201 protein-coding genes, 1 tRNA gene, 4 pseudogenes and 2 riboswitches (2 of these 208 only partly in view) are annotated in these 228,511 nt (G+C 66.0%); of the genes and pseudogenes, 102 read left to right on the forward strand and 104 right to left on the reverse strand.

Annotation, left to right across the window (positions count from 1 at the left end; translation table 11 throughout):
• The 5 genes from U8L64_RS13755 to U8L64_RS13775 all read left to right on the forward strand — a co-directional run.
• Positions 1-664: the end of a putative bifunctional diguanylate cyclase/phosphodiesterase gene (locus tag U8L64_RS13755; protein ID WP_333398079.1), read on the forward strand. It extends 2,198 nt beyond the left edge of the window; the window shows 664 of its 2,862 coding nt (coding positions 2,199-2,862); the start codon falls outside the window, past its left edge; it ends in the stop codon at positions 662-664.
• A gap of 138 nt (positions 665-802) precedes the next feature.
• Positions 803-2,878, forward strand: a complete 2,076-nt coding sequence (locus tag U8L64_RS13760; RefSeq protein ID WP_333398080.1) for a type VI secretion system Vgr family protein — start codon at positions 803-805, stop codon at positions 2,876-2,878.
• Entirely contained in the window at positions 2,875-3,729 is an 855-nt protein-coding gene (locus U8L64_RS13765) for a DUF4123 domain-containing protein (protein WP_333398081.1), read from the forward strand. Before U8L64_RS13760 ends, U8L64_RS13765 begins: the two co-directional genes overlap by 4 nt.
• Positions 3,726-4,469 carry a hypothetical protein gene (locus U8L64_RS13770; RefSeq protein WP_333398082.1) on the forward strand — a complete coding sequence of 248 codons (744 nt, stop codon included), beginning with the start codon at positions 3,726-3,728 and terminating at the stop codon, positions 4,467-4,469. Before U8L64_RS13765 ends, U8L64_RS13770 begins: the two co-directional genes overlap by 4 nt.
• 6 nt (positions 4,470-4,475) lie before the next feature.
• Complete coding sequence (locus U8L64_RS13775; RefSeq protein ID WP_333398083.1) at positions 4,476-6,617, forward strand: lipase family protein; 2,142 nt, start codon at positions 4,476-4,478, stop codon at positions 6,615-6,617.
• Between the two features lie 104 nt (positions 6,618-6,721).
• Here the strand turns inward: U8L64_RS13775 and trhP are convergent, their stop codons facing one another.
• The 8 genes from trhP to zwf all read right to left on the reverse strand — a co-directional run bounded on the left by trhP (position 6,722) and on the right by zwf (position 15,389).
• Entirely contained in the window at positions 6,722-8,092 is a 1,371-nt protein-coding gene (gene trhP, locus U8L64_RS13780) for a prephenate-dependent tRNA uridine(34) hydroxylase TrhP (protein WP_333398084.1), read from the reverse strand.
• 123 nt (positions 8,093-8,215) lie between these two features.
• The gene (locus tag U8L64_RS13785; protein ID WP_043298762.1) at positions 8,216-8,434 is read right to left on the reverse strand and encodes a YdcH family protein; all 219 of its coding nucleotides are present in this window, start codon (positions 8,432-8,434) and stop codon (positions 8,216-8,218) included.
• A 186-nt stretch (positions 8,435-8,620) separates the two neighbouring features.
• Complete coding sequence (locus U8L64_RS13790; protein WP_333398085.1) at positions 8,621-10,051, reverse strand: aspartate kinase; 1,431 nt, start codon at positions 10,049-10,051, stop codon at positions 8,621-8,623.
• Between the two features lie 140 nt (positions 10,052-10,191).
• Complete coding sequence (gene thpD / locus U8L64_RS13795) at positions 10,192-11,100, reverse strand: ectoine hydroxylase (RefSeq protein ID WP_213663914.1); 909 nt, start codon at positions 11,098-11,100, stop codon at positions 10,192-10,194.
• Between the two features lie 61 nt (positions 11,101-11,161).
• Positions 11,162-11,563 (reverse strand): ectoine synthase, encoded by a 402-nt coding sequence (locus tag U8L64_RS13800; RefSeq protein ID WP_167133579.1) that lies wholly within the window; start codon positions 11,561-11,563, stop codon positions 11,162-11,164.
• An 11-nt stretch (positions 11,564-11,574) separates the two neighbouring features.
• Entirely contained in the window at positions 11,575-12,852 is a 1,278-nt protein-coding gene (gene ectB / locus U8L64_RS13805) for a diaminobutyrate--2-oxoglutarate transaminase (protein WP_333398086.1), read from the reverse strand.
• On the reverse strand, positions 12,849-13,364 hold the full coding sequence (gene ectA, locus U8L64_RS13810; RefSeq protein ID WP_043298772.1) for a diaminobutyrate acetyltransferase: 516 nt from the start codon (positions 13,362-13,364) through the stop codon (positions 12,849-12,851). The genes ectB and ectA overlap by 4 nt, the downstream gene beginning before the upstream one ends.
• A 600-nt stretch (positions 13,365-13,964) precedes the next feature.
• The gene (gene zwf / locus U8L64_RS13815) at positions 13,965-15,389 is read right to left on the reverse strand and encodes a glucose-6-phosphate dehydrogenase (RefSeq protein ID WP_333398192.1); all 1,425 of its coding nucleotides are present in this window, start codon (positions 15,387-15,389) and stop codon (positions 13,965-13,967) included.
• Positions 15,390-15,545: 156 nt separating this feature from the next.
• Here zwf and hexR point away from each other — a divergent pair, with 156 nt between their 5' ends.
• Both hexR and U8L64_RS13825 read left to right on the forward strand, forming a co-directional pair.
• Positions 15,546-16,409 carry a transcriptional regulator HexR gene (gene hexR / locus U8L64_RS13820; protein ID WP_008568600.1) on the forward strand — a complete coding sequence of 288 codons (864 nt, stop codon included), beginning with the start codon at positions 15,546-15,548 and terminating at the stop codon, positions 16,407-16,409.
• Positions 16,410-16,505: 96 nt separating this feature from the next.
• Complete coding sequence (locus tag U8L64_RS13825; RefSeq protein ID WP_043298776.1) at positions 16,506-16,715, forward strand: PA3496 family putative envelope integrity protein; 210 nt, start codon at positions 16,506-16,508, stop codon at positions 16,713-16,715.
• Here the strand turns inward: U8L64_RS13825 and U8L64_RS13830 are convergent.
• Entirely contained in the window at positions 16,660-17,604 is a 945-nt protein-coding gene (locus U8L64_RS13830) for a LysR family transcriptional regulator (protein WP_167134693.1), read from the reverse strand. The two genes, U8L64_RS13825 and U8L64_RS13830, sit on opposite strands and share 56 nt — an antisense overlap.
• Before the next feature lie 264 nt (positions 17,605-17,868).
• On the opposite strand from U8L64_RS13830, the gene U8L64_RS13835 reads away from it, so the two are divergent.
• From U8L64_RS13835 to U8L64_RS13870, 8 genes are all read left to right on the forward strand, one after another.
• Positions 17,869-19,284, forward strand: a complete 1,416-nt coding sequence (locus U8L64_RS13835; RefSeq protein ID WP_043298778.1) for an acetyl-CoA carboxylase biotin carboxylase subunit — start codon at positions 17,869-17,871, stop codon at positions 19,282-19,284.
• Between the two features lie 10 nt (positions 19,285-19,294).
• Positions 19,295-21,106 carry a sodium-extruding oxaloacetate decarboxylase subunit alpha gene (gene oadA / locus U8L64_RS13840; RefSeq protein ID WP_273526058.1) on the forward strand — a complete coding sequence of 604 codons (1,812 nt, stop codon included), beginning with the start codon at positions 19,295-19,297 and terminating at the stop codon, positions 21,104-21,106.
• Positions 21,107-21,214: 108 nt separating this feature from the next.
• Positions 21,215-22,156, forward strand: coding sequence for a sodium-dependent bicarbonate transport family permease (locus U8L64_RS13845; RefSeq protein ID WP_043298782.1), 942 nt, complete (start codon positions 21,215-21,217; stop codon positions 22,154-22,156).
• A 1-nt stretch (position 22,157) separates the two neighbouring features.
• Entirely contained in the window at positions 22,158-22,460 is a 303-nt protein-coding gene (locus U8L64_RS13850) for a P-II family nitrogen regulator (RefSeq protein WP_043298783.1), read from the forward strand.
• A gap of 31 nt (positions 22,461-22,491) precedes the next feature.
• On the forward strand, positions 22,492-23,190 hold the full coding sequence (locus U8L64_RS13855; protein WP_043298784.1) for a carbonic anhydrase: 699 nt from the start codon (positions 22,492-22,494) through the stop codon (positions 23,188-23,190).
• A gap of 165 nt (positions 23,191-23,355) precedes the next feature.
• Positions 23,356-26,055: an AMP-binding protein gene (locus U8L64_RS13860; protein ID WP_442965290.1), complete on the forward strand. Its 2,700-nt coding sequence runs from the start codon at positions 23,356-23,358 to the stop codon at positions 26,053-26,055.
• Positions 26,056-26,137: 82 nt separating this feature from the next.
• The gene (locus U8L64_RS13865; RefSeq protein WP_333398194.1) at positions 26,138-28,045 is read left to right on the forward strand and encodes a bifunctional sugar phosphate isomerase/epimerase/4-hydroxyphenylpyruvate dioxygenase family protein; all 1,908 of its coding nucleotides are present in this window, start codon (positions 26,138-26,140) and stop codon (positions 28,043-28,045) included.
• Between the two features lie 136 nt (positions 28,046-28,181).
• Positions 28,182-30,680: a sensor histidine kinase gene (locus U8L64_RS13870; protein WP_333398087.1), complete on the forward strand. Its 2,499-nt coding sequence runs from the start codon at positions 28,182-28,184 to the stop codon at positions 30,678-30,680.
• 13 nt (positions 30,681-30,693) lie between these two features.
• On the opposite strand, the gene U8L64_RS13875 is transcribed toward U8L64_RS13870, so the two are convergent.
• Positions 30,694-31,686, reverse strand: coding sequence for an asparaginase (locus tag U8L64_RS13875; RefSeq protein WP_054094118.1), 993 nt, complete (start codon positions 31,684-31,686; stop codon positions 30,694-30,696).
• Positions 31,687-31,748: 62 nt separating this feature from the next.
• Positions 31,749-33,182 carry an alanine/glycine:cation symporter family protein gene (locus tag U8L64_RS13880; protein ID WP_054094117.1) on the reverse strand — a complete coding sequence of 478 codons (1,434 nt, stop codon included), beginning with the start codon at positions 33,180-33,182 and terminating at the stop codon, positions 31,749-31,751.
• A 151-nt stretch (positions 33,183-33,333) separates the two neighbouring features.
• Between U8L64_RS13880 and U8L64_RS13885 the strand changes: the two genes are divergently transcribed.
• Positions 33,334-34,158: a helix-turn-helix domain-containing protein gene (locus tag U8L64_RS13885; RefSeq protein ID WP_077682821.1), complete on the forward strand. Its 825-nt coding sequence runs from the start codon at positions 33,334-33,336 to the stop codon at positions 34,156-34,158.
• Positions 34,159-34,162: 4 nt separating this feature from the next.
• Here the strand turns inward: U8L64_RS13885 and U8L64_RS13890 are convergent, their stop codons facing one another.
• Together U8L64_RS13890 and U8L64_RS13895 are read right to left on the reverse strand one after the other, a co-directional pair.
• Positions 34,163-34,603, reverse strand: a complete 441-nt coding sequence (locus U8L64_RS13890; RefSeq protein WP_156716003.1) for a GNAT family N-acetyltransferase — start codon at positions 34,601-34,603, stop codon at positions 34,163-34,165.
• A gap of 13 nt (positions 34,604-34,616) precedes the next feature.
• Positions 34,617-35,249, reverse strand: coding sequence for an FMN-binding negative transcriptional regulator (locus tag U8L64_RS13895; protein ID WP_077682819.1), 633 nt, complete (start codon positions 35,247-35,249; stop codon positions 34,617-34,619).
• A gap of 93 nt (positions 35,250-35,342) precedes the next feature.
• Between U8L64_RS13895 and pdxR the strand changes: the two are divergent.
• A pseudogene (gene pdxR, locus U8L64_RS13900) lies at positions 35,343-36,810 on the forward strand (MocR-like pyridoxine biosynthesis transcription factor PdxR).
• Positions 36,811-37,038: 228 nt separating this feature from the next.
• On the opposite strand, the gene U8L64_RS13905 reads toward pdxR, so the two are convergent.
• Positions 37,039-38,463 (reverse strand): aspartate ammonia-lyase, encoded by a 1,425-nt coding sequence (locus U8L64_RS13905; RefSeq protein ID WP_008568585.1) that lies wholly within the window; start codon positions 38,461-38,463, stop codon positions 37,039-37,041.
• 179 nt (positions 38,464-38,642) lie between these two features.
• Here U8L64_RS13905 and U8L64_RS13910 point away from each other — a divergent pair, with 179 nt between their 5' ends.
• Positions 38,643-39,566, forward strand: a complete 924-nt coding sequence (locus tag U8L64_RS13910; RefSeq protein WP_333398088.1) for a LysR substrate-binding domain-containing protein — start codon at positions 38,643-38,645, stop codon at positions 39,564-39,566.
• A gap of 16 nt (positions 39,567-39,582) precedes the next feature.
• Here U8L64_RS13910 and U8L64_RS13915 read toward each other — a convergent pair whose 3' ends face one another.
• Complete coding sequence (locus U8L64_RS13915) at positions 39,583-40,968, reverse strand: hypothetical protein (RefSeq protein WP_043298792.1); 1,386 nt, start codon at positions 40,966-40,968, stop codon at positions 39,583-39,585.
• A gap of 253 nt (positions 40,969-41,221) precedes the next feature.
• Between U8L64_RS13915 and purE the strand changes: the two genes are divergently transcribed.
• From purE to U8L64_RS13940, 5 genes are all read left to right on the forward strand, one after another.
• Complete coding sequence (gene purE / locus U8L64_RS13920; protein ID WP_008568582.1) at positions 41,222-41,710, forward strand: 5-(carboxyamino)imidazole ribonucleotide mutase; 489 nt, start codon at positions 41,222-41,224, stop codon at positions 41,708-41,710.
• A gap of 60 nt (positions 41,711-41,770) precedes the next feature.
• Complete coding sequence (locus tag U8L64_RS13925; RefSeq protein WP_043298793.1) at positions 41,771-42,856, forward strand: 5-(carboxyamino)imidazole ribonucleotide synthase; 1,086 nt, start codon at positions 41,771-41,773, stop codon at positions 42,854-42,856.
• A gap of 82 nt (positions 42,857-42,938) precedes the next feature.
• Positions 42,939-43,190 (forward strand): GlsB/YeaQ/YmgE family stress response membrane protein, encoded by a 252-nt coding sequence (locus U8L64_RS13930; protein WP_043298794.1) that lies wholly within the window; start codon positions 42,939-42,941, stop codon positions 43,188-43,190.
• 49 nt (positions 43,191-43,239) lie between these two features.
• Positions 43,240-43,770 (forward strand): DUF3299 domain-containing protein, encoded by a 531-nt coding sequence (locus U8L64_RS13935; RefSeq protein ID WP_333398089.1) that lies wholly within the window; start codon positions 43,240-43,242, stop codon positions 43,768-43,770.
• Positions 43,771-44,448, forward strand: a complete 678-nt coding sequence (locus tag U8L64_RS13940) for a uracil-DNA glycosylase family protein (protein ID WP_333398090.1) — start codon at positions 43,771-43,773, stop codon at positions 44,446-44,448.
• Positions 44,449-44,604: 156 nt separating this feature from the next.
• Here U8L64_RS13940 and U8L64_RS13945 read toward each other — a convergent pair whose 3' ends face one another.
• From U8L64_RS13945 to U8L64_RS13955, 3 genes are read right to left on the reverse strand one after another with little or no spacing between them, the layout of a single operon-like run.
• Complete coding sequence (locus U8L64_RS13945; RefSeq protein ID WP_333398091.1) at positions 44,605-45,612, reverse strand: zinc-dependent alcohol dehydrogenase family protein; 1,008 nt, start codon at positions 45,610-45,612, stop codon at positions 44,605-44,607.
• 28 nt (positions 45,613-45,640) lie between these two features.
• Positions 45,641-46,168, reverse strand: coding sequence for a cytochrome b/b6 domain-containing protein (locus U8L64_RS13950; protein WP_333398092.1), 528 nt, complete (start codon positions 46,166-46,168; stop codon positions 45,641-45,643).
• A 1-nt stretch (position 46,169) separates the two neighbouring features.
• The gene (locus U8L64_RS13955) at positions 46,170-46,436 is read right to left on the reverse strand and encodes a PepSY domain-containing protein (protein WP_003286335.1); all 267 of its coding nucleotides are present in this window, start codon (positions 46,434-46,436) and stop codon (positions 46,170-46,172) included.
• 221 nt (positions 46,437-46,657) lie between these two features.
• Here U8L64_RS13955 and U8L64_RS13960 point away from each other — a divergent pair, with 221 nt between their 5' ends.
• A complete protein-coding gene (locus tag U8L64_RS13960; RefSeq protein ID WP_333398093.1) occupies positions 46,658-47,005 on the forward strand; it encodes a diacylglycerol kinase in 348 nt (115 codons plus the stop codon).
• A gap of 9 nt (positions 47,006-47,014) precedes the next feature.
• Here the strand turns inward: U8L64_RS13960 and U8L64_RS13965 are convergent, their stop codons facing one another.
• Both U8L64_RS13965 and U8L64_RS13970 read right to left on the reverse strand, forming a co-directional pair.
• Entirely contained in the window at positions 47,015-48,952 is a 1,938-nt protein-coding gene (locus U8L64_RS13965; protein WP_333398094.1) for a DNA topoisomerase III, read from the reverse strand.
• A 102-nt stretch (positions 48,953-49,054) separates the two neighbouring features.
• Complete coding sequence (locus tag U8L64_RS13970; protein ID WP_165594111.1) at positions 49,055-50,074, reverse strand: AraC family transcriptional regulator; 1,020 nt, start codon at positions 50,072-50,074, stop codon at positions 49,055-49,057.
• 171 nt (positions 50,075-50,245) lie between these two features.
• Here U8L64_RS13970 and U8L64_RS13975 point away from each other — a divergent pair, with 171 nt between their 5' ends.
• Positions 50,246-50,872 carry a TetR/AcrR family transcriptional regulator gene (locus tag U8L64_RS13975; protein ID WP_333398095.1) on the forward strand — a complete coding sequence of 209 codons (627 nt, stop codon included), beginning with the start codon at positions 50,246-50,248 and terminating at the stop codon, positions 50,870-50,872.
• Entirely contained in the window at positions 50,844-52,613 is a 1,770-nt protein-coding gene (locus U8L64_RS13980; protein ID WP_333398096.1) for an acyl-CoA dehydrogenase C-terminal domain-containing protein, read from the forward strand. Before U8L64_RS13975 ends, U8L64_RS13980 begins: the two co-directional genes overlap by 29 nt.
• A 66-nt stretch (positions 52,614-52,679) precedes the next feature.
• Here the strand turns inward: U8L64_RS13980 and U8L64_RS20400 are convergent, their stop codons facing one another.
• The 6 genes and pseudogenes from U8L64_RS20400 to U8L64_RS14005 form a co-directional block, all read right to left on the reverse strand.
• Positions 52,680-53,198, reverse strand: a complete 519-nt coding sequence (locus tag U8L64_RS20400) for a methyl-accepting chemotaxis protein (RefSeq protein WP_223250023.1) — start codon at positions 53,196-53,198, stop codon at positions 52,680-52,682.
• A 36-nt stretch (positions 53,199-53,234) separates the two neighbouring features.
• Positions 53,235-54,011: pseudogene (locus tag U8L64_RS20405) on the reverse strand (PAS domain-containing protein); the annotation flags it as partial.
• Between the two features lie 374 nt (positions 54,012-54,385).
• Positions 54,386-54,461, reverse strand: a tRNA-Thr gene (locus U8L64_RS13990).
• Between the two features lie 76 nt (positions 54,462-54,537).
• Entirely contained in the window at positions 54,538-55,740 is a 1,203-nt protein-coding gene (locus U8L64_RS13995) for a methyltransferase (RefSeq protein WP_333398098.1), read from the reverse strand.
• Positions 55,741-55,836: 96 nt separating this feature from the next.
• On the reverse strand, positions 55,837-57,213 hold the full coding sequence (locus U8L64_RS14000; protein WP_333398099.1) for a TRAP transporter large permease: 1,377 nt from the start codon (positions 57,211-57,213) through the stop codon (positions 55,837-55,839).
• Positions 57,206-57,754: a TRAP transporter small permease subunit gene (locus tag U8L64_RS14005; RefSeq protein ID WP_077682806.1), complete on the reverse strand. Its 549-nt coding sequence runs from the start codon at positions 57,752-57,754 to the stop codon at positions 57,206-57,208. Before U8L64_RS14005 ends, U8L64_RS14000 begins: the two co-directional genes overlap by 8 nt.
• Positions 57,755-58,007: 253 nt before the next feature.
• Here U8L64_RS14005 and U8L64_RS14010 point away from each other — a divergent pair, with 253 nt between their 5' ends.
• A complete protein-coding gene (locus tag U8L64_RS14010; RefSeq protein ID WP_043299457.1) occupies positions 58,008-59,111 on the forward strand; it encodes a TRAP transporter substrate-binding protein in 1,104 nt (367 codons plus the stop codon).
• Positions 59,112-59,185: 74 nt separating this feature from the next.
• Here U8L64_RS14010 and U8L64_RS14015 read toward each other — a convergent pair whose 3' ends face one another.
• From U8L64_RS14015 to U8L64_RS14030, 4 genes are all read right to left on the reverse strand, one after another.
• Positions 59,186-59,611 (reverse strand): OsmC family protein, encoded by a 426-nt coding sequence (locus U8L64_RS14015; protein WP_043299459.1) that lies wholly within the window; start codon positions 59,609-59,611, stop codon positions 59,186-59,188.
• Between the two features lie 62 nt (positions 59,612-59,673).
• Complete coding sequence (locus U8L64_RS14020; RefSeq protein WP_077682805.1) at positions 59,674-59,982, reverse strand: DUF2388 domain-containing protein; 309 nt, start codon at positions 59,980-59,982, stop codon at positions 59,674-59,676.
• A 68-nt stretch (positions 59,983-60,050) separates the two neighbouring features.
• Positions 60,051-64,754: a PAS domain S-box protein gene (locus U8L64_RS14025; protein WP_333398100.1), complete on the reverse strand. Its 4,704-nt coding sequence runs from the start codon at positions 64,752-64,754 to the stop codon at positions 60,051-60,053.
• Positions 64,755-64,919: 165 nt separating this feature from the next.
• Positions 64,920-66,518 carry a L,D-transpeptidase family protein gene (locus U8L64_RS14030; protein WP_333398101.1) on the reverse strand — a complete coding sequence of 533 codons (1,599 nt, stop codon included), beginning with the start codon at positions 66,516-66,518 and terminating at the stop codon, positions 64,920-64,922.
• Positions 66,519-66,733: 215 nt separating this feature from the next.
• On the opposite strand from U8L64_RS14030, the gene U8L64_RS14035 reads away from it, so the two are divergent.
• A complete protein-coding gene (locus U8L64_RS14035) occupies positions 66,734-67,444 on the forward strand; it encodes a murein L,D-transpeptidase catalytic domain family protein (RefSeq protein ID WP_165594909.1) in 711 nt (236 codons plus the stop codon).
• Between the two features lie 76 nt (positions 67,445-67,520).
• On the opposite strand, the gene ilvD is transcribed toward U8L64_RS14035, so the two are convergent.
• Positions 67,521-69,359 carry a dihydroxy-acid dehydratase gene (gene ilvD, locus U8L64_RS14040; protein WP_333398102.1) on the reverse strand — a complete coding sequence of 613 codons (1,839 nt, stop codon included), beginning with the start codon at positions 69,357-69,359 and terminating at the stop codon, positions 67,521-67,523.
• A 266-nt stretch (positions 69,360-69,625) separates the two neighbouring features.
• On the reverse strand, positions 69,626-70,960 hold the full coding sequence (locus U8L64_RS14045) for a dicarboxylate/amino acid:cation symporter (protein ID WP_054094340.1): 1,335 nt from the start codon (positions 70,958-70,960) through the stop codon (positions 69,626-69,628).
• 248 nt (positions 70,961-71,208) lie between these two features.
• On the opposite strand from U8L64_RS14045, the gene U8L64_RS14050 reads away from it, so the two are divergent.
• Positions 71,209-73,050, forward strand: a complete 1,842-nt coding sequence (locus U8L64_RS14050; RefSeq protein ID WP_234303146.1) for an ATP-binding protein — start codon at positions 71,209-71,211, stop codon at positions 73,048-73,050.
• A 2-nt stretch (positions 73,051-73,052) separates the two neighbouring features.
• Entirely contained in the window at positions 73,053-74,411 is a 1,359-nt protein-coding gene (locus U8L64_RS14055; RefSeq protein ID WP_043299470.1) for a sigma-54-dependent transcriptional regulator, read from the forward strand.
• 6 nt (positions 74,412-74,417) lie between these two features.
• Here the strand turns inward: U8L64_RS14055 and U8L64_RS14060 are convergent, their stop codons facing one another.
• Both U8L64_RS14060 and U8L64_RS14065 read right to left on the reverse strand, forming a co-directional pair.
• Complete coding sequence (locus U8L64_RS14060) at positions 74,418-75,614, reverse strand: class I SAM-dependent rRNA methyltransferase (RefSeq protein ID WP_043299471.1); 1,197 nt, start codon at positions 75,612-75,614, stop codon at positions 74,418-74,420.
• 79 nt (positions 75,615-75,693) lie between these two features.
• Positions 75,694-76,236, reverse strand: coding sequence for a type 1 glutamine amidotransferase domain-containing protein (locus U8L64_RS14065; RefSeq protein WP_333398103.1), 543 nt, complete (start codon positions 76,234-76,236; stop codon positions 75,694-75,696).
• Positions 76,237-76,381: 145 nt separating this feature from the next.
• Between U8L64_RS14065 and mutM the strand changes: the two genes are divergently transcribed.
• The 3 genes from mutM (at position 76,382) to U8L64_RS14080 (ending at position 79,722) form a co-directional block, all read left to right on the forward strand.
• Positions 76,382-77,194 carry a bifunctional DNA-formamidopyrimidine glycosylase/DNA-(apurinic or apyrimidinic site) lyase gene (gene mutM, locus U8L64_RS14070; RefSeq protein WP_043299474.1) on the forward strand — a complete coding sequence of 271 codons (813 nt, stop codon included), beginning with the start codon at positions 76,382-76,384 and terminating at the stop codon, positions 77,192-77,194.
• Positions 77,195-77,303: 109 nt separating this feature from the next.
• Positions 77,304-77,639 (forward strand): hypothetical protein, encoded by a 336-nt coding sequence (locus U8L64_RS14075; RefSeq protein ID WP_037020050.1) that lies wholly within the window; start codon positions 77,304-77,306, stop codon positions 77,637-77,639.
• A 247-nt stretch (positions 77,640-77,886) separates the two neighbouring features.
• Entirely contained in the window at positions 77,887-79,722 is a 1,836-nt protein-coding gene (locus tag U8L64_RS14080; protein WP_138300863.1) for a Na/Pi cotransporter family protein, read from the forward strand.
• Here U8L64_RS14080 and ggt read toward each other — a convergent pair.
• From ggt to U8L64_RS14110, 6 genes are all read right to left on the reverse strand, one after another.
• Entirely contained in the window at positions 79,706-81,427 is a 1,722-nt protein-coding gene (ggt, locus tag U8L64_RS14085; protein ID WP_138300864.1) for a gamma-glutamyltransferase, read from the reverse strand. The genes U8L64_RS14080 and ggt overlap by 17 nt on opposite strands.
• Entirely contained in the window at positions 81,427-81,678 is a 252-nt protein-coding gene (locus U8L64_RS14090) for a YfhL family 4Fe-4S dicluster ferredoxin (protein ID WP_008568547.1), read from the reverse strand. The genes ggt and U8L64_RS14090 overlap by 1 nt, the downstream gene beginning before the upstream one ends.
• Positions 81,679-81,773: 95 nt before the next feature.
• Positions 81,774-82,256: a pantetheine-phosphate adenylyltransferase gene (coaD, locus tag U8L64_RS14095; RefSeq protein ID WP_043299477.1), complete on the reverse strand. Its 483-nt coding sequence runs from the start codon at positions 82,254-82,256 to the stop codon at positions 81,774-81,776.
• 106 nt (positions 82,257-82,362) lie between these two features.
• Positions 82,363-83,958, reverse strand: a complete 1,596-nt coding sequence (locus U8L64_RS14100) for a GMC family oxidoreductase (RefSeq protein ID WP_333398104.1) — start codon at positions 83,956-83,958, stop codon at positions 82,363-82,365.
• Positions 83,959-83,972: 14 nt separating this feature from the next.
• Positions 83,973-84,503, reverse strand: a complete 531-nt coding sequence (locus U8L64_RS14105) for a twin-arginine translocation pathway signal protein (protein ID WP_138300866.1) — start codon at positions 84,501-84,503, stop codon at positions 83,973-83,975.
• Positions 84,503-85,909: a coniferyl aldehyde dehydrogenase gene (locus U8L64_RS14110; protein ID WP_138300867.1), complete on the reverse strand. Its 1,407-nt coding sequence runs from the start codon at positions 85,907-85,909 to the stop codon at positions 84,503-84,505. The genes U8L64_RS14105 and U8L64_RS14110 overlap by 1 nt, the downstream gene beginning before the upstream one ends.
• A 126-nt stretch (positions 85,910-86,035) precedes the next feature.
• Between U8L64_RS14110 and U8L64_RS14115 the strand changes: the two genes are divergently transcribed.
• Positions 86,036-86,680, forward strand: coding sequence for a TetR/AcrR family transcriptional regulator (locus U8L64_RS14115; RefSeq protein WP_333398105.1), 645 nt, complete (start codon positions 86,036-86,038; stop codon positions 86,678-86,680).
• A gap of 24 nt (positions 86,681-86,704) precedes the next feature.
• Here the strand turns inward: U8L64_RS14115 and U8L64_RS14120 are convergent, their stop codons facing one another.
• Positions 86,705-87,685 carry a hydrolase gene (locus U8L64_RS14120; protein ID WP_077682790.1) on the reverse strand — a complete coding sequence of 327 codons (981 nt, stop codon included), beginning with the start codon at positions 87,683-87,685 and terminating at the stop codon, positions 86,705-86,707.
• A 176-nt stretch (positions 87,686-87,861) separates the two neighbouring features.
• Between U8L64_RS14120 and U8L64_RS14125 the strand changes: the two genes are divergently transcribed.
• Positions 87,862-88,266: a hypothetical protein gene (locus U8L64_RS14125; RefSeq protein ID WP_003286293.1), complete on the forward strand. Its 405-nt coding sequence runs from the start codon at positions 87,862-87,864 to the stop codon at positions 88,264-88,266.
• A 40-nt stretch (positions 88,267-88,306) separates the two neighbouring features.
• On the opposite strand, the gene rsmD is transcribed toward U8L64_RS14125, so the two are convergent.
• From rsmD to U8L64_RS14140, 3 genes are read right to left on the reverse strand one after another with little or no spacing between them, the layout of a single operon-like run.
• Entirely contained in the window at positions 88,307-88,900 is a 594-nt protein-coding gene (gene rsmD, locus U8L64_RS14130; protein ID WP_333398106.1) for a 16S rRNA (guanine(966)-N(2))-methyltransferase RsmD, read from the reverse strand.
• Positions 88,900-90,411 carry a M16 family metallopeptidase gene (locus U8L64_RS14135; RefSeq protein WP_054094354.1) on the reverse strand — a complete coding sequence of 504 codons (1,512 nt, stop codon included), beginning with the start codon at positions 90,409-90,411 and terminating at the stop codon, positions 88,900-88,902. Before U8L64_RS14135 ends, rsmD begins: the two co-directional genes overlap by 1 nt.
• Positions 90,404-91,756, reverse strand: coding sequence for a M16 family metallopeptidase (locus U8L64_RS14140; protein WP_054094355.1), 1,353 nt, complete (start codon positions 91,754-91,756; stop codon positions 90,404-90,406). The genes U8L64_RS14135 and U8L64_RS14140 overlap by 8 nt, the downstream gene beginning before the upstream one ends.
• Before the next feature lie 211 nt (positions 91,757-91,967).
• Here U8L64_RS14140 and ftsY point away from each other — a divergent pair, with 211 nt between their 5' ends.
• The 4 genes from ftsY (at position 91,968) to rpoH (ending at position 95,913) form a co-directional block, all read left to right on the forward strand.
• Positions 91,968-93,266, forward strand: coding sequence for a signal recognition particle-docking protein FtsY (gene ftsY / locus U8L64_RS14145; RefSeq protein ID WP_054094356.1), 1,299 nt, complete (start codon positions 91,968-91,970; stop codon positions 93,264-93,266).
• A complete protein-coding gene (gene ftsE / locus U8L64_RS14150) occupies positions 93,263-93,931 on the forward strand; it encodes a cell division ATP-binding protein FtsE (RefSeq protein ID WP_008568533.1) in 669 nt (222 codons plus the stop codon). The genes ftsY and ftsE overlap by 4 nt, the downstream gene beginning before the upstream one ends.
• Complete coding sequence (gene ftsX / locus U8L64_RS14155; RefSeq protein ID WP_054094357.1) at positions 93,931-94,947, forward strand: permease-like cell division protein FtsX; 1,017 nt, start codon at positions 93,931-93,933, stop codon at positions 94,945-94,947. Before ftsE ends, ftsX begins: the two co-directional genes overlap by 1 nt.
• 111 nt (positions 94,948-95,058) lie before the next feature.
• Entirely contained in the window at positions 95,059-95,913 is an 855-nt protein-coding gene (gene rpoH, locus U8L64_RS14160) for an RNA polymerase sigma factor RpoH (protein ID WP_008568531.1), read from the forward strand.
• An 85-nt stretch (positions 95,914-95,998) separates the two neighbouring features.
• On the opposite strand, the gene U8L64_RS14165 is transcribed toward rpoH, so the two are convergent.
• The 3 genes from U8L64_RS14165 to mtgA form a co-directional block, all read right to left on the reverse strand.
• Positions 95,999-98,554 carry a hybrid sensor histidine kinase/response regulator gene (locus U8L64_RS14165; RefSeq protein ID WP_333398107.1) on the reverse strand — a complete coding sequence of 852 codons (2,556 nt, stop codon included), beginning with the start codon at positions 98,552-98,554 and terminating at the stop codon, positions 95,999-96,001.
• Between the two features lie 138 nt (positions 98,555-98,692).
• Positions 98,693-100,633: a phosphodiesterase DibA gene (gene dibA, locus U8L64_RS14170; RefSeq protein ID WP_333398108.1), complete on the reverse strand. Its 1,941-nt coding sequence runs from the start codon at positions 100,631-100,633 to the stop codon at positions 98,693-98,695.
• 149 nt (positions 100,634-100,782) lie between these two features.
• The gene (mtgA, locus tag U8L64_RS14175) at positions 100,783-101,487 is read right to left on the reverse strand and encodes a monofunctional biosynthetic peptidoglycan transglycosylase (protein ID WP_102829103.1); all 705 of its coding nucleotides are present in this window, start codon (positions 101,485-101,487) and stop codon (positions 100,783-100,785) included.
• 70 nt (positions 101,488-101,557) lie between these two features.
• Between mtgA and U8L64_RS14180 the strand changes: the two genes are divergently transcribed.
• The 5 genes from U8L64_RS14180 (at position 101,558) to U8L64_RS14200 (ending at position 105,372) form a co-directional block, all read left to right on the forward strand.
• A complete protein-coding gene (locus U8L64_RS14180; RefSeq protein ID WP_043299494.1) occupies positions 101,558-101,941 on the forward strand; it encodes a DUF423 domain-containing protein in 384 nt (127 codons plus the stop codon).
• An 80-nt stretch (positions 101,942-102,021) separates the two neighbouring features.
• On the forward strand, positions 102,022-102,222 hold the full coding sequence (gene thiS, locus U8L64_RS14185; RefSeq protein WP_043299495.1) for a sulfur carrier protein ThiS: 201 nt from the start codon (positions 102,022-102,024) through the stop codon (positions 102,220-102,222).
• An 82-nt stretch (positions 102,223-102,304) separates the two neighbouring features.
• On the forward strand, positions 102,305-103,099 hold the full coding sequence (locus U8L64_RS14190; RefSeq protein WP_043299496.1) for a thiazole synthase: 795 nt from the start codon (positions 102,305-102,307) through the stop codon (positions 103,097-103,099).
• A gap of 63 nt (positions 103,100-103,162) precedes the next feature.
• Positions 103,163-103,876: a tRNA (guanosine(46)-N7)-methyltransferase TrmB gene (gene trmB, locus U8L64_RS14195; protein ID WP_043299497.1), complete on the forward strand. Its 714-nt coding sequence runs from the start codon at positions 103,163-103,165 to the stop codon at positions 103,874-103,876.
• A 158-nt stretch (positions 103,877-104,034) separates the two neighbouring features.
• On the forward strand, positions 104,035-105,372 hold the full coding sequence (locus tag U8L64_RS14200) for a DUF1329 domain-containing protein (RefSeq protein WP_333398109.1): 1,338 nt from the start codon (positions 104,035-104,037) through the stop codon (positions 105,370-105,372).
• A gap of 60 nt (positions 105,373-105,432) precedes the next feature.
• On the opposite strand, the gene U8L64_RS14205 is transcribed toward U8L64_RS14200, so the two are convergent.
• The 10 genes from U8L64_RS14205 to U8L64_RS14250 form a co-directional block, all read right to left on the reverse strand.
• Positions 105,433-105,756 carry a DUF3392 domain-containing protein gene (locus U8L64_RS14205; RefSeq protein ID WP_043299499.1) on the reverse strand — a complete coding sequence of 108 codons (324 nt, stop codon included), beginning with the start codon at positions 105,754-105,756 and terminating at the stop codon, positions 105,433-105,435.
• 9 nt (positions 105,757-105,765) lie between these two features.
• A complete protein-coding gene (gene hemW / locus U8L64_RS14210; RefSeq protein WP_333398195.1) occupies positions 105,766-106,896 on the reverse strand; it encodes a radical SAM family heme chaperone HemW in 1,131 nt (376 codons plus the stop codon).
• Positions 106,897-106,961: 65 nt separating this feature from the next.
• On the reverse strand, positions 106,962-107,558 hold the full coding sequence (rdgB, locus tag U8L64_RS14215; protein WP_333398110.1) for an RdgB/HAM1 family non-canonical purine NTP pyrophosphatase: 597 nt from the start codon (positions 107,556-107,558) through the stop codon (positions 106,962-106,964).
• Entirely contained in the window at positions 107,555-107,977 is a 423-nt protein-coding gene (locus tag U8L64_RS14220; protein WP_054094364.1) for a DUF4426 domain-containing protein, read from the reverse strand. The genes rdgB and U8L64_RS14220 overlap by 4 nt, the downstream gene beginning before the upstream one ends.
• Before the next feature lie 26 nt (positions 107,978-108,003).
• Entirely contained in the window at positions 108,004-108,603 is a 600-nt protein-coding gene (gene metW / locus U8L64_RS14225; protein WP_043299502.1) for a methionine biosynthesis protein MetW, read from the reverse strand.
• Between the two features lie 9 nt (positions 108,604-108,612).
• Entirely contained in the window at positions 108,613-109,752 is a 1,140-nt protein-coding gene (gene metX, locus U8L64_RS14230) for a homoserine O-succinyltransferase MetX (RefSeq protein WP_077682778.1), read from the reverse strand.
• A gap of 80 nt (positions 109,753-109,832) precedes the next feature.
• Positions 109,833-111,800, reverse strand: a complete 1,968-nt coding sequence (locus tag U8L64_RS14235) for a dynamin-like GTPase family protein (protein WP_333398111.1) — start codon at positions 111,798-111,800, stop codon at positions 109,833-109,835.
• Between the two features lie 116 nt (positions 111,801-111,916).
• Entirely contained in the window at positions 111,917-112,507 is a 591-nt protein-coding gene (locus tag U8L64_RS14240; RefSeq protein WP_008568510.1) for a YggT family protein, read from the reverse strand.
• Between the two features lie 9 nt (positions 112,508-112,516).
• Positions 112,517-113,341: a pyrroline-5-carboxylate reductase gene (gene proC / locus U8L64_RS14245; protein WP_077682776.1), complete on the reverse strand. Its 825-nt coding sequence runs from the start codon at positions 113,339-113,341 to the stop codon at positions 112,517-112,519.
• A 10-nt stretch (positions 113,342-113,351) separates the two neighbouring features.
• Entirely contained in the window at positions 113,352-114,041 is a 690-nt protein-coding gene (locus U8L64_RS14250) for a YggS family pyridoxal phosphate-dependent enzyme (RefSeq protein WP_043299505.1), read from the reverse strand.
• Between the two features lie 66 nt (positions 114,042-114,107).
• Here U8L64_RS14250 and U8L64_RS14255 point away from each other — a divergent pair, with 66 nt between their 5' ends.
• The 3 genes from U8L64_RS14255 to U8L64_RS14265 all read left to right on the forward strand — a co-directional run bounded on the left by U8L64_RS14255 (position 114,108) and on the right by U8L64_RS14265 (position 116,849).
• Entirely contained in the window at positions 114,108-115,142 is a 1,035-nt protein-coding gene (locus U8L64_RS14255) for a type IV pilus twitching motility protein PilT (protein ID WP_043299506.1), read from the forward strand.
• Positions 115,143-115,198: 56 nt separating this feature from the next.
• Positions 115,199-116,344: a PilT/PilU family type 4a pilus ATPase gene (locus U8L64_RS14260; protein WP_043299507.1), complete on the forward strand. Its 1,146-nt coding sequence runs from the start codon at positions 115,199-115,201 to the stop codon at positions 116,342-116,344.
• A gap of 109 nt (positions 116,345-116,453) precedes the next feature.
• Positions 116,454-116,849, forward strand: a complete 396-nt coding sequence (locus tag U8L64_RS14265) for an NINE protein (RefSeq protein WP_008568505.1) — start codon at positions 116,454-116,456, stop codon at positions 116,847-116,849.
• An 83-nt stretch (positions 116,850-116,932) separates the two neighbouring features.
• Here U8L64_RS14265 and U8L64_RS14270 read toward each other — a convergent pair whose 3' ends face one another.
• The 7 genes from U8L64_RS14270 to gshB all read right to left on the reverse strand — a co-directional run bounded on the left by U8L64_RS14270 (position 116,933) and on the right by gshB (position 122,764).
• Positions 116,933-118,204 (reverse strand): dihydroorotase, encoded by a 1,272-nt coding sequence (locus tag U8L64_RS14270; RefSeq protein WP_043299508.1) that lies wholly within the window; start codon positions 118,202-118,204, stop codon positions 116,933-116,935.
• Positions 118,204-119,220 (reverse strand): aspartate carbamoyltransferase catalytic subunit, encoded by a 1,017-nt coding sequence (locus U8L64_RS14275; RefSeq protein WP_043299509.1) that lies wholly within the window; start codon positions 119,218-119,220, stop codon positions 118,204-118,206. Before U8L64_RS14275 ends, U8L64_RS14270 begins: the two co-directional genes overlap by 1 nt.
• A 9-nt stretch (positions 119,221-119,229) precedes the next feature.
• Positions 119,230-119,742: a bifunctional pyr operon transcriptional regulator/uracil phosphoribosyltransferase PyrR gene (pyrR, locus tag U8L64_RS14280; RefSeq protein ID WP_333398112.1), complete on the reverse strand. Its 513-nt coding sequence runs from the start codon at positions 119,740-119,742 to the stop codon at positions 119,230-119,232.
• A gap of 22 nt (positions 119,743-119,764) precedes the next feature.
• Positions 119,765-120,193, reverse strand: a complete 429-nt coding sequence (ruvX, locus tag U8L64_RS14285) for a Holliday junction resolvase RuvX (RefSeq protein WP_077682771.1) — start codon at positions 120,191-120,193, stop codon at positions 119,765-119,767.
• Positions 120,190-120,759 (reverse strand): YqgE/AlgH family protein, encoded by a 570-nt coding sequence (locus tag U8L64_RS14290; RefSeq protein WP_333398113.1) that lies wholly within the window; start codon positions 120,757-120,759, stop codon positions 120,190-120,192. The genes ruvX and U8L64_RS14290 overlap by 4 nt, the downstream gene beginning before the upstream one ends.
• Before the next feature lie 73 nt (positions 120,760-120,832).
• Entirely contained in the window at positions 120,833-121,726 is an 894-nt protein-coding gene (locus U8L64_RS14295; RefSeq protein WP_043299513.1) for an energy transducer TonB, read from the reverse strand.
• Positions 121,727-121,813: 87 nt separating this feature from the next.
• Entirely contained in the window at positions 121,814-122,764 is a 951-nt protein-coding gene (gene gshB, locus U8L64_RS14300; protein ID WP_077682770.1) for a glutathione synthase, read from the reverse strand.
• A gap of 232 nt (positions 122,765-122,996) precedes the next feature.
• On the opposite strand from gshB, the gene pilG reads away from it, so the two are divergent.
• The 8 genes from pilG to U8L64_RS14340 all read left to right on the forward strand — a co-directional run bounded on the left by pilG (position 122,997) and on the right by U8L64_RS14340 (position 136,112).
• Entirely contained in the window at positions 122,997-123,404 is a 408-nt protein-coding gene (gene pilG, locus U8L64_RS14305) for a twitching motility response regulator PilG (RefSeq protein WP_234303167.1), read from the forward strand.
• A 41-nt stretch (positions 123,405-123,445) separates the two neighbouring features.
• Complete coding sequence (gene pilH / locus U8L64_RS14310) at positions 123,446-123,811, forward strand: twitching motility response regulator PilH (RefSeq protein ID WP_008568495.1); 366 nt, start codon at positions 123,446-123,448, stop codon at positions 123,809-123,811.
• A gap of 62 nt (positions 123,812-123,873) precedes the next feature.
• The gene (locus U8L64_RS14315; protein WP_234303168.1) at positions 123,874-124,410 is read left to right on the forward strand and encodes a chemotaxis protein CheW; all 537 of its coding nucleotides are present in this window, start codon (positions 123,874-123,876) and stop codon (positions 124,408-124,410) included.
• Between the two features lie 75 nt (positions 124,411-124,485).
• On the forward strand, positions 124,486-126,534 hold the full coding sequence (locus U8L64_RS14320; RefSeq protein ID WP_043299515.1) for a methyl-accepting chemotaxis protein: 2,049 nt from the start codon (positions 124,486-124,488) through the stop codon (positions 126,532-126,534).
• Positions 126,535-126,597: 63 nt separating this feature from the next.
• Entirely contained in the window at positions 126,598-127,464 is an 867-nt protein-coding gene (locus U8L64_RS14325) for a CheR family methyltransferase (RefSeq protein WP_043299523.1), read from the forward strand.
• Between the two features lie 11 nt (positions 127,465-127,475).
• Positions 127,476-134,603, forward strand: a complete 7,128-nt coding sequence (locus U8L64_RS14330) for a hybrid sensor histidine kinase/response regulator (RefSeq protein ID WP_333398196.1) — start codon at positions 127,476-127,478, stop codon at positions 134,601-134,603.
• Positions 134,596-135,645 carry a chemotaxis protein CheB gene (locus tag U8L64_RS14335; RefSeq protein WP_333398114.1) on the forward strand — a complete coding sequence of 350 codons (1,050 nt, stop codon included), beginning with the start codon at positions 134,596-134,598 and terminating at the stop codon, positions 135,643-135,645. Before U8L64_RS14330 ends, U8L64_RS14335 begins: the two co-directional genes overlap by 8 nt.
• Complete coding sequence (locus U8L64_RS14340) at positions 135,642-136,112, forward strand: chemotaxis protein CheW (RefSeq protein ID WP_138300888.1); 471 nt, start codon at positions 135,642-135,644, stop codon at positions 136,110-136,112. Before U8L64_RS14335 ends, U8L64_RS14340 begins: the two co-directional genes overlap by 4 nt.
• 22 nt (positions 136,113-136,134) lie before the next feature.
• Here U8L64_RS14340 and U8L64_RS14345 read toward each other — a convergent pair whose 3' ends face one another.
• Together U8L64_RS14345 and U8L64_RS14350 are read right to left on the reverse strand one after the other, a co-directional pair.
• Complete coding sequence (locus U8L64_RS14345; protein ID WP_333398115.1) at positions 136,135-136,851, reverse strand: 16S rRNA (uracil(1498)-N(3))-methyltransferase; 717 nt, start codon at positions 136,849-136,851, stop codon at positions 136,135-136,137.
• 97 nt (positions 136,852-136,948) lie between these two features.
• The gene (locus tag U8L64_RS14350; protein WP_333398116.1) at positions 136,949-138,355 is read right to left on the reverse strand and encodes an adenosylmethionine--8-amino-7-oxononanoate transaminase; all 1,407 of its coding nucleotides are present in this window, start codon (positions 138,353-138,355) and stop codon (positions 136,949-136,951) included.
• A gap of 165 nt (positions 138,356-138,520) precedes the next feature.
• Between U8L64_RS14350 and U8L64_RS14355 the strand changes: the two genes are divergently transcribed.
• The 5 genes from U8L64_RS14355 to U8L64_RS14375 all read left to right on the forward strand — a co-directional run bounded on the left by U8L64_RS14355 (position 138,521) and on the right by U8L64_RS14375 (position 145,670).
• Positions 138,521-139,075, forward strand: a complete 555-nt coding sequence (locus U8L64_RS14355; protein ID WP_043297807.1) for a cytochrome b — start codon at positions 138,521-138,523, stop codon at positions 139,073-139,075.
• Positions 139,076-139,099: 24 nt separating this feature from the next.
• Positions 139,100-139,675, forward strand: coding sequence for a YceI family protein (locus U8L64_RS14360; protein ID WP_043297927.1), 576 nt, complete (start codon positions 139,100-139,102; stop codon positions 139,673-139,675).
• 287 nt (positions 139,676-139,962) lie between these two features.
• Positions 139,963-141,090, forward strand: a complete 1,128-nt coding sequence (locus tag U8L64_RS14365) for an efflux RND transporter periplasmic adaptor subunit (protein WP_333398117.1) — start codon at positions 139,963-139,965, stop codon at positions 141,088-141,090.
• 24 nt (positions 141,091-141,114) lie between these two features.
• Complete coding sequence (locus U8L64_RS14370) at positions 141,115-144,252, forward strand: efflux RND transporter permease subunit (RefSeq protein WP_043297809.1); 3,138 nt, start codon at positions 141,115-141,117, stop codon at positions 144,250-144,252.
• Positions 144,249-145,670, forward strand: coding sequence for an AdeC/AdeK/OprM family multidrug efflux complex outer membrane factor (locus U8L64_RS14375; RefSeq protein WP_333398118.1), 1,422 nt, complete (start codon positions 144,249-144,251; stop codon positions 145,668-145,670). Before U8L64_RS14370 ends, U8L64_RS14375 begins: the two co-directional genes overlap by 4 nt.
• A gap of 90 nt (positions 145,671-145,760) precedes the next feature.
• On the opposite strand, the gene U8L64_RS14380 is transcribed toward U8L64_RS14375, so the two are convergent.
• From U8L64_RS14380 to ahcY, 3 genes are all read right to left on the reverse strand, one after another.
• Complete coding sequence (locus U8L64_RS14380; RefSeq protein WP_043297812.1) at positions 145,761-147,578, reverse strand: DEAD/DEAH box helicase; 1,818 nt, start codon at positions 147,576-147,578, stop codon at positions 145,761-145,763.
• Between the two features lie 231 nt (positions 147,579-147,809).
• Positions 147,810-148,661 (reverse strand): methylenetetrahydrofolate reductase [NAD(P)H], encoded by an 852-nt coding sequence (metF, locus tag U8L64_RS14385; RefSeq protein ID WP_043297813.1) that lies wholly within the window; start codon positions 148,659-148,661, stop codon positions 147,810-147,812.
• An 89-nt stretch (positions 148,662-148,750) separates the two neighbouring features.
• Positions 148,751-150,157, reverse strand: coding sequence for an adenosylhomocysteinase (gene ahcY, locus U8L64_RS14390; RefSeq protein ID WP_333398119.1), 1,407 nt, complete (start codon positions 150,155-150,157; stop codon positions 148,751-148,753).
• A gap of 24 nt (positions 150,158-150,181) precedes the next feature.
• Positions 150,182-150,334, reverse strand: a riboswitch (S-adenosyl-L-homocysteine riboswitch).
• 170 nt (positions 150,335-150,504) lie between these two features.
• Here ahcY and U8L64_RS14395 point away from each other — a divergent pair.
• Positions 150,505-150,945, forward strand: coding sequence for a hypothetical protein (locus U8L64_RS14395; RefSeq protein ID WP_333398120.1), 441 nt, complete (start codon positions 150,505-150,507; stop codon positions 150,943-150,945).
• A gap of 72 nt (positions 150,946-151,017) precedes the next feature.
• Entirely contained in the window at positions 151,018-151,464 is a 447-nt protein-coding gene (locus U8L64_RS14400) for a c-type cytochrome (protein WP_333398121.1), read from the forward strand.
• Here U8L64_RS14400 and U8L64_RS14405 read toward each other — a convergent pair.
• From U8L64_RS14405 to U8L64_RS14415, 3 genes and pseudogenes are all read right to left on the reverse strand, one after another.
• Positions 151,458-151,856 (reverse strand): DUF1090 family protein, encoded by a 399-nt coding sequence (locus U8L64_RS14405; RefSeq protein WP_043297817.1) that lies wholly within the window; start codon positions 151,854-151,856, stop codon positions 151,458-151,460. The two genes, U8L64_RS14400 and U8L64_RS14405, sit on opposite strands and share 7 nt — an antisense overlap.
• Positions 151,857-151,926: 70 nt before the next feature.
• Positions 151,927-153,521, reverse strand: a pseudogene (locus U8L64_RS14410) (NAD-dependent DNA ligase LigB).
• Positions 153,522-153,586: 65 nt separating this feature from the next.
• Complete coding sequence (locus U8L64_RS14415; RefSeq protein ID WP_333398122.1) at positions 153,587-154,912, reverse strand: ferredoxin reductase family protein; 1,326 nt, start codon at positions 154,910-154,912, stop codon at positions 153,587-153,589.
• 157 nt (positions 154,913-155,069) lie between these two features.
• Between U8L64_RS14415 and U8L64_RS14420 the strand changes: the two genes are divergently transcribed.
• Both U8L64_RS14420 and U8L64_RS14425 read left to right on the forward strand, forming a co-directional pair.
• A complete protein-coding gene (locus U8L64_RS14420; protein ID WP_043297820.1) occupies positions 155,070-155,993 on the forward strand; it encodes an ABC transporter ATP-binding protein in 924 nt (307 codons plus the stop codon).
• Positions 155,994-156,005: 12 nt separating this feature from the next.
• Positions 156,006-156,767, forward strand: a complete 762-nt coding sequence (locus tag U8L64_RS14425) for an ABC transporter permease (protein ID WP_333398123.1) — start codon at positions 156,006-156,008, stop codon at positions 156,765-156,767.
• A 167-nt stretch (positions 156,768-156,934) separates the two neighbouring features.
• Here U8L64_RS14425 and U8L64_RS14430 read toward each other — a convergent pair whose 3' ends face one another.
• From U8L64_RS14430 to U8L64_RS14460, 7 genes are all read right to left on the reverse strand, one after another.
• A complete protein-coding gene (locus U8L64_RS14430) occupies positions 156,935-157,261 on the reverse strand; it encodes a hypothetical protein (RefSeq protein WP_054094381.1) in 327 nt (108 codons plus the stop codon).
• Positions 157,262-157,308: 47 nt separating this feature from the next.
• Positions 157,309-157,836: a DUF5384 family protein gene (locus U8L64_RS14435; RefSeq protein ID WP_054094493.1), complete on the reverse strand. Its 528-nt coding sequence runs from the start codon at positions 157,834-157,836 to the stop codon at positions 157,309-157,311.
• A 5-nt stretch (positions 157,837-157,841) separates the two neighbouring features.
• Positions 157,842-158,348: a hypothetical protein gene (locus tag U8L64_RS14440; RefSeq protein ID WP_054094382.1), complete on the reverse strand. Its 507-nt coding sequence runs from the start codon at positions 158,346-158,348 to the stop codon at positions 157,842-157,844.
• A gap of 285 nt (positions 158,349-158,633) precedes the next feature.
• A complete protein-coding gene (metK, locus tag U8L64_RS14445; protein ID WP_008568471.1) occupies positions 158,634-159,824 on the reverse strand; it encodes a methionine adenosyltransferase in 1,191 nt (396 codons plus the stop codon).
• The gene (locus U8L64_RS14450; RefSeq protein WP_333398124.1) at positions 159,825-160,838 is read right to left on the reverse strand and encodes an ArsR/SmtB family transcription factor; all 1,014 of its coding nucleotides are present in this window, start codon (positions 160,836-160,838) and stop codon (positions 159,825-159,827) included.
• A gap of 82 nt (positions 160,839-160,920) precedes the next feature.
• Positions 160,921-161,523, reverse strand: coding sequence for a LysE family translocator (locus U8L64_RS14455; RefSeq protein ID WP_054094384.1), 603 nt, complete (start codon positions 161,521-161,523; stop codon positions 160,921-160,923).
• Entirely contained in the window at positions 161,520-162,416 is an 897-nt protein-coding gene (locus U8L64_RS14460) for a TauD/TfdA family dioxygenase (RefSeq protein ID WP_043297824.1), read from the reverse strand. The genes U8L64_RS14455 and U8L64_RS14460 overlap by 4 nt, the downstream gene beginning before the upstream one ends.
• A gap of 163 nt (positions 162,417-162,579) precedes the next feature.
• On the opposite strand from U8L64_RS14460, the gene U8L64_RS14465 reads away from it, so the two are divergent.
• From U8L64_RS14465 to fba, 7 genes are all read left to right on the forward strand, one after another.
• Positions 162,580-163,500: a LysR substrate-binding domain-containing protein gene (locus tag U8L64_RS14465; RefSeq protein ID WP_333398125.1), complete on the forward strand. Its 921-nt coding sequence runs from the start codon at positions 162,580-162,582 to the stop codon at positions 163,498-163,500.
• An 87-nt stretch (positions 163,501-163,587) separates the two neighbouring features.
• Positions 163,588-165,585, forward strand: a complete 1,998-nt coding sequence (gene tkt / locus U8L64_RS14470) for a transketolase (RefSeq protein WP_054094387.1) — start codon at positions 163,588-163,590, stop codon at positions 165,583-165,585.
• A 105-nt stretch (positions 165,586-165,690) separates the two neighbouring features.
• Complete coding sequence (gene epd, locus U8L64_RS14475; RefSeq protein ID WP_333398126.1) at positions 165,691-166,737, forward strand: erythrose-4-phosphate dehydrogenase; 1,047 nt, start codon at positions 165,691-165,693, stop codon at positions 166,735-166,737.
• A gap of 50 nt (positions 166,738-166,787) precedes the next feature.
• Positions 166,788-167,951: a phosphoglycerate kinase gene (locus U8L64_RS14480; RefSeq protein ID WP_333398127.1), complete on the forward strand. Its 1,164-nt coding sequence runs from the start codon at positions 166,788-166,790 to the stop codon at positions 167,949-167,951.
• Positions 167,952-168,062: 111 nt separating this feature from the next.
• Complete coding sequence (locus U8L64_RS14485) at positions 168,063-168,257, forward strand: hypothetical protein (protein WP_043297829.1); 195 nt, start codon at positions 168,063-168,065, stop codon at positions 168,255-168,257.
• 21 nt (positions 168,258-168,278) lie between these two features.
• Positions 168,279-168,611: an MliC family protein gene (locus U8L64_RS14490; RefSeq protein ID WP_234303177.1), complete on the forward strand. Its 333-nt coding sequence runs from the start codon at positions 168,279-168,281 to the stop codon at positions 168,609-168,611.
• A gap of 155 nt (positions 168,612-168,766) precedes the next feature.
• A complete protein-coding gene (gene fba / locus U8L64_RS14495) occupies positions 168,767-169,831 on the forward strand; it encodes a class II fructose-bisphosphate aldolase (protein ID WP_333398128.1) in 1,065 nt (354 codons plus the stop codon).
• 82 nt (positions 169,832-169,913) lie between these two features.
• Here fba and U8L64_RS14500 read toward each other — a convergent pair whose 3' ends face one another.
• On the reverse strand, positions 169,914-170,294 hold the full coding sequence (locus tag U8L64_RS14500) for a response regulator (protein WP_138300905.1): 381 nt from the start codon (positions 170,292-170,294) through the stop codon (positions 169,914-169,916).
• 209 nt (positions 170,295-170,503) lie between these two features.
• Here U8L64_RS14500 and U8L64_RS14505 point away from each other — a divergent pair, with 209 nt between their 5' ends.
• From U8L64_RS14505 to U8L64_RS14525, 5 genes and pseudogenes are all read left to right on the forward strand, one after another.
• Complete coding sequence (locus U8L64_RS14505; protein WP_156716086.1) at positions 170,504-171,139, forward strand: class I SAM-dependent methyltransferase; 636 nt, start codon at positions 170,504-170,506, stop codon at positions 171,137-171,139.
• Positions 171,140-171,307: 168 nt separating this feature from the next.
• A complete protein-coding gene (locus U8L64_RS14510) occupies positions 171,308-171,586 on the forward strand; it encodes a DUF3509 domain-containing protein (protein ID WP_008568455.1) in 279 nt (92 codons plus the stop codon).
• A 94-nt stretch (positions 171,587-171,680) separates the two neighbouring features.
• Positions 171,681-172,154: a hemerythrin domain-containing protein gene (locus U8L64_RS14515; protein ID WP_333398129.1), complete on the forward strand. Its 474-nt coding sequence runs from the start codon at positions 171,681-171,683 to the stop codon at positions 172,152-172,154.
• A 213-nt stretch (positions 172,155-172,367) separates the two neighbouring features.
• A pseudogene (locus U8L64_RS14520) lies at positions 172,368-172,589 on the forward strand (hypothetical protein); the annotation flags it as partial.
• Positions 172,590-172,671: 82 nt separating this feature from the next.
• Complete coding sequence (locus U8L64_RS14525; RefSeq protein ID WP_036997356.1) at positions 172,672-172,854, forward strand: hypothetical protein; 183 nt, start codon at positions 172,672-172,674, stop codon at positions 172,852-172,854.
• A 10-nt stretch (positions 172,855-172,864) separates the two neighbouring features.
• Here U8L64_RS14525 and U8L64_RS14530 read toward each other — a convergent pair whose 3' ends face one another.
• The 3 genes from U8L64_RS14530 to dbpA all read right to left on the reverse strand — a co-directional run bounded on the left by U8L64_RS14530 (position 172,865) and on the right by dbpA (position 177,838).
• Entirely contained in the window at positions 172,865-173,998 is a 1,134-nt protein-coding gene (locus tag U8L64_RS14530) for an NAD(P)/FAD-dependent oxidoreductase (protein ID WP_442965294.1), read from the reverse strand.
• 97 nt (positions 173,999-174,095) lie between these two features.
• A complete protein-coding gene (gene yccS, locus U8L64_RS14535; protein WP_043297834.1) occupies positions 174,096-176,291 on the reverse strand; it encodes a YccS family putative transporter in 2,196 nt (731 codons plus the stop codon).
• A gap of 167 nt (positions 176,292-176,458) precedes the next feature.
• Complete coding sequence (dbpA, locus tag U8L64_RS14540; protein WP_043297835.1) at positions 176,459-177,838, reverse strand: ATP-dependent RNA helicase DbpA; 1,380 nt, start codon at positions 177,836-177,838, stop codon at positions 176,459-176,461.
• 177 nt (positions 177,839-178,015) lie between these two features.
• Between dbpA and rloA2 the strand changes: the two genes are divergently transcribed.
• From rloA2 to U8L64_RS14560, 4 genes are all read left to right on the forward strand, one after another.
• Complete coding sequence (gene rloA2 / locus U8L64_RS14545) at positions 178,016-178,525, forward strand: retropepsin-like aspartic peptidase RloA2 (protein WP_043297836.1); 510 nt, start codon at positions 178,016-178,018, stop codon at positions 178,523-178,525.
• 622 nt (positions 178,526-179,147) lie between these two features.
• The gene (locus U8L64_RS14550) at positions 179,148-179,411 is read left to right on the forward strand and encodes a DUF4212 domain-containing protein (RefSeq protein ID WP_043297837.1); all 264 of its coding nucleotides are present in this window, start codon (positions 179,148-179,150) and stop codon (positions 179,409-179,411) included.
• 3 nt (positions 179,412-179,414) lie between these two features.
• Entirely contained in the window at positions 179,415-181,184 is a 1,770-nt protein-coding gene (locus tag U8L64_RS14555) for a sodium:solute symporter family protein (RefSeq protein WP_043297838.1), read from the forward strand.
• A gap of 95 nt (positions 181,185-181,279) precedes the next feature.
• Positions 181,280-181,795, forward strand: coding sequence for a hypothetical protein (locus tag U8L64_RS14560; RefSeq protein ID WP_156716094.1), 516 nt, complete (start codon positions 181,280-181,282; stop codon positions 181,793-181,795).
• An 81-nt stretch (positions 181,796-181,876) separates the two neighbouring features.
• On the opposite strand, the gene U8L64_RS14565 is transcribed toward U8L64_RS14560, so the two are convergent.
• The 3 genes from U8L64_RS14565 to serA form a co-directional block, all read right to left on the reverse strand.
• Positions 181,877-182,584 (reverse strand): 3'-5' exonuclease, encoded by a 708-nt coding sequence (locus U8L64_RS14565; RefSeq protein WP_273526829.1) that lies wholly within the window; start codon positions 182,582-182,584, stop codon positions 181,877-181,879.
• A 7-nt stretch (positions 182,585-182,591) separates the two neighbouring features.
• Positions 182,592-184,526 carry a putative nucleotidyltransferase substrate binding domain-containing protein gene (locus tag U8L64_RS14570; RefSeq protein WP_043297841.1) on the reverse strand — a complete coding sequence of 645 codons (1,935 nt, stop codon included), beginning with the start codon at positions 184,524-184,526 and terminating at the stop codon, positions 182,592-182,594.
• A gap of 242 nt (positions 184,527-184,768) precedes the next feature.
• On the reverse strand, positions 184,769-185,998 hold the full coding sequence (gene serA, locus U8L64_RS14575) for a phosphoglycerate dehydrogenase (protein WP_054094495.1): 1,230 nt from the start codon (positions 185,996-185,998) through the stop codon (positions 184,769-184,771).
• A 197-nt stretch (positions 185,999-186,195) separates the two neighbouring features.
• Between serA and U8L64_RS14580 the strand changes: the two genes are divergently transcribed.
• The 4 genes from U8L64_RS14580 (at position 186,196) to U8L64_RS14595 (ending at position 190,335) form a co-directional block, all read left to right on the forward strand.
• Positions 186,196-187,590: an FAD-binding oxidoreductase gene (locus U8L64_RS14580; protein ID WP_043297842.1), complete on the forward strand. Its 1,395-nt coding sequence runs from the start codon at positions 186,196-186,198 to the stop codon at positions 187,588-187,590.
• Between the two features lie 96 nt (positions 187,591-187,686).
• Positions 187,687-188,352, forward strand: a complete 666-nt coding sequence (locus tag U8L64_RS14585) for a fumarylacetoacetate hydrolase family protein (RefSeq protein WP_054094400.1) — start codon at positions 187,687-187,689, stop codon at positions 188,350-188,352.
• A gap of 88 nt (positions 188,353-188,440) precedes the next feature.
• Positions 188,441-189,355: an SdiA-regulated domain-containing protein gene (locus U8L64_RS14590; protein WP_333398131.1), complete on the forward strand. Its 915-nt coding sequence runs from the start codon at positions 188,441-188,443 to the stop codon at positions 189,353-189,355.
• A 71-nt stretch (positions 189,356-189,426) separates the two neighbouring features.
• Positions 189,427-190,335, forward strand: a complete 909-nt coding sequence (locus tag U8L64_RS14595) for an SdiA-regulated domain-containing protein (protein ID WP_333398132.1) — start codon at positions 189,427-189,429, stop codon at positions 190,333-190,335.
• A gap of 10 nt (positions 190,336-190,345) precedes the next feature.
• On the opposite strand, the gene U8L64_RS14600 is transcribed toward U8L64_RS14595, so the two are convergent.
• Together U8L64_RS14600 and rpiA are read right to left on the reverse strand one after the other, a co-directional pair.
• A complete protein-coding gene (locus U8L64_RS14600; RefSeq protein ID WP_237263844.1) occupies positions 190,346-190,693 on the reverse strand; it encodes a YegP family protein in 348 nt (115 codons plus the stop codon).
• Between the two features lie 86 nt (positions 190,694-190,779).
• A complete protein-coding gene (gene rpiA, locus U8L64_RS14605) occupies positions 190,780-191,451 on the reverse strand; it encodes a ribose-5-phosphate isomerase RpiA (protein WP_102829054.1) in 672 nt (223 codons plus the stop codon).
• 145 nt (positions 191,452-191,596) lie between these two features.
• Between rpiA and ilvA the strand changes: the two genes are divergently transcribed.
• Complete coding sequence (gene ilvA, locus U8L64_RS14610; protein ID WP_333398133.1) at positions 191,597-193,132, forward strand: threonine ammonia-lyase, biosynthetic; 1,536 nt, start codon at positions 191,597-191,599, stop codon at positions 193,130-193,132.
• Between the two features lie 21 nt (positions 193,133-193,153).
• Positions 193,154-193,594 (forward strand): DUF2269 family protein, encoded by a 441-nt coding sequence (locus U8L64_RS14615; protein ID WP_273526834.1) that lies wholly within the window; start codon positions 193,154-193,156, stop codon positions 193,592-193,594.
• A gap of 10 nt (positions 193,595-193,604) precedes the next feature.
• On the opposite strand, the gene U8L64_RS14620 is transcribed toward U8L64_RS14615, so the two are convergent.
• A complete protein-coding gene (locus U8L64_RS14620; protein WP_178091670.1) occupies positions 193,605-194,258 on the reverse strand; it encodes an HAD family hydrolase in 654 nt (217 codons plus the stop codon).
• 178 nt (positions 194,259-194,436) lie between these two features.
• Between U8L64_RS14620 and U8L64_RS14625 the strand changes: the two genes are divergently transcribed.
• Positions 194,437-194,916, forward strand: coding sequence for an RNA pyrophosphohydrolase (locus U8L64_RS14625; RefSeq protein WP_003286151.1), 480 nt, complete (start codon positions 194,437-194,439; stop codon positions 194,914-194,916).
• Positions 194,917-194,941: 25 nt separating this feature from the next.
• Positions 194,942-197,215: a phosphoenolpyruvate--protein phosphotransferase gene (gene ptsP / locus U8L64_RS14630; RefSeq protein ID WP_008568429.1), complete on the forward strand. Its 2,274-nt coding sequence runs from the start codon at positions 194,942-194,944 to the stop codon at positions 197,213-197,215.
• A 13-nt stretch (positions 197,216-197,228) separates the two neighbouring features.
• On the opposite strand, the gene U8L64_RS14635 is transcribed toward ptsP, so the two are convergent.
• On the reverse strand, positions 197,229-197,984 hold the full coding sequence (locus U8L64_RS14635) for an NRDE family protein (RefSeq protein ID WP_333398134.1): 756 nt from the start codon (positions 197,982-197,984) through the stop codon (positions 197,229-197,231).
• 203 nt (positions 197,985-198,187) lie between these two features.
• On the opposite strand from U8L64_RS14635, the gene waaA reads away from it, so the two are divergent.
• Positions 198,188-199,480, forward strand: a complete 1,293-nt coding sequence (gene waaA, locus U8L64_RS14640; RefSeq protein ID WP_333398135.1) for a lipid IV(A) 3-deoxy-D-manno-octulosonic acid transferase — start codon at positions 198,188-198,190, stop codon at positions 199,478-199,480.
• A gap of 43 nt (positions 199,481-199,523) precedes the next feature.
• Here waaA and U8L64_RS14645 read toward each other — a convergent pair whose 3' ends face one another.
• Positions 199,524-200,972: a TolC family outer membrane protein gene (locus tag U8L64_RS14645; RefSeq protein ID WP_043297853.1), complete on the reverse strand. Its 1,449-nt coding sequence runs from the start codon at positions 200,970-200,972 to the stop codon at positions 199,524-199,526.
• 162 nt (positions 200,973-201,134) lie between these two features.
• Positions 201,135-201,241: riboswitch (TPP riboswitch) on the forward strand.
• Between the two features lie 99 nt (positions 201,242-201,340).
• Here U8L64_RS14645 and thiC point away from each other — a divergent pair.
• The gene (gene thiC, locus U8L64_RS14650) at positions 201,341-203,224 is read left to right on the forward strand and encodes a phosphomethylpyrimidine synthase ThiC (protein ID WP_043297854.1); all 1,884 of its coding nucleotides are present in this window, start codon (positions 201,341-201,343) and stop codon (positions 203,222-203,224) included.
• A gap of 55 nt (positions 203,225-203,279) precedes the next feature.
• Here the strand turns inward: thiC and gmk are convergent, their stop codons facing one another.
• Both gmk and U8L64_RS14660 read right to left on the reverse strand, forming a co-directional pair.
• Complete coding sequence (gene gmk, locus U8L64_RS14655; protein WP_043297855.1) at positions 203,280-203,900, reverse strand: guanylate kinase; 621 nt, start codon at positions 203,898-203,900, stop codon at positions 203,280-203,282.
• Between the two features lie 68 nt (positions 203,901-203,968).
• On the reverse strand, positions 203,969-204,832 hold the full coding sequence (locus tag U8L64_RS14660; RefSeq protein ID WP_333398136.1) for a YicC/YloC family endoribonuclease: 864 nt from the start codon (positions 204,830-204,832) through the stop codon (positions 203,969-203,971).
• Positions 204,833-204,976: 144 nt separating this feature from the next.
• Between U8L64_RS14660 and rph the strand changes: the two genes are divergently transcribed.
• Together rph and U8L64_RS14670 are read left to right on the forward strand one after the other, a co-directional pair.
• Positions 204,977-205,699, forward strand: coding sequence for a ribonuclease PH (gene rph / locus U8L64_RS14665; RefSeq protein WP_054094410.1), 723 nt, complete (start codon positions 204,977-204,979; stop codon positions 205,697-205,699).
• A gap of 11 nt (positions 205,700-205,710) precedes the next feature.
• Complete coding sequence (locus tag U8L64_RS14670; protein ID WP_043297858.1) at positions 205,711-206,079, forward strand: DUF4870 domain-containing protein; 369 nt, start codon at positions 205,711-205,713, stop codon at positions 206,077-206,079.
• Positions 206,080-206,142: 63 nt separating this feature from the next.
• On the opposite strand, the gene U8L64_RS14675 is transcribed toward U8L64_RS14670, so the two are convergent.
• Positions 206,143-206,922 (reverse strand): exodeoxyribonuclease III, encoded by a 780-nt coding sequence (locus U8L64_RS14675; protein ID WP_008568419.1) that lies wholly within the window; start codon positions 206,920-206,922, stop codon positions 206,143-206,145.
• 84 nt (positions 206,923-207,006) lie between these two features.
• Here U8L64_RS14675 and pyrE point away from each other — a divergent pair, with 84 nt between their 5' ends.
• The 3 genes from pyrE (at position 207,007) to U8L64_RS14690 (ending at position 209,894) form a co-directional block, all read left to right on the forward strand.
• Positions 207,007-207,648: an orotate phosphoribosyltransferase gene (pyrE, locus tag U8L64_RS14680; protein ID WP_008568418.1), complete on the forward strand. Its 642-nt coding sequence runs from the start codon at positions 207,007-207,009 to the stop codon at positions 207,646-207,648.
• 20 nt (positions 207,649-207,668) lie between these two features.
• The gene (locus tag U8L64_RS14685; protein WP_054094411.1) at positions 207,669-208,256 is read left to right on the forward strand and encodes a DUF4124 domain-containing protein; all 588 of its coding nucleotides are present in this window, start codon (positions 207,669-207,671) and stop codon (positions 208,254-208,256) included.
• Positions 208,257-208,418: 162 nt separating this feature from the next.
• Entirely contained in the window at positions 208,419-209,894 is a 1,476-nt protein-coding gene (locus U8L64_RS14690) for a DUF3360 family protein (protein ID WP_273526841.1), read from the forward strand.
• 60 nt (positions 209,895-209,954) lie between these two features.
• On the opposite strand, the gene argB is transcribed toward U8L64_RS14690, so the two are convergent.
• From argB to coaBC, 4 genes are read right to left on the reverse strand one after another with little or no spacing between them, the layout of a single operon-like run.
• Complete coding sequence (gene argB / locus U8L64_RS14695; protein ID WP_043297861.1) at positions 209,955-210,857, reverse strand: acetylglutamate kinase; 903 nt, start codon at positions 210,855-210,857, stop codon at positions 209,955-209,957.
• A gap of 16 nt (positions 210,858-210,873) precedes the next feature.
• Positions 210,874-213,432, reverse strand: coding sequence for a phosphomannomutase/phosphoglucomutase (locus U8L64_RS20410; protein ID WP_442965291.1), 2,559 nt, complete (start codon positions 213,430-213,432; stop codon positions 210,874-210,876).
• Positions 213,433-213,470: 38 nt separating this feature from the next.
• Positions 213,471-213,926 carry a dUTP diphosphatase gene (gene dut / locus U8L64_RS14705; protein WP_054094413.1) on the reverse strand — a complete coding sequence of 152 codons (456 nt, stop codon included), beginning with the start codon at positions 213,924-213,926 and terminating at the stop codon, positions 213,471-213,473.
• 1 nt (position 213,927) lies between these two features.
• Positions 213,928-215,136, reverse strand: coding sequence for a bifunctional phosphopantothenoylcysteine decarboxylase/phosphopantothenate--cysteine ligase CoaBC (gene coaBC, locus U8L64_RS14710; protein ID WP_043297864.1), 1,209 nt, complete (start codon positions 215,134-215,136; stop codon positions 213,928-213,930).
• A 137-nt stretch (positions 215,137-215,273) separates the two neighbouring features.
• Here coaBC and radC point away from each other — a divergent pair, with 137 nt between their 5' ends.
• On the forward strand, positions 215,274-215,948 hold the full coding sequence (gene radC / locus U8L64_RS14715) for a RadC family protein (protein ID WP_043297865.1): 675 nt from the start codon (positions 215,274-215,276) through the stop codon (positions 215,946-215,948).
• A 6-nt stretch (positions 215,949-215,954) separates the two neighbouring features.
• On the opposite strand, the gene U8L64_RS14720 is transcribed toward radC, so the two are convergent.
• A complete protein-coding gene (locus U8L64_RS14720; RefSeq protein ID WP_333398137.1) occupies positions 215,955-217,286 on the reverse strand; it encodes a hypothetical protein in 1,332 nt (443 codons plus the stop codon).
• A 725-nt stretch (positions 217,287-218,011) separates the two neighbouring features.
• On the opposite strand from U8L64_RS14720, the gene U8L64_RS14725 reads away from it, so the two are divergent.
• Positions 218,012-219,235 carry a methyl-accepting chemotaxis protein gene (locus U8L64_RS14725; RefSeq protein ID WP_442965295.1) on the forward strand — a complete coding sequence of 408 codons (1,224 nt, stop codon included), beginning with the start codon at positions 218,012-218,014 and terminating at the stop codon, positions 219,233-219,235.
• 7 nt (positions 219,236-219,242) lie between these two features.
• On the opposite strand, the gene U8L64_RS14730 is transcribed toward U8L64_RS14725, so the two are convergent.
• From U8L64_RS14730 to U8L64_RS14745, 4 genes are all read right to left on the reverse strand, one after another.
• Positions 219,243-219,980: a hypothetical protein gene (locus tag U8L64_RS14730; protein WP_156716117.1), complete on the reverse strand. Its 738-nt coding sequence runs from the start codon at positions 219,978-219,980 to the stop codon at positions 219,243-219,245.
• 147 nt (positions 219,981-220,127) lie between these two features.
• On the reverse strand, positions 220,128-221,669 hold the full coding sequence (locus U8L64_RS14735; protein ID WP_333398139.1) for a phospholipase D family protein: 1,542 nt from the start codon (positions 221,667-221,669) through the stop codon (positions 220,128-220,130).
• Between the two features lie 46 nt (positions 221,670-221,715).
• Positions 221,716-223,020 carry an NAD(P)/FAD-dependent oxidoreductase gene (locus U8L64_RS14740; RefSeq protein WP_273526846.1) on the reverse strand — a complete coding sequence of 435 codons (1,305 nt, stop codon included), beginning with the start codon at positions 223,018-223,020 and terminating at the stop codon, positions 221,716-221,718.
• A gap of 133 nt (positions 223,021-223,153) precedes the next feature.
• The gene (locus tag U8L64_RS14745) at positions 223,154-223,642 is read right to left on the reverse strand and encodes an Lrp/AsnC ligand binding domain-containing protein (RefSeq protein WP_043297870.1); all 489 of its coding nucleotides are present in this window, start codon (positions 223,640-223,642) and stop codon (positions 223,154-223,156) included.
• 148 nt (positions 223,643-223,790) lie between these two features.
• Between U8L64_RS14745 and dadA the strand changes: the two genes are divergently transcribed.
• The 5 genes from dadA to U8L64_RS14770 all read left to right on the forward strand — a co-directional run bounded on the left by dadA (position 223,791) and on the right by U8L64_RS14770 (position 228,000).
• Complete coding sequence (gene dadA / locus U8L64_RS14750) at positions 223,791-225,089, forward strand: D-amino acid dehydrogenase (RefSeq protein WP_043297871.1); 1,299 nt, start codon at positions 223,791-223,793, stop codon at positions 225,087-225,089.
• A 186-nt stretch (positions 225,090-225,275) separates the two neighbouring features.
• Positions 225,276-226,370 carry a YkvI family membrane protein gene (locus U8L64_RS14755; protein WP_333398140.1) on the forward strand — a complete coding sequence of 365 codons (1,095 nt, stop codon included), beginning with the start codon at positions 225,276-225,278 and terminating at the stop codon, positions 226,368-226,370.
• 55 nt (positions 226,371-226,425) lie between these two features.
• A complete protein-coding gene (locus U8L64_RS14760; protein ID WP_333398141.1) occupies positions 226,426-226,797 on the forward strand; it encodes a RidA family protein in 372 nt (123 codons plus the stop codon).
• A 98-nt stretch (positions 226,798-226,895) separates the two neighbouring features.
• Complete coding sequence (locus tag U8L64_RS14765) at positions 226,896-227,444, forward strand: cupin domain-containing protein (RefSeq protein WP_008568399.1); 549 nt, start codon at positions 226,896-226,898, stop codon at positions 227,442-227,444.
• Between the two features lie 130 nt (positions 227,445-227,574).
• Positions 227,575-228,000: a c-type cytochrome gene (locus U8L64_RS14770; RefSeq protein WP_054094423.1), complete on the forward strand. Its 426-nt coding sequence runs from the start codon at positions 227,575-227,577 to the stop codon at positions 227,998-228,000.
• 63 nt (positions 228,001-228,063) lie between these two features.
• Here the strand turns inward: U8L64_RS14770 and U8L64_RS14775 are convergent, their stop codons facing one another.
• Positions 228,064-228,511, reverse strand: partial view of a xanthine phosphoribosyltransferase gene (locus U8L64_RS14775; protein WP_008568395.1) — the 3' portion only. It continues 125 nt past the right edge of the window; the window shows 448 of its 573 coding nt (coding positions 126-573); its start codon lies beyond the right edge, outside the window; the stop codon is at positions 228,064-228,066.

The following is a 228,511-nucleotide window of genomic DNA, read 5'->3' on the forward strand; positions in this document are numbered from 1 at the left end:
GGAGGCCGCCGAGGCGCTGGTGCGCTGGCGCCATCCGCAGCAGGGGCTGGTGGCCCCTGCGCAGTTCATCCCACTGGCGGAGGAAACCGGGTTGATCATCCCGCTCGGCGAGTTCGTGCTGCGCGAGGCCTGTCGGCAGGCGCGCGAATGGCAGCGCTCCGGCCTGGCGGACATTCGCATCTCGGTGAACCTGTCCGTCAAACAGCTGCGCCAGGGCAACTTCGTCAGTCTGGTACGCCAAGTGCTGGAAGAAACCGGGCTGCCGGCGTCGATGCTGGAGCTGGAGCTGACCGAGAGCCAGCTGCTCGATGACATCGACAACGCCATCAACATCAGCCGGCAGCTGCGTGCGCTGGGCATCAAGCTGGCGATCGACGATTTCGGCACCGGCTATTCCTCGCTCAGCTACCTCAAGCGCTTCCCGGTGGATTACGTGAAGATCGACCGCACCTTTATATGCGAGCTGGAGCATTCGGCCGAGGACGCGGCGATCGTCCGCGCAATCATCGCGATGGCGCACAACCTGGAACTGCAGGTGGTGGCCGAGGGCGTGGAAACCCAGGCACAGATGGATTTTCTCAAGGACCAGCGCTGCGACGAAATCCAGGGCTATCTCGTCAGTCGCCCGGTGCCGGCGGCCCAGCTCGCCGAACTGCTGGGTTAGTCGGCGGCACAGATCGCGAGGTTTTTTGCGCGGTAAGAAGCGTGATTCCGATCATGCGGTCGTCCCGCCATCATTGAATCGGGCATCGAGGTCGTTCAACCTTCGGCCTTCGCCTGACTCAAGGATGGAGGCCAAGGCATGCTGGATGCCAATCAAGCGCATATCACCCTCGCCGTTGCCGGCGTCGAAACCGACCTGCAAGTGCTCAGTTTCGAAGGCCACGAGAAACTCAACCAGCCCTACCGCTTCGACATCGAAGTGGTCAGCGAGCGCCCCGATCTCGATCTCGAAGCCCTGCTGCATCGCCCGGCGTACCTCGCGTTCGGCCCGGCCCGCAAGGGGGTGCACGGGGTGTTGCAGCGCGTCCGCCAGGGTGAATCGGGCAAGCGCCTGACGCGCTATAGCCTCAGCCTGCGCCCGCAGCTGGCCTACCTGGCGCACAGCCACGACCAGCGCATCTTCCAGCATCTCGGCGTGCCACAAGTCATTGCGCAGGTGCTGGAAGCCCACGGCATCCAGGCCGACGCGTATCGCTTCCAGCTCGGTCATTCGTATCCCGAACGCGACTATTGCGTGCAGTACGACGAGAGTGATCTGCGCTTTATCCAGCGACTGTGCGAAGAGGAGGGCATCAGCTTCCACTTCCAGCACAGCGAATCCGGCCATGTTCTGGTGTTCGGCGACGATCAGACGGTGTTCGCGAAACTGGCACCGCTGGCCTACCAGCAGGATTCCGGGCTGGTCGCCGAGCGTGCGGTCGTCAAGCGCTTCGGCGTACGCCTGGAGACTCGCAGCAGCCACGCCAGCCTGCGCGATTACGACTTCGAGCAGCCCAGACTGCGGCTGGAAGCCGGCCATGGCAGCGAGTTCGCGCCGATACTGGAGGCCTACGACTATCCCGGGCGCTTCACCACTCGCGAACGCGGCAAGCACCTGGCCAAACGCAGCCTGCAGCGCCTGCGCGCGGACTACGAGCTGGCCGAGGGCGCCAGCGACGCCTATCTGGCCAGCGGTCACTTCCTTGCCCTCACCGATCATCCGCGTCCATCGTGGAACGATCTCTGGCTGCTCACCGAGGTATTCCATCAGGGCCGACAGCCACAGGTGCTGGAAGAGTCGATCAGCACCGCCACAGCGGACAGTGGCGACGCCGACTTCCATCAGGGCTATCGCAACCACTTTGCAGCCTCGCCGTGGGATGTCTTCTACCGCCCGCCACGCGAACATCCCAAGCCCAAGGTCTTCGGCAGCCAGACCGCCGAGGTCACCGGCCCGGTAGGGGAAGAAATCCACTGCGACGAGTATGGCCGGGTGAAGGTCCAGTTCCACTGGGACCGCCACGGCCAGGCCGACGACAAGACCAGCTGCTGGTTGCGCGTCAGCTCCAGCTGGGCCGGCGACCGCTACGGCGGTATCGCCATCCCGCGGGTCGGCATGGAGGTGCTGGTGACTTTCCTCGAAGGTGACCCCGATCAACCGCTGGTGACCGGCTGCCTCTATCACAAGGAGCATCAGGTCCCCTACGCCCTGCCGGCGAACAAAACCCGCACGGTGTTCAAGACGCTCAGCTCGCCCGGCGGTGGCGGCTACAACGAACTGCGCATCGAAGACCGCAAGGGCGCCGAGCAGATCTACCTCCACGCCCAGCGCGACTGGGACGAGAACATCGAGCACGACCAGAAGATCCGCGTCGGCCACGAGCGTCACGACACCGTGGAAGCCAGCAGCTACAGCGAGTTCAGGGCCGAGGAACACCGCACGACTCACGGCGACCGCAAGACCGAAGTCAGAGCCAGCGATCACCTCATCGTCGGCAACACCCAGCACGTCCGGATCGGCAGCGGGCAGTTCATCGAAGCCGGCGATGAGATCCACTACTACGCCGGCAGCAAGGTCGTCATCGACGCCGGGATGGAACTCACCGCCAGCGGTGGCGGCAGCTTCCTCAAGCTCGACCCCAGTGGCGTTACGGTGAGCGGCGCGACGATCAAAATGAATTCCGGTGGCGCACCCGGTAGCGGCTCGGGGCTGAAGGTGCTTGCGTCCGTCCTGCCCAATGCGGCGGGCAAGGCCCGCGCCGGCGCCAAGCCGAAGCTGGCGCTGGCCAACACCCAGCTGATGATGGCACGCAAGGCGCGGCAGATCGGCGCCAGCCGCTGCCCGATCTGCGAAGCCTGCAGAGACGGCGTCTGCGACACGGGGCCGAGCGCATGAACGAGCCCCTGTGCCAGTGGCTCGATGACCAGCGGGCGCAACAGCGACAGCTGCTACTCGTTATCGACAGCCTGGCCGAACCCAATCCCGTTCAGGAGCTGTTTGCCCGCGACCTGATGCACGATTACGTCAATCTCTACCATGCAACCGAGTTTGCCGACCTGGCGGATATCGGTCCGTGGCTGGTCGCCTTGAGCGAGTTCGAAATCGCGCGGATCCAGCCGTTGCTCGATGCGCCCGAACGCAACTGGGGCTGGTTGGCCAGCGCCGACCGCGTCGAGCTGCCTGTCCTCGCGCAGCATTGGCACGAACGTATGCAGGTAGATGATCAGGGACAGCGCTCGCTGTACCGATTCCAGGACAACCGGGTCATCGCCCGTCACCTTGCCGAGCTTGCAACGCCCCAGCAACCGTTGCTGCTTGGCCCTCTGGCGAGCGCCCTGTGCTGGGATGGTGAGCATTGGCGGTGTTTCGATAACCCGCGCCCGGGACAGTACGCTGCACCGTTCGAAGCCGCCTGGTTGGCCCTGCCCGAACCGGACAGGGTCGTGCAGGAGATCCATCGTCATAACCTGACGCTTTGGCTGTGGCAGAACCATGCGGCGGCCACCGCGCGCCTCGCCGAAACTCGCGTTCTCAGCGATTGGCTGAGTGAGCAGCTGGATAAGGCCGAAGTCTGGGGATGGCGGTCGCTGGAACACCTACAGTTCCTGCTGCGTTACCAGCTCGACCCGGAACTCGCGAACCATCCCGCCTGGATTCCCGAAGAACGGGAATCGCCTGAAATGCATTTCGCCAGGCTCAGCCAGATGCTGCACGCCACTTCTACTGCTCGGGATCAATTGTTATGAATCATTACCTCAAGGCATCCCGCATTCATGTGCTCTCACCTTTGCTGCTGGGATTCTCCCTGAGTGCCTGCAGTGCACTGGGTTCGTTCGGCGGGGAATCCTTCATTTTTGAAGGCGAGTTACCGGCCGATTTCTCGCTCAAGGCGCAAGCAGAATATGACGTCGCCGATGCATGCAATGGCCGCAGCCAAAGCAAGACATTCAAAACGGATTATGAGAGCGCTCCGCATCAATATCGTTTCAAGATTCCGGTCAACTACCGTTCCGGCTTATGCGAAATGCAACTGGCAAAGGTGAAGCTGACCATAAACGGGCGTTACGGTGGAAAAGAGTGGCAGCAAACCTATGAAAACGGGGGATTGGTCATAGTCGATAAACTTCCAGAGGGTGCCCCGGCGTTTGGAGGTGATGGGGTTCTTGCGAAGACGGCGGTGTGTGCTTGGTGGTTCCAGCTTAGTAAGGCTAAATCCCGACAGGGGCAAATCAGCAAATTGCTCAACTGCAGGGGAGGCGGGGCATACTTAGTCAGCGCAGAGTTGCCGGGAAGAACGGTTAGATTAATATTTCAGGCTAATCCCGAAGAGAAGCCGTATCGGGACAATACTTGGATAAAGACTTCAAAAGGATGGAAGCCTTGCTTGCCAAAGGACGGTTGGCAGCAATGTCAAAATCCGCCTGTATTCAAAACGTTTGAAATGAACGGCCAGGAATGCAGCGTGTATCCAAATTGCACGGAATGATCAAGGATGAATAAAACAGCCGCAGCTACCCTCGAGTGCCCATTAAGGGATAATTGGATCAGTTTTCGCTTGGTGGATGAGCATGGGGATGGAAGCCCCTATGCTGGCTTGTCTTATAAACTACATGGTAACCAAGGCCAGATTCTGGATGGGGTTTTGAATGGCGAAGGTTTTGCGAGAATCGACCATTTGTTGTGTGGTCCTTTGATTCTCGATTTATCGACGTCGCCCCTGAAATACCCTGATCCGTGGTACGAAGAAATCTCGATTAGAGATAAGTTCAGTATTCCCCTAACGAATCTGCAAATCGCAGCTGAACAATCGCCTTCCGGGCCGCGTACAGACGGAAAAACCTATCTAGCGGAAGCGCGTGCATCACAAGAGAAAGCTCGTTTTTTTCGAGTCGAAGTTAGGGATTTCGCTAAGGCTGCTGGCCATCTACCCGAGGCAGACAAGACATGGCAGCCGCGCCCTCCAGCCATTCCAAAACGAAATGTCGGTTTGCCGGAAGATCAACCGGGAGTCGTGTTAATGGCAGAAAGCGCGCATTACGTACTCGAAGTCAAAGCCCTGCGCGCCTATAGCCCACTGTTTTCTAGGGATAAGGACTTCTGTGCGTTGAACGCCTATCACCTGGCGGTGATGAGCGCCTTTGTCTACGCGCCGTTCAGCAAGGAGCCGGGATCGTTCGAGCGTTATGAATCGTCGCCGCCACCCTACACGTCTCTCGGCAGCATCGGTCATGTGTTGCAGAATCAGTTGGGACGCCTGGTTAAGCCAACACAATTTAACGCCGCCGGGCCATACCATTTGCTCTGTGAGGAGGTGCCTTATTCCAAGCGCCTGGAAATCATGCCGTACGATCCCGAGCGCTATGTGACGGAGGCGGAGGAGGGCTGGAAGAACCCTGAGGACGTGCACTTTCTCTACGACAAGGATTCCAGTACCCAGGCATTCATCACCCACAACGACAAGATCGTGCTGATTTCGGTGCGCGGCACCCAAGAGATGCTCGCCGACACCGGTCGTGATCTGGACGCGCGCCAGGTGCCCTATGAGGGCATAGGCCAAGCCCACCGCGGCTTCCATGGCGGCTTCCTCGCGGTGAAGCCTTTTGTCGAGCGCTATCTGGAAGCGTTCTACACCGCCGAACACACGCTCATCGTCTGCGGCCACAGCCTCGGTGGTGCTATCGCGCTGCTGCTGGCGGAATGGCTTCGTCGAAAGTGGTCCGACGACGTTCAGCTCTATACCTACGGCGCACCTCGCGCCGGCGACCGTGCGTTCGTCCAGGCAGCTCAAGCGCTGACCCACCATCGCATCGTCAATCACGACGATCCCATCCCGGCCTTGCCGCTGCCTTGGATGGATGCCGAGTGGAAGCTGGCGCTGCCCGGTACCGCGCTACTGTTCAGTTCGCCGGTGGCCGGCATCGTGCTGTTGCTCGCGGGATTGGTGAACCTGCACGGCGATCCGTACGAGCATCATGGTGAGCAGCGGCACTTCATGCCGCGCAAGCCGGGCGGCGGAAGCGAGGCAGCCATTCTCTGGCAGCCGGGCTGTGCGCTGATCGACGAGCAGACCTGTGCGCGCTACATGGGAGAGATCGCCCTCGACGGGGATATGCCAGAGCGTGTTCCGCTGTCCGGCGCGCATCACTCGAGCGATAGCGGCTACGCCCGCGCAGCCTTGACGACGCTGCTGCGCTGGCATGACAGCGTCGAGAAACGCCAGGGCGCATTGTTCACCGACAGTGAAGTTCGCGATATCCACGCCCAGGTGAAGGATGTCCGGCAGCTGCTCGAGAGTTGGCAGCCGCGCTCCTTCAACGAGTTCCGCTGGGAGGTCCGGCGCAGCGGCGACATGCGTTTCTATGGCAAGAGCGATCTGGAGCTGCGCGCCATCTACGCCGACGCGCTGCAGAAAGGCGAGCAGCTTCGCAACGAGCAGGAGCAAGCTTTGTCGCGGGCGCAGCAGCGTCTGCTGGCTCAAGCCGCGCGGATGGTTACGCCGCGCAGCGTGCTGGGTGAATTTGCCGGGCGGGCGGACGTGGGCGAACTGTTTGCCCAGTGGCAGAGCCTGAAAGAGCACCAGGCGGCGCAGAAGCTGGCGGGACTCGCTGCCAGATCGACACCCAGCTACGCCTAGCGGCTCGACGCGGTTGGTCGACTGCCGGCGCGCTCGCTGAAGCCGGGCGCGCCGAACACGGGGCCGGAATTATCGGTTCGCCTGCCGATGGCAGTACGTGCCGATCACCCTCTCGTCGTGCCGCTCTCCAGTTCGCGCATCAGCAGGGCGTATTGCAGCGCCACGCCTTCCGGCACCGGCAGGTAGACGGTGTGGCCGTCGCCCGGTGCGACGTCGATGGTCTCGCCGCGGCTGTTCTCCAGTGCTTCCAGGCGCAGGTTGAGATTGCCCTGCGGCGTCATCAGCTCCAGCCGGTCACCCACCGCGAAGCGGTTCTTCACCTTCACCTCGGCCAGGCCGTTGCGCCGCTCGCCGGTCAGCTCGCCGACGAACTGCTGGCGCTCGGAGAGCGAGAAGCCGCGCTCGTAGTTCTGGTATTCGTCATGCACGTGACGGCGCAGGAAGCCCTCGGTGTAGCCGCGGTGCGCCAGCGATTCCAGCGTGTCCATCAGCGACCTGTCGAACGGCCGGCCGGCCAGTGCGTCGTCGATGGCCTTGCGGTAGACCTGCGCGGTGCGCGCCACGTAGTAGTGGCTCTTGGTGCGGCCCTCGATCTTCAGCGAATGCACGCCCATCTGCACCAGCCGCTCGACGTGCTGCACGGCGCGCAGATCCTTGGAGTTCATGATGTAGGTGCCGTGCTCGTCCTCGGTCGCCTCCATGAATTCGCCGGGACGCGAGACGTCCTCGAGCAGGAATACCTTGTCGGTCGGCGCGCCGACGCCCAGCGTCGGGTTGTCCTGTGCCTCGACCTGCTGCACGGCGATGGGTTCGTAGAGGTGAACCGAGTTGCCCAGCTCATCCTCCTTGGCCTCGTGGGTCTTGTATTCCCAGCGGCAGGCGTTGGTGCAGGTGCCCTGGTTGGGGTCGCGCTTGTTGATGTAGCCCGACAGCAGGCAGCGGCCGGAATAGGCCATGCACAGCGCGCCGTGGACGAACACTTCCAGCTCCATGCCCGGCACCTGTTCGCGGATCTCGCCGATCTCCTCCAGCGACAGCTCGCGCGAGAGGATCACCCGGCTGACGCCCTGGCTTTCCCAGAACTTCACCGTCGCCCAGTTCACCGCGTTGGCCTGTACCGAGAGATGGATGGTCTGCTGCGGGAAATGCTGGCGCACCAGCATGATCAGCCCCGGGTCGGACATGATCAGCGCGTCCGGGCCCATCGCCACCACCGGTTCGAGGTCCTTGATAAAGGTCTTCAGCTTGGCGTTATGCGGGGCGATGTTGACCACCACGTAGAACTGCTTGCCCAGCGCGTGGGCCTCGTCGATGCCCAGCTTGAGATTGGCGTGGTCGAACTCGTTGTTGCGCACGCGCAGGCTGTAGCGTGGCTGCCCCGCGTAGACCGCGTCGGCGCCGTAGGCGAAGGCGTAGCGCATGGATTTCAGCGTGCCGGCGGGTGACAGCAGCTCGGTACGGTGGGTGGTACTCATGGGGGCGGGACTCGCAGGGGCATCGAAGCGCGGCATTCTACTGCGCTCGTGCCCGGCGTGCGCGGCCAATGGGCGGATCGGCGGTCGTGCAGGGCGCCCCGTCTGGCGGAACGCCCGCTGGCCTCAGGTAGGCGATGCCTCCTTGAGCATCTCGTAGAGGCGGTCCTTGAGCTGCAGTTTTTCCTTCTTCAGGGCTTCGACTTCGCTGTCGGTGCCGGGGATGATGCGCGCCTCGATGTTCTTGACGCGCTGGTCCAGCTCATTGTGCTCGTCGAACAGGCGGGCGAACGTCCGGTTCTCCGCCTTCAGGCGGGTGATCAGATCGCGGTATTCGGGGAACATGGCAACTCCTGCTGCATGGGGGAGCGGGTGGACAGGCGCTACGGTCTGCGCGAACCGTGACCTGCCGCCTGTTTCCATGGTCGTCCCGCCCTGTGCCGGCGGTATTGATCGGGGTCATGCGCCGGTAGCGAAAGGCCAGACAGCAAAACGCCGGGACGTGCCCGGCGTTTCGACCGCATGCGCGGATCAGGCGGCGGCGATCACGTCGCCATGGTTCTCCGGCTCGATCAGCGCGCGGTGCAGCGCGGCGATGGCGGCGGCGTAGTCTTCCTCGTTGACCACGCACTGCATCTCCACCTGGCGGATCGACTGGTGCAGCGCCTGGATGCTGATGCCGGCCTCGGCCAGCGCGGTGGCGGTGCGTGCGAGGATGCCCTTGACCTTGAGGTTGGAGCCGATCGCCGACACCACGGCGACGTTGTGCATGGTCACCTCGGCGGCCGGGAAGCGCTCCTCGATCAGCCGCGCGGCGCGGTTGATCGCCTTGCGCGAGCCGCTGACGTAGTAGGTGATGCTGTTGGCGTCGCAGCCCTTGTTGATCACGTACAGCTTGAGCTGCTTGAGCAGCTTGCTGATCTCGATGTCGTGTTCGGGGTCGCCGAGCATTTCCTGGTCGAATACCTCGATGCCGAAGACATCCTTGCGCCCGGCGATGATCTCCACGCAGGGCCGCGCGCTGCAGTAGCCCTGGCTGATCAGCGTGCCGCCGTGCTCGGGCTCGAAGGCGTTCTTGATGCGCAGCTCGATGCCGGCGCGGCGCAGCGTGCGCGCGGCGCGCGGGTGGATCGCTTCCATGCCGAGGTTCGACAGCTGATCGGCGACGTCGTAGTTGGTGCGGCCGATGGTGACCACCTTGTCGACGCCGACCAGGTTCGGGTCGGCGCTGCTGAGGTGGAATTCCTTATGGATGATCGCCTCGCGCGCGCCGGTGGCGGCGGCGATCTGGGCGAAGGTGATCTCGCTGTAGCCGCGGTCGAAGGTGTTCATCAGGCCCTCGGCGCAATGCGCGTAGCCGGTGGCGATGATCAGCTCGCGGCTGAGATCGAGGCCGGCGAAGCTCTGCGCGATCATCGTCTCGAACGGCAGCGGCTTGTCCATCTGCCAGCCGCTGAGGTCGACCAGCCGCGCATTGATGTCGCGCTGCCGCAGCGCCAGCACGCTGTTGAACGCGCTGTGCGCTTCGCCAAGGGAGGCGAGCATTTCGCGCACCTTCATCAGGTTCTCGCTGAGCTGGAAATGGCCGTAGCTGCACAGCTTGTGCAGGCTGTCCATGCAATCGCGGGCGTCGTTGATGCGCTCGTTGACGAAGCGGTCGGCGGCTTGCAGCTCGGGCGTGCCGGTGAGCAGCTCGGCGTTCTTCTCCAGCATGCGCTGGCGCACGGTCTCAAGCGCTTCGCGCCAGGCTTCGTCGTTGTGCGCCTCGGCGAAGCGCTGGTAGACGCCCGGCTCGCCGGTCTTCTTGTGCTCGAGCAGCAGGTTGGTCATGCCGCTGTAGGCCGAGACGACGAACACGCGCTGGTACAGCGCGTCACCCTGGCGCGAGCCGATGAAGATATTGTCGAGCAGTTCGTCGAAGCGGCTCATCGACGTGCCGCCGATCTTTTCCACGGTATGCATCTATTTATTACGTCCGCATCTGGCAGGCCGCTGGCAGGCCGCGCGCGGGAGCGCCGGCGGTCAACGAGCTGGAAATGGATTCATCCCCCGGCCGTGTGGCACGGCCGGGGTCGGGTCGTCATCAGACGCACCCGAACGCCTCAAGGATACTGTTGCGGCTGAATGTCGAGCGGCTTGAATGTCTCACGCTCGGCGACGAACGCCGGGCGCGGCTTGTGCGCGCAGAACGGAGCCAGCAGCGCATTATCCACATGGTTGTAGACGTAGAACAGATTGCTCCGCGCACTGGGCGTGATATTGCCGTTGGAGCCGTGCATGGTGTTGCAGTCGAAGAACACCACGCTGCCGGCGGGGCCGGTGGCGCAGTCGATGCCGAAACGGCTGGCCAGCTCGCTCAGGCTGTTCTGGTCGGGCACGCCGATCTCCTGCTTGCGCAGGGATTTCTCGTAGTGATTCTCCGGCGTGGCGCCGACGCAGCGCACGTAGTGGCGGTGCGAACCGGGCATCAGCATCAGCGGGCCATTGTGCGGCTCGTTGTCGGTCAACAGGATCGAGCAGGACAGGCAGCGCATGCGCGGCATGCCGTCCTCGACGTGCCAGGTCTCGAAATCCGAATGCCAGTAGAACTCCTTGCCGCTGAAGCCGGGTTTGAAGTTCATCCGCGACTGATGCACATAGACGTCGCCGCCGAGGATGAAGCGGGCGATGCCGGCGATGCGCTCATCGGCGGCGACGCGGGCAAACAGCGGGTTGTCCTTGTGGATGGCGAACACCGAGCGGATCGCGCCGCTGTCGGGTTCCTGGATGGTCTTGCCGGAGTCGGCGACGGCCGGATCCCGGCGCATGCGCTCGAGTTCGGCGCGAAACAGCGCCACTTCCGCGGCACTGAACAGATTGGGGATGACCAGGTAGCCGTCGCGCTCGAAGCGTTCGATCAGCTCGGCGGCGATCGGCGCGTTCTCCAGGTCGCTGCGGTAGACGACCGGGTCCAGACGGTCCTGCCAGCGCGGCTGGTCCTCGTGGCGCGAGGGATACAGGTCGGCTTGCATAGGCTGCACGCTTGCCTCCTTTCTTGTAGTGGCGGGGCGGCATGCTCGCCGCCCCGGTGAATCAGACGGTTTCGGCCTCCAGCGGATAGACGCCGCTGGCGTCGTGCACTTCGCGGCCGTTGAGCGGCGGGTTGAACACGCAGGCGAGCTTCATGTCTTCGCTGCCGCCACGCAGCAGGTGCTCGTCATGCTGATCCAGCACGTACAGCGTGCCCGGCTCGATCTTGTAGATCTTGCCGTCGGCGAGGGTTTCGATCTCGCCGTTGCCGCTGATGCAATACACCGACTCGAAGTGGTTCTGGTAGTGGATGTGTGTCTCGCTGCCGGCGTAGATGGTGGTGATGTGGAAGGAGAAACCGACGTTGTCCTCCTTGAGCAGCATGCGGGTGCTGTCCCAGGTGCCGGTCTGGCTGTGGACTTTGCGCTCGGTCTTTTCGCATTCGGCGAGGGTTCTGACGATCATCTGCAAATACCTCAGGAAGCCTGGTTCGCGGTTTGCTCGCTCATCACGGCGGCGAACGCCTTGTCGAGGATGGCGAGCGCCTTGTCGATCTGGTCGTCGCCGATCACCAGCGGGCAGAGGCACTTGACCACCTCGCTGTGGGCGCCGCTGGTCTCGATCACCAGACCGTTGTCGAAGGCGTGACGGCAGGCGGCGGCAGCGATCTCGCCATCCGGGCAGCTGATGCCGAGCATCATTCCGCGGCCCTTGAGGAACAGCGAATCCGGGCCGTGGCGGCGGATGATGCGCTGCATGCCGTCGGCGATGCGCTTGCCCTTGGCTTTCACGCTGCTGGCGAACGCGTCGTTCTGCCAGAAGTGCTCCAGCGCCGCGGCGGCGGTGACGAAGGCGTGGTTGTTGCCGCGGAAGGTGCCGTTGTGTTCGCCCGGCTGCCACTGGTCCAGCTCCTGGCGCAGCAGCACCATGGCGAACGGCAGGCCGTAGCCGGACAGCGACTTGGACAGGGTGACGATGTCCGGCTGAATGCCCATCTCCTCGAAGCTGAAGAAGCTACCGGTGCGGCCGCAGCCGGCCTGGATGTCGTCGACGATCAGCAGCATCTCGTGCTTGTGGCAGAGCTTTTCCAGCTTGCGCATCCACTCGGCCGAGGCGACGTTCAGGCCGCCTTCGCCCTGCACCGTCTCGACGATCACCGCGGCCGGCTTGTCGATGCCGCTGGAGGGGTCGGACAGCAGCTTGTCCATCATGCCGATGGTGTTGGTCTTGTCGCCGAAGTAGTTGGCGTAGGGCATGCGGCTGACATCGCTGAGGCCGGTGCCGGCGCCGCCGCGGTGGTGCTGGTTACCGGTCGCGGCCAGCGCGCCGATGCTGCAGCCGTGGAAGCCGTTGGTGAAGCTGATGATGTTGTTGCGCCCGGTGACCTTGCGCGCCAGCTTCAACGCCGCCTCGACCGCATTGGTGCCGGTCGGGCCGGTGAACTGCATGCGGTAGGCGCCCATGCCGCGTGGCTCGAGAATCAGCCGGTTGAAGGTGTCGAGAAAGCGCGCCTTGGCCGCGGTGTACATGTCCAGGCCGTGGGTGATGCCGTCGTGCTCGATGTAGTCGAGCAGCGCCTGCTTGAGTACCGGGTGGTTGTGCCCGTAATTGAGCGTGCCGGCACCGGCGAGGAAGTCGATGTAACGCTTGCCGTCGTGGGTGACCAGTTCGGCGCCCTGGGCCTTGTCGAAGACCACGGGGAAGGAACGGCAGTAGCTGCGAACCTGGGATTCGTTCAGTTCAAAGGTGTTCATACGTGCTCCTTGAGCTCTTCTTCTAGGTGGGAAACGGTGAACGGACCGGCGCGGTAGAGCACCTCGTCCTCGTGCTGTCCGGCGAAATGCACGTCGCGGGCGAACAGCGTGCGTGTCGTGCAATTGGCGTCGAGGCGGTCGAAGGCGCGCTTGAACAGCGCCTGCGACGCCGCGTTGTCCGGCGAGATGGTGGTTTCCATGAAACGTACGCCGTGTTCGCCAGCGACGCGGGCGGTCAAGGCCAGCAGCATGCGCAGGGCCAGCCCCTGGCCACGCATCGAGGCGTCGACGGCGACCTGCCAGACGAACAGCGTGTCCGGCCGTGAGGGCGGGCGATAACCGGAGATGAAGCCGACCAGGCGGCCGTCGGCGGTTTCGGCGGCGATGGCGGTGTCGGCGAAGTCGGAGCACTGCAGCAGGTTGCAGTAGACCGAGTTCCTATCGAGGGGCTGGCAGCGCGCCACCAGCTGATGGAGGTTGTAACCGTCGCTGTCGGTTGGACGACGGAGCATTACGGTGGCAAAACTCAAAACAACTCCTTTCGGTTGATACTGTCCTTTTTCAGGGTAAACACATTGAAAAGATTATCTCAACCCGCTGCGCCGATATTGCCGCGAGTCAGCGGAGATGAACTCGTAGAATATCCACGGATAACGGCAAGTTGCCGAAGGTGATTCAATGTGTTTCACGGGGCCAATTCGAGCGAGATACAAAGGTCGATGCGGAAGTTGAACTTGGCGTCCGCGCAAAGTTCCATGCGAATGGCTCAAGGGTAGGCTGCAGGCCTCGTAATGCGTGGCTTTGTGGCGGATTTGATTGCCGCGCTGTCAGTCTCGAGAACGGTGGAAAGTTTCCGCAGAACTATCTGGCCGATATGGCATGACATGCGGTTGAATATCGCGAACCAACTGTTGGGTGAACTTGCGTGGTTCGCTGGCGGACGAGCGCCTTCAACTGGCGCGTTGCCGGAAAGTTGATCTTGTGTGATGTGACGTAGGGTGCCGGAAGTTGATGCGGCTCATCTGGCGGCATATCGGCCATATATGCCGCGCAGTGTCGCGTGATTCCATCGCGCGCACTGCGCGCAGTTCACCCAGTGCGCGCGGAACGCCTCAATGCGACCAGCCGCGACCCTGGCGTTCGATGAGCTGGTGGGCCTGTTCCGGGCCGTCGCTGCCGGCGGGGTAGGGGCGCGGCTTGCGGTAATGGCCCTGCCAGCCGCGCAGGATCGGATCGACCCACTGCCAGGCGGCTTCCACCTCGTCGCGCCGCATGAACAGCGTGGAATCGCCTTCGATCACGTCGAGCAGCAGGCGCTCGTAGGCATCCCAGCGGCGGCTGCTGCTGAAAGCGTGCGCGAGGTTCAGATCCAGCTCCACCGGTTCGAGTTGCATGCCCTTGCCCGGCGCCTTGGCCATCAGCTGCAGGCCGATGCATTCCTCGGGCTGCAGGCGGATCACCAGGCGGTTGGCTTCGCCCTTCTTGAACAGCAGGTGCGGCACCGGCTTGAAGGTGATGATGATCTCCGAGCGCTTGCGCGCCATGCGCTTGCCGGTGCGCAGGTAGAACGGCACGCCGGCCCAGCGCCAGTTGTCGATCTCGGTCTGCACGGCGACGAACGTTTCGGTGTCGCTGTCATTGTCGATGCTGGGCTCGAAGTAGTAAGCCGGCACGTCGTGGCCGCCGATCTGGCCGGCTCCGTACTGGCCGCGCACGGTCTTGTCCAGCACGTCCATGCCGGTGATCGGCTTGAGCGCCTGCAGCACCTTGACCTTCTCGTTGCGCACCGACTCAGCGTCGAAGCGCACCGGCGCCTCCATCGCCACCAGGCAGAGCAGTTGCAGTAGGTGGTTCTGCAGCATGTCGCGCATGGCGCCGGCGTGGTCGTAGTAGCCGCCGCGGTTCTCCACGCCGAGCGTTTCGGCCACGGTGATCTGCACATGATCGATATGCCCGGCGCGCCAGATCGGCTCGAACAGCGCGTTGGCGAAGCGCAGCGCCATGAGGTTCTGCACGGTTTCCTTGCCCAGGTAGTGGTCGATCCGGTAGATGCGCGACTCGGCGAACACCGCGCCGATCGCCGCATTGATCGTGCGCGCCGATTCCAGCGAGTGGCCGATGGGTTTCTCCAACACGATGCGCGCGTTTTCCCCGGCCAGTCCGGCGCTTTCCAGATGGCTGGCGATGGGCTCGAACAGGTCCGGCGCGGTGGCCAGGTAGTAGACCCGCACGCGCCTGTCACCGCTGCCCAGGTGATGCGCCAGGCGGACGAATTCGCCGCGCTGGCTGGCGTCCATGGCGAAATAGTCCAGCCGCTGGGCGAAGGCCTGCCAGGTGTCGACGCTGAAATCGCCGCGCGCGACCTGCGCCCGGCAGTGGCGTTCGGCTAGCGCCAGGTAGCCGGCGCGGTCGAGCTTCTTGCGCGCCAGCGCGAGAATCCGCACGTCGCTGTGCAGGCGACCGTCGCGGTGCAAGTGGTAGAGCGCCGGCAGCAGTTTGTGCAGGGTCAGGTCGCCGGTTCCGCCGAACACGAGCATGTCACAGGAAATCGACACGGGAGCACTCCTGGAGGCCAAAAAAGGGGCGTCACGGCGAGGCTTGTAGTATAACTACCGCCCCACTACAACCCGCTGATGGTCGAGCGGCGCTGCGGCGCCCAGGCCATCGGACGCGAGCATAAGCGAGTCCGCCACGTGAATCTGCTGCAACACATCGCCCAATCGAGAAGCCTGTTGAGGAAGTCGGAACTGAAGGTGGCCGACCACGTCCTGCTCGATCCGGCCTCGGTGATGCACAGTTCGATGGCCGATCTGGCCCATGCGGTAGGTGTCAGCGAGCCGACCATCGTGCGTTTCTGCCGCGCCATCGGCTGCCAGGGCTTTCAGGACCTCAAGCTGAAACTGGCGCAAAGCCTGGCCGCCGGCGCCAGCTTCGGCCAGTTCGCCATCAGCGAGAACGACTCGGTGATGGATGTCAGTCTGAAGATTTTCGATACCACCCTGCACACCCTGATGGAGGTGCGCGAGCGCCTCGATCCGCAGGCGCTGGAGCGCGCCATCGAGGCCTGCGCCAAGGCCGAGCGGGTGGAGTTCTACGGTTTCGGCGCGTCCGGCGCGGTGGCCACCGATGCCCAGCACAAGTTCTTCCGTCTGCTGCTGTCGGCGGCGGCCTATTCCGACCCGCACATGCAGGCGATGTCGGCGGTGACGCTCAAACCCACCGACGTGGCGATCTGCATCTCGCAGTCGGGGCGCTCCAAGGACCTGCTGATCACCGCCAACGTGGTGCGCGAATCCGGCGCCACGCTGATCACCCTGTGCCCGAGCCAGACGCCGCTGGCCGAGCTGGCGACCATCAACCTGGCCATCGACGTGCAGGAAGACACCGAGATCTACACGCCGCTGACCTCCCGCATCGCCCATCTGGTGGTGATCGACGTGTTGGCGATGGGCGTGGCGATGGCGCGCGGACCGAGCCTGGTCAACCACCTCAAGAGCGTCAAGCGCAGCCTGCGCAGCCTGCGGCTGTCGCCCAAGTCGGTGAAGCACGACGACTGAACCGGCGCGTTCATCGCTCGTTCAACGAGCTGTCTTCAAGGCGTCATCTGGCGGTCCGATGCTGGGTTTCCCGATACCCGTCCTGGGAGACCGCCCATGTACCCGTATACCGACCTTCCGCCGTCCGACGCCAAGGCCCGCCGCAAGGAGCAGGACGTGCGGCGCATGCAGTTCCGTCGCGCCATCGAGAGTTACGCCGAGGAGCGCCGTCTGCACGCGCTGCTGGACCCGTTCGCCGAGCCTGCCGCACTCACTGCACAGCGGGCTTGGGCTGAGAACCGCCGAAGCGCGCGGCCAGCGCACTGACCTGCGCGCGCTGATCACGGATGAAGGCGAAGAATGCCTGGGCCACCGGGCTCAGGCGTTTGCCGCGGGCATGCGCGACGCACCAGCTGCGGTAGAGCGGTAGCTCGTCCACCGGCAGCTCGCGCAGCAGGCCGTGGGCCAGTTCCAGCGTCACCGCATGGCGCGGCAGCAGCGCCACGCCGAGGCCGGCGATCACCGCTTCGCGCAGCGCATCGAGCGAGGCGATCTGCACCGTCTGCGCGAAGTGCGCGCGCTTTTGCTGGAAGTATTCCTCGCAGGCCTTGCGCGTGCCCGAGCCGGGTTCGCGCACCAGCAGCGGATAGGCCGCCAGGTCCTGCAACGACAGCCGGCTGGCCTGACACAGCGGATGCTCCGGCGGCGCCACGGCGACGATCGGGTTGTTGAGGAACGGCAGGAACTCCAGCGCGACTTCCGAGGGCATGAGCGACATGATCACCAGATCGTCGCGGTTGTCCGACAGGCGCTTGATCACCTGCGCACGGTTGACCACGCTCAGTTGCAGGCTGACGTCCGGATGCTGGCGACGAAACGCGGCGAACAGGTGCGGCACGAAGTACTTGGCGCTGGATTCCACCGCCAGGTTGAGCTGGCCCTGCAGCGAGCCCTGCAGGTCGGTCAGCTGCATGTCGAGGCTGTCGAGGCGGGCGAAGATGTCGCTGCTGGCGCGCTTGAGCGCCTCGGCGGCCTCGGTCAGGTAGAGCTTCTTGCCGACGTACTCGAACAGCGGCTGGCCGACCAGCTCCTCCAGCTGGCGAATCTGCAGACTCACCGCCGGCTGGGTCAGCGCCATTTCCTCAGCCGCGCGGCTGTAGGAGCGACTTTCGCAGACGGCGCCGAACACCTGAAGCTGGCGCAGCGTCATGCGCATCAGGGACTTTCGCATGAAGGTTCTCCGGCGCCACGGGCGCCTGGCAGACAACGAATTTTTACTGTTCAAGCGGTCAGCTAAGCGCGCCGCAGCCCGGTATTACCGGTATCTGCACGCATGTATAAGTTTTCACTTATCCATAAGCAAACAATTATTTATTTTCGGTAATCGATAAGCGAGGCGTAGGGTAAAAAACGCTCGCCGAGGCGGGCACTTCCCGACCCGTCCTGCGGGTCGCCTGCTCATCGATCCGAGGAAGACAGCGTGATCAAGAAGCTGCTGATCGCCAACCGCGGGGAAATTGCGGTGCGCATCGTGCGTGCCTGTGCCGAAATGGGCGTCCGCTCGGTGGCGGTGTTCTCCGAGGCCGACCGCCATGCGCTGCACGTCAAGCGCGCCGACGAGGCGCATTTCATCGGCGAAGACCCGCTGGCCGGCTACCTGAACCCGCGCAAGCTGGTGAACCTGGCGGTGGAAACCGGCTGCGATGCCCTGCATCCGGGCTACGGCTTCCTCTCCGAGAATGCCGAACTGGCGGAAATCTGCGCCGAGCGTGGCATCCGCTTCGTCGGTCCGAGCGCCGAGGTCATCCGCCGCATGGGCGACAAGACCGAAGCGCGGCGCAGCATGATCAAGGCTGGCGTGCCGGTCACGCCGGGCACCGAAGGCAACGTCGCCGACCTCGCCGAGGCGCTGCGCGAAGCTGAGCGCATCGGCTACCCGGTGATGCTCAAGGCCACCTCCGGCGGTGGCGGCCGCGGTATCCGTCGCTGCAACACGCGCGCCGAGCTGGAAGCGGCCTACCCGCGCGTCATTTCCGAGGCGACCAAGGCCTTCGGCAGTGCCGAGGTGTTCCTCGAGAAATGCATCGTCGAGCCCAAGCATATCGAGGCGCAGGTGCTGGCCGACTCCTTCGGCAACACCGTGCACCTGTTCGAGCGCGACTGCTCGATCCAGCGGCGCAACCAGAAACTCATCGAGATCGCGCCCAGCCCGCAGCTGACCCCCGAGCAGCGCGCCTACATCGGCGATCTGGCGGTGAAGGCGGCCAAGGCGGTGGGCTACGAGAACGCCGGCACCGTGGAGTTCCTGCTCGCCGATGGCGAGGTGTACTTCATGGAGATGAACACCCGCGTGCAGGTGGAACACACCATCACCGAGGAAATCACCGGCATCGACATCGTGCGCGAGCAGATCCGCATCGCCTCCGGCCAGCCGCTGTCGGTCAAGCAGGAAGACATCCAGTACCGCGGCTACGCGCTGCAGTTCCGCATCAACGCCGAGGACCCGCGCAACAACTTCCTGCCGTGCTTCGGCAAGATCACCCGCTACTACGCGCCCGGCGGCCCCGGCGTGCGCACCGACACGGCGATCTACACCGGCTACACCATCCCGCCGTATTACGACTCCATGTGCCTGAAGCTGGTGGTCTGGGCGCTGACCTGGGAAGAGGCGCTGGCGCGTGGCTCGCGCGCCCTGGACGACATGCGTGTGCAGGGCGTGAAGACCACCGCCACCTACTACCAGCAGATCCTGGCCAACCCGGATTTCCGCAGCGGCCAGTTCAACACCAGCTTCGTCGATAACCACCCGGAGCTGCTGCACTACTCGATCAAACGCAAGCCGGGCGAACTGGCCCTGGCCATCGCCGCTGCCATTGCCGCCCACGCAGGCCTGTGAGGAACGACCCATGACTGCTCAGAAGAAAATCAGCGTTACCGACACCATCCTGCGTGACGCCCACCAGTCGCTGCTGGCGACCCGCATGCGCACCGAAGACATGCTGCCGATCTGCGACAAGCTCGACCGCGTCGGCTACTGGTCGCTGGAAGTCTGGGGCGGCGCCACGTTCGACGCCTGCGTGCGCTTCCTCAAGGAAGACCCGTGGGAGCGTCTGCGCCAGCTCAAGGCCGCGCTGCCCAATACCCGCCTGCAGATGCTGCTGCGCGGGCAGAACCTGCTCGGCTACCGCCACTACAGCGACGACGTGGTCGAAGCCTTCGTCGCCAAGGCGGCGGAGAACGGCATCGACGTGTTCCGCATCTTCGATGCGATGAACGACGTGCGTAACCTGGAGACCGCCATCCGTGCGGTGAAGAAGGCCGGCAAGCACGCCCAGGGCACCATCGCCTACACCACCAGCCCCGTGCACACCATCGACGCCTTCGTCGAGCAGGCGCGCAAGATGGCAGCGATGGGCATCGACTCCATCGCCATCAAGGACATGGCCGGCCTGCTCACGCCGTACGCCACCGGCGCGCTGGTCAAGGCGCTGAAGCAAGCGCTGCCGCTGCTGGACGTGGTGGTGCACTCGCACGACACCGCTGGCGTCGCCAGCATGTGCCAGCTCAAGGCCGTGGAGAACGGCGCCGACCGCATCGACACCGCGATCTCGTCGATGGCCTGGGGCACCAGCCACCCGGGCACCGAGTCGATGGTCGCCGCGCTGCGCGACACGCCGTACGACACCGGCCTGGATCTCGAGCTGCTGCAGGAGATCGGCCTGTACTTCTACGCGGTGCGCAAAAAGTACCACCAGTTCGAGAGCGAATTCACCGGCGTCGACACCCGCGTGCAGGTCAACCAGGTGCCCGGCGGGATGATTTCCAACCTCGCCAACCAGCTCAAGGAGCAGGGCGCGCTGCATCGCATGGATGAAGTGCTGGCCGAGATTCCGAAGGTGCGCAAGGACCTCGGCTACCCGCCGCTGGTCACGCCGACCTCGCAGATCGTCGGCACCCAGGCGTTCTTCAACGTGCTCGCCGGCGAGCGCTACAAGACCATCACCAACGAGGTGAAGCTCTACTTGCAGGGCCGCTACGGCCAGGCTCCGGCGCCGGTATGCGAGCGCCTGCGCTTCATGGCCATCGGCAGCGAGGAGGTCATCGAGTGCCGCCCGGCCGATCTGATCGCACCCGAGCTGGACAAGCTGCGCAAGGAAGTCGGCGCGCTGGCCAAGAGCGAGGAGGACGTGCTGACCTACGCCATGTTCCCGGACATCGGCCGCAAGTTCCTCGAGGAGCGCGAAGCCGGCGCCCTGCAGCCCGAAGCGCTGCTGCCGATCCCGGGCACCACCGCCAACGTCGCCCAGGAGGGCGTGCCGACCGAGTTCGTCATCGACGTGCACGGCGAAACCTACCGCGTCGACATCACCGGCGTCGGCGTCAAGGCCGAAGGCAAGCGCCACTTCTATCTGTCCATCGACGGCATGCCGGAAGAAGTGGTGTTCGAGGCGCTCAACGAGTTCGTCGGCGGTGGCAGCAGCGGGCGCAAGCAGGCCAGCGCGCCGGGCGACGTTAGCACCACCATGCCGGGCAATGTGGTCGACGTGCTGGTCAAGGTCGGCGATGTAGTCAAAGCCGGCCAGCCGGTGCTGGTCAGCGAGGCGATGAAGATGGAGACCGAAATCCAGGCGCCGATCGCCGGCACCGTGAAGGCGGTGCACGTCGCCAAAGGTGACCGCGTGAACCCGGGCGAAGTCTTGATTGAAATCGAGGCCTGATAGCGCGTGTCGTAACGGATCAGGGAGCCCGCGCGGCTCCCTTTTTTTCAGCCGCGGATGGCGACCAGGGACGGTGCTCGGATTCCAATCCTCTGCCAGGAGTAACAAATGGGTATCGACCCCGTCGTATTGTTCTTCGTCTTCGGCCTGTTCGCCGGGCTGCTCAAGAGCGAACTGAAGCTGCCACCGGCGCTGTACGACACGCTGTCCATCGTGCTGCTGCTGGCCATCGGCTTGCACGGCGGCGTCGAGCTGGCCGAACAGGCCAGCGCCGCGCTGCTCGGCCAGTCGCTGTTGGTGCTGGCGTTGGGCATGCTGCTGCCGGTGCTGGCGTTCGGCCTGTTGCGCGGCCTGCGCTTCGACCGCATCAATGCCGCCGCGGTCGCCGCGCACTACGGCTCGGTCAGTGCCGGCACCTTCGCCGTGGTGGTGGCCTATCTGGCGGCGCGCCAGGTGGCGTTCGAGAGCTACATGCCGTTGTTCGTGGCGATCCTCGAGATTCCGGCGATCCTGGTCGGCATCCTGCTGGCCAAGGGCGTGTCGCGCGAGACGCAGTGGAAGGCGCTGGGCCGCGAGATCTTCCTCGGCAAGAGCATCATGTTGCTGCTGGGCGGTCTGCTGATCGGCGCGATCGCCGGCAAGGAGGCGATCAAGCCGCTGGAGCCGCTGTACACCAGCATGTTCAAGCCCGTGCTGGCGTTCTTCCTGCTGGAGATGGGGCTGATCGCTTCCGGCCAGCTCGCTTCGCTCAAGCGCTACGGCATCAAGCTCGCCGCGTTCGCGCTGAGCATGCCGCTGCTCGGTGCGCTGATCGGCGCCCTTCTGGCGCGCTTCATGGGGCTGTCGTTGGGCGGCACGGCGATGCTCGCCACGCTGTCGGCGAGCGCCTCGTACATCGCAGTGCCGGCGGCGATGCGCCTGGCGGTGCCGGAGGCCAATCCGTCGTTATCGCTGACCGCCTCGCTGGGCATCACCTTTCCCTTCAACATCCTGCTCGGCATACCGCTCTATCTGGCGCTCGCCGAGCGACTGATCGCCTGGGGACTCTGAGATGAACGCACATACCCGCACGCTGCTCACGGTGATCTGCGAAGCCGCGCTGGAGCACAAGCTGGAAGCCGACCTGCAGGCGCTCGGCGCGCCCGGCTGGACCCTGTCCGACGCACGTGGCAGCGGCAGCCGTGGCGTACGCAACGCCGAGTGGAACACCGACGGCAACATCCGCCTGGAAGTCATCTGCAGTCGCGAGATCGCCGAGCGCATCGCCGAACACCTGCAGGCCCGTTATTACGAACACTTCGCGATGGTCTGCTACCTCGCCGAAGTACAAGTGCTGCGCCCGGAGAAATTCTGAAGCGCGCCAACACACCTTGCGAGAGTCGAACATGAGCAATCAGCAACGCAACGAAAGTGCCCAGGAGGCGCTCGATCACATCATCGGTGGGGTCAAGCGCTTTCGCGAGGAGATCTATCCCCAGCAGCGCGAGCTGTTCGAGAAGCTCGCCTTCGAGCAGAAGCCGCGAGCGATGTTCATCACCTGCGCCGACTCGCGGATCATTCCCGAGCTGATCACCCAGAGCTCGCCGGGCGACCTGTTCGTCACCCGCAACGTCGGCAATGTGGTGCCGCCCTACGGACAGATGCTCGGCGGCGTCTCCACCGCGATCGAGTTCGCCGTGGTGGCGCTTGGCGTGCAGCACATCATCATCTGCGGGCATTCGGACTGCGGCGCGATGAAGGCGGTGCTCGACCCGGCGCCGCTGCAGCGCATGCCCACGGTGAAAGCCTGGCTGCGCCACGCCGAGGTCGCCCGGCATGTGGTGGAAGAGAATTGCGGCTGCGCCAACGAGCACACCCTGGGCATCCTCACCGAGGAAAACGTGGTCGCCCAGCTCGACCACCTGCGCACCCACCCGTCGGTCGCCGCACGCCTGGCCAGCGGCCAGCTGTTCATCCACGGCTGGGTTTACAACATCGGCACCAGCGAGATCCGCGCCTACGATGCGCAGTCCGGCGCCTTCCGCCTGATCGGCGACGGCCCGCTGCCGATGGCCACGCCGCGGGCGCGCTATCTGGCGGAGTGAGCCGGATCCGATCGAGAAATTTGCTGGAAAAGCGCAGCGGCTAGCGCGTTTTTCATTGCAGTTACCGATAACACGGCGCAGTTCAGGCAACTTTTTCGACGCACGCTGTCTTAGAGGCCAGTGAGGAAAGCGGCTCCGGTCGCCCCTCGGCCAAGGACAGACAGCGTGACACACTCCCTCGAATCGATCGGGTCCGTGCTGGACCCGGCAGCGCCCGTGCGCGACTCGACCGCCACCGCGCCGACGCTCTATCGTGCACTGGCACGTCTGGCCGCTGCCGCTCCGCGGCGGCCGGCACTGCTCGCCACGCGCTTCGCCCCGCTGGATCGCGGCGCCCTGTGCGATCAGCTCGACGGCATCCGCCGCCAGCTGCGCCAGGCCGGTCTCGGTCGCGAGGCGAAGATCGGCGTGATGATCCCCGACGCCGCCCAGGCCGCCGTCGGCATCCTCGGCGTTGCCTGTTCGGCGGTCGCCGTGCCGCTCGATCCGCGCCTCGGGCCGGCCGAGCTGGATCAGTTCCTCGAACAGCTGCCGCTCGATGCGCTGCTGATCATCGACGGCGGCCCCGATGCCGGCTATCGCGCCGCGCACCGGCACGACCTGCCGCTGATCATCGCCGAGCCGGCCGAAGACGGCAGCGCCGGCCTGCTGCTGCGCGCCACGGCCGCGGCCGTTCCGGCGCCCGATGCCGAGCCGGAAGCGGACGCGCCGGCGTTCATCCTGCGCAGCTCCGGCACCACCGCGCGGCCCAAGCTGATTCCGTTCAGCCATCGCAACATGCTCGCCGCCGCGCAGAACTGGCAGCGCTGGTTCCGCCTGAATGCCGAGGACCGCTGCCTGTGCGTCTCGGCGCCGTACTACTCGCACGGGCTCAAGGTGACCATCCTTACCCCGCTGCTCGGTGGCGGCAGCGTGGCGTTCCCGCTCAGCCCGGCGACCGTGGACCTGCACGAGTGGTTCGAGACGCTCCAGCCGAGCTGGTATTCCGCCGGCCCAGCACTGCACCGCGCGGTGCTCGAAGCCACCCACAGCCGCCCCGAGGCCTTCGCCCGGCATCGTCTGCGCTTTGCCTCCTCGGGTGGGGCGCCGTTACAGCAGGAGATCATCGACGGCCTGCAGGCGGTGCTGGGCATGCCGCTGCTCGAACACTACGGCTCCAGCGAGGCCGCGCAGGTTGCGGTGAACACGCCGTTTCCCGGCGAGCACAAGGCCGGCACGGTCGGCCGGCCGCTACCGGGCACCGTGCGCATCGTCGATGACGCGGGCACGCCGGTCGCGGCCGGCGAACGCGGCGAGGTGCTGCTCCGCGGACCGACGCTGATGTCCGGCTATCTCGGCGACCCGGCGCTGAACCAGGCGGCCTTTCACAATGGCTGGTTCCACACCGGCGATCTGGGCAGCTTCGATGCCGATGGCTTTCTGCGCCTGCATGGACGCCTGCGCGAGGTGATCAACCGCGGCGGCGAGAAGGTCAGCCTGCAGGAGGTCGACGATGCACTGCTGCGCCACCCGGCGGTGGCCGAGGCCGCGGCGTTCGCCGTGCCGCATCCGCGTCTCGGTCAGGACGTGGCCGCCGCGGTGGTGCTGCGGCCGGGCATGCAGGTGGAGGCGGAGGCGCTGCGCGAGTATCTGCGTGGCGAACTGGTGTACTTCAAGGTGCCGCGGCGCATCCAGCTGCTCGACGAACTGCCGCGCGGGTTGACCGGCAAGGTGCTGCGTCACCGCTTGAGCGATGCGCTGCTGGCGATGCGCGCCGCCCAGGCGCGCGCGGGCGCCACCACTGCGGATGCGCTGCTGACGCCGTTGGAGCGCGATGTGCTGGGCGTCTGGCGGCGCCTGCTGAAGACTGATGCGGTCGGCCCGGACGACAACTTCTTCGACTGCGGCGGCGATTCGCTGCTCGCCACCGAGATGCTCGCCGAACTCGAACAGCTGCTCGGGCGCATGATTCCCGAGACGGTGCTGGTCGAGGAGAGCGCGCGCAAGCTCGCCGCGCGCCTGCAGGACCTTGCCGGGCAGGTGATCCCGGTGATCGAGTTCAATCAGGACCCGCAACGCACGCCGCTGTTCTGGTTCCACGGCGACTTCGCCCAGGGCGGCTACTACATCCGCCGTCTGGCCAAGCTGCTCGGCGCGCGGCAACCGCTGATCGCCATCGCCCCGCACGGCCTGGACAACGAGCCGATTCCGGCGTCGGTCGAGCAGATGGCGCGTGCGCGGCTGCCGCTGATCCTCGAACGCCAGACGCGTGGTCCGTACCGCATCGGCGGCTACTGCAACGGTGCGCTGGTGGCGTTCGAAACCGCGCGCCTGCTGATCGAGGCCGGCGAAGAGGTGGAGATCGTCGCGCTGATCGACCCGCCGACGGCCAACGTGCGGCCCTGGTCGCGCGTCATCCTGCGCAGCGCCGACGCGTTGCTGTCGGAAACGCTGCTGGCGCGCACCTACGAGGCGCTGAGCCGCTTCGGCGAGACCAGCAAATGGCCCTATCCCAAGCGCATCGCCAACCTGCTGCACAAGCTCGGCGGGCGCCTGCTGCGCCGCGCCAGCGCGGAGGCCGCGCCGACGGCGCGGGATCTGGAGGTGCGTGAACGCTTCCAGCGTTACTCGCTGGCGATGGCCCGCTACCTGCCCGGGCGGCTGGCGGCGCCGGTGGTGTACTTCTCGGCCGATTACACCAGCCACGCGTGGCGCAACATGGGCATCCGCTTCGAGAGTTACGACGTACTGGGCGGCCATCACCGCTGCGTGAAGGACTACACCGCCTCGATCGCCACGCCGCTACGCGCCCTGCTGGAGCAGGCCGAGCCCGGCCCGCTGGTTTCCCTTACCGAGTCCCCCGACCATGATCGTACCGTGCACTGAGTCGGCCATCGTGCCGCTGGCCGCCAATCTGGCGGCATTTCCGCGCGTGGACGGCGCCCAGCCGGTCGCTGCGCCTGCCCGGATGCGTCCCGGCGAGCGCGGCTGGCGCTGGCCGCGGGCGATCTCCACCGTTTCGCTGAGCGGCACTCTGCCGGACAAGCTGCGCGCCATCGCCGCGGCCGGCTTCGACGCCGTCGAACTGTTCGAGACCGATCTGCTGCATTACCCGGGCAGCCCGGCGGAGGTGCGTCGGCAGTGCGAGGAGCTGGGCATCGGCATCGCGCTGTTCGAGCCGTTCCGCGACTTTGAGGGCTGCCCGCGCGCGCTTGTGCAGCGCAACCTCGACCGTGCCGAGCGCAAGTTCGACCTGATGCAGGAACTGGGTACCGAGCTGCTGCTGGTCTGCAGCAACACCCAGGCCGAGGCGCTGGGCGAGCCGGAGATTCTCGCCGCCGACCTCGCGCGGCTGGCCGAGCGAGCGCAGGCACGCGGCCTGCGCATCGGTTACGAGGCGCTCGCCTGGGGCCGCCATGTGCAGACCTGGGGCCAGGCCTGGGAACTGGTGGCGCAGGCCGACCACCCGGCGCTCGGTATCGTCCTCGACAGCTTCCACACCTTGGCGCTGCGTGACGATCCGGCCGGCATCGCCGCGCTGCCCGCCGAGAAGATCTTCTTCGTGCAGCTGGCCGATGCGCCGCTGCTCACGCTCGACGTGCTGCCGTGGAGCCGCCATCACCGCTGCTTCCCCGGGCAGGGTGCGTTCGATCTGGCGGGCTTTCTCGCGCCGGTGCTGCGCAGCGGCTATCGCGGGCCGCTGTCACTGGAAATCTTCAACGACGGCCTGCGTGCCGCGCCCGCGCCGGCCAGTGCCGCCGACGGGCTGCGCGCGCTGCTCTATCTGGAGGAGCAGACCCGCCAGCGCCTGGAGCAGCAGGGCGCGACACCGCGCGGCAACCTGCTCGCCGCCCCGCCGGCTGCCAGCCGTACGGGGCTCGATTTCCTCGAATTCGCCGTCGACGCCGCGCAGGCCGAACGTCTCGGCGGTTGGCTCGAGCGCCTGGGTTTCGCCCGTGTCGGCGAGCATCGTTCCAAGGCGGTGTGGCTGTATCGCCAGGGCGAGGCGAACATCGTGCTCAATGCCCAGCCGCAGTCGTTCGCCGCGGATTTCTTCGCCGCGCACGGCACCTCGCTCTGCGCGATGGCGCTGCGGGTCGAGCGCGAGGCGCCGGCGCTGGAGCGCGCCTGTGCCTTCCGCGCCCAGCCCTACTGCGGCCTGGTCGGCCCCGACGAACGGGAAATACCGGCCGTACGCGCGCCGGACGGCAGCCTGATCTATCTGGTCGAGCCGGGTGCGCCGGGGCACAGCGTCTACGACACCGATTTCCGCATCGACCCGCAGGCGCAGCCGAGCGGCGGCCTGCGCGGCATCGATCAGCTGGCCAGCGCGCTGCCGGCCGAGCGGCTGGCCAGCTGGCTGCTGTTCTACCGCAGCCTGTTCGATTTCGAGGTGGCCGACGAGGCAGTGGCGTTCGACCCCCGCGGGCTGATCCGCAGCCGCGCCGTGCACAGCCGCTGCGGCCGGGTACGCCTGCCGCTGGAGATTTCGCCGGACCACGACACGGCGGTCGCCCACACGCTGGCGCGCTACCGTGGCGCCGGGCTGCAGCGCATCGCCTTTGCCTGCGATGACCTGCTCGCCGAGGTGGAACGCCTCCAGCAGGCCGGCGTGGCGCTGCTGAACATCCCGCAGAACTACTACGATGACCTCGCCGCGCGCTTCGCGCTCGACGACGCCACCCTGCAGCGCCTGGCCCGCGGCAATGTGCTGTACGACCGCGATGCGCAGGGCGGCGAGCTGCTGCAGGTGTGTACCGTGCCGTTCGAGGGGCGCTTCTGCGTCGAGATCCTGCAGCGGCGCAACGGCTACGCCGGGCACGGCGAGGCCAACGCGGCGGTGCGCCTGGCGGCACTCGCGCGCCAGCGCGGTTAGGACAACCGACGCTGGATAAGCAGCAGCGCACGGCCGGCTGTACGTCTATCGGCGAAACTGGGTTTTACCGGGCGCGGTGATATGATCCCGCCGCTTTCGCCCATCAGCCGTTTGCGCGCCGTGCGCTGGAGCTCCCGTGCCGTCGAGAAGCCCGATCGGTCTGCGCCAATGGATCTGGCGCGCCTTCGTTCAAAGTGCCCTGATTCCGCTGGTGCTGGTGGAGGCGGTGCTCATCGCAGTCTATCTGCTGACCAACAATGCCATCCGCGATGCGCATATCGACTACCTGCGCGACACCGCCCTGACCGACCTGCAGGCCTCGGTCGGCCTGGAGGCGCGCATCATCGATGCGCAGCTGGGGCAGATCACCGCGGCCACCGAGCTGTTTCGCAGCCTGACCGGTCGCGCGCTGCTCGACCAGCCGTCGGCATGCGCCTGCCCGCCGGCGCTGGCGCTGAATGCCGCCGGAGTGCGCTACAGTCCGCGTGACGAGGGCGGCGCGGCAGCGTTCTATTCCGGCTCCACGCCGCCGGCGCGCCAGGATCTGGACAAGGTCACGCGCCTGCGCAGCCTCGATCCGCTGATGATGGAGCTCAAGGCGCGCTTTCCGCTGATCGCCAGCCTGTATTTCAACAGCTGGGACAGCTACAACCACATCTACCCCTGGTTCTCCACGCCGGACCAGTACCCGAATGACATGGTCATTCCCGACTACAACTTCTATTACCTCGCCGATGCCGAGCACAATCCGGAGCGCGGGGTGGTGTGGACCGACGTCTACCTCGATCCCGCCGGCCACGGCTGGATGATGTCGGCCATCGCGCCGGTCTATCGCGGCGATTTCCTCGAAGGCGTCAGCGGCATCGACATCACCGTCAGTGGCATTCTGCAGCAGATCGCCCAGCTGCATGTGCCGTGGGACGGCTACGCGATGCTGGTCAGCCGCGATCTGGGCATCATGGCGCTGCCCGGTCCGGGCGAGCGCGACTTCGGTCTCGCCGAGCTGACCGAGCATTCCTATGCGGAGGCGGTGCGCCGCGAAATCTTCAAGCCCGAGGACTTCAAGCTGCAGCAGCGCGCCGAGACGCGCGAACTGGCCGCCGCCATCGAAGGTCAGCCGGTCGGTGTGCGTCGCCTGGTGCTCGGCGGCCGGCCGCAGCTGGTGGCCTGGACCACCATCGACCAGACCGGCTGGCACCTGCTGGCGGTGGTCGACGAGGCGCAGATGTTCGCCCAGACCAACGCCCTGGCCAGCCGTTACCAGCAGATCGGCTACCTGCTGATCGCCGGGCTGCTGTTGTTCTACCTCGGCTTCTTCGCCTTCATGTGGCGGCGCGCGCGGCGCCTCAGCGATTCGCTGCGCGCGCCGATCGCCGGTGTCTCGCAGATGCTCGACGAGATCGGCCAGGGCCGCTGGCAGCCGACGCCGGTGACCTCGCGCATTCGCGAGCTGGACGACATGGCCCGGCATACGCTGTGGATCGGCAGCCAGTTGCAGTCCAGCGAGACGCAGCGCTGGCAGACCCAGCGCCGACTCGAGCTGGTGCTGGAAAGCGCCACCGAAAGCCTCTGGGAGTTCGATCTGCAGAGCGGCGTGCTGCAGCTGCGCGGGCGCCTGTCAGGGCGCTTCGGCTTGCCTGAGGGGCAACTGACCGGCGAGCAGTTCCGCCAGCGCATTCACCCCGAGGACCTGCCGCGGGCGATGGCCCAGCTCAAACTGGTCCAGCAGGGGCTGTCGCAGCGCTACGACGTCGAATACCGCTTTGCCGACGCGCTCGGCCAGTACCACTGGCTGCTCAGCCGCGGCCGGGTGCTGGCGCACGATGCGCAGACGGGCTTGCCGCGCGTGCTGGCCGGCACGCACGTCGACATCGATGCGCTCAAGCAGGCGGACGCCGAGCTGCGCGCCGCGACGGCGCAGGCGCAGGCTGCCAACGAGGCGAAGACGCGCCTGCTGTCGGGTATCAGCCACGAGCTGCGCACGCCGCTCAACGCCATCCTCGGCTTCGCCCAGCTGATGCGCATGGACTGCAACGACGAGAGCCAGTCCGAGGCCGCCGAGTACCTCGACGAAATCCTCCTGGCCAGCCGCCATCTGAACCAGATGCTCGGCGACGTGCTGGAGTGGTCCGGCCTGCAGAGCGAACGGCAGACGCTCGAACTGCGGCCGGTGGCGGTCGCCGGGCTGCTGCGCGAATGCGCCGAGCTGGTGTCGCTGGAGGTGCGCCAGCGCAACCTGCGCCTGGAGGTGCAGCTGCCGCCGGACGCGTTGCAGGTGCTGGCCGAGCCGCGGCGGCTGCGCCAGGTGCTGCTCAACCTGCTGTCCAATGCGCTGAAGTACAACGTGCCCGATGGCTGCGTGATGCTGCGCGCGGAGAGCGCCGGCAACCGCGTGCGGTTGATCGTCGAGGACACCGGGCTGGGTATCGACCCGCAGCAGCAGGATCAGGTGTTCGAGCCGTTCCAGCGCCTGGGGCGCGAGAACAGCATGATCCAGGGCACCGGTATCGGCCTGTCGCTGTGCCTGGAATTCGCCCGGCAGATGAACGGGCAGATGGGCCTGCACAGCGAGCCGGGCGTCGGCAGCCGCTTCTGGATCGAGCTGGAGCAGGCGCCGACGCCGGTCGCCGGCTGAGCCGGGCGGCGCGTCAGTCGGCGCGCTCGCCGCACAGGTCGACCGCGAACCAGTGCGCCACTTCGGCGGACGTCAGCCCGGCGCCGAGCAGGGCGAACAGCTTGCCCAGCGCCGCCTCGCGCGTCATGCCGCCGCCATCGAGCAGGCCGCAGGCGGCCAGGCGGCTGCCGGCGGCATACAGACCGAAATCCACATGGCCCTGCGGACACTGACTGATCGCCACCAGCACCACGCCGCGCGCATGGGCCTCGGCCAGCGCCGCCAGCAGCTCGGCATCGTCGGACGGTCCGGTGCCGCTGCCGTAGCATTCGAGCACCAGCCCGCGCACGTTGCCGGCTAGCGCGGCGCGCAGTTGTGTCGCCTGGATGCCCGGATACAGCGGCAGCACGGCCAGCTCGACCGGCTGGCGCGCCTGGCGGTAGTCGAGACACGGCGGGATGCCGTTGCCGCGCGGCTCGTGACGCTGGCGCGGCAGGGTGGCGAACGCATCGAGGCTGGCGGTGCCGAGCTTGCTGGCGCGGGCGCCATGCAGCAGGCGGTCGTGGAAGTACAGCTGGACGCCGGCTACCGCGCCGTCGTGTAGCGCCTGCAGGGCGCCGAACAGGTTGTCCCAGGCGTCACTGCCCGGCACGCCCGCCGGTAGCATGGAACCGGTCAGCAGCACCGGCGCCTCCAGCCCGAGCAGCAGGAAGCTCAGCGCCGCGGCGCTGTAGGCCAGGGTGTCGGTGCCATGCAGCACCAGCACGGCGTCGCAGCCCTCCTGCTCGACGCCCTGGCGGATCGCCGCGGCAATCGCCAGCCAGTGGCGCGGTGTCATGTTGGCGCTGTCGATCGGCGGCAGCAGCTCGCGGAACTGCCAGTCTGGCAGCGCCCGCCCCGGTTGCAGCAGCTGTTGCGCCCGCAGCCGCTCGGCGAAGCCGGAGGCGGGCATCAGTCCGTCGGCGCTCTGCTGCATGCCAATGGTGCCGCCGGTGTACAGCACCAGGGTCTTTCTGGAAGCCGGCATGGGATCTCCTCAAACGAAACAGGGGGCCTAGGAGCCCCCTGTCGGTCGACGCGAGCGGGTGCTCAGTGCTGGACGGCGGCGTTGCCGATGATACGGGCCTCTTCGCCGGTCTTGGTCGGCCAGACGGCAGGATCGAGGTCCAGATCGGCGTAGTCGCGCGGGTCGAGCACCGGCGACTCTACACCGGCCTTGAGCTGGTTGTCGTAATCGCGCATCAGGCGCAGGCCGACCTTGAACAGCAGCGCCAGGGCGACCAGGTTGCAGATCGCCAGCAGGCCCATGGTGAGGTCGGCGAAGGCGAACACCGTGCCCAGGTCCTGGATCGAGCCCCACAGCACCAGCGCCACCACCAGCAGGCGGTACAGCTGCACCGGCCAGCGTTTGGCGGTGAAGAAGCCCAGCGCGTTCTCGCCGAGGTAGTAGTTGTAGATCAGCGTGGTGAACACGAACAGCAGCAGCGCGAGGCTGACGAACACTCGACCCCACTCGCCGACCACGGCGGCCACGGCGGTCTGCGTCAGCACCACGCCGGCCTGCTCCATGCCCGGCTGGTAGACGCCCGAGAGCAGGATGATCAGCGCGGTGCAGCTGCAGATCACGATGGTATCGATGAACACGCTGAGCGACTGCACGATGCCCTGCGCCGCCGGGTGCTTGACCTCGGCCACCGCCGCCACGTTCGGCGCGCTGCCCAGGCCGGCCTCGTTGGAGAACAGGCCGCGCTTGACGCCCATGATGATCGCCGCGCCGATGCCGCCGGCGAAGGCCGGCTCCAGGCCGAAGGCGCTGCGCACGATCAGGCTGAAGGTCTCGGGAATCTGCCCGGCGTTACTGCCGATCACATAGATCGCCATCGCGATGTAGGACAGCGCCATGACCGGCACCATCACGTCGGCGAAGCTGGCGATGCGGCGGATGCCGCCGAAGATGATCAACCCCATCACCACCATCAGCGCGATGCCGCTGACCAGCGTCGGCACGCCGAAGGTGTCGTGCAGCGAGCTGGCCACGGTGTAGGACTGCACCGCGTTGAAGCCCAGACCGAAGGTCACTAGCAGCAGCAGCGACACCAGGATGCCCAGCCAGCGCTGACGGAGGCCGTGCTCGATGTAGAAGGCCGGGCCGCCGCGATAGCCGCCGTCCGGCTCGCGGCGCTTGTACAGCTGCGCCAGCGAGCACTCGAAGTAGCTGGTGGCCATGCCGACCAGCGCCACCATCCACATCCAGAACACCGCGCCCGGCCCGCCGAGCATGATCGCCACCGAAACCCCGGCGATGTTACCGGCGCCGACGCGGCCGGCGACCGAGAGCATCAGCGCCTGGAACGAACTGAGCTGGCCCGGCTGGCGGGTGAACGCCTCGCCGAAGATGCGGAACATGCTGCCGAAATAGCGAAACTGGACGAAACGCGAGGCAATCGTGAAGTACAAGCCAAGGCCGATCAGCATGACGATCAGCAGCTTGCTCCAGATTAGATCGTTGAGAATATCGAGCATGGGGGAAGGTCTCTCTTGTTGTTTTGCGAGTAGACAACGTGCGGGGCGGAAATGATTCGGCCGCGCGCCCTGGCCACGCAATTGTGCAGGTCGCGGCGACCTGACGCGAGTTGATGCTAGACTCGCGTCACCCGCATCAGATGCCGCCGCCATGTACGAACACCTGGGTGACAATCTCAAACTGCTCTGCAGCCACTACCGTTCGATCGCCGAGGTCTGCCGCAAGCTCGGCATCAACCGCGCGCAGTTCAACCGCTACCTCGGCGGCCAGAGCCGTCCGACCGCGCACAACCTCAAACGCATCTGCGATTTCTTCGGCGTCGAGGCCTACGAACTGGGCCTGCCCGGCGAGCAGTTCGCCCAGCTGATCGGCCTGCGCCGCCACGACCAGGAGCGCAGCGGCGCCAACGATCCGCTGCTGGAGCTGTTCCAGCCTTTGCGCGACAACGCCAGCAGCCTGCTGTCGCGCTATTGCGGCTACTACTTCGAGTACGCCAACTGCATGTCGGTGCCGGGGCAGATCCTGCTGTCGCTGGTGCACCTGCGCGAGGATCGCGGCAGCTTCGTCTTCGAGCGTCAGGAACGTCAGGAGCGCTCGCGCGCCGGCCAGGCGCCGGCCGAGGAATGGGTGGTGCGCTGCCGCTACCTCGGCGCGGCGTTCTACCTGCAGGACCGGCTGTTTCTCATCGACTACGAGTCGCTGACCGACAACGAGATGAGCCAGACCATCCTCATCCCCAGCTTCAAGAGCCGCATCGGCCGCCTCAACGGCCTGAAGACCGGCGTCTCCAGCGGCGACCGTCGCACCCCGGCCTGCACCCGCGTGGTGTGGGATTACCTGGGCAGCGAGATCAACCGCGTCAACGCCTACCGCCAGGTGATGCTCTACGCCCCCGACGATCCGCGCATCGACGACGACATCCGCCAGCGCCTGGCCGGCGCGCAGATTCGTGATGGGCTGTTCGAAATCGAGTAGTGGCTCAGAGCACCTTGCGGTACTGGATGAAGCCCGAGCGGTCGGCGATGCGGTCGTAGAGCATGCGCCCAGGGTAGTTGGTCTCCTGGGTCAGCCAGTGAACGCGTGCGGCGCCGGCGGCTACGGCCTGGGCGTAGACGTGCTCGATCAGTGCCCGACCAATGCCAGAGCCGCGGCTGTCCTCGGCGACATAGAGGTCTTGCAGGTAGCAGTAGTCGCCAGCCGTCCAGCAACTGCGGTGAAAGATCCAGTGCACCAGGCCGACAGCCTTGTCGTCGTGCCAGGCGAGGGCGGCATGCATCGGCTCGTTCGGCTCGAGAAAGCGTTGCCAGGTGAGGTCGCTGGTCGGTTCCGCAATCTCTGCGGCGTAGAAGCGCTGGTAGCCCTGCCAGAGTTCGCGCCAGGCGGCGTGGTCGGCGGCGGTGATGGGGCGGATTTCAGGCACGGTGCATTCCTCTTCAGTCGGTGATGGACATGCGCGCGGCCAGAGCCTGGTCGTGCGGATCGGGTGAGGCGGCCAGGCCTTGGCGAACCCCGGCCTGGTCGGTCGGCGAACGGTTCTGTCCGAGTTTCCACTTGCCCTCCAGCCGGCGGATCGGCAGGGCGAAGCCGACGATGGCGCGCAGCATGGCGTCCAGGTAGTCGTGTGGTGCATCGCTCACTGCCCAGGGCTGCGCGCGGCCGGCTTCATGCTGGTCGCTGAGGCGGCTGACGATCTGCAGCAGACTGTCGCGGTCCTCGATCAGCCGCACCGGGCCGCGGGCGTGCACGGCAATGTAGTTCCAGGTCGGCACGACCTTGCCGTGCTCCGCTTTGGCCGGATACCAGCTGGGGCTGATGTAGGCGTCGGGGCCGCTGAAGATCGCCAGCGCCTCGACCCCGCCGCGTAGGTCGCACCAGTGCGGATTGGTCCTGGCGAAGTGGCCGTAGAGGGTGCCGAATTCGCCTTCGCCCGGTTCCAGCAGCAGCGGCAGGTGGCTGGCCTGCACGCCATCCGTGCCGGCGCTGGTCAGTAGTGCGAATGGCATCGTCCGAATCTGGCGGTGCAACTCGCCCAGATCGTCCTGGCGGAATGAGGTCGGCAGATACATGGCATCTCTCCAATGCGGTGCCTGCATGCTAGGCAGGGTATTGGTCCGCTGTAAGATCCAATGTCCGTGACTTTGATAGAGCCAATACGACCTATGCCGACCACACCGCCCTTGCCCGTCGATCTTTCCGGTATTCAGCTCGACCGCCGGCAGGGTCTGACTCGCCAGCTCTATCAGGCCCTGCGCGAGCGCATCCTCGATGGTCGTCTGGCCGGGCGAAGCCGGTTGCCGGCCAGTCGCGATCTGGCGGCGCTGCTGACGGTATCGCGCAACACCGTTATCCGGGCGCTCGATCAGCTGTATGCCGAGGGTTACATCGAGGCCCGGGTAGGCGATGGTACCTACGTGGTGCAACTCGGCAGCGCGCGGCCGCTGGCGCAGCCGCCTGTAACCGGGCCGGCTACGACCGAGGCGCTGTTGCGCCTGTCGTAATCAGCTTGCGCCGCCGGTGAGTGGTGCGCCGCGGGCCTTTCGCATCGGCGTGCCGGCCTTCGACCTGTTCCCCTTCGAAATCTGGGCGCGGCTCACGGCGCGCTTCTGGCGCAAGCCATCGCCGGCCCGCCTGGGCTATGGCGACCCGGCGGGTGAGCGTGCGTTGCGTGAACTGGTCGCGGCCTACCTGCGCAGCAGCCGCGGGCTGAACTGCGATCCGTCCCAGGTGGTGATTACCTGCGGCGCGCAGCAGGGCATCAGCCTGTGCGCCCAGTTGCTGGTGCAGCCTGGCGATCGCGTAGCTGTTGAAAACCCCGGCTACCGAGCCGCCGGGCATGCCTTCGCCGTGGCTGGCGCCGAGCTTTGCGGCGTCGCGGTAGACCGCGAGGGACTGGACACCGCCGCCCTCGCGCGGATCGAAGGCTGCCGCCTGGCCTATGTCACGCCCTCGCATCAGTACCCGACCGGCGTGACCCTGTCGCTGGCGCGGCGCCTGGAATTGCTCGCGTGGGCCGAGCGCAACGAGGGTTGGATCGTCGAGGACGACTACGACGGCGAGTACCGTTACAGCGGCACGCCGCTGACCCCTTTGGCGGCACTGGATCGACAGGGACGGGTGCTCTATGTCGGCACCTTCTGCAAGATCGCCTTCCCCGCGCTGCGCCTGGGTTACCTGGTGTTGCCTCCCGGCCTGGCCGAGGCCTTTGCCCGCCGCCGCGCATTGGATATGCGTCACTCGGATATCGGCAGTCAGATGGTGATGGCCGAGTTCATCGCCGCCGGCCACTTCCAGCGCCACGTGCGCCGCATGCGCCAGGCCGCGCGGGCGCGCCGCGACACCCTGTTGCAGCACTGGCCGGAGGCGATCCCGGGCTGCGCTGCGTTGCCAGCGGTGGATGCGGGACTGCACCTGTGCGTGCCGGTGCACAGTCAGGCCCGCGAAGCCGAGCTGGTTGCCGCGGCGCGAGCGGCCGGGGTGGAGATGAACAGGCTGTCTGACTACTGGCTGGACGGCCAGCTGCCGCCGGACGCCGCGGGCGGCCTGGTGCTGGGTTTTGCGGCGGTGCCGGAAGTGGAGATCATCGCCGCGCTGCAACGTCTGCGGCATGCGTGGAACCTGCCGGGCTAGCAGCGCGACGCGCATTACTGCTGGCGTCGTGATCTATGTTCGCCGTGGTGAGCACCATGTCGAGGAAGCAATCGATACCGGCGTTCGGCGAAAGGCCAGCAGTGGCCTGGCATGAGCCGCCTGGGGTGCTGGCGATGCACACGGACGTGGCATCACGCTGTGCGAACGAGCCGGGCTGGCGGCCCGTAAAGCAAAACGCCCGGCAGGGTTGCCGGGCGCAGGGAGCGATCACACCGCGAGCGGCACCAGCCGCGGGGCGATCATGTTTTCCGGGCGCAGGATGTCGGCCAGCGTGGCGTCGTCGAGCAGCTGCTCCTCGCGCACCAGCTCCAGCACGCCGCGGCCGCCGAGCAGGGCCTGGCCGGCGATGCGCGTGGCGTTTTCGTAGCCGATGTAGGGGTTGAGGGCGGTGATCAGGCCGATGGAGTTTTCCATCAGCTCGCGGCAGCGCCCTTCGTTGGCAGTGATGCCGACGATGCAGTGCTCGCGCAGCATGTCGATGGCGCGCTGCAGCAGGCGGATCGAATCGAACAGCTTGTAGGCGATCAGCGGCTCCATGACGTTGAGCTGCAGTTGCCCGGCCTCGGCGGCCATGGTCAGCGCCAGGTCGTTGCCGATTACCTCGAAGGCGACCTGGTTGACCGCCTCGGGAATCACCGGGTTGACCTTGCCCGGCATGATCGAGCTGCCCGGCTGGCGCGGCGGCAGGTTGATCTCGTTGATGCCGGTGCGCGGGCCGCTGGAGAGCAGGCGCAGGTCGTTGCAGATCTTCGACAGCTTGACCGCGGTGCGCTTGAGCAGGCCGGAGAACAGCACGAAGGCGCCCATGTCCGAGGTGGCCTCGATCAGGTCGGCGGCCGGCTGCAGCGGCTGGCCGCTGATTTCGGCCAGGCGCTGCACGGCGATGGCCTGATAACGCGGGTCGGCGTTGATGCCGGTGCCGATCGCGGTGCCGCCGAGGTTGACCTCGACCAGCAGTTGCGGGGCGATGCGGCGCAGGTGGCCGAGGTCTTCGCCGAGGGTGGTGGCGAAGGCGTGGAACTCCTGGCCGAGGGTCATCGGCACCGCGTCCTGCAGCTGGGTACGGCCCATCTTCAGCACGTGGGCGAATTCCTCGCCCTTGCCGGCGAAGGCCTGGATCAGGCTGTCGAGGCTGGCCAGCAGGGTGTCGTGGCCGAGCAGCAGGCCCAGGCGAATGGCGGTGGGGTAGGCGTCGTTGGTCGACTGCGCCATGTTCACGTCGTTGTTCGGGTGCAGGTAGCGGTATTCGCCCTTGGCGTGGCCCATGTATTCCAGCGCGAGGTTGGCGATCACCTCGTTGGCGTTCATGTTGGTCGAGGTGCCGGCGCCGCCCTGGATCATGTCGACCACGAACTGCTCGTGGAACTCGCCGCGGATCAGCCGCGCGCAGGCCTGGCTGATCGCCTGGTGCTTGGCCTCGCTCAGCTGGCCCAGCTCGCGGTTGGCGTCGGCGGCAGCCTGCTTGACCATCGCCAGTGCGACCACCAGCTTGGGGTAGTGCGACAGCGGCACGCCGGACAGGCGGAAGTTGTTGACCGCGCGCAGGGTCTGGATGCCGTAGTAGGCATCGGCGGGGACTTCCAGTGGGCCGAGCAGGTCTTTTTCGAGGCGAAAGGATGCAGCGCAGGACATGAGAGTTCTCATCCGGTAGGAAAGCGGCTGTGACCGCGATGCCAGCTACCATAAGGCCTGCGGCCGTTCGTCGGCCAATGCCGTTATCCGCTGTCCCATGCCGGATCGGCATAATGTGGCTGTGACGTTCGGTCGTTGGCGAGCGTTATCCTGTCGGCGGACGACGCTTCGGAGATGGCATGAACATCGAAACCAAATGGCTGGAAGATCTGGTCGCGCTGGCGGCCACCCGCAGCTTCTCGCAGGCCGCCGAGCGGCGTTTCGTAACCCAGCCGGCGTTCAGCCGGCGCATCCGCAGCCTGGAGAGCACGCTGGGGCTGACCCTGGTGAACCGCTCGCGCACGCCGGTGGAGCTGACCGAGGCCGGCCAGCTGTTCCTGATCACCGCGCGCAACCTGGTCGAGCAGGTCGGCGAGGTGGTGCGCTATCTGCACAATCTCGAAGGCCAGCGCGGCGAGGTGCTGCGCATCGCCGCCGCGCACTCGCTGGCGCTGGGCTTTTTTCCGGCCTGGCTGGCGCAGCTGCGGCGCGACGGCGTTCCGGTCAACAGCCGGCTGGTGGCGACCAACGTCGGTGAGGCGGTGCATTCGTTGCGCGAGGGTGCCTGCGACCTGATCCTCGCCTACCACGACCCGGAAGCGACGCTGCAGATGGACCCGGAGCTGTTCCCCTCGCTGGCGCTGGGGCGTACCGAGATCGTCCCGGTGTGTGCGGTGGACGAGGCCGGCGCGCCGCTGTTCGATCCCGACAGTGGGCAGAGCGTGCCGCTGCTGGCCTACAGTGCCGGCGCCTCGCTGGGGCGTTCGGTGAATGCACTGCTGCGCCAGCGCGGGCTGCGTTCGACCACGGTGTACGAGACGGCCATGGCCGACAGCCTGAAGAGCATGGCGATGCAGAAGCTCGGCCTGGCCTGGGTGCCGCGGTTGAGCGTGACTGCCGAGCTGGCGCGCGGCGAACTGGTGATCTGCGGCGGCGAGCAGTGGCGCGTGCCGCTGGAGATTCGTCTGTACCGCTGCGCGCTGGTGCGCAAGGCGCCGGTGCGCCTGCTCTGGCGCAAGCTGGAGAGCGGCGCGGGACGCGGGGACGGCGCAGGCGATGACTGAGCGGGCAACCGTGCCCTCAGCCCCGTCGCCACCAACGTGAGCGCGACTCAGCGTCCGGCCAGGGTACCGCCTTGTTTTCGCAGCGCACGATGCCGCCGGCGCTCAGGCGCAAGGTCCAGCGCTGGGCGATCTCGCCCGGCTCACCGGGTTGCCGGCTGACCAGCAGCAGGTTGTAGTCGTGCTGCTTTTCGATGGCGTGCGCCTGGATGACCGGCGGCTGGCCATCTTCCTCCTGCCATTCGTAGAGCTGCTGGTGGCTGGCCTGGATCAACGCGCAGAGCGGCTCGAAATCCAGGGTCAGACGCTCCTGGATCTGGTTCTGAGTCAGCGCTGCCTTGTCCAGCAGCAGCCGTGAGCGGTAGCAGACGATCTGCCGCTCCTCGTTGGTGGCCCACTTGCCCGAATGCTCGCGCACCGCACGCTGAAGCTCGCCCAGCTTGCGGTAGTCGAGCCAGAGCAGCTGCTGGGCCATCACCTTCTGCGTGTAGGGCATCAGCAGGCGCAGCTTCCAGCGGGGCTTGCCCTTGCGTAGCCAGCGGGTGGCGGTATCGATCAGGTCGTCGCGCAACACGTCGCGAATCGCGTAGATCAGCGCGATGCCCATCAGCAGGGCGAAGGAGAGCTTCTGACTGGCATCGCGCACGTTGAACAGGAAGTAGGTGAACAGCGACATGATCAGCATGGTGGACGCCGCCTTCACCAGCTTGCGGGTGCCGGCGCCCAGTTCGATCAGCTGCTGGCGCAGCACCACCGGGTACTCCAGCAGCCGCTGGTAGAGGCCCATGCGGTTCCACACGCGGGTCGGCGGACCCTTGAAGTCGCCCAGGTAGTCGTGCTCGGCGCGGTAGCGGCGTTCCTGCTGGATGAACTCCAGGGCCGCCCGTTTTAGCTCGTCGTCCAGTTCGTCGTAGCCTTCCAGCGTCATGCTTTCCAGCAGGAACTGCTCGGCCAGCCAGGAAAAGTAGACGTCCAGCTGGCGGAAATAGCGCGATTGCTTGCTCTGCTGCGGCTCGCCCTTGCGCAGGCGCTGGGCGAAGTTCTGGCTCAGGCGCAACGCGCGCGCCAGCTGCTCGGCGGATGCCTTGCCCTGCAGCTGCTGGCGCAGGCGGTCCAGCGACGCCTGATAACGGAAGAACCAGGCGCCGTGCATGATCTCGTAGTGCGGCGAGATCAGCGAGAAGGCGGTGTCCAGCTTGCTGGCGCGGTCCTGGACCGGCAGGCCGAGCAGGCGGAAACGGTGCATCAGCGCGCCGTGGAAGAACTGCTCCTCGCTCAAGGTGTGGCCGGACAAGGTGGTCTCGTGGGGCGTGAACAGGTACAGCTCGACCAGATGCCGGCCCGGCTGGGTTAGGGTTCGGGTCAGTTGCAGGCGGAAATCGCCCTGGCGCTTCAACGAGAACACGGCACCTCCATTCACAGTACGCGGCGAGCATAGCAAGCCTGAGGCACCTGCCGGCGGCGCGAGAACCGGCGCCAGCCCATCCCGATCGGGCGGCGCCTGGCGGACAAGCGCGGGTGCCGGCGCGCCGGGGCTTGCGATATACTGCGCGGCCTTCGGTCGGACTGGTTCCGGCCCTTTTTCCTAACGGCCGCGCTGCCCCCAGCGCGGCCGTTGTTCCTGATGCGCCGGCAAGGCGCGAGAAAGAGGCACGACGATGACCGCACTGGTAGGCGTGATCATGGGCTCGAAGTCCGATTGGTCCACCCTCAGCCACACCGCCGAGATGCTGGAAAAGCTGGGCATTCCCCATGAGGTGACGGTGGTTTCCGCTCACCGCACCCCGGATTTGCTCTTCCAGTACGCCGAACAGGCCGAAGCCCGCGGGCTGCGCGTGATCATCGCCGGTGCCGGCGGTGCCGCCCACCTGCCGGGCATGTGCGCCGCCAAGACCCATCTGCCGGTGCTCGGCGTGCCGGTGCAGTCGTCGATGCTCTCCGGGGTCGATTCGCTGCTGTCCATCGTGCAGATGCCGGCCGGCGTGCCGGTCGCCACCCTGGCTATCGGCAAGGCTGGCGCGATCAACGCCGCGCTGCTGTCGGCGAGCATCCTCGGCCACGAGTTCCCGGAATATCACGCTGCGCTGAAAAAATTCCGCGACGAGCAGACCCAGAGTGTGCTGGACAACCCCGACCCGCGCGGCTGAGCGGGTTCTACACTTGCCATCGGCGCGCGCGGATGGCCGCCTAACGAAGGGCCGTGAGTTATGAAAATTGGTGTGATCGGTGGCGGCCAGCTGGGCCGCATGCTGGCCTTGGCGGGCACTCCGCTGGGCATGAGCTTCGCCTTCCTCGACCCGGCGCCGGACGCCTGCGCCCAGGCGCTCGGCGAGCACATCCGCGCCGACTACGACGACAAGGAACACCTGCGCCGGCTGGCCGACGAGGTGGACCTGGTGACGTTCGAGTTCGAGAGCGTGCCGGCCGAGACGGTGGCCTTCCTTTCGCAGTTCGTGCCGGTCTACCCGAGCGCCGAGTCGCTGCGCATCGCCCGCGATCGTTGGTTCGAGAAATCCATGTTCAAGGACCTCGGCATTCCCACGCCGGAGTTTGCCGACATCCAGTCGCAGGCCGATCTCGACGCCGCAGTGGCCGCCATCGGCCTGCCGGCGGTGCTCAAGACGCGCACCCTGGGTTACGACGGCAAGGGCCAGAAGCTGCTGCGCAAGCCTGCCGACGTTGCCGGCGCGTTCGCCGAACTGGGCAGCGTACCGTGCATCCTCGAGGGCTTCGTGCCATTCACCGGCGAAGTCTCGCTGATCGCCGTGCGCGGCCGTGACGGCGAAACCTGCTTCTACCCGCTGGTGCACAACACCCACGAGAGCGGCATCCTGCGGTTGTCGGTGGCCAGCAGCAACCATCCGCTGCAGGCGCTGGCCGAGGACTACGTCGGCCGCGTGCTGGAGAAGCTCGACTACGTCGGCGTGCTGGCCTTCGAGTTCTTCGAGGTGGACGGCGGTCTGAAGGCCAACGAGATCGCGCCGCGCGTGCACAACTCGGGGCACTGGACCATCGAAGGCGCCGAGTGCAGCCAGTTCGAGAACCACCTGCGCGCCGTCGCCGGCCTGCCGCTGGGCTCGACCGCCAAGCTCGGTGAGAGCGCCATGCTCAACTTCATCGGCGAAGTGCCGGAGGTGGCCAGGGTCATCGCCGTCGAGGACTGCCACCTGCATCATTACGGCAAGGCGTTCAAGGCCGGGCGCAAGGTCGGCCACGCCACGCTGCGCTGTCCCGACCGCGCCACGCTGGACCGGCAGATCACCGCGGTCGAGACGCTGATCAGCCACGCCTGACGCTCCGGTCGTCCGGCTGCCGCGAACGCAACCGCCGTCGCCCGGGTCCATCGGTTACCACCTACGGACCCGGGAGAATCACATGGGCATCATCGGTACCATCCTCATCGGCCTGATCGTCGGCCTCATCGCGCGTTTCCTCAAGCCGGGCAACGACAGCATGGGCTGGATCATGACCATCCTGCTCGGTATCGGCGGCTCGCTGCTGGCCAGCTACGGCGGCCAAGCGCTTGGCCTGTACGAAGCCGGCGAGGGCGCAGGCTTTATCGGCGCGGTGGTCGGTGCGATCATCCTGCTGGTCATTTACGGTGCGCTGACCCGCCGCAACCACTGATCCGCCGCGGGCCGCCGTGGCGGCCCATCCCTCCACCGAACCGCCCGCCATGCCCCGATTGCTGCTGCCGCTGTTGCTCTGCTGTTCCCTGCTTGCCCACGCCGCCCCGCCGGAACTCGACTGGCTGGAGCTGATGCCGCCCGAGGATCGCCAGGCGCTGGAGGACATGCCGGAGATCGACCACGGCGGCACCGAGGACCCGGGCTTCAGCGCCCGGGGTGCGCTCAAGCAGGGCGCCGGGCTGCCGGCCGTGATGTATTCGGCCAAGACAGTGCCGGCGCTCGACGGCAAACCGGTGCGCCTGGGCGGCTATCCGGTGCCGCTGGAAAGCGACGAGCAGGGCCGCAGCACGCTGTTCTTCCTGGTGCCCTATCCGGGCGCCTGCATCCACGTGCCGCCGCCACCGCCGAATCAGATCGTGCTGGTGCGCTACCCGCGTGGCATTCAGCTCGACGATATCTACACGCCGCTGTGGGTCGACGGCACGCTGAAGATCGAGACGGTGAGCAACGAACTCGCCGACGCCGCCTACGTCATTCCGGCCGATGCAGTGGAGCCGGTCGACGAAGCGGACTTCTGAGTGCTCGACGCACGACGCCGCGAGGCGTTTCGCCGGCTCGCGGCCGACACCACGGGCATCGACGTCGAGGTCTACCGACAGTTTGGCAAGGACCCGCTGGAGCCGATCCTCGGCCTCGGCGATGCCGCCGCACCACTGTGTTTCTTCGGTCGCGATCCGGGCCGCGAGGAGGTTCGCCACGGCGCGCCGTTCGTCGGTGCCAGCGGGCAGAGCGTGCGCCGCGCGCTGCATCGCCAGCTGCATGGCACGGCGCCGCCGGACTTCGATGCGGCGCTGGCGGTAGGGCGGGGTTTCTTCTGGCTCGGCACCGTGCCGTACAAGCCGCTGGGCAACCGGGCCTGGTCGATGGCGGTCAAGCGGCGCTTCCAACCGTTGCTGCGCGAGCTGCTGCTGGCCGAATGGCACGGCCGGCACGTCGTCACCTTCGGTCGCGAGGCGTTTCTCTGGTTCGGCATCGACCAGCCGCGCGCGGTGCGTGAACGGCTGGAGGCGTTCTGGCGGCGCGACGACCGCTTCAGCGCGAGCATCGACGTGCGGCTGCACGACGAACACGGCGCGCTGCGGGAATTCGTCCTGCATCCGCTGCCGCATCCTTCGCCGCTCAATCAGCTCTGGTTCAAGCGCTTTCCCGCGCTGCTGCAGGCACGCCTGGCGGCGCTCGCAATCGGGCACCTCTAAAAACTACCTGCGTTGCCATCGCTGTGTTGAAAACAGGCTCAAAATGCTCATTTACAATTCGTAAACTGCGCTTTTTCGCCTGTTTTCGCCTTGCGCTGGCTGCCTCGTCTACGTTTTTAGAGGTGCCCGTCGGCGCGCCGCCAGTGGCCTGAAGGCTCAGATATCCAGGCAGATCTTGCCGAAGTGGCGATTGCTCTCCTGATAGCGGAAGGCGTCGCAGATCTGCTCCAGTGGGAAATGCCGGTCGATCACCGGACGCAGGCCGTTGGCGTCGATGGCGCGGATCATCGCCTGCTGCTGGGTGCGGCTGCCGACCAGCACGCCCTGCAGGCGCAGCTGGCGCACCAGCGCGGTGACCAGCGGCAGCTCGCCGGCCACCCCGGTGAGGATGCCGATCACCGCGATGTGCCCGCCGATGCGGGTGGCGGCCATCGACTGCACCAGCGTCGCTGGGCCACCGACCTCAATGACGTGGTCGACGCCACGGCCATCGGTGAGTTCGAGCACGCGCTGGCCCCACTCCGGGGTGCTGCGGTAGTTGATCAGGTGGTCGGCACCGAGGCCGCGCAGGCGTTCGAGCTTGTCGTCGCTGGAGGAAGTGGCGATCACCGTGGCGCCGGCCAGCTTGGCGAACTGCAAGGCGAAAATCGATACGCCGCCGGTGCCCTGCACCAGCACCGTCTCGCCGGGCTTGAGCGCGCCGTCGACCATCAGCGCGCGCCAGGCGGTGAGTCCGGCGGTGGTCAGGGTCGCCGCCTCGGCATGGCTCCAGCCCTCCGGCGCACGGGTGAACGAGGTGGCGCGGGCGGTCACCGTCTCGCGCGCGTAGCCGTCGATGCCGTCGCCGGGCACCGTGGCGAAGCCTTCCACCAGTGGCTCGCCGTCCAGCCAGTCGGGGAAGAAGGTGCTGACCACTTGATCGCCGACGGCGAACTCGCTGACCCCGGCACCCACCGCGATCACCTCACCGGCGCCGTCCGCCATCGGGATGCGCGGCTCGCTCGGCCCCCACATGCCGCTGACCACGGCGAAATCGTGGTAGTTGAGCGAGTTGGCGCGCAGGCGCACGGTGATTTCGCCGGCCGCCGGTTCGCGCGCCGGGCAGCTGCCGACGATGACCTTGTCGTAGCCGCCGCCGGGTTGAACGTAGATCGCTTTGCTCATGGTCGCTCCAGAATGCGAATGGTGAGCTTCACAGCCGGCGTCGGCGTCCGGTCACCATCGAGAGAAAGAGGTTTTCGCGCAGCCGCAGGCTTTCCACCAGCGCGGCCAGCAGGTGCAGGCCGACCAGTCCGAGCAGCGCGTTGGCGAAAGCATCGTGCACGATCAGAGGGCCGTCCAGCCCCCAGAAGTAGTCGACTTCCTCCATCAGAAAGCCGGTTACGCCCAGGCCGAGCATCAGCAGCATCATCAGGATCATCACCAGCGCGCCGAGCGGCGAATGCCCCAGGCGATGGTAGGGCCGCCCGTGCAGCAGCGCGCCCAGATGTTCGGCCAGCCGCGCGCGGCTGGGCCAGAAGTCGGCCCAGCGCGCCGCCGGCGTGCCGACGAACCCCCACACCAGGCGGATCGCCAGCCAGGCCACGGCGTAGTAGCCCAGCCAGCGATGCCACGCCTCGCCCTCCTCGGTGAAGAAGTAGTTGGCGATGAAGGCGCCGGCCAGCGACCAGTGGAACAGGCGCACCAGCGGGTCCCAGAGCGTGACGCGTTCGGGTTTCATGTCAGTCGTCGATCTCGGTCTTGACCGCCTCGCCGCTCACCGGATCGAAATAGATCTCGACCTTTTGCTTGTCCTTGTTCCAGCCGTAGATTTCGTAGCAGTTGCCGTCGGTGACCTTGAACTTCTTGATCTCGTAGCCCTGGGCCTTGAGGTCGGCCTGGAACTTGTCCTGGTCCTGCCACTGCGCCTTGTCGGCGCTGGTGCACTCGGGTTCGGCCAGGGCCAGCGGGCTGGCGAGGGCGAGGGACAGCAGAAGCAGCTTGCGCATGGGAAGGTCCTCTTGCGAAAGAATGGCAAATGCCCCGGCGAGGCGGTCGAACGGCGCAGGCCGCGGCGCGTGACGGTGCCCGGGCGCAGCGCCCGGTACCGTCAGCATTCAGAGCGCGGCGGCGCCGGCATGTTCCGCAGCCGCCACCGGCACCGCGCGTGCGGCTGGATTTGCCGCTGATCTGCTGGGAGCATGGGAGGCCCGCCAGCCAAGGAGCCGTCATGAAGGGACAACCGTTTTACCGTCGCCTGCGGTTCGCCCGTCACGGCCTGGCGCAGGCCTGGCGCCGCGAACGCAGCCTGCGCACGCACCTGCTGGCCGCGACCCTGGTGCTGCTGCTGACGCGCCCGGCTGCCATCTGGTGGGCGGTCCTGACGCTGACGGTGGGCCTGGTGGTGATCGCCGAGCTGCTCAACAGTGCGCTGGAAACCCTGCTCGACCACCTGCACCCGCAGCAGCACCCGGAGATCGGCGTGGCCAAGGACATCGCCGCCGCGGCGGTGCTGATCGCCAGCCTGGTGGCGCTCGGTGTCGGCGCGGCGTTCCTGTTCAGCCTGCTCGGCGGCTGAGGCGGCCTCTCAGCGCGGGGCGGCCGCGGCCTGGCGGCGCTTGCCGGTGGTTGCTTTGTGTGCGGCGGCCTTGCGTTTTTTCTTCCAGGGCGCGCCGCCGCGCACGGGCGGCCCGCTGATGGTGAGGCGCAAGCCGGCGCAGCGTTCGACCAGCTTGCTCATCCACGCCGACTGCTTGACGACGAATTCCTCCAGTGACATCTCGCCGTTCTGCACCATATCCAGCGCCTGCTCCCAGATCGCCGTGGTGCCGGGGTCGGCGATCGGCCGCGGCACCGCGTCGATCAGGCCGAACGCCGCGGGCGTGGCGGCCAGCGCCTTGCCCTGTTTGCTCAGGTAGCCGCGTTCGAGCAGGCCCTGGATGATCCCGGCGCGCGTCGCCTCGGTGCCGATGCCGGTGGTGTCCTTGAGCTTCTGCTTCAGGCGCGGGTCGTCGACCAGCCTGGCGACGTTCTTCATCGCCTTGATCAGTTCGCCCTCGGTGAACGGCTTGGGGGGTTGGGTGTGCTGGTCCTTGAGCGTTACCTCTTGCACCGCGCAGTCCTGGTTCGCGGCGAGTGCCGGCAGCGCCTGCGGCTCGTGCGCTTCGCGGCCTTTGGCCGGCGTCAGTGCCTCGGGCAGCGCGCGACGCCAGCCCGGCTCGACGATGCACTTGCCCACCGCGCGCAGCGTCTGGCCGGCGCAGGTGAAGTCGGCCTGGGTGCGGTCGTACTCGTGGTGGGGCAGGAACTGCGCCAGATAGCGCGCGCGGATCAGCCCGTAGACGGCGCGCGGCTTGCCGCTCAGGCGCGCCGAGGCCTGCGCGGCGACGGTGGGGATGATGCCGTGGTGCGCGCTCACCTTCGCATCGTTCCAGGCCCGCGAACGGCGCCGGGCGTCGAGGTGCGGCGCCAGGGCAGCCAGCGCCGGATCGGCAGTACCCAGTGCGGCGAGGATCGCCGGGGCTTCGGCGTGCTGGCTGAGCGGCAGGTAGCCGCAGTCGCTGCGCGGGTAGGTGATGAGTTTGTGCGTTTCGTACAGCGCCTGGGCGATGTCGAGGGTTTCCTGGGCGCCGAGGCCGAGCTTCTTCGAGCAGACCTCCTGCAATGTGCCGAGATCGAACGGCAGCGGCGCCGCCTCGCGCATCCGTTCGGTGTTCAGCTCGACGAGCCGCGCGCTGCCGGCGCGGCGCATGGCCTCGGCGGCGTCGCGCGCCAGCTCGGGGTTGAGGCAGCGGCCCTGCTCGTCGCAGGCATCTTCCGGGGCGCGCCACTGCGCGGTGAACGGCGTGCCATCAGCCAGCAGCTGCACGTCGATGGCCCAGAACGGCACCGGCACGAAGTCGGCGATGCTGCGGTCGCGGTCGACCACCAGGCGCAGCGTCGGCGTCTGCACGCGACCCACCGGGAGCACGCCCTGGTAGCCGGACTGGCGGCCGAGCAGGGTGAACAGCCGGCTCATGTTCATGCCGATCAGCCAGTCGGCGCGCGAGCGGCCCAGCGCGGCCTGGTAGAGGTTGAAGGTCTCGCCGCCCGGTTTGAGCGCGCCGAGTGCCTTGCGGATCGACGCCTCGTCCAGCGCCGACAGCCACAACCGCTGGATCGGCCCGAGATAGCGGCAGTGCTCGACCAGCTCGCGGGCGATCATCTCGCCCTCGCGGTCGGCGTCGGTGGCGATCACCAGCTCCGCGCACTCGCCGAGCAGGCGCTTGACCGCCTTGAACTGGCTGGCGGTCTTCGGCTTGACCTGCATCTTCCACTGCTGCGGCACGATCGGCAGGTCGGCCAGAACCCAGCGCTTGTAGCGCGCGTCATAGGCATCCGGCGGCGCGGTCTCCAGCAGGTGGCCGATGCACCAGGTCACGCTCACGCCGGCACCCTGCCAGCAGCCGTCGCCGCGCCGGTTGGCGCCGAGCACCTTGGCGATGTCTTTGGCCTGGGAGGGTTTTTCGCAGAGAAAGAGCCGCATGCTGGTCATCGATGGCTGCAACGAGCGCCAAGCATGGGCAGAAAGCGCGGCGCCGGCAACCGAAAATCTGTATATGCATACAGTTTATTCGTGCTGTGACGCTCAACTCCGCGGCGGCGGGTGCAGCTGGCTGCGAAATTGCCCCGGGCTCTGGCCGGTCCAGCGGCGGAACAGTCGATGAAACGCGCTGGGCTCCTGGAAGCCGGCGCGCACGGCGATTTCGCTGATGCTCAGCTGGCGGTCGCGCAGCAGGTTGAACACCAGGGCGCGGCGCACCTCGTGCTTGATCTCCTGATAGGTGAAACCTTCCTTGGCCAGTTGCCGCCGCAGCACCTGCTCGCCAAGCCCGCGCGCGCGGGCGATGGCGGCGAGCGTCGGCCACTGATCGCTGGGCTGGCTGCGCAGCGCGCGGAAGATCTGCGAGGCCAGGCCGCTGTCGTTGCGAAAACGCACCACCAGCCATTGCGGACAGCTGCGCAGGAAGGCGCGCAGCGAGGCGCCATCCTGGATCACCGGCAAGCGCAGGTAGCTGGCCTCGAAGGCCACCTCGGTCTGCGCGCCGTCATATTCCACCAGCGGCCCCCAGTGCCACGGCGTGGTCTCGCCGGCCGGCGCGGGGGTGCTGAATTGGCTGCGATTGAGTGGAATGCGCCGGCCCACCAGCCAGCACATCACGCCCAGCACGATGCTGAGGAAGATTTCCTCGGCCGGGCCCTTGAGCGTTGGGTCGGCCAGCTCGCTGCTCAGCCTGACGACGGCCTGGCCATTGCGCACCTCCAGCGTCGCGCGGATGTCGTGGATGAACAGGCCGAGGTACTGCAGGCAGCGCGGCAGCGCCTTGCCCAGGCTGGTTTCCTGGATCAGCCCGCGACAGATCAGGGCGAAGCTGCCGTTGGGCAGGCCGTGGGAGTCGAAGCCGAAGAATTCGTCGCCCAGCTCGGCGCTCATCGCCAGCCAGAAGCGGCTGACCGCGGCGGCCGGCACCTGGGCGTGCGGCGCGGTCAGCGCGGCGGCGTCGATGCCCGCGGCGGCGAGCACCTGCTGCAGGCGCGCCGGGTTGTCGCGCAGACGATGAAGCGCGGCCTGGACGAGGTAGGCCGCCACCGAATCCTGTTCACGCATGGCGTTGCTATCCGTTTGCTGGGGTCTGGCTTGCGCCCGCGGTGGCGTCGGGTGGCCGAATCTATGCCGCTGCAACGACGGTTTTGGGCATAGCAAGTGCACTCGGCGCCTGCCTAGACTGGCTCACACCGTCGCCTGCGTGCAGGCCCGACCATCTCCGTGGAGGCTGCCATGCACGCCCGATCTGCCGCAACCTTTGAAATCAGCCGCGAGCGTGCGCTGCAGCTGTTCGCCGACGAGGGCTTCGGTCAGGTCAGCCTGCGCCGGCTGGCCAGCCACATGGGCATTTCCACCGCGACCCTGTACACGCATGTCGCCGGCAAGGAAGAGCTGCTGTTCGACGCGCTGGAGGAGCATTACGAGCATCTGTTGCTGCTCGCCGAGCGCGGTGTGCGCGGCGAACCGGCCGTGCGCCCGCGCGTGCAGCGGCTGAGCCGGGCGCTGGTCGAGCTGTATCGACACTGTCCGTCGCGCTTCCTGCTGGCCACGCGCGAGCGGCACTGCCTGCGCGATGGCCACCGGCGCCGCATCGACAGCCTGCGCCGACGCATCGTCGAGCAGCTCGCTACCTGGCTGCAGGGCGGCGAGGCGCCGACGGCTGGTCGCGTGCTGCTCGAACTCATCGAACATCTGCCGCTCTGGCTGGCCGCGCATGGCCTCACGGCCGAGCAGCAGACCCGGCTGGTCGATGCGCTGCTGCTCGGCAGCCTTCCCGGCCTGCGCCAGCTGCCTTCCCCAGAACCCATCCTGCCGCCCGAGGTAATCCACCATGCCCAGCTACAAGGCCGATCTGCGTGACGCCCGCTTCATCCTCCACGAAGTCTTCGATGCGCCTGCGCTGTGGGCGCGCCTGCCGGCGCTGGCCGAGCGGATCGATGCCGAGACCGCCAACGCCATTCTCGACGAGGCGGCCAAGGTCACCGGCGAGCTGCTGGCACCGCTGAACCGCAGCGGCGACGAGGAGGGCGCGCAGTGGCTCGAAGGCCGGGTGCGCACCCCGGCGGGCTTTCGCGAGGCCTATGCCACCTACGCCGAAGGCGGCTGGGTGGGACTGGCGGGCAATCCCGAATACGGCGGCATGGGCATGCCGAAGATGCTCGCGGTGGCCTTCGAGGAAATGCTCTACGCGGCCAATTCGAGCTTCGCGCTGTATTCGGCGCTGAGTTCCGGCGCCTGCCTGGCCATCGACGCGCATGCCAGCGAAGCTCTCCGGCAGCGCTACCTGCCGCCGCTGTACGAGGGCCGCTGGGCCGGCTCCATGTGCCTGACCGAGCCGCACGCCGGCACGGACCTGGGCATCATCCGCACCCGCGCCGAGCCGCAGGCCGACGGCAGCTACCGCATCAGCGGCACCAAGATCTTCATTACCGGCGGCGAGCAGGACCTGACCGAGAACATCATCCATCTGGTGCTGGCCAAGCTGCCCGACGCCCCGGCCGGGCCGAAAGGCATCTCGCTGTTCCTCGTGCCGAAGGTGTTGGTCGGCGAGGACGGCAGCCTCGGGGCGGCGAACGCGGTGTCCTGCGGCTCCATCGAGCACAAGATGGGCATCAAGGCCTCGGCCACCTGCGTGATGAACTTCGACGGCGCCTACGGCTATCTGGTCGGCGAGCTGAACAAGGGCCTGGCGGCGATGTTCACCATGATGAATTACGAGCGGCTGTCCATCGGCATCCAGGGCATCGGCTGCGCCGAGGCCTCGTACCAGGCGGCGCGCGACTACGCCCGCGAACGCTTGCAGAGCCGTGCGGCCACGGGGCCGGTCGCGCCCGAGCGGAGCGCCGACCCGATCATCGTCCACGCCGATGTGCGGCGCATGCTGCTGACCATGAAGACCATGACCGAGGGCGGGCGCGCTTTCGCCTGCTACGTCGGCCAGCAGCTGGACCTGGCCAAGTACGCCGACGATCCGGCGCAGAAGGAGCGCGCCGAGGCGCTGGTGGCATTGCTGACGCCGGTGGCCAAGGCGTTCTTCACCGATGCCGGGTTCGAGAGCTGTGTTCTCGGCCAGCAGGTGTTCGGTGGCCACGGCTACATCCGCGAATGGGGGCAGGAGCAGCTGGTACGCGACGTGCGCATCGCACAGATCTACGAAGGCACCAACGGCATCCAGGCGCTCGATCTGCTCGGACGCAAGGTGGTCGCCAACGGTGGTGTGTCGCTGCGGCTGTTCACCGATGAGGTCCGCGCTTTCGCCGCGACCCACTACACGCCGTTCAACGCCGCGCTGCACGAGGCGGTCGAGCGTCTGGAGCAAGTCAGCGCCTGGTTGCAGGAGCAGGCGCACGCAGACGCCAACGCCGTCGGCGCGGCGTCGGTGGAATACCTGCAGCTGTTCGGCTACACCGCCTATGCCTACATGTGGGCGCGCATGGCGGCCAGCGCTGCCCGCGGCGCGGCCGACGACGCCTTCTACCGCGCCAAGCTGGCCAGCGCGGCGTTCTATTTCGAGCACCTGCTGCCGCGCACGCTGGGGCTGGAGGGTAGCATCCGCGCCGGCAGCGCCTCGCTCTACGGCCTGGAGGCCGAACAGTTCTGAGCGCCTAGCGGCCCGCCTGCCGAGCGCGAGCCGCAGGCGGCCCGGGGCAAGGGAGCCAGGGTTTGCTCAGTGCCCCGGAGAGGCCAGGGTCTGGGCGAATTCACCGATGGCTTCCACGACCTGCTGCGCGCCGTGCTGTATGTCGAGGATGACCGTGCCGGCCTGATTGGCGAGGGCGACGCCTTGTTCCGCCTTGCGCGTGCTGGCCTGCATGCTCTCCGTCGCCACCCGGGCCAGTTCGCGGTTCTTACCGACCACCTCGGTAATGGCCACGGTCGCCTGGCTGGTGCGCTGCGCCAGGTTGCGTACCTCATCGGCGACCACCGCGAAGCCGCGACCCTGCTCGCCGGCGCGGGCCGCCTCGATGGCTGCGTTGAGCGCCAGCAGGTTGGTCTGCTCGGCAATGCCGCGAATGGCGCCGACGATGCTGCCGATTTCTTCCGACTGGGCGCTCAGCGCGCCGATGGCCTGCGCGACCTGCGCAAGTTCATCGGCGATGCTCTGCACCACGCTGACCGACTGCTGGACCACCGCGGCGCCTTGCCGCGCGGACTCGTCGGTCTGCCGCGAGGTCTCGAAGGCCATCTGCGCTGCGCGGGTTTCGGCGTCCCGCTGCTCGACCCTGGCGGTGATGTCGGAGGCGAACTTGACCACGCCATACAGCCGGCCCTGCGCATCGTAGAGCGGGTTGTAGGTGGCCTGGAGCCAGACGCCACGGCCCTGTTTGGTCAGTCGTCGGAACAGGCCGGTACTGAACTCACCCCGGTTCAGCCGGGCCCAGAAGTCGCGATAGGCGTCGCTCTGCACTTCTTCGGGGTCGCAGAACAGGCGGTGGTGCTTGCCCCGGATATCGTCCAGGCGATAACCCATGACCTGGAGGAAATTCGCATTGGCATTGACCACCAGCCCCTGCAGATCGAACTCGATCACCGCCGAGGAGCGCTCGACCGCCTGCATGCGGCTGGCATCCGCCTGCGCACGCAGCGTTTGCTCGGTCACATCGGTAGCGAGCATGACGATGCGTTGCACATTGCCGCCGGCGTCACGGACCGGAACGTAACTGGCCTGCAGCCATACCTGCCGCCCCTGTTTCGCCATCCACGGCATGAGTTTGGTCGCGCTGCGGCCCTGCTGCAGATCATGCCAGAAGGCGCTGTAGTCGCGGCTCTGTGCATAGGCGGGATCGCAGAACGCGCGGTGCTGGCGTCCGCTGATTTCCTCCAGGGTTAGCCCCAGCAGGTTCAGGAACAGCGGGTTGGCTTGCAGCACCAGCCCCTCGGGACTGAATTCGATGGTCGCCACGGCACTGCGCAGCGCCACGTATTCCGCCTCGAATACCGCCCGCTGCGCCTGGCATTCACGCAGGGTGTCTTTGAAAGTTCGGGTACGCATGAACATGCGGGTACGGTCTCCGATGGCCTGTCATGGCATGCATCCACCCGAAGCCGACAGGCATGACTGGCTCCGGGAGTGATGAAGGGAGGCTACATCTTTTACAAAACCTATACAAATTGATTTGGTGTATAGAAATGATAGAGATCCGTACAGCGCAGGACTCGGCACGCCGATATCAGGTATCGGGTGTTACGGAAAAGGCAACGCGGGTGCTGCCTGGGAGAGGGAGGCGGCGGAAACTGGAAGCTGTTGCTCGGGTTGCTCGGGTTGCTCGGGTTGCTCGGGTTGCGCGGAAGGACGCCCGGAACCGGCGAAAGGGGCGCTCCACTTCCGGCAGAAACGAAAAAGGCCCGCATTTCTGCGAGCCTTTGTGTTCGTGGTGCCGGCACCAGGAGTCGAACCCGGGACCTACTGATTACAAGTCAGTTGCTCTACCAGCTGAGCTATACCGGCAAACCGGGCGCCATTATAGCGATTGCGCGCGGCGAGTAAACCGTTCTCTGCCAAGCACTTGCGCAGCTTCGGGGGATCAGCGGCGCTCGGCGAGCAGCAGCAGGTTGCGGGGGGTGAGTTCGCCGGCGCAGAAGCGGCCGAGGCGCACCGCGTAGCCGTTCTCTTCCAGCAGCAGGGCGCGGTCGAGCAGTAGCCAGACTTCCAGCGGACGGCGGAACAGGCCGCGCAGCAGTTCGAGGTTGCGCACTTCGGCCAGGCGTTGCCAGCCGGCCTGTTCCAGTGCCGGCCAGTCTTCGGCGCCTGGCTCCGGCAGCTGCTTGAGTGCGGCGAGGTCGCGGCAATAGCGTTCGAAGTCTTTCTGTAGCCAGGTGCTGGGCAGCGAGGGAGTGGGCAGGTAGTCGTCCTGCCTGCGCAGACGGCGCTGCAACAGGTCGAAACCGAGCCGCCAGGCCATCGACTGGTCGCGGTTGCGGCGTTCGCGGGCGCCGGCGGTGACGGTCTCGGTCAGCGGCAGGCCGAGGTCGTCGCGCGATAGCCGCAGGCTGGATTGCTGCGCGGCGCGTGACAGCGGCTGATAGCGCTCGGCCTGGGTCCGGTTGTAGCAGCAGGGCGCGACGGCGAGCTGGCGCACGCCGGCGGCAATGGCCAGCTGCAGCAGACGTACGTGCAGGTCGCCGCAGGCGTGCAGGGCGACCGGCGTGTGGTCGGCGTGCAGGCGCTCGGCGCAGTCGGCGCCGAGCACGTCTTGTTGGAGATGACAGGCATCGATGCCCAGACGCCGGCTGAGACGGGCGCCGTCGTCGACCAGCGCGACATCCCATTCCAGGCAGGTCAAGGCGCTGCCGTCCTGCGCCAGCTGACGGCCCAAATGGCCCTTGCCAGCGCACCAGTCCAGCCAGTGGCGCGTCGGTTGACGGAACTGCAAGTGCGCGGCGAACGCACGGATCTGCTGCCATTTGCGCCCGGGAACGTCGACCTGCAAGCGGCTATCCGGCGTGGGCAGCGGGTGGGCTGGCAGTTCCGCCAGGTCGGCGAGCGCCCGTGCCGCGACCGCCAGCTGGGCGAAGGGCGCCGGTGCATCGAGTTCGCTCGGCTGGTTGTGGGCGGCTTCGGCATCGGCCAGCGAGCGTGCGCGCAGCCAGGCGGCCAGTTGTGGATAGGCGGCTTCCCATTCCAGTCGGTGCTGCACGAACGGGCGCGGCCGCCACAGCGACTGGTGCTCGGAGAGGAAGCGGTCGAGCGCGAGGAAATGATCGGTGAAGCTGGCGTGAGCGCGCATTCGGTGTGGGTGTCGGGTCGGTCGGCGGGCGCCGATTGTAGCGGCGATCGGCGCGCGCAAGGCACAACGCCCGTCGTCGACGGGCGTTGTGGGGGGTTAGCGGCCGTACACCTGTTCGGGCAGCCAGGTGATCAGATCCGGCCAGAGGTAGGCGATCACCAGCATCAGCAGCTGGATGCCGATGAACGGCACCACGCCCTTGTAGATGGTGCTCGTCGGCACACTGCGCGGGGTGACGCCACGCAGGTAGAACAGCGAGAAGCCGAACGGCGGAGTGAGGAACGAGGTCTGCAGGTTGAGCGCGAGCATCACGCCGAGCCAGATCGGATCGAGCCCCATCGCCAGCAGGATGGGCCCGACGATCGGGACGACGACGAAGATGATCTCGATGAAGTCGAGGATGAAGCCGAGCAGGAAGATCACCAGCATCACCACCAGGAATGCGCCGAGCACGCCGCCGGGCAGCGAATGCAGGGCGTCCTCGATCAGCACCTCGCCGCCGAAGCCGCGGAACACCAGCGAGAACAGCGAGGCGCCGATCAGGATCAGGAACACCATCGAGGTGATCTCGGTGGTGCCGAAGGCGACTTCCTTCAACTGGCTGAAGCTCAGCTGGCGCTTGACCAGCGACAGCGCCGTCGCGCCCAGCGCGCCGATGGCCGCGGCCTCGGTAGGCGTGGCGTAGCCGGCGAGGATCGAGCCGAGCACGGCGGCGATCAGCACCAGCGGCGGCAGCAGCGCCTTGATCAGCCGTCCCCATTCGATCGGGCCGAGCTCTTCCTGCGGCAGCGCGGGCAGCTTCTTCGGCTGGAAGATGGCGATGATGATCAGGTAGACGATGTACAGGCCCACCAGCGCCAGCCCCGGCAGCAGCGCGCCGACGAACAGGTCGCCGACCGAGACGGTCTTCGGCGAGAAGATGCCCATCTTCAGCTGTGCCTGCTGGAACGCGCTGGACATCACGTCGCCGAGCAGGACCAGGATGATCGACGGCGGGATGATCTGCCCGAGCGTGCCGGTGGCCGCCAGCGTGCCAGTGGCGATCGCCGGGTCGTAGCCGCGGCGCAGCATGGTCGGCAGCGCCAGCAGACCCATCGTGACCACGGTGGCGCCGACGATGCCGGTCGAGGCCGCGAGCAGCGTGCCGACCACGCACACCGAGATCGCCAGACCGCCGCGCAGGGTGCCGAACAGCCGCGACATCGATTCCAGCAGGTCTTCGGCGACGCGGGATTTCTCCAGCATCACCCCCATGAAGACGAACAGCGGCACCGCCAGCATCGTCTGGTTGTTCATGATGCCGAAGATGCGGTTGGGCAGCGCATGCAGGAAGCCGACGTCGAACGTGCCGGTGACCACGCCCACGCCGGCGAACAGCAGTGCCATGCCGCCGAGGGTGAAGGCCACCGGATAGCCCGACATCAGCGCGATGCAGATGCCGACGAACAGTGCGATTGCCATGATCTCAGCCATGCTGCACCTCCTCGTCCTGCGGCAGGCGGCCGGCGAGGCGGTAACCGAGCTTGATCAGATCAGCGACGGCTTGCAGCGCGAGGCTGATGACCATCACCAGGATGATGCTCTTCTGCAGGTAGACGAACTTCAGGCCGCCGGATTCGTTGGAGCCTTCGTGCGTGGCCCAGGAGTTGGCAACGTAATCCCAGCTGTTCCAGGCCAGGAACAGGCAGACCGGGATCAGGAACAGCACGTGGCCGAGGCCATCGACGATGCCCTGCCGGCGGGAGACCAGCTTCTGGTAGAAGATGTCGACGCGGACGTGGCCATTGCGCTGCAGGGTCCAGGCGGCGGCGCCCATGAAGACCAGCGCATGGGCATACATGACCGCTTCCTGCAGGGCGATGGCGCCGATGCCGAAGCCATAGCGCAGCACCACGACGATCGCGGTACCGGCAACGAGGAAGAGCGTGAACCAGGCACACAGCTGGCCGAAACGCCGATTCAGCGAATCGATGAAGCCAGCCACGCGCAGTAGCGGCGGGGCGTCATGGGACATTGGTGAGTCCTTCTTGTGGGGTCGCAAGGAATGTTGCGCAGAAGGATTCTTGCAGTAGTGGCGCTTTGCAGCAATCGGCATACGACTTTTAGCGGGATGGACTAGGCTTGAGCCGCAGATATCGCTAGTTTTCTTCACCTTGCTTGCACGGTTGCCGGTCCTGGCGCCGGGGCGTTGCCCGGCGCGGTTCTGCCTGGTCGGTCGTGTTCAGCCAAGTCGTTGTGCAAATAAGACAAACAACAAGGAGCACCACATGAAACGTCGTGACATTCTCGCCGCCGCGGGCGTCGGCCTGGCCGCCACCGCTCTGGCCGGCTGCAATGACAAGAGCGAAAAGACCGCAACCGCCGGCGCCCCCGCCGCCGAGCAGCAGACCTTCAACTGGAAGATGGTCACCTCCTGGCCGAAGAACTTCCCCGGCGTCGGCGTCGGTGCCGAGCGCTTTGCCACGCTGGTCAACGAGATGAGCGGCGGCCGGCTGAAGGTCAAGGTCTATGCGGCGGGCGAACTGGTTCCCGCGCTGGAAGTGTTCGACGCGGTCTCGCGCGGCACCGCCGAGATGGGGCACGGCGCGCCTTACTACTGGAAGGGCAAGGTGCCGGCCGCGCAGTTCTTCTGCGCCCTGCCGTTCGGCCCGAACGCGCAGGAAATGAATGCCTGGCTGCACCGTGGCGGCGGCATGCAGCTGTGGGAGGAGGTGTACAAGCCGTTCGGCGTGCTGCCGATGGCCTGCGGCGCCACCGGCGTGCAGACCGCCGGCTGGTTCAACAAGGAAATCAACTCGGTCGAGGATTTCCAGGGGCTGAAGATGCGTACGCCGGGTCTGGGCGGCGAAGTGCTGACCAAGATGGGCGGCACCGTGGTCAACATGCCGGCCGGCGAGATCTTCACCGCGCTGCAGACCGGCGCGATCGACGCCACCGAGTGGATCGGTCCGTACAACGACCTGGCCCTCGGCCTGCACAAGGCGTCCAAGTACTACTACACGCCGGGCTGGCAGGAGCCGAACGTCACCTTCGAGCTGGACGTCAATCTCAAGGCCTGGGAAACCCTGCCGGATGACCTGAAGGCCATCGTTCGCTCCGCCGCGCGCGACGTCAACGGCGACATGCTCGACGACTACAACGCCAAGAACATGGAGGCGCTGGAGCAGCTGCGCGAGCAGGGCGTGGAAGTGCGTCGGTTACCCGACGAGGTGCTGGCGCGGCTCAAGGAAGTCGCGGCCGAAGTGGTCGATGCGTCCGCGGCGGCCGATCCGGCGGCGAGCAAGGTCTGGGAGCAGCAGCGTGCCTATCTCAAGCGGCTGTACGCCTACGCCGAGCTGAACGAGAAGGACATCTACAACATCCGCGGCTGATCGCCGACCGCAACGAAAACGCCACGGCCTGCGCCGTGGCGTTTTCGTTTGCGCACAACCGGGACCGCTGCGCGTCAGCCGAGCAGGCTGGCGTTCAGGCTGATGCGCGCGTTGAGCACCTTGGAGACCGGGCAGCCCTGCTTGGCCTGCTCGGCGATCTGCTGGAACTGCGCGTCGCTCGCCCCGGGAATCTTCGCCTTCAGCGTCAGGTCGACGGCGGTGATGCTGAAGCCATCGCCATCCTTGTCCAGCGTTACCTCGGCGTGGGTCTCGATACGCTCGGCGGTGAGCCCGGCCTGGCCGAGCATCAACGACAGCGCCATCGAGAAGCAGCCGGCATGCGCGGCGCCGATCAGCTCCTCCGGATTGGTGCCCGGGGCGTCCTCGAAGCGGGTGTTAAAGCCATAGGGGTTGTCCTTCAGCGCGCCGCTTTGGGTGCTGATGGTGCCCTTGCCGTCCTTCAGGCCGCCTTGCCAGACGGCCGATGCGCTCTTCTTCACGTGCAATCCTCCTGCGAGGGGTGGATGAAAATGCGGGCGCCGGGCAACGGGCGCCGGGCGGCTCAGCGGGTCGGTTCGGCGGCGAGAATCGCACTCGCCAGCTCCATGTCGCTGGCCTGCAACTGTGGCTGCTCGGCGCGCAGCTGGCGCAGCAGCGCTTCCAGATGCGGGCCGCGGATGGCGCCATCGCTGGCGACGAAGCTGCTGGCATCCTCGCGCGCCGGCAGGACCAGCTTGTTGTCCTTGAAGGTCAGGTAGGTGGAGGCGGTTGTCGCGCCCGAGGACAGCAGGTCGCGGACCAGACCGTCAGCCAGGGCGTTGCCGAAGGGCAGTGCGGCGAACGCCAGTATCGCCAGTGTTGTATGTCGCATGATCGACACCTCCGAGTGTGCGTGCTGTTAAGAGTCCGCCCGCACCGGCCGAGTTCCGCTTCGCTGGCCTAGCCGTCGCGCTCGATCAGCTGACGAATGCGCTGGCCGAGGGCATCGATGCTGAACGGCTTGGCCAGCATGTCCATGCCCGGCCCGAGGAAGTCGCCGCGCACCGTGGCGTCCGCCGCATAGCCGGTAATGAACAGCACCTTCAGCTGCGGCCGTTGCTGGCGCGCGAGGTCGGCGAGCTGGCGGCCGTTGAGACCGGGCAGGCCGAAGTCGCTGACCAGCAGATCGATGCGCTGCTCGCTCTGCAGGTAGGGCAGGGCGCTGGCCGCGTCGCAGGCTTCGAGTGCGGCATAGCCCAGCTCGTGCAGCACTTCGATCACCAGCATGCGTACGGCGGCTTCGTCCTCGACCACCAGCACCGTCTCGCCATGCTGTGCCTGCGGTACCTCGGCGGGTGCGGGCGTGTTCGCCGATTCTTCCAGCGTGCTGTGGTTGCGCGGCAGGTAGAGGGTGATCCGCGTGCCCTCGCCCGGCGTGCTGTCGATGTGCACGTGGCCGCCGGTCTGCTTGGCGAAACCGTACACCATCGACAGGCCGAGGCCGGTGCCCTGGCCGATGGGCTTGGTGGTGAAGAACGGATCGAACGCCTTGGCGATCACCTCTGCGGTCATTCCGGCGCCGCTGTCGGCGATGCTGAGCACCACGTAATCGCCGGGCTCCGGACCGTTCGGCTGCGCGCTGGCGATCTGCACGCAGCGGGTACGCACCTGTAGCTCGCCGCCGCTCGGCATGGCGTCGCGGGCATTGATCACCAGGTTGAGCAGGGCGTTTTCCAGCTGGTGGGCATCGGTATACGCCAGCCAGGCGTCGGCCTGCAGCTGGGTATGCAGGCGAATGTGCTCGCCGATGGTGCGCCGCAGCATGTCCTCCATCGAGACCACCAGCTGATTGACATCCACCGGCTTGGGGTCGAGCGACTGGCGGCGCGCGAACGCGAGCAGGCGATGGGTCAGCGCCGCGGCGCGGTTGGCGGAGGTCATCGCGGCGTCGATGTAGCGGTGCAGGTCACCGCTGTGGCCGTTGTTGACCCGTCGCTGGATCAGGTCCAGCGCGCCGAGCACACCGGTCAGCATGTTGTTGAAGTCGTGCGCCAGGCCGCCGGTGAGCTGGCCGATGGCTTCCATCTTCTGCGCGTGGCGCAGCGCCTCTTCGGCGCGTTCGCGCTCGGCCATCTCGATGTGCAGGCGGCTGTTGATCGCCGCCAGCTCGCGGGTGCGCTCGGCGACCCGGCGTTCCAGGCTTTCGTTGAGTTCGCGCAGGGCTTCCTCGGCGGCGACCTGGGCGGTGATGTCGGTATTGGTGCCGAACCACTGAGTGACCTGGCCGAAATCGTCGCGGATCGGCAGCGCGCGGGAGAGGAACCAGCGGTAGACGCCGTCCTTGCCGCGCAGCGGGAAGGTCTCCTCCCACACCGAGCCGATGGCGAAGGCACGCTTGAGCGAGGCGCTGACCCGCTCGTGGTGGTCGGGGTGGTTGACCGCGCGCCAGCCGAGCGCGCGCATTGCCTCGAAGGTGGTGCCGGTGTAGTCGTACCAGCGCTTGTTGTACCAGTAGATGCGCCCGCTCGGGTCGGCCATCCAGGCGAACTGGCTGATGTTGTCGGCCAGCGTGCGGAACTGCTCCTCGCTCTCGCGCAGCGCACGCTCGGCGCGCATGCGTTCGTCGGCATTCCAGGCGCGATCGGCGACCTCGCGGATGAACGAGATGTCGTCGTCGAGCCAGATGCGCGGCTCGCCATGCAGCAACATCAGCGCGGCAGCGAGCTGGCCCTGCTCGAACAGCGGCACGCAGACCAGACTGCGGATCTGCCGTTCGCTGTACAGGTCGGTCTGGGCGACGGTGCGCGCGTCGTGCAGCACATCGTCGATCACCACCAGATCATTGTTCTGCAGGTCGTAGTAGAGGTCGCCGAAGTCGGGGAAATGCACCCGCTCGCTGCTGTCGCGCGAGGCGCCGTCGCTCCAGTAGCGCTCGATGGTGGCGTAGAGGCTGCCGGGCTCGATGCTGGCGAACAGCACCCGTGCCACACCCAGCGTGCCGCCGATGACGCTGACCGCGGCGTGGGCGATGGTCTGGCTGTCGTGCTGCTCGCGCAGCAGATCGCCCAGCTCGATCAGCGCGGTCTGGCGCTGTTCGGCCAGGCGGCGTTCGCTGATCTGCTGTTCGAGTAGCGCGTTCATGCGCAGCATGTGCTCGGCAGCATTGCGCTCGGCGGTGATGTCGCGCGCGGTGCCGAGAATTCGCACTTCGCCGTTGGCATCCAGCACGCGGCGGCCGCGGTTGGTCAGCCAGCGGAACTGCTCGGTCCGGGTGTCCAGCACGCGGTAGTCGAGCTGGAATTCGCCGCCGTCCTTGCCCTGCAGTGCGCGGCCGAGGGCGGCCAGCAGCTCGGCGCGGTCATCCGGGTGCACGCGCGCCAGCACCTCGTCGACACGCGGCGCCGGCTGCTCCGGCGACAGCCCGGCCAGCGCCTTGAGCTGGGCATCCCAGTGCATGCTGTGATGGGTGTCGTTGTATTCCCAGACGCCGATCGAGGCGATTTCGTTGGCCAGGCTGACGCGCTGTTCCGCTTCGCGCAGCGCGCGGTTGGCGCTGGCGCGCTGGCTGGCGTTGCGGATGCGGTCGACCACTTCGCGCACCAGCGCGACATCGGCCTGGTTCCAGTGACGCGGCAGCCGGCTGGCGAACAGCAGGAACAGCCGGTTGGGCTGCTGCGCGGAAATCGGCAGCGGGGCGAACAGCAGGCTCTGGCTGGCCAGGCTGGCGTGCAGTTGCCGCGGCTGCGAGTCGTCGGCGGCGTCGAGCAGGTTTTCCAGCACCAGGATGCTGCCCTGCGCCAGGTGCTGGGCCAGCACCTCGGCGCTGCTGCCGAGCGGGTGTCGACCCAGCCGGTCGGGGCTGTTCGCGGCACGCCATTGGCGGCTGACCACCAGCGTGGTGGCATCCTCCAGATGGCCGTAGGCGATGCAGTCGGTGCGCGTCAGCCGGCCGAGGCGTTCATCCAGCACGCAGCCGATGTCGACCTGCGTGTCGTCTTCCTGCAGCCGGTCGCTGATCTCCAGCAGGAAGGCCTGCAGCGCGTCGCCGTGGGTGCGCTCGCTGATGTCGGTGAAGGTGCAGATCGCGCCTTGCAGCTCGCCGTCGCGGTAGATCGGCGCGACCCGGTAGGCCACCGGCAGGCTGCTGCCGTCCTGGCGGAAGAACAGCTCGTAATCGACCTCGCGCGGCTCGCCGGTGACGGCGGTGTGCTGGATCGGACAGTCGTGCACCGGGTAGTCGCTGCCGTCCGGATGGCTGTGATGGATGATCCGGTGCAGGTGGCGCCCGAGCACCTGGTCGCGGCTTTCGAAGCCGAGCAGGGTGAGGAACGCCTGGTTACACAGGGTCACGGCGCCGCTGCGGTCGATGGAATAGAAGCCTTCGCTGGCCGAGTCGAGCAGCAGGCGGGTGAAGGCTTCGCTTTCCAGCTGCTGCGCCTGGGCGCGGCGGCGGTTGTCGATATCGTGGGCGACGCAGAGCCAGTGCTGCACCGCGCCGGCGCTGTCATAGACCGGCGCGGCGCTCAGCTGGAACCAGCGCGTGCTGGCATCGGCGGCGATCAGCGGCAGGTCGAGGCTGAACGGCAGCCGGCCCTGTACTGCCTGTCGCCACTGCTGCGCCAGCGTCGTGCGTTCCGCCTCGGCTACCGCCGCGAGCCAGCCGTCGCCGCGCGAGGCATCCTCGTCGAGCCCGGTGAAGTCGCTCCAGTAGCTGTTGCAGAACGTCAGCGCGCCATCCGCGTCGCACTGCCAGACCACCTGCGGACTGAGGTTGACCAGCGTGCGGTAACGCTCCTCGGCGGCGCGGGTGGCGGCCTGCTCGGCCTGCAGTGCGGTGAGGTCGCGCATGATCTTGATGAAGCCGTGCGGTTGCGATCCTTCCCGCAGTACGGTGAGCGTGCCGCTGCCCCAGAAGCGGCTACCGTCGCGTCGGCGATACCAGCGCTGGTGCACAGCGGAGCCTTGCGCCAGCGCATCCTGCAGCGCCTGGCGGGTTACGTCCTGACTGTTCTGCTCGGCGAGCAGTTCGCTGAAGCAATGGCCGAGCATCTGTTCGGCGTCCCAGTGAAGGATGCGATGGGCGCCCTCGTTCCAGCTGGTGATGCGGCCTTGCAGGTCCAGCGTGATGACCGCGTGGTCGATCACGCTGTCGATGATGTGGCGGTCGCGCAGCAGCTCCAGCTGCGCCATCGCCTGGCGGCCCAGCGACTGCAGGCGTCGCCCGGCGTCCGCGTCGAGCACGCGCGGCTCGCGGTCGAGCACGCACAGCGTGCCCAGCGGCAGGCCGTCGGCGGTGCGCAGGACGGCCGCCGCGTAGGAGGCGGCCGGTGTGCCGTCGGCCAGGTGTGGCAGCTCGACGCCGTCCGGCAGGCAGTCGGCCTGCAGGAGCGCCAGCGATTCGGCATGCTCGATGGCCCAGGCGCTTGCCGTTCCGTTACGTGGCACGGTCGCGCGGTCGGCGCCGAGGGCCGTCGGGCAATGCTGCTGCTCGGCGGTGATCAGGTGCAGCGCAGCCGCCGGTGCCGCGCAAAGCTCGGCGGCGAGCGCGAGCAGATCGTGAAAGTCCGCCTCGCACAGGCTGCCCGGCACGAAGTAACGCGCCAGTGCGGTCAGGCGCTGGGTTTCGGTCCATTCCCTGGCGTGCGTGCTGTGATCGGTGTTCAAGAAGTGTTCTGCTCGGCTGTCCATGGCGCTGAGCCAGCCATCGGTTGGCCGGACGGTAGATGGGTCCGCATGGGCCACGCAGCCCTCGCGGCAGTCAGCAAGAGACTAGCGCGCGAGTGCTTTGGTTCAAGCGCGGCCGGCAAAAGCCGCCGGCCCGACGCCGGTTCAGTCGCGCTGTGCGCGGTTCAGTGCGGCCAGCAGGGCGGCGTCCTGGCGGTAGATATCCGGGCGGTACTGCGGCTCGCCCTGTTCGTCCGCCTCGGCCGTCCAGTACGCCATGAGGATCGGCATCGGTCGCGCCAGCCGGTACTCGTGGGTGACGCCGGTTTCCAGCAGGCGCGCGACTTCGGCACGCTCGCGATCATCGAGCAGCAGGTCGACGACCTGCAGGGCGCCCTCGACGCGCACGCAGCCCGAGCTGGTGGTACGCGCCGCCTGGGTGAACAGGCGCTGGCTGGGGGTGTCGTGCAGGTACACCGAGAAGGGGTTGGCGAAGCGGATCGCCACCCGACCGAGCGGATTTTCCGGCCCGGCGTCCTGGCGCAGGTAGATGCCGTGCGGGCTGCTCCAGTCGACGTGCTGCGGATCGAGGCGGTTACCCTGGGCGTCGAGCACGCGCAGGCGGCTGCGCTCCAGGTAGCCGAGGTCTTCGCGGATCAGCGGCAGCTTGTCCTCGCGCAGGATGGTCGGCGGCACGGTCCAGGTCGGATTCAGCGTCAGCCGGGTAACCGTGGACTTGAGCGGCGGCGTGCGTCGCCCCTCGCGGCCGACCTGGGTGCGCGTCTGCCATTGCACCTCGCATTCCTCGAGCAGGATCAGCCGGGCGCCGGCGATATCCACCAGCAGCGAGCGCGGCTCGATTTCGCGGGCGATCCAGCGCAGGCGCTCGAGGTTGATGCGCAGCTGATCCAGGCGGCTGGCCGGGCTGACGTTGAGCGCCGCCAGCGTGCCGCGACCGACCAGCCCGTCGGGCTCCAGCCCGTGCTGGCGCTGGAATGCCTCGACCGCAGCGACCAGCACCGGGTCGTAGCGCCGGCTCTCGTCGCCGATCAGGCCCAGCCCGGCGTGGCCGAGCAGGCGCTCGCGCAGCAACGGCACGCGGGCGTCGAGCATCTGCGGGCGCAGCGTCGGTCCGGCGGGAATGATCGGCCACTGCGGCGGCGGTTGGCTGCGCAGACGCGCGTAGGCGGCGCGCAGAGCGAGGTATTGCGGCAGGTCCGGGCGCGCTTGGGCGAAGGCATCGGCCAGGTCGTCCAGACCGCTGCTGGCGAGTTCCAGCGCGGCCTGGCGGTCGTCCTCGACCGGCCAGTCGGGGCTGCGCCACAGCGGTTCGGTCTGCTCGCGCGGCAGGCGGCCGTAGGCCAGGTCGTGCAGGGCGCTGAGGTAGGCGTGGCTGGTCAGCAGATCGCTGCAGATCCGGTGCTGCGGCGCGGCGCTGGCGCTATGCGTCAGTTGGCGGATGCGTTCGAGGTGGTAGCTGGCCGGGGCCAGGCCGTCGTCGGCCAGCTGTTCGAGCTGGCGCAGCAGGCCATCGATCTGCCGGTAGGAGCGCCACACCGGCGCGAAATCCTGCCGCGCATAGAACCCTTGCAGGCGCTCGCGGGCGGCCGGTTGCAGCGGCGGGAGATAACCGCTGCAGTACGCCGGCAGCTGTTCGAGGGCGGTGCGCAGCGGAGTGGCGGGCTCGTCAGTCGGCGCGGCGAGGGCCGCCAGCGGCAGCAGCAAGAGCCCGGCAGCCAGACGAAATGCGTGTTTTTTGTACAACGTTGCGCTCCCCACCTACCGTTCGACTGCTAGACTGCGCGGCATTCGACCCCAGCCGCGGCGGCGGTGCAGGTCGATCCGATCACTAGAACATACCGTGTCGGGCCAGGCCGATGACAGCCTGGCCCGAGTTGTGTCGCTACACTTTGGGGTAGCGAGTATAAGGCGCCGGCCGGACAGGAAGTCGCAAGGTCGTGCCCGATGAGGTTTTCTACATGCGTCCGTTGCTGCGACGACTCTGCCTGTTGGCAGGCCTGTCTGTCCTGTCGGCGCCCGTCTGGGCGACCGTTCCCGTCTATCAACCGCTGGTCGACAGCCTCGCGCGCGTGGCGCCGACGCTGGATCGCCAGGTCCTGACCCATGCCGTTGCCGCCATGCAGTGCGCGGTGAACAACGGCGCCGCGCCGGCCCAGCGCCTGGCGGTCATCGATTTCTCGCTGCCCTCGTCCGAGCGGCGTCTGTGGATCTTCGACCTGCAGCGCAGCACTTTGTTGCTGCGTGATCTGGTCGCCCACGGGCAGAAGTCCGGCGACAATCACGCCACGCGCTTCTCCAACGCGGTGGGCAGCCACCAGTCGAGCATCGGCCTGTTCCGCACCGCCGAGAGCTACAGCGGCAAGCATGGCTATTCGCTGCGCATGGACGGCCTGGAGCCGGGCATCAACGATCGCGCCCGCGAGCGCGCCATCGTCATCCACCCGGCGGCGTACGTGAATCCTGCCTGGATCGCCACCCAGGGCCGCATCGGCCGTAGCCAGGGTTGCCCGGCGGTACGCCCGGAAGTCGCGCGGATGGTGGTCGACAGCCTCAAGGGCGGGCAATTCATGTTTTCCTGGTATCCCGACCAAAAGTGGCTGCAATCCTCGGCCTACCTGAACTGCAAGCCGAACCAGGTGGCGAGCATCCTCGCGGCCCGTCGCGGCTGAGTTGCCGCCCGCCCTGGCGGGTTGGCTAGAACGAAAAAAGCCCGGCACATGGCCGGGCTTTTTCTTTGCCGCCGGATCAGTCGCCGAGCAGCGCCTTGTTACGCACCGCGCCCTTGTCGGCGCTGGTGGCGAGCAGGGCGTAGGCCTTGAGCGCGGTCGAGACCTTGCGCGCGCGCGGCTGGGCCGGCTTCCAGCCGAGCTTGTCCTGCTCGATGCGGCGGTGGGCCAGCTCCTCATCGCTGACCAGCAGCTGGATGCTGCGGTTGTGGATGTCGATGTGGATGCGGTCGCCTTCGCGTACCAAGCCGATGGCGCCACCGGCAGCGGCTTCCGGCGAGGCGTGGCCGATGGACAGGCCCGAGGTGCCGCCGGAGAAGCGGCCGTCGGTCAGCAGCGCGCATTCCTTGCCCAGCCCCTTGGACTTCAGGTAGGAGGTCGGGTAGAGCATTTCCTGCATGCCCGGACCGCCTTTCGGCCCTTCGTAGCGGATGATGACGATGTCGCCCGGCTTCACCTCGTCGGCGAGGATGCCCTTCACGGCGCTGTCCTGGCTTTCATAGATCTTCGCGGTGCCTTCGAAGACATGGATGGATTCGTCCACGCCGGCGGTCTTCACCACGCAACCATCCAGCGCGATGTTGCCGTAGAGCACCGCCAGGCCGCCTTCCGCGGAGTAGGCATGTTCGACCGAACGGATGCAGCCTTCGGCGCGATCCAGGTCCAGGCTCGGCCAGCGGGTGGCCTGGCTGAACGCGGTTTGCGTCGGGATGCCGGCCGGGCCGGCCTTGAAGAAGGTATGCACCGCTTCGTCATTGGTCTGGGTGATGTCCCACTGCGCGATGGCCTCGGCCATGGTCTTGCTGTGCACGGTGGAGACGTCGGTGTGCAGCAGGCCGCCACGCGCCAGTTCGCCGAGGATGGAGAAGATGCCGCCGGCGCGGTGCACGTCTTCCATGTGGTACTTCTGGATGTTCGGCGCCACCTTGCACAGCTGCGGCACCTTGCGCGACAGCGCGTCGATGGCGCGCAGGTCGAAATCGACCTCGGCCTCCTGGGCCGCGGCCAGCAGGTGCAGGATGGTGTTGGTCGAGCCGCCCATGGCGATATCCAGCGTCATGGCGTTCTCGAATGCCTTGCGGTTGGCGATGTTGCGCGGCAGCACGGAGGCATCGCCGTCCGCGTAGTAGCGCTTGCACAGCTCGACGGCGATGCGCCCGGCACGCAGGAACAGCTGCTCGCGGTCGGCATGGGTGGCCAGCGTGGTGCCGTTGCCCGGCAGGGACAGGCCGAGGGCTTCGGTCAGGCAGTTCATCGAGTTGGCGGTGAACATGCCGGAGCAGCTGCCGCAGGTCGGGCAGGCGCTGCGCTCGTACTCGGCGACGGTTTCGTCGGAGCAGGAATCGTCGGCGGCGGCGACCATGGCGTCGACCAGGTCCAGGCCGTGCGCGGCCAGTTTGGTCTTGCCGGCTTCCATCGGCCCGCCGGAGACGAACACCACCGGGATGTTCAGGCGCAGCGCGGCCATCAGCATGCCGGGGGTGATCTTGTCGCAGTTGGAGATGCAGACGATGGCGTCGGCGCAGTGCGCGTTGACCATGTACTCCACCGAGTCGGCGATGATCTCGCGCGAAGGCAGCGAATAGAGCATGCCGTCGTGACCCATGGCGATGCCGTCATCGACCGCGATGGTGTTGAATTCCTTGGCCACGCCGCCGTGCTTCTCGATCTCGCGGGCGACCAGCTGGCCCATGTCCTTCAGGTGCACGTGGCCGGGCACGAACTGGGTGAAGGAGTTGGCAATGGCGATGATCGGCTTCTTGAAGTCCTCGTCCTTCATCCCGGTGGCGCGCCACAGGGCACGGGCGCCGGCCATGTTGCGGCCGTGGGTGGAGGTTTTCGAGCGGTAATCGGGCATGGCAATCGTCCTGCTGAGGCTGGTCAGGTTTTAAGCATATGGTGAGCGTGCTGCACGCCCGAGGCAAACGCGGTGGATGTCTGTCGGGGGCGGGGCCGGGTGGTCAGGCGGGATCGCCGCTGCTTCGGCCGGCTCGCGAGTCCGCCTGAGGTGGGGCAGGAGCGGGGATTCTAATCCCAGCCGGCGCGCGGGCGAAAGGGCGGCGGTCGGCCGCCCGAACGGCACGACGCCCGGGCGGGCCGGGCGTCGTGGGTATCCGCGGCCGGTCAGGCCGTCTGCGGCAGCTCGACAGGCTCCGGCGCCGTGGTGCTCGGCCGCTCGAGTGCGGCGACGAGCTGCTGCTTGTCCAGCTCGCCCTCCCAGCGGGCGACGACGATGGTCGCCACCGCATTGCCGACCAGGTTGGTCAGCGCGCGGCACTCGGACATGAAGCGGTCGATGCCGAGGATCAGCGCCATGCCGGCCACCGGCACCGCCGGCACCACCGAAAGCGTCGCGGCCAGGGTGATGAAGCCGGCGCCGGTGATGCCCGCCGCGCCCTTGGAGCTGAGCATCGCCACCAGCAGCAGGGCGATCTGGTCGCCGAGCGACAGGGGAATGTCGGTGGCCTGGGCGATGAACAGCGCCGCCAGGGTCATGTAGATGTTGGTGCCGTCGAGGTTGAACGAGTAGCCGGTGGGAATCACCATGCCGACCACCGAGCGCTTGCAGCCGGCCTTTTCCATCTTGTCCATCAGCGTCGGCAGCGCCGCTTCCGAGGAGCTGGTGCCCAGTACCAGCAGCAGTTCCTCCTTGATGTAGCGAATCAGCGCGAGGATCGAGAAACCGTTGTAGCGCGCGACGGCGCCCAGCACCACCAGCACGAACAGCAGCGCGGTGATGTAGAAGGTGCCGATCAGCATCGCCAGGTTGGCGATCGAGCCGATGCCGTACTTGCCGATGGTGAAGGCCATGGCACCGAAGGCACCGACGGGCGCGGCCTTCATCAGGATCGCCACCAGCTTGAACACCGGCGCCACCAGGTCCTGCAGGAAGCTGACCACCGGCTTGCCCTTGTCGCCGACCAGCGCCAGGGAAATACCGAACAGCACGGAGAAGAACAGCACCTGGAGGATGTCGCCGGAGGCGAAGGCGCCGACGATGGTGGTCGGGATGATGTTGCTCAGGAAGCCGACGATCGACTGCTCATGGGCCTTCAGCGCGTAATCGGCCACCGCTTTGGGGTCCAGCGAGGCCGGATCGATGTGCATGCCGGCGCCGGGCTGGATCACGTTGCCGACGATCAGGCCGATGATCAGCGCCAGGGTCGAGAAGGTCAGGAAATACAGCATGGCCTTGCCGGCGACGCGGCCGACCTTCTTCATGTCGGACATGCCGGCGATGCCGGTGGCGATGGTGAGAAAGATCACCGGCGCGATGATCATCTTGACCAGCTTGATGAAGGCGTCGCCCAGCGGCTTCATCGCCTCGCCGACTCCAGGGTAGAAGTGGCCGAGGGTGATGCCGAGGATAATCGCGGCGATCACCTGCACGTACAGGTGCGCGTAGAGCGGCGTTTTCCGTGGGGGCAGGGAATCGGTTTCGGGGTGCGCAACGATCATTTCTTGTTCTCCAGGGCCTGCCAGGCCAGGTTCATGGGGAGGTCGACGCCTCGTCATGTTCCTCATGGCAAATGTCGCGCCAGCTTTCCTGCATTAGATAACTTGTTGATTTAGCTAGTTAAAAACCTAAGAACCGAGTTATTGAACGTCATGCTTGTGCGAAACACCGCACATCCGGTTTGATGCCTGTGCGGAATTCGGCGCACTATGCGCACCCCACACCCGATCTGCGCCGGGGCGCTACCGCGATGAGCGAAGCCACACTCAGCAAGGCCGTCTTGCGTCGCCGTCAGCGCCGTGAAGCGGGGCTTTTCGCCCTGCTGGCGGCACTGCTGGTGGGCGTTGCGCTGTGGCTGGCTGGCACGCATGGCCGCGACGAGGCCTATGCCGCCCTAAACGAGCGCGGCCAGCACGATGCAGCGCTGCAGAGCGCGTTGCTGAGCACGGTGCTGGAGAAGCAGCGCTCGCTGCCTTTCGTGCTGGCCGACGACCGCGATATCCGCGACGGCTTGCTCACCCGCGACGATCAGGCGCTGCGACGCATCGACCGCAAGCTCGAGGCGCTGCTGGCCGGCACCCAGGCCTCGGTCATCTACCTGTTGGATGTCGACGGCGTGGGCGTCGCGGCGAGCAACTGGCGGGAGCCGGCCAGCTTCGTCGGCAGTCGTTACGATTTCCGCGCCTATTTCCGCGATGCGCTGCGCGACGGCCATGCCGAGCACTACGGCCTGGGCAACGTCAGCAAGCGGCCGGGGCTATACATCTCGCGGCGCGTCGACGGGCCGTCCGGGCCGTTGGGCGTGATCGTGGTCAAGGTCGAGTTCGATACGGTGGAGCAGGACTGGCGCCGCTCCGGCGGGCTGACCTATGTGGTCGACGAGCGGTCCATCGTGCTGGCGACCAGCGTGCCGCACTGGCGCTTCATGGCCGTGGCGCCCATCGAGCCGCAGCGCAAGACGGCGATCCGCGAGAGCCTGCAGTTCGGCGATGCGCCGCTGGCGCCGTTGCCGCTCGAGGCGCGTGCAGACGGCACCGCCGATGTGGTGCGGGCGCAGCTGGCGCCGGACCGACCCGCGCATGGCTATCTGCGCGTGGCGACGGCAGTGGCCGGCACCGGTTGGCAGCTCAACCTGCTGCTGCCGAGCGAGGCCGTGGTGGCGCGCGCGGTACGCCAGAGCCGTACCGCCACGCTGTTCGTGCTGGTGCTGCTGCTCGGCAGCGGTGGGCTGTTTCTCTATCGTCGCCAGAAGAGCGACGAGCGGACGGTCGATCACCACAACGCGCGCATCGAGCTGGAGCGGCGCGTGGCCGAGCGCACCCGCGCGCTGAGCGAGGCGCATGACCAGCTGAAGATGCAGATCGACGAGCGCCTCAAGGCGCAGACCAGCCTGCAGACCGTGCAGCAGGAACTGGTCCAGGCCAACCGTCTGGCGATCCTCGGCCAGGTCGCCGCCGGCGTCGCGCACGAGATCAACCAGCCGGTGGCGGCGATCCGCACCTATGCCGACAACGCGCGCACCTACCTCAAGCGCGGCGATCCGCAGGGCACCGAACGCAAGCTGGAGCAGATCGCCGGCCTCACCGAGCGCATCGGCACCATCACCGACGAGCTGCGCACGTTCTCCCGCAAGGGCCGGGCGAAGGCCGAGCCGACGCGACTCGACGAGGTGATCGAGGGTGCGCTGCTGCTGCTCGGCAGTCGCTTTCGCCAGCGCTACGGCGCCATCGACGCGCAGCTGCCGGCGCCCGGCCTGCGGGTCATGGGCACGCGCATCCGCCTGGAACAGGTGCTGATCAACCTGCTGCAGAACGGCCTGGAGGCGGTGGAAAGCCGGCCGGACGGGCGCGTCGAGATCAGCGTGGTGGAGGGCGCGTCCGGCGTCGAGCTGATCGTCAGCGACAACGGCGGCGGCATCGCGCCCGAGATCATGCAGGCGCTGTTCACCCCCTTCAACACCTCCAAGGCGGCTGGGCTCGGGCTCGGTCTGGTGATCTCCAAGGACATCGTCAGCGACTTCGGCGGCCGCATCGAGGTCGTCAGCGGCCCGCAGGGCACCCGTTTCACCGTCCATCTGCAGAAGGCAGCCTGAACATGAATGACCGTCCCCGCGTCGCGTTCGTCGATGATGACGCCGAGCTGCGCAACGCCAACCAGGAGTCGCTGGAACTGGCCGGCTTCGAGGTTTACCCGTTCGCCGATGCCGAAAGCGCGCTGGCGTTTCTCGATGCCGATTTCCCCGGCGTGGTGGTCAGCGATATCCGCATGCCGCGCATCGACGGCCTGGAGCTGTTCCAGCGACTCAAGGCGCTGGACGCCGACCTGCCGGTGATCCTCATCACCGGTCACGGCGACGTGCCGATGGCGGTCGCGGCGCTGCATGACGGTGCCTACGATTTCATCGCCAAGCCCTACGGTGCCGACCGGCTGGTGCAGAGCGTCAGCCGCGCGGCGGAAAAGCGCCGGCTGGTGCTGGAGAACCGCCGCCTGCGACTGGCGGCGCAGAGTGCCGAGGAGTCGCTGCCGCTGATCGGCCAGACCCCGGCGATGGAAAACCTGCGACGCACCATCCGCCACATCGCCGACACCGAGGTGGACGTGCTGATCGCCGGCGAAACCGGCAGCGGCAAGGAGGTGGTCGCCAGCCTGCTGCACGAATGGAGCAGCCGGCGCAGTGGCAATTTCGTCGCGGTGAACTGCGGGGCGCTGCCGGAAAGCATGATCGAGAGCGAGCTGTTCGGCCACGAGGCGGGTGCGTTCACCGGCGCGCAGAAGAAGCGCATCGGCCGCATCGAGCACTCCAGCGGCGGCACGCTGTTCCTCGACGAGATCGAGAGCATGCCGCCGGCGGCGCAGGTACGCCTGCTGCGCGTGCTGGAGCAGCGCACCATCGAGCCGCTGGGCAGCAACGAAAGCCGCGAGCTGAGCCTGCGCGTGGTCGCCGCGTCGAAGATCGACCTGGGCAACCCGGTGCAGCGCGGCGATTTTCGCGAGGACCTGTACTACCGGCTGAATGTGGTGACGGTGTCGATTCCGCCGCTGCGCGAGCGCAAGGAAGACATTCCGCTGCTGTTCGCGCATTTCATGCAGCGCGCCGCCGCGCGCTTCGGCATCGAGGTGCCGCAGCTCTCGCCGCAGGTCAGCCGCTACCTGTTTCAGCACGACTGGCCCGGCAATGTGCGCGAGCTGGCGCATTTCGCCGAGCGGCTGGCGCTGGGGCTGGGCGATGTCATCGCGCCGCCGGCGACACTGCGGATCGAAAGCGGCCATGCCAGCCTGCCGGCCCGCCTCGAACAGTACGAGGCGGACCTGATTCGCGAGGCGCTGCTGGCCAACGCCGGCGACGTGCGCTCGACCCTGGAGACGCTGGGCATCCCGCGCAAGACCTTCTACGACAAGCTGCAGCGCCACGGCATCGACCGTGCGCAGTACGTGCGCAAGGCCGACGACTGACGCGAATCAGCTGTTGGGCAGGATGCGGCAGGTCAGGCTCTTGATGTAGCGGGTCTCCGGGATCGCCGGGTGTACCGGGTGGTCCGGCCCCTGCGCGCCGCGTTCGAGCAGCTGGATGTTGCGGTCCAGATGGCGCGCGCTACCGAGCAGGATGTTCTGCAGATCGTCTTCGGGCAGGTGCATCGAGCAGCTGGCGCTGACCAGGATGCCGTCCTTGTTGAGCAGGCGCATGGCCTGTTCGTTGAGCCGGCGGTAGGCCGCCTCGCCGTTCTTCAGGTCCTTCTTGCGCTTGATGAAGGCTGGCGGGTCGGTGATGACCACGTCGAAGCGCTCCTCGGCGTTCTTCAGTTCCTTCATCGCCTCGAAGGCATCGCCCTCGACGCAGGTCATCCTGTCCGCCACGCCGTTGAGCGCCGCGTTGCGCTCCACACCATCGAGGGCGAAGGCCGAGGCATCGACGCAGAATACTTCGCTGGCGCCGAACGCCGCCGCCTGCACGCCCCAGCCGCCGATGTAGCTGAACAGGTCGAGCACCCGCTTGCCCTTCACGTAGGGCGCCAGGCGCGCGCGGTTCATGCGGTGATCGTAGAACCAGCCGGTTTTCTGCCCGGCGATCACCGGCGCCTCGAACTTCACGCCGTTCTCCTCCAGCGCGACCCATTCGGGCACCACGCCGAAGGCGGTGTCGACGTAGCGCTCCAGGCCCTCGGCGTCACGCGCACTGGAGTCGTTCTTCCACAGCACGCCGCTGGGCTTGAGCACCTGCACCAGCGCTTCGAGCACGGCGTCCTTGTTGCGCTCCATGGTCGCCGAGGCGAGCTGCACGACGAGGATGTCGAAGAAGCGATCGACCACCAGACCCGGCAGCAGGTCCGAGTCGCCGTAGACCAGGCGGTAGCACGGCTGGTCGAACAGCCGCTCGCGCAGGCTCAGCGCGACCTGGATGCGGTGCACCAGCAGCGACTTGTCCAGGCTGTGCTTGAGGTCGCGCGACAGCAGGCGGGCGCAGATCAGGTTGTTCGGCGACACGCCGACGATGCCCAGCGGTTTGCCGCCGGCCGCTTCGAGGATCGCCTGGTCGCCGGCGACGAACCCGGACAGCGGCGTGGCGGCGGTGTCCACCTCGTTGCTGTAGACCCACAGATGGCCGGCGCGCAGGCGGCGATCGGCATTGGCTTTGAGGCGCAGGCTGGGCAGGGTCATTGGCGGGGCTCCCGGAAAAAGACGGGCATTCTAAACGAGCCGTGCTCCGGCGACATGAAAAGCGCGCCAGCCGTGCGCTTCAGACCGTCTGCAACGCCTCGATCAGTGCGCTGCCGAAGGCCGGGATGTCGTCGGGCTTGCGGCTGCTGATCAGCCCGCCATCGACCACCACCGGCTCGTCGACCCACTCGGCGCCGGCGTTGCGCAGATCGTCGGCGAGCGAGGGCCAGCTGGTCATGCGCCGGCCCTTGACCAGTCCGGCGGAGATCAGCAGCCAGCTGCCGTGGCAGATCACCGCGATCGGCTTGCCCTTCTGCGCCGCCTCGCGCACCAGCTGCTGGGCTGTGGCATCGGTGCGGATGGTGTCGGAATTGACCACGCCGCCGGGCAGCAGCACGGCGTCGTAGTCGGCGATGCGGATAGCATCGAAAGTCTGGTCGACGTGGAACTTGGTGGCCGGTGTGGTGTGGTTCCAGCCGGTCACCTCGCCGTTCTTCGGCGCGACGATGTCGGCGCGCGCGCCGGCGTTTTCCAGCGCCTCGCGCGGGCCGGTCAGTTCCGCCTGCTCGAAGCCGTCGGTCACCAGAATTGCCACGCGTTTGCCTGTGAGGGGTTGGCTCATGGGCTGCCTCCGTCGATTCGCCCGCGATGTGCGGGGCACCTGATTTCGGACACGCAGGTGCACGAAAGTTCGCCGCTCCCGGCCGGGCGGCGCCGGTGGCCCGTGCTAGGATGCGTTCCCCTTTCGTCGCCCCCGCTCCGCCGTCATGCCCGAACTTCCCGAAGTCGAAACCACCCGCCGCGGTATCGCCCCGTATCTCGTTGGTCAGCGCGTCAGCCGGGTGATCGTGCGCGAGCGGCGGCTGCGCTGGCCGATTCCCGAGGATCTGGACGTGCGCCTGTCGGGGCAGCGTATCGAGGCGGTCGAGCGCCGCGCCAAGTACCTGCTGATCCGCTTCGAGGCCGGCACGCTGATCGCGCACCTGGGCATGTCCGGCAGCCTGCGGCTGGTCGAGGGCGCCTTGCCCGCGGCCAAGCATGAGCACGTCGACCTGCTGCTCGAATCCGGTCAGGCTTTGCGCTACACCGATCCGCGGCGCTTCGGCGCGCTGCTGTGGAGCGACGATCCGCTCAGTCACGTGCTGCTCGCCAGCCTCGGCCCGGAACCGCTGAGCGAGGCGTTCGACGGCGAACGGCTGTTCCAGCTGTCGCGTGGGCGCAGCATGGCGGTCAAGCCGTTCATCATGGACAACGCGGTAGTGGTCGGCGTCGGCAATATCTATGCGAGCGAGGCGCTGTTCGCCGCCGGCATCGATCCGCGCCGCCCGGCCGGCGGCATCTCGCGGTCGCGCTATCTGAAACTGGCGGACGAGATCAAGCGCATCCTGGCGCTGGCTATCGAGCGCGGCGGCACCACGCTGCGCGATTTCGTCGGCGGTGACGGCAAGCCGGGTTACTTCCAGCAGGAGCTGTTCGTCTACGGGCGCGGCGGCGAATTCTGCAAGCACTGCGGCACGACCCTGCGCGAGGTTCGCCTCGGCCAGCGCGCCAGCGTCTATTGCAGTCGTTGCCAGCGCTGATCGCTGCGCGGCGCGTTGACGGCGTTCACGCTCGCGAGGCGGCGGCCACTGCTATAGTGGCCGGCACAACTTGAAAATGCCGCGTTTCGCACAGCTGAAGGACCACACCATGAATCTGTTCCGCTCCACCGCTGTTGTCTTGGCTCTGACCACCGGCCTGCTGGCAATGCCGGCACAGGCGGAAACAGTCACCCAGAATGCCAGTGGCGATCCGGCCTACACGGTCGAGGCACCGCCTGCGTTCGCCATGATCGGCGACCTGGTCGTCGCCCGTCCGCTGCTGATCGGTGCGACGCTGGTCGGCGCTGTCGCGTTCGTCGTCAGCCTGCCGTTCACCGTGCTCGGCGGCAACGTCAAGGAAGCCGGTCAGGCACTGGTCGGCGACCCGGCGCGCGAGGCCTTCGTGCGCTGCCTGGGTTGCACCACTTCGCAAAGCCCTTACTGATGCCGATGGCGCGGGGCGCTCGTTCCGCGTAATCCTGAAATTCCGCATCGCGCAGCCTGCCCTGCAGGCTGCATTCTCCTGACCAACCCCGCCCCGGCCCGCCACCTCGGCGAGGCATCGTCGCCGCATGGCGAATCCCCTAGAATGCCCGGCGGTCGCACGCCGGTGCTGCAGCGGCGACCATCCCTATGTGACCGGCTCGGCCGGTTCTTTCCCTATGGCACGCGGCAGGTAACGAAAAGTACACATGGGCACGTTCAAGAAGCACGTCAGGACATTCCTGATCGTGGCGGGGAGCCTTCTGCTCGGGGCAGCGTTCTGGAGCAGCCAGCCCTGGCTGGAGCTGTGCGCCGGCCTGGCGCTGTTCCTGTTCGGTATGCAGTGCCTGGAGGAAGGGCTGCGCCAGCTGGCCGGTGGCAAGCTCGAACAGCTGTTGGCGCGGACCACCGCGACGCCGTTCAAGGGGCTGCTGTTCGGCGTCGGCGGCACCATGCTGCTGCAGTCGAGCACGCTGGTGTCGCTGTTGACCATCGCCTTCATCAGTACCGGGCTGATCAAGCTGGCCGGCGGCATCCCGATCCTGTTCGGCGCCAATCTCGGCGCCACCAGCGGCATCTGGCTGCTGGCGCTGGCCGGGCACAATCTCAGCCTGGCGCCGCTGGCGCTGCCGTTGCTGGTGTTCGGCGTGCTGGCGAGCTTCCTCGGCGACAAGGGCAAGGCGGCCGGGCGCATCGTATTGGGGATCGCCTTTATCTTTCTCGGCATCGATCAGATCAAGGACGGCTTCTCCAGCTTCGGCAGCGACGTGGACATGTCGGCCTACCAGGCCGAGGGACTGATCGGCCAACTGCTGTTCGTCGGCATCGGCCTGGCGGCCACGGTGGTGCTGCAGTCCAGTCATGCGACGCTAATGCTGACGCTCGCCGCACTGGGTGCCGGCCAGCTGGCGCTCGGCCCGGCGCTGGCGATTGCCATCGGCGCCAATGTCGGCAGCAGCGTCACCACCGCCTTCGTCGGCTCGCTCGGCGGCAACCGCAGCGGGCAGCGTCTGGCGCTGGCGCACGTGCTGTTCAATACGCTCACGGCGCTGGTGGCGCTCGTTCTGCTGCTGCCATTGACCGCGCTGGTGCAGGAGGTTGGCCTGGGCGACAACGCGCTGCTGCAGCTGGCGTTGTTCCATACGCTGTTCAACGGGTTGGGCGTGTTGCTGTTCTGGCCGTGGCAGGTGCGTCTGGCGGCGCTGTTGATTCGCCTTCTGCCCGACCGGGTCGAGCCGACGGTGCTGATCACCGAACTGGCGCAGCCGGACGAACCGCCGCAGCGCACCCGCGCGCGTTACCTCAACGCCCGCGCGCTGGATTCGGCGGATGCCGCCACCTGTGCGGTGGCGCAGGAGCTGCAGCACATGACCCGGCTGAGCCTGGAAGTGATCTGCCATGCGCTGTTCCTGCCGGTGGATCAGCTGATGCGCCAGGGACGCATCGATGACGCACTGATGGCCGCGCCACCGGAGCCCGGTGCGCTGGATGCCGAGCAGCTCTACCAGCGCCACATCAAGGGTGTGTACGCCGACCTGCTGAGCTTCATGGGCCGCCTCGAGGTGCCGCTGGACGAGCAGCACCAGGCGTTCTGGCTGAGCGGCCAGATCGCCGCGTTGCAGCTGGTGGATGCGGTCAAGGACGCCAAGCATCTGCAGAAGAACCTCGGCCAGTACCTACGCCAGGAAGCCTCGACGGTGCGCCGCTCGTACGTCGAGCTGCGCCGCCATCTGCTCGAGGCGCTGCGCGAGCTTCGTGCGCTGACTCATTCGGAGCTGCCGGAGGAGCTGTGGCGCGAGCGGCTGCAATGGCTCGACGAGCGGGCCGCCGAGTTCGACGGCGCGTTTCGCAAGCGCCTGTTCCTCGCCGTGCGCAACCACGATCTGGACGGCCTGCAGACCAGCTCGCTGATGAACGACCTGGGCTACGCCAGCCGCATTATCCAGAGCCTGCGCAATGCCCTGTTGCTGGCCGACGGGCAGGAGCCGATCCGCCAGTTGCGCCAGCTGTCGACCGACGACGGTCCGATCATTCAGCGGCCCTGAGCGGCGACACCAGAAGCGCCCGGCCGATGCCGCGCGGATCGCTGGCGGCGTCGACCGCGCCGCTGCGCTTGTTCCAATAGAGCACCTGCTGGTTGCCGTAATCGCGCTCGATCAGCTTTGGCTGGTGGCCGAGCGCGCGCAGCGCCTGCAGCTGCGCCGGGCTGAAGGTGGCGGCCTCGTACTGCAGCACGTCGGGCAGGTACTGGTGGTGGAAGCGTGGCGCCGCCGGCCAGGCCGACACCGGCTCGCCGTCCAGGTAGGCCAGCACCGAGAGCAACACCATGCTCGGGATGCGGCTGCCGCCGGGCGTGCCGAAGCTGGTGAACTCCCGCTCGCTCTCGATGAAGGTCGGGCTCATGCTCGACAGCGGGCGCTTGCCGCCGGAGATCGCGTTGGCGCTGCTGCCCTTGAGCTGATAGGCGTTGCTGCCGGCGATGTCGGCGGCGAAATCGTCCATCTCATCGTTGAGCAGCACACCGGTGCCGGGCACGGTGAACGCGGCGCCGAACATCATGTTCAGCGACAGGGTGGCCGCCACCGCGTTGCCTTCGGTATCGATCACCGCGAAGTGGGTGGTGTGCTCGCCCTCACGCCAGCGTGGCGCCGGCGGCAGGGCGCTGCTCGGCGTGGCGCGCGCCGGATCGATGCCGGCAGCCTGCGCCTGCAGATAGTCTGCCGACAGCAGCCGCTGCAGCGGCGCGCGGACGAAGTCGGGATCGCCCAGCAGGCCGCGGTCGCGATAGGCGCGGCGCAGCGCCTCGACCACCAGGTGGCTGCGCTGCACCGGCGCGGCGTCGCGCCAGGACAGGTGTTCGAGCATGCCCAGGCTCTGCGCGAGGATCACGCCGCCGGCCGAGGGCGGTGGCGCGCCGATCAGCTCGCGGCCGTCAGCCAGCTGGAAACGCAGCGGTGCACGCTCGACGGTCTGGTACTCGGCCAGATCCCGCAGCGTCCAGATGCCGCCGGCGGCGCGCACGCCCTGCACCAGGCGCTCGGCCAGATCACCGCGATAGAAGCCGTCACGGCCTTCGCGTGCCAGACGTTCGAGGGTGGTGGCCAGCTCCGGCTGACGCAGGCGCTGACCCTCGGCCGGCAGCTCGCCGTCACGCAGGAACAGCCGCGCGCTCTCCGCATCGGTGCGCAGCGCATCGAGACGCCAGCTGGCACGCTGCCGGTAGACCGCGTCGACGCTGAAGCCGTCGCGCGCCAGGGCGATGGCCGGCGCCAGGGTTTGCGCCAGCGGTAACCGGCCGCGCTGCTGCGACAGTTCCGTCAGCGCCGCCGGGGTGCCGGGAATCGCCGCCGCCAGCGCGCCATTGAGCGACAGTTCGCGCTGTACCTCGCCATCGCGCAGGTAGAGATCGGGCGTGGCAGCCAGCGGGGCGCGCTCGCGGGCGTCGAGGAAGCTGAAACGAGCCGGTTCGCCGGCTTCGCGCAGGAGGAAAAAGCCACCGCCGCCGAGGCCCGAGCCATAGGGTTCGACCACTGCCAGCGCAGCGCTGACCGCCACGGCGGCATCGAAGGCGTTACCGCCGGCCTGGAGGATTTCCCGGCCGACTGCGCTGGCCAGCGGGTGCGCGGTGGCAACGGCGCCCTGTGCCGGCGGTTGCGCCTGGGCGCAGAAGGAGAACAGCAGGAGAGCGGCGAGACAGGCCCGCACGCCCTCGCGCAGTGCGCGTCGGCGAGCCGGCCGCACCGCGTGCATCAGGCCTTGCCGGTGATGATCAGATACTTCTGCATCAGTTCGTCCTTGCTCTCGACGTTGTTCTCGTCGAGCGGGATGCAGTCGACCGGGCAGACCTGCTGGCACTGCGGCTCGTCATAGTGACCGACGCATTCGGTGCAGAGGTTGGGATCGATGACGTAGATTTCCTCGCCCTGGGAAATCGCGCCGTTCGGGCACTCGGGCTCGCACACGTCGCAGTTGATGCAGTCATCGGTGATTTTCAGGGACATCCAGCGAACTCCTGCCACGGCTCAGGCCGCAGCACAGCAGATAACGACGCGCAATTGTGCCGCATTGGCGGGCCTGCTGCCCACCGGCGGATCCCTCAGCGCTGGCCGAAGCGCACCTTGAGCGCGTCCATCACCGCCGGATGGACGAACTTGGACACGTCGCCCTCGAGCGAGGCGATCTCGCGCACCAGCGTGGAGGAAATATAGGAGTACTTCTCCGACGGCGTGAGAAACAGGCTCTCGACCTCCGGCGCCAGCTGGCGATTCATGTTGGCCAGCTGGAACTCATACTCGAAGTCGGACACCGCGCGCAGGCCGCGCAGCAGCACGTTGGCGTTCTGCTCGCGGACGAAATGCGCCAGCAGCGTGGAGAAGCCCATGACCTCGACGTTCGGCAGGTGCTTGGTGACTTCGCGGGCCAGCTCGACGCGTTGCTCCAGCGGGAACAGCGGATTCTTCTTCGGGTTGGCCGCCACGGCGATGATCACCTGGTCGAACAGCCGGGAGGCGCGCTCCACCAGATCGGCGTGGCCCATGGTGATGGGATCGAAGGTTCCCGGATACAACACTCGATTCATCGCGGCGTCCTGACGCAGGCGTGGGGGTGTGGATGGTAGCGGCTGCGCGTCGGCAGCGTAAAGTCTCAATGGCCGTGCGGCGATCTGCGCGGATAACCTGCCGATCTCAGGCGTTCTGCAAGTCTTCGCTGAGCTGACTGGCGAATTTCGCGCACAGGGCGTAGATCGACAGCTGCGGGTTGGCGCCGATGCTGGTGGGAAACAGCGAGCCGTCGTGAACCGACAGGTTCTCCAGCTGATGATGCCGTCCGCGGCTGTCGACCACCGCCAGGCGCGGATCGTCGCCCATGGCGCAGCCGCCCATCACATGCGCGCTGCCGAGCCGCGTGCGGTAGAGCGCAAGGTCGAGGCGATCGATCAGCTCGCGCGCCGCGCGCGGCGTATTCACATAATCCGCATCGGCATGCAGCGGCAGCACGGCGCGCGCGCCGGCGGCGAACTGGATCTCGGCCATGCTGTGGAAGGCGCGGCGGATGCCGTCCCAGCTGTAGGCGGTCATGCGGTAATCGAGCACCGGCGTGCCGTCGCTGCGCAGCTCGACGCGGCCTGCGGCGCTGTCCGGGTGAAAGCCGTCGCGCTGCAGCGCGATCATCGCGTGGGTGTGCGGCAGCTGCGCCATGCGCAGGGCGTTGTCGATGCCGAAGCGGCCGAACAGGGTCGCCGCCAGCGCCGGATGCAGCGGCGGCACCTCGAGCTTGTAGGACATGCGCCCGCGCGGGCCGTCTTCCCACTGGAAGTGATCCGAATAGATCGACTGCGGTGCACCGTAGAACGGGTTGATGACCTCGTCGAACTGCGCCGCGCAGAAGTTGGTCAGGTGCAGGAAGGTGCGTTTGCCGACGCGCCCGTGCGGGTCCGGTGCGGCGGAGCGCAGCAGCAGCGCCGGGCTGTTGATGCCGCCGCCGGCCAGCACGTAATGCCGCGCCCGGACCTGAATCCGCCGGCCGCTGGGCGCCACGCCGCGCGCATCCATGCCGACGCAGTCGAGCCCGGTGATACGCCCGGCGTCGATCCGCAGGCGCTCGGCGCGGGCCAGATAGAGCAGTTCGCCGCCGTGATCGAGCAGTGCCGGGATGCTGGTGACCAGCATCGACTGCTTGGCGTTGGTCGGGCAGCCCATGCCGCAGTAGCCGAGGTTCCAGCAGCCGCGCACGTTGCGCGGAATCACTGCCCAGCGATAGCCGAGGCGTTCGCAGCCGCGCTGCAGCACCGCGTTGTTGGCATTCGGCGGCATGGCCCACGGCGCGATGCCCAGGCGCTCTTCCATCCGCGCGAACCAGGGCGCCAGCTGCTCCGTGGCAAGGCCGCTGACGGCGTGTTCGCGGGCCCAGTGGTCGAGCGTCTGCGGCGGTGTGCGAAAGCTCGAGGTCCAGTTCACCAGCGTGGTGCCGCCCACCGCGCGGCCCTGCAGGATGGTGATGGCGCCGTCCTTGCTCATGCGCCCGACGCCTTCCTGGTATAGCGAGCGGTAGGCGGTGGATTCCTGCAGATCGAAGTCGCTGCTGGTGCGCAGCGGACCTTCTTCGATCAGCAGCACCTTGAAACCGGCCGCGCTGAGGATTTCCGCGCTGGTGGCGCCACCGGCGCCGCTGCCGATGATGGCGATGTCCGTCTCCAGCGTGAGGTCGCCGGCGAGGCGCGAGCCATCGTGGGTCTGCCAGCCACGGGCGAGGCCGGCGGCAAAGAGGTCGGGGATGGGCATCGTTGCTCCTGAAATCAGACCGTGGGCGGGCCGGGATAGCCGCAATGCGCCCAGGCCTCGGGCCGGCCGTACCAGGCCATCAGCACCAGTTGCAGCAGGACGCCGTGGCCCTGGCGCAGCAGCGCCAGCGGAGCGTTTTGCCAGCGTTGCAGGAAGTCCTGCATGGCCTGGTCGCTCGCCGCGTCCCAGCCGCCCCAGATGCCGGTCAGCGGGCCGCGCGTGATCGGCAGGCTGAGCAGGTCGAACAGCTGCAGCACCTGCGCGGCCAGCGCCGGCGACAGCTGCTGCAGGTTGCGATCGAGGCTGCTCAGCGTGCCCTCGACCACCGCCGGCGCGCTTGGCGCTGCCACCGCGCCGGCCAGCAGTACGGGGATCAGCCGGCGCAGCAGCGGCAGGTCGCTGCTGCGCAACAGGCCGAACTCCGCCGCCGCCAGCTCGCGACCGCAGCCGCTCAGGCTGGCGCAAAGCCCCGTGGTTGCCAGCAGCGCACCGCCGAGCAAACCGATGCGCAGCAGCCCGCGGCGATTCAGTGGCAGGTCGCTCATCAGCGCACCAGCAGGCGGTAGAGCAGCTTCTGCCACCACTTGCCGTAGGGCGGATAGATCAGGCGTGCCGCGTTCAGGCGCGGCTTGCTGAACACGCCGCGGGCCTTGCTGAAGGTCAGGAAGCCTTCGTGCCCGTGATAGTGGCCCATGCCCGATGCGCCGACGCCGCCGAACGGCAGGTCGTCCTGGGCGACGTGCAGCAGGGTGTCGTTCAGGCATACGCCGCCGGACAGCGTGCCATGCAGCACGCGCTGCTGCTCGGCGCGGTCGTAGCCGAAGAAGTACAGCGCCAGCGGCCGCGGCCGGGCGTTGACATAGGCGATGGCCGCGTCGAGATCGTCGTAGGGCACCAGCGGCAGCAGCGGACCGAAGATTTCCTCGTGCATCACGCGCATGTGCTCGTTGACGTCGAGCAGCAGGTGGTGCGCCAGACGGCCCGGCGCGCTGTCCTCGAACAGCGGCAGCACGCGGGCGCCCTTGCTGCGCGCATCGTCCAGATAGTCCCGCAGGCGGGCGAGCTGGCGGGTGTTGATGATCGCGGTGTAGTCCGGGTTGTCCGCCAGGCGCGGCAGCAGGCGGCGCACCGCCGCGCGGTAGGCGTCGGCGAAGTCGTCCAGACGCGCGCGCGGCACCAGCACGTAGTCCGGCGCGACGCAGGTCTGCCCGGCATTGAGCGTCTTGCCGAAGGCGATGCGTTCGGCGGCGTCGGCCAGCGGCACCGTGGCCGAAACGATGGCCGGCGATTTGCCGCCCAGCTCCAGCGTCACCGGGGTGAGATTGTCCGCGGCGGCGTGCATCACGTCGCGACCGATGTGCGTCGCGCCGGTGAACAGCAGATGATCGAACGGCAGCCGCGCGAAGGCCTTGCCGACCTCGACATTGCCGAGCACCACCGCCACCTGATCCTCCGGGAAGACCTGCGCCAGCAGCCGCTGGAGCAGCGCGCCGGTGGCCGGGGTCGACTCGCTCATCTTCAGCATCACCCGGTTACCGGCGGCCAAGGCGCCGACCAGCGGGCCGATGGCCAGATACAGCGGGTAATTCCACGGCACGATGATGCCGACCACGCCCAGCGGCTGATAGATCACCCGCGCGCTGGCCGGCTGGAACGCCAGCCCGACGCGGCGCCGCGACGGTTTCATCCAGCCGCGCAGGTGGCGACGGGCGTAACGGATGCCATGCAGGCTCGGCATGATCTCGGCCAGCAGCGTCTCGTCGGCCGAGCGGTTGCCGAAGTCGGCCGAGATCGCCTCGACCAGTGCCTGCTGGTTGCCCGCCAGCACGTCGCGCAGCGCGTTCAGCCATTGCCGCCGCGTCTGCGCGCAGGGCAGCGGCGCGGCCGCGCAGGCACTGCGCTGCGCAGCGAGGATCTGCTGCAGGTACGCAGCGGGCGTTTCGACAGGCATGGCGGCTCCTGAGGGCGGCGAGAGAGTGTTTTCTAGAGTAATTGCTCTAAAGTGTCAACGCGACTCGCCTGCGCCGGTGCGGGGCTGTACCGTTGCACCCTCGCAGACCCCACGAGACCGACGCCCATGGCGCCCCGAGCAAAGACCCGCGACCGCATCCTCGATGCCAGCCTCGAGCTGTTCAATGCCCAGGGCGAGCGCGGCGTCAGCACTAATCACATCGCGGCGCATCTGGGCATATCGCCGGGCAACCTGTACTACCACTTCGCCAACAAGCAGGCGATCGTCGCCGAGCTGTTCAGGCGTTACGAGGCTCGCATCGACGAGTTCCTGCGCCCGCCGCAACGGGCGTTGACGGTGGCGGACAAGGCCGTCTATCTGGAGGCGCTGCTGGCAGCGATGTGGGACTTCCGTTTCTTGCATCGCGACCTGGAAGCGCTACTCGCCGCCGACGAAGCGCTGGCACAGCGCTACCGCGCCTTTGCGGCGCGTTGCCTGGACAACGCGCGGGCGATCTATCAGGGATTCGTCGACGCCGGCATCCTGCGCATGGGCCCCGCCGAGGTCGACGCGCTGGCACTCAATGCCTGGATCATTCTCACTTCCTGGGTACGCTTCCTCGGTACCGTCGGCGAGCCCTCGGTGCAGCTCGGGCCGGGGCAGTTGCGTCGCGGTATCTATCAACTGCTGGCGCTGGAGATCGGCTTCGTATCGCCGCAGGCGGCCGGGGATGTTGCGGTACTGCGGGATCAGTTCCGGGTGCTTCCGTAGCTGCCGTTCGGCGGCTAAGCGCGCCTAGACGTCAGCCAGCCACTGCGGAATGCGCCGCTCCAGGTAGTAGCGCGGGCGGCGCGGTGTGCCCTCGATGAAGCCGACATGCCCGCCGTGGGCGTGCAACTCCAGCGTGGTGGTCGGTGACAGTTCGCTGGGTTCCGGCACGCTGTGGCGGAACACGAAGGGGTCATCGGCGGCCTGGATCAGCAGTGTCGGGATCGCGATGTCGGGCAGGAAATAGCGGCTCGACGCACGCCGGTAGTAGTCCTGGGCGTCCCGGTAGCCGTGCAGCGGCGCGGTGATGCGGCCGTCGAAATCCCAGAAGGTGCGCATGCCGTCGAGCGTGCCCAGGCCGCTGAGCGTGGCCAGGTGCTGCTGCAGGTCGCGTTCGCGGAACAGCCGTTGCTTGTCCTTCACGTAGGCGACCATCGCCTTCATGAAGTGCGCCTGATAGAGGCGCGAGAAACCCAGGCCGATGCGGTCGGCGCACTGGTCCAGACGGAACGGCACAGACACCGCGACGGCCTTGCGCAGCGGGCTGCTGACGCCGCTTTCGCCGAGGTACTTGAGCAGCACGTTGCCGCCCAGCGAATAGCCGACCGCGTGCAGCGGCGCCAGCGGGCGGCTGGCCTGCAGGTGAGCGATGACTTCGCCGAGGTCGTCGCTGGCGCCGGAATGGTAGGCACGCGGCAGCAGGTTGGGCTCGCCCGAGCAGCCGCGCCAGTTGATCGCCACGCTGGCCCAGCCGCGCGCGGCCAGCTGCTGCTGCAGGCCGAGCACGTACAGCGAGCTGGACGAGCCGGTGAGCCCATGCAGCACCAGCACCAGCGGCGCCGCAGCGTCGTGCGGGCCGTGCCAGTCGAGGTCGATGAAGTCGCCATCGGCCAGCCACAGCCGTTCGCGCCGTCGCGCGAGTGCCGGCGCGCTGCGCAAGAACGGGTTCCACAGGGTCTGCAGATGCGGCCCCGGCAGCCACCAGGCGGGTTGGAAGAGGTCGGTCACGGTTGCTCGCAGCGCATGGGTTGGCTCGACGTTAGTGCCCGCCGTGGGCAATGAACAGCACCATGTGCGGCTTGAATGGTGCCGGCCTTTCGGCGGACGTATACCTTTGGAGATATGGCCAGCGCGCCGCCGCGGGTAAACAGTGCACGGTGAATCCGCAGCCTGGAAACCAAGCCATGACCACCACCCCGTTCGATGAACTCCTGAATGCCGCGCGGCAGGAACGCGAGCCGCAGCGGCTGCTGTTCGTTTTCGTCACGGCGGAACTGCCTGACGACGCCACCGAGGAGGAGCGCCAGCGCTTCGAGGAGAATGCCGGCGGCTCGCTCAAGCCGGTGCTCTGCGTCGACAAGCTGCCCGAGGAGCTGAGCAGCTTCGCCGCGCTGCGCGAGGAGTCGCGGCGTACCGGCGTGGCCTGGGACCTGTTCTTCGCCGCCGCACTGCCGGGGCTGGCCGGCATCACGCCCGGCTCGGACGACGCAGAGGAGCCGCTGAAGATGATGGTCGCTGCCATCGAGACCGGCAACATCGGTCGCTTCCTGGCGTTCGACCGCGACGGGCAGACGGTCGACTTCTACTGAACCGCACGGTGCCGCGCGTCCGCAGCGGCAGCTGATCCGCTCAGGCCGTGCGCTCCCACAGCGCGTAGTACACCTTGCCGGCCTTCTTCTCGCGATGCAGGCGCCAGTTGGCCGGCAGCCCCAGGCTCGACGGCAGCGCTTCGCTTTCGGTGTAGATCCAGGCGCGCTCGGTCAGCCAGCCCTTGTCTTCGAGCAGCGTGCACGCCGGTTGCAGCAGGTTCTTGTTGAACGGCGGATCGAGGAACACCAGATCGAACGGCGTCGGCGTCTGGGTTTCCAGGTAGCGCAGGGCATCGCTCTGCAGCAGCTGGCCGTTGCCGCAGTTGAGCGTGTCCAGGTGCTTGCGCAGGCTGGCGATGGCGCTGGCGTTGAGGTCCAGCGCCAGCGCCATGCCGGCGCCGCGCGACAACGCCTCGAGATAGAGTGCGCCGCTGCCGGCGAACGGGTCGAGCACCCGCGCGCCGGAGAGGTACGGCATCAGCCAGTTGAACAGCGTTTCGCGCACGCGGTCGGGCGTTGGCCGCAGCCCTTCGGCATCGGGAAAGCTGAAGCGGCGCGAGCGCCAGTCGCCGCCGATGATGCGTAGCTGGCCCTGGCCGCCATGGGCGCTGGGTCGAATCGGTGGGTTGGCCATCAATGCTCCGGAACCGCGCTGGGCTGTTCGACAGGTCGTTCGGTAGGCGGCGGCAGCGGTTGCTGCTCGACGCTGGGGCCGGCGGTGACGATGACGAAACCGTCGGGCTGCAGGTGCTTGTTCATCGCCGCCTTGACCTGTTCGACCGTCAGCGTCTGGATTTCACCCATGAAATCTTCCAGATAGGTCAGCGGCAGGTCGTAGAAGCCGATGCTGCCGAGCTGGCCGACGATGTCGGCGTTGCTCGCCGTCGAGAGCGGGAAGCTGCCGGCGATCTCGCGCTTGCTGCGTTCCAGCTCGGCCTCGGTCGGGCCTTCGGCAAGGTAGTCGCGTACCAGCTGCTGCACCAGCTGCAATGAGCCGTCGGTCAGTTCGGCGCGGGTCTGCATGCTGATCATGAACGGTCCGGCGGCGCGCATCGGGCTGAAGCCTGAGTAGATGCCGTAGGTCAGCCCGCGCTTCTCGCGCACCTCTTCCATCAGCCGGGTGCCGAAACCGCCACCGCCGAGGATCTGATTGCCCAGATAGAGCGCCGCATAGTCCGGGTGGCCGCGCGGGATGCCGAGCTGAGCCAGCAGCAGGTGGGTCTGGTTGGACGGGTATTCGATGTGGTGCTTGCCGGCCGGTGGTGCCTCGGGCACCGGGGTCGCCGGCAATGCCGGGCCCTGCGGCAGCGCGGCGGACACCTGCGCGGCGACGGCCTCGGCCTGGGTACGGTCGAGATCGCCGACCAGCGCGATCACCAGATTGCCGGCGGCATAGGCACGGGCATGGAACTCGCGCAGCTGCTGCACGCCGATGCCCGGTACCGACTCGGCGGTGCCTTCGCTGGAATGCGCGTAAGGATGCTCGCCATAGAGTTGCTCGAACAGTTCGAGGCTGGCCAGTTTGCCGGGGTTCTGCTTCTGGAACTCGAAGCCGGCCAGCAGCTGGTTCTTGATCCGCTGCAGCGAATCCTCCGGGAAGGTCGGGCGGCCGACCACTTCGCTGAACAGCTCGAGCGCTGCCGTGCGCTTGTCCGCAGCGCTCAGGCTGCGCAGGCTGGCCACCGCCATGTCGCGGTAGGAGCCGTTGCTGAAATCAGCGCCGAGCCCCTCGAAGCCCTGGGCAATGGCGGTGACATCCTTCCCGGCGACGCCTTCGTTGAGCATCGCGTTGGTCAGCAGGGCGAGCCCTGGTGTGCCAGCGTCCTGGCTGCTGCCGGCGGCGAAGGTCAGCCGCAGGTCGAACATCGGCAGCTCGTGGGCCTCGACGAACAGCACCTTGGCGCCTTCGGCGGTCTGCCAGGTCTGGATGTCGAGTTTGCGCCGCGCCAGTGGCTGCCCGTCGAGGCTGGCCAGCGACTGCAGACGCGGTGCATCGCTGTCGGTCGCCGCCGGGCGGGCCTCGGTCGTCGTCGGCGCCGCCTGGGGTGGCGGGACGGGAGCGTCCTGATCGCAGCCGGTCAGGGTGAGGAAGGCGGCCAGCAGCAGGCCGGACAGGTCGCGGCGCAGGGTGCGGGAGTCATTCATCGGCGCTCTCCTCGGGCAGCACGTGGGCGACGCTCAGGCGCGTAGGGGTGAAGTAGGTGCGCGCCGCCTGCTGGATGTCCTCGGGGGTGACGGCTTCCAGCGCGGCCAGCTCGTCGTCCATCAGTCGCCAGGACAGGCCGACGGTTTCCAGCTGGCCGATGGTGGTGGCCTGCTGGGTGATCGAGTCGCGTTCGTAGACCAGCCCGGCGATCACCTGGGCACGTACGCGCTCCAGTTCCTCGCGGCTCGGCGCGTTCTGCTTGAGCAGGTCCAGCTCGGCCCACAGGCGGCTTTCGACATCGGCCAGGCTGTGGCCTTTCTGCACGTTGGGCACCGCCGAGAGCATGAACAGGCTGTCGCCGCGGGCGTAGGCGTTGTACCAGGCGGAGGCGCTGGTCACCAGCTCCTCGCCGCGCTCCAGGCGTTCCGGCAGGCGCGCGCTGTAGCCGCCGTCGAGCAGCGCGGCGATCAGGCGCAGGGCGTGGATCTGGCGCGCGTCCGCCTCGGTCGACAAGCTCGGCACGTTGAACGCCATCAGCAGGCTCGGCAGCTGCGTGTTGACGTGCAGCTGCAGGCGCCGCTCGCCGGGTTGGTCCAGCTCCAGCGGCGCCTTGGCCGACGGCAGCGGACGCTTGGCGATCGGGCCGAAGTAGCGCTCGGCCAGGCCGCGTACCTCGTCCTGGGTCACGTCGCCGACCACCACCAGGGTGGCGTTGTTCGGCGCGTACCACTGCTCGTACCAGGCGCGCAGCTCGTCGGCCTGCATGCGTTCGAGATCGGCCATCCAGCCGATGGTCGGGTTGCGGTAGCCGCTGGCCGGGTAGGCGACGGTCTTGAAGCGCTCGAAGGCCAGTGCATTGGGCTTGTCGTCGGTGCGCAGGCGACGCTCTTCCTTGATCACCTCGATTTCGCGGGTGAACTCCTCGACCGGCAGCTTGAGGCTGGCCAGGCGATCGGCTTCCAGCTCGAAGGCCACTGCCAGGCGATCACGCGCCAGCACTTGGTAATAGGCGGTGTAGTCGTCGCTGGTGAAGGCGTTTTCCTCGGCACCCAGCTCGCGCAGGATGCGTGAGGCTTCGCCGGGACCGAGCTTGCGGCTGCCCTTGAACATCATGTGTTCGAGCGCGTGCGAAAGGCCGGTCTGGCCGGGTGTCTCGTAGCTGGAGCCGACCTTGTACCAGAGCTGGGAGACCACCACCGGCGCGCGATGGTCCTCGCGCACGATGACCTTGAGGCCGTTGTCGAGGAAGAATTCGTGGGTCGGCTGGCTGTCGGTCGCGGCGACCAGCGGCAGATACAGCGCGCCGAGCAACAGGGCCGCAGCGCGGCGTAACGTCAGGTGCATAGCAGGTTTCCCGGGTCAATGGCGCCGAAGCGGCCGGCAGGGCGGGCAAAGCGCCGAACATGGTACTGGCGAGGGCGGAACAGGCAAAGCGCGCAGTGCCGTGGGGCCTGTGGCCGTGCTTAGCGCACCCCGGCGGGGAGGTGCTAGGATAGCGCCCGTCCAGCCGGCGGCGTGGCTGCCGGCGTTTCGCATCCTTGAGAATATCTTCTCCATGTTTGGTTCAAACGACGACAAGAAGACGCCGGCCGAGCCCGGCGAGAAGAAGGGCCTGTTCGGCTGGCTGCGCAAGAAGCCGCAGGCGCCGGCCGCCGAACCGCCGGCCAGCGAGCCGCCGGAAGACAGCCAGCCACTGGCCGAATACGCGGATATCCAGGCGGCCGAGACGGCCGAGGCACTCGCCGTACAGTCTGAGCGCACTGCCGAGCCGGAGCAGCCCATTGCGTCCGCAGTACCCGTTCTCGCAGAGCCCGTTCCCCCAGAACCCGAGCCAGAGGCCGAACCAGAACCCGAGCCTGCGCTCGAAGTGCAGCCCGAACCGCAACCGGTCGCTGCCGCGCTGGCGCCCGAGGCTCCGGCCAAGCTGGGCTTCTTCGCCCGCCTGCGCCAGGGCCTGTCGAAGACCAGCGCCAGCATCGGCGAGGGCATGGCCAGCCTGTTCCTCGGCAAGAAGGCCATCGACGACGACCTGCTGGAAGAGCTGGAAACCCGCCTGCTGACCGCCGATGTCGGCGTCGAGGCCACTGGCGTGATCATGCAGAACCTCACCCGGCGCGTGTCGCGCAAGGAACTGGCCGACAGCGGCGCGCTTTACAAGGCGCTGCAGGAAGAGCTGGCGAGCCTGCTGCAACCGGTCGAGCAGCCGCTGATCATCGATAGCCAGGCGCGGCCCTACGTGATTCTCGTGGTCGGCGTGAACGGCGTCGGCAAGACCACCACCATCGGCAAGCTGGCGCGCAAGCTGCAACAGGAGGGCAAGAAGGTCATGCTTGCCGCCGGTGACACCTTCCGCGCCGCTGCCGTCGAGCAGCTGCAGGTGTGGGGCGAGCGCAACAACATCGCGGTGATCGCCCAGCACACCGGCGCCGACTCGGCCTCGGTGATCTTCGATGCGGTGCAGGCCGCCAAGGCGCGCGGCATCGACGTGCTGATCGCCGACACCGCCGGCCGCCTGCACACCAAGGACAACCTGATGGAGGAGCTGAAGAAGGTCCGTCGGGTGATCGGCAAGCTCGACGAGACGGCGCCGCACGAGGTGCTGCTGGTACTCGACGCCGGCACCGGGCAGAACGCGATCAATCAGACCCGCCAGTTCAACCAGGCGGTTGAGCTCACCGGGCTGGCGCTGACCAAGCTTGACGGCACCGCCAAGGGCGGAGTCATTTTCGCCCTGGCCAAGCAGTTCGGCACGCCCATCCGCTACATCGGCGTTGGCGAGGGTATCGATGATCTGCGCACCTTCGAGGCGGATGCCTTCGTGCGGGCGCTGTTCGGCCAGCAGGACGGCAAATGATCCGTTTCGAGCAGGTCGGCAAACGCTACCCCAACGGCCACGTCGGGCTGCACGAGCTGTCCTTCCACGTGCAGCGCGGCGAGTTTCTCTTCGTCACCGGCCATTCCGGCGCCGGCAAGAGCACGCTGCTGCGCCTGCTGCTGGCGATGGAACGGCCGACCAGCGGCAAGCTGCTGCTAGCCGGACAGGACTTGTCGCGTATCACCACGGCGCAGATTCCGTTCCTGCGCCGGCAGATCGGCGTGGTGTTCCAGAACCACCAGCTGCTGTTCGATCGCACGGTATTCGACAACGTCGCGCTGCCGCTGCAGATCCTCGGGCTGAACAAGCGCGAGATCGGTCAGCGGGTGATGACCGCGCTGGAGCGCGTCAGTCTCAAGGACAAGGCGCTGCAGTATCCGGCGGACCTGTCCACCGGACAGCAACAGCGGGTCGGCATCGCCCGCGCGGTGGTGCACCGACCGGCGCTGCTGCTGGCCGATGAACCCACCGGCAACCTCGACCCGCGACTGGCGGCCGAGATCATGGGCGTGTTCGAGGACATCAACCGCCTCGGCACCACGGTATTGATCGCCAGTCACGATCTGGCGCTGATCGCGCGCATGCGCCATCGCATGCTGACGCTGCAGCGTGGTCGCCTGATCGGCGACGGGGAGGCCAGCTGATGAGCGACGAACGCAAAGCCAAATCCAATACCAGCGCGGCCGAGCGCGTCGGCGGTTCGGTGAAGAAAGCCGAGCACAGGAGCGACGAGCCGGATTTCCAGACGCTGCTGCATGCCTGGCTGGAAAGCCATCGCGCCAGTCTGGTGGACAGCGTCAGCCGCTTGTTCAAGCAGCCGATCGGCAGTTTCTTCACCTGTCTGGTAATGGCGGTGGCGCTAAGCCTGCCGATGGGGCTGGCGCTGCTGCTGGACAACGTCGAACGGCTAGGTGGGTCCTGGCAGCGCGCGGCGCAGATCTCGCTGTTTCTTGAGCTGGATGTCGACGCGGCACGCGGCGAGAAGCTACGCGACGAGGTGGCGGCGCTACCCGATGTCGCCGAGGCGACGTGGATCAGCCGCGAGGCGGCGCTGGAGGAATTCCAGCAACTGTCCGGGCTCGGCGAGGCACTCAAGGAACTACCGGAAAACCCGCTGCCCGGCGTGGTGGTGGTCACGCCCGAGGAAGTCGACAAGGACAAGCTCGAAGCCCTGCGTACGCGGCTCGCGGCACTGCCTGGCGTCGAGCAGGCGCAGCTCGACCTGCTGTGGGTGGAGCGGCTGACGGCAATCCTCAAACTCGGCGATCGTTTCGTTTTCGGTCTCAGCCTGCTGCTGATCGCGACGCTGCTGCTGGTGATCGGCAACACCATCCGCCTGCATATCGAGAACCGTCGCACCGAGATCGAGGTGGTCAAGCTGGTTGGCGGCACGGACGGCTACGTGCGCCGCCCGTTCCTCTACATGGGCGCGCTCTACGGTCTGGGCGCCGGCCTCATCGCCTGGCTGCTGCTGGCCTACGGCCTGGGCTGGCTGAACGAGGCGGTCACGCGGCTGGCGGGGCTCTACGGCAGCGATTTCGGCCTGTCCGGAGTGCCTTCGGGCGACGCCCTGTCGCTGGTGATCGGTGCCGTGCTGCTGGGCTATATCGGGGCCTGGCTGGCGGTGGCGAGGCATTTGAGCGAATTGGCTCCGCGCTGATAACTCGTTGATATATAAGCGCTTATCGGTAACGTAAGTGAACTTTTCGGTGTGCTTGAAGTCTCATGCGGCAATGCTAAACTGCTGCAGCTTCACTATCGGAGGAACTGCATGACCACGACTCTGCAACCTGTTCACGCGCTGGTCCCGGGAGCCAATCTCGAGGCCTACGTGCACACCGTAAACAGCCTGCCGCTGCTTACCGTCGAGCAGGAGCGCGAACTGGCTGAGCGGCTGTTCTACCAGCAGGACCTCGAGGCCGCGCGGCAGATGGTTCTGGCGCATCTGCGCTTCGTCGTGCACATCGCCCGCAGCTATTCCGGCTACGGCCTGGCCCAGGCCGACCTGATCCAGGAAGGCAACGTCGGCCTGATGAAGGCGGTCAAGCGCTTCAACCCGGAAATGGGCGTGCGCCTGGTGTCCTTCGCCGTGCACTGGATCAAGGCGGAAATCCACGAGTTCATCCTGCGCAACTGGCGCATCGTCAAGGTCGCCACGACCAAGGCGCAGCGCAAGCTGTTCTTCAACCTGCGCAGCCAGAAGAAGCGTCTGGCCTGGCTGAACAACGAGGAAGTCAACCGTGTGGCGGACAGCCTCGGCGTCGAGCCGCACGAGGTCCGCGAGATGGAAAGTCGTCTGACCGGCCACGACATGGCGTTCGATCCGGCTGCCGATGCTGACGACGACAGTGCATTCCAGTCGCCGGCGCATTATCTGGAAGACCACCGCTACGACCCGGCCCGCCAGCTGGAAGATGCCGACTGGAGCGACAGTTCCACTTCCAGTCTGCACGAAGCGCTGGAAGGCCTCGACGAACGCAGCCGCGACATTCTCCAGCAGCGCTGGCTGAGCGAAGACAAGGCGACGCTGCATGATCTGGCCGCCAAGTACAACGTCTCCGCGGAGCGCATTCGCCAGCTGGAAAAGAATGCGATGAACAAGCTCAAAGGCTCGATCCAGGCCTGACGCACGACGCGGCGAAGGTTCTGTTGAACGCGGGAGTGGTCTGACGACCCTCCCGCGTTTTTCATGGGCGCTCGGTTCGCACCGCTCAGCGCGACGGTGCGAGTGCGCGCTGAACGGCGGTCAGTAACTGCGCGCTGGTGATCGGCTTGTGCAGCCAGACGGTGTGTTCGTCGTCAATGCCGGGGTCGAGCCGGTTGGCGGCGGAAATGACGATTACCGGCAGGCCGCGCAGCGCCGGATCGCGACGGATCTCCTCGATCAGCTGGCGGCCGCTGCCATCGGGCAGATGCAGGTCCAGGGTCATCGCCTGATAGCCGCCGGCGGCCAGCCGCTCGCGTGCCTGGTACAGGCTCTGCACGCGATCCACCGCATAGCCGCCTTCGCGTAGCATCAGGTGCAGCAGGCGACCGGTGTCCGGTTCGTCCTCGACCACCAGCAGGCGCGGGCGTCCGTCATCGTCGCTGCTGTCGCCGTACAGTTGGGTCTGCACCGGCAGCTGGCACCAGAACGTGGTGCCCTGGCCGTCCACGCACTCAAAGCCGACGCTGCCGCCCATGCGCTCGATCAATTCCTTGCTGATCGCCAGACCCAGGCCGGTCCCGGCGACCTTGCGGCTGTCGGAGGCATCGGCCTGGGCGAACTTCTCGAACACCTGCTGACGGAACGCCTGCGGGATGCCGGGACCCTGGTCACTGACGCAGACGCGCACCTGGTTGTCGCGCATGATGGCGTGTACGCGCACTTCGCCGTGCTCGGGGGTGAACTTGATGGCATTGGAGAGGAAGTTAGTCAGCACCTGTTGCAGGCGCAGGCCGTCGACCCAGACGTTGACCCGCGGCGGCGCTTCGAGCACGCAGCGCACGCCGTGTTGCTCGGCGAAGCCCCGGTTGCTCGCCACGGCATCTTCCAGCAGGCGCGCCAGGTCGTGTTCGCGCAGGTCGAAGGTCATCTTGCCGGCGGCCATCTTCTCCATGTCGAGCAGGTCGTTGATCAGGTGACCGAGGCGCTGGCTGTTGCGGTAGGCGATCTCGAGCATCTGCTGCATCGCCGGCGGAGCTTCGCCCAGCGCGCCGCCGGTGATCAGCCCGAGCGCGCCACTGATCGAGGTCAGCGGCGTGCGCAGTTCATGGCTGACGGTGGAGACGAACTCGTTCTTCATCTGCTCGATGCGCTTGCGCTCGGTCAGGTCCATCAGGGTGCCGCTGAGGCGTTGCGCCTGGCCGTTCGTGTCGCGCTGGATGTAACCGCGCAGCAGGACCGGCACCACCTCGCCGTGCTTGTGCTGCAGACGCAGCTCGGTGGTGAAGTGGTCGACGTTGGACAGCATCGTCCGGGCCAGGCGGGCACGTTCGCGCGCGAGGTCTTCGGCGACCATCACCCGTTCCCACAGCTTGAGATCGGAAGGCAGCTCGCCGGGGCGATAACCGAGCATCTCCCAGGCGCGCGGCGAGGCGTAGAGCGTGCCGGCTTCGAGGTCGAGGTCCCAGAGGCCGTCATTGCTGCCCTTGAGCGCGAGCGAGAGACGCTCCTCGCTCAGCCGCAGGGCCTGCTTGTTGCGGCGGATGTGCCGGGTCATCTGTTCGGCGAGCGCCTGGGCGCGCTGGTGGCGCAGCGCCAGCGAGGCGGTGAGGAAGAACAGCAGCAGGCTCAGACCCAGTCCCAGGCCGACCACCAGCGCGTCGTTGGCGTGAAAGCGCGCCTCGAACTCCGGCAGACTGTTCAGGCGCAGCGTCCAGGTCTGGCCGTACAGCTGCAACTGTTGCAGGCGGCTGTAGGCGGGCTGGCGGGCATTCTCGGGCGCCTGGTGGGTGGTGAACAGCAGATGCTCGGCTTGTTCGCGGTCGCTGGCATAAATGCTCAGATCCAGCGGCAGGTCGACATCGCCGAGAATGCCCTGCATCAGGTCGCCCAATCGATAAGGGCTGTAGACGAAGCCACGCAGCGCCGTCATGCGCTGCTCGGCGGTGTCCAGCAGTAGCCCCGGACGGTACACCGGCACGTAGAGCAGGACACCGGCCTGCACATCGCCATCGATCTCCTGCATCAGGGTGACCTTGCCGGTGATGCTGGTGCGCCCCTCCCGCGCCGCCCGCAACATAGCCTGGTGGCGCGCCGGTTCGGAGTACATGTCATAGCCGAAGGCTGCGCGGTTGCGCGCATCGAACGGCTCCAGGTAGATGATCGAGGTATACAGCGGGCGCTGACCCTCGGGGCGAATGGCGTAGTCGGGAAAGCCTTCGGCACGTATCGCCGCCTCGTGCGCCGCGCGCTCGGCGGGCGTGATCACCTGGGTGAAACCGACGCCCTGGATGCCCGGGTAACGCTCGTCGAGTCGCAGGCGTTGCGTATAGGTGTGCCACTGCTCGCGGCTGACCAGGCCGCTGGCATCAAACAGGCCGGCGCCGCCGAGCAGGATCTGCTCGTGGTTGTGCAGGCGACGCTGGATGGCTTCGATGACCTTTTCGCTCAGCAGGTCGAACTGCTGGTTGGCCGCCTGCTCCTCGTTGCTGCGCAGGTGCTGGAACACCACCAGCTGCACCAGCAGCGTGAACAGCAGGACCAGCCAGGCAATGCCGTTGCGCCAGCCGATCAGCTGGCGCCAGCCGGTCAAGGACTCATTGTCGATTGCGGGATCGCCCATAAATTGACTGCAAGGCGCCACCAGACGCGAATGGAGACGAATTCAACGGTTGCACGGGCGTTTCGGCTCAGCCTTACGCAGCCATGCCCTCGGCGCAGGGTAGTGCACCGGCGCGAGAAAGCCTACCCATGAATGATGTCAGACTGACATATGGCGCCCGGCGGCGCTTTGCGACTGGCCATACTCCATGTCGGCAATCTGCCAGTCGATCTCCTGCGCGGCACGCGGGCGGGCGAAGCCATAGCCCTGGCCGTAGTCGCAGCCGTGCTCCAGCAGGAAGGCCGCCTGGTGAGCCTGTTCGATGCCCTCGGCGACGACCCGCAGCCCGAGGTTGTGCGCCAGGCTGATGACCGAGCGGGTGATCGCCGCGTCTTCCAGGCTTTGCGGCAGGCCGCGGACGAAGCCCTGATCGAGCTTGAGCTTGTGCACGTTCATGCGCTTGAGGCGCAGCAGCGACGAATAGCCGGTGCCGAAATCGTCGATCGCCAGGCGCACGCCGAGTTCGCGCAGCCGGCGCAGCTGCTCGCTGGCGGCGTCCGGGTCCTGCATCATCGCGCTTTCGGTGATTTCCAACTCCAGATACTGGGCCGCCAGGCCGGTTTCGCCGAGGATGCCGGCGACCTGCGCATCGAGTTCGCCGTAACTGAACATGCGGCTGGAGACGTTGACCGCCATGAAGTGCAGCGCCCGGCCGGCGTTCAGCCAGTCCCGCATCTGCCCGCAGGCTTGGGTCATCACCCAGTGATCGATGGCGCCGATCAGCCCGCTGTCCTCGGCGAGGGGGATGAAAACGGCTGGCGAGATCGGCCCCTGCTGCGGATGCGTCCAGCGCACCAGCGCCTCGAAGCCGACGATCGTGCCGTCGGTGAGGTCGTAGATCGCCTGATAGTGCACTTGCAGCTGATGCTGCTCCAGCGCCTGGCGCAAGGCGGTGATCAGTTCGACGCGCTGGCGGGCCTGACGGGTCAGCTCCTCGGAGTAAAAGGCATAACTGCCGCGGCCGTCGTGCTTGGCCTTGAACAGCGCGGAATCGGCGTTGCGCATCAGCTGCTCGACGTTCTGCACGTTGGTCGGCGAGGGATACAGCACGATGCCGATGCTGGCACTGCTGAACAGCTCGACCTCGCCGAGGCGAAAGGGCTGGTTCAGCACACCGAGGATGCGTAGCGCGAGTGACGCGGCCTGGTCGGCACCGCAGTTCTCACAGAGCAGGGCGAACTCGTCGCCGCCCAGGCGGGCGAGAGTCATGCCCTCGCGTACCAGCTCCCCAAGCCGGCGCGCGACGGCTTGCAACAGCGCGTCGCCGAGACTGGGGCCGAGGCTCTCGTTGATGTCCTTGAAGTGGTCAAGGTCGATCAGCAGCATCGCCCCGCCACGCTTGTGCGCACGGGCGCGCTCGATGTCCTGTTTGGCGCGCTCGCTGAACAGCAGGCGGTTGGGCAGCTGCACCAGCGGATCGTAGTGCGCCAGCTGCTCCAGCTCCTCGCGCGAGCGTTTGAGTGCGGTGAGGTCGGAAAATACCGCGACGTAATGGCTGAGTTGCCCGTGCTCGTCGTGGATGGCGCGCAGGTTCTGCCACTGCGGGTATACCTCGCCGCTCTTGCGACGATTCCAGATCTCGCCGCTCCAGGCGCCGGTGCTGCGCAGGGAACGCCACATGTCGCGATAGAAGTGCCGGTCATGCTGGCCGGACGCGAACAACTTGGGGGTCTGGCCGAGCACTTCGTCGATGGCGTAGCCGGTGATGCGGCTGAACGCCGGATTGACGTGCACGATGCGCTGTTCGGGATCGGTCACCAACACGCCTTCCTGGGTGCTGTCGAACACCGCGGCGGCCTGTCGCAGGCTGGTTTCCTGTTGGCGCTGGGTCTGCTGTTGCGCGGCGGCCCGACGGATATGCTGGCGCCCGAGCAGATACAGCAGCGTGCTGGTGACCAGTACGAACAGCCCGCCCTTGAGGCTATGCCAGCCGGCCTGGCGGCCATCGGTGAGGGCCAGCAGCAGCGGATCGCTGATCAGCACCCAAGTCATGGCCAGCAGGAAGTAACCCAGGCACAGCCGGAGGAGAGGCGTATTCATGTCCTGCTTCGGATCCGTAGAGGTACTGCTCGAAGAAAGCCACAGTGCGCTGTGGTGCCAGGGGTTGCGGTGCGGTCGACGATGATCGCCGTACTGCTAGACGTCGGTCGAGCCGCGGATGTCACGCCGGTCGCAGTGCCGGCGGTCGCTCAGCGCTCGACTTCCAGGCGCTGCAGATAATGGCTGCCGCCCAACTGACGCATCTGCCGGCGGATCCAGTTCGCTCGATTGCTCACGTAGGCGCTGGGGCGGCCGGCGCTCCACTCGCGCGGGTTGGGCAGCACCGCGGCGAGCAGGCAGGCCTGGCGGGTCGACAGGTACGGCGCACCCACACCGAAGTGCTGCCGTGCGGCCGCTTGCGCTCCGAAGATGCCCGTGCCCCATTCGACGCTGTTGAGGTAGACCTCAAGGATGCGCTGCTTCGGCCACAGCAGTTCGATCAGTGCTGTAAACCAGGCTTCGACGCCCTTGCGCAGCCAGCTGCGACCGGACCACAGGAACAGGTTCTTGGCCACCTGCTGGCTCAGCGTGGAGGCGCCGCGCAGCGAACCGCCGCTGGCGTTGTGGCTGAAGGCCGCGCGGATCGCGGCGACATCGAACCCCCAGTGCTCGGCGAACTTCTGGTCCTCGGCGGCGATCACCGCCATCTTCAGATCGTCCGGCAGCTCCTGCCACGGTCGCCATTCTCGCTGCAGGTCGATGGGCTTGCCGTCGATCCAGGATTCGATCTTGCGCTCGACCATCAGCGCGGTGAACGGCGGCGGCACCCAGCGCAGCAGCAGGACCAGCGCGGCCGACAGGGCGGCGGTCCAGAGCAGCAACTTGATCAAGCGGCGCAGCAGGAAGCGGAGCATGTGGCGTGGTCGCAGGCAAAAAGAGCCGGCATTATAGCGGCCGTTACGCAGCCACCACCCGGACGACCCGATGATTCGTGCATACCTGCCGCTCGCCGCCGGCTTCGGCCTCACCGGCGTTGCGCTCGGCGCCTTCGCCGCGCATGGCCTGAAAGCCAGCCTGAGCGCCGAGTACCTGGCCATCTTCCAGACTGCCGTGCTGTACCAGCTGATCCATGCCCTGGCATTGTTCGGTGTCGCGTTGCTGAGCCTGCACGCGCCGGGCCGGCTGCTGCGTGCGGCCGGGGCGTTGTTCGCCATCGGTGTCGTGCTGTTCAGCGGCAGCCTCTACCTGCTGACTCTGACCGGCATCGGCAAGCTCGGTATCGTCACGCCGCTGGGCGGTACCGCCTTCCTCGCCGGCTGGCTGTGCCTGGGGCTGGCCGGCTGGCGCCTGCAGCGCCGGGTGGGATGAACGGCTGCCGCCAGCGCCTTGGTGTGCCGGGTGGTTCGGGCTAGAATGCCGACCCCCTTTTGCAACGGCGGCCAACCCACATGCTGATCCAGTTGAATGGCGAACCCTACCAGCTGCCCGCCGGCCAGACGGTCGCCGATCTGCTCGTGCGCCTGGAACTGAGCGGGCGGCGCCTGGCGGTCGAACTCAATCGCGACATCGTGCCACGCAGCGCGCATGCCACGACGGCGCTCAAGGAGGGCGATCACGTCGAGGTGGTGCACGCCATCGGCGGCGGCTAGGGCTCCCGGCCACCCAGTTTCGAAGCGTCCGCTGCCGTGACGGCGGTCGTTGTGCTGTTCAACCTCCGAACGAGGATTACCCATGCGCGCAGTTCCGAACGACAAGCCCTTCATCCTGGCTGGCCGCACCTATCAATCACGGCTGCTGGTAGGCACCGGCAAATACAAGGACCTCGACGAGACGCGCGACGCCATCGAGGCCTCCGGCGCCGAGATCGTCACCGTCGCCGTGCGCCGTACCAACATCGGCCAGAACCCCGGCGAGCCGAACCTGCTCGACGTGATCAGCCCCGAGCGCTACACCATCCTGCCGAACACCGCCGGCTGCTACACCGCCGAGGATGCGGTGCGCACCTGTCGCCTGGCGCGTGAGCTGCTCGACGGCCACAAACTGGTCAAGCTGGAAGTGCTGGCCGACCAGAAAACCCTGTTCCCCAACGTGATCGAAACCCTCAAGGCCGCCGAAGTCCTGGTCAAGGACGGCTTCGACGTGATGGTCTACACCAGCGACGACCCGATCATCGCCCGCCAGCTGGCGGAGATGGGCTGCATCGCGGTGATGCCGCTGGCCGGCCTGATCGGCACCGGCCTGGGCATCTGCAACCCGTACAACCTGCGCATCATCCTCGAGGAGGCCACCGTACCGGTGCTGGTGGATGCCGGCGTGGGTACCGCGTCCGACGCCACCATCGCCATGGAGTTGGGTTGCGAGGCGGTGTTGATGAACAGCGCCATCGCCCATGCGCAGCACCCGGTGCTGATGGCCGAGGCGATGAAATACGCCATCGAGGCTGGGCGTCTGGCCTATCTCGCCGGACGCATGCCGAAGAAGCTTTACGCCAGCGCTTCGTCGCCTCTGGAAGGACTGATCCGCTGATTCCTCTCGTGGCCGGTCCCGATGTCGAGTCGGGGCCGGCTTTTTTGTTTTCGCAGGTATCCCATGACTGAACCGACCTCCACGCCCGAGCAGCCGCTCGAACATCGGCGCACCATCAAGAGCTTCGTGATGCGCGCCGGCCGCACCACCCTCGGCCAGCAGCGCGGCATCGAACTGGGCTGGCCGAAGTTCGGCCTGGAGCTGAGCGACGGCCTGCGCGACTTCGACCAAGTGTTCGGCCGCCAGGCGCCGCGTACCTTCGAGATCGGCTTCGGCATGGGCCATTCGACGCTGGAAATGGCCGCCGCCGCGCCCGAGCAGGACTTCATCGGCGTTGAAGTGCACAAGCCGGGGGTGGGGGCGCTGCTCAGCGGACTTCTGTCACAAAACCTGCAGAATGTTCGCGTCTACAGTTGCGACGCGCTCGAGGTCCTGCGTGAATGCGTCGCCGACGCCAGCCTCGATCGGGTTCTGCTGTTTTTCCCCGATCCTTGGCACAAAAGCCGTCACCATAAACGCCGTATCGTGCAACCGGCTTTTGCCGAGCTGATCCGGCAGAAGCTCAAGGTCGGTGGCGTGCTGCACATGGCGACCGACTGGCAGCCGTATGCCGAGCACATGCTCGAGGTGCTGAGCGCAGCGCCGGGCTACCGCAATCTCGCAACCGACGGCGCTTACGTGCCGCGGCCCGCGGAGCGTCCGGTGACCAAGTTCGAGCGCCGCGGCGAGCGCCTCGGTCACGGCGTCTGGGACCTGAAGTTCCAGCGCGTCGACTGAGTCGGCACGCACCGCCGCACAAGAGCCGCAGCCAAGCGGCCGCAGGATGCACAACGCCAGGACGGCTCGCCTGCCCGAACCGAACAACAATGCCAGCGGATGGCCGCGAGCCTGCACATGCACGGCCGTCGTCGTCCGCCACAAGGGGGAAGTAGACGATGAACGTGAAGATTGCAGTGCTGCTGACGGCTTGGGCCAGTTGGCCGGCGCTCGCCGCGGTGGATGCGAGCCAGGCGGCCCGCCTGGGACAGGACCTCACTCCGCTCGGCGCCGAGCGGGCCGGCAATGCGGACGGCACGATCCCGGCGTGGACCGGCGGCATCGCCCCGCCAGCGAGCTACCAGCCGGGCATGCACCATCCAGATCCGTTCGCCGATGATGCGCCGCTCTATCGCGTCGACAAGAACAACCTCGCCGAGCATGCCGAGCGGCTGCCCGAGGGTCTGGCGGCGCTGCTCGAGCGCTATCCCGAGTTCCATCTGCGCGTCTTCCCGACCCGTCGCAGCGCTGCAGCGCCGCAGCGTATCTACGAGGCTACCCGGGCCAATGCCCAATCCGCCGAGCTGATTGCCAACGGTAATGGCATCCAGGGCGCGGCGGCCGGCATTCCCTTCCCGCTGCCGCAGAACGGCATGGAGGCGATCTGGAACCACGTGCTGCACTACAAGGGCGATCAGACCCACATGATCAACCACCAGGCGGTGGTGATCGGCGGCCGTGCCAACTACATCAAGCGCGATCGTCACGTGTATTACGTCTACAACCGCGAGGATATGGAGCAGGGTGATCTGAACAACACCCTGCTGTACTACAAATACCGGGTGACCGCACCGGCCAAGCTGGCCGGCACCTCGCTGGTGGTACAGGACCCGATGGATCAGGTGCTGACTACGCGCAAGGCCTGGCGCTACAGCCCGGGTGACCGCCGAGTGCGGCGCCTGCCGTCGCTGGCCTACGATTCGGTGCAACCGGACACCAGCGGCCTGGCCACCGCCGACGTGGTCGACTCGTTCAACGGCGCGCCGGATCGCTACGACTGGCAGCTGCTGGGCAAGCGCGAAATGCTGATGCCCTACAACAGCTATGCGGTGCACCAGCAGGGCATTCCTTACGACGACATCGTGCTGCCGCGCACGCTCAACCCCGAGCTGCTGCGTTACGAGCTGCATCGCGTGTGGGTGGTCGAGGCGACCCTGCGTACCGGCTTCACCCATCCTTACGCCAAGCGGCGCTTCTACCTCGACGAGGACAGCTGGCAGATTCTCGCCGTGGATCTGTTCGATGACGGCGGCCAGCTGATCGGCCTGCAGGAAAGCCATCCGATCAGTTACTACGAGGTGCCGATGTTCAACAGCACCCTGGAGACGCTGTATCACCTCAAGGACGGCAACTACTTCGTCGATGGGCTGGACAACGGCGAACCGATGTACGACTTCGGCGTGCGCCTGAGCCCCCACGACTTCTCGCCACAGGCGCTACGCCGCGGCGCGAACTGAGTCGAACGCCACACAAGAACGCCGCCCTCGGGCGGCGTTTTCATGTGTGGCGATGCGTGCTCAGTTGCGATCGGCGATCACTCCGACGATGAACAGCACCACCAGCAGCACCGGTGCCAGCGTGTAGTTGTTGAACTGCGCCAGCCCCTTCGCCAGCCAGGGGCTCAGGTAGATGATCCCCAAGCCGTAGACGATGGCGCAGAAGATCACGAACAGTAGGGTGCGCAGCACGAAGTTGAGTCCGCCGATGTTCTTCTGTACCCAGGCATTGAGCGCCGGGCCGAACAGCACGAACAGTGTGGCCATGATCGCCAGCGAGATATCCGACAGGTGACTGCGGCTCCAGCGCGACAGGCTGGCGATCAGGTCGAGTAGCAAATCCATGCGGGTTCCTTAGGGCAGGAAGAGTTGGAGCAGGTCGTTGAGAAACAGCTGGCCCTTGGGCGTCGCCACCAGCCGCTGCGGATCGGCGACCAGCAGGCCGCGCGCCTCGGCCTCGCGACGCCCGGCGGCGAGCAGGTCGAGCGGCAGGCCGGTGCGCTGAGTGAACAGCAGTGTCGGCACGCCGTCGGTGAGGCGCAGCACATTCATCAGGAATTCGAAGGGCAGCTCGTCCGTCTGCAGCTGCTTTTCGCCGGCACGAAAGGGTTTTCCCGGGTCGAGGTAGTCCTTTGGTGTGCGGGTCTTCCAGCTGCGCAGGATGCGCCCGTCGGCCTGGGTGAGCTTGGCGTGGGCGCCGGCGCCGATGCCGAGGAAGTCGCCGAAGGTCCAGTAATTCAGGTTGTGTCGCGCCTGCCGCCCGGGCTGCGCATAGGCGGATGTTTCGTACTGGCGATAGCCGTGTTCGGCGAGCAGCGCCTGTCCGGCTTCCTGAATGTCCCAGAGGATGTCGTCGTCCGGCAGCTGCGGCGGCCGGCTCCAGAACTCGGTGTTCGGCTCGACGGTCAGCTGGTACCAGGACAGGTGCGTCGGCTGCTGGGCGATGGCGGTGCGCAGGTCTGCCAGCGCCTCCTCCAGGCTCTGCTGCGGCAGGCCGTGCATCAGGTCCAGATTGAAGTTGTCGAAGCCGGAGGCACGCGCCATGTCGGCGGCGCGGATGGCCTCGTCGCCATCGTGGATGCGCCCCAGTGCCTTGAGCTTGTCGGCCTGGAAGCTCTGCACGCCGATCGACAGCCGATTGATGCCGAGCTGGCGATAGTCGCGGAACTTGGCCTGCTCGAAGGTGCCCGGGTTGGCTTCCAGGGTGATCTCGATGTCATCGGCGAAGCCCACCTGCCGCTCCAGCCCGTCGAGGATGTGCCCCAGCGCCGACGCGCTGAACAGGCTCGGCGTGCCGCCGCCGAAGAAGATCGAGGTCAGCCGGCGCTGCTGTACCTGTTCGAGATCCTCGTCCAGGTCGGCCAGCAGCGCGTCGGCATAGGCGGCTTCTGGCAACTCGGCGCCGGCGGCGTGGGAGTTGAAGTCGCAGTACGGGCATTTGCGCACGCACCAGGGGATGTGCACATACGCCGCCAGTGGCGGCAGCGGGTCGAGCGGCGCCGTTTGGTGTTGCCCGGATACCGCGCTGGCTGCCGTGTCCGAGGCAATGATCACGCGATGCCCAGGCGCTGCTTGAGCAGTGACATGGCCCGCGCGCGGTGGCTGAGCTGGTTCTTCTCGGCTGCCGGCAGCTCGGCGCTGGAGCAGTCGCATTCGGGCACCCAGAACAGTGGGTCGTAGCCGAAACCGTGCTCACCGCGCGGGGCGTGCAGGATGCGCCCGTGCCACAGGCCTTCGCAGATGATCGGCAGCGGGTCATCGGCGTGCCGCACCAGCGCCAGTGCGCAGACGAACTGGGCGTCGCGCTCGGCGTCCGGCACGTCCTGCAGAACGTGCAGCAGCTTGGCGTTGTTCGCCGCGTCGCCCTGGCCGTCGGCATAGCGCGCCGAATAGATGCCCGGCGCGCCGCCAAGCGCATCGACCGCCAGACCGGAGTCGTCGGCCAGTGCCGGCAGTCCGGATAGCCGCGCGGCGTTACGCGCCTTGAGAATGGCGTTCTCGATGAACGACAGGCCGTTCTCTTCCGGCTCGATGGTGCTGAACTCGGCGACCGAGCGGACGCGCACGCTATCGCCGAGCATGGCCTGGAGTTCCTTGAGCTTGCCGGCGTTGTGGCTGGCAAGCACCAGTTCTTTGAAAGGCATCATTCGTCGGGGAAGATTTCCTGGTTGAAGTCGAAGGTCACCGGCTCGCCATCCTGCGGCTTGACCGTCAGGCTGAAGCGCAGGGTTTCCTGGGAGTCGATGGGGAACTGCGCCAGGTAGTACAGCGCCGCATCGCCTTCCTTGAGCTGCTTGAAGGTCAGCGGCCGGTCCTGCCCGAGCAGGTTCTTCACCGTGCCGCTGACCTGCGCCGGCACCGCCTTGCCCTGCTTGAGCACGGAGACGTTGACCACGCCCTGCGTCTTGCTGCGCACCAGACCGGCCGCGGCGGCGACGTCCGGCTGCAGGAAGCCGGAATTGAAGGCGATGTAGTGAATGTCGTACTCGCCGACGCTGTGCTTGCGCTCGGCGAACGCCGGCAGCGCGAACAGCGCGACCAGCAGGCAGATCAGGGCACGTTTCATGGTCTCTCCTCCAGCAGTGCAGCCGGTCATCGGGCCGGTCCGGTAACGCGGTAGATGCCGATCTCGCCTAGCAGGTTGGGCCACAGGCGACTGCCCCAGCCGTGTCGGTGATCGCGATCCACCGCCAGTCGCTCCAGCACCCGCGCGCCACGTTCATGGCAGAGCCGCTCGAAGTCCTCGAAGGTGCAGAAGTGAATGTTCGGCGTGTTGTACCAAGTGTAGGGGAGGAACTCGGAAACCGGCATGCGGCCCTTGCTCGCCAGGTACCAGCGACAGCGCCAGTGGCCGAAGTTGGGGAAGGTGATGATGCACTGGCGACCGACGCGCAGCATTTCCTTCATCAGCAGGTCGGGATAGTGCACGGCCTGCAGCGCCTGGGTCATCACCACCATGTCGAAGCTGTCGCTGGCGAAGTTGCCGAGGCCCTTGTCCAGGTCCTGCTCGATGACGTTGACGCCCTTTTCGATGCAGGCGGCGATGTTGTCGGGGTCGATCTCCAGGCCATAGCCGCTGACCTGCTTGTGGTCGCGCAGCCAGGCCAGCAGCTCGCCGTTGCCGCAGCCCAGGTCGAGCACCCGGCTGCCGGTCGGAATCCAGTCTTGGATGATGTCCAGGTCGGCGCGCATGGAGGTTCCTTATACGGCGATGCGGTTCATGTAACCGCGAAAGGCCTGCAGGTAGCGGGGATTGGGGATCAGGAAAGCATCGTGGCCCTGCGGCGCGTCGATCTCCAGGTAGCAGACGTTCTTGCGTGCGGCGAGCAGCGCGTCGACGATTTCCCGCGAGCGCTCCGGCGAGAAGCGCCAGTCGGTGGTGAAGGACATCACGCAGAAATCGGCCTTGGCATCGGCGAAGGTCTTGGCCAGGTCGTCATCGTGCGCGGCGGCCGGGTCGAAGTAGTCCAGCGCCTTGGTCATCAACAGGTAGGTGTTGGCGTCGAAGCGGCTGGAGAATTCCTCGCCCTGGTAACGCAGGTAGCTCTCGACCTGGAATTCCACGCTGTTGAAGTCGTAGTTGAGCTTCTCGCTGCGCAGGCCGCGACCGAACTTGGTGCCCATCGCATCGTTGGACAGGTAGGTGATGTGGCCGACCATGCGCGCCAGCATCAGGCCGCGCTTGGGAATCACGCCCAGATCCTGGAAGTGCCCGCCGTGAAATTCCGGGTCGGAGAGAATCGCCTGGCGCGCGACTTCGTTGAAGGCGATGTTCTGTGCCGACAGCTTGGGCGCCGAGGCGATCGCCAGGCAGTGGCGCACGCGCTCGGGGTAGCTGATGGTCCATTGCAGCGCCTGCATGCCGCCCAGGCTGCCACCCACCACGGCGGCCCATTGTGCGATGCCGAGCTGGTCGGCCAGACGTGCCTGGCTGTGCACCCAGTCCTCCACGGTGACCACCGGGAAGTCGGCGCCATAGACCTTGCCGGTCGCTGGATTGAGGCTGCTCGGGCCGGTCGAGCCGTTGCAGCCGCCGAGGTTGTTCAGGCTGACGACGAAGAAGCGCTCCGTGTCGATCGCCTTGCCTGGCCCGATGCAGCTATCCCACCAGCCCGGCTTGCGATCGTCCGGGCTGTGGTAGCCGGCGGCATGGTGATGGCCGGACAGCGCATGGCAGATCAGCACGGCATTGCTGCGCGCGGCGTTCAGTTGGCCGTAGGTTTCGTAGATCAGCTGGTAGTCAGCCAGCGTGCGGCCACAGGCGAGTGCCAGCGGTTCGGCGAAATGCGCGACCTTCGGACTCACCAGGCCAACGGAATCGGCTGGAATGGCAGTGGGCATCGACCCTGGCTCTTGCGAAAAGAAGGCGGCAAAGTCTAAAGGGAAGCGCGCCGCAATTCATCTGCAATCGCTGCGGCCGATCAGCACCGAGCCGCATCCGCCAGGTTGACCACCTTGGCCTGGCGCCGCCGCGGCGCGGGCAGGCGCAGCACGCGCAGCATTTCTGCCGCCTGCGCCAGCTGCTGGTCCAGCTCGCCGCTGTAGCGGGTCAGCAGCTGGCCGCGCTGGCTGTCCTGCTGGCTGGTCTGCGCCAGTGTCTTGAGGCGCAGCATGTGGATTTCCAGCTGTTGCTTGTTCTCCAGCGCATGCTGCAGCAAGGGCGTCAGCGCGTCGCCAGCCCAGCTCTTGGCCTCCTGCCGCAGGCGCTGGTGCAGGCCGATCACCTCCTGCACCAGCGTGGCGAAGAAGCGCCGGGTGAGCGCGCTCTGTTCGGTGAGCAGGGTCTTGAGCTGCAGGCGGAACTGGTCGGCCTTGCTCTGCAGGCTGCGCAGTTCGTGCTGGAACGGCTGGAGCTCGAACAGCGGCGCATCGAGGCCCTGCAGCGGGTTTTCCTCGTTGTGCCGCTGGTAGATGGCAACGACCACCTTGTTGGCGCGTGCGGCTTCGAGTTCCAGCGCGTGCAGGTCCTGCTCGACGCAGCGGAAGAAATGCAGGATGGCCAGGTTGATACCCAGCGTCGTCAGGCTGCCGGTGAGGCCGCGACGCAGACGGGCCAGGTGCTCCTCCAGGCGCTCGGCGCGAATGGCCGCGCCGAGCAGCTCGCCCTGACGCTGCAGCAGGTGCTGATTGGTACGCAGTTCGAGCAGGCGTTTGTGATGGCGGTTGTGGTCGTGACGGGTGCGCGCGGTCAGCTCCAGCAACATCTGCCCGTTGCCTTCCTGGTGGTTCTCCAGCAGCGCGCGCTGCTCGTTGACCTTCTCGCGGCGTAGCTGCAGCACCTGCTGGCTGTTGTGCAACAGGGCGAGCACCTGGCGCACTACCTGCTCTTCGAGCAGGCGCTCCTTCTGCGCCAGGATGCGCGCGGCAAGCAGCTGCTCCAGCGCTTCGAGCTGGCTGCGCTCGAGCAGCGCCTGATCGCCGCGCACCTTACCCAGCAGGGCCTGCTTGGCCGACAACGGCAGCACCTGGTCACTGTCGATGCCCAGTTGCTGGGCGGTGCTGGCGCGCATCTGGTCAATCGCTTCGCTGACGAACTCGTCGCCGGCAGGGTCGTCCCACAGCACGTCGATCTTGTTCAGCACGGCGAACAGGTTGCCGCGGGTATCGCTGTCGAGCTGGCAGACGTGCCGTCGCCAGATGTCCATGTCGCTGGCAGTGACGCCGGCATCGGCGGACAGCATGAACAGGACGGCTTGGGCGTTGGGCAGCATCGACAGCGTCAGCTCCGGTTCGCTGCCCAGCGCGTTCAGGCCCGGGGTGTCGAGAATGCGCAGGCCCTGGCGCAGCAGCGGATGATCGAAGCTGACCAGCGCATGGCGCCAGGCCGGCACCAGCACCTGCTCGGTGCCTTCGGCGCGCTCCAGCGTCTCGGCCTGGAAGCCCAGTTCGATCGCCTGCTCGACCGACACGGCCTTGGTCCGGGCGACCTGGGTGAAGGCCTCGACCATGCTTTGCGGATCGTGCGGGTACAGCGGGATGTTCAGCCAGTGCCGCGGCGTGCGCTTGAACTGCGCGATGCTGGTGTCTTCCAGGCGTGATTCGATGGGCAGCAGGCGGATGTAGCAGCGCTCGGCCCGCGGGTCGAAGAACAGCTCGGTCGGGCACATGGTGGTGCGCCCCGCGCGTGACGGCAGGATGCGTTGGCCGTAGCTGGAAAACAGCAAGCTGTTGATCAGCTCGGTCTTGCCGCGTGAATACTCGCCGACGAACGCCAGGGTGATCTGATCGGTGCGCAGGATGCGCAGCGCACGCTCGAGACGGGCATCGACCGCCTCGCTGCCGAGGCGGTTGTGCAGCAGCCAGCTGCGATAGCGGGTGATCTCGCGGATCAGGTCGCGTTTCCAGGTGACGTAGGCGTCCACCTGTCGATCGAGTCGTTCCATGCTCATCCCGGGTCCCTGGGGAAGTGGTACGGCGATTTATCCGATTCGCTGACAGACGGTCAATCCGCGACCGCCGGTTGGCCGCCCGGTGGGCCTGTGAAGCCCCCGGACGGTCGTCAGGCTCAGATCAGCATGCGCAGAATGTTGGGCATGTGCGTCATGGTCGCCAGGTTGTTGACCACCAGCATGTCCAGCAGCTTGATCGCCAGGAAGGCGAAGATCGGCGAGATGTCGAGCCCGCCGAGATTCGGCAGCAGGCGACGGAACGGAGCCAGCACTGGCTCGCACAGCTGGCTGACCAGCTGCGCGCCCGGGTTGTGGCTGCCCGGCGCGACCCAGGAGAGGATCACGCTGATGATCAGTGCCCAGAAGAAGATGTTGAGAAACAGCCCGGTGATGCCGATCAGTGCCCATATCAGCAGCAGAATCGGGTTGCCGGTGGTGCCGTAGGCGACCAGCAGGATCAGCGCCATCAGCACGATCTGCACGATCAGCGCGAGCAGCAGCGACGACAGGTCCAGCGTGCCCATGCTCGGAATCACCCGGCGCATCGGCCGCAGCAGCGGGTGGGTGGCCTTGACGATGAACTGGCTGAGCGGGTTGTAGAAGTCAGCGCGCACCAGCTGCAGGATGAAGCGCAGCAGGACGATCAGCAGGTAGAGGCTGCCGAGCGTCTGGATGATCAGGATCAGGGCTTGCGAAAGTTGGGACATGAATGCTCCTTATTGGCCCAGTTGTTCGGCCAGCTCGGCCGAGCGGTGCGCGGCGGCGTTCAGCGCCTGCTGCACCAGTTGCTCGAAGCCGCCAGCCTGGAAGGCTTTGATCGCCGCTTCGGTGGTTCCGTTCGGCGAGGTGACGCGGCGCCGCAGCTCGGCGGCGTCGACGTCGCTTTCGCAGGCCATGCGCGCCGCGCCCAGGGCAGTCTGCAGCGTCAGTTGCGCGGCGGTTGCGCGTGGCAGCCCGAGTTGTTCGCCGGCCGCGGTCATCGCCTCGATGAGCAGGAAGAAGTAAGCCGGGCCGCTGCCGGATACGGCAGTGACCGCGTCGATCAGCTGTTCTTCGTCCAGCCACAGGGCCACGCCGACCGCCGAAAGCAGCTGTTCGGCCTGGTGCTTCTGCATAGCGCTGACCTGTGCGTTGGCGAACAGGCCGCTGACGCCCTGGCGCAGCAGCGCCGGGGTGTTCGGCATGCAGCGCACGATGGCCCGCGGCTGCGGGCCGAGCCAGCGCTGCAGGCTGTCGCAGGTGATGCCGGCAGCGATGGAAACGATCAGCGTGGTCGGTGCAAGCTGCGCTGACAGGTCGCGGCAGACGGCCTGCATCACCTGCGGTTTGACCGCCAGCACCACCACATCGGCATTCGTCAGCGCGTCGCGGTTGTCGGCGAAGGTCTGGATGCCGTGCTCTGCGCTGATTCGCGCGCGCTGCTCGGCACCAGGATCGCTGGCGCGGATAGCGTCGGCGGCGACACCCTGGGCGCGCAGACCGCCGATCAGGCTGGCCGCCATGTTGCCGGCGCCGATGAAAGCGATGCGGGGAGAAGTCATAGCAATTCCTTTATTGAGGGCGGCCGTAGTCACGGGCGCCGAACAGGGCAGTACCGATGCGCACCCAGGTGGCGCCTTCGGCGATGGCCGCTTCGAGATCCTGGCTCATGCCCATCGACAGCGTGTCCATGCGGGGATCCAGTTCGTCGCGCAGATGGCGAAGGCGGGCGAAGGCGGCGCGCTGCACGGCGGCATCGTCGCTCGGTGCGGGAATGCACATCAGTCCGCGCAGGCGCAGGCGCGGCAGCGCGGAGATCGCGGCGACCAGTTCCCGCGCCTCGCTTTCGCTGCAGCCGGATTTGCTCTGCTCGTCGCTGACATTGACCTGCAGGCACACGTTCAGCGGCGGTAGATGCGCGGGACGCTGGTCGGACAGGCGCTGGGCGATCTTCAGTCGATCCACCGAATGCACCCAGGCGAAATGCTCGGCGATCGGCTTGGTCTTGTTCGACTGGATGGGGCCGATGAAGTGCCAGGTCAGCGGAACGTCGGCGAGCAGCGCCTGCTTTTCCAGCGCTTCCTGCAGGTAGTTCTCGCCAAAATCGGCCAGGCCGGCGGCGAACGCTTCGCGCACGGCGCTGGCCGGCTGGGTCTTGCTGACGGCCAGTAGACCGACCGTGGAAGGCTCGCGCCCCGCAGCTTGCGCCGCCTCACGGATGCGCGCTACGACCTTTGCAATATTGTTCGCTATCGTGGACATTACCTGCGCCCGCCGCCTGAGGGTCTGCGCGGCATTCTACCCGCTTGCCTGTAATTGGGGAGTCCCATGGATATCACAGAACTGCTGGCCTTCAGCGCCAAGCAGGGCGCGTCCGACCTGCACCTTTCCTCCGGCCTGCCGCCGATGATCCGCGTCGACGGCGACGTGCGGCGGATCAATCTGCCGGCGATGGACCACAAGCAGGTGCACGCGCTGATCTACGACATCATGAACGACAAGCAGCGCAAGGATTATGAAGAATTCCTCGAGACCGACTTCTCCTTCGAGGTGCCCGGCGTTGCGCGTTTTCGGGTCAACGCGTTCAACCAGAACCGCGGCGCCGGTGCGGTGTTCCGGACCATTCCCTCCAAGGTGCTGACGATGGAAGACCTGGGCATGGGCGAGGTCTTTCGCAAGATCACCGACGTACCGCGCGGCCTGGTGCTGGTCACCGGCCCGACCGGTTCGGGCAAGTCGACCACGCTGGCGGCGATGCTCGATTACCTGAACAACACCAAGTACCACCACATCCTCACTATCGAGGATCCGATCGAATTCGTTCACGAATCGAAGAAGTGCCTGGTCAACCAGCGCGAAGTGCACCGTGACACGCTGGGCTTCGCCGAAGCGCTGCGATCGGCGCTACGTGAAGACCCGGACATCATTCTCGTCGGCGAGATGCGCGACCTGGAAACCATCCGTCTGGCGCTGACTGCCGCGGAAACCGGTCACCTGGTGTTCGGCACGCTGCACACCACCTCGGCCGCCAAGACCATCGACCGCGTGGTCGACGTGTTCCCGGCCGAGGAAAAATCGATGGTGCGCTCGATGCTTTCCGAATCGCTGCAGGCGGTGATCTCCCAGACCCTGCTGAAAAAGGTTGGTGGCGGACGAGTGGCGGCGCACGAAATCATGATCGGCACCCCGGCGATCCGTAACCTGATCCGCGAGGACAAGGTCGCGCAGATGTACTCGTCGATCCAGACCGGTGGCGCGCTGGGCATGCAGACCCTCGATGCGTGCCTCAAGGGCCTGCTCGCCAAGGGGCTGATCAGCCGCGACAGCGCCAAGGAAAAGGCCAAGCAGCCGGAAAACTTCTGACAATCACTGCGCCGCGCATGCCTGAATGCGATGGCGCCGCGCCTGCGAGAACCCCGATGGAATTCGAGAAACTGTTGCGCCTGATGGTGGAAAAGGGCGGCTCCGATCTGTTCATCACGGCCGGCGTACCGCCGTCGATGAAGATCAACGGCAAGATCATGCCGGTGAGTAAAACGCCGATGTCGCCGGAGATGACCCGCGAAACGGTGCACGGCGTGATGAACGAACAACAGCGGCGCGAGTTCACCGAAAATCACGAGTGCAACTTCGCCATCAGCGCCCGTGGTATCGGCCGTTTCCGCGTCAGTGCCTTCTATCAGCGCAACCTGGCCGGCATGGTGCTGCGGCGCATCGAAACCAACATCCCGACCATCGAAGACCTCAAGCTGCCCGATGTGCTGAAGAAGCTGGCGATGACCAAGCGCGGCCTGGTGCTGTTCGTCGGCGCCACGGGTACCGGCAAGTCCACCTCGCTGGCGGCGATGATCGGTTACCGTAACAAGAACTCGAGCGGCCACATCATTTCCATCGAGGACCCGATCGAGTTCATTCACCAGCACCAGAGCTGTATCGTCACCCAACGCGAGGTCGGCATCGATACCGAATCGTTCGACGTGGCGCTGAAGAACACCCTGCGCCAGGCGCCGGACGTGATCCTCATCGGCGAAGTGCGTACCCGCGAGACGATGGATTACGCCGTGGCCTTCGCCGAGACCGGCCACCTGTGCCTGGCCACCCTGCACGCCAACAACGCCAACCAGGCGCTGGATCGCATCATCAACTTCTTCCCCGCCGACCGGCAGCAGCAGGTGTGGATGGATCTGTCGCTAAACCTCAAGGCCATCGTCGCCCAGCAGCTGGTGCCGACGCCGGATGGCAAGGGTCGCCGCGCGGTCATCGAGGTGCTGATCAATACCCCGCTGGCGGCCGACCTGATTCGCAAGGGCGAGGTGCACGAGCTGAAGAATCTGATGAAGCGCTCCACCGAACTCGGCATGCAGACCTTCGACCAGGCGCTGTACAACCTCTACGTGCAGGGAGAGATCACCTACGAAGATGCGCTGGCGCACGCCGATTCGGCCAACGATCTGCGTCTGCTGATCAAGCTGGGTTCGGAAACCGACGGCGAGCACCTGACCAGTATGTCGCAGGGCCTGAGCCTGGAAGTCAGCGACGATGATCCGGGGCGTAGCTTCCGCTAGCGCTGCCGTCCCGCGCCGCGCCGCGAACGGAGCAGCAGGTCCGGTTGTGCCGGATGCGCGCGCGGCGATACAGTCGAGACGCTGATCCATCGCAGCCAAGGGGGCAAACGTGCAGCAGGACACACACAGCAAGGTGATCGGATATCTTCTATGGATATTCGGTTTTCTAGGGTCGCACCGTTTCTACTACGGTCGGCCAGTCACCGGGACCATCTGGTTCTTCACGCTCGGCCTGTTCTTCATCGGCTGGATCATCGACCTGTTCCTGATCCCGTCGATGGACCGCGAAGCCGACCTGCGCTTCCAGTCCGGTTCCATCGACTACAACGTCGCCTGGATCCTGCTGACTTTCCTCGGCGTGTTCGGCGTACATCGCATGTATCAGGGCAAATGGATCAGCGGGATCATCTACCTGTGCACCGGCGGGCTGTTCTTCCTCGGCGTGCTCTATGACTTCTGGACGCTGAACGACCAGATTTCCCTGCGCAACGCGCAGCAGCGCTGAGGCGAACGCAGCGGTGGCTGCTGACGTCGGTCTGCGGTGAGCGCGCGACCGGTGCGGGTTTCCGCACCGGTCGCGCTGTGCTTTCAGCCCTGGAAACTGATGTGTCCGTCGACGATGGTGTAGCGCACAGCGCTCGGCAGGCAGTGGCCCATGAACGGGCAATTGCGCCCCTTGGAAAGCCAGGTTTCGCCGACCAGCGTCGAGCTGCGTGGGTCGAACAGCACCAGATCCGCTGCCTGGCCGACGGCGAGACGGCCCGCCGGCAGGCGCAGGGCGGCCGCCGGGCCGCTGGACAGGCGCGCCAGCAGCGTCGGCAGATCGAGCAGACCGTCTTCCACCAGGGTCATGGCCAGCGGCAGGAGAATTTCTGCGCTGCTGATGCCCGGCTCGGTCTCGCCGAACGGTGCCAGCTTGGCATCGACTTCATGCGGCTGGTGATGGCTGGCAATCGCCGAGATGACACCCGCCTTCAGCGCCTCGCGCAGACCGTCGCGATCGGCACGGCTGCGCAGCGGCGGCTGCACGTGATACAGGCTGGAGAAACCGTGCAGCGCCTCGTCGGTGAGAATCAGCTGATACAACGCCACGTCAGCGGTCACCCGCAGGCCGCGTGCCTGGGCGTCAGCGATCATCTGCGCGCCGCGCGCACTGGTCAGCTGGCTGAAATGCGCGCGGACGCCGGCCTGCTCCACCAGCAGCAGGTTGCGCGCCAGGGCCACGGTCTCGGCGCTCTCGGGAATGCCCGACAGGCCGAGAAAGCTGGCCGCCGGGCCCTCGTGGGCGAGACCGCCCTCGGCCAGGTCGCGGTCCTGCGAGTGCAGAACGATGGTCAGGTCGAAGGTCGCGGCGTATTCCAGCGCGCGCCGCAGGTTGCGGTTGCTGGCGAAATCGGCGAGGCCGTTGCCGAACGCGACGCAGCCGGCTTCGCGCAGAGCGACCAGCTCGGACAACTGCTCGCCGGCGAGATTGCGGGTCAGCGCGCCGATCGGATAGACCTTGGTGTGGCCGGATTCGCGGGCGCGATCGAGGATCAGCTCGGTGACCGCCGCGGTATCCAGCACCGGCTTGGTCAGCGGTGGGCAGCACAGCGTGGTGGTGCCACCCGCCGCCGCGGCGAGGGTTTCGCTGGCAATGCTGCCCTTGCGGCTGTAGCCGGGTTCGCGCAGGGCCACGGACAGATCGACCAGCCCTGGAGCTGCGATCAGGCCGTTGGCGTCGATGCTCTGCTGCGCGACGAAGCCGGCGGGCTGGGCGCCGATTGCGATAATTTTGCCGGCTTCGATATAGATGTCGGCGACTTCGTCCCGCCCGCTGACTGGGTCGATCACGCGCGCGCCGAGGATGTGGGTAAGCATCAGTTCTGCTCCTCGGAGACGGATTCGGACTCGAGCTGACGCTGTGTCGCCTGCCCGCTCATGGCCATCGACAGCACCGCCATGCGAATGGCGATGCCGTAGGTGACCTGGTTGAGAATCACCGATTGCGGACCGTCGGCCACCGCCGATTCGATTTCCACCCCGCGGTTGATCGGCCCCGGATGCATGACGATGGCGTCCGGCTTGGTGAGGCGCAGGCGCTGCGCGGTCAGACCATAGAGCTTGTAGAACTCGCCCTCGCTGGGCAGCAGGCCACCCTGCATGCGTTCGCGCTGCAGGCGCAGCATGATCACCACGTCGACATCGCGGATGCCCTCGTCCATGTCATGGAACACGCGCACGCCGTACTGCTCGAGCCCGCTGGGCAGCAAGGTCTTCGGACCGATCACGCGGATGTCCGGGCAGCCCAGGGTCTTCAGCGCCAGCATGTTCGAGCGCGCTACCCGCGAATGCAGGATGTCGCCGACGATCGCCACCGAGAGGTTTTCGAAGCCGCCCTTGTGCCGGCGAATGGTCAGCATGTCGAGCATGCCCTGGGTCGGGTGCGCATGGCGGCCGTCACCGCCGTTGATCACCGCCACGTTGGGACAGACGTGCTCGGCAATAAAATGCGCCGCGCCGGAATCGGCATGGCGTACCACGAACATATCGGCGGCCATTGCCTCGAGATTGCGCAGGGTGTCAGTCAGCGTCTCGCCCTTGCTGGTTGACGAGGTCGATACGTTGAGCGTGATGACGTCTGCCGACAGCCGCTGGGCGGCCAGCTCGAAGGTGGTGCGGGTGCGTGTGGAGTTCTCGAAGAACACATTGCACACCGTCCGTCCGCGCAGCAGCGGGACCTTCTTCACTGCCCGCGCGCCTACCTCGAGGAAGGAGTCGGCGGTGTCGAGGATTTCGGTGAGCAGCTCGCGGGACAGGCCGTCCAGCGAGAGGAAGTGGCGCAGCTGGCCGTTGTCGTTCAGCTGCAGCGGGCGCTTAACGTCGGGTTGCGTCATCGCGAGGTCTCAGTTGGCGGAATCGAGGGTCTGCAGCTCGAGGGCGAGCGGTGCGGGGCCGAGCAATTTTATGCGCTGCTGGGGTGTCAGCGACAACGTGGCGCCGACCACGTCCGGGGAGATCGGCAGCTCGCGAGCGTTCAGATCGAGCAGGCAGACCAGCGTCACGCTGGCCGGGCGGCCATAGTCGAACAGCTCGTTGAGCGCCGCGCGTATGGTGCGACCGGTCATCAGCACGTCATCGATCAGCACCAGGTGCTGTCCTTCGATCTCGAACGGCAGCTCCGACGGCCGCACCTGCGGGTGCAAGCCGCTCTGGGTGAAGTCGTCACGGTAGAAGGATACGTCGAGGATGCCCAGCGGCTCGTCCCAGTTGCCTTCATCGAGCAGCGCCTGGGCGACCCAGATACCGCCGGTGCGTATACCGATGAAGCGCGGTGCGACGATGGCGCGGCTGTGCAAGTGCTGGCGCAGGGCAGCCGCCATCTCGGGTAACAGCAGCTCGGGATTGGGCAGGGTCATGGATTCTCCTCGCTCGTGCGGGTCAGGCCGTGGCGTGTTCGCTCAGCCAGCCCTCCAGTAAAAGTGCGGCCGCCAGCGCATCGACCGGGCGTTCGCGATAGCCGCCGTGCTGGCCCTGGCGCAGGCGTTCGCCCTTGGCCTCGAAGGTGGTCAGGCGTTCGTCGTGGGTGTGCACCGGCAGGTTGAAACGCCCCGCCAGGCGCCGGGCGAATTTTTCCGCGCGGGCGCTCATCTCGCTCGGGCTGCCGTCCATGTTCAACGGCAGGCCCACCACCAGCGCGTCGGGTTGCCATTCGCGCAGCAGTGCCTCGATCCGGCTCCAGTCAGGTGTGCCGTTCTGCGCCTTCAGCACGCAGAGCTCGCGTGCCTGTCCGGTGACGGCCTGGCCTACTGCCACGCCGATCTGCTTGGTGCCGAAGTCGAAGCCGAGCAGCAGACGCGGTGCGCTCATGCGTGGCCCACCTGGCTACTCAACAGTCGCAGGTCGATGCCAAGACTGGCGGCGGCGGCCTGCAGTCGCTGTTCGGCTGGCAATTCGAACAGGATTCGGGGATCCGCCGGACAGCTCAACCAGGCGTTGTCGGCCAGTTCGACCTCCAGCTGGCCGGCGTCCCAACCGGCGTAGCCGAGGGCGATGAAATGTTGCTGCGGCCCGTGGCCATCGGCGATGGCGAACAGCACGTCCTGCGAGGTGGACATGCCCAGCTCGCCGAGCGCCAGGGTCGCCTGGAACTGCTCCTCTGACGGATGCAGGACGAAGCCACGGTCGCTCTGGACCGGGCCGCCGCTGTAAACGGTGAGCTCATGGCAAGCCGGCGCGATAGGTTCTTCGGGACGCAGCTGCTCGAGCACATCGGCCAGATTGAGGCCGCTGGGGCGGTTGATTACCAGTCCCATCGCGCCCTGAGGGCCATGCTCGATCAGGTAGATCAGCGCCTGGGCGAAATTCGGGTCGGCCATGTGTGGCATGGCAATCAAGAAATGATGCTTGAGGTAGCTGGGCGCGGTGCTTTTCATGCCGGCTAGCTTAAGGCCTGCCGGGGCGGCAGGCTACTGGCATGCTCGCGTTGACACCGTCCGTCGCGCCGGCTCAGCGACTGGACAGTCGGTCGCCACGCTCGAAGCGCCAGGTGCGGATGATCTCGACCTGGTCGAACTTCTGCCCCAGCTCGCCGGTGAACGGCGCGAAGGGGGCCGCCAGGCGAACGATGCGGAGTGCGGCCTCGTCCAGTACGGGCTGGCCGGATGATTCAAGCACGCGCAATTCTTGCACCGTGCCGTCTCGGTTGATGGTTACCAGCATCCGCAGGCTGCCGTAGATGCGCTGGCGGCGGGCCTCGTCCGGATAGTTGAGGTTGCCGATGCGCTCGACCTTCTTGCGCCATTCGTCGCGATACCAAGCGCTGATGTCACGCATCGTTGCCGCGCTGTTCTGCCGATTGACGCGCGGTCGCTTGGCGTAGCGCTCGACGTCCTGCGCCAGCTCGGCTTCTAGGCTGGCAATCTCGGCGCTCAGCTGGGAGCTATCGAATGCGGGCGCCGCTTGCGGTTTGGGCTGCGGTTGACGCTGTTGCTTGGTCGGAGTCTTGTCGGGTTGCGGGCTGCGTGTGGCAATCGCTGCCTTCGGCGCTTCCTGACGGGTTGCCTGCGGGCGGCTGGGTGGTGGGGAAACCTTGCGTACCTCGGTGTCCTGAAACGGTGCCTGCACGTTGGTCTTGGGCGATGCCTTGTGCTCGAGCGTACCGCTGCCCTGCTGGTTATCCTGGGCCAGGAAGTCCGCCTCCTTGGGCTTTTCCTTGCTCTTGAAGGTGGACAGCGTGATTTCCAGGGTCTTGCTGATCTGCTGGGGCTCGGCAATCGAAAAGCCCAGGCCGAGGATCAAGGCGACGTGCAATACGGCGGCGAGAAACAGGGTGAAACCTAGTCGATCGGCCGGGCGGACGCGGGGTGATACTGAGGATGGCTGGCGGATTGCTGCGTTCATCGCGTTTCGGTCGGCTCGAAAGTGCCGCGCAGTCTGCCGGCTTTGAGCTTCAAGCCGCAAGCTTCAAGCTCAAAGCTGTTAGCTGGTTCAAGCTTGCAGCTTGGCGGCAATGGCCTCCATCAGGCGCTCGGCGATACGCGTGTCGAAGGCGCTATCGATCTCGCGGATACAGGTCGGGCTGGTGATATTGATTTCCGTAAGGTAGTCGCCGATGACATCCAATCCAACGAACAGCAGGCCACGCTTACGCAGCTCCGGACCAACGATGGCGGCGATCTCGCGGTCGCGCTCCGATAGCGGTTGGGCGACGCCGCGCCCGCCGGCGGCGAGATTGCCGCGCGTCTCGCCAGCGGCAGGGATGCGAGCCAGGCAATACGGCACTGGTTCCCCGTCGATCATCAGGATGCGCTTGTCGCCGTCCTTGATGGCTGGGATATAGCGCTGCGCCATGATCTGGCGGCTGCCGTGCTCGGTCAGCACCTCCAGGATCACCGAGAGGTTCGGGTCGCCTTCGCGGTGGCGGAATATCGAGGCGCCGCCCATTTCATCTAGGGGTTTGAGAATGATGTCACGCTGCTCGCGGGCGAACTCGCGCAGAATGTCCGACCGGCGACTGACCAGCGTTGGCGGAGTGCATTGCGGAAACTGCGTGGCGAAGAATTTCTCGTTGCAGTCGCGCAGGCTCTGGGGGCGATTGACTACCAGGGTGCCAGCCTGTTCGGCCAGTTCCAGCAGGTAGGTGGCGTAGACGTATTCGCTGTTGAATGGCGGATCCTTGCGCATGAGGATCACATTCAGTTCGGCCAGTGCGGTGTCGCGCTCCTCTCCGGTTTCGAACCAGTGCGTCGGGTCATTGAAGACCGTTAGCGGGCGCATTCGCGCGCGGGCCTGGCTGCCCTGTTGGTAGAGGTCGCGCTGCTCCATGTAGTGCAACTCCCAGCCGCGGGCCTGGGCGGCCAACAGCATGGCCAGCGAGCTGTCCTTCTTGAAGGAGATCTGCGCGATAGGGTCCATGATGATCCCGACGCGAACGGTCATATCGGTTCTCCGCAGGTGGTGGGCGTGGCCGCCGAGGCGTGAAGTGCCGACGCAGATTGGCGGCGGTTGTGCGCTGGGTCAAGGAAAATCCGAGTGATTTTCCCGTCGATAGCCTGTGCAGAATGAGTGTGCTACAAAGGTCGCGCGATGGGCGGGGCCTATCGGTTTCAGGGCCTTGCGGCACTCTGGCTTAACGAAAAATTACGACTCATCGAGGCGATGGTAGGGCGAAATGGAACAGCACTCCGAGGGCTTGAAGGTCATGGTGATCGATGATTCGAAAACGATTCGTCGCACCGCTGAAACCCTGCTGAAGAAAGTAGGTTGTGACGTCATCACGGCGGTGGATGGCTTCGATGCGCTCGCCAAGATCGCCGATACCCATCCGCGTATCATCTTTGTCGATATCATGATGCCTCGACTCGATGGTTATCAGACCTGCGCCTTGATCAAGAACAACAGCTCGTTCAAATCGACGCCGGTGATCATGCTGTCCTCCAAGGATGGCTTGTTCGACAAGGCGAAAGGGCGCATCGTCGGCTCCGATCAATACCTCACCAAACCTTTCAGTAAGGAAGAGCTGCTCGGCGCCATCAAGGCTCACGTTCCTGATTTCGTACCCATCGAGCAGGCATCCTGATTCCGTGTTGTGTGCTGTTGAAGCCTTCTAATGGAGAAAACATGGCTCGCGTTCTGATTGTTGATGACTCGCCGACCGAAATGTACAAGCTGGCTGCCATGCTGGAGAAGCACGGACATGTCGTGCTCAAGGCCGAGAATGGTGCTGACGGCGTGGCGCTGGCTCGGCAGGAAAAGCCGGACGCGGTACTGATGGATATCGTCATGCCGGGACTTAACGGTTTCCAGGCGACGCGGCAGCTGACCAAAGATTCGGAAACCAGTCACATTCCGGTGATCATCGTCACCACCAAGGATCAGGAAACCGATAAGGTCTGGGGCAAGCGCCAGGGGGCCAAGGACTACCTGACCAAGCCAGTGGACGAGGCGACGCTGTTGCAGACCTTGAACGCCGTGCTGGCTGGCTGACACCGGATCATCCCGATTGCAGGTGGTTTCAACGACCTGACAGAGCAGGGGAGTGGTCGGTAATGTCGGATAAGCAGGCACCATTTCAGCGACTGCTGGAGATCGATGGTCGTTGCCGTCAGCTAGCAGCAGGGCTGCCCTCTCAGCAAGAGGTAGTGCAGACCTGGGGCGGGATCGGTTTTCGTATGGGGGGGCGGTTGTTCGTCGCGCCGATGGGGGAGGTTGGCGAGATCCTGCATGAACCGCGCTATACCTTGCTGCCTGGCGTCAAAAGCTGGGTTAAAGGGGTTGCCAACGTGCGCGGCCGATTGTTGCCGGTAATGGATCTATGCGGCTACTTGGGCTACGAACTATCGCCTTTACGCAAACAGCGCCGGCTGCTCGTCGTTGATCATCAGGACGTCTTCGCAGGGCTGACGGTCGACGAGGTCTTCGGCATGCAGCACTTTCCCGTGGAGGCGTTCTCGGAGCAAGTGCCACCGGTAGAGGCGGCAATTCAGCCTTTTATTCACGGCGTATTTCAGCGGGAACAGCCTTGGCTGGTCTTCAGCCCGCATGCGCTGGCGGCGCATCCGACTTTCATGGATGTTGCTTTCTGATGTTGGTGGGCCGGCAAGGTGCCGGCCTTTTGGTTTTTGATGGAAGCGCACGGGGGTCCAGGCGGGGGCCGGATAATGAAAAAAATGAAAGCGATTGCTTTGTTGAGCGGCCTGCGTAGCAATACGCTCATCACTGGGCTGTTCGTTGTTCTGATCGTTTCGATCGTACTGTTGTTCGCGAATTTCGCGTACGTCAATCGGCAGGCCGACCATGATAACGAGTACATCGCGCACGCTGGCGAACTGCGCGTACTGTCACAGCACATCGCAAAGAACGCGGTGGAAGCTGCGGCCGGTACGAAGGAAGCCTTCGCCTCGTTGAAGGCGGCCCGCAACGACTTCGACCGGCGCTGGGGTTATTTGTCCAAGGGTGACGAAAGCATCGGCCTGCCCGCCGTACCGCAGAGCCTGCAGGTCGAGATCGATGCGGTGCAGCAGGATTGGAACACGCTACGTCGCAACACTGACGCCATTCTGGCCAGCGAGCAGACGGTGCTGTCGCTGCATCAGGTGGCGACCACTCTGGCTGAAACCATTCCACAGCTGCAGGTTGAATACGAAGAGGTCGTCGACATCCTGTTGGAAAGCGGGGCACCCGCCGCCCAGGTTTCGGTCGCGCAGCGCCAGTCTCTGCTGGCGGAACGTATTCTCGGCTCGGTGAACAAGGTGCTTTCCGGCGACCAGGATTCGGTGCAGGCTGCAGACATGTTCGGCCGTGATGCCAGCCTCTTCGGTCGCGTTCTGAATGCGATGATCGAAGGCAACGTGGCAATGGGGATCACCCGCGCGACGGATGCCGAGGCGCTTGATCGCCTGGCAGAGATCGCCGAACTGTTCCAATTTGTCTCGGGTTCGGTGGACGAAATTCTGGAAACCTCGCCCGAACTGTTCCAGGTACGCGAGTCTGCCAACAGCATTTTCGAGGTGTCGCAGACACTGCTCGATAAGACGTCCGCGCTTGGCGAAGGCCTGCAGAACCGTGCCGATGCCCGCTATCTCAATACCATCGCCGGCTACGTGCTGGGCGCCTTGGCGCTGGCGTCGATCATCCTGATCGGTCTCGTGATGGTGCAGGAAGCGCGTCGTCGCTTGAGCGAAACGGCCGAGAAAAACGAGCGCAACCAGGCCGCGATTCTGCGCCTGCTCGATGAAATCGGCGATCTCGCCGACGGTGACCTCACCGTGGCGGCGACTGTAACCGAGGACTTCACCGGCGCGATTGCTGACTCCATCAACTACTCCATCGACCAGCTGCGCGAACTGGTGGAAACCATCAACCAAACTGCGGTACAGGTTTCCGGCGCGGCCCAGGAAACCCAGGCGACCGCCATGCATCTGGCCGAGGCGTCCGAACATCAGGCACAGGAGATTGCCGGGGCTTCGGCGGCAATCAACGAGATGGCCGTTTCCATTGACCAGGTATCCGCCAACGCCGCTGAATCGTCCGCGGTAGCAGAGCGCTCGGTTGCGATTGCCAACAAGGGTAACGAAGTGGTGCACAACACCATCACCGGCATGGATAACATCCGCGAGCAGATCCAGGACACTTCCAAGCGGATCAAGCGTCTGGGCGAGTCCTCGCAGGAGATCGGTGACATCGTCAGCCTGATCAACGACATCGCCGACCAGACCAACATCCTTGCGTTGAACGCTGCGATCCAGGCATCGATGGCCGGCGACGCGGGTCGCGGCTTCGCGGTGGTTGCGGATGAGGTTCAACGCCTGGCGGAACGCTCGTCCGCTGCGACCAAGCAGATCGAGGCGCTGGTCAAGACCATTCAGACCGATACCAACGAGGCCGTAATCTCGATGGAGCAGACCACGTCGGAAGTGGTACGCGGTGCACGCCTTGCGCAGGATGCCGGTGTGGCGCTGGAGGAGATCGAGAAAGTGTCCAAGACCCTTGCGGCGCTTATCCAGAACATTTCCAACGCAGCGCGCCAGCAGGCCTCCTCTGCCGGTCACATCTCCAACACCATGAACGTGATTCAGGAGATCACCTCGCAGACCTCGTCCGGTACCAGCGCCACTGCCAGAAGCATTGGTAACCTTGCCAAGATGGCCAACGAGATGCGCCAGTCGGTTTCCGGCTTCACTCTGCCGGACGCTCAGGATCGGGCGTGATTCGACCGCAGCGGCGGCCGCTGGTGGCCGCCGCTCATGATCATGAGCGAGGGGCAGGGCAGCATGCAGTCAAGACTGGACTGGGCTTTGGAGCCGATTGCCGAGATGTCGGCAGCGGAATTCCATGTCTGGCAGGCCCTGCTCGAAGAGCGTTCGGGCATGGTGGTTTCCGAGGGGCGTCGCGTCTTTCTGCAGACCAATCTCAGTGCGCGCATGCGCGAAATCGGCGCCGCCGACTATTCGAGTTACTACCGCCAGGTCACGGCCGGCCCGCGTGGTGCGGTGGAATGGTCGCTGCTCATGGACCGGCTGACGGTGCAGGAAACTCGGTTCTTTCGGCATCCCGAGTCGTTCACGCTGCTTGAACGCTATCTGGCGCAGCGTTTGCGCCACGAAGGCATCGAGCGGCCCTGGAGCCTCTGGAGCGTCGGTTGTGCCAGCGGCGAGGAGACTTACTCGTTGGCCATCAGCGCCTCCGAAGTCCTGCGCGATTGCGCCGCTGTCGATCGTTTCGGTGTAACCGGCACCGATATCAGCCTCAGTGCTCTGGAGAAGGGGCGCAATGCTATTTACGACGAGCGTCGTCTGGAACAGGTAGCAGCGCCCTTGCGTGAGCGTTATTTCGTCAGCATGCCGCACAACCGTGCCCAGGTCGCGCCTGAGTTGGTGGCGCGGGTCTGCTTCGCCAAGCTAAATGTTCTGGAGCTGGCCAGCGCGCCGCTTGCAGGACTGGACGTCATTTTCTGTCAGAACCTGCTGATCTATTTTCGTCGCTGGCGCCGCCGCGAAATCCTGAACCGTCTGGCCGAGCGACTCGCGCCGGGAGGATTGCTGGTGGTCGGTGTCGGCGAGGTGGTGGGTTGGCAGCATCCGGACCTGGTGCCGGTGGCCGATGATCAGGTTCTGGCCTTTACCCGGAAGAGTTTATGAGCGGAGTCGCTATGGGTGATCGGCACGATTATGTCGCCCTGGAATGGGTGAAAGGCGAGATCGCCGAGACCCTCAAGCAGGCACGTCAAGCCTTGGAAGCCTACGTAGAGGCTCCGCAAGATTCGACGCGGATGCGCTTCTGCATGACCTATGTGCATCAGGTGCATGGCACCTTGCAGATGGTCGAGTTCTTCGGCGCGGCCTTGCTGGCCGAGGAAATGGAACAGCTCGCGCGCGCGCTGCTGGAGGAGCGGGTCGCCAATCGAGCCGAGGCGCTCGAGGTCCTGATGCAGGCCATTCTGCAGATGCCGGTTTACCTCGATCGCATCCAGAGCGCCCGTCGCGATCTGCCGATGGTGGTGTTGCCGCTGCTCAACGACCTGCGGGCTGCGCGGGGTGAAAAGCTGCTGTCGGAAACCAGCCTGTTCGCACCCGATCTGTCTGAGCGTACGCCGATACTGCCGAGCGAATCCGTTGAGCGCCTGCGGACCGAGGAGCTGCCGGTGCTGCTGCGCAAGATGCGGCAGATGCTGCAGGTCGCCCTGGTTGGGGTGATTCGCAATCAGGACCTGCCAACCAACCTCGGCTACATGGCCCGGGTCTTCGCGCGATTGGAGTCGCTGTGCAAGGACGCGCCGCTCGGCGCACTCTGGCAGATCACTTCGGGCATGATCGAAGGGCTAGCCAGCGGTGCGGTCAGCAACGGAGCGTCGGTGCGCACGCTGTTGCGCCAGGTGGACAAGGAGTTCAAGCGGCTGGTCGAGCAGGGTGTCGACGGGCTGAACCAGCCGGCTCCCGATGAGCTGATCAAGAATTTGTTGTTCTACGTAGCCAAGGCTCCGGCCGATACGCCGCGCCTGCGCGCCCTGAGAGAGCTCTATCGGCTCGACGATGCGCTGCCCGACATGACGATCGTCGATCAGGAGCGCGCACAGCTCTCCGGTCCCGATCGGGGCGCCATGCGCTCGGTGGTTGCGGCATTGTGCGAGGAGCTGGTGCGGGTTAAGGACAGTCTCGATCTATTCGTGCGTAGCGACCGCCGCGCACTGGACGATCTGGCCAGTCTACATGCCCCGTTGAAGCAGATTGCCGACACCCTAGCGGTGCTGGGCTTTGCCCAGCCGCGCAAGATCATCGTCGACCAGACCGGGCTGATCCAGGCGCTGACCTCGGGCCTGCGCCAGCCTGACGATGCCACGTTGATGGATATCGCTGGCGCCCTGCTATACGTCGAGGCGACCCTGGCCGGCATGGTGGGAACAACTACCGAGGAACAGGACGAGGCGCGTCATCTGCCCACGACCGATGTCGCGCAGATTCACCAACTGGTCATCAAGGAAGCGCGTACGGCGCTTGAGCAGGCCAAGGACGCGATCATCGAATTCATCGCATCGCAGTGGAATCATGATCATCTCGCCCGCGTTCCCGAGCTGTTGACCCAAGCACGTGGCGGGCTGGCGATGATCCCGCTGCAGCGCGCCGCCGCGCTGCTCGATGCTTGCAATCGCTATATCCAAGAGCAGCTGCTGGCGCTACGCGCGGTGCCGGATTGGCAGAGTCTGGATACGCTGGCCGATGCGATCACCAGTGTTGAGTACTACCTGGAGCGGCTCAGCGAGGATTGCGGTAGTCAGGGCGACCTGATTCTCGACGTCGCAGAGGAAAGTCTGCAGCATCTGGGCTATCCACTGGCTTCCACCAGTCCATCTGTATCTGAGAAAGAACAACCGCAACCGGAATCGGACCTGTCCGGCGATCCGCTAGACGAAATCGAGTTCCTGCTGCCCGAAGCCGATCCTGAGCCGGCGGAGATGGCGTCGCACCGGTCAGGGAATTCCGAGGAGCAACGGGCTGGCGACGTAACGCTCGGCGAGAACGAACTGCCAGCGGTGACTTTGCCAGCGAACGACGCCGCCGCTGCAGTGGATTACCTGCCCCCCGCTGCGGATCTCGATGGCTCGGCGTTGGAGTTGCCGACGCTGGAGTTCGAGATTCTGGATGAGGCTGCGCCGGCCACCAGTTGGAGCGCGGTCGAGATCGCCGATCTCGGGTTGCCTGAGATCACCCTGCCGCCCTTGAGCGAGAGCCTCGAAACGCCGGAACAGGCTCCAGATTTGGAGCAGATCATGGCCGCCCCGGTGCTGGCGATCAATCCGCCGGCCCAGGACGTGCCGCCGAGCCTGCTCCCGCCGCCGGAAGGGGAGGAGCCGGTCGACGACGAACTGGCCGAGGTCTTCATCGAAGAGGCGGCAGAGGTTCTGGAGACGATCCGCGAGCAGCTTCCCGCGTGGCTGGCCGAGCCCGACGACAAGGCTGTGCTCGGTGAAGTGCGACGCGCCTTCCATACGCTCAAAGGCAGCGGGCGCATGGTGCGCGCGCTGATCGTTGGCGAGCTGGCCTGGTCCATCGAGAATCTGCTCAATCGTGTGCTGGATCGCAGCATCGGGACGACCGAAGCGGTCAAGCAGGTGGTGGTTGACGTCGTGGCCTTGTTGCCGGCGCTGGTCGAAGAGTTCGCCGCTCATGCACAGCGCCAGCGCAGCGATGTCGATCAGCTGGCCGCCTGCGCACATGCCCTGGCCAAGGGCGAACCGCTCCCTAACCTGGCGCCCGCCGGTGCGGTAGAGCAGCCGGAACCGAGCGTAGACGCGGCTGGCGAACGCGAGCCGGCGTCGGACGGTTTGGATCCGCAGTTGCTCGAGATCTTTCGCAACGAGGCCGAGGCTCACCTGACCACCCTCGTCGACTATCTCGCCGACTGCGCCCAGCGCCTTCCGCAACCGGTGACCGACGCACTGCAGCGTGCACTGCACACGCTCAAGGGCAGCGCGCACATGGCGGGTATCCTGCCGATGGCCGAAATCGCCACACCGCTGGAAAAGCTGGTCAAGGAGTTCAAGAACAACCTGATCCAGATCGAACTCGCCGACGCCCAGCTGCTACACGATGCCGAGCAGCTGCTGCGCCAGGGCTTGGACAATCTGCAGGAGCGGCCGCTTGCACCGATCGCCGGTGCGCCGGAGTTTCTTGCTCGCGTGCAGGCGCTGCATCAGGCACGCCTCACCGAGGCTGGTGTTCGGCGCGAGAGTGCAAAGGGGGAGGCGCGTGATCCGAGCCTGATCGCCGCATTCCTGTCCGAGGGGATGAATATTCTGCTCGATGCCGCGGATCTGCTGCAGCGCTGGCGCGAGCATCCCACCGAGCGCCAGGAGCTATCGGCACTGCTGCAGGAGCTGAGCAGCCTAGGCCACAGTGCGCAGATGGCCGACCTGCCGCAGGTCGATGCGCTCTGCCAGGCGCTGCTCAAACTGTACGGCGTGGTGCAGGACGGCCGCCTGGCGGTCGATGCGCATTTCTTCGATACCGTCGAGGAGGGACACGAGGCACTGGTCGGCATGATGGATCAGGTCGCCGCCGCGCTGCAGGTGACCGCCCAGCCGCAGCTGGTCGAACGGCTCGAAGCGCTCGCGGCGCAGGCCATCGATACGCTAGCCGCACCCGAGGAGACGCTACTCCCTGCCGTCCAGCCTCTGGTGGACGACGGATATCCGGCGCTCGCGCACGAGTGTGGCGAGAGCGGCGCCGCCGACGACAGTTTCGACCAGGACATGGTGGACATCTTCCTCGACGAGGCGGTTGACCTGTTGGAGAGTGCTGGAGAGGCGCTGGAACGCTGGCTAAGCGAGCCAACCAACCAGTTGGCGCTGTCGGCGCTACTGCGCGACCTGCACACGCTCAAGGGCGGCGCCCGTATGGCCGGGGTGCGTCCGGTCGGTGATCTGGCACACGAGCTGGAATCGCTCTACGAAGGATTGTCCGACGGCCGCTATGCCTATGCGCCGGACCTGGCCGCATTGCTACAACGCAGTCACGATCAGCTGGCGCTGCAGCTTGAGCAGCTGCAATCAGACACGCCCATGAGCGCCGCCGACGAGCTGGTTCGGACGATCCGTGCCTATCGGCAGGGCGACCTGCTTGGCGCCGTCGCTGATGATTTAGTCGGCGTGCCGGACATGCCGCAGGAGCACGTCAGCGAGCCGGTGGCCGATGCGGACGCTGCGAGCGAGGAGCTGAGCGTCGGCGATCACCACGACGATCTGCAGCTTGATATCGACGCCAGCGATGCTGCGACGTCCAATACCCTCGAAGCCGAAGCCGAAGCCGAAGCCGAAGCCGAAGCCGAAGCCGAAGCCGAAGCCGAAGCCGAAGCCGAAGCCGAAGCCGAAGCCGAAGCCGAAGCCGAAGCCGACCTGGGCGACATACAACGTCCAGGTGCGATTGAAGTGTCGGACGAAGCACTACCGGTGATCGCTGAGGACCTGCACGACGAACCCGATCCGGAGCTGGTCGAGATATTCCTCGATGAAGGCTTCGACATCATGGAAAGCGTTACCGCGGGCTTGCAGCGATGGATGGACGACGTCGACAACAGTTTCGAGCTGGAGGCGCTGCAGCGTGACCTGCATACCCTGAAGGGTGGCGCACGGATGGCCGACAGTCGCGCCATCGGCGATCTGGCGCATGAGCTGGAATACCTCTACGAAGGTTTGTGCGCAGGCAAGTATCGGGCTACCGAGCAGCTCTTCGCGCTGTTGCAGGCCTGTCATGACCGTCTTGCCGAGATGCTCGACGCGCTGCGCGCCAGACGCCCGCAGCCGGATGGCAAGGCGCTGATCGAGGCGATCCGCGCCTTTCGCGATAATCCGCAGCAGCAGCTGAATGCACCCAGCAGCATCACCCTGAAGGCTGCTGAAGAAACAACGGCGGCTCATGAGTCCGACGCCTCGGAGATTCTCGACATCTTCGTCGAGGAGGCCGATGACCTGCTCGAGGAAATGGAGGCAGCACTTGGCCGCTGGGACGCGCAGCGCGACGACGCTGCTCCGCTGGCTGACATGCTGCGTGTGCTGCATACGCTCAAGGGCGGTGCACGGCTGGCCGGGCAGGCGCGCCTGGGCAACATGGCGCATGACCTTGAACAGCACCTGAGCGAGGCCCGGCAGATGGGCGCACCGTGGCCGGAGAGCCTGTTCCTTGATGTGCAGCAGGGCTATGACGGCCTGCTCAAGGAAGTCGAGCAGCTCAGGGCGCTGCTCGCTGCGGAGATTCCTCCGGACCCGGTGACCCAGGAGGTCGCGGAGGAAGCGGCGAATGTCGTGACCACGCTGCCTCTGGCGCAACCCATCGTCGCCGCCAGCGTGCGCCCCGTGGCCAATGCCGAGCCGGCGAAGGTCCTGCCGTTCGTCCAGCGCGCCCGGCAGGCGGCGCAGGATGCCGCGGCGCGGCGCGCTCCGCAGGAGCTGGTCAAGGTACCGGCGGAGCTGCTCGAGGGGCTGGTCAACCTGGCGGGCGAGACCTCGATTTTCCGCGGCCGAGTCGAGCAGCAGGTCAGCGATGTCAGTTTCACCCTGAGCGAGATGGAAGCCACCATCGAGCGTGTGCGTGACCAGTTGCGCCGCCTGGACACCGAAACCCAGGCACAGATTCTCAGCCGCTACCAGGCCGAGGCGGAGCGTGCCGGCTACGATGATTTCGACCCGCTGGAGATGGACCGTCACTCGCAGCTGCAGCAGTTGTCGCGCGCGCTGTTCGAGTCGGCGTCCGACCTGCTGGATCTGAAGGAAACCCTGGCTGCGCGCAACCGCGACGCCGAGACCCTGCTGCTGCAGCAGGCGCGGGTCAACACCGAGCTGCAGGAAGGCCTCATGCGAACCCGCATGGTGCCGTTCGAGCGCTTGGTACCGCGCCTGCGGCGCATCGTCCGGCAGGTCGCCGGCGAGCTGGGCAAGCAAGTAGAGTTCATCGTGGGCAACGCCACCGGCGAGATGGACCGCAGCGTGCTCGAGCGGATCGTGGCGCCGCTGGAGCACATGCTGCGCAACGCTGTCGACCACGGCATCGAGTCGCAGCAGGCGCGCCGCGCGGCGGGCAAACCCGAGCAGGGCACCATTCGCCTCGACCTGGCGCGCGAAGGCGGCGACATCGTTCTGACGCTGAGCGATGACGGCGCCGGTATCAACCTGGCGGCCGTACGGCGCAAGGCCATCGAACGCGGCTTGCTAGCCCCGCAGAACGATCTCACCGACCACGAGATCCTGCAGTTCATCCTCGAAGCCGGCTTTTCCACTGCCGAGCGGGTAACGCAGATTTCCGGTCGCGGCGTCGGCATGGACGTGGTGCACTCCGAAGTGAAGCAGCTCGGCGGCTCGATGAGCATCGAGTCGACGCAGGGTCAAGGCTCGCGCTTCCTGATTCGCCTGCCGTTCACCGTGTCGGTCAACCGGGCACTCATGGTTTATTCCGGCGAGGATCTCTATGCGATCCCGCTGAACACTATCGAAGGTATCGTGCGTGTCTCGCCCTACGAGCTGGAGGCCTACTACCAGCCGGATGCGCCGCGTTTCGAGTACGCCGGGCAGACCTATGAGCTGCGCTACCTCGGTGAGCTGCTGAACAACGGGCAGCAGCCCAAGCTGGTCGGCCAGAGCCTGCCGCTGCCGGTGATCCTGGTGCGCTCGAAGGAGCACAGCGTCGCCGTACAGGTGGACAGCCTGGCCGGCTCGCGCGAGATCGTGGTGAAAAGCCTGGGGCCGCAGTTCGCGGGCGTGCACGGCATTTCCGGCGCGACCATCCTCGGTGATGGTCGGGTGGTGGTGATTCTCGACCTGCTGGCGACCATTCGTGTTCTCCATGCGCACCTGCTGACCCAGCAGCGGCCGCAGCAGCTGCCGCAGTTGCCGGAGACGGTGGAAGTCGAAGCCGATCGCCCGCTGCTGGTCATGGTGGTCGACGATTCGGTCACCGTGCGCAAGGTCACCAGCCGCCTGCTGGAGCGCAACGGCATGAACGTGCTGACCGCCAAGGACGGTGTCGACGCCATCACCCAGCTGCAGGAGCGGCGGCCCGACATCATGCTGCTGGATATCGAGATGCCGCGCATGGACGGCTTCGAGGTGGCGGCGCTGGTGCGCCACGACGAACGCCTCAAGGATCTGCCGATCATCATGATCACCTCGCGTACTGGCGAGAAGCACCGTGATCGCGCCTTGGCGATCGGCGTCAACGAGTACCTGGGCAAGCCGTACCAGGAATCGGTGTTGCTGGAGCATATCCAGCGGCTGGTGCATGCCGATGTCTGAAGGCGCCGCTCGCATCGCGGTCCTGGCCGATACCTCGCTGCAGCGCCATGTGCTGCAGCAGGCGCTGGGTGCCAGTGGCTATCGCGTGGTCCTCAACAACGATCCGGCGCGGATGGAATTGGCCGATCTGGACCTCACCGAGGCCGATCTCTGGCTGGTGGACCTGGCACAGACCGAGGATTCGCCGCTGGTCGATGCGCTGCTCGAGCGCGACAGCACGCTGGTGCTATTCGGCGAGGGGCATGCGCCGGAGCGCAGCTCGGAGAACTACCCGCGCTGGGAGCGCCGGCTGTTCGGCAAGCTCAAGCGGCTGGTCGGTGACCCGGCGGTAGCGGTCGGCCCGCGTCTGGGAGCGCTCGACAGCGACTCAGCGCGCAGTGGACAACTGACCTTGCCCGGAGCGCTGGCCGTCCATCCGGCGACTGCCGGCGAGGTGGCGCCGCGGGTGTGGCTGCTCGCGGCCTCGCTGGGCGGGCCGGAGGCGGTCAAGGCGTTCCTCGATGCGCTGCCGGAGGGGCTGCCGGTGGGGTTCATCTACGCCCAGCACATCGAGGCAAGTTTCGAGGCGGCGCTGTCCCAGGCGGTCGGCAGGCACAGCAGCTGGGCGGTCCGGCAGAGCAGGGTCGGCGATCACATTCGTTGCGGGGAAGTGGTCATCGCGCCGATCGCGCAGGAGCTGGGCTTTGATCTCGATGGCCTGATGCGCAGCAGCGGCCGCAGCTGGCCGGAGCCGTACAGCCCGTCGATCGATCAGATGATGCTCAATCTCGCCCAGCACTACGGCGACCGCTGCGGTGCCATCGTCTTCAGTGGCATGGGCAGCGACGGCAGCGCCGCGGCGGCCTACTTGCTGCGCCAGGGCGGCCGGATCTGGACCCAGCGCGCCGACTCCTGTGCCTGCTCGAGCATGCCGGACAACCTGCGCGAGGGTGGCTACAGCTCGTTCACTGGCGACCCGCGCGAACTCGCGCAAGCCTTGGTCAACCATCTTGCGGAGCAGGCCCGCCTGGCCGCTACATCCATTGAAAAGGATCTGTCATGAGCCAAGCGGTCGTCTCCCAGGAAAGTCCCGTCAGCCTCACCGGTCTGCTGGTGCCGCTTGCGGATCGCACCCTGCTGGTGCCGAACGTCGCAGTGGCCGAGCTGATTCCCTATCGCACGCCGCAGGCGGTGCCGGGTGCGCCGGCGTGGTTCCTCGGCCAGGTGCAGTGGCGCGACCTCAATCTGCCGCTGCTGTCGTTCGAGGCGGCGTCCGATGGTGCGACTCTGGTCGGCACCGGTGCGCGGATCGTGGTGCTCAATGCCCTCGGCGGTCGGGAGCATGTGCGCTTCATCGCGTTGCTGGTGCAGGGCATCCCGCGTTCGATCAAGGTCGATGCGGACTTGGCGCGCGCCGAGCTGGCGCTGGCGCCGCTTGAGCTGGAGGCGGTGGAGCTGGGGGATGTGCAGGCGCGCATTCCCGATCTGGTCGGGCTCGAGCAGTGTCTGGCCGATGCCGGGTTGATCTGACGCGCTGCGCAGCCGGCGCCGCTCAGAAATCCCCCCAGAGCTGCTGAGCCACGCTCAGCGCCACAACCGGTGCCGTCTCGGTACGCAGCACGCGGGGGCCGAGCCGTGCGGCCTGGAAGCCTGCCTGCTGCGCCTGCTCCACCTCGTGCTCGCTGAGCCCCCCTTCCGGACCGATGAGAAACGCCAGCGTACGCGGTCGCGCATGGCTGGCCAGCGGCGCGGCCACCGGATGCAGGACCAGCTTCAGCTCGGCCTCGACCGGCAGCCAGTCGCCGAGCGGCTGCGGCGGATGAATCGTCGGCACCACCGAACGCCCGCACTGCTCGCACGCGCTGATGGCGATCTGGCGCCAGTGGGCCAGACGCTTGTCGGCGCGCTCGTCGTTCAGCCGGACTTCGCAGCGCTCGCTGATCAGCGGGGTGATCTGCGCCACGCCGAGCTCGGTGGCTTTCTGGATTGCCCAGTCCATGCGTTCGCCGCGCGACAGGCCCTGGCCGAGGTGGATCCGCAGCGGCGACTCGGGTTGGCCGGTGAGCTGTTGGCGCAGCTCGACACGAACCTGCTTCTTGCCTACCTCGACCAGCTCGCCGAGGTATTCCTGGCCGCTACCGTCGAACAGCTGCACGGCGCTGCCATTGCTCAGACGCAACACCCGACCGATGTAGTGCGCAGCGGTTTCCGGCAATGCGTGCGAGCCGAGGGTGAGCGGAGCGTCGATGAAGAAGCGGGATAGGCGCATGGGACGAATAGTCGCGACAGATCGGGAGCGGCAAGTCTAAAGCATCGCTGGTCTGACTCGCAGCGCTGCGTTGCTAAAGACCCGCCACTCCGGGAGGCTAGCCCGGGTCGTGGAAGTTGCTTGGAGCGCCAGGTTGCAGCGCCACGCTGACCGCCGCGCGTGTGGCGATATCGATGCCTTCGCTGGCGACCTCGGCGAGAAAGTCGATTTGTTCTGGCGTGATGGTGTACGGCGGCAGGAAATACACCACGCTGCCCAGCGGGCGCAGCAGCGCGCCGCGTTCCAGCGCGTGCTGGTAGACCTGCAGGCCACGACGTTCCTGCCACGGATAAGCGATCTTGCTGGCCTTGTCCTGCACCATTTCGATGGCCAGCGCCATGCCGGTCTGACGTACCTCGGCGACATGAGGATGGTCGGCCAGGTGCGCCGTGGCGCTGACCATGCGCGCGGCCAGCGCCTTGTTTGCCTCGATGACGTTGTCTTCAGCGAAGATGTCCAGCGTCGCCAGGGCTGCGGCGCAGGCCAGCGGATTGCCGGTGTAGGTGTGCGAGTGGAGGAAGGCGCGCAGAGTCGAGTAGTCGTCGTAGAAGGCCTGGTAGAGCCGGTCGGTGGTGAGCACTGCGGCCATCGGCAGGTAGCCGCCGGTGAGCGCCTTGGACAGGCAGAGGAAGTCCGGGCTGATGCCGGCCTGCTCGCACGCGAACATCGTGCCGGTGCGGCCGAAGCCGACGGCGATTTCGTCGTGGATCAGGTGTACCTCGTAGCGGTCGCAGGCCTCGCGCAGCAGCTTGAGATAGATCGGGTGGTACATGCGCATGCCGCCGGCGCCCTGGATCAGCGGTTCGACGATCACCGCGGCGACCTCCTCGTGGTGCTCGGCGAGGGTCTGCTCCATGTGCGCGAACATGTGGCGCGAGTGTTCTTCCCAGCTCATGCCTTCGGGCCGCAGGTAGCAGTCCGGGCTAGGCACCTTGAGCGTGTCGAGCAGCAGCGGTTTGTAGGTATCGGTGAACAGCGCGACATCGCCCACCGACATCGCCGCGACCGTTTCGCCATGGTAACTGTTGGTCAGGGTGACGAAGCGCTGCTTGCGCGGCCGCCCGCTGTTGCGCCAGTAGTGAAAGCTCATCTTCAGCGCGACTTCGATGCCGGTGGAGCCGTTGTCGGTGTAGAACACTCGCTCCAGTCCCGGCGGGGTAAGCGCCACCAGGCGCTCGGACAGCTCTACTACCGGCTGGTGGCTGAAGCCGGCGAGCATCACGTGCTCCAGCTGGTCGAGCTGGTCCTTGATGCGCTGGTTGATGCGCGGATTGGCATGGCCGAACACGTTGACCCACCAGGAACTGACCGCGTCGAGGTAACGCTTGCCGTCGAAATCCTCCAGCCAGACGCCCTCGCCGCGACGGATCGGAATCAGCGGCAGCTGCTCGTGGTCCTTCATCTGGGTACATGGATGCCAGAGCACGGCCAGGTCGCGGCGCATCCAACTATCGTTCAGGCTCATGGGGTCCTCCTCTGATCTGCGCGCAGCCTAACAGATGGCTGCCTCAGGCAAGCCGATGCGGATGTTCGGGTTATCGAATATCTGAATTGTTTAGAGCGAATTTATGCGCGCTTTTCCGATAGATAAGCCGGTAGGCTTGTTCCACTTTCAACTGGGAGCTTGACGATGCAGTGGCGCAACACTTCCCGCAATTACGGTCTGACCAGCATCCTGCTGCACTGGATCGGAGCGCTGGCGGTCTTCGGTCTGTTCGGTCTGGGCCTGTGGATGGTCGGGCTGAACTACTACAGCAGCTGGTACCGCACCGCCCCGAACATCCACAAGAGCATCGGCATCCTGCTGTTCTTGCTGATGCTGGTGCGGCTGCTGTGGCGCTTCCTCAGCGCCGGTCCGGCGCCCCTGGCTTCGCACGGCGCGGCGACCCGGCTGATGACCCGTCTGGGCCACGGCCTGCTCTACCTGGGCATCTTCGCGGTCATGCTGTCTGGCTATCTGATTTCCACCGCCGATGGCCGGCCGATCAGCGTCTTCGGCTGGTTCGAGGTGCCGGCGCTGCTGACCTCGATACCCAACCAGGAGGACGTTGCCGGCCTGGTTCACGAATACCTCGCCTGGGGGCTGGTCATTCTGGCCGGCCTGCATGGCCTGGCTGCCCTTAAACACCACTTCATCGACCGCGACCCGACCCTGCTGCGCATGTTCGGCCGTGCCGATGCCTGACTCGACTCACCAAGGAGACACATGATGCTGAAGAAAACGCTCACCGCACTTGCCCTGGGTTCCGCGCTGCTCGCCGGCCAGGCTATGGCCGCCGACTATGTCATCGACAAGCAAGGCCAGCATGCCTTCGTCAACTTCAAGATCAGCCATCTGGGCTACAGCTGGCTGTGGGGCACCTTCAAGGACTTCGACGGCACGTTCAGTTTCGATGCTGCCAAGCCGGAAGCGAGCAAGGTCAGCGTCACGCTGAAGACTGCCAGCCTCGACAGCAACCACGCCGAGCGCGACAAGCACCTGCGTAGCGAGGACTTCCTCAACGTGTCCAAGCACCCGACGGCGACTTTCGAGTCCACCTCGGTCAAGTCGACTGGCGAAGGCACTGCCGATATCACCGGCAACCTCACCCTCAACGGCGTGACCAAGCCGGTGGTGATCGCTGCCAAGTTCCTCGGCGAAGGCGACGATCCTTGGGGTGGCTACCGCGCCGGCTTCGAGGGCAGCACGACGCTCAAGCTGAAAGATTTCGACATCAAGATGGATCTCGGCCCGGCTTCGCAGACTGTTGATCTGATCATTTCGGTCGAGGGCGTGCGTCAGTAAACGCTCGTCGAGATCGACCAGAACGCCGGCTCATTGCCGGCGTTCTGCGTTTGTGGCGACTCATTCGGCGCATGGCGGCCGGGCGATCGGATCGTAACGAATCGAAATGCTTGCGATGGTCTGCACCTACTCGTACGGACGGTTTTGCGCCACGCTGTAGCGTTGTTCCGGCAGGCGGTTTTTTGTGTTTACAAACACTGTTGAACGTAAGTATATTCCGGACCCTGCCATTCGAGTCTGCCGGGCGCCCGCTGCCTTGGCCTGTCCGTCCTCAAGAGGTTCTTTCCATGTCACGTAAGTCAGCCAATGCCGCCGCCCTGGTTTCACTCGTTGCCGCGGCATTACTGCTGGGCGGCTGCCAGGAGGAATCGGCGGCGCCGGCGGCGAAACCGACGCCCAAGGTCGGCTTCGTCACACTGCAGGCCGAACCGTTCGCACTGACCACCGAGCTGCCGGGACGTGCGCGTGCACACCGGGTCGCCGAAGTGCGTCCGCAGGTCAACGGCATCATCCAGAAGCGGCTGTTCACCGAAGGCAGCGAAGTGAAGGCCGGGCAGCAGCTCTATCAGATCGATGCGTCGGTGTACGAGGCCGCGCTGAAGAGCGCGCAGGCCAGCCTGGCGTCGGCCAAGTCGCTTTCCGACCGCTACGGGCTGCTGGTCGAGGAGCAGGCGGTGAGCAAGCAGGCCTATGACGAGGCGCGCGCGGCGAGCCTGCAGGCCGAGGCGAATCTCGAGCAGGCGCGCATCAACCTGCGCTACACCAAGGTGCTGGCGCCGATTTCCGGGCGTATCGGCCGCTCGGCAGTGACCGAGGGTGCACTGGTCAGCAACGGCCAGGCGCAGGAACTGGCGACTATTCAGCAGCTCGACCCGATCTATGTGGATGTCACCCAGCCGGCGCGCGATCTGCTCGCCCTGCGGCGCGACCTGGCCGAGGGTCGTCTGCAGAAGGCCGGCGAGGATGCGGCCAAGGTGACGCTGACGCTGGAGGACGGCACCCGCTATGCGCACGAGGGCAAGCTGGAGTTCTCCGAGGTGTCCGTCGACTCCACCACCGGGTCGGTGACCCTGCGTGCGGCCTTCCCCAACCCGGATCGCATCCTGCTGCCGGGTATGTTCGTGCATGCGCAATTGGTCGCCGGGCTCAAGAGCGAAGCGATCCTGGCGCCGCAGCAAGGCGTGACGCGCAATCCCAAGGGGGAGGCCACCGCCCTGGTAATCGGCGCGGAGAACAAGGTCGAGCTGCGCCAGGTCAAGACCGACCGCGCCGTCGGCAACCGCTGGCTGATCGCCGAAGGCCTCGCGGCCGGCGATCGCCTGATCACCGAGGGGCTGCAGTTCATCCGCCCGGGTGACCAGGTGGAGCCGGCTCCCGCCAGCAATGTCACGGCTGCCCAGCCGCAAGCCAACTGAGGCTGAGCCCGAGGATCAATCACGATGTCCAAGTTCTTCATTGATCGCCCGATCTTCGCCTGGGTGATCGCGCTGGTGATCATGCTCGCCGGCGGGCTCGCCATTCTCGGCTTGCCAGTCAACCAATATCCGAGCATCGCGCCGCCCGCGGTCGGCATCTCCGTGAGCTACCCGGGCGCTTCCGCGCAGACCGTGCAGGACACGGTGGTGCAGGTCATCGAGCAGCAGATGAACGGGATCGATGGGCTGCGCTACATCTCGTCGGCGAGCAACTCCGACGGCAGCATGGAGATCACGGTGACCTTCAACCAGGGCACCGATCCGGATATCGCCCAGGTGCAGGTGCAGAACAAGCTGCAGCTGGCGACGCCGCTGCTGCCGCAGGAAGTGCAGCAACAGGGCATCCGCGTGACCAAGTCGGTGCGCAACTTCCTCATGGTGGTCGGCGTCGTCTCGGCGGACGGCAGCATGACGCAGAGCGACCTGGCCGACTACATCGTCTCCAACATCCAGGACCCGCTGTCGCGTACGCCCGGGGTCGGTGATTTCCAGGTGTTCGGCTCGCAGTACGCCATGCGCATCTGGCTCGATCCCGCACGGCTGAACAATTTCCAGCTCACGCCCACCGATGTGGCCAACGCCATCCGTGTGCAGAACGTGCAGGTTTCCGCCGGCCAGTTCGGCGGTCTGCCGGCCGTGCCGGGGCAGCAGTTGAGCGCCACCATCATCGGCAAGACGCGCCTGCAGACGCCCGAGCAGTTCCGCGAGATTCTGCTCAAGGTCAATGGCGACGGTTCGCAGGTGCGCCTCAAGGACGTCGCCCGCGTCGAACTGGCTGCCGAGCGGGCGGCGATTACCGCCCAGTACAACGGCAAGCCGGCCGCCGGTATCGGTATCAAGCTGGCCACTGGCGCCAACGCGCTGGATACCGCCAAGGCGGTGCGCCAGACCATCGGCGAGCTGCAGCCGTTCTTCCCGGCGGGGATGGAGATCGTCTACCCGTACGACACCTCGCCGGTCGTTTCGGTATCGATCACCAACGTGGTGCACACCTTGTTCGAGGCCATCGTCCTGGTGTTCCTGGTGATGTACCTGTTCCTGCAGAACTTCCGCGCCACGCTGATTCCGACGCTGGCGGTGCCGGTGGTGCTGCTGGGGACCTTCGGTCTGCTGGCGGTGTTCGGTTTCAGCGTCAACACGCTCACCATGTTCGCGATGGTGCTGGCCATCGGTCTGCTGGTGGACGACGCCATCGTCGTGGTGGAGAACGTCGAGCGGGTGATGGCCGAGGAAGGACTGTCGCCGCTGGAGGCGACGCGCAAGTCGATGGGACAGATTCAGGGCGCACTGGTCGGCATCGGCCTGGTCCTGTCGGCGGTATTCCTGCCGATGGCCTTCTTCGGCGGTTCCACCGGCGTGATCTACCGGCAGTTCTCGATCACCATCGCTTCGGCGATGACACTCTCGGTGCTGGTGGCGCTGGTCTTCACCCCGGCGCTGTGCGCGACGCTGCTCAAGCCTGTCGAGAAGGGACATCACCACGAGAAGCGCGGTTTCTTCGGCTGGTTCAACCGCACGTTCGATCGCGGCGTGCGCCGCTACGAGCAGGGCGTGGTCGCGGTGCTGCGGCGCAAGCTGCCGTTCCTGATTCTGTATGTCGCCATCGTCGCCGTGCTGGCGGTGCTGTTCAGCCGTCTGCCCAGCGCGTTCCTGCCGGACGAGGATCAGGGCGTGCTGTTCGTCCAGGTGCAGACGCCGGTGGGCTCGACCGCCGAGCGTACTCAGCAGACCGTGGACGCCATGCGCGAGTATCTGCTGAAGGAGGAGGGTGACGTCGTCAATTCGGTGTTTACCGTCACCGGCTTCAACTTCGCCGGCCGTGGACAGAACTCGGCGCTGGGCTTTGTCGGCCTCAAGCCGTGGGATCAGCGTCCGGATGCCGAGGACTCTGTGTTCGCGCTGGCCAAGCGCGCACAGCAACGCTTCGCCGGCTTCCGCGACGCCATGGTGTTCGCCTTCGCGCCGCCCGCGGTGATGGAGCTGGGCACCGCGACCGGTTTCAACTTCTATCTGCAAGACCGTGGCGGGCTCGGCCACGAGGCGCTGATGGGTGCGCGCAACCAGTTTCTCGGGTTGGCGGCGCAGAGCCCGGTGTTGCAGGCGGTGCGGCCGAACGGGCTGAACGACGAACCGCAGTACCAGCTGCTGATCGACGATGAAAAGGCGCGCACGCTAGGGGTTTCCCTGGACGCGATCAATAGCGCACTGTCGATCGGCTGGGGGTCGAGCTACGTCAACGATTTCATCGACCGCGGCCGGGTGAAGAAGGTCTACCTGCAAGGCATCGCGCCATCGCGCATGGGCCCGGAGGATCTCGACAAGTGGTTCGTGCGCAACGATCAGGGCGAAATGGTGCCGTTCAGTGCGTTCGGCAGCGGCCAGTGGATCTACGGCTCGCCGAAGCTGTCGCGCTATAACGGCGTTTCGTCGATGGAAATCCTCGGCGAGGCGGCGCCCGGTTACAGCACCGGTGATGCGATGGCCGAGGTCGAGCGGCTGGCGCAGCAGCTGCCGGCGGGCGTCGGGGTGTCCTGGACGGGACTGTCGTTCGAGGAACGCCTGTCGGGCGGGCAGGCGCCGGCGCTCTACGCGCTCTCGCTGCTGGTGGTGTTCCTCTGCCTGGCGGCGCTGTATGAAAGCTGGTCGATTCCGTTCGCCGTGATGCTGGTCGTGCCGCTCGGTGTCATCGGCGCACTGCTGGCGACGATGGGGCGAGGCCTGAGCAACGACGTGTTCTTCCAGGTCGGTCTGCTGACGACGATTGGCCTGACCGCGAAAAATGCGATCTTGATCGTCGAGTTCGCGAAGGATCTGCATGGCGAAGGCAAGAGCCTGTTCGATGCCGCCGTCGAGGCCTGCCGGATGCGCCTGCGGCCGATCATCATGACCTCGCTGGCGTTCACCCTCGGCGTGGTGCCGCTGGCGCTGGCCAGCGGCGCCGGAGCAGGCAGCTCGCATGCCATCGGCACCGGCGTGATCGGCGGCATGGTCACGGCGACCCTGCTGGTGATTTTCTGGGTGCCGCTATTCTTCGTTCTGGTGACCTCGCTCGCCGGCGGCCGCAAGGCTGCAGCCGCGAACGAGAAGGGAGAGGTGCAATGAACAGGTCGTTGTTGAGCATCGCGTTGCTCGCCGCATTGAGCGGCTGTTCGTTGATTCCCGACTACCAGCGGCCGGAAGCCCCGGTGGCTGCCAACTGGCCGCAGGGCGAGGCCTACGCGGCTGGCGGTGAGCAGGCAGCCGCCGTGCCGGGCTGGCGCGAATTCTTCCGCGATCCGGCGCTGCAGCAATTGATCGAGGTGGCGCTGGAAAACAACCGCGACCTGCGCGTGGCGGCGCTCAACGTCGATGCCTATCGCGCGCTGTATCGCGTCCAGCGCGCCGATCTGTTGCCGGCCGTCACGGCCGATGGCGGCGGCACGCGCACTCGTACTCCGGGCGATCTGAGCATGAGCGGCGAGCCGACGATCAGCAGCCAGTACAGCGCCACCCTCGGCGTGTCCTGGGAGCTGGATCTGTTCGGCAGGCTGCGCAGCCTGCGCGATCAGGCGCTGGAGGAGTACTTCGCCAGCGAGGCCGCCCAGCGCAGCACACAGATCAGCCTGATCGCCAGCGTCGCCAACGCCTGGCTGACGCTGCAGGCCGATCAGGCGCTGCTGGAGGTCACGCGAGACACGCTCAAGACCTACGAGGAAAGCTTCGGCTTGACCCAGCGCAGCTTCGATGTCGGCGTGGCCTCGGCGCTGGAGCTGCGCCAGGCGCGCAGCGCGGTGGAAAGCGCGCGGGTGAGCATCGAACGGTACACCCGCCAGGTGGCGCAGGACCGTAACGCGCTGACGCTGCTGCTCGGCCAGGGCATGCCGGCGAACCTGCGGGTCTCCGGCGAGCTGGTGCGCGAACAGCTGGCCGAGTTGCCGGTCGGCTTGCCGTCGGACCTGTTGCAGCAGCGCCCGGACATCCTCCAGGCCGAACACCAGCTCAAGGCGGTGAACGCCAGCATCGGTGCGGCGCGCGCGGCGTTCTTCCCGCGTATCAGCCTGACCGGCGCGGCCGGGACGGCCAGCCGCGAGCTGTCCGGTCTGTTCGACGGCGGTTCCGGGTACTGGACATTCACGCCGAGCATCAGCGTGCCGATCTTCAATGCCGGCCAGCTGCGCGCCAATCTCGACTACGCCACGATCAGTCGTAACATCCAGGTCGCCGAGTACGAGAAGGCGATCCAGACCGCCTTCCGCGAGGTAGCCGACGGTCTTGCGGCGCAGGCCACCTACACGCGCCAGGTCCAGGCGCAGCGTGATCTGCTGCAGACCAGCGAGGACTACTACAACCTCGCCGAACGGCGCTACCGCACCGGCGTGGACAGTTACTTGACTCTGCTCGATGCGCAGCGCCAGTTGTTCAGCGCTCAGCAACAGCTGATCGGCGACCGTCTGGCGCAGCTGGTCAGCGAGGTCAACCTGTTCAAGGCGCTGGGTGGCGGCTGGCAGGAGGCGGTGCGGGTGCAGCCGGCAGAGGGATGAGGCGATGCGGTGGTCGGTTGGAACACGACCAGCGCCGATAACACGCAGATATGAGAACGCCGCCCATGGGGCGGCGTTCTCGTCTGTGGCTCAGGCTTCGCGGTTGCGCGTCAGCAGGGCCGGCTTCTCGCCTCGTGGCCGGGTTGGCAGCTGCTCGAGCTGATCCAGGCTGGGCAGGCGATCGATCTTCGATTCCTTGTGGATGATCACCGGCTGCTTTTCACGCGGCTTGGCGGCTTCCTGACGCACGACAGCCGGCTCTTCAATCCGGCGGCCCTCGTTCTTGCGCCGTTGCTGGCCGTTGCGCGGCTGACCGCTGCGCGCCGTCTGGCCTTGACCCGCACCCGGGCGCTTGCCCTTGCCGGAGGGAGCGCCAGGCGCGCCCGAACGTGCGGCACCGGCGGCACGTGGCGCGCTACCAGGTTGAGCCGGGGCGCCGGGACGGCGGCCGCGGTTCTGCTTGTTCTGGTAGGGGCTGACGTAATCGACACGATTGCCGAAGTTGTCCACTTCGTCATCGAGAAATTCGTCCGGAGCACGGTTCGGCGGTAGCTGTGGCGGGCGAGCAGGGGCTTGCGCTTCGCTGGCGGCGCCATCGCGAGCAGGCTTGCGCGCCTTGCTCTGACTACGACGATTGCGTTCCTTCTGCTCGGCGCCTTTGTCTGCCGGCTTGTCGCGTTCACCGCGTGCCTTGCGTTCGCCACGCTGCGGACGCGGCGGGCGCGGTTCGCGCACTTCCGGCTTCTCCGCCTCGATGGTGCTGGCATCGAAGCCCATCAGATCGCCGTCGGGAATGCGCTGCTTGGTCAGGCGTTCGATGCCCTTGAGCAGCTTTTCCTCGTCCGGCGCGACCAGCGAGATGGCCTCGCCGCTGCGTCCGGCACGACCGGTGCGGCCGATGCGGTGCACGTAGTCTTCCTCGACGTTGGGCAGCTCGAAATTGACCACGTGCGGCAGCTGGTCGATGTCCAGACCACGGGCGGCGATGTCGGTCGCCACCAGGATGCGCACCTGGTTGGCCTTGAAATCGGCCAGCGCCTTGGTACGGGCGTTCTGGCTCTTGTTGCCGTGGATCGCGGCGGCTGGCAGACCGTGCTTTTCCAGGTACTCGGCCAAGCGGTTGGCGCCGTGCTTGGTGCGGGTGAACACCAGCACCTGTTCCCAGGCTCCCTGGGTGATCAGGTGCGCGAGCAGCGCGCGCTTGTGGCTGGCGGCAATGTGGAACACTCGCTGCTCGATGCGCTCGACGGTGGTGTTCGGCGGCGTGACCTCGATGCGCTCGGGGTCGTGCAGCAGCTTGCCGGCCAGATCGGTGATGTCCTTGGAGAAGGTGGCCGAGAACAGCAGGTTCTGGCGCTTGGCCGGCAGCTTGGCCAGCACCTTCTTGACGTCATGGATGAAGCCCATGTCGAGCATGCGGTCGGCTTCGTCGAGCACGAGGATTTCCACGTGCGACAGATCGATGGCCTTCTGGTTGGCCAGATCGAGCAGGCGGCCGGGGCAGGCGACCAGCACGTCGAGACCCTTGGCCACGGCCTGGATCTGCGGGTTCATGCCGACGCCACCGAATATCACTGCGCTTTTCAGCGGCAGATCGCGGGCGTAGACCTTGAAGCTGTCATGGACCTGGGCGGCGAGTTCGCGGGTCGGCGTCAGCACCAGCACGCGCGGCTGTTTCGCGCCGTGGCGATGCTCGCGGTCCGGGTGGCCGCCGGGGAACAGCAGTTCGAGTACCGGCAGGGCGAAGCCGCCGGTCTTGCCGGTACCGGTCTGGGCGGCAACCATCAGGTCGCGGCCTTGCAACACGGCGGGAATGGCCCGCTGTTGCACGGGAGTAGGCTGGGTATAACCGGCGGCCTCGACGGCACCGGCTAAAGCCTCGGAGAGACCGAGGGAAGCAAAGGACATGAGTAATCCTGTCTTGTAGAGGGCGTGGCCCTGGGATGATCGTGCCTGGCTCGAATCGCGACTGGCGTGCGATCCCGTCCGGTCCTGCCGCGATTTGCTGATGCGACATCCGGACGTAAGTCTGGCGGAAGCGCGGAGTATAACAGAGCCTGTTCGCTCCGCACTGCTCTGACAGTGTCGCAGGTCACGGGTTCATTTGCCGGCTTCGCTTGGGCGGCGAAGCCGGTGCGCTCAAGCCTGGCGCGGCAGGCCGAGGTTGTTCCAGATCGCCAGGCTCGGCTCGGCCTGGTTCAGCGTGTAGAAGTGCAGACCCGGCGCGCCGCCGGCCAGCAACTTCTCGCACATCTCGCTGATGACCTGCTCGCCGAAGGCCTGAATACTGTCGATATCGTCGCCGTACGCTTCCAGCTGCTTGCGCACCCAGCGCGGAATCTCCGCACCGCAGGCATCGGAGAAGCGCGCCAGCTTGCTGTAGTTGGTGATCGGCATGATCCCCGGCACGACCGGAATTTCCACGCCCAGCTTGCGCACGCGCTCGACGAAGTAGAAGTAGCAGTCGGCGTTGAAGAAGTACTGGGTGATGGCGCTGTCGGCGCCGGCCTGGGCCTTGCGCACGAAGTTCGTCAGGTCGTCCTCGAAGTTGCGCGCCTGCGGATGCATCTCCGGGTAGGCGGCGACTTCGATGTGGAAGTGATCACCGGTTTCGCTGCGGATGAACTCCACCAGCTCGTTGGCGTGGCGCAGCTCACCGCTGGCCAGGCCCATGCCGGACGGCAGGTCGCCGCGCAGCGCGACGATGCGGCGGATGCCGGCCTTGCGGTAGATATCCAGCAGTTCGCGCAGCTCGGCCTTGCTGTCGCCCACGCAGGACAGGTGCGGTGCGGTCGGCACCTTCACCTCGCCATCGAGCTGGAGCACGGTGTTCAGCGTACGGTCGCGGGTCGAGCCGCCGGCACCGTAGGTGCAGGAGAAGAAGTCGGGGTGGTAGCTGGCCAGCTGGCGGGCCACGTTCAGCAGTTTTTCATGCCCGGCTTCGGTCTTCGTGGGGAAGAACTCGAAGCTGTAGCGACGTTCCTGAGACATTGCAGAAGTCCTTAATGGCGTAGGGTGGAAAACGCGCCCGGCGCGTTTCCAGCGAGATGGAAAAGGCCTGGTTTTCCACCCTACGGCGATCAGTAGCGGTAGCTGTCCGGCTTGAACGGACCTTCGACGGTCACGCCGATGTACTCGGCCTGCTTGGGCGTCAGTTGGGTGACGACACCGCCGAAGCCCTTGACCATCTCCAGCGCCACTTCTTCGTCGAGCTTCTTCGGCAGGACCATGACGGTGACGTTCTTGGTCTTCTCGGCCACCGGCAGATCGGCGAACTTCTCGTTGTACAGGTGGATCTGCGCCAGCACCTGGTTGGCGAAGGAGCCGTCCATGATCCGGCTCGGGTGGCCGGTGGCATTGCCCAGGTTCACCAGGCGGCCCTCGGCGAGCAGGATCAGGTAGTCGTCGTTCGCCGGATCGACGGCCTTACCGGTGCGGTGGATCTTGTGCACCTGCGGCTTGACCTCTTCCCAGCCCCAGTTGGCGCGCATGAAGGCGGTGTCGATCTCGTTGTCGAAGTGGCCGATGTTGCACACCACGGCGCGCTTCTTCAGCACCTTGAGCATGCCGGCGTCGCACACGTTGACGTTGCCGGTGGTGGTGACGATCAGGTCGATCTTGCCCAGCAGGGCCGCGTCGACGCTGGCTTCGGTGCCGTCGTTGATGCCGTTCTTGTACGGCGAGACCAGCTCGAAGCCGTCCATGCAGGCCTGCATGGCGCAGATCGGGTCGACTTCCGAGACCTTGACGATCATGCCTTCCTGGCGCAGCGACTGCGCCGAGCCCTTGCCCACGTCGCCGTAGCCGATCACCAGCGCCTGCTTACCGGAGAGCAGGTGGTCGGTGCCGCGCTTGATGGCGTCGTTGAGGCTGTGGCGGCAGCCGTACTTGTTGTCGTTCTTGCTCTTGGTGACCGAGTCGTTGACGTTGATCGCCGGCACCTTCAGCGTGCCGCCCTTGAGCATGTCGAGCAGGCGGTGCACGCCGGTGGTGGTTTCCTCGGTGATGCCGTGCACGCGCTCGAGTACCTGCGGGTACTTGTCGTGCAGAATCTGGGTCAGGTCACCGCCGTCGTCGAGCACCATGTTGGCGTCCCACGGCTGGCCGTCCTTGAGGATGGTCTGCTCGATGCACCACTCGTACTCCGCCTCGGTCTCGCCCTTCCAGGCGAACACCGGGATGCCGGCAGCGGCGATGGCGGCAGCGGCCTGGTCCTGGGTGGAGAAGATGTTGCAGGACGACCAGCGTACCTCGGCGCCGAGGGCGATCAGCGTCTCGATCAGAACGGCGGTCTGAATGGTCATGTGGATGCAGCCGAGGATTTTCGCGCCCTTGAGCGGTTGCTCGGCGGCGTACTTGCGGCGCAGGCCCATCAGCGCGGGCATTTCCGATTCAGCGATGATGATCTCGCGGCGGCCCCAGGCGGCCAGGGAAATATCGGCGACCTTGAAGTCGGTGAAACCGGCAGGCGTCATGACAGCACTCATCGAAGAGTTCTCCATTCGTAGATATGCGAATGGGCGCCGTTGATGCGTTCTAGAAACGCCCCATCCGAGCCTGACAGGTGAAACCGGATTTGGATCTGCGGCGGCGCGACCGGTAAGCCGCGTGGCTTGCGAGATTCAAAAACAGGCATTCGCCCTGCTGCAGCGCCCCTCGGATGGGTGGCGGGCACGGCCGAAGCGGAGTCGGCCGCGAAAAAACCCGGCGATTATAGCCGCGCCTGCCGGCAATCCCAAGCCCGCGCCGGTGCGCGAACTCCGCCGGCGGCGCGCGGGTCGTACTTGCAGGGCCTGGCGCGCCGCGCCGGGCGCGAATGCACAAGGAGACTCCGATGAATCCCACGCTTCGCCTCACCCTGGCCCTGCTCGCGGCGGTCGTCAGCCTGCCCGCGGCGGCGCAGTCCTGTTACGTGCACAGCGAGACCTCGGGCGCCGTGCCCACGCCGGTGGTCACCGAGAAGTGCTTCGAGCTGCGTGGCATGCAGCCGGAGGACGATTCGATGGATTGGCTCTGTCGCAACGAGGAGGGTGTCAAGAGCGTCCGCCGCGAACCTCGGCAGAGCTGTCCTGACGGTCATTTCGGTGTCTGCGTGGCCGCAGTGACACCCGAGACGCTGGCCAACGAGCAGGCCGGTGGGAGCCAGGCGACCAACGGCACCCTGCCGACCACCGTGCCTGAAGGTGCGCAGATCGTCACCTATCACTATCACGCGAGCGATCGCGCGCAGGCCAAGGTGGATTGCGAGCGCGCGGGTGGCGAGTGGTCGCGCTGATACCCGAGCGATTTGTTCACCCGTGCACAAGCGCGGATAATCCCGCGCTTTGCATGGCGTGAGCGGGTAAACATGAAGCTGCGAGTGTTGAGCATTTCCCTGATGACGTTGCTGGCGCTGGCTGGTTGCGACCGTATCGATCCGAATTCACCGCTCGGCAAGCGCAAGGCGATCTACCAGCAGATGCTCGATGTCAAGGAGGATCTGGGTGGCATGCTGCGCGGACGGCTGGCCTTCGATGGCGTGGCGTTTGCCAGCGGTGCGGCGAAGCTCGACGACTTGTCGCGCCAGCCCTGGCAGCACTATCCGCCGGTGAAGGAAGAACAGAGCGACGCGCGTGACGACGTCTGGCAGCAGCAGACGCGCTTCAACGAGCTGGCCCGAGCGCTGGAGGCCGAGACCGCCGCGCTGGTAGCTGCGACCAGTGCGCAGCCGCTGCAACCGCAGGACGTTGCGCCGGCCTTCCAGCGCGTCGAGGACGCCTGCGAAACCTGCCACAAGGCATTCCGCGCCTACTGACGGCCGGCCGCACGGCGGCTGCTTTCCAGCTGTTCGCGTGCCTTGGCCAGCTCGTCCTTGCGCAGCTCGATGAGCTGCGCATCGCCGGTCGCCAGTGCCTGGCGCAGCAGCACTTCGCGGCGCGCCACGCGCTGGCTGGCCTGCTCGGCGGCATTGGAGTCACGCTTGCCCAACTCGATCAGGCCCTCGCAGCGGCGGGTGAGTGCCTGCAATTGTTCGTTGAGCTGCGTCTGGCGCGCCTGATGGCCCTGCAGGCGGGCCTGCTGCAACTGTTCGCTGAGCCAGTGGCGTTGCGTTGCGCACGAAGAATCGACGTCGCCCGTCGCGGCCATCGCCGGCGCCGCGGGCAGAAAGCTGCCAGCCAGGACCATCGCAAGTAACCGAGCAGACATGCACGCTCCAAGACATGGGGTCGAACAGTTTCGACTTCCGCCTATGGCGCAAAGTGCCGTGCGGAGGGCATCAGAAACCGCGGACACCGGCCTGGTGCAGGCGCGCGCGCAGGGCTTGCGGCGCGTCGGCCCGAAAGAACTGCCACAGCTGCCGCGCGCGGACTGCGCCGCTGCCAACGGCGCGCCAGTCGGCTTCGCTGCGCGCGGCGAGCCGCTGCCAGTCGTCGTCCGATGCGAGCGTCGCGTCGGCCGGCAGGCCCAGAGCCGCCAGCCAGTGCGCGAACGGCCGCTGGCGTGTCGCTGCAAGATTGCGCGCCAGGGTGGTGGCGCGCGTCGCGCCGAAGCCCGGTACCTGTTGCAGGCGCGCGGCATCCAGCTCGAGCCAGGCGAGCAGGTCGGGCAGCAGGCCGGCGTCCAGCAGCTCGCGCCAGGTGCCGGGGCCGACACCGGGAATTGCCAGGCCGTGCCTGCCGCTCAGCCAGGCGAGGCGGGCGAGGAACTGCTGTTCGCAGCCGGGCGTCGCCTGCCAGCAGCTCAGCGCGTGATAGCGGGCCGGATTCGGTGGCTGCACTGCCGCGCGCTGCGGACTGCGCCAGACGACGCTGTCCAGCTGCGGAATGGTCAAGCCGGCGAGGCGGATGGCAACCTGATCGCCCGGGCGAACGTCCAGCGCCTGCCAGCGTTTGAGTGAACCGAGGCTGACGCGGGCGATGCGGCGGTCGTCCAGTTGCACGGGTTCGAGCTGCAGCAATGGCGTAATGCGGCCGCGCCGGCCGATGCGAAACTCGACCCGGCGCACCTGTGCCAGCGCCGAGCGCGGTGGATACTTCCAGGCCACTGCCCAGTGCGGCGGTGACGCCGATACCAGCGCTCGCGCCACTGGCGCGCCTGTTCGGGATCGGCCAGGGGCTGGCTGAAACGCACGCTGTCGGCGAAGCCCATTGCTGCCAGTCCCGTCAGGCGTTTGGCCATCTCGGCCGGTCCGTTGGGCCAGTCCCAGACGAACAGGCCGATGCGTGCCTCGCTGTCCGCGGCGGGCGTTCTGCCCTGCAGGGCGCCGGCGACCCGCCCGCGTGCGCCGTCGCTGCCAGCGCGTGCCTGCACGTGCGCGTCCTGCCGCCAGTACAGCTCCCCCTGCAGAATCACCTCGTCGCGGCGCGGCAGCTGCGTGGGGATCGCCGGCAGCTGGCGGGCCCGCGCCGTCCAGTCCTGACCGCTGCGTCCGTCGCCGCGGCTGATCGCCTGGCGCAGGCGGCCGTCGCGATAGACCAGCGTCACCGCCACGCCGTCGACCTTGGGCTGAATCCACAGGTCGTCGCGTGCCGCCATCCAGGCACGCAGCTCGGCGACGTCGGCCAGCTTGGCCAAGCCGGTCTGCGCGACAGGATGGAGCAACGGGCCCCCCGCCTTGGCCAGCGGTGACGGCGAGGGAGCGTTCTGGGCTGCAAAGCACTGCTGCCACTGTTGCAGCCGTGCGCGGGCCTGGTCGTAGAGTTCGTCGTCGATCGGCGCAAGGCCGCGGCGGTGATAGGCATCGTCCCAGGCCGCCAGTCGCTGCGTCAGTTCGCCGATTTCGCTGCGCGCGCGCTCGGCGCTCCAGGGTGGGCAGGCGGCCAGGCAGATCGGAGAGACAAGCGCCAGGAGTGACGCGACGAGGCGTTGCATGGTGAGCGTCCTTGCTCGGGTAGAGGCCGCGATTGTCCCGCAGCCGGTGTGGGACGCGCCGTGCGCTAGCGCATGTTGAACAGTTCCTGATGGAAGTCCTGCGGCGCCAGACCACGCGCTATCAGGTCGTCATGCAGGCATTGGCCGAACGCTGCCGGGCCGCAGAACCAGACGTCGCTGCCCTTCCAGGACGGCACCAGTTGCCGCAGGCGTTCGGGCGTCAGGCGACCATCGCGCTGGGTGACCAGCACGTGCAAGCGAACGCGCGCCTGCTCGGCCAGCTGCTGCACCTTGTCGATGAATGCCTGATCGGGCGCGCTGGTGCTGTAGAACAAGTCGACGTTGCCGCCGCCGCCAGTGGTCGCCAGCGCCTGCAGGCGGCCGATGAACGGCGCGATGCCGATGCCGCCGGCCACCCAGATCTGCCCGTCCTTGCGTCCGCGGAAGTCGAAGCAGCCGTAAGGGCCTTCGACGGTGACCGCGTCGCCCACTTTCAGGGTATGCGGCAGGGTGCTGGTGTAGTCGCCCAACCCCTTGATGGAGAACGCCAGCTTGCCGTCGTTGCACCAGGCCGAGGAGAGGCTGAACGGGTGCGGGCCTTCCTTCTCGTCGAAGGTGACGAAGGCGAACTGCCCGGCTTCGTGTCCTGGCCAGGCGCCTTCGAGCTGCAGGCCGACGCGCAGCACGCGGTTGTCCGGGTGATGGGTCAGTTCGTTGATGCGGCCCACCACTTTGTGTTTGCGGCCGATGCGGCGCAGCAGCGAGATGCAGGCGGCGATCGAGCCGGCGCCCATCAGCAGCGCCAGCGCCAGGCCCAGCGGCGAGCTCCAGTAGTCCGGCGGCGTCAGCACCACCGAGTGCGCCACCAGCGCCAGGTAGATCACCGCCAGCCAGCGGTGGGTCTTGAAGAACCAGCGATAGGGGAAGGTCTTGACCAGCGCCAGCACGATGAGAATCGCCGCGGCGTAGAACGCCCACTCGCCGACGTCCTCGGCCAGCCCGCGAAAGCGCCGGAGCAGGCCGAAGATGCCCTCCGGTGGCGGCCCGGCGTGGCGCACCGGTTTTTCCAGCCAGCCGGCGCCAACCAGCCATTTCGGCACCTGGCCCCAGGCCCAGTGCACGATGCTGATCACCAGTGCGGCGATGCCCAGCCACTTGTGCAGGCGGTAGGTCTTGTCCAGGCCGTCGAAGAAGCGCTCGAAGCGTTTCGGTCGCGCGGCCAGGATCACCGCGACGCTCATCGCACCAATCGCCAGCACGCCGCTGTAATGCACCAGGACCGTGCGTATCGACCAGACCTGGTACTGCTCCATGAGAAAGCTGTCGACCAGCAACCACAATAGGGTCAGGCCGGCGAACAGGCCGAGGAAGGTCAATTTGATGGGTTTCATGTCTGATCCTCGAGTTTTCGCTGTCCATGTACTCGCGGCGCGTAGCATGCCGTTTTTGCGTGAGGGGCGAAATGACGACGGTCAGTGACAGGATGCGCCCCGTGTCGCCGCGATTTCTCTACAATCTTCCGCCCACCGAATTCCAAGAGAGGCGCCTGTGCACTCCGTGATCGCCATCGAGCAGCTCAGCAAGACCTACGCCTCGGGTCATCCCGCGCTCAAACACATCGACCTGCACATCCGCAAGGGCGAGATCTTCGCTCTGCTCGGCCCCAACGGGGCCGGCAAGACCACGCTGATCAGCATCGTCTGCGGCATCGTCAACCCCGGCAGCGGGCGAGTGCTGGTCGATGGGCACGACATCGTCCAGGACTACCGCGCCGCGCGTGCGAAGATCGGCCTGGTGCCGCAGGAGCTGTACAACGAAGGCTTTGAGAGTGTCTGGGCGACGGTGCGTTTTTCGCGCGGGCTGTTTGGCAAGGCGCCCGACGATTCGTTCCTGGAAAAACTGTTGCGCGATTTGTCACTGTGGGACAAGCGCAATGCCCGGATTCTGGAGCTTTCCGGCGGCATGAAGCGCCGCGTGATGATCGCCAAGGCGCTGTCCCACGAGCCATCGATCCTGTTTCTCGACGAGCCCACGGCAGGTGTCGATGTCGAACTGCGCCGCGACATGTGGGAAATGGTCCGCGGCCTGCGCGAACGTGGCGTGACCATCATCCTCACCACCCACTACATCGAAGAAGCCGAGGAGATGGCCGACCGCATCGGCGTGATCAGCAAGGGCGAGATCATCCTCGTCGAGGACAAGGACGTGCTGATGCACAAGCTCGGCAAGAAGCAGCTGACCCTGCAACTGCAGCGCCCGCTGGCGGCGATCCCGCGCGAGTTCGCCGACTATCCGCTGACGCTGGCGGACGAGGGCAATCAGCTGGTCTACACCTTCGACGCCCAGCACGAGCACACCGGCATCGCCGAACTGCTCAAGCGCCTGGGCGAGCACGGTATCGACTTCAAGGACCTGCAATCGAGCCAGAGTTCGCTGGAGGAAATCTTCGTCAATCTGGTCCACGGTCGCTGAGGAAAAGCCCGCATGAACGTCTACGCGATCCGCGCGATCTACCTGTTCGAACTGGCGCGCACCTGGCGCACCCTGCTGCAGAGCATCGCCACGCCGGTGATCTCCACCTCGCTGTACTTCGTGGTGTTCGGCTCGGCCATCGGCGCGCGCATGGAGGCCATGCACGGCATCCCCTACGGCGCCTTCATCATTCCCGGCCTGATCATGATGGCGCTGCTTTCCGAGAGCATCTCCAACGCCTCGTTCGGCATCTACATGCCGCGCTACTCGGGGACCATCTACGAGGTGCTGTCGGCGCCGGTGTCCTATGTCGAGATCGTCATCGGCTACGTCGGCGCAGCAGCGACCAAATCGCTGATTCTCGGCGTGATCATCCTCTTCACCGCGCGGCTGTTCGTCGACTACGAGATCCAGCATCCGCTGATGATGGCGCTGTTCCTGGTGCTGACCGCCGTCACCTTCTGCCTGTTCGGCTTCATCATCGGCATCTGGGCCGACGGCTGGGAGAAGCTGCAGATCGTCCCGGCGCTGATCGTCACGCCGCTGGCCTTTCTCGGCGGCAGCTTCTACTCCATCGAGATGCTGCCGCCGCTGTGGCAGAAGATCACCCTGTTCAACCCGGTGGTGTACCTGATCAGCGGCTTCCGCTGGAGCTTCTACGGTGTCTCGGACATCAGCGTCGGCATCAGCCTGGCGATGATTCTCGGCTTTCTCGCGCTGTGCCTCGCGGCGGTGTGGTGGATCTTCAAGACCGGCTATCGCCTGAAGAACTAGCCCCCGATCAGCGCCGTCGCACCGATCAGTCCAGCCCCAGCCACGGTAGGCAGGGGCGGAACTGCGCTTCGTCATCGGTGCGCTTGGTCCAAGTTCACCGGATAGCCGTGATCGAACACTCCCGCCGCTCGCCCGACTTGCCTGGGAGAGCGAGCTGGCGTGCCGCCTTAGAGCCCTTTGGGGAGGAAACGCGTAGCACCGGCAACGTCGTCGATCTTCTTGATACGCAACGCCTTGGAGCAGGTTTCATCGCGCGTTTCGGTCGGGCAGTAGCGGTTGAGGAAGTCGTCCAGGCTCAGGTCGGTGCCTTCGATGTTGAGTACGCGCCGGTAGTATTGCCCTTCGATACCCTGGGCCTGGCGTTCGGCGGTCTTCTGCTCGTCCACCTCCAGGCGTCCGTGCAGGTCGACCGCGGGCACGCTGGCCACCGGTTCCTCATTCGAGCAGGCAGACAGCAACAAGCCGGTCGCTGCCAGCAGTGCGATACGTGGCATGTGCAGATTCCTTGACAGGCCCCCGCCGGGGGCCGGGGCAGTAGGGGTCAGTCGAACAGGCGCTTGGAGCGGTTGACTTCGGCTTTGCCGGCGTCTTCCATCAGCGCCTTGGCGCCGGAGGTGACGTTGCGCGCCGAGTCGGCTTCGGACTGGATGACGTCGGTCTGCGCCGCCTGCTGGCGCAGCTCGGCATCGATGTAGTCGTTGGCGCGCGCGGCGCGAGCCCGCTTCGCCTGCAGCTCCAGACGGCGCTCTTCGAGTTCCAGGGCGCGCAGTTCGTCCTCGAAGGATTCCTCGCGGTTGCGAAGGCGCTTCTGCTCGGCTTCCTGCACCGCTCTTTTTTCGTTGGCGCGTTGCTGGGCAATCCGTTGCGCCGCCGCACGCTCGCGTCGCGCGGCTTCCTCGCGGGCGTCGGCGCGCGCTTGGGCAGCGGCGGCTTCGCGCATGCGCTCGGCTTGCGCAGCGGCTTCGGCCTGCTTGGTCTGCTGTTCGATCTGATGCAGTTGATCGAACTGGTTGGCCGCAGCAGGAAGAGCGATGAGCAGGGCGCTGGCGGCAATCAGGGCGAGTTTCATCGGCATCAACCTTTCTGCGGTTCGGGGCAGGTGGCGTTCGGCTGGATGCGTGTCTCGTTGTTCATGGTCATCACCATCAGCGAGATTTCACCGGCCTTGAATTCGCACGGACGACCGACCTGGGCCGAGGTGAAGATCTTGCCGTTCTCCGAATAACCGATGAGCACGCCGGGTACCAGCGTGGTGTCGCTGACCAGCGAGCCAGCCATGGCACCGGCGGCGCCACCGGCGACACCGCCGACGATGGCGGTATCGGTGTTGTTCTGGTTGCCGAGTGCCGCACCACCGATGGCACCGAGCAGACCGCCGACCATCATCGCGGCCTTCTTGTTCTTCTCGTTGCTGACTTTGATCTTGGTGGGGGAGACGGTGACGATCTGCACCGTCTTGGCCTCCTGCTGCGTATTGACCTGCGTGGCATCGAAGACATCGGCCTGATATTGCTCGCCGGTGCTCTGGCAACCGGTGATCAGTGTGGCGATGGCGAGCGATAGGCAGCAGCGTTTGATCATGATCGTTTTCCTTATCCCTGATCGTTGTGTGAAATCCTTAGCGCGGCGATACATGCATGGCGCTTTGCCATCATTGTAGGCGGGAGCGGAAATCGGGGTAAACCCGCCGACCCGCCGCGATGCGCTTCCCTGCGGCGGCTCAGGCGGCGGTATTGCTGGCGGTCGTCGCTTTGCTGCGACGGGTTGCCGCACTGCTGGTGGCGTGATTGCTGGCCTATCGACTGCGCAAAGAAAAAAGCCCCGCGCGGCTTGCGCCGGCGGGGCTCGCATACAGCGGGTGACGTCTTACAGCCCGGCAGCAGCGCGCAGGGCGTCGGCCTTGTCGGTGCGCTCCCAGGTGAAGGCGGTGAAGGTGTCGTTGCCCACCGTCATCTCGTAGGGGGTGCGGCCGAAGTGACCGTAGGCCGCGGTGGCCTGGTACATCGGGTGCAGCAGGTCGAGCATGCGGGTGATCGCGTACGGACGCAGGTCGAAGTGCTCGCGCACCAGGGCGATGATCTTGTCGTCGCCGAGCTTGCCGGTGCCGAAGGTGTTCAGCGAGATGGAGGTCGGCTGGGCTACGCCGATGGCATACGACACCTGGATTTCGCAGCGCTCGGCGAGGCCGGCGGCGACGATGTTCTTCGCCACGTAGCGGCCGGCGTAGGCGGCCGAGCGGTCGACCTTGGATGGGTCCTTGCCGGAGAACGCGCCGCCGCCGTGACGGGCCATGCCGCCGTAGGTGTCGACGATGATCTTGCGACCGGTCAGGCCGCAGTCACCCACCGGGCCGCCGATGACGAACTGGCCGGTCGGATTGATGTGGTACTGGGTGTCCTTGTGCAGCAGCTCGGCCGGCAGGCTGTGCTTGATGATCAGCTCCATCACCGCCTCGCGCAGGTCGCTCTGCTTGACCTCCGGATTGTGCTGGGTCGACAGCACCACGGCGTCGATCCCGACGACCTTGCCGTTCTCGTAGCGGCAGGTGACCTGGCTCTTGGCGTCCGGGCGCAGCCACGGCAGCAGGCCGTTCTTGCGTGCCTCGGCCTGGCGCTCGACCAGCGCGTGGGAGAAGCGGATCGGTGCCGGCATCAGCACGTCGGTCTCGTTGCTGGCGTAGCCGAACATCAGGCCCTGGTCGCCGGCGCCCTGGTCCTCCGGCTTGGAGCGGTCGACGCCCTGGGCGATGTCCACCGACTGCTTGCCGATGATGTTGATGATGCCGCAGGTGGCGCCGTCGAAACCGACTTCCGAGCTGTTGTAGCCGATGTCGACGATAACGTCGCGCACCAGCTGCTCCAGATCGACCCAGGCCGAGGTGGTCACTTCGCCGGCGACGATCGCCACACCGGTCTTGACCAGGGTTTCGCAGGCCACGCGGGCGTGCTTGTCCTCGGCGATGATGGCGTCCAGCACCGCATCGGAGATCTGGTCGGCGATCTTGTCCGGGTGCCCTTCGGACACGGACTCGGAGGTGAAAATCGAGTATTCGCTCATCTATCGGTTCCTATTACCGGGTGTGAGTCGGTCGTCAGCGGCGGGCCGGGAAAAGTGCCGGGCCTGGATCTGAAAACCGTTCTTCAAGCCAATGTAGAGACTCTCGCCGGGCGTGAGCCCCGCGGCATCGGCCCAACGGGCCAGATCGTCCTGTTCGAAGCCTAGCCAGAGATCGCCGCAGGCCTCCCTGGCCCAGCTCTGGTTGTGGCTGCACAACTCGGTGATCAGCAGGCTGCCGCCTGCCTTCACCAGTCGCGCCAGTTGTTTGAGGGCCTCGCCGGGCGCCGCCAGATGATGCAGCACCATGTTCAGCACCACGCACTCGGCCGGCGGGCATTCGTCGTGCAGTGCGTCGGCGAGTTTCAGCTCGACGTTGTCCAGGCCGGCCTGCTCGCAGCGGGCGCGCGCCAGTTCGAGCATCGCCGCGCTGTTGTCCAGCGCCACCACGTGACGGAAACGACTGGCCAGTTCCGGCAGGAAGCTGCCGTCGCCGGGGCCGACTTCCAGTGCCGTCGCGGTGGCGTCGAAATTCAGCGCATCGAGCAGGGCCAGCACGCTGTCGCGGTACTGCGGCAGACCGGCGAGCAGGTCCTGGCGAGCCTGGAAGCTGCCGGCCATGCGCGCAAAGAAATCCTCGCTGGCGGCGCTGCGCTGCGCGTGTACGGCGGCGATGCGCGCCTGCACCTCGGTGGTCAGCTCCAGCTGATCGACTTCTTCGAGCAGCGCCGCGTGCAGTTTGCCGCCGAGACTGTCGCTCTGCGGCAGGTTGCGCCGGTAGAAGATCGCGTTGCCTTCGCGGCGGGTTGCCAGCAAACCCGCCTGGGTCAGCACCTTCAGGTGGTGGCTCATGCCGGACTGGCCGGTGGCGAAGATCTGCGCCAGTTCGAGCACGCCGAACGAATCGCTGGCCAACGCCCGCAGCACGTTCAGGCGCAGCGGATCGCCGCCGGCCTTGCACAGGGCGGCGAGCGAATCGCTGGCGTCGAAACGGATCTGGGGTATGCGCAGGCTCATAGGTCGCGCAGTCTAGTCGGTCACTTTTCGTACAGCAAGGGCAATATCAAAAAGTTTTGATATTGCCCTGTGCGGCGTAGGGTCACTCCAGCATGCGCAGCACACCGAGCGAGCAGGAGACCAGTCCGAGGCCGACCAGAAAGTAGCCCGGCAGGATATCCAGCAGCCGTTGCACCAGCCCCGTGCCGGCGAGCCGGCGCGAGAGCAGGCTGTAGGCGAGCAGCACGCACAGATCGATGACCGCCCAGATCGCGATCAGCGTCAGCGCCTGCGGTGCGAACGGCTGCGCGGGCAGGATGAAACCGGGGAGGAAGGCGAGGAAGAACAGGATGTCCTTGGGGTTCGACAGGCCGACCGCCATCGCCCGCCAGAAGTGATGCGTCTGGCTCCGGGCCGATTGCCGGTCATCGCTGCCGCCGCCGCACAGGCTGTCGGCGCCGAGCCAGATCAGGTACAGGCCGCCGATCACCCGGCCCCATTCGAGCACCACCGGCTCGAAATCCAGCGCCAGGTAGATCGCCAGCAGCGCACCGACCATCAGCACCTGCGCCGACAGCACGCCGCCGAGAATCGTCCACAGCGGCCAGACGCGCCGCGCATCGGCGACCACCAGCGCGACCACCGGTCCGGGAGAGGCGATCAGCAGGGCGACCGCCGAGGCGAAGGCGAGATAGGTGGCGTTCATAGTTCGGTCACCAGGCCGAACACCCGATGCTGCTTGCCCAGCCGCTCGGCATAGAAGCGCGGGTTGCAGATGGCGAACGCGCGCTGGATCCAGCGGTCGCTGCCGTCGAAGCGCGCATCGAAGCGGCTGCGCGCGTGCACCGTGCGGCGGTTGTCGATGATCAGCAGATCGCCCGGGCACAGCCGGATCGGCTCGGCCACCGACCAGGCGACGGCGCGCAGCCGTTCCAGCAGGGTCTGGGCGCGATTGCTGAAGGCGAGCATGAACTGCGGATCGAAGCGCAGGAACGGTGCGTCCGGATCGCCGTAGAGCACCGTCTGGTGCTTGTCGATGTCGATGCGCTGGTTCTTTTCGTTCGGGCCGTAGTCGGAGAGGAAGTTGTACGGCTCGTTGAGGAAAAACAGCTGTTCCTCGTAGCTCAGCCTGGCGAGGATGCGCTCGGCCGAGGCGATATAAGTGATCGCCTCGGCCGCCGGGTCCTGACGCAGGCAGAGCAGCAGCAGGTAATCCGGCTGGATGGCATGGAAGGCGTTCTCGGTGTGCAGGTCCAGTTCGGTGTCGAAACTGTCGGAGGTCGCCGCGCGCGACTGCCCGCGCTGCGGGAAGAAGTTGTTGACGATCGCGCCGCCGGATTCCTGCAGGTAGCCGACCGGTTCGCCGAGCAGCACGGTCGCCTGCAGCAGCAGCCGTTCGCTGCTGTCGTCGTGCTTGTGCAGCGCCTCGCGGCTGATCGGAGTCGGAGGAATCTCGCCGATCGGCAGCTGCCTCAGGTGCAGGAAACCGGTCGGGTTGCCGAACAGCTTGAAGCTGAGGATCTGCGCGATCTGCTGCCGGTCCAGCCCGCCGCGCTCGATGCTGGCAGCCAGAAGGTGGTCGAAATTATTCGCGGACATGTCATCCTTCCCTGAGTTTTTGTTGATCGGGCGGTGCGCTCGCTCGGACGTTGTCGTCCCGAGCAAGGCCCTTGGCGTCGGAGTATCGGAACGGAGCGAGGCGCTGAAAAATGGAAAAAACGACCTGCTGGGATAACTTTTACTCATGCCGCGGAGGTGTCCGGTGACGATCCGGCTGCCACCGCTGTACGCCTTGCGCGCCTTCGAGGTGGCGGCACGCTTCGGCTCCTTCACCGAGGCGGCGCAGAGCCTGTGCATCACCCAAAGTGCAATCAGCCGGCACGTGAAGACGCTGGAACAGCAGCTGTGCTGCCAGCTGTTCGAGCGACGCGGCTCGCGGCTGTCGCTGACCGACACCGGGCGCCGGCTGGCACAGGAGCTGAAGGTGGGATTCGGCACCATCGAGAATGCCTGCATCGCGGTGACCCGCCAGCGTGGCGCGCTGCGCCTGAAGGCCCCTTCGACGCTGACCATGCGCTGGCTGCTGAGTACGCTGGAAGCGTTCCAGTTGGCCTACCCCCAGCAGCGCGTGCAGCTGACCAGCGCCTGGATGGACCTCGATGCGGTGGACTTCAGCAGCGAGCCGTTCGATTGCGCGATCCTGCTCGGCGACGCCGCGCTGGCCGCCGATGGCCACTGCCTGAAGCTGTTCGATGAGTGGCTGGTGCCGGTCTGCGCGCCGGCGTTGCTCGGCGATCAACCCTGGGACGCCGCGCGGCTGGCGGCGGCCGAGCTGATCCACCCCTCGCGCGACCGCCGCGACTGGCGGCGCTGGCTGGCGCGGGTCGGCCTGGCCGACGTCGTGCCCTGGCAGCAGGGCAAGCTGTTCGACACCCTGGAGCTGGGTATCTCCGCGGCGGCGCAAGGCCACGGCGTATCGATCGGCGATCTGGCGCTGGTCGGTGCCGAGCTGGCGCGCGGCACGCTGGCGCTGCCGTTCGACGCCGCGGTGCGCTCCGGCGACAGCTACTACCTGGTCTGGCCTGCCCACGGCGCGGCGCATCCGGTGCTGGCGCAGATGAAGGATTACCTGCTCGCCCATCTGCCCGATGTGCAGGCCCAGGGTGTGCGCCTGCTCGACTGAAGCCGCGGCCATTCAGTCATTGCCCCCTCTCCCGCGAAAGGGGAAAATGGCCGCCTTTTTCTACGTACACCCCGCAGGAGATCAGCGATGCCCAGCCGTCGTGAGCGAGCCAATGCCATCCGCGCACTCAGCATGGATGCCGTGCAGAAAGCCAACAGCGGCCACCCAGGTGCCCCGATGGGCATGGCGGACATCGCCGAAGTGCTCTGGCGCGACCACTTGAAGCACAGCCCGACCAACCCGCAGTGGGCCGACCGCGACCGCTTCGTGCTGTCCAACGGCCACGGCTCGATGCTGATCTACTCGCTGCTGCATCTGACCGGCTATGACCTGTCGATCGACGACCTGAAGAACTTCCGCCAGCTGCACAGCAAGACCCCGGGCCACCCGGAGTTCGGCTACACCGCCGGCGTCGAGACCACCACCGGCCCGCTGGGCCAGGGCATCGCCAACGCCGTGGGCTTCGCCCTGGCCGAGAAGGTCATGGCCGCGCAGTTCAACCGCCCTGGCCATGAGATCGTCGACCACAACACCTACGTGTTCCTCGGCGACGGCTGCATGATGGAAGGCATCAGCCACGAGGTCTGCTCGCTGGCCGGTACGCTCGGGCTGAACAAGCTCACCGCGTTCTACGATGACAACGGCATCTCCATCGACGGCGAGGTGCACGGCTGGTTCACCGACGACACCCCGCGCCGTTTCGAGGCCTACGGCTGGCAGGTGATCCGCAACGTCAACGGCCACGACGCCGACGAAATCCAGATCGCCATCGAGACCGCGCGCAAGAGCGACCGGCCGACGCTGATCTGCTGCAAGACCATCATCGGCTTCGGCTCGCCGAACAAGCAGGGCAAGGAAGAATGCCACGGCGCTGCGCTGGGTGACGCCGAGATCGCCCTGACCCGCGAGGCGCTGGGCTGGAACCACCCGCCGTTCGAGATTCCCGCCGATATCTACGCCGAGTGGGACGCCAAGCAGAAGGGCGCCGACGCGGAGAACGCGTGGAACCAGCGCTTCGCCGCCTACGCGGCCGAGTTCCCGGAACTGGCCGCCGAATTCAAGCGGCGCATGGCCGGCGAGCTGCCGGCGGACTTTGCTGAGAAGGCGTCCGCCTTCATCCGTGAAGTCGCCACCAAGGGCGAGACCATCGCCAGCCGCAAGGCCAGCCAGAACTGCCTGAACGCCTTCGGCCCGCTGCTGCCGGAACTGCTCGGCGGCTCGGCGGACCTCGCCGGCTCCAACCTGACCCTGTGGAAGGGCTGCAAGCCGGTGGTCGCCGAGGATGCCTCGGGCAACTACATGTACTACGGCGTGCGCGAGTTCGGCATGGCCGCGATCATGAACGGCGTCGCCCTGCATGGCGGCCTGATTCCCTACGGCGCGACCTTCCTGATGTTCATGGAGTACGCGCGCAACGCCGTGCGCATGTCGGCGCTGATGAAGCAGCGCGTGCTCTACGTGTTCACCCACGACTCCATCGGCCTCGGTGAAGACGGCCCGACCCACCAGCCGATCGAGCAGCTGACCAGCCTGCGCACCACGCCGAACCTGGACACCTGGCGCCCGGCCGATACCGTCGAATCGGCGGTGGCCTGGAAGTACGCGCTCGAGCGCAAGGACGGCCCGAGCGCGCTGATCTTCTCGCGGCAGAACCTGCCGTTCCATGTGCGTGACAACGAAACCGAAGCGGCCATCGCCCGCGGTGGCTATATCCTGAAGAACTGCGTCGGCGAGCCCGAGCTGATCCTGATCGCCACCGGTTCGGAAGTCAGCCTGGCGGTGCAGGCCGCCGACCAGCTGGCTGCGCAAGGCCGCAAGGTGCGCGTCGTCTCCATGCCTTGCACCAGTGTGTTCGACGCCCAGGACGCGGCCTACAAGCAGCAGGTGCTGCCGGTGGAGGTCGGTGCACGCATCGCCATCGAGGCGGCGCATGCGGACTACTGGTACAAGTACGTCGGCCTCGACGGCCGCATCATCGGCATGACCACCTACGGCGAGTCGGCCCCGGCCGGCCAGCTGTTCGAGGAGTTCGGCTTCACCGTCGAGAACATCCTCGCGGTGGCCGAAGAACTGCTGGAAGACTGATCTCGCGCGGCGGTGGATGGCTTCGGCCATCCACCCTACGTCAATCACCTTGTGCAGGGGGCAAAACCCGCACAGCGGTTTTCCCCGACAGGATCGACGAATCCGATGGCCAACGCCCGTCCCTATCGCGTCGCCCTCAACGGCTACGGCCGCATCGGCCGTTGCGTGCTGCGTGCCTTCTATGAGCGCGGCGGCGCCTTCGATTTTCAGTTCGTCGCACTCAACGACCTGGCTGACATGGCCAGCCTGGAATACCTCACCCGATTTGACTCCACCCACGGTCGCTTTCCCGGTGAGGTGAGCGTGGTTGGCGATTGCCTGCATCTCAACGGCCACTGCGTGAAGGTGCTGCGCGAGTCGACGCCGGAGGCCATCGATTGGCGGGCGCTGGAGGTCGATCTGGTACTGGAGTGCTCCGGCGCCTACACCACTCGCACCGATGGCGAGCGATTTCTCGCCGCCGGCGTGCCGCGGGTGCTGTTCTCGCAGCCGATGGCCAGCGCCGCCGACATCGACGCCACCGTGGTGATGGGCATCAACCAGCAGCAGCTGACCGGCACCGAACGGCTGGTGTCCAACGCCTCGTGCACCACCAACTGCGGGGTGCCGCTGCTCAAACTGCTCAACGATGCACTCGGGATCGAGTACGCCTCGATCACCACCATCCATTCGGCGATGAACGACCAGCCGGTGATCGACGCCTACCACCACGAGGACCTGCGCCGCACGCGCTCGGCCTTCCAGTCGGTGATTCCGGTGTCCACCGGCCTGGCGCGCGGCATCGAGCGCCTACTGCCGGAACTCTCCGGGCGGATTCAGGCCAAAGCGGTGCGAGTGCCGACGGTGAACGTCTCCTGCCTGGATATCACCCTGCAGACCGCGCGCGATACCGATGCGCAGACGATCAACCGGGTGCTGCGCCAGGCGGCCGAAGTCGGCCCGCTCAAGGGGTTGCTGGCCTACACCGAACTGCCGCATGCCAGTTGCGATTTCAATCACGACCCGCATTCGGCGATCGTCGACGGCAGCCTGACGCGGGTCTCCGGGCCGCGGCTGGTGAACCTGCTGGCCTGGTTCGACAACGAATGGGGCTTCGCCAATCGCATGCTGGACGTCACCGAACATTATCTGCGCGTGGCTCATCGCGCCTAGCGAGCCGTGCCTTGCAACATCGCTGCCTATCGACCTTAAGGAAGATCAACATGACCGTTTTGAAGATGACCGACCTCGACCTCGCCGGTAAGCGCGTGCTGATCCGCGAAGACCTCAACGTGCCGGTGAAGGATGGCGCGGTGAAGAGCGACGCACGCATCCTGGCCTCGCTGCCGACCATCAAGCTGGCGCTGGAGAAAGGCGCCGCGGTGCTGGTCTGCTCGCACCTGGGCCGTCCGGAAGAGGGCATCTACAGCGAGGAAGACAGCCTCAAGCCGGTCGCCGATTACTTGTCCAAGGCCCTCGGCCGTGACGTGCCGCTGATCAAGGACTACCTCGACGGCGTCGAGGTCCAGCCGGGCGAGCTGGTGCTGCTGGAGAACGTGCGCTTCAACAAGGGCGAGAAGAAGAACACCGACGAGCTGGCGCAGAAATACGCCGCGCTGTGCGACGTCTTCGTCATGGACGCCTTCGGCACCGCGCATCGCGCCCAGGGCTCGACTCATGGCGTGGCCAAGTTCGCCAAGGTCGCCTGCGCCGGCCCGCTGCTGGCTGCCGAGCTGGAAGCACTGGGCAAGGCCCTGGACAAGCCGGCGCGGCCGATGGTCGCCATCGTCGCCGGGTCCAAGGTGTCGACCAAGCTCGACGTGCTGACCTCGCTGGCCGACATTTGCGACCAGCTGATCGTCGGCGGCGGCATCGCCAACACCTTCCTCGCCGCGGCCGGTTACAAGGTCGGTAAATCGCTGCATGAAGCCGATCTGCTCGACACCGCCAAGGCCATCGCGGCCAAGGTTGCCGTGCCGCTGCCCGTCGACGTGGTGGTCGCCAAGGAGTTCGCCGAACGCGCCGAGGCCACGGTCAAGGCCATCGGCGATGTCGCCGATGACGACATGATCCTGGATATCGGGCCGAAGACCGCGGCCATGTTCGGCGAGATGCTCAAGGCCTCGCAGACCATCCTGTGGAACGGACCGGTCGGTGTGTTCGAATTCGATCAGTTCGGCAACGGCACCAAGGTGCTGGCCCAGGCCATCGCCCAGAGCCCGGCGTTCTCCATCGCCGGCGGTGGCGACACCCTGGCGGCGATCGACAAGTACGGTGTCGCCGAGCAGATTTCCTATATCTCCACTGGCGGTGGCGCCTTCCTCGAGTTCGTCGAGGGCAAGGTGCTGCCGGCGGTCGAGGTGCTGGAACAGCGCGGCGCCGAGTAATCGCGACGACCTGCCGGGCAGGTCGCGGCCTGCCTGGCAATCAACGGCGTGGCAACCCCGGCCGGTGCCTGTGGTCTGTGTTGTGTCAGACACAAGGAAAGGGGATGCACCATGCGCTATGTCGTTCTGGCTGTTTGCTGTCTGGGTCTGGCAGGTTGTGCCGGCGACCCCCCGGATACCGCCTGCGAAGTGTTCGAGCCGCCTGCGGCCAGTGGTCCCACGGCCGAGCGCGACCAACGGGTCGAGATGCAGGCCACCGGTGACCCGACGGTGACCACCCGCACCGATCTGCAGGAATGTCCCTGATCCCATAGCCAAGGAGCCGTAATGAAAGGCCTGTCGATTCTCGCCCTGGCGCTGCTGCTGGCCGGTTGTGGTCACTGGCAGTCCGGCCCGGACGCGCCGTTCGTGCGCTGGAAGTGCAAAGGCCAGCAGCATATCGGCTGGCGCTACGCCGACAGCGGGAAGACTGCCATCGACCTGAAGATCGGCGACAACGAACGCATTCATACGCTCAAGCGGGAACCTGCCACCTACGGCAGTTTCTATAGCGACGGCGTGATTGCGTTCCACGACAAGGGCAACGAGGCGCTGGTCTACCGCGTGACCGATGACGAGCTGCTGGCCCATGGCTGCAGCGCCTCGCTGATCAACCTCTAGCCGACCCCGCGCCTTCGATGCAAAAGCCGCGGTCGGCGCTGGTAATTGGCGTGCCCGCCACTACAATGCCGCGCCCAGCGTGCCGTGCTTGAACAGCGCCGGCCACTGCGGCAGGCTTACACGATTAAACGACCCTGACCGGGAGAAAGGAAAACATGGCACTCATCAGCATGCGCCAGATGCTCGACCACGCCGCCGAGTTCGGCTACGGCGTGCCGGCCTTCAACGTCAACAACCTCGAGCAGATGCGCGCCATCATGGAAGCGGCCGACAAGACCGACTCCCCGGTGATCGTCCAGGCTTCCGCCGGTGCACGCAAATACGCGGGCGCCCCGTTCCTGCGCCATCTGATCCTCGCCGCCATCGAAGAATTCCCGCACATCCCGGTGTGCATGCACCAGGACCACGGCACCAGCCCGGACGTCTGTCAGCGCTCGATCCAGCTCGGCTTCTCCTCGGTGATGATGGACGGCTCGTTGAAGGAAGACGGCAAGACCCCGGCTGACTACGACTACAACGTGCTCGTGACCCAGCAGACCGTGGCCTTCGCGCATGCCTGCGGCGTGTCCGTGGAAGGCGAATTGGGTTGCCTGGGCAGCCTGGAAACCGGCATGGCCGGCGAGGAAGACGGCGTGGGCGCCGAGGGCGTGCTCGACCACAGTCAGCTGCTGACCGATCCGGAAGAGGCCGCGCAGTTCGTCAAAGCCACCAAGGTCGACGCCCTGGCCATCGCCATCGGCACCAGCCACGGCGCCTACAAGTTCACCAAGCCGCCGACCGGCGACACCCTGTCGATCCAGCGTATCAAGGAGATCCATGCGCGCATCCCGGATACCCATCTGGTGATGCACGGGTCCTCCTCGGTGCCGCAGGAGTGGCTGAAGATCATCAACCAGTACGGCGGTGAGATCGGCGAAACCTACGGCGTGCCGGTCGAGGAAATCGTCCAGGGCATCAAGTACGGCGTGCGCAAGGTCAACATCGACACCGACCTGCGCCTGGCGTCCACCGGCGCGATCCGCGAATTCATGGCGAAGAATCCGGCCGAGTTCGACCCGCGCAAGTACTTCGCCAAGACCGTGGCGGCCATGCGCGACATCTGCATCGCCCGTTACGAAGCCTTCGGCACTGCCGGCAATGCCAGCAAGATCAAGCCGATCTCGCTGGAAGGCATGTTCCAGCGCTACGCCAGCGGTGAGCTGGACCCGAAGATCAACTGATCGATTCGGCCAGGAAAAAAGCCCGCATTCGTGCGGGCTTTTTCATGTCTGGTGTTCGGCGGGTTACGCGCTGCGGGCGCGCTCAGCTAGCCAGCAACTGCTGGATCTGGCTGCGCAGCGAATCCAGCGAAAAGGGTTTGGCCAGCACCGGCGCGGCGCGCGCCAGATCGCTCCCGGACTCATAGATCTCGATCGGGTAGCCGCTGATGAAGATCACTTTCAGGTCCGGGCGCAGCTTCAGCGCGGGCTCGGCGATCATCACCCCGGACACGCCGTCCGGCAGCCGGTAGTCGCTGATCAGCAGGTCGAGGCGCGGCTTGGTCGCCAGAATCTCGAAGGCGCGGGCGGCGCTGTCGGCCTGCAGCACCTGATAGCCCTCGCCGGCCAGGTACTCGGACAACAGAAAGAGAATGTGCGGCTCGTCTTCGACGAGCAGGACGACGTTGCTAGGGACAGGCTGCATCGGCGCAATTCTCGGAGTTTTTCATGACAGTTGCGATATCGGCGCGGCGCATGGCTAACGCAGCGCCATGAGCTTGGAGCAGGACCGCCCTGGCAAGTTCAGCGATCAGCGTACGGTCGTCAACCGCTACCTTGGTGCCCCCCTGCCGGCGCGAGGACTGGCCGCGAGGTGCCGGCGCGGCTAGGCTCAGGCTTTTGCGGAGAGCTGCGATGAGCGAACCCGAACCGCCGCAGGCCATTGCCGAACGTACCCTCGACCACTACCGGCAGAGCGCCGAGGCGTTCCGTGCCGGCACGCGCGACCATGATGTCAGCCAGAACATCGCCGCGTTGCTGAAACATATCCATGCGCCGTCGCCACTGCGCATCCTCGATCTCGGCTGCGGCCCCGGGCGCGATCTGAAGACCTTCACCGCGCTTGGGCATATCGCCGTGGGGCTGGACGGTGCCGAACCCTTCGTCGCGATGGCGCGTGCCGACAGCGGTTGTGACGTCTGGCATCAGGACCTGCTGCGCCTGGAGCTGCCGGACGCGGCATTCGACGGCATCTTCGCCAATGCCGTGCTGTTCCACCTGCCCAGTCGCGAACTGCCGCGGGTGCTGCGCCAGCTACGCGCTACGCTCAGGCCGGGCGGGGTGCTGTTCTGCTCCAATCCGCGCGGGAACAATGAGGAAGGCTGGAGCGGCGGTCGTTACGGTTGCTGGTACGACTGGCCGACCTGGCGTGCGCAGCTGTGTGCGGCGGATTTCCAGGAGCTGGAACATTACTACCGCCCCAGTGGCCTGCCGCGTGCGCAGCAGCCATGGCTGGCGAGCGTCTGGCGCAAGCCTGCAGCCGATCGATGAGTCACGCAGAATGCAACCTGCAAGCCAGGCGATCATGCGTAATGCAAGATCGCCGGGTTGGGCGTGTTTCAATAAATCATTGATTTTAATAGACAAAATTGCGTTTGTTGGGTTGGCATGAACGCTGCTCCTGTTTCGAATGCTGGAAACTTTTACCGGAGCAGAACAATGAATGCAGCCCAACGTTTTCTTACTGCCGCGTTTCCCGAATTCGAAGTGCTCACCGCTCCCCGCCCGGATGGCGGCCTGTTGCTGACCCTGCGCAACGACGATCGGACCATCATCAAGCGCGCCCTGTCCAAGGGGCAGACCCAGGCGGAGATCCAGTTGCAGTGGGTGGTCAGCTCGATCCGCCGTGATCTGGCGCTGGAAGCGGGAATGTCTCCGGCCATCGCCCACCTGCAGAGTCAGAGCCGCACGGCGCTGCCGACCTACGAGTACGCCTGAGGACGCGCGGGGCTGGCTGCGCAAGCGGCGCCGCCCGGCATCCGACCAGGCCGCAGAGCCGGGCGTCGTATCACCGTCACGAGAGGAAAGCCTGATGAATGCCATCGACCTGCTGATCCAGGACCACGAGCGCGTGAAGGACATCCTGACGCGCCTGATCGAATCCACCGAGCGGGCGGTCAAGACCCGTACCGAGCTGCTGCACAAGCTGGAAATGGAGGTCACCATCCATACCCAGCTGGAAGAACAGATTCTCTACCCCGCCTACAAGGACGCCGGCGCGAAGGAAGAGCTGAAGATGTATTACGAGGCCAAGGAGGAGCATCGCGCGGTGGATTCGCTGGTGCTGCCTGATCTCAAGGCCACCGATCCGGCAAGCGTGGAGTTCTCCGGTCGCGCCAAGGTGTGCAAGGAGTTGCTCGAACATCACCTCGAGGAAGAGGAATCGGAGATGTTTCCGCAGGCGCGCGAGATGTTCGACGCGGCCCAGCTGGAAGACATGGGCAAGCAGATGGAGGCGCTGCGTTCGCGCATGAAGAAGGAGTTCGCCGCCAAGCAGGCGGCCTGAGGTCTCGTCAGAGCGCCGTGCTCCGTCCGCTCATGAGGCTGACGGAGCACGCTGTCCGTACTGTTGACGCGCTGGCAATCGGCGCGCGCGATTGCCGCTGTGGAAACTGCCATGGCAGCGGCACTCTTGGCCGCAACGGCGGTCTATCTCCCGTGAATCTGACGATTCCAGAACTTGCCGGCCCGCCGCCGGTTCACCCGAAGGAGGTTATCCATGCGTCTCACCTATCTATTGCCCCCGCTGCTTGGTCTGCTGCTGGTTGGCTGTGGCGAAGACAAGCAGTCCGAACCCACTCCGCCGCCGGCGACCACCGAGCAGCCCGCCGCGCCTTCGACCGCGCCGGCTCCGACTCCAGAGCCGACTCCGGCTCCGACCCCTGCTCCGGAAACCGGGACGGGCACCGGCACCACTGGCGACACCACTACGCCGCCGGCCGGTGGCAGCACCAGCTCGCAGTGAGCCGAGTGGTTGCGGGAGCGCAGGCTCCCGCAACCAATGCGATGCCACGGAGATCACGATGAAGCCAACAACGCTACTGCTGTGCTGCGCCCTCGGTCTGCTGCTCGGTTGTTCACCGGAAGACGAGCAGGACTCCGCGCTGGAGAACGTCGAGGAAAACGCACAGGAGTATCACAACACCGCGACCGATCCCGCCGGGCCCGGCGAGGTGTCGCCGCCATCGACGCCGCCTGCCGAATAAACGCCTCGCCTCAGACGCACTGTCCGGCTGCATGGCCGGAGGCCCAGGCCCACTGGAAGTTGAAGCCACCGAGGTGGCCGGTTACGTCCAGCACTTCACCAACGAAATACAAGCCCGCCGACTTCTGCGATTCCATCGTCTTGGATGACACCTCGCGCGTGTCGACGCCGCCGAGCGTGACTTCGGCGGTGCGATAGCCCTCGGTACCTGCCGGCACCAGCTGCCAGTCGCTCAGCCGCGCCGCCACGCTTTTCAGCTCGGCAGGTGTGTACTGCTTGAGCGGTTTGGAGGCGAACCACAGCTCGCAGAGCAGCGTCGCCATCTTGCGGGTGAACACCTCGCCCAGCAGCGTCTTCAGCTCGATATTCGGTCGCGCCGCCTGCTCGTCGAACAACCACTGCTCGGCGTCGCGCTCGGGCAGCAGGTCGATTGCCAACGCCTCGCCGGCCTGCCAGTAGGAGGAGATCTGCAGCATCGCCGGACCGCTCAGGCCGCGGTGGGTGAACAGCAGGTTCTCGCGGAAGCTCTGCCCATTGCAGCTCACCCGGCAATCTACCGACGTCCCCGACAGCTCGCCGCACAGCGCCTTGAGCGCCGGCTCGGTGATGGTGAAAGGCACCAGGCCGGCGCGCGTCGGCAGCACGGTGTGGCCGAACTGGCGGGCAACCTGATAGCCGAAGCCGCTGGCGCCCAGCGTTGGGATCGACAGACCGCCGGTGGCGATCACCAGCGACTGGCAGTGCAGCGCGCCGAGGCCGGTTTCCAGCGCATAGCCCTGTGCGGTTTTCTCGATCGTCTGGATCGCCGTGTTCAGGTGCAGCTCGACACCGGCATCGCTGCACTCGGCGAGCAGCATCTCGAGGATGTCGCTGGACTTGTTATCGCAGAACAGCTGGCCGAGCTTCTTCTCGTGGTACGGCACGCCGTGGCGTCCGACCAGCTCGAGAAAATCCCACTGCGTGTAGCGCGCCAGCGCCGATTTGCAGAAGTGCGGATTGCTGGAAAGGAAGTTCGCCGGCTCGGTATACAGGTTAGTGAAGTTGCAGCGTCCGCCGCCGGACATGAGGATCTTCTTGCCGGCCTTGTTGGCATGATCGAGCAGTAGCACCTGGCGGCCGCGTCGCGCGGCGCTGAATGCGCACATCAGGCCGGCGGCGCCGGCGCCGATGATGATGACCTCAGTAGTTCGCACGGCTTGCCCTCGTTCGCGAAAAGGCGCGCATCTTACCGTGCCGGCGGCGCTACGGCTGCCCGGCGGGCGGCGCGCTGCCCAGCTTGAGCAGGTGCACCGCCATGCTGCGTAGCGGCGCCAGCTGCCGGCTGATCAGGCCGAGCTGGGTCTGCACCAGGCGGTGGCCGTCGTCGATATCCTCCGGAAGCTGTTCGAGTTGCTGCGCCAGCGCCTCTTCCTCGTCGCTGTGGATGGTGGGCGCGCGGCCGTCGCGCAGCGCCGTGGCCAGTTCGTCGAGGCTCTGCGCCAGGCGCTCGGCGGCGTCTTCGAGCAGCGCGTCGCTGGCATCGTCAGGCAGCGTTTCGCGATGCGCGCCGAGGCCGGACAGGTAGCTGAGCAGCGTGTGCGAGAGCACCAGGAAGCGGAAGCCGCTCTCGGCGTCGCGGCGAAAGTGCCCCGGCTCCAGCAGCATGTTCGACAGGGTGGTGGACAGCGCCGCGTCGGCGTTGTGCGCGTTACGCCGCGCCAGGCGGTAGGCCAGGTCGTCGCGCTTGCCGCTTTCGTACTGGCGCATGATCTGCCGCAGGTAGTCGGCGTTGCAGCTCAGCGTGTTGGCCACCATCTGGTTCAGCCGACGGCCTTGCCAGTCCGGCAGGATCAGGAATACCGCGGCCGCGGCGATGGCGCTGCCCAGCAGGGTGTCGAACAGTCGCGGCCAGATCAGGCCGTAGCCGTCGCCGATCTGGTTGAAGCAGAACAGCACCAGGAGGGTGATTGCCGCGGTCGCCAGGGTGTAGCGCGTGCTGCGGGTGGCGAAGAACACCACGCCGGCAATGACCGCGAACAGTGCCTGCACCTGCGTGCCGGGAAACAGATCGAACAGCGCCCAGCCCGCCAGCAGGCCGAGCACCGTGCCGCTGACCCGCTGCACCAGCTTGATGCGCGTCGCGCCGTAGTTGGGCTGGCAGACGAACACGGTGGTCAGCAACACCCAGTAGCCCTGCTCCGGATGGATCGCGTGCAGTACCGCATAGCCGCAGACCAGCGCGATGCTCATGCGCAGCGCATGACGGAATAGCAGCGAGGTGGGCGTCAATTGCAGGCGCACGCGGTTGAGCGCCTCGCCCAGTGTCTGCGGCTGGCGGTCGAGCAGGCTGCTGTCCTGCTCGCCGGCCAGGGAATCGGGATTGCTGGCGCTGGCGAGCTGGCGCTGCATGGTCGAGAGATTACCGGATAGCGCGCGCAGCGAGCGCAGCAGTCCGCGCCAGGCTGGGTTTTGCTGCTCGCGCAGATGATCCAGCGACGCCTGCAAGTCATCGAGCGCCTGGGCGTTGGCTTCGCTGTAGTGGAACGCCTGGCGCAGCTGGATGGCGGTGCCGAGCTCGGCGCAGGCGCTGGCCTGCAGGCGCAGCAGGCGCTGACAGCGGAACAGCACGTCGCTATGGAAGAACGCCTCGGCGAGCGCCTGATAGGGGTAGTGCGAGGAGCTGACGCGCTCGTGCAGGTCCTGGGCGAGGAAGTACAGCTTCAGGTAGTGGCTGATCCGCGTGCCCGGGCGGCCGTCGCCCAGGCGGTGCAACAGGGTTTCCTTGGCGGCGTTGAGTGCGCTGACCACCCGGCCGTTCTGCTGTGCCAGCTGCAGCCGCCGCTCTTCGACGTCGAGTGAGCGAATCGGCTCGAACAGCGCGGCCTTGAGCTTGAAGTACTGTCCCAGCTCGCGGTACAGCCGCGCCAGGCTCTGCTGTACCGGCTGGTGGGTGAACAGTGCGTCCCACAGCACCGAGAGCAGGCCGTACCAGGCGGCACCGGCGAGCAGCAGCAGCGGATCGCGCCAGAAGTTGAGGCTGGCACCGTCACGCTGGTCGGCGGCGATCATGCTGTAGATCGACAGAATCAGCGTGGCCTGAGCGATGGTTGCGTAGCGTTCGCCGAGCGCGCCGAGCATCACCAGCACGAATGTCGAGACCGCCAGTCCGAGGGCGAACAACCAGGGGTAGGGGAACAGCAGTTCCACCGAGACCGACGCCACGCTGAAGCACAGCAGGGTCGCCAGCAGCGCGCCCAGGCGGCCGCGCCAGCTGTCGTCGGTTTCCGCCAGCGCGCTGGCGATGATGCCGAGGAACAGCGGGATAACCAGCGCGGGCTGTCCGAGCCAGCTGCTCAGGCCCATGCTCCCGGCCAGCGCGATCAGCACGCGCAGGCTGTAGCCGAACTTCTCCAGCGCCCAGAGGCGACGCAGCGATTGGCGGAGCGAGGCGGTCGGCATGTAAAGGTCGGCCTTGACGGAGGATGGGGTATCGAATCGCCGGCCCGACGCGGGCGGGGCGTTCGCAACGCAAAACTTATACCGCAACGCCGGTCTGGCACCACCGCGCAGTCATCTTTCTGTTTATCGTCGCGCCGAGCGATCTGCCACCGGGATCGACAACGGTTCTAGAGCTGCCTGACCTTCAGCGAACGTCCCTTGATGCGCCCTTCATTCAGGCGCTTGAGTGCCTGCCTGGCCACCCCGCGCTCGACCGCGACAAAGGCCTGGAAATCGAACAGCGCGATCTTGCCGACCTGGCTGCCGGCGATGCCCGCCTCGCCGGTCAGCGCGCCGAGGATATCGCCCGGGCGCAGCTTGTCCTTGCGACCGGCGGCGATGCACAGCGTCACCATCGGCGGCTGCAGGGGCTCGCCGGCCTTGGCCTTCAGACTGTCGAGCGGCTGCCAGTTCAGCGGCGTCTGCTGGAGCTTTTCGATGGCCTGGGCGCGATGCGCTTCGGCCGGCGCCACCAGACTGACCGCCAGACCGCGATTGCCGGCACGCCCGGTGCGGCCGATGCGATGCACGTGAATCTCCGCATCGCGCGCCAGTTCGACGTTGATCACCATGTCCAGCGCGTCGATGTCCAGGCCGCGTGCCGCCACGTCGGTGGCTACTAGCACCGACAGGCTGCGGTTGGCGAACATGGCCAGCACCTGATCGCGGTCGCGCTGCTCCAGATCGCCGTGCAGCGCCATCGCCGAGATGCCGCGCGCGCCGAGGTAGTCCACCACGTCCTGACACTGCTGCTTGGTGAAGCAGAATGCCACGCAACTCTGCGGGCGGAAGCTGGCGAGCACACGCAGCACGGCCTCCAGGCGCTGCTCGGCGGCGATCTCGTAAAAGCGCTGTTCGATCTGCACGTCATCATGCAGCGCGGCGACCTTGACCGACTGCGGATCGCGCATGAATGTCGTCGCCAGCTGCTGGATGCCGGCCGGGTAGGTGGCCGAGAACAGCAGGGTCTGCCGCCGCGCGGGCGTCTGCGCGATGACCTCGGCGATGGCGTCGTAGAACCCCATGTCGAGCATGCGGTCGGCTTCGTCGAGAACCAGCGTGTTGAGCCCGTCGAGGCTCAGCGTGCCCTTCTTCAGATGCTCCTGCACCCGCCCGGGGGTGCCGACGATGACATGCGCGCCATGCTCCAGCGACGCGATCTGCGGGCCGATGGATACACCACCGCAAAGCGTGAGGATCTTGATGTTGTCCGCGGCCCGGGCGAGCCGGCGCAGTTCCTTGGCGACCTGGTCGGCCAGCTCGCGGGTCGGGCACAGCACCAGCGCCTGGCAGCCGAAGTAGCGCGGGTTGAGCGGCTCCAGCAGGGCGATGCCGAAGGCGGCGGTCTTGCCGCTGCCGGTCTTGGCCTGGGCGATCAGGTCGCGGCCCTTGAGCATGACCGGCAGGCTCTGCGCCTGAATCGGCGTCATCTCGGTGTAGCCGAGCGCGGCGAGGTTGGCCAGGGTGGCGGCGGAAAGGGGTAGTGAGGAAAAGTCGGTACTGGACACGGCGGGAGTCTTCGCAAGGGAGGCGGACGGCAGTCTATCAGGCAGCCGGTACGGGCGCCGCACCGCGCCGGCCGGGTCATCCGTATGGCTGGCGAAACGTTCTGAAAGCTATGTGAGCGGAACCCCGCACGGGGCTGTTGATCGAAAATTGTCCATTTCCCCATTGAGGAGGTCGTTTTGTTCCGCGCTTTGTTCTTTCTCGGATTGTTTGCACTGCCAGTCTTGGCAGACGAGCCAACCCTGTATGGTCGCTATGAACACATCAGGATCGAAGAACTCGGCAAGATCCTGCCGGCCAAGATGGACACGGGGGCCATGACGGCGTCTTTGTCGGCCCGCGACATCGAGCAGTTTGAGCGTGATGGCGAGGACTGGGTACGTTTCCGGCTGGCAGTCGATGGTGCCGATGACACCCTTTATGAACAGCGCATGCTGGGTATCAGCCGGATCAAGACGCGTGCGGAGGAGGGGAGTGCGGTCGATCCCGAGCGCGAACCGCCACGTGCCGAGCGGCCGATCATTGGCATGCAGCTGTGTATCGGCGATCAGCTGCGCGAGGCCGAGGTGAACCTGACGGACCGCACCCACTTCAGTTATCCCTTGCTGATCGGTACCGAGGTCATTCGCGACCTGCGCGCCGCGATCGATCCGGCAGACCGGTATACGGCAGGTCGCCCGACCTGCTGATCCGTCAGTGGAGTTCGCGCACCGCTCGACTCCTGCTGGTGTGCATTGCCACTCACCGCCGCGCTCTGCTTGTTCGGCGGTGGGTGGTACCGGAAGTGACCCGTCCGGGCAACGCTTTTTTCTAGCTATGAACTAGTGTGTCGCCAATCACAAGCGTCTGTTTTTATTTATCAGCGAAGGATTAAACAAAAGAGGGGTGCTTGCCTTTTGTGAAAGGATGATGTCCGTTTTATTAATCTGGGATCGGCTTTCAAGTTGAATTGCCGATTGTTCGGCGAAGTATTTCGCCGTTATTGACTTTAAATTATTGAATTGAAGTTTAGCGAGGTCTGGGCGTCTCGATTTCTGCGACCGGTGAGTCGGTTTTGTGACCGGTCGGTTCATGTTTCAAGATGTTGCTGCAGGCTGCGCATCAGCTTTAACCTGGGGGTCAGGCTTCGGGGGAGGTGCGAAGTCAGGTGCGCCTGGCAGCTGGTTTTACCCGTATGAGGGGCTTCGCTACGTCTGCGCTGTTTCGCTCGTCCTACTAAAGTCGGGGCTTTCATTGGCGAAGCCTCCTTTGTTAGATTCGGCAATGTGGATTCCATTCCCTTGCAATAATAATAAGATGGAGAACGCGTCAATGGCTGACAACAATAACGAAAACGCGACTGCGTACTGGAAGGCGAATGTTCGCCTTATAGTATGGAGCTTGGTGGCGTGGGCCTTCGCGGCCTATGGCCTGGGCATCATCCTGCGTCCGATGTTAATGGGCATTCACATCGGGGGTGCGGATATCGGCTTCTGGTTTGCTCAACAAGGCTCGATTATCACGTTCCTTTTGATCATCTTTCACTACGCGTGGCGGATGAACAAACTGGACAAAGAATTCGGCGTTGAGGAGTAACCCATGAGCCAGTACTGGATAAACATGCTGTTCGTGGGCGCGTCCTTTGCGCTCTATTTCGGTATCGCGGCCTGGGCCCGTGCCGGTTCCGCCAAGGAGTTCTATGTCGCCGGTGGTGGCGTCCATCCCGTTACCAACGGTATGGCGACCGCAGCGGACTGGATGTCTGCGGCCTCGTTCATTTCCATGGCCGGCATCATCGCCTTCGGCGGTTATGGCACCTCGGTCTACCTGATGGGCTGGACCGGCGGCTACGTGCTGCTGGCGATGCTGCTGGCGCCCTACCTGCGCAAATTCGGCAAGTTCACGGTACCGGATTTCATCGGTGACCGTTTCTACAGCCGTGGTGCGCGTCTGGTAGCGGTACTCTGCCTGCTGCTGATCTCCCTGACCTACGTAATCGGCCAGATGGCTGGTGCCGGTATTGCCTTCTCGCGCTTCCTGGAGCTGAGCAACGAGGCCGGTATCTGGATCGCTGCAGCGGTCGTGTTCGTCTACGCGGTATTCGGCGGCATGAAGGGCATCACCTACACCCAGGTGGCGCAGTACGTCGTGCTGATCATCGCCTATACCATCCCGGCAGTGTTCATCGCCTTCCAGCTGACCGGCAACCCGATTCCGTCGCTGGGCATGATCGGTAACGACGTCGAAACCGGTCTGCCGCTGCTGCAGAAACTGGACGCCGTGGTAACGGATCTGGGCTTTGCGGCCTACACCGCCGACACCGATAACCGGCTGAACATGATCCTGTTCACCCTGTCGCTGATGATCGGTACTGCAGGTCTGCCGCACGTGATCATCCGCTTCTTCACCGTACCGAAGGTGGCTGATGCGCGCTGGTCGGCTGGCTGGACGCTGATCTTCATCGCCCTGCTCTACCTCACCGCTCCCGCGGTGGCCTCGATGGCTCGTCTGAACCTGGTAGATACCGTCTACCCGGATGGCCCGAAAGGACAGGCGATCCTCTATGAAGAGCGCCCGAACTGGATCAATACCTGGGAAGACACCGGTCTGATCAAGTGGGAAGACAAGAACAGCGATGGTCGGATCCAGATGTACAACGACGCCAACGCTGCCTTTGCTCCGACTGCGCAGGAGCGCGGCTGGAACGGCAATGAGCTGACCGTCAACAACGACATCATCGTGCTGGCCAACCCGGAAATCGCCAACCTGCCGGGCTGGGTCGTCGGTCTGATTGCTGCCGGTGCTATCGCTGCTGCGCTGTCTACAGCGGCGGGGCTGCTGCTGGCGATCTCCTCGGCGTTCAGTCATGACCTGATCAAGACGTTGATAAATCCGAAAATCAGCGAGAAGAACGAGATGATTGCCGCTCGTCTCTCGATGACCGGTGCGATCATCTTGGCTACGTGGCTGGGTCTGAACCCGCCGGGCTTCGCGGCACAGGTGGTGGCGCTGGCGTTCGGTCTTGCGGCATCCAGCCTGTTCCCGGCGCTGATGATGGGGATCTTCTCCAAGCGCGTGAACAGCAAAGGTGCGGTTGCGGGGATGCTGGTCGGTGTGGTGAGCACTGCCGTGTACATCTTCCTGTACCTGGGCTGGTTCTTCATCCCGGGCACCAACACCTTCGCCAACGTGCCGGCTGAGTGGATGTTCGGTATTTCCCCGCAGGCCTTCGGTGCCGTTGGTGCGATCCTGAACTTCGCCGTCGCCTACGCCGTGTCGATGGCTACCGAGGCTCCGCCGCGGGAGATCCAGGACCTGGTCGAAAGCGTTCGCACACCGAAGGGTGCTGGCGCGGCGATTGGCCACTAAACGATAATGCGGCCGGACGTCAGCGCGGCTGACGCGAGGTTGAAGTAAGAATCGGGCTTCCATCTGGAAGCCCGATTTTTTTGAGGAAGTGATCTATGTTCTGGCATCTCATCGCAGCAGCGGCTGCCGCTTTGGCGGGTGCAGGGATTGCGTTGCTGCTGCGCTCCCTGTCCGGCAAGCGGTTGCCTATGTGGATCATCCCGGTGTTTGCCGGGCTGGGCATGTTCGGCTACACGATCTACTACGAGTACACCTGGTTCGAGACGTCGCAGGCCCGCCTGCCACAGGGTTCCGTGGTGGTTTCCAGCGAGGAGGGCCACATGCTGTGGCGGCCCTGGACGCTGCTGTTCCCTATGCCGCTGGCCTACACGGTGCTCGACAGTACCAACGTGCAGATTCAGGACGTCGCGCAGGGACGCCTGGCTCGGTTCGTCCTGTATCGCTTCGAGAAGCAGCACTTGGTATCCACGGTGAAAAGCGGCAAGTACCAATTGCTCTGCAACGAGAAGGCGATGTTCCGGCTGAACGATGCCGGCGAGGCCAAGATGGAAACGCTGACCGAACTGGAAACGGACGCCCCGCTTTACCAGGCCATCTGCACCCGGCCATAGACTTCCCTGACTCGCACGAGCAGCAGTCGCGCTGCTCGCGGCGAGGTGTGCGCACCGGCGTGGCTGTTCGCGCAGATGAAATCAGAGCGAGTGTCGCGCGACCTGCTGCGAGCGCTTCCAGCAGCGGACGCGCTGAGCCAGCTCATCGATGCGTTCGATGCCCAGGCGGCGGGCGCGGCTCATCAGGATCAAGGCGATCTGCGCCGTGGCCAGCGCATCGGCGGAGGCATGGTGGCGCTGCGGAATGTCGATATGGAAGTACTGCAGCCAGTGGTCGAGTCCGCCGCGGTGAATCATGGCGTGCGGGAATAGCATCGGCGCCAGGTCGGCCACGTCGAGAAAGGTGTTCTGCAGGGTGTAGCCCAGCTCTTTCTTTAGCGCACGACCCAGCATGCGCTCATCGAACGGTGCGTGGAATGCAAGGATCACGCTATCACCGGCGAATTCCATGAAGCTGAGCAGCGCGTCGGCCGGTGGCAGGCCGCTGGCCAGCTCGCTGGGCGCGATGCCGTGAATCAGCACACTTTCGCTGAACTTGATCTGACGGTTGAGTGTGCACTCGAACTGCTGGGAGAAATCGATCGCCGCGTTATCGATGGTCACCGCGCCGATGGAAATGACCAGGTCGCGCTTGAGGTGCAGGCCGGTGGTCTCGAGGTCGAGTACCACCATGCGCTGTTCGCGCAGCGGGGTTCCGTCCAGCGCGGCGGGGCGCTTCAGTTTGGCCAGGCGTTGCTGCTGATCGAGCGTGAGCTTCGGCCCGCGCGGGTGGAACCAGGTCATTTTCATCTCGGATCTACAACTGATAGCGCACGGCCAGGCTCGTCTGCAGACGCTGGGCCTGGCGGAAGGATTCGCGCAGGATACGGCGGTCGAGTGCGTTGAGCGTATCCGGGTCGAGCCGGTTGGAATAGGGCGCCTCGTCGCGCGCCTGTTGCTGGTGATGCTGCATGCGGGTCTGCTGGATGAAGTGGTAGGCCTCTTCGTAGGCGGCGCCATCCTTGGCGTCGATGATGCCTTTCTCGACCAGACGGCGCAGGCGCTCGAGCGTGTTGCACTCGCCGATTCCATTGGCCAGCGCCAGAAGCCGGGCGCCGTCGACGAAGGGGGTCAATCCCTGGACCTTGAGGTCGAGCGTATCTTTGCCGTCGCCCTTGCGCGCCAGCACGAAGTCGCGGAAGCGGCCCACCGGCGGGCGGTGACGCAGGGCGTTGTCGGCCATCATGCGCTGGAAGATGCGGTTGTCCGCCACTTCGGCAAGCAGATCCTGGCGCAATTGTTCGCAGCCCTCCTGCGGACCCCAGACCGCACGCAGGTCGAAGAAGATAGTGCTGCTCAGCAGGTTCTCCGGCGTCGCTTCGCGCACGAATGCGCTGAAGCGCCGGCCCCACTCCTGGCGCGACAGGCACAGCTCGGGGTTACCAGCCATGATGTTGCCGCGGCACAGCGTGAAACCGCAGGTGTCCAGGTCGCGGTTGATGCGTTCGGCCAGCGGCAGCAGCCGTCCGCGCCGAAGAGCGGCCTCGGCGGCATCGGCCGCTTCGAAGAGGATGCCGTTGTCCTGGTCGGTGTGCAGGGTCTGCTCGCGGCGACCTTCGCTGCCAAAGCACAGCCAGGTGAAAGGCACGCCCGGGTCGCCCATGTCGCGGATGGCCAGCTCGATCACCCGCCGCACGGTGTGGTCGTTGAGCAGCGTGATGATATGGGTGATCTGCGTCGAGGAAGCGCCATGCGCGAGCATGTTGTCGACCAGTTGCTTGATGCGGCCACGGATCGCCACCAGCGCTTCGACTCGGTCGGCGTGCCCGATGGTCTGCGCCAGATGCACCAGATCGACGCGCTGCAGGGAGAACAGGTCGCGTTCGGAAATCACGCCCACCAGCTGGCCGTTGTCGACCACGCAGACATGGGCGATGTGGCGCTCGGTCATGGCGATGGCGGCATCGAAGGCGGTCGCTTCCGGCGGCAGGTGGAACGGTTCGTGAGTCATGTAGCAGGAAATCGCCGCGCTCAGTGCGCCGGCCTCGGTGCCGATCACGCGGCGCAGGTCGCGCAGCGTGAAGATGCCCAGCGGATGTTGCTGTTCGTCGACGATGACGATGCTGCCGACGTTGTTCTGCTGCATCAGTGCCACGGCCTCGCGCAGCGGCAGGGCCGGCAGGCAGGCGACCGGATGGTGCACCGCAAGCTCGCCAATGCTGGTTTCCAGCGAGTAGTTCTCGCCCAGGGTCTCGACGGCTCGTATTTGCGCCTGCTGGTTGACCAGGTCGAGCAGGCTGCTGACGCCACGGATAGCGAAATCGCGGAAGGGACTGGAGATCGAGATCAGCTGGACGAAGGCCGGCTTGTTCAGCAGGAGGCAGAAGGTGTCCTCAGCGGCCAGATGCGCGGTGCGCGTGGCGCGCTCGCCCATCAAGGCGGCCATCGGGAAGCACTCGCCGACGATCACCTCGAAGGTGGTTTCGCTGCCGCGCTTGGCACTGTGCGGACGCTGTCCGTGCACGCGGCCCTGCTTGACGATGTAGAAGTGCTGCACCACGCCGTCTTCGGGCGAGATGATGTGCTCGCCGGCGGCATAGAAGCGCAGCTCGCAGTTCTCCACCAGGTAGGCGAGGTGAGCCTTTTCCATCAGGTTGAACGGTGGGAACTTGCGCAGGAACTCCATGGTGCCGTGGATGTTCTGCAAGACGGCGGTCTTGCCGGCGGCGGCGAGGGCGTCAGCTGTGCTCATGGCGGGATTCCGTTTTTGTTCATGTTCGGCTGCGGCCGGACTCGGGCACATTGGACGTAAGTCTAGTCAGCCGACGGCGTGGGGGGACTGATCGGGATCAGCGTAGGGGCTGGGACTCCGCCTCGGCCGCAGTGGTGCATTGCGCCCGCTCGGTGTGTGATGGGGGCAAAAAAAAATGCCAGTCAGCGGGGCTGACTGGCATCGGATCGGTCGGCGGCGAACTGATTCTTCGCCGCGGCGGATCAGAACAGCACGCGGCTGCGGATGGTGCCGTTGACCTGCTGCAGCTTCTCCAGCGCGAGGTCGGAGTATTCCTTGTCGACGTCGATCACCACGTAGCCGACCTTCTCGTTGGTCTGCAGGAACTGGCCGGCGATGTTGATGCCGTTGTCGGCAAAGACCTTGTTGATCTCGCTCATCACGCCCGGGATGTTCTGGTGGATGTGCAGCAGGCGATGCTTGCCCGGATGCGATGGCAGCGCCACTTCGGGGAAGTTGACCGAGGAGACGGAGGTGCCGTTGTCGCTGTAGCGCACCAGCTTCTCGGCTACTTCCAGGCCGATATTGGCCTGCGCCTCGGCGGTGGAGCCGCCGATGTGCGGAGTCAGGATCACGCGATCCAGACCGCGCAGCGGGCTGACGAACTCTTCATCGTTGGACTTGGGTTCGACCGGGAACACGTCGATGGCGGCGCCGATCAGGTGTTCGTCCTTGATCGCGGCGGCCAGGTGGTCGAGCTCGACCACAGTGCCGCGGGCAGCGTTGATCAGGATGCCGCCCTTCTTCATGGCGCGGATTTCCTTCTCGCCGATCATCCACTGGGTGGACGGCAGCTCCGGCACGTGCAGCGAGACGATGTCGCACATGCCCAGCAAGTCGTACAGCGAGCCGATCTGCGTGGCGTTGCCCAGCGGCAGCTTGGCGACCACGTCATAGAAGAACACTTGCATGCCCAGCGCTTCGGCCAACACCGACAGCTGGGTACCGATGGAGCCGTAGCCGATGATGCCCAGCTTCTTGCCGCGGATCTCGAAGGAGTTGGCCGCCGACTTGATCCAGCCGCCGCGGTGGCACGCGGCGTTCTTCTCCGGGATGCCGCGCAGCAGCAGGATGGCTTCGGCCAGCACCAGTTCGGCCACCGAGCGGGTGTTGGAGTAGGGCGCATTGAACACCGCGATGCCGCGTTCGCGAGCGGCGTTGAGGTCGACCTGGTTGGTGCCGATGCAGAAGCAGCCGACGGCGATCAGCTTCTTGGCAGCATCGAAGATTTCCTCGGTTAGCTGGGTGCGCGAGCGGATGCCGATGAAATGTGCGTCGGCGATCTTTTCCTTCAGCTCGTCGCCGGTCAGCGCGGTCTTGAGGTATTCGATGTTCGAGTAACCGGCGGCCTTCAAGGTGTCGAGGGCGTTCTGATGGACACCTTCGAGAAGAAGGAACTTGATCTTGCTCTTGTCGAGTGAAGTCTGGCTCATCTGCATTAAAACCTTTAAGGCCGGAGGTGAAGACAAGTGTCCAGCGAAGGCTGGCCGCACCGGCTGCACGCGGTGTGGGAAGTCTGCCGAGGCACGTTTCGAAGGGGTGCGTATGCTAGCATACGCACCCTCTGAATCACCCATTTCCGAGCTGAAGCGTACTCAGGGTGACCATGAATCATATGAGTGTTCCCGCGATGACCGACTCCTCCCTGATCGCTGAATTGCAAACCCTGGTAGAGCCCGGCAAGGTGCTGACCGACGTCGATTCGCTGAACGCCTACGGCAAGGACTGGACCAAGCATTTCGCGCCGGCGCCGTCGGCCATCGTGTTCCCCAAGAGCATCGAACAGGTGCAGGCCATCGTGCGCTGGGCCAACACCCGCAAGGTCGCGCTGGTGCCATCGGGCGGGCGCACCGGGCTTTCGGCCGCCGCCGTGGCGGCCAATGGCGAGGTGGTGGTGTCCTTCGACTACATGAACCAGATTCTCGAATTCAACGAGATGGATCGCACCGCCATCTGCCAGCCCGGGGTGATCACCGCCCAGCTGCAGCAATTCGCCGAGGACAAGGGCCTGTACTACCCGGTGGACTTCGCGTCGGCCGGCTCCAGCCAGATCGGCGGCAACATCGGCACCAACGCCGGCGGAATCAAGGTGATCCGCTACGGCATGACGCGCAACTGGGTCGCCGGGCTCAAGGTCGTGACCGGCAAGGGCGATCTGCTGGAGCTGAACAAGGACCTGGTCAAGAACGCCACCGGCTACGACCTGCGTCAGCTGTTCATCGGCGCCGAGGGCACCCTCGGCTTCGTCGTCGAGGCGACCATGCGCCTGGAGCGTCAGCCGACCAACCTTACGGCGCTGGTGCTGGGTACCCCTGACTTCGACTCGATCATGCCGGTGCTGCACGCGTTCCAGGACAAGCTGGACCTGACCGCCTTCGAGTTCTTTTCCGACAAGTGCCTGGACAAGATCCTCGCCCGCGGCGACGTGCCGGCACCATTCGAAACCCGCACACCGTTCTACGCACTCCTGGAATTCGAGGCCACCACCGAGGAACGCGCCGAGCAGGCGCTGGCGACCTTCGAACACTGCGTCAACGAAGGCTGGGTGATCGATGGGGTGATGAGCCAGAGCGAGCAACAGTTGCAGAACCTGTGGAAGTTGCGCGAGTACATCTCCGAAACCATCTCCCACTGGACACCGTACAAGAACGATATTTCGGTAACCGTGAGCCAAGTGCCGGCCTTCCTGGCCGATATCGACGCCATCGTCAGCCAGAACTACCCGGATTTCGAGGTGCTCTGGTACGGTCACATCGGCGACGGCAACCTGCACCTGAACATTCTCAAGCCCGAGGCACTGACGAAGGAGGAGTTCTTCGCCAAGTGCGCGGCGGTGAACAAGTGGGTGTTCGAGACCGTCGAGAAGTACAACGGCTCGATTTCCGCCGAGCACGGTGTCGGCATGACCAAGCGCGACTACCTGCAATACAGCCGCTCGCCGGCGGAAATCGAATACATGAAGGCGGTCAAGGCGGTGTTCGATCCGAACGGAATCATGAACCCCGGGAAAATCTTCCCGCTCTGACCCGCCGGGTGGGAAGTGACTATCGGTCCTTGCCCACCTCGATCGCTACCCCGGTGGAAGCGCTGCGCGGTTTCCACCCCGAGTTCGAGGACAACCATGAATTACCAGCACCAGTACACCGACGGTACGCCGATTCACTATCCCCTGGGCAAGGTCGTCTGCATCGGCCGCAACTACGCCGAGCATGCCAAGGAGCTGAACAACCCAGTGCCCAGCGAGCCGCTGCTGTTCATCAAGCCGGGCAGTTGCGCGGTGGCGCTGGCGGGTGGCTTCAGCATCCCGGCCGATCGCGGCACGGTGCATTACGAGGCGGAGATTGCCGTACTGATCGGCAAGCCGCTGTCGCGCAAGCCGGGCGAGGAGGAGCTGCGCGACGCGATTTCCGGCTTCGCCCCGGCGCTGGATCTGACCCTGCGTGACGTGCAGGCGAAGCTCAAGGAGAAGGGCCATCCGTGGGAGATCGCCAAGAGTTTCGATGGCGCCTGCGTGCTCGCGCCCTTCGTTCCCGCCAGTGCCGTCGACGATCTGTGCGACATCGGCATCCGCCTGAGCATCAACGGTGAAGTGCGGCAGGATGGCAACAGCAGCCAGATGCTCAACGCCATCCTACCGTTGCTGCAGCACATCGCCGGGCACTTCAGCCTGCAGCCCGGTGACGTGGTGCTGACCGGCACGCCGGCCGGCGTCGGCCCGCTGCAATCCGGTGATCAGCTGGTCTTGGAGCTGGTGGGACTGTCACGCTTCGAGAGCCGAGTGCTCTGATCCTTCGGCGAGCGAGTGCGAGGTAATCCACGTTTTCCAGCGGCGGCCGCCATGCTGTAATGCGGGCCCTTTCGCTGGAATCCTCTCCATGCTCGCCGTTCCTGCTCGCTCATCTCGCTGGCGCCTGGCCATCAAGGCCGCTCTGTTGCTGGTGTTGATCGCCGTGCTGGCTGCCGGCCACCTGTTGCACTGGGATGATCAGCTGCGGCTCTACTGGCGCGAACAGTCGGTCGGCGCCGAGCAGCGCGCTGCCAGTATCTGGTTGCCTGACTACGAGCTGGCGTTGGAAACGACCCTGCTGGGACTGGAAGAGGATGAGATATCCGGGCTGACCTGGAACCCACTGTCGGGCACGTTGTGGACCGTCACTGGGCAAAATCCACAATTGGTTGAGTTCACTCCTGGTGGGGTGGTGCTACGCCGTATACGTCTGCTCGGATTCTCCGATCCGGAGGCTGTCGAAGCGCTGGGCGACGGGCGGCTGGCGATCGTTGACGAGCGCCGCCGGCTGGTGGCGGTGGTTCGTCCCGAGCCGGGTGTCGAAAGCGTCGACCTGGACGATCTGGCGGTGCATGACCTCGGCTTTGCCGAGGCCGGCAACAAGGGCTTCGAGGGGCTGGCCTGGAACCCGCGTACGCAACGCCTGTTGCTGGCCAAGGAGCGCGACCCGCAGGGCCTGTTCGAGCTACCGTTCCCCGGGGAAGACGGCGGTGTCGGAGTGCTCGAGGCGCTGCCGCGTCAACCGCTGCTGGTGCGCGATATCTCCTCGGTGACCATCGATCCGCGCAGCGGCCATACGCTGCTGCTCTCCGACGAATCGCGGTTGCTGGTGGAGCTGGATCTGCGGGGGCGGCCGCGCAGCTTCATCAGCCTGTTCGGCGGGCTCAACGGGCTGGTGCACGGCATCGAGCAGGCCGAGGGGGTGGCGATGGACGGTGAAGGCAATATCTATGTAGTCGGCGAGCCAAATCGCTTCTACGTGTTCAGCCGCCGTCCGCGCTGAGCATGCCGTTCAGCTTGGCGTAAGCCAGAGCGTGGCACGCTGGATGACCTCAGTCTGGAAGCAAGCCGCTTATGCACGTAGCCTCGCGATCTGTTGCGTTTTCTCTCCTGGCCGCTCTGCTGGTCTCCATCTCGGTTATCACTGCCTGGCATTTTCAGCTTCCCGAGCGCGCCTGGTTCGAATTTCAGCAATGGCACTATGCAGATCAGCGCCGGGAGCGTTCGTTATGGCTGCCGGATTACCGTGCGGTCGTGCAGGCGCAGGTGATAGAGGGCGTCGAGGATGACCTCTCCGCGCTCACCTACGATCCGGATCGCAACAGTCTGATTGCGGTGACCAATGGCGATCCGCGGTTGCTGGAATTGAGTCTGGATGGGCGGCTGCTGCGCTCGGTCCGCCTGGAGGGATTTGGTGATCCCGAGGCCATCGAGTATGTGAGTCGTGGCGTCTACGTGATAAGTGACGAGCGCGAGCAGCGCCTGCTGCAGGTGGAAGTCGACGAGCAAACCTCGGCGATTGATGCGAGCGGTGCCCGGCAGCTGTCGCTCGGGATCGGCCGCAACGGCAACAAGGGTTTCGAAGGGTTGGCTTACGATGCGTCTGGTCGACGACTTTTTGTGGCCAAGGAACGTGACCCGCTGCGGATCTACGAGATTCAGGGGTTCCCGCATTCGGACCCGAACGAGCCCTATGCTGTGCACGTGCAGGATGATCCCCGGCGCGATGCCGGCCTGTTCGTGCGTGACCTTTCCAGCCTGCAATACGACGAGGCGAGCGGTCATCTGCTGGCCCTGTCGGACGAGTCGCGGCTGGTGGTCGAGCTGGATTTGGCCGGGCGGCCGCTCAGCAGTCTGCGGCTGACGGCGGGTCAGCATGGGCTCGAAGCAGACGTGCCGCAGGCCGAAGGCATCGCCATGTCGGCCGACGGCACGTTGTACCTGGTCAGCGAACCGAACCTGTTCTACGTGTTTCGCAAGTAGCCTTTGCGGATCACGCGACCGGTGCGGCGCTTTCATCTTGCAGCGCCGCGTCCGGCGCGTGGTTGCGCACCGATTCGCAGCCGTGTTCGGCGCTGCTCAGGCTGGTATACATCTGGCTCTGGCCGATGATCTGCCCGTTGGTGGCCTTGAGCACGAAGTAATGTTTGCCGCTGCTCGACTCTTTGATCTCGAACGCGCCTTCGCGGGTGGCGTTCTTGCGTACCGAATCGATGCCGTTGACGGCCGAAGCGTGAGCTTTGTATTGCTCGCTGGTGAGAATGACCTGGCCGTTGCTGGCCAGCAGGTTGAAATGGAACTGACCGTTGGCGGTTTTCTTCAACTGGAACTTGCCGGGCATGGCGACACCTCCTGTGGCGAGCTGCGCCGGTTGCGGGCGCAGTATCCACAAGCGTAGCCGCAGTCGAGCGAAACTGCCGCTTCGCTTCAGCGCGTCAGCGTCTGTACGCCGCTGGCGGTGCCGAGCAGCAGCAGATCGGCCGGGCGCATCGCAAACAGTCCGTTGCAGACCACGCCGACGATGTCGTTGATCTTGCCTTCGAGCTCCGGCGCAAAGCCGATCATCAGGTTGTGCACGTCGAGGATCACGTTGCCGTTATCGGTCACCACGCCGTCGCGATAGACCGGGTCGCCGCCAAGCTTCACCAGCTCGCGGGCGACATGGCTGCGTGCCATCGGAATGACCTCTACTGGTAGCGGGAAGGTGCCGAGCTGTTCGACCAGCTTGCTGCCATCGGCGATGCAGATGAAGGTCTTGGCCACGGCCGCGACGATCTTCTCGCGGGTCAGCGCGGCGCCGCCGCCCTTGATCAGCTCGAGGTGCTTGTTGGCCTCGTCGGCGCCGTCGACGTAGAACTCCAGCTCGCTGACCGAGTTCAGGTCGTAGACCGGAATGCCGTGCTGCTTCAGGCGCTCGGCGGTGGCCTCGGAGCTGGCCACCGCGCCATCGAAGAAGCCCTTGTGCTTGGCCAGCAGATCGATGAAGAAGTTGGCGGTCGAGCCGGTGCCGACGCCGACGATGCTGCGGTCGTTGAGCTTGGGCACGATGTAGTCGACAGCGGCCTGGGCGACGGCCTGCTTGAGCTGATCCTGGGTCATGGAGGGTCCGGGGCTGGATTGACGAGGAGTCGATTATAGCCCGTAGTCGGCGGCGGCTGGCCCGACGGATGCGCCGGCGCCGGGATGGCCGATTGCCGGTGGTCGCCGCGGGTGTCGCGGAGTAGACTCGCCCGATCCCTCCGTAATGCCCGCCAAGATAGCCAGAATGCTCGAACACTACGTCAAGAAGATCCTCACCTCGCGCGTCTACGACGTTGCCGTCGAAACTCCGCTGCAACCCGCCCGTCAGCTATCCGAGCGTATCGGCAACCAGATTCTGCTCAAGCGCGAGGACCTGCAGCCTGTGTTCTCCTTCAAGGTGCGCGGCGCCTATAACAAACTGGCGCAGCTGTCGCCGGAGGAGCTGGCGCGCGGCGTGGTCACTGCATCGGCTGGCAACCACGCCCAGGGCGTTGCGCTGGCGGCCAAGCAGCTGGGGATCAAGGCCACCATCGTCATGCCGCGGACCACGCCGGAGCTGAAAGTGCAGGGCGTGCGCGCCCGCGGCGGCAAGGTGGTGCTGCATGGCGATGCGTTCCCCGAGGCGCTGGCCTATTCGCTGAAGCTGGTCGAGGAGAAAGGGCTGGTCTACATCCACCCCTACGACGATCCCGACGTGATCGCCGGCCAGGGCACCGTGGCGATGGAAATTCTGCGTCAGCACCAAGGGCCGATCGACGCGATCTTCGTGCCGGTGGGCGGCGGCGGGCTGGTGGCAGGCATCGCGGCATACGTGAAATACCTGTATCCGCAGACCAAGGTGATTGGCGTCGAGCCAGACGACTCCAACTGTCTGCAGGCGGCCATGGCGGCCGGCGAGCGCGTCGTGCTCGAGCAGGTCGGGCTGTTTGCCGACGGCGTCGCGGTGGCGCAGATCGGCCAGCACACCTTCGATGTCTGCAGGCATTACGTCGACGAGGTGATCACCGTCAGCACCGACGAGATCTGCGCGGCGATCAAGGACATCTACGACGATACCCGCTCGATCACCGAGCCGGCCGGTGCTCTGGCCGTGGCCGGGATCAAGAAGTACGTCGAGCGCGACGGCGTCAGCGGTCAGGTGCTGGTAGGCATCGATTCGGGCGCCAACGTCAACTTCGACCGCCTGCGCCACGTCGCCGAGCGCGCCGAGCTGGGCGAGAAGCGCGAGGCGATCATCGCCGTCACCATTCCCGAGCAGCCGGGCAGCTTCAAGGCCTTCTGCGAGGCGATCGGCAAGCGGCAGATCACCGAATTCAACTATCGCTACCACACCAATGGCGAGGCGCACATCTTCGTCGGTGTGCAGACCCATCCGGAGAACGACCCGCGCGCGGCGCTGGTCGAGGGACTGCGCGACAAGGGCTTCCCGGTGCTCGACCTGACCGACAACGAGCTGGCCAAGCTGCATATCCGCCATATGGTCGGCGGCCATGCGGCGGGGGTGAGCGACGAGATGGTGCTGCGTTTCGAGTTCCCTGAGCGTCCCGGCGCGCTGTTCAACTTCCTCAACAAGCTGGGCGGGCGCTGGAACATCTCGATGTTCCATTACCGCAATCACGGCGCCGCCGATGGCCGTGTCGTCGCCGGTCTGCAGGTGCCGACCGAGGAGCGCCATCTGGTGCCGGCGGCACTGGAAAAAATCGGCTATCGCTACTGGGATGAAAGCGACAACCCGGCCTATCGGCTATTCCTCGGCTGATCGAGCGTCTAAGGAGAGCGCATGGACCACTATCTGCTGCTGCGAATCGTCCACGGTGCCTCGGCGGTATTGCTGATTCTCGGGATCGCCGCGCACCTGGTGTTGCTCTGGCGTAGCTGGCGTCGCGGCGATGCGGCTGTGCTGCAAGGCAAGCTGCGGCGCACGCGCCGGCTGTCGCTGCCGTTGCTGGCGTTGCTCGGTCTTTCACTGCCGGTGAGCGGCTGGTGGCTGGTGCATCTGGCCGGCTGGCCGCTGGGCCAGTTGTGGCTGCTGGTCAGCTCGCTGCTGTTCGTGCTGCTGCTGCCGCTCGGGCTGCTGCTGGCCGGGCGCCTACGGGCCTGGGCTGCGCTCGGCGAGGCGCCGGCACCCGCGCGCCTGCTGGGATTCAGCCTGACCTATGCGGGCCTGATCCTGCTGGTGCTGCTGGCGATCAGCGCGCTGATGGGCGCCAAGCCGGCCTGAACCGGCGGCATCAGCGCAGCGAGATGATCTGCCAGCCACGCTGTTCGGCGATGCTGCGCAGGGTCGGGTCCGGGTCGACCGCGACCGGATGGCTGACGCGCTCCAGCAACGGTAGATCGTTGCGCGAATCGCTGTAGAAATAGCTGCCCTCGAGCGACTGTCCACTCTCGTTGAGCCAGCGCTCGATACGCTCGACCTTGCCTTCCTGGAAGCAGGGGGTGTCGATCAGGCGTCCCGTGTAGCGGCCGTCCTGCATTTCGCACTCGGTGGCCAGCAGGGTCTGCACGCCCAGTCGTGCGGCGATCGGGCCGGTGATGAAACGGTTGGTGGCGGTGATGATGGCGACGCGGTCGCCGGCTTCCAGATGCTGACGTACCAGCGCCTCGCCCTTGGCCAGCACGATCGGCTCGATATGCTCGCGCATGAAGTCCGCGTGCCATTGCGCTAGCTGCCGCATGTCGGTGCGGCCGAGAATTTCCTGGCAGAAATTCTGATAGGCGTGCACGTCGAGCTTGCCGTCGAGGTAGTCCTGATAGAAGGCGTCATTGCGCGCACGATAGGTGTCGACGTCTACCAGGCCGCGCTGGCAGAGAAACTCCCCCCAGGCATGATCGCTGTCACCGGCCAGCAGGGTATTGTCGAGATCGAATAGAGCCAGGCGCACGGATGGATTCCTTCGCAAGATGAATGGCGGCGCCAGCATAACCAAATGTGGCGGCGGCGCCAGACCTGCTCGCGCTTGGCGGCGCCCGATGATGCGGAAACTGGCGGCGTGCCGCGCTTTCGGCTGATCGCCGTTTTGTGGAACAATGCGGCGACATGCGTTTGCGAGGTTGCTAGCCGTGATCGATTCCGATGGTTTTCGCCCGAATGTCGGCATCATCCTCACCAATGATGTCGGGCAGGTGCTGTGGGCGCGGCGGATCAACCAGGACGCCTGGCAGTTTCCGCAGGGTGGCATCAACCCGCGCGAGACGCCCGAAGAAGCGCTGTACCGCGAACTGAACGAGGAAGTCGGGCTGGAAGAGCGGGATGTGAACATCCTCGCCTGCACCCGTGGCTGGTTGCGCTATCGTCTGCCGCAGCGTCTGGTGCGCACGCACAGCCAGCCGCTGTGCATCGGCCAGAAGCAGAAGTGGTTTCTGCTGCGCCTGACCGGCGCCGAAGAACGGGTGCGGATGGATCTGACCGGCAAACCCGAATTCGATGGTTGGCGCTGGGTCAGTTACTGGTATCCGCTGGGCCAGGTCGTCACCTTCAAGCGCGAGGTCTACCGTCGCGCACTCAAAGAACTCGCACCGCGCCTACCCGTGCGGGACTGAAAAATCGGGGAGAAAGCCTCTGAGCATGCTCGGCACGCTGCGCAAGATTGTCCAGGAAGTGAACGCCGCCAAGGACCTCAAGGCGGCATTGGGCATCATCGTGCTGAGAGTCAAGGAGGCCATGGGCAGCCATGTCTGCTCGGTTTATCTGCTCGATCCGGAAACCGAACGTTTCGTGCTGATGGCCACCGAGGGCCTGAACAAGCGCGCCATCGGCAAGGTCAGCATGGCGCCTAACGAAGGTCTGGTCGGCCTGGTCGGCACCCGTGAGGAGCCGCTCAACCTCGAGCACGCCTCCGAACACCCGCGCTATCGCTATTTCGCCGAAACCGGCGAGGAGCGTTATGCCTCCTTCCTCGGTGCACCGATCATCCACCATCGACGGGTAATGGGCGTGCTGGTCATCCAGCAGAGAGAGCGCCGGCAGTTCGATGAAGGGGAGGAGGCGTTTCTCGTCACCATGAGCGCACAGCTCGCCGGTGTCATCGCCCATGCCGAGGCGACTGGCTCGATCCGCGGCCTCGGTCGCCAGGGCAAGGGTATCCAGGAAACGCGTTTCGTCGGCATTCCCGGCGCGCCGGGTGCCTGTGTCGGCACCGCGGTGGTGGTGCTGCCGCCGGCCGATCTGGACGTGGTGCCGGACAAGACCGTCGATGACATCGGTGCCGAGCTGGCGCTGTTCGAGACGGCGCTCGAGGCGGTACGCGCGGACATGCGTGCGCTGTCCGAGAAGCTCGCCAACCAGATGCGCAAGGAAGAGCGCGCGCTGTTCGACGTCTACCTGATGATGCTCGACGACTCGGCGCTGGCCGGCGAGGTGGCCAAGGTCATCCGTACCGGCCAGTGGGCGCAGGGTGCGCTGCGCCAGGTGGTGACCGAGCATGTGCGGCGTTTCGAGCTGATGGACGATGCCTACCTGCGCGAGCGCGCCTCGGACGTCAAGGACATCGGTCGCCGCCTGCTCTCCTACCTGCAGGAGGCTCGCCAGCAGACACTCACCTACCCGGACAAGACCATCCTGGTCAGCGAGGAGCTGTCGCCGGCGATGCTCGGCGAGGTACCCGAAGGCAAGCTCGCCGGCATGGTGTCGGTGCTTGGCTCGAGCAACTCGCACGTGGCGATTCTGGCGCGGGCGATGGGCATTCCCACGGTGATGGGCGCGGTCGATCTGCCCTATTCGAAGGTCGACGGCATCGAGCTGATCATCGACGGCTATCGCGGCGAGATCATCACCAACCCCGGCAAGGTGCTGCGCGAACAGTACGCGGTGCTCGCCGAGCAGGAACGCCAGCTCTCCGAAGGGCTCGACGTACTGCGCGAGTTGCCTTGCGAGACCACCGATGGTCGGCGTATCCCGCTGTGGGTCAACACCGGCCTGCTCGCCGATGTGGTGCGCGCGCAGGAGCGTGGCGCCGAGGGCGTCGGCCTGTATCGCACCGAAGTGCCCTTCATGATCAAGGAGCGCTTCCCCAGCGAAAAGGAACAGATGGCGATCTATCGCGAGCAGCTGGAGGCGTTCCATCCGCTGCCGGTCACCATGCGCAGCCTGGACATCGGCGGCGACAAGTCGCTGCCGTATTTCCCGATCAAGGAAGAGAACCCGTTCCTCGGCTGGCGTGGCATCCGCGTCACGCTGGATCACCCGGAAATCTTCCTGCTGCAGACCCGCGCGATGCTCAAGGCCAGTGTCGGGCTGAACAACCTGCGCATCCTGCTGCCGATGATTTCCGGTCTGCGCGAGCTGGAAGAGGCGCTGCACCTGATTCACCGCGCCTGGGGCGAGGTGCGCGACGAAGGCCTGGACGTGCAGATGCCGCCGGTGGGCGTGATGATCGAAGTGCCCGCGGCAGTCTACCTCACGCGCGAGCTGGCGCGTCTGGTGGACTTCATCTCGGTCGGCTCCAACGATCTGACCCAGTACCTGCTCGCCGTCGACCGCAACAATCCGCGCGTCGCCGATCTCTACGACTATCTGCATCCGGCCGTGCTCGAGGCCCTGCAGCGCGTGGTCCACGAGGCGCACGCCGAGGGGCGCCCGGTGAGTATTTGCGGTGAAATGGCCGGCGATCCGGCCGCCGCCATGCTGTTGCTGGCGATGGGCTTCGATAGCCTGTCGATGAACGCTACCAACCTGCCCAAAGTCAAGTGGCTGCTGCGTCAGGTCAGCCTGCAGACCGCCCGCGAACTGCTGGCGCGGGTAATGGTGCTCGACAGCCCGCAGGTGATCCACGCCACCGTGCAGCTGACGCTGCGCAACCTCGGTCTGAATCGCCTGATCAACCCTTCCGCCGCGGTGTGATGCGGCGCTTGGTTCAGTCGCGCGCCGGCAGGCGATAGCGCGTATCGCCGAGCAACCCATCCGGACCGAAACGCCGTTCATGGATATCCAGCGCACCGTTCTGCCAGCGCAGCAGCGCGGTACTGGCACGCGTGCCGTATTCGGCGCTGGCGATGAAGACGCTCGATAACAGGCGTTCCCATTCCAGCGGCACGCCGGTGCTCGGCAGCTCCGCATCGGGCGCCCGCTCATGGTCGTCGAGCAGTTGCAGCAGCGACTCGGTGTCGGCCAGCTCCAGTCGGGCGGCCAAGGCGGTGCGTGCTCGGCGCAACTTCGGCCAGGGCGTATCCAGATCGGCGTTGCTCAGGCCGTAGACGCCAGCTTCCAGCCGCCGCGGCGACCCGGACTGGGAATTGAAATGCCAGAGCTCCCGCGCAGTGCCAACCAGCAGGTTGAAGCCGGCATAGTCCTCGATACCTGCGCTCAGCCCGGCAAGATAATCGGCCGGCGGCAGCTCGCCGCGCAGGTAACGCTCCACCAGCTCGCCTCGGCTGCGTCGGCCCGCTGGCTGGCCGCCGATGCGGATATTGGTCAGCGCGGCGAAGCGGCCATCGGGACGAACGCCCAACCAGGTGCCGCCTGCCTGCAGATCGCGGCCGCCGATGATGGAAGGAGCATCCTCCCAGGCGGCCAGCGGCAGGCTGGGGCGGGCGTGGAACTCGTCACGGTTGGCGGCCAGCAGCAGCGGCAGTGCGTGCCCGGGGCGCCAGGCGAAAACGATCAGGCACATGAGGCACCGGAAAGAACGGGTGGATGGGCAGGCTAGACGAAAAGGCGAGGCGGCCTCAAGGCGGGTCGTCCAGACGGTCCGGTACCGCGCCAACCGAGCGATTGAGGGGCCATGCTTGCGCCTGTTCGCGGGGCGGCGCCGGCCTTCGCTGGTGAGCAACCGAAGCGCGGCGCCAGCGCTGCTTTCGAGTAAACTGCGCCCCCATGAATCGCACCCTCTATACCCTGCTGTTTCACCTCGGCCTGCCGCTGGTGATCCTCCGCCTGCTCTGGCGCGCGTGGCGGGCGCCGGCCTATGCGCGGCGCATCGGCGAGCGCTTCGCCATCGGTCTGCCGCCGCTCGAGCCTGGCGGCATCTGGCTGCATGCGGTGTCGGTGGGCGAGAGCATTGCTGCGGCGCCACTGATCCGCGAGCTGATGGCGCGCCATCCCGACCTGCCGATCACCGTCACCTGCATGACACCAACCGGCTCCGAGCGAATCCGCGCCTTGTTCGGTGACCGCGTGCAGCACTGCTATCTGCCCTACGACCTGCCCTGGGCGGCGGCACGCTTTCTCGAGCGTGCCCGGCCACGGCTGGCGGTGGTGATGGAAACCGAGCTGTGGCCCAACCATATCCATCAATGCGCGCGGCGCGGCATTCCGGTGGCATTGGCCAATGCGCGGCTGTCCGAACGCTCGGCTCGCGGTTACGCCCGTTTCGCCCGCTTGACGGCACCGATGCTGGGCGAGCTGAGTCTGATCGCCGTGCAGACGGCTGCCGAGGCGGAGCGCTTTCTCGCGCTGGGCGCGCGCAGCGAGTGTGTCGAGATCACCGGCTCGATCAAGTTCGATCTGACCATCGATCCGGCGCTATTGGCGCGCGCGAGCGAGCTGCGCACGCAGTGGGATGCGGTGCAGCGGCCGGTGTGGATCGCGGCGAGCACCCATGCCGGTGAAGACGAGATCGTCCTGGCGGCGCATCGGCGGCTGCTGGAGCGGCATCCGCAGGCGCTGCTGATCCTGGTGCCGCGCCATCCGGAACGCTTTGCGGCGATGGCCGAGCTGTGCCGTCAGCAGGGTTTCGCCACAGTCCGACGCTCGCAGGGCGAGGACGTTACCGCGCATACGCAGGTGCTGCTCGGCGATACCATGGGCGAGCTGCTGTTTCTCTACGCGCTGGCGGACGTTGCCTTCGTCGGCGGTAGCCTGGTGCCCAACGGCGGACACAACCTGCTGGAACCGGCGGCGCTGGGCAAACCCGTGCTCAGTGGCCCGCACCTGTTCAATTTCCTCGAGATATCGGCTCAGTTGCGTGCGGCTGGTGCGCTGCTGGAAGTGGCCGACGCCGTCGAGCTGACCGATAGCGTCGACCGGCTGTGGCGCGAGCCGGTCAGCGCCGAGCGCATGCGCGCGGCTGGGCTGACGGTGCTCAAAGCCAATCAGGGCGCGCTGCAGCGCTTGCTGGCCGCCTTGGCGCGCCTGCTCGCCGACCGCGCGGAGCCTCCGCCGAGGTAATTCGCGTCCGGCGCGCTGTCCGCCGCCCGCGGTCGCCGTTGTGTCAGTCGATGCGTACGGGCTGGCCGATGGTCTGCGGCAGGTCCGTCGGCAGGAAGTCGCTGTCCGGGTCGTAGTCGGGCTTGAGGTAGGCGGCCAGCTGCTGCAGGTCGTCCGGGTTCAGCGTACCGGCGGCCTGTTTCAGACGCAGATTGTCGAGAATGTAGTCGTAGCGGGCGTTGTTGTAATCGCGCACGGCGGCGTACAGCCGGCGCTGGGTGTCGAGCACGTCGACGATGTTGCGCGTGCCCACCTGATAGCCGATTTCCGTGGCTTCCAGTGCGCTCTGGTTGGAGATGATCGACTGCCGGCGCGCCTGCACCTGCTCGATGTCGGTGTTCACCGCACGATGCAGGTTGCGCGTGGCTTCGACAACCTGGCGCCGAAGGCTCTCGCGCTGCTGTTCGCTCTGGCTGAGCAGGTGGAAGGCTTCGCGGCTCTGCGAACGCGTCAGGCCGCCGCTGTACAGTGGGATGTTCAGTTGCAGGCCGATGCTGCGCTGCTCGGCATCGCCGGTGTAGCGCGGGTAGTTCGGCAGCGCATCGCTCATGCCGCTGTTGGAGAAACCCAGCGCGTCGTTGTCGCCCTTGCGGTATGACGCCACCGCATCGAGCGTCGGCGCGTGGCCGGCGCGGCGCTGGCGCAGGGTTTCTTCGGCGGCGGTCACGGCATAGTTCACCGCCAGCAGATTGAGGTTCTGCCGGCTGGCGGTATCGACCCAGGCGCCGGCGTCGTTCGGTGTCGGCGCCAGTACCGGCAGGCTGTGGCGGATGCCTTCGAGCGCGAGGTACTCGCGGTTGGTCAGGGTGAACAGTGCCTGGAACGCATCGTCGACCTGTCGCTGGGCAATCAGGCGATTGGCGCGTGCGGTATCGAAACCGGCCTGGGCCTCGAGTACGTCGGTACGATCGGACAGGCCGACCTCGAAGCGTTCGTTGGCCTGGTCCAGCTGCCGCTTGAACGCCGCTTCCTCGGCCTTCAATGCGGCGAGGTTGTCCTGCGCGCGCAGCACGGCGAAGTAGGCTTGCGCGCTCTGCAGGATCAGGTCCTGTTCGGCGATGGAGTATTCCAGCGCCGCCTGCTCGCTGATGGCCTCGGCGGCTTTGAGTTGGAACCAGCGATCGGCGCGGAACAGCGGCTGGCTCAGCGTTGCCTGGTAGGCGGTGCCGCTGCGCGACAGCGAGCGCGAGCCCAGATGAGTGTCGACATCCGTTTCAGTGTCGCTCAGTTCGGCGCCGGCGCTGAGATTGGGCAGCAACCCGGCACGTGCCTGCGGCACCACCTCCTGGCGCGCGCGGAACTGCGCACGGGCGGCCGCGAGGTCGGCGTTGTTGTCGACCGCATGCTGGTAGACGCTGACCAGATCGGTACGGCTGGCGAGCGGGGTTTCGGCCAAGGCCGTCCCGGCGAAGATGGCTGCCACGGCGATGGCCAGGGGAAGTCTGTGCAGCATCTCGGCTCATCCTGAATTGAAGTGATGGGCAAGGCTAAGCGGCGGGCCAGGGAGGGTCAAGGCGCAGCGATTGCACGGCGTGCGGCGGGGAAAAATGACCGAACGGTCGGCTTGCGGCAGCACCGGCGTGGTTTTTCCCGCGGCTCTTGATTAGACTCGACGGCGTTCTTGTCGGGGTGCCTTGATGCGAAGGCTGAGATCGGAAAGTTCCGGATCCCGTTGAACCTGATCAGGTTAAGGCCTGCGTAGGGAACAAGATGTACTCGCCAGTTGCCGGCGAGGCTCTCGGCGCCAGTTCCGGCGCACCCCGATGCCCTTGACCCGCCGTGTTGCTCAGGTTCGCTCCGACATTTCCCGTGGAGAAGCCCATGAGCGTGCAAAGCAACAAGAATCTGAGCGAAAGCGCCCAGGTCGATCAGCAATCCATCCAGCCGTTCCCGCGTTCGCAGAAGGTCTACGTGCAGGGTTCGCGCCCGGATATCCGTGTGCCGATGCGCGAGATCAGCCTGGACGTCACTCCGACCGCCTTCGGTGGCGAGATCAACGCGCCGGTCACCGTCTACGACACCTCCGGCCCCTACACCGATCCGAACGTGACCATCGACGTGCGCAAGGGCCTGGCCGACGTGCGCAGCGCCTGGATCGAGGAGCGCGGCGACACCGAGAGGCTGCCGGGGCTGTCCTCCGAATTCGGCCAGCGTCGCCTGGACGACGCCGAACTGACAGCCATGCGCTTCGCTCACGTGCGCAACCCGCGCCGCGCCAAGGTCGGGCACAACGTCACCCAGATGCACTACGCCAAGCAGGGCATCATCACGCCCGAGATGGAATACGTCGCCATCCGCGAGAACATGAAGCTGGCCGAAGCGCGCGAGGCGGGCCTGCTCAAGGAACAGCACGCCGGCCAGAGCTTCGGCGCCAGCATTCCGAAGGAAATCACCGCGGAATTCGTCCGCAGCGAAGTCGCCCGCGGCCGCGCGATCATCCCGGCCAACATCAACCACACCGAGCTGGAGCCGATGATCATCGGCCGCAACTTCCTGGTGAAGATCAACGGCAACATCGGCAACTCGGCGCTGGGTTCCTCCATCGAGGAAGAAGTCGCCAAGCTGACCTGGGGCATCCGCTGGGGCTCGGACACGGTCATGGACCTGTCCACCGGCAAGCACATCCACGAGACCCGTGAGTGGATCATTCGTAACTCGCCGGTGCCGATCGGCACGGTGCCGATCTACCAGGCGCTGGAAAAGGTTGGCGGCATCGCCGAGGACCTGACCTGGGAGCTGTTCCGCGACACCCTGATCGAACAGGCCGAACAGGGCGTGGACTACTTCACCATCCACGCCGGCGTGCTGCTGCGCTACGTGCCACTGACCGCCAAGCGCGTTACCGGCATCGTCAGTCGCGGTGGCTCGATCATGGCCAAGTGGTGTCTGGCGCATCACAAGGAGAATTTCCTCTACACGAACTTCGAGGAAATCTGCGAAATCATGAAGGCCTACGACGTCAGCTTCTCGCTGGGCGACGGCCTGCGTCCGGGCTCGATTGCCGACGCCAACGACGCCGCGCAGTTCGGTGAGCTGGAAACGCTCGGCGAGCTGACCAAGATCGCCTGGAAGCACGACGTGCAGTGCATGATCGAAGGTCCGGGCCACGTACCGATGCACATGATCAAGGAGAACATGGACAAGCAGCTGGAGTGCTGTGACGAGGCGCCGTTCTACACCCTCGGGCCGCTGACCACCGATATCGCTCCGGGCTACGACCACATCACCAGTGGCATCGGCGCGGCGATGATCGGCTGGTTCGGCTGCGCGATGCTCTGCTACGTCACCCCGAAGGAACATCTGGGTCTGCCGAACAAGGATGACGTGAAGACCGGCATCATCACCTACAAGATCGCCGCGCACGCCGCGGACCTCGCCAAGGGCCACCCGGGCGCGCAGATCCGCGACAACGCCTTGAGCAAGGCGCGCTTCGAGTTCCGCTGGGAAGACCAGTTCAACCTCGGCCTGGACCCGGACACCGCGCGCAGTTTCCACGACGAGACGCTGCCCAAGGATTCGGCCAAGGTCGCGCACTTCTGCTCGATGTGCGGGCCGAAGTTCTGCTCGATGAAGATCACCCAGGAGGTGCGCGAGTACGCTGCCGAGAACGGCCTGACCGACGAGCAGAAGGCCATCGAGGCAGGCTTCGCCGAGCAGGCCGAGCGCTTCAGGGACGAAGGGTCGGTGATCTACCGCCAGGTGTGATCCGGCGGTGACGAAATGAACCCCGGCGTCGACACGCCGCCGGGGTTCTGCGTTTCTAGGCCAGCAGATCGCTCAGCAAACGCGCATGGCGCTGCTGCTGAGCCGGCTGCCGGAGCTGATTGGCGCGGAAGATCGCCTGCAGATCGATCAGCGCGTGGGCGAAATCGTCGTTGATCACCAGATAGTCGTATTCGACGTAGTGGCTCATCTCGCTGACCGCTTCGCGCATGCGCCGTTCGATGATCTCGTCGCTGTCCTGGCCACGGTTGTTCAGGCGCTGGCGCAGGGCTTCCTGGGTCGGCGGCAGGATGAAGATCGATTTGGCCTGCGGCATCAGTCGGCGCACTTGCTGGGCGCCTTGCCAGTCGATCTCCAGAATCAGGTCGTAACCTTCGGCGAGGGTCTGTTCCAGCCAGCGTTGCGAGGTGCCATAGAGGTTGCCGAATACTTCGGCATGCTCGAGGAATTCATCGCGTTCGAGGCGTTCGAGAAAGTCCTCGCGGCTGACGAAGTGGTAGTTGACCCCGTCGACCTCGCCCGGGCGCATGGCGCGGGTGGTATGCGACACCGACACCCGGACCTGCGGCTGGGCATCGATCAGTGCCTTGACCAGACTGGTCTTGCCGGCCCCGGAAGGCGCGGAAACGATATAGAGCGTGCCGGTTGTGGCGGACATGACGGTTTCCTGGAACTCGATGGATATCTGACTGTGACAATAGCCCGGTGGTCGTTCGTGCCCGCCGGCTATTCGATGTTCTGTACCTGCTCGCGCATCTGCTCGATCAGCACCTTGAGGTTGACCGCGGCCTGGGTGCTGCGCGGATCGAACGCCTTGGAGCCGAGGGTGTTGGCTTCGCGGTTGAGTTCCTGCATCAGGAAGTCCAGGCGCCGCCCGGCCGCGCCGCCGGCCTTGAGTACTCGGCGCACTTCACCGACATGGGTGGCGAGGCGGTCGAGTTCTTCGGCGACGTCGCTCTTCTGCGCCAGCAGGACCATTTCCTGTTCCAGGCGCTGCGGATCGAGCTCGACCTGCATCTCCGCGCAGCGGTCGAGCACTTTCTGTCGCTGGGCGGCAAGCATTTGCGGCACCTGCTCGCGCAGCGTAGCGACTTCGACGAGGATGCCGTCCAGGCGTTCGTCGAGCAGTCTGGCCAGTTCCTCGCCTTCGCGCTGGCGGCCTTCCCTGAGCTGCGCCAGGGCGTCGTGGAACAGTTGCAGGGCACTCTGGTTCAGCGCCTGTGGGTCGATTGCATCGCCAACCAGTACGCCGGGCCAGCCGAGCACCTGCAGCGGGTCGATCGGCGCCGGCTGCCTGATCAGCGCGGCTACGCTTTCGGCCGCGGCGATCAGCTGGCTGGCGCGTTCGCGGTCGAGCTGCAGCTCGCCGCGGCCGGCATCCTCGGCGAAGCGCAGGGTGCATTCGACCTTGCCGCGCGACAGTCCTTTGCGCAGGGCTTCGCGCACCGCGCCCTCGAGGTCGCGAAAGGTCTCCGGCAAGCGCAGGTGCGGTTCCAGGTAGCGATGATTGACCGAGCGGATTTCCCAGCTGAGGGTGCCGTGGGGGCCGGCCAGCTCGCTGCGGGCGAAGGCCGTCATGCTGTGGACCATCGGGAGACCTCTCGATGCGGATGGCGAAAGGCGGAGGATTGTAAAGGAAAAACCGTCGGCGGGGTTGCGGCGGCAATCGGCCCCTTTTGCGGACAAGCCTTCTATAATGCCCGGCACTCTTACCCCGAAGCAGGATGTACCTACATGAAGCGTCCCAGTGGCCGTGCCGCCGATCAGCTGCGCTCGATCCGTATCACGCGCAATTACACCAAGCATGCCGAAGGTTCGGTGCTGGTCGAGTTCGGCGACACCCGGGTCATCTGCACTGCAAGTATCGAGTCGGGCGTACCGCGTTTCCTCAAGGGGCAGGGGCAGGGCTGGCTGACGGCCGAGTACGGCATGCTGCCGCGCGCCACCGGCGAGCGCAATCAGCGCGAAGCCGCGCGTGGCAAGCAGGGCGGGCGCACCCTGGAGATCCAGCGGTTGATTGGTCGTTCGCTGCGTGCGGCGCTGGACATGAGCAAGCTGGGCGAGAACACCCTGTTCATCGACTGCGATGTAATCCAGGCCGATGGCGGCACGCGTACGGCCTCGATCACCGGCGCGATGGTCGCGCTGGTCGACGCGCTGAAGGTGCTGAAGCAGCGTGGCGGGCTGAAGGGCGGCGATCCGGTCAAGCAGATGGTGGCCGCGGTCTCCGTCGGCATGTATCAGGGGCAGCCGGTGCTCGATCTCGACTATCTCGAGGATTCGGCGGCTGAGACCGACCTCAACGTGGTGATGACCGACGCCGGTGGTTTCATCGAGGTGCAGGGCACCGCCGAGGGCGCGCCGTTCCAGCCGCACGAGCTGACCGCCATGCTCGAGCTGGCCCAGAGCGGCATGCGCGATCTGTTCGAGCTGCAGCGCGTGGCGCTGGCTGACTGAGTGGTGCAGCCATGAGCGATCAGGAGTTGATGCCGTTGCCCAGCCGCGAAGCGCGCCAGTGGGCGATGTTCTGCCATTACTCGGCGTTCTTCTGGTTCCTCGCGCCGATGATCGGCAACGTCATCGGTCCGCTGATCGTCTGGCAGCTGAAGAAGGATCTGGATCCGTTCGTCGATCAACAGGGCAAGGAGGCGCTGAACTTCCAGATCACCTTCAGCATCGTGATGATGATCTGTGCACTGCTCGCCTGGATTCTCATCGGCTTTCCGCTGATGGCCCTGGTCAGCGTGGTGGCGCTGGTGCTGGTGATCATCGCCGGTATCCGGGCCAACGAAGGCAAGCCCTACCGCTATCCGTTCTGCTGGCGATTGATCAAGTAATCGCGAACCGCAGGTGCCGATCGAACCTGGCGCATCCGGCGCCAGGTTCTCCTGCAGTGGACTCTAGACGCTCAGCGTCCAGTCATAGTCGACGATCAGCGGCGCGTGCTGCGAGAAGCGCGGCTGGCGCGGCAGACGGGCACCACGCACGAAGCGACGCAACCCCGAGGTGAGAATCTGGTAGTCGAAGCGCCAACCCAGGTTGAGCATCTCTGCCTGCTCTGTATCCGGCCACCAGCTGAACAGGTCGCCCTCGCGATTGACCTCGCGCAGCGCATCGACGTAACCCATGTTGCCGAAGATCTCGTCCAGCCAGGCACGTTCGGGAGCGAGGAAGCCCGGGCTCTGCTGGCAGTCGCGCCAGTTCTTCACGTCGAGCTTCTGATGCGCGACGTACAGCGAACCGCAATACAGGTACTCGCGACGCTTGCGACGCTGCTTGTCCAGGTAGTGGGCGAAATCGTCCATGAACTTGAATTTCTGATTCAGGCTGGCGTCGCCATCCTGCCCGGTCGGCAGTAGCAGGCTAGCGATGCTGACCTTGTCGAAGTCCGCCTGCAGGTAGCGACCGTAGCGATCCGCCGTCTCGAAGCCGAGCCCCATGATCACTGCCTTGGGCTGCAGTCGCGAATACAGCGCCACACCGCCCTGTTCTGGGATTTCGGCGTCGCAGGCATAGAGGAAATAGCCGTCCAGCTGGTAGGCCGGATCATCGAGTTCCAATACAGAGGCGCGGGTATCCTGCAGGCAGATGACATCGGCATTCTGCGCTTGCAGCCAGCTGAGCAAACCCCGCTGTGCTGCCGCTTGAATGCCATTCACGTTGACGCTGATGATCCGCATAAATGGCCCCTAAAAACACGTCCGTGTATGATAACCCAAGCTCTCTGTAATTGGCTAAATCCGTGGCTTTCGGGAATTTTCTTCATGCAGGCGTACCAGCGCGAGTTCATTCGTTTTGCCATCGAGCGCGGTGTTCTGCGCTTCGGTGAATTCACCTTAAAATCCGGCCGCACCAGTCCGTACTTCTTCAATGCCGGATTGTTCAACAGCGGCAGCGCGCTGGCTCAGCTGGGCCGTTTCTATGCGGCGGCGGTGATGGAAAGCGGCATCGATTTCGATGTGATCTTCGGCCCGGCCTACAAGGGCATTCCGCTTGCCGCCGCGACAGCGATCGCGCTGGCCGAGCAGCACGAGCGCGATCTGCCGTGGTGCTTCAACCGCAAGGAAGCCAAGGACCACGGCGAAGGCGGCACCCTGGTTGGTGCGCCGCTGGCGGGGCGTGTGCTGATCGTCGATGACGTGATCACCGCCGGCACGGCGATCCGCGAGGTCATGCAGATCATCCAGGGGCAGCAGGCCCAGGCGGCGGGCGTGTTGATCGCGCTCAACCGTCAGGAGCGTGGTCAGGGTGAGCTGTCGGCGATTCAGGAAGTCGAGCGCGATTACGCAATGCCAGTGATCAGTATTGTGTCGTTGTCGCAGGTGCTCGAGTATCTGGAAGAAGATAATCAGCTCAAACAGCATCTGCCCGCGGTGCAGGCCTATCGCGCGCAGTACGGAATCTGATCAGGGATAGGTATCTCGCCATGCTCCAGCCGGTAATTCGCTTGCTCGTTGCGCTGGGATTGCTGACCGCGACGCTGGCGGACGCCGCCGAGCTTTATCGCTATACCGACGAGCGCGGTGTGGTGGTGCTTGACCGGCATGGCGTGCCGCCGCAGCACATCGGCCGCGGTTATGAGGTGCTGAACGAGCAGGGGCGGGTCGTCCGGGTGGTGCCGCCGGCGCCCACGGCCGAGGAAATGCAGCGCCAGCGGCAGGAGAAGGCTCGCGCGGCGGCCGATGTGCAGCTGCTGCGTCTATATGCCAGCCCGGACGATGTGGAGCGTGCGCGCAAGCGCAAGCTGGCGGAACTCGACAGCGTCATCGGCATTACTCAGAGCAATCTGCAATCGCTGCGCACGCAGCAGGAAATGCTGCGGGCCCAAGCTGCCCAGCACGAGCGCGCCGGTCGTGAAGTTCCGCAGAATCTGCTGACGCAGATTGCCAATCTCGAAAAGGAGCAGGCGGGGCTGCAGCGTGACCAGGCGCGTTACCAGCGCGCCAAGGTCGAGGCGGACGCGAGCTTCGCGCGTGACCGCAAGCGTGTCGCCGAACTGCTCGGCGAGCGCTGAATCTTCTGCCCACTTCGGCACGGCCGAAATCTCGATCACATGCAGCTACACCCGGGGCGCTAACAAACAAGCCGCTCTGGATCAATGCTTTTAAGGTACGGATGAGTAATCGCCCCCGGGCCTGTACCTTTCGCCGCGAATTTTCGACGGTGAGATGATCGCATGAAAGATAGCGACCTAAGCAGTTACCGGGAGCGTCACAGACCGCGGTCCGCGTTTGCCTCGCGCAGCGACTATCTGGAGCATGAGCTGCGGATCATGGCGCCGCGGCGCTGGCGTCCGAACCTACCATTCCGCGATTACCGCTTCGAGATCGAGGACTGGGTGCCGGCCATGGCCGCCACCATCGGCAAAATCGTGATGGTCGCTGCGGTGGTGGCGGCGTTCGCCGGACCGTTGGGGCTGTCCAACGAGTTCGTCATCGAGAACGTGCGCTTCGAGATGCTGATCGCGGCGATCCTCTTCGTCGTGCTGTTCTCCGGTTTCCTCAATCCCACCGCCAACCTGGCGGGCACCCATGGTCCGCTGATCCCCCTGATCCCGCTGATCGTGGCCTCGGGCGGCCATCCCATGGCGCTCGGCCTGATGGTCGGCTTGCTCGGCTTCGCCCTCGGCGTCGCACGTGGCGGCAGTCTGCTGGCGCGGCTGACCAGTGACGGGGTGTGCGGCGGCTTGCTGCTGTATCTGGGCTTCATCGGGGTGTCGTCGCAGATCCAGAAACTGTTCGCCTGGGCTAACGGCTTCGACATGGGCTACATCGCCTTCGTGGTGGTGCTGTCGACCATCGTCATGTACGCCTACCTCGAGCACATTCGCATGCGCTGGCTGGCAATTCCGCTGGGCTCGGTGCTGGCGGCGGTGATCGCCTTCGCTCTTGGCGCGCCATTCGAGTTCTCCACCGAACCGGGCATTCCCAACCTCAACCCGGCGTATTGGTGGGGTGAAAACAGCGGCTGGCAGCTCGGCCTGCCAGAACTGCATCACTTCGTCGCCGTCGCGCCATTCGCGGTGTTGGCCGTGGCGATGTGGTCGCCGGACTTCCTCGGCCACCGTGTGTTCCAGCAGCTGAACTACCCGCCGCGCACGGACAAGGTGCTGATGGACATCGACGACACCATGTGCGTCGCCGCCGCGCGTCAGGCCGTGGGTACGGCCTTGGGTGGCGGTAACCTGGCCTCGTCCTGGGGCACCTACATGGTGCCGGCGGCGATCGCCAAGCGGCCGATTCCGGCGGGTGCGGTACTGACCGGCCTGCTCTGCGTGCTGGCGGCGATCCTCGGCTACCCGATGGATCTGGCGATCTGGCCGCCGGTGCTTTCCGTGGCTCTGCTGGTCGGGGTGTACCTGCCGCTGCTCGAGGCTGGCATGCAGATGACCCGCGAGGGCAAGACTTCGCAGTCGGCGGCGATCGTGGTGTTCTCCTCGGCACTGGTCAACCCGGTGTTCGGCTGGTCGCTGACCGTGCTGCTCGACAATCTCGGGCTGATCGGCGACAAGGAGCGTGGCCAGAGCCTGAGCCATATGCACCGCTGGGTAATCCCGACAATCGTGTTCATCCTGCTTTGCGCGGTGATGCTGGGTGTCGGCATGTTCCCGGGGATCCCGGCCATGTTCGAGTCCTTCCGCGTCGACCACTGACGGCGCGGGCACGAAAAAGGGGAGCTGATGGCTCCCCTTTTTTTGGTCCGACCGCGGTGTTCAGCGCTGGTTGTTGGTGATCAGCGTACCGACACCAACGTCGGTGAAGATTTCCAGCAGCACCGCGTTGGGCACGCGCCCATCGATGATGTGCGCGCTGGTCACGCCGCCCTGAACCGCTTCGAGGGCGCAGCGGATCTTCGGCAGCATGCCGCCGTAGATGGTGCCGTCGGCGATCAGCGCATCGACCTGGGCGGTCGAAAGGCCGGTGAGCACGTTGCCTTGCTTGTCCATCAGGCCGGCGATATTGGTCAGCAGCATCAGCTTCTCGGCCTTCAGCGCCTCGGCCACCTTGCCGGCGACCAGGTCGGCGTTGATGTTGTACGACTCGCCATTGTCGCCCACGCCGATCGGCGCGATCACCGGGATGAAGTTGCCCTTGACCAGCATTTCCAGCAGTTCGCTGTTGACCCCGGTGACCTCGCCGACATGGCCGATGTCGATGATTTCCGGCTTGGTCATCTCCGGCGTCTGCCGGGTGGCTTTGAGCTTCTTCGCGCGGATCAGCCCCGCGTCCTTGCCGGTCAGGCCGATGGCGCTGCCGCCATGCTGGTTGATCAGGCTGACGATGCTCTTGTTGACCTGGCCGCCGAGGACCATCTCCACCACGTCCATGGTCTGGCTGTCAGTCACCCGCATGCCGTCGATGAAGTGGCTCTCGATGTTCAGCCGCTTGAGCAGATCGCCGATCTGCGGGCCACCGCCGTGCACCACCACCGGGTTGATGCCCACCGCCTTCATCAGCACGATGTCGCGGGCGAAGCCGGTCTTCAGCTCCTCGCTTTCCATCGCGTTGCCGCCGTACTTGATCACCAGCGTCTTGCCGACGAAGCGGCGAATGTACGGCAACGCCTCGGAGAGGACCTGGGCGAATTGGGTGGCAGCTTCACGGCTGAGGGTCATGCAGGGCTCCGCATAATCAGAACGGCAGTTTGAGGTCGGGTGCAACGTTATGCAGCTGCGCGCGGAAGACGTCCTGGATGCGGCCGAGCTCTTGCGCGCTGTCGGCCTCGAAACGCAGCACCAGCACCGGTGTGGTGTTGGAGGCGCGGATCAGGCCCCAGCCCTTGGGATAGTCGACCCGTACGCCGTCGAGCGTGATCAGGTTGGCCTCGCCCCACTGGGCATCCCGTTGCAGGGCGTCAATGATGGTGAATTTGCTTTCCTCTGTCACCGTGATGTTGATTTCCGGCGTGGAAACGTCGCTCGGGAAGGCGGCGAACACCTGCTCGGCATCGCGCTTGTCCTGGCTGAGGATTTCCAGCAGGCGCGCGGCGCTGTAGATACCGTCGTCGAAGCCGAACCAGCGCTCCTTGAAGAAGATGTGGCCGCTCATCTCGCCGGCCAGCAGTGCACCGGATTCCTTCATCTTCTTCTTGATCAGCGAGTGGCCGGTTTTCCACATCACCGGGCGACCACCGTAGCCGCTGATCAGTGGTGTCAGGCGGCGCGTGCACTTGACGTCGAAGATGATGTCGGCGCCGGGGTTGCGCGCCACGACGTCCTTGGCGAAGAGCATCAGCAGACGGTCGGGATAGATCATGGTGCCGGCATTGGTCACCACGCCGACGCGGTCGCCGTCGCCATCGAACGCCAGGCCAAGGTCGGCCTTCTCGGCTTTGACCTTGGCGATCAGGTCGACCAGATTCTCTGGCTTGCCCGGGTCCGGGTGGTGGTTGGGGAAGTTGCCGTCGACCTCGCAGTACAGCGGGATCACCTTGCAGCCCAGCGCCTCGATCAGTTGCGGGGCGATGACCCCGGCGACGCCATTGCCGCAGTCGACCACCACCTTCATTGGCTTGGCCATGGCGATGTCGGTGCGAATCTGCTCGAAGTAGCGCTCCAGCACGTCGACCGGTTCGACGCGGCCGACGCCTTCACTCAGGTCGCCGGTTTCAATGCGCTGGCGCAGCGCCTGGATCTGCTCATTGGCCAGGGTGTCGCCGGCGATGACGATCTTGAAGCCGTTGTAATCCGGCGGATTGTGGCTGCCGGTGAGCATCACGCCGGATTTGCCGGCGAGGATGTTGGCCGCGTAGTAGAGCACCGGCGTCGGCACCATGCCGATGTCGCTGACCGTGCAGCCGCTGTCGACCAGGCCCTGGATCAGATGCTGGACCAGTTCCGGGCCGGATAGACGACCGTCGCGGCCGACCGAGACATTCGGCTCGCCCTGGGCGAGGCTCTGCGAGCCTACGGCGCGGCCGATCCAGTAGGCGGTCTCGTTGGTCAGGCTGTCGCCGACAATGCCGCGGATGTCGTAGGCGCGAAAGATGCTGGCGGGCAGTTTGGGGGCTTTGGCGCTGCTCATTGCGGTTTCTCGCTCCTTGGTGTCGAGGCCGAACAGGTCCAGGTCCTCGTCGAGAATATCGATGTCGAGAATGTCGGTATCCGGCACGCGCGGATCGACATACTCCTTGGTCGGTCGGACGGCAGGCGCCGCCGCGGCTTGCGTGACTGCCGGTCCGACGGGGCGAAGCGGCAGGCGGGCCATGTTCCGTGCCAGCGCGTCGAGCGCCGGCAGGCTCAGGGACGGTTGTTGGATGGCCCGGCCGCTGGAGAGTTCCTGCACGAGGCGGTTGATCTGCAGCACGTCATCACGCAGGCGCCGCTGCTGGGCGCTGGCGAGGAACTGCAGGCCGAGCAACAGGCCGATGAGCGCCAGCAACGCAGCCCCCATCAATATCAGCGGCGAGGCGCCGGTCGCGGTCGTGGCGGGCTGGAAACTGAGCTTCCAGTGCGGATTGCCGCTGGCCAGCGGCAGCAGCGGTCCGTTGCCGCTACCCTGCTGGAGCAGCACCTTCTCGGGCGAGTTGTCGAACTGCTGCGTCAGACGCAGCTGGCCTGCATCGGCCGGCACGCGCGGCAGCGTGGCGAGCAGGCGGTCGAGCTCGATGACGCGCAGCAGTGTGCCCTGGACGGCCTGCTCGGCGGAGGCGCGCAGCGGCGCCGCGCTGTAGAGCAGCCAGCGCTTGCCGACCTGAAAGGCCTCGACGGGCGGGGCGTCCCCGCTCTCGGCGCGCTGCAGCAAGTCCAGTGCGGCAAAATTAATCGGCCCCGCACGTTCGGGCGTCGGGCGGCCGCGGCCGCGTGCGCTGAGATGTGCATCGACGACACCCGGTTGCTGGCGCAGCGTCTGCTCGAGAGCGGCGATCTGTTCGGCTTGCTCGCTGCGCAGCGCCTCGAGCAGTCGCGGGTCGGCGGCGATGGCCTGGGTATCGGCCTGTAGCTGGCGCACGGCCTGTTGCAGCGCGCTGGCCTGGCTCTGCCCCCAGGCTACGGCAAGCTCGGTCTGTTGCTGACGCTGGGCGTCCTGGAGGCCGAACCACAGCAGTGCGGCCGCGGCACCCAGGCCGAGCAGGCCGGGGAGCAGCCCGTTCAGCAGCAGGTTGGGGGCTGCGCGGGTGGGGCGTTTGTTGTCGGCGTTTGCCGGGGTCAACAGGTCCGGTTCCTTGGCGGTACGCTTGAAGAGTGCCATGAGGCTCCTCGATTCATCCTGAAAGGGGGGGCGTTGGATCAATGGCTGCCGGAGTGTCCGAAGCCGCCGGCACCGCGGTCGCTGCTGTCGAACTGTTCGACCAGCTCGAAGCGCGCCTGCACCACCGGCACCAGCACCAGCTGCGCGATGCGCTCGCCGACGGCGATGGTGAAGTCGCTCAGGCCGCGGTTCCAGCAGGAGACCATCAGCTCGCCCTGGTAATCCGAGTCGATCAGACCGACCAGGTTGCCGAGCACGATGCCGTGCTTATGGCCCAGGCCCGAGCGCGGAAGGATCAGCGCCGCGAGCCCCGGATCGGCGATGTAGATCGAAAGGCCGGTCGGGATCAGCAGCGTCTGGCCTGGCTGCAGCACGGTATCGTTCTGCAGCATCGCGCGCAGGTCGAGGCCGGCCGAGCCGGAGGTGGCGTAATCGGGCAGCGGGAAGTCCCGGCCCAGGCGGGGGTCGAGAATCTTGGCTTGTAGCTGGTGCATGTCAGGCCTGCCTGTAGCGATCGGCGATAAAGGCCACCAGCGCGCGGGCGATGTGCCCTTTGCTGGCCTGGCCGAAGCGGGTTACGTGCTGCTGGCGATCGATCACGCTGACCGCGTTTTCTTCGCTGTTGAAGCCGATGCTCGGGTTGGCCACGTCATTGGCGACGATGAGGTCGAGATTCTTGTCGCGCAGCTTGCGCATGGCGTAGTCGAGCAGGTTCTCGGTTTCGGCCGCAAAGCCGACGCAGAAGGGGCGATCCGGGCGAGCCGCCAGGGTGGCGAGGATGTCCGGATTGCGCACCATCTGCAGCAGCAGACCGTCGCCGGTGGTGGGGTCCTTCTTCAGCTTGTGCGGCGCCACCACCTCGGGGCGGTAGTCGGCCACTGCGGCGGCGGCGATCAGCAGATCGCAGGGCATCGCCGCTTCACAGGCGGCGAGCATGTCGCGCGCGCTGACCACGTCGATGCGCTGCACGCGATCAGGCGTCGGCAGGAACACCGGGCCGGTGACCAGCGTGACCTGCGCGCCGGCTTCGGCGGCTGCCTCGGCGAGGGCGAAGCCCATCTTCCCCGAACTGTGATTGGTGATGTAACGCACCGGATCGATGTTTTCCTGGGTCGGTCCGGCGGTGATCAGCAGGCGCAGGCCGCTCAGGCAGCCGTTCTCGAAACAGTCGGCGGCGGCCTGGGCCAGCTCCTCGGCCTCGAGCATGCGGCCCATGCCGATGTCGCCGCAGGCCTGGCTGCCGGAGCCAGGGCCGAACAGGCGGATGCCGCGCTGTTCGAGCAGCTGACGGTTGGCCTGGGTCGCCGGGTCGGCCCACATCGCCTGGTTCATCGCCGGCGCCAGGGCGACCGGCGCGTTGGTCGCCAGCACCAGGGTGGTCAGAAGGTCGTTGGCGATGCCCTGGGCGAGGCGCGCCATGAGGTCGGCAGTAGCCGGTGCGATCAGCACCAGGTCGGCCCAGCGCGCCAGTTCGATATGGCCCATCGCCGCTTCGGCGGCGGGGTCGAGCAGATCCAGATGTACCGGGTGACCGGAGAGCGCCTGCAGGGTCAGCGGCGTGATGAACTCGCGGCCGCCGTGGGTCATCACCACTCGCACTTCGGCGCCATGGTCGCGCAGGCGACGCACCAGCTCGGCACTCTTGTAGGCGGCGATGCCGCCGCCGACGCCCAGGACGATGCGTTTACGATACAGCCGCTGCATAGGCCTGCCTTGTTTCTTGTAGAGGATTGCCGGAGTGAGAACTGCGTCGGAGCCGCGCGGGCACCCCGGAAAAATGACGGGCTAAGATAGCACAGCGCCCGCGACGGAGAAGCGGGCCTGCTCGACAGGGAGGAGACATGAGCATACGTGACTGGCCGACGGCGGAGCGGCCGCGGGAAAAGCTTCTGGAACAGGGTGCGGCGGCGCTTTCCGATGCCGAATTGCTGGCGATTTTCCTGCGTACCGGCGTTGCCGGCCGAAGCGCGGTAGACCTGGCGCGCCACCTGCTCGGCGAGTTCGGCGGGCTGCGCGCGCTGCTCGAAGCCGACCTCGATCAATTCACCACGCATCTGGGGCTCGGCCCCGCCAAGTACGCACAATTGCAGGCCGTGCTGGAGATGGCGCGCCGGCATCTGGCCGAGCGGCTGCGTCGGGATTCGGCGCTGGAGTCGCCGCAAGCGGTGCGCGACTACCTCAAGGCGCGCCTGCGTCACGAGCCGCACGAGCTGTTCGGCTGCCTGTTTCTCGATTCCAAGCACCGGGTGCTGGCGTTCGAGGTGCTGTTCCACGGCACCATCGACGGCGCCAGCGTCTATCCGCGGCAGGTGGTCAAGCGCGCGCTGGCGCAGAATGCAGCGGCGGTCATCCTTACCCACAATCATCCGTCCGGCGTCGCCGAACCGAGTCAGGCCGATCGCCAGCTGACCCAGCGGTTGAAGGAAGCGCTGGCGCTGATCGACGTGCGCGTGCTCGACCACTTCATCGTCGGCGAGGGCGAGCCGCTGTCGATGGCCGAAGCGGGATGGATGTAGGCGCCGTTACGCCAGCAGCGGCACCAGCAGCAGCGGCCCGAGCGCCAGCAGCACGAAGCGGCCGTTCCAGCCGAAGGCGATGCGCCAGGGCGACAGCCCGGCATGTCGCGCCAGCATCAGTGCGGAGGGGCCGTAAGGCGACAGCAGCATCGCCAGCGAAAAGCCGGCGAGCAACGCTACCGCCGGCTGCATGACGGCCACGCCCTGTGCGGCCAGTTGCGCCAGCAGCGCGGCGCACAGGTTCAGGGAAATGATCGGCGCGACGCCAAGCAAGGCCAGCGCGATGACCGCAAGCATGCCGGCACTGCCGAGGCCGAACAGCGCCAGCGGCGAGGTGCCGACGTGAACGACCAGCGCGTCGACCGGTACCAGCGCGGCGACGAGCCCACCGAGCACAGCCGAACAGGCGAAGATGAACGTCTCGTTGCGCATGCCGGCGAGGGTGTCGCGAACCTGGCTGTGAATCGCGCCGAGCCCTTCTCCCTGCGTGTGCAGCATGCCGAGTACCGCCAGCGGTACCAGCAGCATCGCCGCCTGAGTGGCAGACAACGGGGTAAAAACCGCCAGCAGGGCGATCAGCGCGATACCCAGCAGACTGCCGAGCAGCAGGCTGCGCAGTGGCTGCGGTGGTTCCGGCGTATCGCTGGCGCCGGTGCGACGCAGCTGCCGCAGTCGGCGGTTCTCCAGCGGCCAGCCGATCAGCAGCAGGAGCAGGGCGGCGAGCAGGCCGAACGGCAGCAACGCCTGCCAGCTCAGTCCGGGTAATTCACGCGTGAGAATGGCCACCGCGACGCTGGTCGGTGCCAGCAGCGGCACCAGGGCGAAGCCGCGCAGTGCGCTGACCATCACTGCGCGTCGCCCTTCGCGGCGCTGCGTCTCGCTGTAGCCGCCGTACTGCAGGTGGCGCTCGAGCGAGCCGCAGACCAGCGAAAGCATGCCGAAGCTGAGGATCGAGCTGATCGTCAGGGTGCTCAGCAGATAGCTCGGATACAGCAGCGCGGGTGGCCCGGCCAGCAGCCGTCGATGCAGCTCGCCGAGCGGGCGCAGGCGCTCGGCCAGGCAATGCATCAAACCCAGCGCGCCGACGAACGCGCCGTAGTACGCAGCCGCGGCAAGCAGACGCTGGCCCTGTTCCCAGCTGGCTGCGCCGCTCAGCAGCCAGTAGCCGAGCAGGGCCAGCGTGACCAGGGCGAGTCGGCGTGGGTACGGCATCAGCGAACGCCGGTGCCAGATGAAGAACAGACTCAGCAGCACTCCGCTGGCGACACTCAGCGGGCGCGTCTGAGTCGCCAGTGCGAGCAATTCACAGAACAGTGCCAGTGGCAGCAGGGCGGTCATGTTCGCGGTGCGTCTCGATAATCGGTGAAACTTGCCCGGCAAAGCGTGCACGGGTGAGGCGGGTGTGCGAGCTGGCGTCCAGGCTGGCAGTGTCCGAGCGCTCGGTCAATTAAGCAGAACGTTATTCCGCACGGTGAAATGCCTTTGCATCGCCTGAAGCCACTGGACGCCGATTTCGATATCCGACCGGCGGAGCGAAGGCGGCGGCATGGCTTGGCTGCCGCGACACAGGCGGTTCGTCCGTGTGCCACGCGTCTTGCGCGAGCGCGGGTGCGGCGCGCCGTCGGCACTTTGCTACTAAGGCACTACTGACTTTCGTCGCGAAATATGGGTAAAACGCTTGGCCGATCGACAAGAACAAACAGAGGCCGTCCATGCGATCTTCCCCTCGCCTTAACGCGCGCGCCTGCCTGCTGCACGCTTTGGCCATCTGCGCTGTGCTGCTGCTCCACTACGCAATCACGCTGCCGTTCCCGCTGCTGGCTGCACTCATCCTTGGGGTGGCGCTGGTGCCCTGGTTCGGTGTCTGGCGTGCGGGCGATGAGACGAGCAGTGCGGCTGGGGCCGAACCGCAGGCCTTCACCGAACTGAGCAAGAATCTCTCCCGGCACACCTGCCACAACGCGCTGTCGGCCGCCCAGGTGGCCTTCAGCGCCGAGCAGCTGGCCGGCCGGCTGCAGTCGCAGCTGCAGGCGGTCAGCGAGATCGCCAACGGCGCCGAGGCGATGGCCGCCACCGGACAGGACAGCGCCGAGCGCGCCCGTCATACCCTGGAAGCAGCGCAGGCGGTGCGGCGTAGCAGCGATGCCGGGCAGACCGAACTGTTGCAGGCCATCGCCCGCATGCAGCAGCTCAGTGCGCAGACCCAGTCCAGCCGCGAGCTGATCGACGGTCTGTCGGCGCGTACCGAGGAAATTCGCCAGATCACCGATGTGATCCAGTCCATCGCCAGCCAGACCAATCTGCTGGCGCTCAACGCCGCCATCGAAGCGGCCCGGGCCGGCGAGGCGGGGCGCGGCTTCGCCGTGGTGGCCGACGAGGTGCGCAACCTCGCCGCGCGGACCTCCAGCGCAACCGAGGAAGTCGGGCGCATGGTCGCCGATATCCGCGAGCAGAGCGGCGCCGTGGTCAGCCATATTCAGCAGCAGGCCAGCGAACTGGACGAAGCCGCCGAGCAGATTGCCGGTACCGGCCAGCAGCTGACCGGCATCACCGAACTGGCCGGCGGCGTGGAGGCTCAGGTCGCCGAAATCACCTCCGGCACGGCCAGCAACCATGAACGGCTGACCGCGTTGTTCGTCGCGCTCGACCAGCTGCGTGCCGATGCGCTGGACAGCGAACAGCAGACCCGCCAGCTGGAGCAGGCCGCCGAACGCCTGGTGGCGCAGGCCGAGAGCGCGAGCGAGCGCCTCGCCGAGGTACAGCTCGACGACTATCACCAGGCGATCTACGACCTTGCGCGCCAAGGGGCCGCGGATATCGCGGCGCGCTTCGAGGCGGATATCGACGCCGGCCGCATCGCCGTCAACGACCTGTTCGACCGCAACTACCAGGCGCAGCCGGGTACAGATCCGTTGAAGTACCACACTCGCTTCGATAAGTACGCCGATGGCGTGCTGCCGGCGATTCAGGAGCCGCTGCTGGCGCGCCACGATGCGATCGTCTACGCCATCGCCACCACCCCGGAAGGCTACGTGCCGACCCACAACACTGCCTTCAATCATCCGCCGGTGGGCAATCCCGAGATCGACCGCAGCCGCAGTCGCAGCAAGCGGCTGTTCAACGACCGTACCGGCGGACGCTGCGGCAGCCACCAGCGCAACGTGCTGCTGCAGACCTACAGCCGCGACACCGGCGAACTGATGCACGACCTCTCGGTGCCGATCATGGTCAAGGGGCGTCACTGGGGCGGGCTGCGCCTGGGCTATCGGCCGGAGGCGCAGGCCTGACGGCGGCTCAGGGCGCCAGCGCCATCCACTGATCGCTCAGGCTGCGGGTGTGGCGGTCGACCATGATCGGCGCGAACGGCCGGCCCGAGGCGGTGGAGAAGTTGTTGCTGCCGCTGTTCATGTCCTGCAGCGCCACCTTGAGAAAGCTCCAGCGCGTCTTGACCCGGGCTAGCGCCGGGTCGCCGCGCTCGCCGAGCTGCGCCAGTTGCGCGTCGATGGCCGGCACCAGCTGCCGTTCGTCCTGGCCGAGGTAGGTGTCGGGCTGCTCGCGGGCCGTCTCGAAACTGCCGATGTAGGCGCGGCTGAGGTATTGCACGGCGAGGTATTCGACTTTCGCCGGCAGCTCGGCGTGGGCCTCGACGCCCTGCTGGCCGCGTACGGCAGTGAGGAACTCGCGCAGTGCCTTGCTCATTTCCAGCGGCCAGCCCCAGGGCATGTCGTCTTCGCCGCGACCGAAACCGGCACCTTCGCGCAGCCTGGCCTGTAACTGGCGGTGGCTGTCGCGCAGCGCGCTGGTGGGATTCGCAACACCCTGCAGGGCCTCGTTGAGCGCCAGGATGTCAGCTTCCATCCGCGCCAGGTGGGCTTTCTGGAAGCCTTCGCCGCGATACAGCAACAGGCTGCTGGTGGCGCGACTGGCGTGGATCTGCAGTTTTTCCAGCGCGGACAGTGTCTGGCTGTGGGACTGGCCGGGCAGCCAGGCGACGATCAGGGCGAGCAGCCATATCCATGTGCGATGGCGCATTGTTGTGCTCCTTTGTTGTTTTTATCGAAGCGGATGCCTGCTTGTTGCAGTTGGCTTCCAGAGCCTAGCGGACCAGTGGCCAAGTGGTATCACCCCAAAGTGTGATTCGCCGCTGAGCTGCCGGACGGCCAGCGACAGGGGTGGTGCTCAGAGCATCCGTTCCAGGCCAACGACATCGGCCAGCCAGGCGTTCAGGCGGCGCCAGAATCCGCCTGGCTCGCGCTCGAGAACGATGCGCCGGCCCTGCTCCTCGGCGATCCATACCAGCTGGCGGGTATCGCCGCGCCGGGCCAGCTTCACCTCGTAGCTGCTTGCCGGTGCCATGCCCTCGAGCGTCAGTCGGTGCACCTCACGGGCCAGCGTCGGGCTCTGTGCGAGGATGCCGACTTCGCTGTTCCACAGTACCGAGCGCGGGTCGAAGTTGAGCGAGCCGATGAACACCCGTTTGCGGTCGAACACCGCCGCCTTGCTGTGCAGGCTTGATTCAGACTCGCCGAAGAAGCTGTAGGAGGACTTCTGGTCGGGCTGGCGGCGCAGTTCGAACAGCTGCACGCCCTGTTCCAGCATGCGTCGACGGTAGGGTGCATAGCCGCCATGCACGGCCGGCACGTCGGTGGCTTCCAGCGAGTTGGTGAGGATGCGGATGGTCACGCCATCGCGGTGACGCTCGGCCAGGTAGTCGACGCCGCTGTCGGTGGGCACGAAGTACGCCGACACCAGCATCAGCTCATCCTGCACCGCGGTCAGTGCCGGCGCCAGCTGGGTGGTCAGCAATTGCGTGGGCGGGCCATCGGCCAGGAGTTTGTCGGGGTCGTCCCAAAGCGCCGCGGCGGGCGCCCAGATCAGTTCATCCAGCCAGCGCTGCAGTTGCGGCTCGCGCTGGTAGCGGATCAGCCGGCGGTACAGCGGGCCATCGTCGCGGCGCGCCTGCTGCAGATACTGCTGGAGCTGCTCGCGCGCCTCGCTCAGCTTGCGCCGTGCCGGCGGTCGCCAGAAGAAGTGCTGGATCGGCACGCTTAGCTGGTGATTCCAGTATTGGTCGAAGCTGTCCGCAAGCTGCCGCGCCACCGGGCCGGCGGCGAGCAGGTCGATGTCGGTGAAATTCAGGCTGCGATCGGCGTCGAAATACTCGTCGCCCAGATTGCGTCCGCCAACGATCGCCAGGCTGCTGTCGACCAGCAGCAGCTTGTTGTGCATGCGCCGGTGCTGCTGCGATAGATGCAGCAGCCGCCCGAGCGTACGCGTGACCGGGTTGCTGCGGCCGGCGCGCAGCGGGTTGAACACGCGGATCTGCACATTCGGATGCGCTGCCAGTGTGGCGATGCGGTAGTCCTGCCCGTCGCTGGTGGTGTCGTCGAGCAGCAGCCGGACGCGCACGCCACGGTCGGCGGCGCGCAGCAGCTCGTCGACCAGTAGGCGCGTGGAGAGGCCGTCATGCACGATGTAGTACTGGATATCCAGGCTGCGCCGCGCGGCACGGAACAGCTCGGCGCGGGCGGCGAACGCCTCGCTGCTCTCAGGCAACAGGCGCAGGCCGGAATGACCCTCCGGCTGCGCGGCTGCCAGCCTCTGCACCTGCCGGCCGAGCGAGGAGTCCGCCGGCGCCGTGGCGTGGGAGGGCGCCGGCGCAGGCTGGCTGGCACAGCCGGCAAGCGACAGCAGTAGGATCAGCAGCAGGAGCGCTCGCACGGTGTTCCCTTCCGGTCCGGTCACGTGCAGCTTAGACGTCGCGCCGTCAGAAGCGATCCTTCAACCGATACCAGAGCATGCCCAGCGCCAGCAGCGGCGAGCGTAAGGCCGGGCCGCCGGGGAAGGTCGGGTGCGGCACGCGGGCGAACAGATCGAAGCCGTGGCTCTCGCGCCCGGCGATGGCTTCGGCGAGCAGCCGGCCGGCCAGATGGGTGGCGTTCAGGCCGTGGCCGGAATAAGCCTGGGCGTAGTAGACGTTGGGCTGCTCCGGCAGCCGGCCGATCTGCGGCAGACGGTTGGCGCCGATGCCGATCATGCCGCCCCACTGGTACTCGATGCCGATACCCACCAGCTGCGGAAACACCGCGAGCATCTTCGGCTGCATGTAGGCGGCGATGTCCTTGGGATCGCGCCCGGAATAATGGCAGGCACCACCGAACAGCAGTCGCCCGTCGGCTGAGAGACGGAAATAGTCGAGCGCCACGCGCTGATCGCAGACCGCCATGTTCTGCGGCAGCAGTTCGTGGCACAGCGCCGCCGGCAGGCGTTCGGTGGCGATGATGTAGCTGCCGGCCGGCAACACCTTGCCCGCGAGCTTGGGCTGCAGGCCGTCGAGATAGGCATTGCAGGCCAGCACCAGCTGGTTGGCGCGCACCACGCCGTGGGCGGTGTGGACCTTTACCTGCGTGCCGTACTCGATGCGTTCGACCGCGGAATCCTCGTGCAGGCGCACGCCCAGGGTCTGCGCCACGGCCGCCTCGCCGAGCGCCAGATTGAGCGGATGCAAGTGCCCGGAACCCATGTCGACCAGCCCGCCGATGTAGCGCTGCGAGCCGATCACCGTCGGCAGGTTGGCTCGCGAGATGCGCTGCAGCGGATGCGCGTAGCCCAGACGCAGCAGGTCGGCGTAGTCCTGCTCGAAGCCTTCCAAATGGCGCGGCTTGGTCGCCAGGTCGCAATAGCCCCAGGTCAGGTCGCAATCGATGGCGTGCCGCTCGATGCGCTGGCGGACGATCTCGACGGCTTCGAAGCCCATGCGCTTGAGTTCGTCGACGCCCTCTTCGCCGAGGATCGGCCGGAACTGCTCGACATCGTGGCCGACACCGCGGATCAGCTGGCCACCGTTCCGACCGCTGGCACCCCAGCCAATATGCCGGGCTTCGAGGAGGATGACCGACAGCCCTCGCTCGGCGAGTTCGATGGCGGTATTCAGCCCGGTAAAGCCGCCGCCGACGATGCAGACGTCGGCGCGGGCCTCACCGGCGAGCGCGGCGAAACGCAGCGCACGGTTGGCGCTGGCGGCGTAGTAGGAGGGGGCGTGAACGTCTTGGCGGGAGGTGTTCTGAGTCATCGGTTCGGAATGGATTCTCTGCGGGGTTCAGGGGGAGGTCACGGTTCGGCACTGCAGCGAGCAAAGCACGCCCGGCGCAGTTCGGCCAGCGGCCGCGGCGGGCTCGCTGGAGCGGGACGGGCACGCAGGCGCTCTAGTCCGGCACCGGCAGCTCGAGCGATTCCTTCACTTCTTCCATGACGATGTAACTCTTGGATTCGCGCACGTGCGGCAGTTTCAGCAGGATGTCGCCGAGCAGCTTGCGGTAGGAGGCCATCTCCGAAATGCGCGCCTTGACCAGATAGTCGAAGTCGCCCGACACCAGGTGGCACTCCAGCACGTGCGGCAGCCGCAGCACGGCGCGGCGGAAGTCCTCGAAGGTATCGCCGGACTTGTAATCCAGGCTGATCTCGACGAACACCAGCAGGTTGGCGCGCAGCAGTTGCGGATTGAGTCGTGCGTGGTAACCGAGGATCACCCCGTCGCGCTCCAGACGGCGCACCCGCTCGGTGCATGGGGTGGTCGAGAGGTTGACCCGCTCGCCCAGTTCGGTGAACGAAATCCGTCCCTCCTGCTGCAGGATGCGCAGGATCGAACGGTCGATCCGGTCCAATTCCCGACGGGCCTTGTTGGAATTGTTCATGGGGGATGCCCCTCCGGTAAAAGCCATATTGGCGAGAATTTTCGTCAACAATCGCATGATAAACAGTGAATACCACTGAGTCAGCCGTCCTACACTCCGCCCAACAACAACGGATACATCCGGGCGTGCCGGATGGAGGGCGACAGTCATGCGAGTTCTGATCCTGGGCAGCGGTGTGGTCGGCACCGCCAGCGCGTACTACCTGGCCCGAGCCGGGTTCGAGGTGGTAGTGGTCGATCGCCAGGACGGCGTCGCCCTGGAAACCAGTTTCGCCAATGCTGGCCAGGTATCGCCCGGCTACGCCTCGCCGTGGGCTGCCCCGGGCATCCCGCTCAAGGCCATGAAATGGCTGCTGCAGCGCCACGCGCCGCTGGCCATCAAACTCACCGGCAGCCTCGACCAGTACCTGTGGATGGCGCAGATGCTGCGCAACTGCACCGCTGCGCGCTACGCGGTGAACAAGGAACGCATGGTGCGGCTGGCCGAATACAGCCGCGATTGCCTCGACGAGCTGCGTGCCGAGACTGGCATCGCCTACGAGGGGCGCCAGCTCGGCACCACTCAGCTGTTCCGCACCCAGGCGCAAGTGGACGCCGCAGCCAAGGACATCGCCGTGCTCGAACAGGCTGGCGTCCCCTACGAAGTGCTCGACCGTGCCGGCATCGCGCGCGTCGAACCGGCGCTGGCCAAGGTCTCCGACAAGCTCGCCGGCGCCCTGCGCCTGCCCAATGATCAGACCGGCGACTGCTACCTGTTCACCTCGCGCTTGGCCGAGATGGCGCGTGAACTGGGCGTGGAGTTCCGCTTCGGGCAGAACATCGAGCGCCTGGAGAGCGATGGCGAACGCATCGCCGGGGTCTGGATCGACGGTCAGCTGGAGCGCGCCGACCAGTATGTGCTGGCGCTGGGCAGCTACTCGCCGCAGCTGCTCAAGCCGCTCGGTATCCGTGCGCCGATCTACCCGCTCAAGGGCTATTCGCTGACTGTGCCGATCACCGACGCCGCGATGGCGCCGACCTCGACCATCCTCGACGAGACCTACAAGGTCGCCATCACCCGCTTCGACGACCGTATCCGCGTCGGCGGCATGGCCGAGATCGCTGGCTTCGATCTGTCGCTCAACCCGCGTCGTCGCGAGACGCTGGAGATGATCACCGCCGACCTCTATCCGCAGGGCGGCGACCTGAGCCGCGCCGAGTTCTGGACCGGACTGCGCCCGGCGACCCCGGACGGTACGCCGATCGTCGGCGCGACGCGCTATCGCAACCTGTTCCTCAACACCGGCCACGGGACCCTCGGTTGGACCATGGCCTGTGGCTCCGGTAGCCTGCTTGCCGATCTGATCGCGAAGAAGCGTCCGCAGATCAGCGCGCAGGGCCTGGATATTTCTCGCTATAGCAGCCGCAGCGAGGTATCCGGCCACGGTCGGCCGGCTTCCGCCCACTGACCCCTCAACCCCCTGCAATAACCGTCGACCGGGTGTCCGCCACGCTGACACCCGGTCGAGTGACATGGATCTATCAGCGAGCCGGAGCCGCTCATCTGTTCCCCGCCTGGAGCAGCGTTTCACCGGAATGAGCTGACATCTGCAGTCGTTCCTCGTACCTACAAATCTAAGAACGAGATGAATGTAATGAACAAACAATCGATCCAGATTGCGCTGGCTTATATGTCCGTGGTCATCGGTGGCGGCTTCGCCTCCGGCCAGGAAGTCCTCCAATTCTTCACCGGCTACGGGCTGGTCGGCGTCGCCGGTACGCTGGTCAGTGGCCTGCTGTTCGCCTTCCTCGGCATGCAGATCGCCCGCATGAGCTCTAAGATGCAGGCCAACTCGCACAAGGAAGTCCTCTACAGCCTGTTCGGCGCGCGCGTCGGTCTGGCCGTCGACGTGGTGCTGTCATTCTTCCTCTATGGCGTGGGCGTGGTCATGCTGGCCGGCTGCGGATCGATCTTCGCCCAACAGTACGGCATGCATCCGCTGTTCGGCGGCGTGCTGATGACCGTGCTGGTGATCGCCACGCTGTGCCTGAACGTCAAGCGCATCATCGATCTGATCAGCGCGGTGATGCCGTTCCTGCTGGCGATGGTGCTGATCATCACCACCTACTCGATCTTCAACTACAACGCGCCGGTCGAAACCCTCGATGCGATTGCCCGCGAGAACAACGAGACGGTCAGCTCCAACTGGTTCGTCGGCGCGCTGCTCTACGCCTCGTTCAACATCGCCGTAGGTTTCCCGATGCTGGCGGTGATCGGCGGGATGACCAAGCAATCCAAGGCTGCAGGGCTGGGCGGCGTGCTCGGCGGGCTCGGCCTGGGTGTGCTGATCCTGCTGCTGAACGTCGGTCTGTTCGCCAACATCAACCAGCTGCAGGGCATCGAGATGCCGACCCTGGCGCTGGCGTCGCGGATTTCGCCGCTGCTGTCGGTGGTCATGTCGGTGGCGCTGATCTGCATGGTCTATAGCACCGCCGTCGGCATGTTCTTCGCCTTCAGCGCGCGCTTCGCCAAACCCGAGTCGGCACGCTTCAAGGGCTTCAGTGCGATTTCCGTGTGCATTGGGCTGGCGCTGAGCCTGGGCGGTTTCAGCAAGCTGGTCGGCACCGTGTACCCGCTGCTCGGCTACGTCGGCTTTGCGCTGATCCTCGCCATCGTCTTCAGCTGGGCGCGCGGCCGCTCCCGCGCGAACCTCGAAGTGCAAAAACGCGAGCTGAGCCCGCTATCCTGACACTGCCCGGCGCCGGCCCACTGCAGGCCGGCGCCACTCGTTCGAGGAGAATTTCATGCCCATCCAGCGCCTGCACACCACCGCCCGCTACAGCGAGGCGGTCATCCACCGCGGTACGGTCTACCTGTCCGGCCAACTGGCCGATGATCTGTCGGGGGATATCCGCCAGCAGACCCGCGACACCCTGTTCAGCATTGATCGCATGCTGGCCGAGGCCGGCAGCGACCGTTCGCGCCTGCTTTCGGCGCTGATCCATCTGCGCGACATGGACGACTACGACGGCATGAACGAAGTCTGGGACGAATGGTTGCCCAAAGGTTCCGCACCGGCGCGTACCACCGTACAGGCACTGATGTATTCGCCGCAGGTGCGGGTGGAAATCACCGTGGTGGCCGCGTTACCGGACCTGTCCGGGCCGAACCTCTGACAGCAGGTGCACCGGATAGCGCGCCAGCGTGTTGTAAATTCCGAACGCCGTTGCCATCATGACAGCCTGTCGTTTCGCTCTTGATAGGAGAGCTCGTATTGGACGTCGGCGTTCGGCTGCAAACCATCCGCAAGCTCAAGGGGCTGTCTCAGCGTGAACTCGCCAAGCGTGCGGGCGTCACCAACAGCACCATTTCCATGATCGAGAAGAACAGCGTCAGCCCCTCGATCAGTTCGCTGAAAAAGGTTCTCGGCGGCATTCCCATGTCGCTGGTGGAGTTCTTCTCGCCGGATTTCGAGCAGGACAGCGACACCCAGGTGGTCTACAAGGCGAGCGAGCTGATCGACATCTCCGACGGTGCGGTGAGCATGAAACTGGTGGGCAAGGCGCATCCGAGCCGGGCCATCGCCTTTCTCGACGAGACCTATCCACCCGGCGCGGACACCGGCCTGGACATGCTCGCCCACCAGGGCGAGGAGACTGGCATGCTGGTCGAGGGGCGGCTGGAGCTGACGGTCAACGGTCAGACCTATGTGCTCGAAACTGGCGACAGCTACTACTTCGAGAGCAGCAAACCCCACCGTTTTCGCAATCCGTTCGACGCGCCGGCCCGGCTGATCAGCGCAACCACGCCGGCGAACTTCTGAGCGGCGCCGCGCAATGCGACAAAGAGTCGCGAGCGATGGCAATTGTTTCGGCTTGTGGGGCTTGCCGTTATACTACCGCCCGCTCGCGAACCGTGGCCGCGGGCGTGTCTAGCCACAATGAGGGTGAAAGGTGAACCTGATTAAGAAGATCCTGGTAGCACAGACTGCCGTAGTGGCCCTGTGGGCAATGAGCGCTCAGGCTGCGACCGACGAAGCTATCGCCGAGCGTCTGAAGCCGGTGGGCGAAGTATGCGTACAAGGCCAAGAGTGTGCGGCGGCCGGTGGCGGCGCTGCGGCGGCGGCCGGTAGTGCGGCACGCAGCGGCGAAGAAATCTACGGCAAGTTCTGCACCGCTTGCCACGGCTCCGGCCTGCTCAACGCGCCGAAGACCGGTGATTCCGCGGCCTGGAGCGCACGTGCCGACGCCAAGGGCGGGGTTGATGGTCTGCTCAAGAGCGCCATCAATGGCCTCAACGCCATGCCGCCGAAAGGCACCTGTGGCGACTGCTCGGACGACGAGCTCAAGGGCGCCATCAAGCACATGTCCGGTCTCTGATCGACAGACGCTGAGCGTTGCACCGACAAAGCCGCCTACGGGCGGCTTTGTCGTATCTGCACATCACTCGACGAACTGCACCTGGCCGTTCTCCAGCGAGGCGATGCGCGCCAGCGATTCGATGCGCAGGCCGGTTTCCTCCAGCTCGCGTCGGCCGCTCTGGAACGACTTTTCGATGACGATCCCCAGGCCGACGACGGTCGCGCCAGCCTGCGCGATGATCGACAGCAGGCCCTTGGCGGCCTTGCCGTTGGCCAGGAAATCGTCGATCACCAGCACCCGGTCGGTCGCCGACAGGTGGTTGGCGGCAATCGCGATGGTGCTCTCCACCTGCTTGGTGAAGGAGTACACCGAGGCGGTCAGCAGGTTGTCGGTCATCGTCAGCGACTGGTGCTTGCGCGCGAAGATCACCGGCACGCCGAGTTCCAGCCCGGTCATCACCGCCGGCGCGATGCCGGACGCTTCGAGGGTGACGATCTTGGTGACGCCGGCATCGCGAAAGCGGCGGGCG

This window comes from Pseudomonas sp. FIP_A4 (assembly GCF_036701605.1).
GTDB lineage: Bacteria > Pseudomonadota > Gammaproteobacteria > Pseudomonadales > Pseudomonadaceae > Stutzerimonas > Stutzerimonas phenolilytica.

Coding starts and splice junctions, on each gene's coding strand:
- U8L64_RS14165 (WP_333398107.1), bottom strand. CDS start 98,554: ATGGGCGATCCCGCAATCGACAATGAGTCCTTGACCGGCTGGCGCCAG.
- U8L64_RS13960 (WP_333398093.1), top strand. CDS start 46,658: ATGAAGGGACAACCGTTTTACCGTCGCCTGCGGTTCGCCCGTCACGGC.
- U8L64_RS13855 (WP_043298784.1), top strand. CDS start 22,492: ATGAGCAATCAGCAACGCAACGAAAGTGCCCAGGAGGCGCTCGATCAC.
- U8L64_RS14595 (WP_333398132.1), top strand. CDS start 189,427: ATGCACGTAGCCTCGCGATCTGTTGCGTTTTCTCTCCTGGCCGCTCTG.
- U8L64_RS14670 (WP_043297858.1), top strand. CDS start 205,711: ATGAGCGATCAGGAGTTGATGCCGTTGCCCAGCCGCGAAGCGCGCCAG.
- U8L64_RS14365 (WP_333398117.1), top strand. CDS start 139,963: ATGTCACGTAAGTCAGCCAATGCCGCCGCCCTGGTTTCACTCGTTGCC.
- ahcY (WP_333398119.1), bottom strand. CDS start 150,157: ATGAGTGCTGTCATGACGCCTGCCGGTTTCACCGACTTCAAGGTCGCC.
- U8L64_RS14720 (WP_333398137.1), bottom strand. CDS start 217,286: ATGACCGCCCTGCTGCCACTGGCACTGTTCTGTGAATTGCTCGCACTG.
- U8L64_RS14730 (WP_156716117.1), bottom strand. CDS start 219,980: ATGCGCCATCGCACATGGATATGGCTGCTCGCCCTGATCGTCGCCTGG.
- U8L64_RS14115 (WP_333398105.1), top strand. CDS start 86,036: ATGGCGCCCCGAGCAAAGACCCGCGACCGCATCCTCGATGCCAGCCTC.
- U8L64_RS14455 (WP_054094384.1), bottom strand. CDS start 161,523: ATGAACGCCACCTATCTCGCCTTCGCCTCGGCGGTCGCCCTGCTGATC.
- thiS (WP_043299495.1), top strand. CDS start 102,022: ATGCTGATCCAGTTGAATGGCGAACCCTACCAGCTGCCCGCCGGCCAG.
- ruvX (WP_077682771.1), bottom strand. CDS start 120,193: ATGAGCGCACCGCGTCTGCTGCTCGGCTTCGACTTCGGCACCAAGCAG.
- rpoH (WP_008568531.1), top strand. CDS start 95,059: ATGACCACGACTCTGCAACCTGTTCACGCGCTGGTCCCGGGAGCCAAT.
- U8L64_RS13955 (WP_003286335.1), bottom strand. CDS start 46,436: ATGCGCAAGCTGCTTCTGCTGTCCCTCGCCCTCGCCAGCCCGCTGGCC.
- U8L64_RS14335 (WP_333398114.1), top strand. CDS start 134,596: ATGTCTGAAGGCGCCGCTCGCATCGCGGTCCTGGCCGATACCTCGCTG.
- ftsX (WP_054094357.1), top strand. CDS start 93,931: ATGAGCGACGAACGCAAAGCCAAATCCAATACCAGCGCGGCCGAGCGC.
- U8L64_RS13895 (WP_077682819.1), bottom strand. CDS start 35,249: ATGTATCTGCCGACCTCATTCCGCCAGGACGATCTGGGCGAGTTGCAC.
- U8L64_RS14005 (WP_077682806.1), bottom strand. CDS start 57,754: ATGTCCCATGACGCCCCGCCGCTACTGCGCGTGGCTGGCTTCATCGAT.
- trhP (WP_333398084.1), bottom strand. CDS start 8,092: ATGAGTACCACCCACCGTACCGAGCTGCTGTCACCCGCCGGCACGCTG.
- ftsE (WP_008568533.1), top strand. CDS start 93,263: ATGATCCGTTTCGAGCAGGTCGGCAAACGCTACCCCAACGGCCACGTC.
- U8L64_RS14635 (WP_333398134.1), bottom strand. CDS start 197,984: ATGTGCCTGATCGTTTTCGCCTGGCGCCCCGGGCACGCACTGCCGCTG.
- U8L64_RS14555 (WP_043297838.1), top strand. CDS start 179,415: ATGAGCCAGTACTGGATAAACATGCTGTTCGTGGGCGCGTCCTTTGCG.
- U8L64_RS14240 (WP_008568510.1), bottom strand. CDS start 112,507: ATGTCCCAACTTTCGCAAGCCCTGATCCTGATCATCCAGACGCTCGGC.
- U8L64_RS14485 (WP_043297829.1), top strand. CDS start 168,063: ATGCGCTATGTCGTTCTGGCTGTTTGCTGTCTGGGTCTGGCAGGTTGT.
- thpD (WP_213663914.1), bottom strand. CDS start 11,100: ATGCAAGCCGACCTGTATCCCTCGCGCCACGAGGACCAGCCGCGCTGG.
- proC (WP_077682776.1), bottom strand. CDS start 113,341: ATGACTTCTCCCCGCATCGCTTTCATCGGCGCCGGCAACATGGCGGCC.
- U8L64_RS13770 (WP_333398082.1), top strand. CDS start 3,726: ATGAATCATTACCTCAAGGCATCCCGCATTCATGTGCTCTCACCTTTG.
- U8L64_RS14690 (WP_273526841.1), top strand. CDS start 208,419: ATGAAAGATAGCGACCTAAGCAGTTACCGGGAGCGTCACAGACCGCGG.
- U8L64_RS14515 (WP_333398129.1), top strand. CDS start 171,681: ATGAATGCCATCGACCTGCTGATCCAGGACCACGAGCGCGTGAAGGAC.
- U8L64_RS13875 (WP_054094118.1), bottom strand. CDS start 31,686: ATGCCGGCTTCCAGAAAGACCCTGGTGCTGTACACCGGCGGCACCATT.
- U8L64_RS13790 (WP_333398085.1), bottom strand. CDS start 10,051: ATGCATACCGTGGAAAAGATCGGCGGCACGTCGATGAGCCGCTTCGAC.
- U8L64_RS14435 (WP_054094493.1), bottom strand. CDS start 157,836: ATGAAACTCGCCCTGATTGCCGCCAGCGCCCTGCTCATCGCTCTTCCT.
- U8L64_RS14045 (WP_054094340.1), bottom strand. CDS start 70,960: ATGATCGTTGCGCACCCCGAAACCGATTCCCTGCCCCCACGGAAAACG.
- fba (WP_333398128.1), top strand. CDS start 168,767: ATGGCACTCATCAGCATGCGCCAGATGCTCGACCACGCCGCCGAGTTC.
- U8L64_RS14660 (WP_333398136.1), bottom strand. CDS start 204,832: ATGGTCCACAGCATGACGGCCTTCGCCCGCAGCGAGCTGGCCGGCCCC.
- U8L64_RS13970 (WP_165594111.1), bottom strand. CDS start 50,074: ATGCGTGAACAGGATTCGGTGGCGGCCTACCTCGTCCAGGCCGCGCTT.
- U8L64_RS14725 (WP_442965295.1), top strand. CDS start 218,012: ATGGCCGCCACCGGACAGGACAGCGCCGAGCGCGCCCGTCATACCCTG.
- U8L64_RS14315 (WP_234303168.1), top strand. CDS start 123,874: ATGTCGGATAAGCAGGCACCATTTCAGCGACTGCTGGAGATCGATGGT.
- U8L64_RS14135 (WP_054094354.1), bottom strand. CDS start 90,411: ATGAATGACTCCCGCACCCTGCGCCGCGACCTGTCCGGCCTGCTGCTG.
- U8L64_RS13800 (WP_167133579.1), bottom strand. CDS start 11,563: ATGATCGTCAGAACCCTCGCCGAATGCGAAAAGACCGAGCGCAAAGTC.
- U8L64_RS14645 (WP_043297853.1), bottom strand. CDS start 200,972: ATGCTGCACAGACTTCCCCTGGCCATCGCCGTGGCAGCCATCTTCGCC.
- serA (WP_054094495.1), bottom strand. CDS start 185,998: ATGAGCCAGACTTCACTCGACAAGAGCAAGATCAAGTTCCTTCTTCTC.
- U8L64_RS14075 (WP_037020050.1), top strand. CDS start 77,304: ATGAATCTGTTCCGCTCCACCGCTGTTGTCTTGGCTCTGACCACCGGC.
- U8L64_RS13785 (WP_043298762.1), bottom strand. CDS start 8,434: ATGTTCCCCGAATACCGCGATCTGATCACCCGCCTGAAGGCGGAGAAC.
- U8L64_RS14290 (WP_333398113.1), bottom strand. CDS start 120,759: ATGAAAAGCACCGCGCCCAGCTACCTCAAGCATCATTTCTTGATTGCC.
- pyrE (WP_008568418.1), top strand. CDS start 207,007: ATGCAGGCGTACCAGCGCGAGTTCATTCGTTTTGCCATCGAGCGCGGT.
- U8L64_RS14350 (WP_333398116.1), bottom strand. CDS start 138,355: ATGAGCCTGAACGATAGTTGGATGCGCCGCGACCTGGCCGTGCTCTGG.
- U8L64_RS14060 (WP_043299471.1), bottom strand. CDS start 75,614: ATGACCCTGCCCAGCCTGCGCCTCAAAGCCAATGCCGATCGCCGCCTG.
- U8L64_RS14580 (WP_043297842.1), top strand. CDS start 186,196: ATGACCGACTCCTCCCTGATCGCTGAATTGCAAACCCTGGTAGAGCCC.
- U8L64_RS14375 (WP_333398118.1), top strand. CDS start 144,249: ATGAACAGGTCGTTGTTGAGCATCGCGTTGCTCGCCGCATTGAGCGGC.
- U8L64_RS14295 (WP_043299513.1), bottom strand. CDS start 121,726: ATGAACGCAGCAATCCGCCAGCCATCCTCAGTATCACCCCGCGTCCGC.
- U8L64_RS14405 (WP_043297817.1), bottom strand. CDS start 151,856: ATGTCTGCTCGGTTACTTGCGATGGTCCTGGCTGGCAGCTTTCTGCCC.
- U8L64_RS13910 (WP_333398088.1), top strand. CDS start 38,643: ATGAACATCGAAACCAAATGGCTGGAAGATCTGGTCGCGCTGGCGGCC.
- purE (WP_008568582.1), top strand. CDS start 41,222: ATGACCGCACTGGTAGGCGTGATCATGGGCTCGAAGTCCGATTGGTCC.
- U8L64_RS14585 (WP_054094400.1), top strand. CDS start 187,687: ATGAATTACCAGCACCAGTACACCGACGGTACGCCGATTCACTATCCC.
- U8L64_RS13975 (WP_333398095.1), top strand. CDS start 50,246: ATGCACGCCCGATCTGCCGCAACCTTTGAAATCAGCCGCGAGCGTGCG.
- U8L64_RS14460 (WP_043297824.1), bottom strand. CDS start 162,416: ATGTCCGCGAATAATTTCGACCACCTTCTGGCTGCCAGCATCGAGCGC.
- dadA (WP_043297871.1), top strand. CDS start 223,791: ATGCGAGTTCTGATCCTGGGCAGCGGTGTGGTCGGCACCGCCAGCGCG.
- ilvD (WP_333398102.1), bottom strand. CDS start 69,359: ATGCCCGATTACCGCTCGAAAACCTCCACCCACGGCCGCAACATGGCC.
- U8L64_RS20410 (WP_442965291.1), bottom strand. CDS start 213,432: ATGGCACTCTTCAAGCGTACCGCCAAGGAACCGGACCTGTTGACCCCG.
- tkt (WP_054094387.1), top strand. CDS start 163,588: ATGCCCAGCCGTCGTGAGCGAGCCAATGCCATCCGCGCACTCAGCATG.
- U8L64_RS14180 (WP_043299494.1), top strand. CDS start 101,558: ATGATTCGTGCATACCTGCCGCTCGCCGCCGGCTTCGGCCTCACCGGC.
- U8L64_RS14190 (WP_043299496.1), top strand. CDS start 102,305: ATGCGCGCAGTTCCGAACGACAAGCCCTTCATCCTGGCTGGCCGCACC.
- U8L64_RS14685 (WP_054094411.1), top strand. CDS start 207,669: ATGCTCCAGCCGGTAATTCGCTTGCTCGTTGCGCTGGGATTGCTGACC.
- U8L64_RS14570 (WP_043297841.1), bottom strand. CDS start 184,526: ATGAGCACAGCTGACGCCCTCGCCGCCGCCGGCAAGACCGCCGTCTTG.
- U8L64_RS14370 (WP_043297809.1), top strand. CDS start 141,115: ATGTCCAAGTTCTTCATTGATCGCCCGATCTTCGCCTGGGTGATCGCG.
- U8L64_RS14740 (WP_273526846.1), bottom strand. CDS start 223,020: ATGACTCAGAACACCTCCCGCCAAGACGTTCACGCCCCCTCCTACTAC.
- U8L64_RS13925 (WP_043298793.1), top strand. CDS start 41,771: ATGAAAATTGGTGTGATCGGTGGCGGCCAGCTGGGCCGCATGCTGGCC.
- U8L64_RS13950 (WP_333398092.1), bottom strand. CDS start 46,168: ATGAAACCCGAACGCGTCACGCTCTGGGACCCGCTGGTGCGCCTGTTC.
- metF (WP_043297813.1), bottom strand. CDS start 148,661: ATGTCTCAGGAACGTCGCTACAGCTTCGAGTTCTTCCCCACGAAGACC.
- U8L64_RS14525 (WP_036997356.1), top strand. CDS start 172,672: ATGAAGCCAACAACGCTACTGCTGTGCTGCGCCCTCGGTCTGCTGCTC.
- U8L64_RS13935 (WP_333398089.1), top strand. CDS start 43,240: ATGCCCCGATTGCTGCTGCCGCTGTTGCTCTGCTGTTCCCTGCTTGCC.
- U8L64_RS14270 (WP_043299508.1), bottom strand. CDS start 118,204: ATGCTTACCCACATCCTCGGCGCGCGCGTGATCGACCCAGTCAGCGGG.
- U8L64_RS13980 (WP_333398096.1), top strand. CDS start 50,844: ATGCCCAGCTACAAGGCCGATCTGCGTGACGCCCGCTTCATCCTCCAC.
- U8L64_RS14490 (WP_234303177.1), top strand. CDS start 168,279: ATGAAAGGCCTGTCGATTCTCGCCCTGGCGCTGCTGCTGGCCGGTTGT.
- ectA (WP_043298772.1), bottom strand. CDS start 13,364: ATGCTCCGTCGTCCAACCGACAGCGACGGTTACAACCTCCATCAGCTG.
- pyrR (WP_333398112.1), bottom strand. CDS start 119,742: ATGACCCTGCCCAATCCCGAGCTGCTGTTACCCGAGATGGCGGCTGCC.
- U8L64_RS14425 (WP_333398123.1), top strand. CDS start 156,006: ATGAACGTCTACGCGATCCGCGCGATCTACCTGTTCGAACTGGCGCGC.
- U8L64_RS14035 (WP_165594909.1), top strand. CDS start 66,734: ATGCGTCCGTTGCTGCGACGACTCTGCCTGTTGGCAGGCCTGTCTGTC.
- U8L64_RS14760 (WP_333398141.1), top strand. CDS start 226,426: ATGCCCATCCAGCGCCTGCACACCACCGCCCGCTACAGCGAGGCGGTC.
- U8L64_RS14100 (WP_333398104.1), bottom strand. CDS start 83,958: ATGCCCATCCCCGACCTCTTTGCCGCCGGCCTCGCCCGTGGCTGGCAG.
- metX (WP_077682778.1), bottom strand. CDS start 109,752: ATGCCCACTGCCATTCCAGCCGATTCCGTTGGCCTGGTGAGTCCGAAG.
- U8L64_RS14395 (WP_333398120.1), top strand. CDS start 150,505: ATGAATCCCACGCTTCGCCTCACCCTGGCCCTGCTCGCGGCGGTCGTC.
- U8L64_RS14400 (WP_333398121.1), top strand. CDS start 151,018: ATGAAGCTGCGAGTGTTGAGCATTTCCCTGATGACGTTGCTGGCGCTG.
- radC (WP_043297865.1), top strand. CDS start 215,274: ATGAGCATACGTGACTGGCCGACGGCGGAGCGGCCGCGGGAAAAGCTT.
- ftsY (WP_054094356.1), top strand. CDS start 91,968: ATGTTTGGTTCAAACGACGACAAGAAGACGCCGGCCGAGCCCGGCGAG.
- rdgB (WP_333398110.1), bottom strand. CDS start 107,558: ATGATGCCTTTCAAAGAACTGGTGCTTGCCAGCCACAACGCCGGCAAG.
- U8L64_RS14675 (WP_008568419.1), bottom strand. CDS start 206,922: ATGCGGATCATCAGCGTCAACGTGAATGGCATTCAAGCGGCAGCACAG.
- U8L64_RS14380 (WP_043297812.1), bottom strand. CDS start 147,578: ATGTCCTTTGCTTCCCTCGGTCTCTCCGAGGCTTTAGCCGGTGCCGTC.
- U8L64_RS14360 (WP_043297927.1), top strand. CDS start 139,100: ATGCTGAAGAAAACGCTCACCGCACTTGCCCTGGGTTCCGCGCTGCTC.
- ilvA (WP_333398133.1), top strand. CDS start 191,597: ATGCCCGCCAAGATAGCCAGAATGCTCGAACACTACGTCAAGAAGATC.
- U8L64_RS13995 (WP_333398098.1), bottom strand. CDS start 55,740: ATGCGCGCTCACGCCAGCTTCACCGATCATTTCCTCGCGCTCGACCGC.
- U8L64_RS13760 (WP_333398080.1), top strand. CDS start 803: ATGCTGGATGCCAATCAAGCGCATATCACCCTCGCCGTTGCCGGCGTC.
- gmk (WP_043297855.1), bottom strand. CDS start 203,900: ATGTCCGCCACAACCGGCACGCTCTATATCGTTTCCGCGCCTTCCGGG.
- U8L64_RS14080 (WP_138300863.1), top strand. CDS start 77,887: ATGGGCACGTTCAAGAAGCACGTCAGGACATTCCTGATCGTGGCGGGG.
- U8L64_RS14140 (WP_054094355.1), bottom strand. CDS start 91,756: ATGCACCTGACGTTACGCCGCGCTGCGGCCCTGTTGCTCGGCGCGCTG.
- mutM (WP_043299474.1), top strand. CDS start 76,382: ATGCCCGAACTTCCCGAAGTCGAAACCACCCGCCGCGGTATCGCCCCG.
- U8L64_RS14510 (WP_008568455.1), top strand. CDS start 171,308: ATGAATGCAGCCCAACGTTTTCTTACTGCCGCGTTTCCCGAATTCGAA.
- epd (WP_333398126.1), top strand. CDS start 165,691: ATGGCCAACGCCCGTCCCTATCGCGTCGCCCTCAACGGCTACGGCCGC.
- trmB (WP_043299497.1), top strand. CDS start 103,163: ATGACTGAACCGACCTCCACGCCCGAGCAGCCGCTCGAACATCGGCGC.
- U8L64_RS14355 (WP_043297807.1), top strand. CDS start 138,521: ATGCAGTGGCGCAACACTTCCCGCAATTACGGTCTGACCAGCATCCTG.
- mtgA (WP_102829103.1), bottom strand. CDS start 101,487: ATGCTCCGCTTCCTGCTGCGCCGCTTGATCAAGTTGCTGCTCTGGACC.
- U8L64_RS14560 (WP_156716094.1), top strand. CDS start 181,280: ATGTTCTGGCATCTCATCGCAGCAGCGGCTGCCGCTTTGGCGGGTGCA.
- metK (WP_008568471.1), bottom strand. CDS start 159,824: ATGAGCGAATACTCGATTTTCACCTCCGAGTCCGTGTCCGAAGGGCAC.
- U8L64_RS14125 (WP_003286293.1), top strand. CDS start 87,862: ATGACCACCACCCCGTTCGATGAACTCCTGAATGCCGCGCGGCAGGAA.
- U8L64_RS14745 (WP_043297870.1), bottom strand. CDS start 223,642: ATGAACAATTCCAACAAGGCCCGTCGGGAATTGGACCGGATCGACCGT.
- U8L64_RS14615 (WP_273526834.1), top strand. CDS start 193,154: ATGGACCACTATCTGCTGCTGCGAATCGTCCACGGTGCCTCGGCGGTA.
- U8L64_RS14220 (WP_054094364.1), bottom strand. CDS start 107,977: ATGAAACGTGCCCTGATCTGCCTGCTGGTCGCGCTGTTCGCGCTGCCG.
- U8L64_RS13965 (WP_333398094.1), bottom strand. CDS start 48,952: ATGCGGCTCTTTCTCTGCGAAAAACCCTCCCAGGCCAAAGACATCGCC.
- U8L64_RS14440 (WP_054094382.1), bottom strand. CDS start 158,348: ATGATCAAACGCTGCTGCCTATCGCTCGCCATCGCCACACTGATCACC.
- coaBC (WP_043297864.1), bottom strand. CDS start 215,136: ATGCAGCGGCTGTATCGTAAACGCATCGTCCTGGGCGTCGGCGGCGGC.
- U8L64_RS14000 (WP_333398099.1), bottom strand. CDS start 57,213: ATGGCTGAGATCATGGCAATCGCACTGTTCGTCGGCATCTGCATCGCG.
- ptsP (WP_008568429.1), top strand. CDS start 194,942: ATGCTCGGCACGCTGCGCAAGATTGTCCAGGAAGTGAACGCCGCCAAG.
- U8L64_RS14430 (WP_054094381.1), bottom strand. CDS start 157,261: ATGCCACGTATCGCACTGCTGGCAGCGACCGGCTTGTTGCTGTCTGCC.
- metW (WP_043299502.1), bottom strand. CDS start 108,603: ATGCGCGCCGACCTGGACATCATCCAAGACTGGATTCCGACCGGCAGC.
- ggt (WP_138300864.1), bottom strand. CDS start 81,427: ATGCACGCGGTGCGGCCGGCTCGCCGACGCGCACTGCGCGAGGGCGTG.
- U8L64_RS13885 (WP_077682821.1), top strand. CDS start 33,334: ATGTACGAACACCTGGGTGACAATCTCAAACTGCTCTGCAGCCACTAC.
- gshB (WP_077682770.1), bottom strand. CDS start 122,764: ATGACCGTTCGCGTCGGGATCATCATGGACCCTATCGCGCAGATCTCC.
- U8L64_RS14340 (WP_138300888.1), top strand. CDS start 135,642: ATGAGCCAAGCGGTCGTCTCCCAGGAAAGTCCCGTCAGCCTCACCGGT.
- U8L64_RS13850 (WP_043298783.1), top strand. CDS start 22,158: ATGAACGCACATACCCGCACGCTGCTCACGGTGATCTGCGAAGCCGCG.
- pilH (WP_008568495.1), top strand. CDS start 123,446: ATGGCTCGCGTTCTGATTGTTGATGACTCGCCGACCGAAATGTACAAG.
- pilG (WP_234303167.1), top strand. CDS start 122,997: ATGGAACAGCACTCCGAGGGCTTGAAGGTCATGGTGATCGATGATTCG.
- U8L64_RS14105 (WP_138300866.1), bottom strand. CDS start 84,503: ATGAGCGACCTGCCACTGAATCGCCGCGGGCTGCTGCGCATCGGTTTG.
- U8L64_RS14500 (WP_138300905.1), bottom strand. CDS start 170,294: ATGCAGCCTGTCCCTAGCAACGTCGTCCTGCTCGTCGAAGACGAGCCG.
- U8L64_RS13830 (WP_167134693.1), bottom strand. CDS start 17,604: ATGCGCATGACGCTGCGCCAGCTTCAGGTGTTCGGCGCCGTCTGCGAA.
- U8L64_RS14450 (WP_333398124.1), bottom strand. CDS start 160,838: ATGAGCCTGCGCATACCCCAGATCCGTTTCGACGCCAGCGATTCGCTC.
- U8L64_RS14330 (WP_333398196.1), top strand. CDS start 127,476: ATGGGTGATCGGCACGATTATGTCGCCCTGGAATGGGTGAAAGGCGAG.
- dut (WP_054094413.1), bottom strand. CDS start 213,926: ATGCACCAGCTACAAGCCAAGATTCTCGACCCCCGCCTGGGCCGGGAC.
- U8L64_RS14020 (WP_077682805.1), bottom strand. CDS start 59,982: ATGCGACATACAACACTGGCGATACTGGCGTTCGCCGCACTGCCCTTC.
- U8L64_RS14050 (WP_234303146.1), top strand. CDS start 71,209: ATGAGCGAAGCCACACTCAGCAAGGCCGTCTTGCGTCGCCGTCAGCGC.
- U8L64_RS14250 (WP_043299505.1), bottom strand. CDS start 114,041: ATGTCCACGATAGCGAACAATATTGCAAAGGTCGTAGCGCGCATCCGT.
- U8L64_RS14530 (WP_442965294.1), bottom strand. CDS start 173,998: ATGTGCGCATTCAGCGCCGCGCGACGCGGCCGCCAGGTGCTACTGCTC.
- rsmD (WP_333398106.1), bottom strand. CDS start 88,900: ATGGCCAACCCACCGATTCGACCCAGCGCCCATGGCGGCCAGGGCCAG.
- coaD (WP_043299477.1), bottom strand. CDS start 82,256: ATGAATCGAGTGTTGTATCCGGGAACCTTCGATCCCATCACCATGGGC.
- U8L64_RS13765 (WP_333398081.1), top strand. CDS start 2,875: ATGAACGAGCCCCTGTGCCAGTGGCTCGATGACCAGCGGGCGCAACAG.
- U8L64_RS13775 (WP_333398083.1), top strand. CDS start 4,476: ATGAATAAAACAGCCGCAGCTACCCTCGAGTGCCCATTAAGGGATAAT.
- U8L64_RS14255 (WP_043299506.1), top strand. CDS start 114,108: ATGGATATCACAGAACTGCTGGCCTTCAGCGCCAAGCAGGGCGCGTCC.
- U8L64_RS14200 (WP_333398109.1), top strand. CDS start 104,035: ATGAACGTGAAGATTGCAGTGCTGCTGACGGCTTGGGCCAGTTGGCCG.
- U8L64_RS13865 (WP_333398194.1), top strand. CDS start 26,138: ATGCGTCCCGGCGAGCGCGGCTGGCGCTGGCCGCGGGCGATCTCCACC.
- U8L64_RS14600 (WP_237263844.1), bottom strand. CDS start 190,693: ATGCCCGGCAAGTTCCAGTTGAAGAAAACCGCCAACGGTCAGTTCCAT.
- U8L64_RS14055 (WP_043299470.1), top strand. CDS start 73,053: ATGAATGACCGTCCCCGCGTCGCGTTCGTCGATGATGACGCCGAGCTG.
- U8L64_RS14590 (WP_333398131.1), top strand. CDS start 188,441: ATGCTCGCCGTTCCTGCTCGCTCATCTCGCTGGCGCCTGGCCATCAAG.
- rph (WP_054094410.1), top strand. CDS start 204,977: ATGAAGCGTCCCAGTGGCCGTGCCGCCGATCAGCTGCGCTCGATCCGT.
- U8L64_RS13905 (WP_008568585.1), bottom strand. CDS start 38,463: ATGTCCTGCGCTGCATCCTTTCGCCTCGAAAAAGACCTGCTCGGCCCA.
- yccS (WP_043297834.1), bottom strand. CDS start 176,291: ATGCCGACCGCCTCGCTCCGCCAATCGCTGCGTCGCCTCTGGGCGCTG.
- thiC (WP_043297854.1), top strand. CDS start 201,341: ATGAGCGTGCAAAGCAACAAGAATCTGAGCGAAAGCGCCCAGGTCGAT.
- U8L64_RS14415 (WP_333398122.1), bottom strand. CDS start 154,912: ATGAAACCCATCAAATTGACCTTCCTCGGCCTGTTCGCCGGCCTGACC.
- U8L64_RS14235 (WP_333398111.1), bottom strand. CDS start 111,800: ATGAGCATGGAACGACTCGATCGACAGGTGGACGCCTACGTCACCTGG.
- U8L64_RS13945 (WP_333398091.1), bottom strand. CDS start 45,612: ATGAGCAAAGCGATCTACGTTCAACCCGGCGGCGGCTACGACAAGGTC.
- zwf (WP_333398192.1), bottom strand. CDS start 15,389: ATGCTCGTGTTCGGCGGAACCGGCGACCTGACCCTGCACAAACTGCTG.
- U8L64_RS14325 (WP_043299523.1), top strand. CDS start 126,598: ATGCAGTCAAGACTGGACTGGGCTTTGGAGCCGATTGCCGAGATGTCG.
- U8L64_RS13825 (WP_043298776.1), top strand. CDS start 16,506: ATGTACCCGTATACCGACCTTCCGCCGTCCGACGCCAAGGCCCGCCGC.
- U8L64_RS14755 (WP_333398140.1), top strand. CDS start 225,276: ATGAACAAACAATCGATCCAGATTGCGCTGGCTTATATGTCCGTGGTC.
- U8L64_RS14480 (WP_333398127.1), top strand. CDS start 166,788: ATGACCGTTTTGAAGATGACCGACCTCGACCTCGCCGGTAAGCGCGTG.
- oadA (WP_273526058.1), top strand. CDS start 19,295: ATGACTGCTCAGAAGAAAATCAGCGTTACCGACACCATCCTGCGTGAC.
- U8L64_RS14110 (WP_138300867.1), bottom strand. CDS start 85,909: ATGCCTGTCGAAACGCCCGCTGCGTACCTGCAGCAGATCCTCGCTGCG.
- ectB (WP_333398086.1), bottom strand. CDS start 12,852: ATGAACACCTTTGAACTGAACGAATCCCAGGTTCGCAGCTACTGCCGT.
- U8L64_RS14550 (WP_043297837.1), top strand. CDS start 179,148: ATGGCTGACAACAATAACGAAAACGCGACTGCGTACTGGAAGGCGAAT.
- U8L64_RS14010 (WP_043299457.1), top strand. CDS start 58,008: ATGAAACGTCGTGACATTCTCGCCGCCGCGGGCGTCGGCCTGGCCGCC.
- dibA (WP_333398108.1), bottom strand. CDS start 100,633: ATGAATACGCCTCTCCTCCGGCTGTGCCTGGGTTACTTCCTGCTGGCC.
- U8L64_RS13880 (WP_054094117.1), bottom strand. CDS start 33,182: ATGCTCGATATTCTCAACGATCTAATCTGGAGCAAGCTGCTGATCGTC.
- U8L64_RS14090 (WP_008568547.1), bottom strand. CDS start 81,678: ATGTCCCTGAAAATCACCGATGACTGCATCAACTGCGACGTGTGCGAG.
- U8L64_RS13930 (WP_043298794.1), top strand. CDS start 42,939: ATGGGCATCATCGGTACCATCCTCATCGGCCTGATCGTCGGCCTCATC.
- U8L64_RS14260 (WP_043299507.1), top strand. CDS start 115,199: ATGGAATTCGAGAAACTGTTGCGCCTGATGGTGGAAAAGGGCGGCTCC.
- U8L64_RS14345 (WP_333398115.1), bottom strand. CDS start 136,851: ATGCGCCTATCCCGCTTCTTCATCGACGCTCCGCTCACCCTCGGCTCG.
- rpiA (WP_102829054.1), bottom strand. CDS start 191,451: ATGACCCAGGATCAGCTCAAGCAGGCCGTCGCCCAGGCCGCTGTCGAC.
- U8L64_RS14505 (WP_156716086.1), top strand. CDS start 170,504: ATGAGCGAACCCGAACCGCCGCAGGCCATTGCCGAACGTACCCTCGAC.
- U8L64_RS20400 (WP_223250023.1), bottom strand. CDS start 53,198: ATGGCCTTCGAGACCTCGCGGCAGACCGACGAGTCCGCGCGGCAAGGC.
- U8L64_RS14320 (WP_043299515.1), top strand. CDS start 124,486: ATGAAAAAAATGAAAGCGATTGCTTTGTTGAGCGGCCTGCGTAGCAAT.
- waaA (WP_333398135.1), top strand. CDS start 198,188: ATGAATCGCACCCTCTATACCCTGCTGTTTCACCTCGGCCTGCCGCTG.
- U8L64_RS14065 (WP_333398103.1), bottom strand. CDS start 76,236: ATGAGCCAACCCCTCACAGGCAAACGCGTGGCAATTCTGGTGACCGAC.
- U8L64_RS13845 (WP_043298782.1), top strand. CDS start 21,215: ATGGGTATCGACCCCGTCGTATTGTTCTTCGTCTTCGGCCTGTTCGCC.
- U8L64_RS14205 (WP_043299499.1), bottom strand. CDS start 105,756: ATGGATTTGCTACTCGACCTGATCGCCAGCCTGTCGCGCTGGAGCCGC.
- U8L64_RS14275 (WP_043299509.1), bottom strand. CDS start 119,220: ATGACGCAACCCGACGTTAAGCGCCCGCTGCAGCTGAACGACAACGGC.
- U8L64_RS14565 (WP_273526829.1), bottom strand. CDS start 182,584: ATGAAAATGACCTGGTTCCACCCGCGCGGGCCGAAGCTCACGCTCGAT.
- argB (WP_043297861.1), bottom strand. CDS start 210,857: ATGACCCTCAGCCGTGAAGCTGCCACCCAATTCGCCCAGGTCCTCTCC.